Here is a 224,223-nt window from a genome sequence, read left to right as displayed (position 1 = left end):
CCTTCGGCATCGGGCGCACCACTCCAGAAGGCACCGCTGACCGCGCCGACGTTGTATTCGTGCAGCGGCGTCGCGCCGTGCCAGCCGCTCGACGCGTCGTGGCGCACATGCTGCTGGGTATGGCGATGGCCGGTGAGCAGCAGCACGCGCGGGTGCCGCTGCAGAGCGGCGAAGAGGCGCGCGCGATCCGCGCTGCGCATCGTCTCGGGCGCGCCGGCAGATGCAGTGTCGAACCAAGGCACGTGCGCGGCGACCACCAGCAGACGGTCGATCGGCGCGGCCGCGAGATACGCCTCGACGAACGCGAACTGGTCCTCGCGCAGACCGCCGACATAGGCCGGCCGCGCGCCGGGCTGGTAGATCACGTTGTCGAGCACCAATACGTTCGCCTGCGGCGTTTCCCAGGCGTAGGTTTCGGGACCGTAGGCAGCGCGGAACGAGGCGGTCGAGCCCTCGTCGTCACCCGCGTCGAAATCCAGATCGTGATTGCCGGGCGCGTGCAGCCAGGGCGCATCGAGGCGTGCGGTCGCGCGATCGATCAGCGGATACAGCGCCGGATCGTCGTTGGTCACGTCGCCGAGCATCAGCCCGAGCCCGAAGGGGCCGGCCGCGCGTGCGGCCTCGACCACGGCGCGGTCGTAGTAGCCGACTTCTGCTTCGGTGCCGGTCTGCGGATCGGCGAACACCGCTACGTCGAGGGAACCCTGCGCCTCGCCCGCCTGCAGCACGAACGTGCAGGCCGCGCCGCTGCTCCCCGCCGCGCGCCAGAGCACGGGATTCGCGCCCTGACGCGGCAGCGTCCAACCCGCCGGCTTGATCACGAACACCGGCGCGTCGCTGCTCAAGCCGTGGTACCGCCCCTCCGCATCGGTATCGACGATGTTGCGACCGTCGGACACGCGTACACCTGCAAGACCTGCGCTGTGTCCATCGGGCTGCGTGCCGACCACGCGCCCGGTGTCGCAGGCGAACGTGACGCCGGTCGACAGGCACAGCGCTGCGAGCGCGGCCGGCATGAACGGACGACATTGAATGGGCGACATCGGCGACACCTGTGCTGCAGAGGAATCGCCGGATTATGCCGCCGGATGATTTCGGCCGGCCGCTGATCTACGCTTCCCGCGTTCGGAGGCCATGGACACGGCCGATGCGGAACTGCATGGAACACACGGGGGCGAAGGGATGACGCTGATCGGCTGGACTTTACGGGCATGGCGTTGCTGGCTGCTGCTGGCCTGCCTGTGCTGTCCGCTGTGGGCGGTCGCGTTCGAGCGCGCGGAGCTCGTGCTGCCGCCGGGTACCGAGCGTGTCGCGCTGGCGCCGCAACTGGCCTACCACCACGACGCCGAGGACCTCGACGATCTCGCCACCGCGTGGCGACGGGTCGACGGGGGCGAAATGATGCCGTTGCCCGACGGCGTCGATGCATTCGGTTTCCAGCGCGGCACGTTCTGGTTCCATGCGCGCGTGGTCAATCGCGAGGTGCACGAACCGCGCTGGATGCTCGTGCAGGAGTATCCACTCAGCGACGAAGTCGATCTGCACGTGCGCTACGCAGACGGTCGCGTGCTGCACTTCGCAGGCGGCGACCATCGCCCCTTCGCATCGCGCGCCGTGCGCTATCGGCATCCGAACTTCAGTTTCGAACTGCCGGTCGGCGAACCTGTCGATCTGCTGGTGCGCGTGCGCAGCCAGAGCTCGATGCAGGTGCCGCTGCAGCTGTACACGCCCAAAGCGTTCACCGAGGTCTCGCGCGACGCGCAGCTGGCGATCGGCCTGTACTACGGCATCATGCTGGCACTGTTCTTCTACAACCTGGTGCTGTGGCTGTCGCTGCGCGACGCCAGCTACTTCTGGTATCTGTGCCACGTGTCCGCTTTCGGGCTGGTGCTGTTCACGCTCAACGGGCTCGGCTTCGAATACCTGTGGCCGCACGCGCCGTGGATGGCCGACCACATGGTGCCGATCTCGATCTGTCTGGCGCTCGTGGCGATGCTGCAGTTCTCGCGCACCTTCCTCGAACTGCCCAGGCGCTGGCCGCACGGCAATGTGCTGCTGCTCGCCCTCATGGCGTTCTTCGTGTTGTTCGGCATCGCCTCGATCTGGTTGCCGCTGCGCATCTCCACACCCGTCGCCTCGCGCGCGGTGCTGGTCGGCGTGGTCGGCATCGTCATCGCGACAATCGTGGTGCTGCGTCGTGGCTACGCGCCGGCCTCGCTACTGCTGCTCGCCTGGTCGATGTTCCTGCTCGGCACCGCGGCGTTCACCCTGCTGGCGTTCGGCCTGCTGCCGAAGAATTTCGCCACCGAGTACGGCGTGCAGATCGGTTCGGCGCTGGAGATGCTGCTGCTGTCGATCGCACTCGGTCATCGTTACGCGGCGCTGCGCCAGGAGAACCTGCGCATCACCGCCGAAGCCAACCTGCGGCTGGAGCGCAAGGTCGCGCAACGCACCCAGGAAGTGCGCAGCGCGCTGCTGCGGCTGGAGGATGCGCACGCGCGGCTGCGCGATTCGAGCCGGCGCGACGGCCTGACCGGTCTCTACAACCGCAGCTGGTTCCGCGAGGCCTTCCGCGACCTCGCGCAACAGGCGAAACACAGCGGCACGCCGCTCGCGGTGCTGATGATCGATCTCGACCATTTCAAGTCGATCAACGACCGTCACGGCCATCTGGCCGGCGACGACTGCCTGCGCTGGGCAGCGCGGTGCATCGGTCGCATCCTGCGTCCGCACGACGCCCTGCTCGCCCGTTTCGGCGGCGAAGAATTCGTGGTCGCAATTCCCGACTGCGGTCTGGCCGAAGCTGGCGTCATCGCCGAAGCCATCCGCTACCAGCTTGGCGATGAGGCCTGTCCCAGTGGCCAGACGCGGATCCGGGTCACGGCGAGCATCGGCGTGCACGTGCTTGATCCGCAGGCCGACACCGACCTCGACGATGTTCTGGGCAGCGCCGACTGCGCGCTGTACGCCGCCAAGGCCAATGGCCGCGACTGCGTGGAGCTGTCCACGGCCGGCTGACGCCCAGCCGCCCGTCACGCCCGGCCCCGTGGTTTCGTGCGGCCGGGCCAGTCCGGTATCCTGTGCGGCTACACGGCCCCGTAGCTCAGCTGGATAGAGCGGTCCCCTCCTAAGGGACAGGTCGCCCGTTCGAATCGGGCCGGGGTCACCAACCGCGACTTCCCCCAACGGCCCTGCGCCGCGTCGCGCCGCTTCCCACCGTACGTCCGCCGGTTTTCACATCGGCGGCGTCCGCTCACAAGGAGTTCCGTCCATGACCCATTCCGTCCTCACCGCGCTCGGCCTGTCCGATACCGAATCGGGCACGTATCTCGGCAACGGCGAGTGGTCGAAGACCCGCGATGCCGGCGTCATCGAACCCGTCAACCCGACCGACGGCGAAGTGCTCGCCCGCGTGCAGGCCAGCTCGCAGGCCGATTACGACCTGATCGTCGAGCGCGCCCAGGCGGCGTTCAAGATCTGGCGCAAGACGCCGGCGCCGCGCCGTGGCGAAGCCGTGCGCCTGTGCGCCGACGCGCTGCGCACGCACAAGGACGCGCTGGGTTCGCTGGTCGCGCTGGAGATGGGCAAGTCGAAGCCGGAAGGCGACGGCGAAGTGCAGGAAATGATCGACATCGGCGAATTCGCGGTCGGCCTGTCGCGTCAGCTGTATGGCCTGACGATGCACTCCGAGCGTCCGGGCCACCGCATGTACGAGCAGTGGCACCCGATGGGCGTGGTCGGCATCATCAGCGCGTTCAACTTCCCGGTCGCGGTGTGGGCCTGGAATGCACTGGTCGCCGCGGTCTGCGGCAACATCTCGATCTGGAAGCCGTCGCCGAAGACGCCGCTGTCGGCGATCGCGTCGATGAAGATCTGCAACGAAGCGCTGAACAAGGCCGGCTTCCCGGACATCTTCTTCCTGTTCAACGATGCCGGTAGCGATCTCGCGCAGGCCTTCGTCGACGACAAGCGCATCGCGCTGGTCAGCTTCACCGGTTCGACCAAGGTCGGCCGCCACGTCGGTGAGCGCGTCGCCAAGCGCATGGGCCGCTCGCTGCTGGAACTGGGCGGCAACAACGCGATCATCGTCGACCCCACCGCCGACCTGAAGCTGGCGATCCCGGCAATCGTGTTCGGCGCCGTCGGCACCGCCGGCCAGCGCTGCACGACGACGCGCCGTCTGTTCGTGCACGAGTCGATCTACGCCGACGTGCTGGCCAAGCTGAAGACTGCCTACGGCCAGGTCGAGAAGAAGATCGGTGATCCAACCGACGCCGCCAACCTGATGGGCCCGCTCAACAGCCGCGACGGCGTGCAGGCGTACCTCACCGCGATCGAAAAGGCCAAGGCCAGCGGCGGCACGATCGAGAGTGGCGGCAAGGCGCTCACCGACCGCAAGGGCAACTTCGTGCTGCCGGCGCTGGTTAGTGGCCTGACCAACGATGCCGAGGTCGTGCAGACCGAAACCTTCGCGCCGATCCTCTACGTCATGAAGTACAGCGATCTGGAAGAAGCGATCGACCTGCAGAACGACGTGCCGCAGGGTCTGTCGTCGTCGCTGTTCACCACTGACCTGCGCGCGTCCGAGCAGTTCCTAAGCGCATGGGGTTCGGATTGCGGCATCGCCAACGTCAACATCGGCACCTCGGGCGCCGAGATCGGTGGCGCCTTCGGCGGCGAGAAGGAAACCGGTGGCGGCCGCGAATCGGGTTCGGACGCGTGGCGCGCCTACATGCGTCGCCAGACCAACACGATCAACTACTCCGATTCAATGCCGCTCGCACAGGGCATCAAGTTCGACCTCTGACGTCGATCCCGGACGCCGCGGATCCGGTCCGCGGCGTCTGCGCGCTTGCGCGCGACACCCTGGTGTCTGAATAATCGTGTCTTCCCCCGCTTTCCCTGGACCGCCGCCGATGGCGCCGCGAATTCCGGCCCGTTCGTCTGTCGCACCGCGTGATCGCGCCGTGCGCTTGCCTGTGTCCGATGCTCCGACGCGAGGTCCACGCGCATGAACACGCCTGTCGCCTACCGCCAGACCAGTGCGATGGCAATCATCAGTCTCGTCGCCGGGCTACTTGGTTGGTCGTTGTTGCCGGTCATCGGCAGTGTCGTCGCGATCGTGACCGGTCACCTCGCACGCGCCGAGATCCGGCGACGTCCCGAAGCGCTGGACGGCGATGGCCTGGCGATCGCGGGGCTGGTGCTGGGTTATCTGATGGTCGCGATGGCGATCATCGGCCTGCTGTTCGTGTTCCTGTTCTTCGGCGGCCTGCTGGCCTTCATCGCGGCGGCGTCCTGATGTACGCAAGCGCCCGTCCGCTGCTGTTCCGGCTCGACCCCGAACGCGCGCACGGCGTCACGCTCACCGCGTTGGATGCGCTGCATCGCATGGGCCTGTCGTCGTTGATCGCCACGCCACCGCCACCGCTGCCGACCGAAGCCTTCGGCCTGCGTTTCCCGAACCCGGTCGGCCTCGCCGCCGGACTCGACAAGAACGGCGACCACATCGATGCGCTGTTCGCGCTGGGCTTTGGCTTTGTCGAGATCGGCACGATCACGCCCAGGCCGCAGGACGGCAACCCGAAGCCGCGCATGTTCCGGCTGCCGCGCCACCGCGCGCTGATCAACCGTCTGGGTTTCAACAACCAGGGCGTCGACGCGCTGATCGCCAACGTGAGCCGCGCGAAGCGCGCCGGCATCCTCGGCATCAACATCGGCAAGAACAAGGACACGCCGAACGAATCGGCGGCCGACGATTACCTGTTCTGCATGGAACGCGTGTATCCGCTGGCGGACTACATCACGGTCAACATCTCCTCGCCCAACACCGCCGGCCTGCGTGAGCTGCAGGAAGAGCAGGCGCTGCGCCGGCTGATCGGCACGCTGCGCGACGCGCAGGAGCGCCTGGCCGCGCAGCACGGCAAGCGCGTGCCGCTGCTGGTCAAGGTGGCGCCCGATCTGAGCGACGACGACATCGAGGCCGCGGCCCGCGTGCTGTCTGACCTGCACGTCGACGGCGTCATCGCCACCAACACCACGATCTCGCGCATCAGCGTGCAGGACGATCGTCGCGCCGACGAGGCCGGTGGTCTGTCCGGCGAGCCGCTGATGAACAAGGCGACCACCGTGCTGCGGATGATGCGCACGCGGCTCGCCAGCGAGATTCCGCTGGTCGGCGTAGGCGGCATCCTGTCGGGCGCCGATGCGGTCAAGAAGATGGCCGCCGGCGCGTCGCTGGTGCAGGTGTATTCGGGTCTGGTCTATCGCGGGCCGGCGCTGATCGGCGACTGCGTCGAGGCGATCCGCCGCCGGCGCGAAGCCCCGAGCCGCGGCAACCTGCCCAGCCTCTGATCGCAGCGATGTCCGATTCCTACCGTCTGCTGCAGCCGGCCGATCTGCGCCCGCGCAACACCTTCGGCGTGGCCGCGCATGCGCGCCGGCTGATCGAGGTGCTGGATGCCGCGGCCTTGCCGCAGGCGCTCGCCGCGCTCGACGGCGACACGCGCCCACTGGTCATCGGCGGCGGCAGCAATCTGCTGTTCGCGGGAGATACCGTCGATGCGCTGGCGATCATCGATGCACGCCGCAGCGTGGTCTCCGACGATGGCGAGCGCGTCGTCGTGCGCGCCGCCGCCGGCGCCGACTGGCACGGCTTCGTGTTGTGGACGCTGGCGCAGGAGCTCGGCGGCATGGAGAACCTCGCGCTGATTCCGGGCACGGTCGGCGCCGCGCCGATCCAGAACATCGGCGCCTACGGCGTCGAGGTCGGTGAGCACGTGGTCGCGGTCGAAGCCTTCGACCAGGACACGCGCAACTTCGTGCGGCTCGATGCCGAGGCCTGCCGCTTCGGCTATCGCGACAGCGTCTTCAAGCAGATGCCCGATCGCTGGATCGTCACCGCCGTCGAATTCTCGCTGCATCGCTTCGCCGAGCCGGTGCTCGATTACGCGGGCCTGCGCGACGTGCTGGCCGCGCGCGGCATCACCGCGCCGCGTCCGCTCGACGTCGCCGAGGCCGTCATCGACATCCGCCGCAGCAAGCTGCCGGACCCCGCGTTGATCGGCAACGCCGGCAGCTTCTTCAAGAACCCGATCGTGTCGGCCGCGCAGGCCGCCGCACTGGTCGCGGCGCATGCGGGCATCCCGGTGTTCGCGGTCGATGAAGGCCTGCGCAAATTGTCGGCAGCGTGGCTGATCGATCGCTGCGGCTGGAAGGGGCATCGCGATGGCGACGCCGGTGTGGCGCCCGGCCACGCGCTGGTGCTGGTCAATCACGGCAACGCGCAGGGCACCGAGCTGCTGGGCCTGGCGCGACGCATCGCAGCCTCGGTGCAGATGCGCTTCGGCGTGGCGCTGGAACCCGAACCGAAAATCGTCGGCGCGGCGTGGTGAGCACACGCGCCCTGCTCCGCTGGCGACCCGCGACCGTACAGGGACAGGCCGCGCTGCTGATGCTGGGCAGCACCTCGGCCTTCGCGCTGATGGCGATCGCGATCCGCTACGCATCGGCGACCGTGCCGACCACCGAAGTCGCATTCTTCCGCAACTTCTTCGGCCTGCTCGCCCTGCTGCCGATCCTCCTGCGCAGCGGCGCCGGCCTGCCGCGCACGCGCAATCTGGGCCGCTACGTGATCCGCACCGTGGTCGGCCTCGGCTCGATGCTGTGCGCGTTCTGGGCGATCGGCCATCTGCCGCTATCGCAGGCGATCTCGCTCTCGTACGCGGCGCCGCTGTTCGCGACGATCGCGGCAGTGATCTGGCTCGGAGAGATCGTGCGCGTCCGGCGCTGGATGGCGGTGTCCGCAGGGTTTCTCGGCGTGCTGGTGATCCTGCGGCCTGGCGTGGCGTTCACGGCTGCGATGCTGGTGCCGGTGATCGGCGCGCTGCTCGCCGCGCTGGTCGCGATCCAGATGAAACAGCTCTCGAGGCTGGATGCGCCCGACACGATCGTCTTCTACACCTACCTGCTGTGGGTGCCGCTGTCGCTGGTGCCGGCGCTGTTCCAGTGGGTCTGGCCGAGCCCGACGGTCTGGCTGTGGCTGATCGCGACCGGCGTGCTCGGGACGCTGGGCCAGTGGCTGTGGACGCGGGCGCTGCGTCTGGGCGAGGTATCGGCGCTGCAGCCGATCAGCTTCGTACAGTTGCCGATCGTGGTGCTGTTCGGCTGGCTGCTGTTCGGCGAGGTCATCGACATGTGGACCGCGATCGGCGCAGCGATCGTGTTCGGTGCCAACGGCTACATCGCGCACCGCGAAGCGGTCCTATCGCGCCGGGCGGCGACGCAGCGGCCGGCGGAAGCGGCAAAGCCGAGCGAATAACCGGACCTGTAGGAGCGCGCTTGCGCGCGATGGGCTTGACCGGCAACGCCTCTTCGCGCGCCAGCGCGCTCCTACAGGTCGCGTCTCAGACGTCTTCTTTCGCGACCTCGCGCAGCTTGCCCTGATGCAGCTCCATCACCCGGTCGAGCTTGCGCGCGAGCCGGCGGTCATGGGTCACCAGCACCAGGCTGGTGTGCTGCGCGCGGTTGAGCTCGAGCATCAGCTCGAACACTGTCGCCGCCGTGCGTTCGTCGAGGTTGCCGGTCGGTTCGTCGCCGAGCACGCAGGCCGGCTTGTTGACCAGCGCACGCGCGACCGCGGCGCGCTGACGCTCGCCGCCCGACAGTTCGCCCGGCTTGTGGGCGAGACGATGGCCGAGGCCGACGGTCTCCAGCAGATCACGCGAACGCTTCGTCGCATCGGCATCGCTGGCGCCGTTGAGCAGCGCCGGCAGCATGACGTTCTCAAGCGCCGTGAACTCGGGCAGCAGATGATGGAACTGGTAGACGAAACCCAGCGAGCGGTTGCGCAGCGTGCCGCGCGCGGCGTTCGACAGGGCGCTCATCTTCTGCCCCGACACGAACACCTCGCCCGCGGTCGGCGTATCCAGCCCGCCGAGCAGATGCAGCAGCGTGCTCTTGCCCGCGCCGGACGCGCCGAGGATCGCGACGGTCTCGCCGGCGCGCACCGCGAAGTCCAGGCCGTCGAACACCGGCGTGTGCAACGTGCCTTCAGCATAGGTCTTGCCCAGGCCCTCGGCCGCGAGCACGACGGTGTCGGGCGCGGCCGTGAGTGCAGCCGTGATCGAGTCACTCATAGCGCAGCGCCTCCGCGGGGGCCGTGCGCGCCGCGCGCAGCGCCGGATAGATCGTCGCGACGAAGGCCATCACCAGCGCAACACTGGCGATCATCACCACGTCGCTGACCTGCAGGTCGATCGGCAGGCCGGTCACGTAATAGACGTCCTCGGGCATCAGCACGACGCCGAATACGCGTTCGATCGCGCCGAGGATGTGTTCGAGATTGAAGGTCAGCAGCAGCCCGCCGGTGATGCCGAGGATCGTACCGATCACGCCGATCATCGTGCCCTGCACCATGAACACCTGCATGACCCCGCCGGGCGTGAGCCCCAGCGTGCGCAGGATCGCGATGTCGGCCTGTTTGTCGGTCACCAGGCTCACCTGCGACGCGACGAGATTGAACGAGCCCATGACGATGATCAGCGACAGCAGGATGCCTATCATGGTCTTTTCGAGTTTGAGCGCGCGGAACATGTTCGCGTTCTCGATGCTCCAGTCGCTGACCCGGTAAACGCCGCCCAGCTTGTGCACCAGATCGCGCGTGACCTGCTGCGCACGATCCATGTCGTGCAGTTTCAGGCGCACGCCGGTGACACCATCGCCAATGCGCAACAGACGCTGCGCATCGCTGAGATTGACCACGGCCAAGCGCCGGTCGAAGTCCTGGTAGCCGGCCTCGAAGATGCCGCTGACGGTGAAGCGTTTGAGCTGCGGCACCGCGCCCATCGGCGTGACCTGGAAATCGGTGGTCACGATGACGCTGTCACCGACGCCGACGCCGAGCCACAGCGCGAGCTCACGCCCGAGCACGATGTTGAACGTACCCGGCTGCAGGTCCTCGAGCTTGCCGATGACCATCGACGTGGTGAGATCGGACACCTGCGCTTCGTCCTCGGGCACGATCGCGCGCACCGCGGCGGGCTCGTTGCGACGGCCGCGCAGCAGCGCCTGCGTGTCGACGTAGGGCGCGGCACCGGCGACGCGGGGATCCTCGCGCGCGACATCGACCGCGCGCTGCCAGTTCGACAGCGTGTCGCCGTCGGCGCTGATCGTCGCGTGCGCGACCATGCCGAGCATGCGGTCGCGGATTTCCTTCTGGAAGCCGCTCATCACCGCGAGCGTGGTGATCAACACGGTCACGCCGATGGCGATGCCGAGAATCGACGCGAGCGAGATGAAGGAAATGAAGCCGTTGCGCCGCTTGGCCCTGAGATAACGCAGGCCGATGGCGGCAGGAATGGGTCTGAGCATGAGCGTCCGGTCATGGGGGCCGCGGCGCCTGCGGCAGCTGCGCCGGTGCACCGCCCGCCCGGGGCGTCGCTATGGTGCCATCGAATCCGCTGGCGGTCGCGTTGCGAGGACCGATGCGGCCAGTCGGAGTTCACGTCGTGCGCGCGGCGGCAGGGTGTCGGGCCACCACAGCAGGTGCCGCCTGCGCCGGCCGTCGCGCCAGCGCAGGATCGCCATCGGACCGCGCCATTCGAGTTGCGGGGTGTCGAGGGCCACGCCATCGAGGTGCGCGGCGCCTGCGGCATCGATGACCAGCTCACGCATCGGGGCGCGCCGTTCGATGGCGATGCGGTGCAGGGTGACGGCGACGATCAGCGGCAGCGCGCAGACGGTCGCGAGCGGCGGCAGTTCCGACAGCCACAACGCGATGCAGGCGCAGACGCCGAGCAACGCGAGCGCGCCCTGCAACAACATGGAGGGCCGCCAGGCCAACCGCAGCGGCAGTGGCTCAGCCTGGCGGCAGCTGCCGGATCGACTGTACGAGGGTGTCGAGCTGCGCATCATCGGAACGCTCATGGCCGAGAAACCACTTCCAGAGCCTATCGTCCTCGCAATCCAGCAGCCGTCGGAAAACCTCGCGCTCGGCTTCGGTGGATGACGGCCAGCAGCGGTCGAGCCAGCGTTCGAACAATCGGTCGAGCTCGCGCATGCCGCGCCGGCTGCGCCAGCGCAGGCGACGGAGTTCGGTGGCGTCGTCGTGGGTCATGCGTTTTCTGATCCCTGACAGGCGACTCTCGAGCCCGTCATTCCGGCGAAAGCCGGAATCCGGTGTCTCTGCTTCGCGATAACGGTATCCGGGAACGCCCAAGACGCTGGATGACCAGCCATTCGGCCGTTGAAGAACACACCGGCTTTCGCCGGAGTGACGGACAGGTATTCCGACAGAAACTGGCGGTGCCTCACGCCCGATCGATGCATCGCATCGACCGGGCGCGAGCGAATCAGCCGCGACGCGCCAGCATCAACTGCTTGATCTCGCCGATCGCCTTGGCCGGATTCAGGCCCTTGGGGCAGGTCCGTGCGCAGTTCATGATCGTGTGGCAGCGGTAGAGCTTGAACGGATCTTCCAGATCGTCCAGACGCGCACCGGTGTCCTCGTCGCGGCTGTCGATGATCCAGCGGTAGGCCTGCAGCAGCACGGCCGGACCGAGGTAGCGCTCGCCGTTCCACCAGTAGCTCGGGCAGCTGGTCGAGCAGCAGGCGCACAGGATGCACTCGTACAGACCGTCGAGCTTGGCGCGGTCTTCCTTGGACTGCAGACGCTCGCGGTCCGGCGGCGCCGCGCTCTGCGTACGGATCCACGGCTGGATCGACGCGTACTGCGCGTAGAAGTGGGTCAGGTCGGGCACCAGATCCTTGACCACTTCCATGTGCGGCAGCGGGTAGATCGGCACCTCGGCCTTCTTGCAGTCCTCGATGGCGCGGGTGCAGGCCAGCGTGTTGGTGCCGTCGATGTTCATCGCGCAAGACCCGCAGATGCCCTCGCGGCACGACCTGCGGAAGGTCAGCGTCGGGTCGATCTCGTTCTTGATCTTGATCAGCGCGTCGAGAACCATCGGACCGCACTTGTCGAGATCGACCTCGTAGGTGTCCGTCGACGGATTGCGGCCGTCATCGGGATTCCAGCGGTAGACCTTGAAGGTGCGCGTGCGCGTGGCGCCCGTGGCCGGGAAGTGCCGGCCCTGCTGCACCTTGGAATTCTTCGGAAGCGAAAATTCTGCCATCTGGGGTCCCCGGCTCAGTAAACGCGTGCTTTCGGCGGCACGACTTCGACTTCGTCGTCGAGCGTGTACATGTGCACCGGGCGGTAATCGATCTGCGTGTTGCCGGCATCATCGGCCCAGCACAGCGTGTGCTTGTGCCAGTTCTCGTCGTCGCGGTCCGGGAAGTCCTCGTGCGCATGCGCGCCGCGGGATTCCTTGCGGTTCTCGGCCGAGACGATGGTCACCAGCGCCTGGCCCAGCAGGTTCTGCAGCTCCATGGTCTCGATCAGATCCGAGTTCCAGACCATCGAGCGGTCGCTGACCTTGACGTCGGCGAACGAGGCGTGGATCTCGCGGATCTTGTCGACACCCTCGGCCAGCGTCTTGCTGGTGCGGAACACCGCGGCGTCGTTCTGCATCGTGCGCTGCATGTTGTCGCGGATCACCGACGTCGGCGTGCCGCCCGTCGCATGGCGCAGCTTGTCGAGGTTCGCCAGCGACTGGTCGCAGGCGTCCCTGGGCAGCGGCTTGTGGCGCGCGTTCGGCGTAATCGTTTCAGCGCAGCGGTTCGCGACCGCGCGGCCGAACACCACCAGATCCAGCAGCGAGTTCGAGCCCAGACGGTTGGCACCGTGCACCGACACGCAGGCGGCTTCGCCGATCGCGTACAGGCCCGGGACCACTGCATCCGGATTGCCGTCCTTCAACTGCACGACTTCGCCGTGATAGTTGGTCGGGATGCCGCCCATGTTGTAGTGGACGGTCGGAATCACCGGGATCGGCTGCTTTTCGACATCGACACCGGCGAAGATCCGCGCGCTCTCGGCGATACCGGGGAGCTTCTCGTGGATGTCCTTCGGGTCGAGATGGGTCAGATCCAGATGGATGTGATCCTTGTGCTCGCCGACGCCACGGCCTTCGCGGATTTCCATCGTCATCGAACGCGAGACGACGTCGCGCGAGGCGAGATCCTTGGCGTTCGGCGCGTAGCGCTCCATGAAGCGTTCGCCGCTGGAGTTGCGCAGGATGCCGCCTTCGCCGCGCACGCCCTCGGTGATCAGGCAGCCCGCGCCGTAGATGCCGGTCGGGTGGAACTGCACGAACTCCATGTCCTGCAGACCCAGACCCGCACGCAACGCCATACCGCCACCGTCGCCGGTGCAGGTGTGCGCCGAGGTCGCGGAGAAGTATGCGCGGCCGTAGCCGCCGGTCGCCAGCACCACGCCCTGGGCGCGGAACAGGTGGAGCGTGCCTTCGGCCATGTCGAGCGCGAGCACACCGCGGCAGGCGCCGTCCTCGTCCATGATCAGATCGAGGGCGAAGTACTCGATGAAGAAGCGTGCGTCATGCGCCAGCGACTGCTGATAGAGCGTGTGCAGGATCGCGTGCCCGGTACGGTCGGCCGCCGCGCAGGTGCGCTGCGCGGTGCCCTTGCCGTAATGAGTGGTCATGCCGCCGAAGGGGCGCTGGTAGATCTTGCCCTCTTCGGTGCGCGAGAACGGTACGCCCTGGTGCTCGAGCTCGATGATCGCGGGGATCGCCTCGCGGCACATGTACTGGATGGCGTCCTGGTCGCCCAGCCAGTCGGAACCCTTGATCGTGTCGTAGAAGTGGTAGCGCCAGTCGTCCTCGCCCATGTTGCCGAGCGCGGCGGAGATGCCGCCCTGCGCCGCCACGGTGTGCGAGCGCGTCGGGAAGACTTTGGTCAGACACGCGGTCTGCAGACCCTTGTGGGCCAGACCGAAGGTCGCGCGCAGACCGGCGCCGCCGGCGCCGACGACGATCATGTCGTAGGTGTGTTCGGTGATCTTGTAAGCGTTGGTCATGTGGTTCTCAGCCCAGCAGTGCGATGCGCGCAATCGCGTACAGCGATGCGAGCGCGCCAGCGGCGCAGGCGAATGTGACGAGGAGCTGGAGACTGACCTCCAGCGCGCGCTGGTGGATGTAGTCCTCGATGATCACCTGCAGGCCGAGCTTGGCGTGCCAGAACATGGCGATCGCGAAGAGCGCGAAGGCGATCGCGTTGAACGGACGCGCGATGACGGTCTGCACGGTGCCGAGGTCGGCGCCGGCCAGCGACACCAGCGTGCCGATGAACCATGCGACCAGCGGTACCAGCGCCACGGCGGTCACGCGCTGCCACCAGAAATGACCGGTCCCGGTCTTGCCCGAGCCCAGGCCGCGTGCACGACCGACCGGCGTGCGGAAATCGCGCTGGCGCACGACCTCGACCGGTGTCTTCGACTCGCTCATGCGCCACCCCGCAATGCAATGAACCAGATCACGGCGGTCAGCACGACGGCCAGCGTGATCACGGTGTACCCGGAGCGATAGACCTCCGGCAGTTCGAAGCCCATGCCCGCATCCCACATCAGGTGGCGGATGCCATTGAGCAGGTGATAGACCAGCGCGAACGAGAACGCCGCGAGTGCGAGCGTGCCCAGCGGCGAGGCGAGGCAGGCCGACGCATTCGCGTAGGCGTCGCCGCCTTGGGCGACGGCCAGCAACCACCAGGCGAGGCCGAATGCACCGACCGAGGCGATGATGCCGGTGACCCGGTGCATCAGGGACATCACCGATGTGATCTGCAGGCGATACAGCGTGCCGAGCATGAACGGTGACAGAGGACGGTTACGGTGTGCCATCGTTGTAGTGCTCTCCTCGCTGGCGGCGTCTCGCCGCGTGGCTGGTACTGCGGATCTGCCCGCCAGACACGACGTGACAGATCAGAAATCGATGCAACGACCGTTCTTTTCCCAGTCGCCATAGCGCGTCGGATCGAGGCCCTCGCGGCCTCCGATCTCTTCAGCGGGCGGCGATGCCGGAACAGGCATTTCCGCAGGCGTCGACGACGGCGTGTCCGTCTGCTCGCCTATGATGTCCGGGTTGGTCATTCGTTCAATTTTAGTTCCCACAGGCATGTCAGACAAGCTGCAATCCACCTCAGGCCCTGCATTCGCGCTTCCGGACATCGCGTCACTGATGCTTCACGGACGCGATTGCATCGCATTCGCGCAGGCGCAGTTCATGAGCGATGTGGCGACGCTTGGCGACGGACAGTGGCAGTGGAGCGGTTGGTTGACCCCGAAAGGGCGCGTGATCGCCCTGTTCGCCGTCTTGCGGCACAGCGCAGAGCGGCTCGACCTGATCGTGCTCGACGCCGATATCGCTGCATTGGCGACATCGTTGAAACGCTACGTCTTCCGCAGCAAGGTCTCGATCGAGGTGCGCAGTGGCGTTTCTGCGATGGGACAGTTCGCATTGCCGTCGATTGCGCGCGGTGCGAGTGCCTCGATCGACGCCTCCGTGACCGAGCTGGATCTCGGCTCGCTATCGGAGCCGCGCACCCTCTCCCTGCGCGAAGCCGATCCGGTGATCGCAGTCGATCCGGATGCGCAACGCCGCTGGCGCGCCTTCGACATCACCCACGGCCTGCCCCGCCTGGACGCGGCGCAGCGCGAGCAGTGGACGCCGCAGCAGCTGTCGCTGGAACGCCTGCGCGCCTTCAGCGTCGCCAAGGGCTGCTATCCCGGACAGGAGATCGTCGCGCGCACGCACTTCCTCGGACAGGCGAAGCGCGGCCTGGCCGTCCTGCGCGGCGCGCCTGATGCCGCAGCTGGCGAAGACGTGCGGACCGGCGAGCAGGTGCAAGGCAAGGTCGTGTCCGTCGCCGGCGATCTTGTGCTGGCCGTGCTGCCGCTCGAACGCCTGGATGTGCCGCTGCAGATCGGCGGCATCGATGTCGTCGATACACCGCTGCTGGACGGCCTCGCCCGCTGATCCCAGCGGATTCACCGCCCCGCTCACCCGCATTCGAATGTCGTGATCCGGCTGCTATGCTCGGCCGCGACAGGGGGCGCACGCGCCCAAGGGAATGTCGAAACCGTCGCCAAACGGGCTTTCGCCGGTGCGGGGACATGGGTCAGGGAACCATCCAAGGAGTCGTCATGAAACACAGTTCGTTGTCCGCGGCGCTTGCCGCATCCGTGGTCACGTGTGTACTCGCTGCCTGCGCAAGCTCGGCGCCGGTGCAGGAATCCGCCGCGCCAGCACCGCCCGAGCCGACCGCGTTCGTCGAGCAACTCGACGCCGACGGCCTGTTCGCATTCGGCAAGGCGGACATCCGCGATATCAGCCCGGCCGGCCGCGACGCGCTCGACACGCTCGCGGGCCGCCTGGCTGGCCGCAGTCTCGACGTCGTCCACGTCATCGGACACAGCGACCGCATCGGTAACCGCCAGGGCAACCTGCGCCTGTCGAACCGCCGCGCCGAAGCCGTCCGCGATTATCTGGTCGAGCACGGCGTGCCGTCGGACCGCATCACGGCGGTCGGGCGCGGCGATGTGGAGCCGGTAGTCGAGTGTGAGTCGGAGCGCGGTCAGGCGTTGATCACGTGCCTGGCGCCGAACCGGCGCGTGGAAGTGCGGGTGCGGTTGGCGGACTGATTCGACCGACGCGTAGAGCCCTCCCCAGCGTTTCGAGGCATTGCTCCCTTCGCGGGTGGAAGGATGCGATGGGGGCGAACGGTTAGCGCGCAACTCAAAGCGAGCGAACACTTCGTGCGCTTGTCGCGCTCGATGACGCGTCCACGGCACTGACAGGTCGCCCGCACCCGCCCCTCCCCCGCAAGGGGGAGGACTGTTCTACGCAAGCGCCAGCATCGCCTCAAGGCGATCCCTCACGTCATCGTCAATGCCGTCGCGACGATGTCCGCCTCCGACGGAATCACCAGCAACGCCGCTGCTGCCAGCGGCGTGAACGTATCGGCACCCGCCACGCGCCGCAGCGGGGTGTCGCCGAAGCCCGCTTCCGCGATCGCGGTGACGATGCCCTCGCCTACGCCCGCACTGCGACGCCCCTCGTCGACCACCAGCACGCGTGCGCATTCGCCGACATGGCGGGCGATCTCGCCTTCGTTGAGCGGCAGCAGCCAGCGCAGATCGACTACGCGCACCTTCCAGCCACGCTCGGCCTCGATAAGCCGCGCGGCGCGCAGGCTCATCGGCACACCATTGCCGAACGTCAGCACGACCAGATCGGTCGCGTCGCCATCGTAGACGCGCGCTTCGCCGAACGGCATCGCCTGGTCCGGCGTCGGGTACGTCGTCGACCAGCCGCCGTCGCCTGCGGCGTACAGATCCTTGGTCATGTACAGCGCGATCGGTTCGAGGAACAGGCAGACCCGGCCGTCGACCTTGGCCATCGCGGTGAGCGTGCGCAGCATTGTCGCTGCGTCGTCGCCACGCGAGGGGCAGCCGATGACGATGCCGGGAATGTCGCGCAGTGCCGCAATCGAGTTGTCGTTGTGGAAATGCCCGCCGAATCCGCGCTGATAACCCAGCGATGCGATCCGCACGACCATCGGGTTGCGGTACTGCCCGTTGCTGAAGAACTGCAGGCTGGCGGCCTCGCCGCGGATCTGGTCGCCGGCATTGTGGAAGTACGCAAGGTACTGGATCTCCGGCAGCGGGAGCATGCCCATGTTGGCGAAGCCCTGCGCCAGACCGAGGATCGTGGTTTCGTCGAGCAAGGTATTGAACACGCGTCGGCCGCCGAAGGCTTTCTGCAAGCCCTTGGTCACGGTGTAGACGCCACCCTTCTGCGCGACGTCCTCACCGAACAGCAACGCTTCGGGATACTTCACGAACAGGTCGTGGAGAGCCTGGTTGATCTGCACCGCCAGATGCCTGGCCGGCAGGCGTTCCGGCAGCGCGGCCTCGCTGCCGAAGGCCGCGATGCGTGCGGCCGCGTCGGGAACGCGCGTGGCCTCATCGTGGACCGGCCCGGGCGAGTACGGCGCGAGCGGCGCCATCACATCATCGAGCCGGGTCAGTCGCGGACGGCTGTCGGCGTCTTCCGCCGCGGCGAAGCAGCGCACGCGCATGGCTTCATAGAGCTCCAGCAACGCGCCCTTCGACAGCAGGCCGGATTCGAGTGCGATCGCGGCGCTGCGCAGCAAGGGATCACTGGCCTCGACCGCACACAGTTCCGCCAGCGCGCGCCACTCGATCTCGAAATCGGTGCCCGCGTGGCCCATGAGCCGCGTGGTCCGCAGATGCAGGAAGGTCGGCCGTCGTGTGCGACGGCAGTGCGCGACCGCGCGTTCGACCTCGCCGTAACCCGAAGCCAGATCGAGACCATCGGCGGCGAAGTAGTCGAGATCCGGCCGGTGCGCGAAGTTGCGTGCGATCCACCCATCCGGCGTTCGCACCGAAATACCGATGCCGTTGTCCTCGCAGACGAACAATACCGGCGCAGGCAGCTTCTGGTACGCGGTGTAGGCCGCCGCGTTGAACGCGGTCTGCGCGGTCGCGTGATTGCTCGACGCATCGCCGAACGAGCACACCACGATGCTGTCGGCAGGCACCGGCAGCGCATGGCCGATGCGGCGCGCGTGCTCGATCGCGATCGCGGTGCCGAGCGCCTTGGGCAGGTGCGAGGCGATCGTCGAGGTCTGCGGCAGCACCCACAACGGCTTGCTGCCCCACACCTTGTGACGACCGCCGCTCGCCGGATCGTCCGCACTGGCGGCGAACGACAGCGCCGAATCCATCACAGGATCCATGCCCGGCACCTTGCGGAACCGCTCGGCCATGAAGCCGCCGCTGCGGTAGTGCAGGAAGGCCGGATCGGTATGCCGTGTGGCGCGCGCGACCATCGCGTTGCCCTCGTGGCCGCTGGAACCGATCGTGTAGAAAACCTTGTTCTGCACGCGCAGCACGCGCGCCATCAGATCGAGATGTCGGCTGATCAGCTGCGATTCGAACAGCTCGCGGAAGCTGCGCGCATCGAGTGTGCTGCCGGAGAGGATCGCTTCGTCGTCGGCCGGCGCCGCGTCGCGCGGGCCCTCCCACTCGCGAACGAACTGCTGGAAATTCGCGTCGCAGATCTCGGCGCGGTTGAGCCCCTTCATGCGGGCGGGGATCGGATCGGGAACGACTGCGAACATCGAGTCACCTTCAGTCCGTGGCCGCGAGCCTCGCGGCGTTGACCGGCGCGGGCGCCGGCATGTCGATGAAACCCGGCGTGCCGCGCACGCGCGCGAGCCAATCGCGCAACGCCGGATACCGGGTCAGGTCGAAGCCGCCGTCGGGCGCGACGGCGGTGTAGGCGAACAGCGCGATGTCGGCGACACCGTAGACATCGCCGGAAAACCAGGTGGCACCGCCAGCGAGATGGCCGTCCATCACCTTCAACGCGCGATGGCCACGCGCCTGCAGCGCCGACAGTTCAGAGCGGCGCGGCGAGCCGGCGTCGGTCCAGCCGCGGATGAAACGCGCAACCGCGATCGCGGGCTCATGGCTGTACTGCTCGAAGAACATCCAGCGCAGCGCCTGCGCGTGCGCGTGCTGCCAGGGATCGGTCGGCAACAACGACGTGCCGGCGGCGAGGAAACACAGGATCGCGTTCGATTCGACCAGGACGCGACCGTCGTCGAGCTCCAGCATCGGCACCTGGCCGTTCGGATTCTTCGCCAGATACGCCCGCGTGCGCGTCTCGCCGCGACTGCTGTCGGTTTCGATCCACGTGTAGGGCCGGCCAAGTTGTTCGAGCAGCAAACGCACCTTGTGGCAGTTGCCGGACGGCGAGTACCCGTAGACGGTCGTCATCCCCGGGACGTCCTGCCCGCCTGCCACTCGGCGCGCGTCTGGCCCCAGAGTTCGACCGCGGCCTCGTGCGCCGGCGGCGGCAGGCGCACCGGTCCGCGCAGGGTCGAGCCCAGGCGCTGCGCGACTCTCTGCGAGGCCACGTTGTCTGGCGCGATGCAGTGGACGATCTCGTCCCAGCTGAGCGAATCGAATGCCCAATCGATCGCGGCCACCGCGGATTCGAACGCGTAGCCGCGCCCCCAAGCATCGGGATGGAAGACGTAGCCGATCTCGTTCCCGGGCCAGCCTTCCGGCTTCCACGGCCCCGCCTGTCCGACCCAGTGACCGCTGGATTTCTCGATCACCGAGAACATCGCGAAGCCCTGCACGGCCCAGGCGCCCGGCATCTGCAGGAATCTGCGCCACGCCGCACCGCGCGGCAGGTGCCCGCCGATATGGCGGCAGGCGGCCTCGTCGGCTCTCAGTTCAGCGTAGCGCTCGAAATCCTCGATCCGCGGCAAGCGCAGAAGCAGGCGTTCGGTTTCGAGCTGGACATCCGGATACGACACGTCGCGGCCTCCTGGAACGTCTTCGCAGCGGACCGGCGCCGGATCATCTCGCACCGGCGATCGGCCAGCCGGTTTTCTTCAGAACGCGTTGATGCCGGTCAGCTCACGCCCGACAACGAGCTGGTGCACGGTCTCGGTGCCCTCGTAGGTGATCACCGATTCGAGATTGAGCGCATGACGGATCGGACAGTGTTCGGTGGTGATACCGGCGCCGCCCAGCAGGTCACGCGCTTCGCGCGCAATGTCGATCGCCATGCGGCAATTATTCCACTTCGCCAGCGACACCTGCGTGGGCTGCATGTTGCCGGCGTCCTTCAGACGGCCGAGCTGCAGCGACAGCAGCTGTGCACTGGTGATGCGGCGCGCCCAGTCGGCCATCTTGATCTGCGCACTCTGCGTCGCCGCGACCGGGCGCTCGAACAGGATGCGTTCCTTGGAGTAATTGAGCGCCTCGTCGAGACAGGCGATCGCCGCGCCGATCGGTCCCCAGGTGATGCCGTAGCGCGCCTGAGTCAAGCACCCGAGCGGGCCCTTCAAGCCTTTGACGTTCGGCAGGCGGTTGGCCTCCGGCACGCGCACGCCATCAAAATACAGCGCGCTGGTCACCGACGCGCGCAGGCTCATCTTGTGCTTGATCTCCTGGGCGTTGAAGCCGGCGAAGTCCTTCTCGACCAGGAACCCCTGGATGCCCTCGTCGGTCTGCGCCCAGACGATCGCCACGTGGGCCAGATTGCCGTTGGTGATCCACATCTTGGAACCGGAGAGCACCCAATCGTCGCCGTCGCGCTTGGCGTGGGTCTTCATGTTCGCCGGATCCGAGCCGCCATGCGCCTCGGTCAAGCCGAAGCAGCCGATGACCTCGCCCTTGGCCATGTCGGGCAGCCAACGCCGGCGCTGCGCCTCGGAGCCGTAGGCAAAGATCGGATACATGCACAACGAGGATTGCACGCTGGCGAAGCTGCGCAAACCCGAGTCGCCGCGCTCGAGCTCCTGGCAGATCAGGCCGTAGCTGACCGAATTAAGCCCGGCGCAGCCGTACTCTTCCGGCAAGGTCGCGCCGAGCAGGCCGAGACCGGCCATCTCGGGAACCAGTTCGTTCGGGAAGCGCGCCTGGTCGAAGCAGTCACCGATGATCGGCAGCACGCGTTCGTCGGTGAAACGCGCCACCGCATCCTGTACTGCACGCTCCTCGTCGGACAACAGCGAGCGCACGTCGTAGAGATCGTAGGGATGCAGGGCCATGGCGGATCGTCCCGGAGGGTGATGGGCTGATTGTATCTAGGGCAACGATCGCGTGCCGACCAGGGCCCGGACGTGCGAAGGGCCGGCATTGGCCGGCCCTTCGGGTCACGCGATCACGCGGTGAATCGTTACTGGCGCTCGGCCGACGACTCCATCGCGGCCGTCATGATCCGGCCGTTGATGACCGGCAGACGCTCCTCCGGACGCTCGTCCATGCGGATCGTGCGCTCCGTACCGTCGTAGACGTAGGTCACGTCGTAGCCGACCGTGCGCTCTTCATCGCCCAGCAGGATGCGGTTGCCCGGCTTGGCGTCTGTGCGCATCGAGCCCGTGGTGCCATCCGGGTTGCGGTAGCTGACGTTATAGGCCACGACACGCGAGGACTGCGACGAATCCTGCACCGTGCGGCACTGGCGATCGACGCGCTCCACGACCCGGCCGCCGACATGGTTGCGATCGACCCGGTTGCCCACGAAGCCACCGGCAGTCGCGCCGGCGGCAGTCGCCAGTTTGCGGCCGTTGCCGCTGCCGACCTGGTTGCCGACCAGGCCGCCGATCAGCGCACCGGCCACGGTGCCGCCGACGTTGCCGTCGCGTTCCGGAAGCCGCTCCTGCACCACCACGTCTTCGCAAACCTCACGCGGCGAGCTGCTGGTCATGGTTTCGCGGATCGGCTCGCTGCCGAGCACGGTCGCGTAGAGTTCGCCGGTTTCGGTGACCGGGCGGACGTCGACGACGTCGGCATAGTCCAGCGCATCGGTTGCGGTGCCGATAGGCTCGCCGGTTTTCGCGTCGATGGCGCCGGGTACATCCGCGCCGGCAACCGGATCGACCGCATCGCGGCTGTTGTGATACGCGCCGACGGCCACGCCGCCCACGAGCAGGGAAGCCAATGCAATCGCGATCGTGTTGCTCTTCATCGCTCTCTCCTTTCGACCTGGACGGCCTGTTGCGTTCTTGGTGCCGATTGCAGCATTCGCATGCTGAACAGCCCCCGGAATATGACCCTCCAGCCTGAGGACCCGCTAAACCGTGGTTGCACAAGCGCGTGCTAGCGTCCATTTGCTGTTGTGAACCCCGCCGCTGGAGGCCGCCGTGCGTAATCCCCTGTCCGTCCCGCTTATCGCCTGGCTGTCGCGGTTGAGCTATCCGCGCATCTTCATGGTCACCGCCGTGCTGTTCGGGGTGAACCTGCTGATTCCCGACCCGATCATCCTGATCGACGAGGTGCTGCTGGGCCTGGCGACCGTGGTGCTGGCCAAGCGCAAGCGCGCGCCCAAGCCGGGCGACGAAGCGCCCCGCCCGCCTCTGGACGGCGAGGCGCGTCGCTCCTGAGCACTGCCATGCTGGTCGACAGCCACTGCCATCTGGACGCGCCCGAGTTCGATCCCGATCGCGACGCAGTGGTTGCGCGTGCGCGGCGGGCCGGCATTGCGCACCAGGTCATCCCGGCGACCCACGCCGAGGCCTGGCCGAAGCTGCGTGCTGTCTGCGCCGCGACCCCTGGCCTGCACGCGACGTACGGCCTGCATCCCACTTTCTTCCGGCATCACCAGCCCGCGCACCTGGATGCACTCGCCGAGTGGGTCGAACGCGAACGACCAGTCGCGATCGGCGAATGCGGGCTGGATCATTTCGTCGAAGGCCTCGATGCAGACGCGCAGCTGCACTATTTCGAAGGCCAGCTGCGGCTCGCGCAAGCGCACGACCTGCCGGTGATCGTGCACGCGCGACGCGCGATGGAGGAGACGATCGGCCTGCTGCGTCGCTTCGATGGGCTGCGCGGCGTCGTCCACAGCTTCAGCGGCAGCCCCGAACAGGCGACGCAATTGTGGAAGATCGGCTTTCTGATCGGGCTCGGCGGGCCGCTGACCTATGCGCGCGCGAAGCGCCTGCATCGCGTGGTCGCGGAGATTCCGCTTGAACAGCTCCTGCTCGAAACCGACGCGCCCGACCAGCCCGACGCCGATCACCGCGGCCAGCGCAACGAGCCCTCACGGTTGACGCGCATCCGCGACGTGGTGGCGCAGCTGCGGGGCATCACGCCCGACGAAGTCGCGGCGCAGACCTCGCGCAATGCGCTGGCGCTGTTCCGGATCGCAGCGGACTGAACTGAAACGTGAGCTCAGACTGCAGCGTTAGCCGAAGGCTTGAGCAGCAGTTCGATCGCGCGGCCCACGGCCGCGAACGCGAAGGCGCCGGTGATGTGCGTCGCCGCGCCCAGACCGCTGCCGCAATGGAGATTCAGCGCCGCATCCGGAGCGAGCTGCGGACGGATGCCGCAGACCGTGCCGTCCGCTTGCGGGTAGCGCACGTTCTCCAGCGAATAGATCGCCGACACCCCGAAATAGCGCTTGGCGGTCTTCGGAAAATTGAACTCCGCGCGCAGCTTTTTGCGGATCAGCGCCAACATCGCGTCGTGTTCGGTGCGCGACAGGTCGCGTACGCGCACCAGAGTCGGATCGATGCGACCACCGGCGGCGCCGACGGTGATCACCGGCAACTTGCGGCGACGGCACCAGGCGATCAGTTCGACCTTGCTGCGGAAGCTGTCGCAGGCATCGACGACGAGATCGAAACCGCCGCCCAGCATTTCTTCCAGATTGGTCGGCGTCACGAAGGCCTGCACGGCATGCAGTTCCATTGATGGATTGATCGCGCGGCAGCGCTCGGCCATCGCCTCGGCCTTGTTGCGACCGTACTGTCCTGCCAATGCCGGCAATTGACGATTGGTATTGGAGACGCAGATATCGTCGGCATCGATCAGCGTCAGCGCGCCGACGCCGGTCCGCGCCAGCGCTTCGGCCACCCACGAGCCGACGCCGCCCAGACCGACGACCGCGACATGTCGCTGCAGCAGGCGCGTGACGCTGCCCTGCCCGTACAGGCGTTCGATGCCGGAAAAGCGTGCGCGTGCGTCTTCGTCCATGCGCGCAGTTTAACGGTGGCGGGGGCCGTGCGGCCGCATGCTAAGGTCGCGCCGCCGAGCAGCCCGCCAGGAATCCGCGATGTCCCCGACACCTCCGTCTGCCACCCCGCCACCCCGCGCGCCTTCGTCGGCGGCAGGCTATCTGGTGGTGTTCGCGATCGGTCTGCTGATGGGTGTCGTGTTGATCGTGGTGATGCTGCGGGCGGTCGAGGCTCGCAAAACTTGGCAGGACCGGTATCCCGCAGCGCTCATGCAGCTCTACCAGGCGCAGATGGCCCAGCTGTCGCGGACCCTGGATGCGAACCGGTGCACGACCTCCGACATCCTTCCGCATCTGCAGACGATGCGGGCATTGTCGAACGATCTCGAACCGGCATTCCCCGATCTGCGCGACCATCGCGGCTTCGTGGCGCATGCGACCGATACGCGTCGCACGCTCGATGCCGCGCTCGCAGTGCCGCCGACGGCGTGTGCCGGCCTGCGCACGACGATCGATACGATCGACGACACCTGTCGCGCTTGCCATCAGGAGATGCGCGGCTGAGCCAGTGTGATCCGACTGAACGAACGCTGCACGTTTCCGTTCGCGCTGGCCGAATTGCTACGGCATTCACGCTGACCTGCCTAGCGTTGGCGCGTCGGGTCGATCACGCCCGCGCTCCCTGAAGAATGCTCTGAAGCACCGGAGGTTTGCCCCATGAAGACTGGTCTGATCGGAACCGCCGTACTGGCCGCATCCGTTGCCCTCGCCGGCTGCGCCACCTCGCCCGGATCCTCGTCCGGCTATGGCAACAGCGGGTATGGCAACAGCGGCTACGGCCGTCCCGCAAATTGTTACGACTGCGGCACCGTTACCCGGATCGAGACCATCCGTGGCAACAGCAACCCCAACATCGCCGGGCCGCTGATCGGCGGCGTTGTCGGTGCGGTGGCTGCAAAGGAGCTCGCGCGTCGCAACACCGACAGCGAAGGCCGTCGCAATGTCGCGATCGGTGCAGGCGCGGTCGGTGGCGCAGTCGCCGGCAATGCAATCCAGAACCGCACCGAAGGGGGCAACCAGTACAACGTCCATGTGCGCATGCAGGACGGCCGGACGACGGTGCTGTCGCAGGGCGACGTCAGTGGTCTGCGCGAAGGCTCGAACGTGCGCGTGCAGAACGGTCAGGCCTACGCCTACTGATCGGCAACGCAAACGCGGAAAGAAAAAACCCGGCACAGGCCGGGTTTTTTCTGGCTCGAATCCGTCGGGATCAGAGCGGCGTGACAGCGTCCGCCTGCAGACCCTTCTGGCCCTGCACCACTTCGAACGAGACCTGCTGGCCCTCCTGCAGCGATTTGAAGCCGGTGCCCTGGATGGCGCGGAAATGTACGAATACGTCTTCACCACTTTCGCGGCTGATGAAGCCGAAGCCCTTGGCGTCATTGAACCACTTGACGGTACCGTTTTCGCGATCTGCCATGTTGCTCTCTCTCCCTGGAACGATTCGATAGTTGATCGATGGAACGCCGGATGCGGCGGCTGGTTGCAAGGAGAACACGGGTGCGACGATGCAGCGGACCGGGTGGGACGAGCCAACACGAATCTACTTTACGCAGGGTCACGGTTCACGGTGACCTTGACAAACACAGCGGTTGGAAAGTACCCCGCTGTTTATGAAAATGCAATCCGGGGTTTCCCCAGCTTTTTCCGGTCATCAGAACGTTGCACAGACGCTCTTACGTGGAGTTGAAACATGGATCTGAGTGCGCTGTTCTACATCCTGGCGGCGCTGCTCGTCCTGATCGGTCTGGCAGGTGTCGTATTGCCTGCCCTGCCCGGCGTGCCCTTGATGTTTGCCGGCATGCTGCTTGCGGCCTGGGCGGATGGTTTCGAGCGCGTCGGCGTCTGGTCGCTGGTCACGCTCGGCGTGTTGACGGCGGTGTCGTTCGCGGTGGATTTCTGGGCGACGGCGGTCGGCGCGAAACGGGTGGGCGCCAGTCGGCTCGCGTTGGTCGGCACGATCATCGGCACCTTCGTTGGCCTGTTCTTCGGACTACCGGGCCTGTTCGCCGGTCCCTTCGTCGGCGCGGTGATCGGCGAGCTGATCAGTCGTCGCGATCTGCGCCCGGGCGGGCTCGGCCAGGCGACCCGGGTCGGTATCGGCACCTGGGTGGGCATCGCGATCGGCGTGGCACTCAAGCTTGCCCTTGCGGTGCTGATGCTGGCGGTCTTTGCATTCGCCTGGTGGTGGTGAGTGCACTATCGTCGCGCTTCGACCGCACGCGAACGACTGCAACATGCACGATGTCCCCCTGCCCAAGCTTTTCCCGGCGCGCCTGACCCGCGTGACAGGCTACGTCCTCATCGCGCTGCTGGCAGGCGCGCTCGCCGCACCGGTCCATGCAGCCGCGCCCGGCGTGTCGACGTCGGCCGTTGGCGCAGCACCTGCCGCGCAGCCAGTCCCTGCCCCCCCTGCCGCTGCCGCGACGGTGCACGACAGCGTCGTCGATGAAGTCGATGTGCGCACCCGTCTGGAACAGGTCTACGACGAAGCCGAACTTCGGGTACTTCGCCTCCTCGCCAACCTGCCGCTGCTGCTGGCCGCTGCGCTGATCGTGTTCGCGGCCTCGTGGATCGGAGGCTTCGTCTCGCAACGGCTGCATTGGCTGCGCCTGCGCACGCGCAATCCTTACCTGGATGGTCTGATGCGGCGCGCGGTCCGTGCGGTGATCCTGCTGATCGGCTTTCTCGTCGCACTGGATCTGCTCAACGCCACGGCACTGGTCGGCGCGATGCTGGGATCGGCCGGCGTGTTGGGCCTAGCGCTGGGCTTCGCGTTCAAGGACATCGCCGAGAACTACATCGCCGGCATCCTGCTGAGCCTGAGACGGCCGTTCGAACCCGGCGAGCTGGTCAGGATCGACAGCTACGAAGGCAAGGTGGCGGCGCTCAGCGCGCGGGCGATGACCCTGATCACGCTGGAAGGCAACGAGTTGCGCCTGCCCAATGCGCTGGTGTTCAAGGCCGTCATCCTCAATTACACCAGCAACCCGAAGCGGCGCTTCGATTTCACCTTCAGCATCGATGCCAGCCAGTCGATCCGCAAGGCGCACGCGATCGCCATGGAGGAGATCGCCAGCATCGCGGACGTGCTGACCGACCCTGCGCCGTCGTGGACCGTGGTCGAGTTCGGCGCCAGCGGCAGCGTGCTGCGTTTCTTCGGCTGGGTGGACCAGCGCCATAGCGATCTAGGCAAGACCCGCAGCGAGGCGATTCGCCTTGTGAAGGGCGCGTTCTGGCGCGAAGGGATACAAGGGCCGAAGACCACGACACATGTGGTGCTGGCCAAAGACGAAGCGACCGCCACTCCGGCGCTCGCCGATCAGGAGCCAGCCACCAGCGCTGGCGTCGACACCTCGGTCAACCGGGATATCGACCGCCAGGTCGCCGAGGTGCAGAGTACCGACGAACGCAACCTCCTCACGCTCAAGGACGCGACCTGATCATGCGACCCGCCTACCTGTTTCCCGCTGCTTTGGCTGCAGCTTCCAGTCTTGCCCATGCGCAGGTGCCCGAAGGACCGAGGCTCGCCCCCACCGCGCCGGCGAGCCTCGACGCCTGCGTTGCGCTCGAGCAGGACGCCCAGCGCCTGGCCTGCTTCGACACCATGACCGGACGGGCTGCGCGTACGCCGGAGCAGGCCGACACCGAGGCCGCCGTCGCACGCGAGTTACGCAGGGATCCGGCCCTACGCGCGGACGCGCTGGCCGAGGGCACCGCATCGCACAGTCTTTATGCCCACGATGGCGGCGACCACCTCGCCAACGCGATCGCCAACGTCGGCCAGGGCTCGCTGCTCGACAGTCGCTGGGAACTGGCCAAGGACTCCAAGCTCGGCATCTTCAATATGCGGGCCTACAAGCCGGTCTATCTGTTGCCGGCCTTCTGGACCTCCGACGTCAACCAGACGCCGTCATCGCCGAATCCGGACAACACGGTGACCACGCCCCAGGGGCTCGACAGCCTGGAAGCGAAGTTCCAGCTGAGCTTCAAGACCAAGGCGGTCGAAAACCTGTTCGGCAGCAATGGCGACATCTGGATGGGCTACACCCAGAGCTCGCGGTGGCAGGTCTACAACACCGAGGAGTCGCGCCCGTTTCGCGAGACCAATTACGAACCCGAAGTGCTGATGGTCTTCCGCAACGGCTATAGCCTGCCCGGCGGCTGGCATGGCCGCATGGCCGCGATCGGCGTCAACCACCAGTCCAACGGGCGCGGCGATCCGCTGTCGCGCAGCTGGAACCGGGTGATGTTCAATTTCGGATTCGACCGCGATGACTGGGCGCTCGTGGTACGTCCGTGGGTGCGCATCTCGGACGGCAGCGAGGACGACAATCCGGATATCGAGGACTACATGGGGCGCGGCGACATGACCCTGACCCACGTCCGCGGTGGTCACATGTATACGCTGATGGGCCGGCATACGCTGCGCGGCGGCGAACGCTCGCGCGGCGCGCTGCAGTTCGACTGGGGCTTCCCGATCCACCGCAATTTTCGTGGCCACCTGCAGGTGTTCAACGGCTACGGCGAAAGCCTGATCGACTACAACCATAAAGCCACATACGTCGGCCTGGGCATTTCGCTGCTCGACTGGTTCTGAGGCACGTCCACTGACGACCGGACGCCGTCGTCGCCTCACCCGGGCGGCGACGGCGCGATCTGCCCTATGCTCGGCAGCATCTCCCGCCGCCCGGTTTATGCATGGACGCTACCGCTGAACGCCCCCGCCGCTCGTTCTTCGCCTATGCATCGGCCCTGCTGGGCCTGCTCAGCGTGTTTGGCGTCGTCTGCTTCCACTTTCCCGACCTGCTGACCAGCCGCGAATTCCGCGCGGTCTACAACGAAGATTTCGCACGACACCTCCTGCTGGTTGGGCTGGTCGCGGCCTTCATCCTGGGAACGCTGGCGATCCTGCGTGATCGCAACAAGCGCATCGCGACGGTCGGGGTCGGCAGCGCGACGCTCGCCGTGCTGCTCGGTGGCAGCAACGTGCAGTTCGACAGCATTGGCGAGACGCCCTACTCGCTGGGGCTGGACTGGTTCGTGATCTCGCTGTTCTTCTCCGCGTTGGTGTTCGTGCCGCTGGAGCGTTACCTCGGCAAGCGCCGCATGTCGCCGCTGCGCCGCGGATGGCGCACCGACATCGCCTACTTCTTCATGAGCCATGTGCTGGTGCAGTTCATCCTGATCCTGGTGACCGCCTCCACCTCAATGATCGCCGGATTGGCGGCATTTCCGGCGCTCAAGGACGCGATCCAGTCGCTGCCGGTCTGGGCGCAGTTCCTGATCGCGGTGTTCGTCGCCGACATGGCGCAGGCCCTGCTGCACCGCGCGTATCACAACGTGCCGTGGCTCTGGCGCTTCCACGCCGTGCACCATTCCAGTCGCGAGATGGACTGGCTCGCCGGCTCCCGCATCCACTTCGTCGAAATCGTGCTCACGCGCAGCTTCGTGCTGTTGCCACTGCTGGTGCTGGGCTTCTCCACGCCGGCGGTCAATGCCTACGTGATTCTCGTCGGCCTGCAGGCCGTCCTCGCCCACGCCAACATCGGCGTGCGTTTCGGCTGGCTCGAATACCTGCTGGTGCTGCCGCGCTATCACCACTGGCACCACGCCCGGCAGCAGGACTATGTCGACGTCAACTACGCGATCCATCTGCCCTTGATCGACATGCTGATGGGCACGTTCAAGCTGCCGCGCGACCAAGCGCAGTGGCCGGAGGAATACGGCGTCATGAAACTGGAGACCGTGCCGCAGGGCATCGTCGAGCAGCATCTGATGCCGTTCCGGCGGAAAAAGACCTTCGACGAGTTCGTGGACTGAGGACACAGGGCATGACGCGCACGTTCCGTAACACCACGCGTGCCGGTGTCGGCGCGCTCGTCCTGGGACTGCTCGCAGCCTGCGCGACCGAACCGCGCCTGCTACTGCCGACGTCGCCCGAAGGCCTCGCGTGCGTCGCGGTGTGCGATGCGGTGCTAGCCCGGTGTTCTTTCGATGAGACAAGCCAGGCGCAGAGCATCGCGCGAAGTTGCGACAACAGCGGTGAGGTGCAGACCTGTGTCGACCGTGCGGTCGACGATCGCACCGTGCACGCCTGCGAAGCCAAGCAGAGCATGGGCGCATGCCAGGGTTCGGTGCCGAACACCGCGCATTGCCGCGAAGACAGGCTGATGTGCGCGCTGCAATGCGGCGCGAAGATGCTCGACCCCTGACCGGACGACGACGGCGCCCGCAGGCGCCGTCGCGTTTCGAACGGTCGAGCGGATCAGGCGATCTCGACCACCGGAATCCCGCCGATGCGTGCCTTCCACTCGCGCGGACCGGTCTCGTGCACCGAGGTGCCGGCCGAATCGACGGCGACGGTGACCGGCATGTCCTGCACTTCGAATTCGTAGATCGCTTCCATGCCGAGATCTTCGAACGCGAGCACCTTCGCCGCCTTGATTGCCTTCGACACCAGATACGCCGAGCCGCCGACGGCCATCAGATAGACCGACTGGTGCTTCTTGATCGCCTCGATCGCGGTCGGGCCGCGCTCGGCCTTGCCGACCATGCCCAGCAGACCGGTCTGTTCGAGGATCTGGTCGGTGAACTTGTCCATGCGCGTCGCGGTGGTCGGGCCGGCGGGGCCGACGACTTCATCGCGCACCGGATCGACCGGGCCGACGTAGTAGATGAAGCGCCCCTTGAGGTCGACCGGCAGCGTCTCGCCGCGGTCGAGCATCTCGACCATGCGCTTGTGTGCGGCGTCGCGGCCGGTCAGCAGCTTGCCGCTCAGCAGCAGCACCTCGCCCGGCTTGAACGTGGTGACTTCTTCCGGCGTGACCGTGTCGAGATCGACGCGGCGCGCGCCGGTCGGGTTGTAGGTCAGCTCCGGCCAGTCGGCCAGCGATGGCGAATCGAGCATCACCGGGCCGCTGCCGTCGAGCGTGAAGTGCGCGTGGCGCGTCGCTGCGCAGTTCGGGATCAGCGCGACCGGCAGATTCGCTGCGTGGGTCGGGAAATCCTTGACCTTGATGTCGAGCACCGTGGTCAGACCGCCCAGGCCCTGCGCGCCGATGCCGAGCGCATTGACCTTCTCAAAGAGCTCCAGCCGCAGTTCCTCGGCGCGGTTCGACGCGCCGCGGGCCTGCAGGTCGACGATGTTGATCGGCTCCATCAGCGCTTCCTTGGCCAGCAGCATCGCCTTCTCGGCGGTGCCGCCGATGCCGATGCCGAGCATGCCCGGCGGGCACCAGCCGGCGCCCATGGTCGGCACGGTCTTGAGCACCCAGTCGACGACCGAATCCGACGGATTGAGCATCGCGAACTTCGACTTCGCTTCCGAGCCGCCGCCCTTGGCCGCAACGATCACGTCGACGGTATTGCCGGGCACGATCTTGACGTTGACCACGCCCGGGGTGTTGTCCTTCGTATTGATGCGCTTGCCTGCGGGATCAGCCAGCACCGAAGCGCGCAGCTTGTTATCCGGATATGCGTAGGCGCGGCGCACGCCCTCGTTGACCATGTCCTCAACGCCCATCGTCGCGTCGTCCCAACGCACCGACATGCCGACTTCAAGGAACACGGTGACGATGCCGGTGTCCTGGCAGATCGGCCTGTGGCCTTCGGCGCACATACGCGAATTGATCAGGATCTGCGCGATCGCGTCCTTCGCGGCCGGCGATTCCTCGCGCTCGTAGGCGGCGGCGAGGTTCTTGATGTAGTCGACCGGGTGGTAGTAGCTGATGTATTGCAGGGCATCGGCGATGGACTGGATCAAATCTTCCTGGCGGATCTGGGTCACGGCGCTCAAGGCCTCAGGCTGGGAGCCGATAGTGTAGCTTCAGGCCCTGCTCCCGGCCCCCACGGTTCCGGTCGAGAGAGCCGGCGCGCGGATTGGCGCGAACTTGAGGCCAGTTCAGAGCGACATCCAATGACCGCAGCGCCACTGTCGCCATCTCCGTTTCGTCCGCTCACGCCGCAGGTCGAGCAGCTCTACAGCGCCCTGTGGGAAACGACGACCGATGCGGTGCTGATCCTCGATGTCGACTGCACCGTCGTGTCCGCCAATCCTGCCTCGCGCGAGGTGCTGGGCTATGCGCCTGAGGCGCTGGTGGGCCAGAACCTCGCGATCCTCCAGCCGCCGCATTACCGCGAGGCGCATCGACGCGCCATGCGCCGGTATCTCGAGAGCGGCATACGGACCCTGGACTGGCGGGCGATCGAGATGGTTGCCGTCCACGCCGATGGTCGCGACGTGCCGGTCGACATTTCGTTCGCAGACTTCGAGATCGAAGGCAGGCGCCTGTTCGTCGGCTTCTTCCGCGATATCAGTCCGCGCAAGCGCGCCGAAGACGCGTTGTCGGACGAACGCGGGCGGGCGCAGACCACGCTGCGATCGATCGCCGACGGGGTGGTCACCACTGACGCCGCCGGCACCATCACCTTCCTCAACGCGGCGGCCGAGCAATTGTCAGGTTGGCGGCACGAGGATGCACTGGGGCGAAGCTGCAGCGATGTTCTGCAGCTCGTCGAGGAGGACAGCACCACCACGCTTGCCCTGGTCGCGCGCGCCGTCGAGGACCACGCCACGCTGCAGCTTGGCGACTGCACCCTGCTCGTTCGGCGCGACGGCGAGGTGTTCTCCATCGAAGGATCCGTCGCCCCGCTCACCGATCGCAGCGAGCGCCCGAGCGGCGCGGTGATCGCGTTCCGCGACGTGTCTCCGTCACGGCGCATGGCTGCGGAGATCAGTTACCAGGCGCGCCATGATCCGCTGACTGGACTCGTCAACCGCACCGAATTCAATCGGCGGCTTCGCGCCGCGCTTCGAAGCGCGAGCCAGGACGGCTCATGCCATTCGCTGCTGTATCTGGACATGGACCAGTTCAAGGTGGTGAACGATACCTGCGGCCACACGGCTGGCGACGAGCTGTTGCGCCAGGTGGCAACGGTGCTCAAGGCCACGTTGCGCAAGCGCGACGTGCTTGCCCGGCTGGGCGGCGACGAGTTCGGCGTGCTGCTCGAGGACAGCGCGCCCGAAGTCTCGCGCGCCACGGCCGATGCCCTACGGCGCGCGGCGTCGGACCTCGCTTTCAGCTGGAAGGACAAGCGGTTTCCCGTTGCGGTCAGCATCGGCCAGGTGGATTTCCGCGACGCCAGCATGACGCCAATCGAGATCCTCAGCACCGCGGATGCCGCCTGCTATGTCGCCAAGGACCGCGGACGCAACCGCGTGCATATCTACCAGCCGCAGGACGAGGCGATTGTGCGCCGGCATGGCGAGATGGAGTGGATCGGACGCATCAACCGTGCGCTCGAGGAAGACCGCCTGTTGCTGCATGCACAGCCGATCTATTCGCTGCAGGACGGGCAGATCCTCCATCACGAGGTACTGCTGCGGCTCCGCGACACCGACGGCAGCACGGTGATGCCGATGGCCTTCATCCCCGCCGCCGAACGCTACGGCCTGATGCCGACACTCGACCGCTGGGTGATCCGGACGGTGCTTGCCCGCATCGCTCGCGAGGGCGAGGCTGGAAACCGTGTGTACGCGATCAATCTGTCCGGGGCGTCGCTGGCCGACGAGTCGCTGGCCGCCGACGTGCGCGAGGCATTCGAGCGCAGCGGGGTCGATCCTGCCCGCATCTGCTTCGAGCTCACCGAGACCGCCGCCATCGGCAACCTGGCCCATGCGTCCGCCCTGATGGTGGAACTCAAGGCCCTGGGTTGTGCATTCGCGCTGGACGATTTCGGCAGCGGCATGTCGTCGTTCGCCTATCTGAAACACCTGCCGGTCGACTTCCTCAAGATCGACGGCGGCTTCGTTCGCGACCTCCTGGTCGACCCGATCGATCAGGCCATGGTCGAGGCGATCAACCACATCGGTCATGTCATGGGCCTGCGCACGATCGCGGAGTTCGCCGAGGACGAGCGGATCGTATCTCGCCTGCGCGAGATCGGGGTCGACTACGCCCAGGGCTACGCGCTGGCGCGGCCGACGCTGCTGGAGTAACCCGACGACCTGTGCCCTTGGGCGCACATGCGCGTGGATCAGGACCTGCCGCAGGTCACGGCAGGCTCGGACGCTGGCGTAGAACCCCGCCACCTGGCCCGCGCCCGCGCCCGCGCCCGCGCCCGCGCCTCAAGATATGACGCGGCATCTACCTGACGGGCACAATGCCGGGATGGAATTTCTGGTCCTGGTGCTCGACCTGATCGGCACCTTCGTGTTCGCCCTCAGCGGCGCGATGCTCGGCGTACGCCGTCGGCTGGACCTGTTCGGCGTGCTGGTCGTGGCATTCGCGGCCGCGACGGCCGGCGGCATGACCCGCGACGTGCTGATCGGCGCGACCCCGGTCGCCGCGCTCAGCGACTGGCGCTATCCGGCGATCACCCTGGCGGCCGGCGTGATCAGCTTCGCCTGGGCGCCGCTGATCGAGCGCCTACAGCAGCCGGTACGGATGTTCGATGCGATGGGGCTCGCCCTGTTCGCCGTCGCCGGCACGCAGAAGGCGCTGGATTTCGGCGTGCCGCCGCCGATGGCGGCCGGGCTGGGCATGCTCACCGGCATCGGCGGCGGCATCGCTCGCGACGTGTTGCTGGCGCAGGTGCCGCTGGTACTGCGCGCCGAACTCTATGCGGTCGCAGCGTTCGCCGGCGCGGCGGTGGTCGCCGTCGGGCACTGGCTGCAATGGCCGCCGATGCCCTGCGCGATCGCGGGCGCCCTGCTGTGCTTCGGTCTGCGGATGATGGCGCTGCGCTTCGGCTGGCACCTGCCGGTGGCGCTGCAGTCCGGCGGCGATGGCGAGCCGCCTGATGCAATGCGCTGACGGTCCCAACCGTCTGCCACGCGTCCGCATACGATAGCGCCCATGTCGACCCCCGCTCCCACGCGCGCCGCCGCCAACGCGCAACGTCCGAGTCTGCGCGAACGCTTCAACGCGATGCGCAATCTGCGCCCGTTCCTGAAGCTGATCTGGCAGACCAGCCCCGGCCTGACGCTGACCAGCCTGGGCCTGCGCCTGATCCGCGCGTTCCTGCCGGTGGTGATGCTCTACATCGGCAAGCTGATCATCGACGAGGCGATCCGGCTGGTCGGCGCGGGCGTGGCCTTTGACGATCTCGCCACCGCCTGGCATGGCGGCGCGCTGGATCATCTGGCCTGGCTGCTCGTGTTGGAATTCGGCTTGGCGATCGTCTCCGACCTGCTCGGCCGCATGGTCAGCTACGCCGACAACCTGCTGTCGGAGCTGTTCACCAACGCGACCAGCGTGCGCCTGATGGAACACGCGGCGACGCTGGATCTCGAAGACTTCGAGGATCCCGAGCTGCAGGACAAGCTCGACCGCGCGCGCCGCCAGACCATGGGCCGCATGAACCTGATGGGCCAGCTGTTCGGCCAGGTACAGGACGCGATCACCGTCGTGAGCTTCGCGATCGGCTTGATGGTGTACGCGCCGTGGCTGATCCTGCTGCTGGCGATCGCGCTGATCCCGGCGTTCATCGGCGAGTCGCACTTCAACGCGCTCGGCTACACGCTCAACTTCCAGTGGACGCCCGAGCGACGCCAGCTCGAATACGTGCGCCAGACCGGCGCAAGCCTCGAGACCGCGAAAGAGGTCAAGATCTTCGGCCTGCACCGGTTCCTGATCGACCGCTACCGCACGCTCGCCGATGGTTTCTTCCGCGCCAACCGCTCGCTCGCGCGCAGGCGTGCGGTCTGGGGCACGCTGCTGGCCGCACTCGGCACCCTGGGCTACTACGTCGCTTACGCCTACATCGCGTGGCGCACGGTGCGCGGCGACTTCACGATCGGCGATCTGACCTTCCTCGCCGGCAGCTTCCGGCGCCTGCGCCAGTTGCTGGAAAGTCTGCTGGTGGGGTTCTCGCAGGTCGCCGGCCAGGCGCTGTATCTCGACGACCTGTTCTCGTTCTTCGCGATCGAACCCGAGATCACCTCGCCCGCCGATCCGGTGCCGTTCCCACAGCCGATCCGCGAAGGCTTCAAGTTCGAGAACGTCGGCTTCCGCTATCCGGGCGCGCAGCGCTGGGCGGTGCGGCATCTCGACTTCACCTTGGAGGCCGGCGAAGTGCTGGCGCTGGTCGGCGAGAACGGCGCCGGCAAGACCACCCTGGTCAAACTGCTGGCGCGACTCTACGACCCCGACGAGGGCCGCATCCTGCTCGACGGCCGCGACCTGCGCGACTACGACCTCGATGCGCTGCGCGCGAATACCGGTGTGATCTTCCAGGATTTCGTGCGCTACCACCTGACCGCCGGCGAGAACATCGGCGTCGGCCGCATCGAAGCCATGGGCGACGCGTCACGCATCCAGGACGCCGCGCGCCGCTCGATGGCCGACGAGCTCATCGCCGGCCTGCCCGACGGCTACGACCAGCTGATCGGCCGGCGCTTCAAGACCGGCGTGGATCTGTCGGGCGGCCAGTGGCAGAAGATCGCGATCGCCCGCGCCTACATGCGCGAGGCGCAGGTGATGATCCTCGACGAACCGACCGCGGCGCTGGATGCGCGCAGCGAGTTCGAGGTGTTCCGCCGCTTCAAGGAGCTGTCGGACGACCGCACCGCCGTGCTGATCTCGCACCGCTTCTCCAGCGTGCGCATGGCCGACCGGATCCTCGTGCTCGAACAGGGTCGCATCGAGGCCAGCGGTACCCACGCTGAGCTAATGACGCAGGGCGGACGCTATGCCGAACTGTTCGAACTGCAGGCTGCCGGATACCGCTGATTCGCATCTGTAGGAGCGCGCTGGCGCGCGATGGGGCGTTGCCGGAAATGCCCTCGCGCGCAAGCGCGCTCCTACACGGACAGCGGTCGTGAGTCGCTCTTGACGGCCGCCTGCGTACGCTGCATGCGACCAACGGAGTAGACCGAATGACCGACACCAGCCGCGCCCTTGCGCGTCATGCGCAGATCCTGCGATTCCTGATGAAATATCGCAGTGCGGGGGTGTTGTCGGGACTCGAATTCGACCCGGCCACGGCGGATGCGGCGCCAGAAGGCGAACCCGGCAAGCCCGAGGCCTTCGTCGACGATCTCGAAGCGCTGGGTCCGACCTTCATCAAGATCGGCCAGGCCTTGTCGACGCGGCCGGACATGGTCCCGCCGGCGTATCTCGTCGCGCTGGAGCGCATGCAGGACAACGTGGCGCCGCTGCCGTTCGAGGTCATCCACGAAGCAATCGAGGATGCGCTGGGCGTGCGCATCAGCAAGATCTTCGAGAGTTTCGACGAGAAGCCGCTCGGCAGCGCGTCACTGGCGCAGGTGCATCGCGCGACGCTGCGCGATGGCCGCAAGGTCGCGGTGAAGGTGCAGCGCCCGGGCATCACCGAACAGATCCGCGACGATCTCGATACCCTCGCCCGGCTCGCCGGCGGCGTGGACCGCGTGACCGAGGTCGGCCGTCGCATCCGCTTCGCCGACTGGGTGCACGAGTTCCGGCGCACGCTGCTGGCCGAACTCGACTACCGCATCGAGGCCGAGAACCTCGACCGCTTCGACGCGCATTTCGTCGCCTATCCCGCGCTGTTCGTGCCCAAGCCGATCTGGGATCTCACCCGCGCCCGCGTGCTGACGATGGAGCTGGTGGAAGGCACCAAGGTCACCGACATCACCGGCCTGCAGCGCACCGAGCGCGATATGGCGCCGTTGGCGACCGAACTGCTGCACGGTTATCTCGACCAGGTGTTCGTGCACGGCGAGATCCACGCCGACCCGCATCCGGGCAACCTGTTGTTCACCCGCGACGGGCGCCTCGCCCTGCTGGATCTGGGCATGGTCGCGCACGTGCCGCCGCGTACCCGCGAGCGCCTGCTCAAGCTGCTGTTCGCGGCGGTCGACGGACGCGGCGAGCAGGTGGCGGCCGAAGGCATCGCGATGGGCACGCGGCTGGAAGACTTCGATGAAGGCCGTTACTACCGCGATGTCGGCCAGCTGGTCGCGCGCTACGCCGCGCAATCCGGCGCGACCGGGCAGACCGAAGGCCGGTTGATGCTCGACCTCGTGCGCCTGGCCACGGCCTGTGGCCTGCGCACGGCGCCGGAAATGAGTCTGCTGGGCAAGACGCTGCTGCACCTCGAATCGGTGGTGCAGGCGCTCGATCCCGATCTCGACATGAAGCGCGTCGTCGAGGATCACCTCAACAACATGATGCGCCAGCGCCTGCGCAAATCGCTGTCGCCGGCGAACCTCGCCAGCGAGTTGATGGACATGCAGGAACTGGTGCGCGACGCGCCGCGCAAGGTGTCGAACGTGCTGTCGCTGCTGTCGGAAAACCGTCTGCGCGTGCGCCTGACCGGGCTCGAGGAATCGCATCTGCTCGAAAGCCTGCACAAGATCGCCAACCGCATCGCGGCCGGCATCGTCACTGCGGCGCTGATCCTGGCCTCGGCGATGATGATGGACAACCCCGGCGGCCCGCGATTGTTCGGCTATCCGGCGATCGCGCTGCTGCTGTTTTTGACCGGCGCCGGTCTCGGTATCGCGATCGTGCTCAGCGCGCTGCTGGGCGACAGGCGCGCGAAGCCCAACGAGGAACGCGGGCCGAACTGACGCCGCCCAGTCTGGCGCGTACGCGCAAGGCCCGGGTGGAACGCCATGTCCGCCCGGCGCCGCGCCAGCAGAATGAGAACCGGTCTCATCGCTGGTATCATGCGCGGCTTCCCCGCGTCGCCTTTCCGCTTATGTCAGCCGCCTTTGGCACCGAAACGGTGCTGGATGTCCGTCACTGGACGGACGCCTACTTCAGCTTCACCACCACCCGCGACGATGGCTTCCGCTTCGAGAACGGCCAGTTCGTGATGATCGGGCTGGAAACCGAAGGCAAGCCGATCCTGCGTGCGTATTCGATCGCCAGCGCGAACTGGGAAGAGCAGCTGGAATTCTTCAGCATCAAGGTCGACAACGGCCCGCTGACCTCGCGCCTGCAGCACATCCAACCGGGCGACCAGGTGCTGATCGGCCGCAAACCGACCGGCACGCTGCTGATCCACGACCTGCATCCGGGCCGGAACCTGTATCTGCTGGGCACCGGCACCGGCTTCGCGCCTTGGCTGTCGGTGATTAAGGATCCCGAGACCTACGAGCGTTTCGACAAGGTCATCGTGACCCACGGCGTGCGCACGCCGCAGGATCTGGCCTACCGCGACTACATCGTCAACGAACTGCCGCACCACGAGTTTCTCGGCGAGCAGATGTCGAAGCAGCTGCTGTACTACCCCGCCGTGACCCGCGAGGACTTCGACTTCAACGGTCGCAGCCACCGCGGGCGCCTCACGGAACTGCTCGACAGCGGCCGCATGGCGTCGGACCTCGGCCTGCCGCCGCTCGATCCCGAACACGACCGCGCGATGATCTGCGGCAGCCCGCAGATGCTGGCCGATTTCCGCCAGTTGCTCGACGCCCGCGGCTTCGAGGCCGCGCCGCGCATTGGCACGCCGGGCCAATATGTCTTCGAGCGCGCGTTCGTCGAGAAGTAGCTGCGGCAAGCAGGCCTTACACTCCACGCATCATCCACTGGAGCGGCCCATGAAAATTCTCGTGACCGTCGACGGCAGCGACATCAGTTCGCGCGCCTTGAAGTTCGCCCTCAAGCTCGCCAAACAGTCCACGGCAGCCTCGAGCGTCACCGTGCTGCACGTCGATCCGCCGGTGTTTCCGGGCGTGGAGCGGCGCATCGGCAAGGAGGCCGTGCAGGCCTATCACGCCGACAACCACGCGCATGTCTTCAAGACCGCTCGCAAGGCGCTGGGGCGCAGCCAGGTGGCGGTGGAGGAAGTCGCTGCAACCGGCGAGATCGCCGAAACCATCCTGGCGGTCGCCGCCAAGCGCAAGGTCGATCTGCTGGTGATGGGCTCCCACGGCCGGAGCGCAGTGAAGGGCGTACTGCTCGGATCCGTCTCGAGCAAGGTCATCGCCCAGACCACGATTCCGGTGACCGTCGTGCGCTGACGCAGAGCCTGCGCTGCCGTACTGACGCCCGCGTTAGTCGGCCAGCGCTGCCTCGATCGGCTTGCGCAGGCTCTCTGGCTTCGCGGACGGCGCGAACCGGTCGATGACCTGACCGTCCCGCCCGACCAGGAACTTGGTGAAATTCCATTTGATCGCGCGCGTGCCCAGCACGCCGCGCTTCTGCGCCTGCAGCCAGGTCCACAGCGGGTGCGCGTGCGCACCGTTGACGTCTATCTTGGCGAACATCGGGAAGTCGACGGCGTAGTTGAGCGCGCAGAAATCCCGGATCTCGGCCGCAGCGCCCGGCTCCTGGTGCCCGAACTGGTCGCAGGGGAAGCCCAGCACCACCAGCCCGCGGTCGCGATAATCGCGCCAGAGCTGCTGCAGGCCGGTGTATTGCGGGGTGAAACCGCACTTCGAGGCGACATTGACGATCAGCAGCGCCCGGTCGGCGTAGTCGGACAGGGGCTGCGTCGAGCCGTCGAGACTCGTGGCCTGGAAATCGAACGCGCTGGTCATCGCGGCTCCGGCATGGGAAACGGACCGCCAGTCTGCCCCGCGCCGTCGCGACGCGCGACTCTTTCCGTCGCGTCTGCGTTTCCGCCCGCAAGCCGTTGCTGCACATGGGATTTCAGCAACCCGACTTCCGGCATGGGCCACCTCCACATCCGATCGGCTAGCCTAGTGGGTCATGTCACCGGGAGAATCCCCTTGCTGAAGCACCCGCTCGCCGTCGCACTCTGCGCGGCTCTCGCCGTGTCCGCCCTGCCCGTCTTCGCGCAGTCCACCGGCACCGCCACCGCCACGCCTGCCGCGAGCGCCCAGCGCCCCGCCGACAATCCGCTGTTCGTCGAGAGCACGCTCGACCTGCGCTACCCGCATTTCGACCAGATCCAGGACGCGCACTTCGGTCCCGCCTTCGACGCCGGCATGGCCGAGAACCTGCGCGAGATCGAAGCGATCGCCGACAATCCGGAAGCGCCGACGTTTGAGAACACCATCATCGCGCTCGAGAAGTCCGGTGAACTGCTGTCGCGCGCACGCGTCATCTTCGGCAGCCTCAACGGCACCGACACCAACGATGCGCGCAAGAAGATCGACGCCGACTACGCACCGAAGTTCGCCGCCCACCGCGACGCGGTGATGCTCAACCCGAAACTGTTCGCACGCGTCGATACGTTGTTCAAGAGCGTCGACTCGCTGGGCCTCGATGCCGAAGGCAAGCGCCTGGTCGAGCGTTACCACACGATGTTCGTCCGCGCCGGTGCCAACCTGACCGAAGCGGAGAAGGAAGAGATGCGCCGCATCAACGCCGAGTCGGCGAAGCTCGGCACCACCTTCAGCCAGAACGTGCTCAACGAGGTCAACGACTCGGCCGTCGTCGTCGACACGGTCGAGGAACTCGACGGCATGAGCGAGGCGCAGATCGCTGCCGCCGCCGAGGAGGCGAAGACCCGCGGCCTCGAAGGCAAATACGTCATCACCCTGCTCAACACCACCGGTCAGCCGCCGCTTCCGCAGATCAACAACCGTGAACTGCGCGAGCGCGTGCACAAGGCGTCGGTCGCACGTGGCAGCCGCGGCAACCAGTACGACAACACCGAGGTCATCTCGCAGATCCTCAAGCTCCGCGCCGAGCGCGCGAACCTGATGGGCTACCCGAACCAGGCGGCCTTCATCCTCGAGGATTCGACCGCCGGCACCGTCGAGGCCGTCAACGACATGCTGGGCCAGCTGGCACCGGCCGCCGTCGCGAACGCCAAGCTCGAAGCCGCCGAACTGCAGGCGATGATCGACCGCGAGCAGGCCGCCAAGGGCGAGCCGACGTTCCAGCTCGAGCCCTGGGACTGGGCCTACTATTCGGAGAAGGTCCGCCAGGACAAGTACAGCTTCGACGACGCGCAGCTCAAGCCCTACTTCGAGATGAAGAACGTGCTGGAAAACGGCGTGTTCTTCGCCGCGACCCAGCTCTACGGCATCACGATGAAGGAGCGGACGGACCTGCCGAAGTATCACCCCGACACCTGGACCTACGACGTCTTCAACGAAGACGGCAGCCAGCTCGCGATCTTCATCTTCGACCCCTATGCGCGTGCATCGAAGCGCGGCGGTGCGTGGATGAACTCGTATGTGTCGCAGTCGGAACTGGAAGGCACGCTGACGGTCACCGCCAATCACCAGAACATCCCCAAGCCGCAGGCCGGCCAGCCGACACTGCTGACCTGGGACGAAGTGACCACGATGTTCCACGAGTTCGGCCATTCGCTGCACGGCATGTTCTCGGACGTGAAGTACCCGTTCTTCAGTGGTACCAGCGTGCCGCGCGACTTCGTCGAGTTCCCGTCGCAGGTCAACGAGATGTGGGCCGACTGGCCGTCGATCCTCGCCAACTACGCCAAGCACTACCAGACCGGCGCGCCGATGCCGGCCGAACTACTGGCCAAGGTGCAGGCCGCGGCCAAGTTCAACCAGGGTTTCGCGACGACCGAGTACCTGGGTTCGGCGATGCTCGACCAGTACCTGCACCAGTTGCCGGCCGACCAGCTGCCCGACGGTTCCGAAGTCATGGCCACCGAGGCCGCCGCGCTCAAGGCCGCCGGCCTCGACTACGCGCCGGTGCCGCCGCGTTACCGCACGCCGTACTTCAGCCACATCAATGGCGGTTATGCAGCCGGCTACTACGCCTACATCTGGTCGGAAGTGCTGGACGCGAATACCGTGCAGTGGATCGAGCAGAACGGTGGCCTGACCCGCGAGAACGGCGACCGCTTCCGCAGCACGCTGCTCTCGCGCGGCGGCAGCAAGGATGCTAAGCAGCTGTTCCTGGACTTCACCGGCCACGAGCCGCAGATCGAGCCCCTGCTGATCAAGCGCGGTCTCGCGCCGGATCCGAAGGCCGCGGCGAACTGATCATTCGTCGCACTGTGTGACCCGAAACGCTCGGCCTCGTGCCGGGCGTTTCTTTTGGCGCCTTCCCATGCCGGCATCAGCCTGCACACACACGTTGCCTTACACACGGCATGTAGCATGACCGCATGTCCGCGATCGTCCTCGATACACCCGATGCCACTACGCAATTGCGCGACTGGCTGGCTGGGTTCCAGCGTGTGTTCGTACTGACCGGCGCGGGCATCAGCACCGGCTCGGGCATTCCCGATTACCGCGACGCCAATGGAGACTGGAAACGCGCCGCGCCCGTGACCTGGCAGGCCTTCACCGGCGATCCAGCCGTATATCGCCGTTACTGGGCGCGTAGTTTCGTCGGCTGGCCGAAATTCTCGGTTGCGAAGCCGAATGTCGCGCATCGCGCCCTGGCCGTCCTGGAACAGGACGGACCGCTTACGACGCTGTTGACGCAGAACGTCGACGGGCTGCACCAGCGTGCCGGCAGCCAACGCGTCATCGATCTGCACGGTCGCCTCGATCAGGTCACCTGCCTGTCATGCGGTTACTTCACACCGCGCGATGGCCTGCAACCACGGCTCGTCGCCGACAATCCGCATTGGTATCCCGGCGACGCGGCGATGGCGCCCGACGGCGATGCCGACATCGCAGCCGAAGCAGAACGGGCGTTCGTGCCACCGCACTGCCCGCTCTGCGGCGGAATGCTGAAACCGGACGTGGTCTTCTTCGGCGAGAACGTGCCGCGCGCCCGCGTGCAGGACGCACAGGCGGCGCTGAGCGCGAGCGATGCGATGCTCGTGGTCGGCTCGTCGCTGATGGTCTACTCGGGGTTCCGCTTCGCGAAGATGGCGGCCGACGCCGGCTTGCCGCTGGCGATCCTCAACGGTGGCACCACACGCGCCGACGCCCTCGCGACACTACGGCTAGACGCGGAGATCGGCGCAACGCTCGGCGCGCTCGCGCGCTGAACGATCGGCCGGCCTCAGGCCTGCACGAACAGATCCCGGTACGCGGGCGCCACGTGCGGCAGCAGGATCGCGGCGGGCACGTCGACGGTCTGGACGCCATCCGAGTAAGGCCCGACCTGATAGGGCGGGAACACGAAACGCAGACCCGACAGCTTGCCGCCGGCACCGGGAATCGGCTCGAACTGCTGATAATTGGCGACGTCGGGGCCCGAGCCCTCGTCGATCATCTTTCCCGCCGAGCGGATCAGACGGCTGCGCTCGTCGGGTTCGAGTTCGTCGGCGTCGATCCGCTGCGACAGCGCAGCGTGCAGTTGCTCACGCACGTACCCGGAGATCACCTTCCAGTCGCCCTCGCCCGGCACCAGGGTCTCGGCAGTCAGCAGCTTCTGTTCGCGCACCAGCCACACGAAGCGCTCGATCAACGGATTGTCGTGCGCGCCGCCGGTGTAGCTACTGCCATCGGCGGCGATCGCCAGCATGTCCGGCGTGTCGACGAGCGTGCTGAAGTTGAGCGACAGGTCGTACATCGTGCCCGGCTGCAGCTCGGCGCCGCCGACCGCTTCCATCAGTTCCTCACGGGCGCCCTGCGCGTAGCGGTGCAGCTCCGCCGCGAGGCCCGGATATCTGTTGGCCTCCGGCGGATAGCTAATGCCGACGATGAACTTCGGGTCCATTTCGACCACGTCCTTCAACTCGGCCGGTGTCTCCTCCAGCGGCTGCACGGCCTCCACTGGCGGCGGCGTCTGGCCAGCCGCGGGCTGCGCAGGCGCCGGTACATCGCGTTGGCACGCGGCCAGCGCCAGCGCGAGCAATGGCAGGCAATACAGGGACCGGATCGGTGCAGACATCGTCGCTCCAAATGACGTGGCGAAACGAAAAACTAATGGGCGTGCCGTGCGATTGTCGTGACGGCATGCGTCGAGGAACGGCACATACAAAAAGCCCCGGACGTTGCCGTCCGGGGCCGGATCTTGCGGAAGGCGACGCGTCTTAGACGGGCTGCACTTCGTCGGCCTGCAGGCCCTTCTGGCCCTGGACGACCTTGAAGGTCACCTGCTGGCCTTCCTGCAGCGACTTGAAGCCGGTGCCCTGGATCGAACGGAAGTGGACGAACAGGTCCTGGCCGCTTTCCGGGGTGATGAAGCCGAAGCCCTTGGCATCGTTGAACCACTTGACGGTGCCGGTCTGACGATCGCTCATTAGTGTTACTCCTTGAATCAGTTTGAATTGGGAACACGACACCCGCCGACGCTGTGGTCCGGATGCCGCGACTGTCGAGCAAGGGGTAACGCGAAGCGATGGAGCGGATCGTCCCGACCGGCGAACCGGGCGTTGAACATGGATCTACCGCATCGGAGTCACGATGTACCGTGATCCCGCCTTGAACAGTTCGCGAACGATACCGCAAAAAAAACAGAAAAGGTGAATGCGGCAACGGCCTTTAGTGACACGCTTTGCCACCCGTTCCGGCGTCGTCTTTTGCGGCCAGATGGCGGGTCGCGTACCAGCATTCCGAGGCCACCCGGAGACCCGCGTGCGCCGCGTGCTGGACCGCGGCATCGACCAGCGCGGCGCCGTATCCGCGGCCGCCCAGTGCACTCGGCACGAGGGTATGCAGAATCGTCAAAACCCCTTGTTTTTCTCGATATTCGAGATGGGCGACATGACCGTCCACGCTGATCTCGAACAGATGACGGACCGCGTCCAGACGGATGGGTGGGCTCTGCATGAGTCGAAAGTCCTACTTCAGGATCGGATATTTCCGAACCGATGCTGACATGGCAGCGCCAGTCGATGGCGGTGTCATCACGGTCCGACCATGACGCGCCGCGTCACGGGTTTGCGCCGACTGCGTCAGCGGAGCCGAGAACAGCGGTATAGGCCGGGCACGGGCGTTCAAAAAGGTATTGGCACGGGACGTGCTGATGAAATCTGGGATACAGGGAAATCACCGCCATGGACACACGACGTCACGACCTGCGGGAAGCCATCGAACGCCTGTTCGAACTGACCCGGCTCGACCAGACCGACTCCAGCGAGTTCGAGCAGCTGGACCATTTCATCCAGCAGCGTCTGCTGGACACCTATGCGGACGTGCCGGACGTCGCACTGCGCGTCGTGGCCTGACAGGGCGGGCGCGCGTCCATATCGAAGCGCGCGCCCCCTGCCCGGTCAATCGCTACGGTGGTCGCGCTTGCCCTGGTTGCGGCGGTCACGCGTGCTGATGCTGCCGTTGATCGACGCCTGACGGGTCTCGGCCTCGTGCAGTGCCAACGCCTTTGCACGTGCCTGTGGTGACTGGAAGCCGGGTGCATCGGGTGAAGCGCCTTCGGTCCCGAGCGTTTCCCAGGGCTTGCTCGCCTTCGCCTGCGCCGCCTGTTGTTCAAGCAGTTTGCGGGTGTTCTCGAGCGCCTGTTCCGGCGTGATGCCACGCTTGCCGCGGCTGCTCGTCTTCGTGGCCTTGTTCGTAGCCTTGTCTGCAGGCGCCTTGGCTTTGGCTGTCTTGGCAGTGCGGCCCGCCGGCCTGGCGGCAGGGGCCGAGGCGGCCTTGCCGGCAGCGGACGGCTTCGCAGCTGCCTTTTTTGCAGTCGCCTTCTTCGCGACCGGCTTTTTTGCGAGCTTGGCCGAAGACACTGCCGCCGCGGAGACTTTGGTCGACGCTGTCTTCGTTACGCGCTTCTTGGCGGCCGGCTTCGTCGATTTCGCTGCCGGCGCAGTCGTTGCTGCCTTCTTCGCGGCCGATGTTTTTTTCACAGCCTTCGAGGTCTTCGCAGTCGTCGCCGACTTCCGGGCCTTTGTCTTCGCGGTCGTGCCCGCTGTCTTCGCGACCTTTGCCGGCGCATGCTTCGGTGCAGCCGCCTTTGCGGCTTTGGCCTTGGGCTGCGCACGTGCGGCTGCCTTCGCGGCCTTGGCGGCGTCGCGTTGACGCGTCTCGAGCCGGCTCAGGATGTCCGCCAGCAGTTCCGCTTTCTCACCGGTGCGCGCGTTCGCAAGACCGGTACGGCCCGACTTGCTGCCGCTGGTCTTGCGCGATGCCAGACGCTGACGCTTTTCCAGATCCCGGGCACGGTCACGCGCCGTGCGCGCACGCGAAACCAGTTGCGTCAGGCGCGACTCGCTGTGTTCGCGCAGGGCGTTCGCACGACTGTCGTCATACAGGCCCATCTCGGTCTTGTTGAGCAGGGCGGTGGCTTTCGCTCGCGTAACTGCCATAAGGCGCACTCCGTGGTTGAACGTGCGACCAGGATTATCACGCGCCCCATGCAGATGCGGTGAGCAGTGCCGGGCAAGGTGGCGTCAGAACGAGGGCGACATCAATCGTTCGAGGAACACACCGATGATCCGCGGCTCCATGATCACGGTGAACAACATGCCGTAGCCCGCACCCCACAGATGCGCGCTGTGGTTGATGTTGTCGCCGCCGCGCTTGTCCATCCAGATGCTGTAGCCGATGTAGCAGACGCCGAACACGATGGCCGGCATCGGGATGAAGAGCACCAGCAGCAGCTGCCAGGGGTTGATCAGGATCGACGCGAACAGCACCGCCGACACCGCGCCGGATGCACCGAGGCTGCGGTAGTTCGGATCGTGGCGATGGCGCAGATACGTCGGCAGGATCGCGACCAGGATCGCCGACACGTAGAACAGCAGGAAGCCGACAGGTCCGATATACGGCGCGAACGCGCGCTCGATGCCGGCGCCGAAGAAGAACAGCGTGATCATGTTGAAGATCAGGTGCTGCCAGTCGGCATGGATGAAGCCGTGCGCGATCAGCCGGTCGTACTGCTTGTGGCGATCGATCGCCGGCGGCCACAGGATCAGGCGGCCCAGCAGCTTCGGCTTCTCGAAGGCCTGCCACGAGACCAGCACGGTCACGGCGATCAGGAAGAGGGTGACGGGTCCAAAATTCATCGAAAGTCCTCCGCGTCAGGCGACGCGGTAGTTGTCCTGCATGGGATAGCGACGCGCGTAGAGGCCGAACGCGAGTGCCGCAGCGAAGGCGAACGCTGCGAAGAAGAACATCAGGAAGGCGTTCTCGCTCATGCCGGTCGACGCGATGTACGCCGTCACCGCATCGTTGCGCACGCCGGCGTTGGTCAGCAGCACCCACAGACTGCCGAAGGTGCTGGTGAGGTACCAGAGCGCCATGATCACGCCCTTCATCGCCTGCGGGGCCTGGCTGTAGGCGAATTCCAGCGCGGTCGCCGAGACCAGCACTTCGCCGAAGGTCAGCAGCAGGTACGGCACCGACTGCCACGCCAGCGACACCTCCTGGCCGCCGTCGAGCCACAGCTGCAGACCACCGGCGACGATCCACGAAGTGCCGGAGATCGCGATGCCCCAGCCCATGCGGCGCAGCGCGGTGGGTTCGAACCCGAGTCTGCGCAGCGCCGGATACAGCACGAGGTTGTTGAAGGGGATCAGCAGCATCACCAGCAGCGGATTGATCGCCTGCATCTGCGCCGCGTCCTGGATCAGCCAGCTCGGCCACCATGCCGATGCATGCGGGATCACCATCTCGCGGCCCTGGATGATCCAGGTCGACGCCTTCTGGTCGAACAGCGACCAGAACGGCGTGACCAGCGCGAACACGATCAGGATGCGCAGCACGGCGCGTACGCCGTCGACGGCGGCATCGGGATGCAGGCCACGCGCACGCTCGAGCTGCAGCGAGGCTCCCCAGCCGCCCAGCGCGATGATCACGCCCAGCGACAGGCACGCGGTGATAACGAAACCGAAGTCGGTCGGCCACCACGGCATCGAGACCGTCGCCGACAGCAGCCACAGCAGCAGCATGACGACGGCCGACACCACACCGACCATCGCCACTGCCAGACCGGGACGACCCGCGCCGGCCTGACGCGCGCGTAGCGCGGTCTTGACCACTTCGAAGAACGCGTGCGGATCGCGGCGCGTCGGCGGCACGTTGACGTATTCCTTGCGGCCCAGCCAGAACACGAAGGTAGCGATGAACATCAGGATGCCGGGAATGCCGAAGGCGACAGCCGGCCCGTAATGGCGCAGGAACAGCGGCGCCAGCAGCGAGGCGAAGAACGAGCCGAAATTGATGATCCAGTAGAAGGCGTCGAAGACCACCTTGGCCTTGCTCTTATTGGTCTGGTCGAACTGGTCGCCGCAGAACGAGACCACCAATGGTTTGATGCCGCCCGAACCGAGCGCGATCAGGAACAGGCCGGTGTAGAAGCCGGTCGCGTTGTTCTCGAATGCGGCCAGGCATGCGTGGCCGGCGCAGTAGATCAGCGAGAACCAGAGAATCGTGTGGTACTTGCCGAAGAACCGGTCAGCCAGCCAGCCGCCGAGCAGCGGGAAGAAGTACACGCCGATGACGAAGGTATGGAAGATGTCCTTCGCCGCCGCGTCCCGATCGGCGCCCTGCGGCAGATAGCCGAGCAGCACCGAACTGATCAGGAACGGCACCAGGATGTTGCGCATCCCGTAGAAGCTGAAGCGCTCGCAGGCTTCGTTGCCGATGATGTAGCCGATCTGGCGGGGCATCGGCCCACTGGTGGTCTGCGGTGTCGTCATCGGCGCGTCGCGGGTGGCTGGAAGCCGCACAGCCTACCCGATCGCGGCGCTCCGACAGCGGCCTTTACGCACCCCCGGATGGTGCACATGCAAGGCCAATGTGGCTGATCCGGGCACGCGCGCATTTGGGCCTGCGCGCAGCGGGCGGCATCATGGCGAATTGCCCGTCCGGACCTTGCCATGCCTGTCCCCCGTCTGCCGCTCGCTCTCGCCCTGCTGCTCTCCGCCCTGCCCGTCGCGGGCGCCGATGATCCGCGCGTCACCGTCGCCGAGCGCAGCGGCTTCATCGAGACCGGGCGCTACGACGAAGTGATCGCGCTGTGCGACACCTTCGCGCGGTTGCATCCAGACGCAGTGCGCTGCATCCGCTTCGGCACCTCGCCCGAAGGCCGGCCGATGCAGGCCCTGGTCGCCAGCCGCAGCGGCGCGCTCGATCCCGAGGCCGCGCGCGAAGCCGGCGTGCCGGTTGTGCTGGTGCAGGGCGGCATCCATGCCGGCGAGATCGACGGCAAGGATGCGGGCTTTCTCGCCTTGCGCGAACTGCTCGACGGCGACGCCGCGCCGGGCGCGCTGGAGGATGCGGTGCTGGTCTTCGTGCCGGTGTTCAGCGTCGACGGCCACGAGCGCTTCGGCGCTTGGAACCGGCCCAACCAGCGCGGCCCGCGCGAGATGGGCTGGCGCACGACCGCGCAGAACCTCAACCTCAACCGCGACTACGCCAAGGCCGACGCACCCGAGATGCGGTCGATGCTGGCGCTGGTGCAGGCCTGGGATCCGATCGCTTACATCGACCTGCACGCGACCAACGGCGCGCAGTTCGAGCACGACATCTCGATCCAGGTCGAACCGGTGCACGCCGGCGACGCCGCGTTGCGCGCGGTGGGCCGCACGTTCCGCGACGCGGTGATGGCCGATCTTGCCCAGCAGGGCTCGCTGCCACTGCCCTACTACCCCTCGTTCGTCGAACACGACAATCCGGCCTCGGGTTTCGTGGACGGCGTCTCGCCACCGCGCTTCTCGACCGGCTACTTCCTGCTGCGCAACCGCCTGGCCATGCTGGTCGAAACGCACTCGTGGAAGGAGTATCCGGTACGCGTACGCATCACCCGCAACACCGTGGTGTCGGTGGTCGAACAGGTCGCACGTCATGGCCGCGACTGGATGCTCGTCGCGCGCGAGGCCGACGCCCGCGCCGCGGCGCTCGGCGGCACGCGCGCGCCGCTGGCCTGGAAGGCCACCGACGCCAGCCACACCGTGGACTTCCGCGGTTACGCCTATACGCGCACGCCGTCCGAAGTGTCCGGCGCACTGATGACCCGCTACGACGAGACCACGCCGCAACTGTGGCGCGTGCCGATGCGCGACACGCTGGTGCCATCGATCGAGGTCACGCTGCCGCGCGGCGGCTATCTGGTGCCGGCCGCGCACGCGGCCTGGGTCGGCGAGAAGCTGCGCCAGCACGGCGTCATGTTCCACGCACTCGCCATGGCGCAGCCCGCAGCCGCGGTCGAGGTGTTCCGCGCGACGCAGGCCACACCCGCGGCGACGTCAGTCGAAGGCCATCAACGCCTCGAGCTGCAGGGTGCATGGACGATCGAGCAACATCCTCTCGGCGCGGGTGCGCTGTTCGTGCCGATCGGGCAATCCAAGGCACGCCTGGTCGCCGCGCTGCTGGAACCGCAGGCGCCCGATTCGCTGGCGGCGTGGGGACGCTTCAACACCCATTTCGAGCGCAAGGAGTACATGGAAGACTACGTCGCCGAACAGGTCGCCCGAGACATGCTGGCGGCCGATCCGGCGCTACGCGCCGAGTTCGAGGCCAGGCTGCGCGACGATGCCGCATTTGCGGGTGACGCTGCCGCGCGCCTGGAGTTCTTCTACCGCCGCCACAGCGCCTGGGACGATCGCTACAACCTCTACCCCGTCATGCGCACCGGCGCTGCGCCGACCACCGGAGACATCACACCATGAAGCATCTGTTGACCGCCCTGCTCGCCTTCTCGCTCGCCGCCTGCGCGGCCACCCAGCCGCGCGTGGAACAGGTACCGGATCTGCGCGTCGTCACGCTCAACATCTATCACGACAAGGCGGAGTGGCCGAAGCGGCTGCCGCTGATCATCGAACAGCTGCGCGCGCTCGATGCCGACGTGATCGCACTGCAGGAGGTGCTGCAGACCGCGGAGTTGCCGAACCAGGCACAGACCCTCGGCGACGCACTCGGCTACTCGGTGCAGTTCGTATCCAACGACCCCGAAGGCCAACCACACCGCTATGGCAATGCCCTGCTGACCCGCCTGCCCGTCCTCGAGCAGGACGCGACGGCGCTGGAGCCACGCGATGACTCGCGCAGCATGGGTCACGCGCGTTTGCGATTCGACGGCAGGCCGCTGGACGTCTATTTCACCCACCTGCATCACACGCCCGAAGGCGCGGCGCTCCGTCGTCGCCAGCTCGAGGATGCGCGTGCCTTCATCCAGCGTCACGGCGATACAGCGCCGTCCATCGTGCTGGGTGACTTCAATGCACCGGTAAGCGCGCCGGAGCTGTCGGTGCTGGACGGCTATATCGACACCTACGGGGCGCTGCACCCCGGCGCCGACGCCGAAGGCGTCACCACGTTGAACCCGCATTTCTTCCCCGATTACCGCAGGCGCATCGATCATGTCTACGCGCGGACCGGTCGCTTCGATATCCGCGAGGCGCGCATCGTGCTCGATACGCCCGGCGTGGACGGCACCTGGCCGTCGGATCACTTCGGCACCTTCGTCGTGCTGCGCCCGACGGCGCGTTGACCCGCTGTTCCGTCGCGACGGCGCATGCTCGGCCGCGACGCCATCCAAAAGGAAGCCGATCATGTCCCGTGCCCTGCTCCGCCTTGTCGCACTGCCGCTGTGCGCATCCGCCCTGCTGGCCGCATGCCAGACCGCGCCGCCCCCGCCCGTTTCAGGAGATGCGTCCATGATCGAATCCACCGAAAGCGTGCGCGTCCAGGGCGAAGCGATGTACTTCGAGAAGATCCTGCTGCCCGAAGGCGCGCAACTGCGTTTGCAGGTGCTCGACAACCAGCTCGCCGACACGCCGCAGGCGGTGCTCGCCGAGCAGGTGACGACCGTCGGCCAGGGGCCCTACGAATTCGCGATCGACGTGCCGCGCGCCAGGTTGCGCGACAACGGTCAATACGGCTTGCACGCCTCGGTTTCGATGCCCGACGGCAGCCTGCGCTTCGTCACCGAAACGCGCGTGCCGGTGAACATCGCCGCCGATACCGTGGATGTGCATGTGGGCCGCATCCGCCTGACCCACGTGCAGCCGTAAGGGAAGACGTCAGTCGTTGACGAAGCGCACGCGGCGGGTGATGCCGCAGGTCAGTGCATAAGAGATCGTGCCGGCCGCTTCGGCCACGGTCTCCACCGGCAAGGCATCGCCCCACAGCACGACCGGATCGCCAGCGCGTGCGTCGGGCTGGCCGCGCAGGTCGATCGTCATCAGGTCCATCGACACGCGCCCCGCCACGCGCGCCATGCGGCCATTCACCAGCACTGGCGTGCCAGCCGGCGCGAGTCGCGGATAGCCGTCGCCGTAGCCGACCGCGGCCACGCCGACCGGCATGTCCTCGGGTGCTTCCCAGGTTGCCGAATAGCCGATGCGCTCGCCCTTGCTCACGCGATTGACCGCGAGCAGACGTGTCTCGAACGTCATTGCAGGACGCAGGCCGAACGAAGCGCCACTGCGGCCGGTGACCACCGACATGCCGTACAGCGCGCCGCCCGGGCGGATCCAGTCGCCGCAGGCATCAGGCCAGCCGAGCACGGCCGCTGAATTTGCGAGCGAACGCGGGCCCTCGAGACCTTCGGTCGCGGCGACGAACGCGCGCATCTGCGCCGGCGTCTGCAAACCGTTCGGCGCCTGCATGTCGAACTCGTCGGAACTGGCGAAGTGCGTCATCAGCACGATGTCGCCGGTGACGCCACGTGCCGCACGCAGGCGCGCATGCGCGTCGCGGACGTGGTCGGGCGCGAAGCCGAGCCGGTGCATGCCGGTGTCGATCTTGAGCCAGACGCGGATCGGCGCGCCGTCGGTCTGCTCGAGCAGGTCGAGCTGCGCCGCGTGATGCACGATTGCCTCGGCGCGCAGGGCGCGCAGTTGGTCGAGATCGTCCGGGTTGTCGAATCCCGACAGCACGAGAATCGGCTGTTCGAGTCCGGCATCGCGTATGCGCGCGGCGTCCTCGATCGCGGCGACACCGAACGCATCGGCTTCGCGCAGCGCACGCGCGGCGGTCTCCAGTCCGTGTCCGTAGCCGTCGGCCTTGACCATGGCCATCAGCCGCCGCCCCGGCGCCCGCGCGCGCATCGCGCCCAGGTTATGGCGCAAGGCGTCGGTGTGGATGGTGGCGGTGATGGGGCGGGCCATGCGAAGCGCAGCGACTGGAGGGCCGTCTATTGTGCCCGCGCCGCGGCCCGCACGCTGGACGCGCAGGTGAACCGCGGCGTTACTCGAAGCTGCCGATCGAATCGTGCGAGAGGTTGTCGAAGCGTGTGTACTCGCCGAAGAACTTGAGCTTCACCGAGCCCGTCGGACCACTTCGCTGCTTGCCGATGATGATCTCGGCCAGGCCTTTGTCCGGCGAGGTTTCCTTGTTGTAGTAATCGTCGCGGTAGATGAAGACGATGATGTCGGCGTCCTGCTCGATCGCGCCGGATTCGCGCAGGTCGGCCATCACCGGGCGCTTGTCGGCGCGTGTTTCCAGCGAGCGGTTGAGCTGCGAGAGCGCCATCACCGGCACGTTGAGCTCCTTGGCCAGCCCCTTGAGCGAGCGCGAGATCTCCGAGATCTCGGTCGCGCGGTTCTCGCTGTTGCCCGGCACCGACATCAGCTGCAGGTAATCGATGACGATCAGGCCCAGATCGTGCTCACGTTTGAGGCGGCGGCACTTCGCGCGCAGCACGTCGGGACCGAGGCCCGGCGTGTCGTCGATGAAGATCTTGGTTTCCTTGAGCATGCGGATCGCGCTGCTGACCCGGCTCCAGTCCTCGTCCTCGAGCGCGCCGGTGCGCAGGCGCGTGGCGTTGATGCGGCCGTTGGAGGAAATCAGGCGCAGCGCGAGCTGGCTGGCCGACATTTCCATCGAGAACACGCCGACCGCCTTCTTGGTCTTGATCGCCGCGTATTCGGCGATGTTCAGCGCGAACGTCGTCTTGCCCATCGCCGGACGCGCGGCGAGGATGATCAGATCGGTCGGCTGCAGGCCGGCGGTCATCTCGTCGAATTCGGTGTAGCCGGTCGGCAGCCCGGTGACGCCGCCACCATTGGTATAGCGGGTCTGCAGCACATCGAAGGCGTCGGCCATCGCCTTGTTGATCGCGGTGAAGTCGGTGCGCCCCTGCGCGCCGGCCTCGGCGATCTTGAACACCTGCTGCTCGGCCTTGGCGAGGATCTCGCTGCTGTCGCGACCGTCGGGCTGGAAGCCGTCGTTGACGATCTCGGTACCCACTTCGATCAGTTGCCGGAGGACCGCCTTGTCGCGCACGATCTCCGCGTACGCACGGATGTTGGCCGCCGACGGCGTGGTGCTGGCGAGTTCGCCGAGATACGCGCCGCCGGCGACGAGCTCCGACAGGCCGTTGGACTCGAACCACTCGCCCAGCGTGACCGCATCGAAGGGCTTGCTCTTCTCGGACAGCTCCTGGATCGCGGCGTAGATCTTCTGGTGATCCCGGCGATAGAAGTCCTCCGGGACCAGCAGGTCCGCGATGCGGTCCAGTGCGTCGGGCACCAGCATCAGCCCGCCGAGGACCGCCTGCTCGGCCTCGACCGACTGCGGCGGCACGCGCAGCTGTTCGACGCGCGGATCGCTGCGTTCGTGGCGATCACGATCGCGATCGTTATTGCGGAAGTCGTTGCGTGCGGCCATGGGGATCGGTTTCGAAAGAACGGAATGCTGCAACTGGATGCTAGGTCCTGCGCCTGTGGACACGCGACCCCACAACCTGTGGATAAGATTTGGGGGTCGCCTGCGCGACAGGTTCGCCGATGGCGATCTCGCTGGCTGCGAACCGGGTTCCCTGGCTCGCACCCATCACGGAGAAAGCCTCCACCCTCACCCGCTCGGTCGACCGCTCCCCTAGGGAGAAGTGTCCGGCCTGTGCTGCACGGAACGGAGGAGAGTCCTCGAAGCTCACTCGCAGGCCACTGCACGCTTGCGAAGTCGACAGAGGCGCCAAAGCCCAAACAAAAACGGGCGCCTCGCGGCGCCCGTTTCAGGACAACCTGATCCGAAGGATCAGGCGACCTCACCTTCGATGACGACCTTCACGGTGGTCTCGGCGTCGGCGTGCAGGTGCACCACGACCTCGAACTCGCCGGTGTTGCGGAACGCGCCTTCGCCCAGCACGACTTCCGACTTGTTGACCGGCGTGACCGCCTTGGTCAGCGCATTGGCGATTTCGCGCGGGCCGACCGAGCCGTACAGCTTGCCTTCGGTCGACGCGTTGGCGTAGATCGTGACGCTGGCGCCTTCGAGCTTGGTCAGGCGCTGCTGCGCCTCGTCGAGCTGCGACTGGGCCTTGGCCTCGTACTCGGCGCGGCGCGCTTCGAACTCGGCGATGCTCTTGGTGGTGGCCGGCACGGCCTTGCCCTGCGGCACCAGGAAGTTGCGGCCGTAGCCCGGCTTCACGTTGACCTTGTCGCCAAGGTTGCCGAGGTTGGTGACCTTCTGCAGAAGAATCAGTTGCATGGTGTTGCTCCGTATCCGTTAGCGGCGCCGGAGCGCCGCAACGAGTGCTGTCCGAATCGGACGAGAACGCGTAAAGCCCGACGGGCTCAGACGTTGTGGTTGTCGGTGTACGGGATCAGCGCGAGGAAACGTGCGCGCTTGACGGCCGTGGCCAGCTGACGCTGGTAACGCGACTTCGTGCCGGTAATGCGGCTCGGTACGATCTTGCCGTTCTCGGTGAGGTTCTGGCGCAGGGTGTTGAGATCCTTGTAATCGATCTCCTTGACACCCTCGGCGGTGAACTTGCAGAACTTGCGGCGGCGGAAGAACTTGGACATGTGCGTGATCCTCAGGCGGCTTCGGCGGAGTTGTCGGACTTGTCGGTGTCGGCATCGGCATCGGCATCGCTGCCGCCAACCGAATCACCCTCGTCATCACGACGACGACGCTCGCTACGCTCGGGCTTGTCGCCCTTCTCGTCCTTGTTCTTCATGATCAGGGACTGCTCGGTGTCCGCCTCGTCGCGGCGCACCACCAGGTGACGCAGCACGGCGTCGTTGAAGCGGAACGCTTCGACGAGCTCATCGAGAGCGGCCTGGCCGACTTCGATGTTGACCATCACGTAGTGGGCCTTGACCAGGTTGTTGATCGGGTACGCCAGCTGGCGGCGGCCCCAGTCTTCAAGACGGTGGATCTTGCCTTCGGCACCTTCGATCAGCGACTTGTAGCGCTCGATCATCGCGGGCACCTGCTCGCTCTGGTCCGGATGGACCAGGAACACGACTTCATAATGACGCATGTTGGTTTCCTTTCGGATATCGACCGCGCTTTCGCGGCGGCCTGGATAGCCCCCCGTCCGCGGCGTAGCCGCACGGTGGGGCAAGGGTCTCCCGGCGACGATCGCCGCAGGGAGCCGGGCATTCTCACAGAAGCCGGCCGTGCGGGCAAGCAGGCCCGAGGTGCCGCCCCCGCACGGGTGCGCGCCGAGCGCGGTGCACATGCGCTGCGACACTCGGTCGCAGTCTCACGGACCTACGCGACGTGATGAAATGCGCGTGCCGGGGCGCAAGCCTTCCATCACCTCAGCCGGCGGCTTCACACCTTGATAAAACGCGCGCCGCCGCTGCGGCGCCGAGGACCCGTCCCCATGCAAGCCCTCTGCTTCCGCATCACGCACGCCTCCCGAGCGGAGACGTGCGTGCGTGGAACGGGGCGCGTCCGGTCAGCGCACCGTTTCGAGCGTACGGCTGAAGGCCAGCGCGCCCAGTGTCACCACGGCGCCCGACAGCAGGTAGTAACCGACGTACTCGAGGCCGAACTTGCTGCACAGGCCGAGCGCGACCAGCGGCGCGAAGCCGGCACCGACCAGCCACGCGATATCGGACGTCACCGCGGCGCCGGTGTAGCGGTAGATGCTTTCGAAGCGCGAGGCGATGGCGTTGCTCGCCTGGCCCAGCGACAGGCCCAGCAGTGCAAAGCCGACGATCACGTAGGTGGTGCGGCCGCCGGTGGTGTCACTGCCCAGCAGCGGCGCGGCGAAGAAGCTGAAGATACCGATCAGCACCGCTGCAATTCCCAGCTGTCCGCGCCGGCCCACGCGATCGGCGAGGACGCCCGACAGCATGATGCCCAGCCCGCCGACCACCGAGCCCAGGAACAGGCTGCCGAGGAAATCGGCGGCGTCGTGGTCGGTGTAGAGCGTGGTCCAGCTCAGCGGAAAGATCGTCACCAGATGGAACATCGCGTAGGTGGCCAGCGGGATCAGCGCACCGACGAACACCTGGCGGGGATGGGTGCGGATGGTTTCGATCACGCGCCGCGGCTGCAATTCCTTTTCGTCGAACAAACGCTTGAACTCCGGCGTGACCACCAGGCGCAGGCGCGCGAAGAGGGCGACCACGTTGAGCGCCAGCGCGACGAAGAACGGGAAACGCCAGCCCCAGGCCATGAAGTCTTCCTGGCTCAGCGCGCGCGTGAAGACATAGAACATGCCGCAGGCGAGCATGAAGCCGATCGCGGCGCCGAGCTGCGGCACCATCGCATACCAGCCACGGCGGTTGGCCGGGGCACTGAGCGACAGCAGCGACGGCAGGCCGTCCCAGGCGCCACCCCAACCCAGCCCCTGGCCGAAGCGGAACACCGCCAGCAGGACCGGTGCGAGCATCCCGACCTGCGCGTAGCTGGGCAGAAAGGCGATGGCCATCGTGGAACCGCACAGCAGGAACAGCGCGCCGATCAGCTTGGCCGCGCGGCTGAAGTTGCGGTCGATCGCCATGAAGATGATCGAACCGATCGGCCGGGCGATGAAGGCCAGCGAGAACACCGCGAACGATTTGAGCGTCGCCTGCACCGGATCGCTGTCGGGAAAGAACAGGTACGGAAATACCAGCACCGCGGCGATGCCATAGACGAAGAAGTCGAAGAACTCCGACGTCCGCCCCATGACCACCGGAAACGCGATTTTTCCTGGCGAGATATCCAGGCCATCGGATTCCGGTGCGTCGTCGAGGCCGGTGGTGGCCTGCTGTGCGGGTTCACTCATCTGCGCTCTCTCTCTCCGGTCGTTACAAAGGTTCGTTATGGGGGATAATGCACCGCATTGTGACCCCGAAACGGGCCCACCAGGCAAGGTGCGCAGCAGCAAGGTCCGGTGCCCCGCTACATCCCCACGCTAACGGCCGCGCCGTAGCGTCTCCGTCAAGTCGCTTCCCTCTCCCGTTGTCGTCGATCCCCCAATGAAATCCATCCTCCGAATCTCCGCGCTGCTGCTGGCAGTCATGCTGCTGTCGAGCTGCGACTGGGTCGTGATGTCACCGGCCGGCGATATCGCCGTCCAGCAGCGCGACCTGATCGTGCTGTCCACGGTCCTGATGCTGCTGATCATCGTGCCGGTGATCTTCCTGACGTTCTTCTTCGCCTGGAAATACCGGGAGTCGAACAAGGACGCGGAATACGCGCCCGAGTGGCACCACTCCACCCGTCTGGAGCTGGTGATCTGGTCGGCGCCGCTGGCGATCATCCTCGTGCTCGGCACGGTGACCTGGATCGCGACGCACAAACTCGACCCCTATCGCCCGCTCGATCGTATCGACGCGAACACGCCGCTCGCCGAGGGCGTCGAGCCGCTGGTCGTCGAAGTGGTCGCGATCGACTGGAAGTGGCTGTTCTTCTATCCCGAGCAGGGCATCGCCACGATCAATGAACTGGCTGCGCCGGTGAACACGCCGATCCAGTTCAAGCTCACGTCCTCGTCGATCATGAACTCGTTCTTCGTGCCGGCGCTCGCGGGCCAGATCTATGCGATGCCGGGCATGCAGACCCAGCTCAACGCCGTCATCAACAAGGAAGGCGTCTACAAGGGCTTCTCGGGCAATTTCAGCGGTGACGGCTTCTCGCACATGCACTTCAACTTCCACGGCCTGAGCCAGGACGGCTTCGACGCCTGGGTGGAGAAGGCGCGCGCCGAAGGCGTGGCGCTGGGCCGCGAGGAATACCTGGTGCTCGAGCGTCCGTCGGAGCGCGAGCCGGTGCGGTATTTCAACGATGTCGACCCGGCGCTGTACGAGGCGATCCTCAACATGTGCGTCGCACCCGGTTCGATGTGCGTGCACGAGATGGCGCATATCGACCGCAGCGGCGGCGGTGGCGTGGACAGCCAGGAGAACTACGCACGCCTGCGCTACGACAACCGCCACGCCGACGAGCCGTCCGCGGCGCCGGCAGCGACGTTCCCCGAGGCGGGCCGCGAGGCACGTGGCGACGAGCCGCAGGGTCACCAGCCGCGCGCCGTGTCGCCGGAAGAGGAGACGCCGGTCCCGACGCCGACCAACGAGGACGACGACGAAGGCGTGAAGCCGATCCCGCCGGGCCAGGCCCCGCAGCAGGAAGGCGCACCCGGCAAGCCGGACAACGACGGCGGCCGGACCGGCCGCTGATCGTCCGCACCGCACACACGCAATCAAGTACCAGGCAGGAACCCCATGTCCGCACCCCAGGACCAGCTCAACTCACCGTGGATCGGGCGACTCTCGCTCGATGCACTGCCGTTTCTCCATGACCCCGTCGTCGGCGTCACCTTCGTCGGCGTCGTGCTGGGCGGTATCGCCCTGCTCTTCCTGCTGACCAAGTACCGCCTCTGGGGGTATCTGTGGAAGGAATGGTTCACCAGCATCGACCACAAGAAAATCGGCATCATGTATTGCATCCTCGCAATCGTGATGCTGCTGCGCGGGTTCTCCGACGCGGTGCTGATGCGCGCGCACCAGGCGATGGCGGCGAGCGGCAGTGAGGGCTTCCTGCCACCGCACCACTACGATCAGATCTTCACCGCGCACGGCGTGATCATGATCTTCTTCGTGGCCATGCCGCTGGTGACGGGCCTGATGAACTACGTGGTGCCGCTGCAGATCGGCGCGCGCGACGTCTCGTTCCCGTTCCTCAACAACTTCAGCTTCTGGATGACCACCGCAGGCGCGGTGCTGATCATGATCTCGCTGTTCGTCGGCGAGTTCGCGCGCACCGGCTGGCTGGCCTATCCGCCGCTGTCGGGCGCCGATTACAGTCCGGGCACGGGCATGGACTACTACCTGTGGGGTCTACAGGTGGCGGGTGTCGGTACCACGCTGTCGGGCATCAACCTGATCGTGACCATCGTCAAGATGCGCGCGCCGGGCATGAAGCTCATGCGCATGCCGATCTTCACCTGGACCTCGCTCTGCACCAACATCCTGATCGTCGCCTCGTTCCCGATCCTCACGGCGACGCTGGCGCTGCTGACGATGGACCGTTACGTCGGCACGAACTTCTTCACGAACGATCTCGGCGGCAATCCGATGATGTACGTGAACCTGATCTGGATCTGGGGTCATCCGGAAGTCTATATCCTGATCCTGCCGGCCTTCGGCATCTTCTCCGAGGTCGTCGCGACGTACTGCGGCAAGCGTCTGTTCGGCTACACATCGATGGTCTACGCGACCGCGGTGATCACGATCCTGTCGTACCTGGTGTGGCTGCACCACTTCTTCACCATGGGCTCGGGCGCGAGCGTCAACGCGTTCTTCGGCATCACGACGATGATCATCTCGATCCCGACGGGCGCGAAGATCTTCAATTGGCTCTTCACGATGTACAAGGGCCGCATCCGCTTCGACGTGCCGATGCTGTGGACGGTCGGCTTCATGTTCACCTTCGTCATCGGTGGCATGACCGGCGTGCTGCTGGCCGTGCCGCCGGCGGACTTCGTGCTGCACAACAGCCTGTTCCTGGTCGCGCACTTCCATAACGTCATCATCGGCGGCGTGGTCTTCGGCCTGTTCGCCGGCATGGTGTACTGGTTCCCGAAGGCCTTCGGCTTCAAGCTCGACGAGTTCTGGGGCAAGGTCTCGTTCTGGTGCTGGCTGGTCGGTTTCTGGCTCGCGTTCACCCCGCTCTACATCATGGGTCTGATGGGCATCACCCGTCGCCTGAGCCAGTTCGAGGACACCTCGCTGTCGCTGTTCTTCATCATCGCGGCCGTCGGCGCAGCGCTGGTGGGCGCGGGCATCCTGGCCTTCCTGATGTCGATCGCGGTCGCGGTGAAGAACCGCAAGAAGCTCGCAGACACCACCGGCGATCCGTGGAACGGCCGCACGCTCGAGTGGGCCACTTCCTCGCCGCCGCCGAGCTACAACTTCGCGTTCACCCCGGTCATCCACGAGATCGATGCGTGGAATGACATGAAGAAGCACGGCTACCAGCGCCCGACGAGCGGCTTCGTGCCGATCCACATGCCCAAGAACACGGGCGCGGGCGTGGTGCTGTCGGCGATCAGTGTGGTTCTGGCCTTCGGCCTGGTGTGGCACATCTGGTGGCTGGCCGGCGTGTCGTTCGTGGGTCTGATCGTCGCGGCGATCTGGCACACCTTCAACTACGACCGCGAGTTCTACATCCCGGCCGATGAAGTCACGGCGACCGAGGATGCGCGCACCCGCGCGCTCGCACAGCAGGCACTCTGAACATGGCACACACGATTCAAACCGAGAGCGGGACCACCGAACGCGTCTACCACGTGATCGAGGATCCGCACGCCCACGACGACGGGCACGAGCACCATCCGGAAACCGGCACCAACCTCGGTTTCTGGATGTACCTGATGAGCGACTGCCTCATCTTCGCGATCCTGTTCGCGGTCCACGCGGTGCTCGGCCGCAACTACGCCGCCGGCCCGTCACCGGCCGACCTGTTCGACCTGAAGCTGATCCTGGTCGCGACGTTCATGCTGCTGTTCTCGTCGATCACCTACGGGTTCGCGATGCTGAACTCGTACAAGAACAACGTGCGCGGCACCATCCTGTGGCTGCTGGTCACAGGTCTGTTCGGCCTGGCGTTTCTGTGCATCGAACTCTACGAGTTCTATCACCTCGCCCATCTGGGTGCGACGCCGCAGCGCAGCGCGTTCCTGTCTTCGTTCTTCACCCTGGTCGGCACGCACGGCCTGCACGTGACCTTCGGCCTGATCTGGCTGGTGACGCTGGTCTTCCAGCTGAAGAAGCACGGCCTCAACGCCGCCAACAACCGCCGCCTGATGTGCCTGTCGATGTTCTGGCACTTCCTCGACGTGATCTGGATCGGCGTGTTCTCGTATGTGTATCTGATGGGAGTCGTGGGATGAGCACCGAGACCAACCACTCCGCGCACCACCCTGCCCACGAGTCGGCGCACGACGCGCACGGCCATGGCAGCATGCGCGACTACGTGATCGGCTTCGTCCTGTCGGTCATTCTCACCGTGATCCCGTTCTGGCTGGTCATGGGCGAGGTGCTGGAAAGCCGAGTCTGGACGGTCGCGCTGATCATGTTCTTCGGCGCCGTGCAGATCGTCGTGCACATGGTCTACTTTCTGCACATGAACCGGAAATCGGAAGGCGGCTGGATCCTGATGTCGCTGCTGTTCACCGGCATCATCATCGTCATCGCGCTGGTGGGTTCGCTGTGGGTCATGCACCACCTCGAGGCCAACATGATGCCGATGTCGCCCGAGCAGATGCGCGTCGCACCCTGACGCGCAGGCTGTCGTGAGCCAAGCATCCCGCGCCAGCGCACGCCCGGTCATACGCTGGGCGTTGCTGGTGTTCCTGATCGCCGCCACCGTGGGCTTCCTCGCCCTCGGTGCGTGGCAGGTGGAGCGGCTGCAATGGAAACGCGACCTGATCGCGCGCGTCGATGCGCGCGTGCACGCGCCGCCGGCCGAGTTGCCGGCGTCGTCGTTCCGGTCGGCGCTCGATCCCGCCGAGGACGAATACCGACGCGTCACCGCGACGGGCCGACTGCTGCATACGCAGGAAGTCGCGGTGTACGCGACGACCGAGCGTGGTCCCGGCTACTGGATCATGACGCCGCTGGTCACCGGCGACGGCACGGTCTGGATCAATCGCGGCTACGTCGACAACGCGCATCGCGCGCGTGAGACCCGCGCACGGCATGACGAGTCGGAGACGGTCAGCGTCACCGGCCTGCTCCGTCTGCCCGAGCAGCACGGCGTGTTCCTGCGGGCCAATGTGCCGGAGGAAGACCGCTGGTATACGCGCGCACCTGCGGAGTTTTCCGCCGCGCGTGATGTCGATGGCGTCGTCGCCCCGTTCTTCATCGACGCCCAGGACCGCATCGACACCGGCAACTGGCCCGTGCCGGGCCTGACGATGGTGCAGTTCCGCAACAACCACCTCAGCTATGCGCTGACCTGGTTCGGCATGGCGCTGCTGGGGTTGCTGGCGACGGTGTTCGTGCTGCGGAGCGAGTTCCGGCGGAAGCGGTAGGGTCTCGGCTTTTTTGAGGGTTCCGATTCGCGCGATTCAGTATCGGTGCGATCTGCGGCCCTCACCCCAACCCCTCTCCCGGAGGGAGAGGGGCTCAGATTCACGCGGCGGGCGCTTTTTGGTGTGCCGATTTGCACGCAGATGCAGCACTGCTCGAGCCGTGAGGGAGACTTAGCGCTTCAGCCCCTCTCCCCATGGGAGAGGGGTTGGGGTGAGGGCGGCAGGTAGACGCGAACACTCCGTCCAACACTTTCAAACCGATAGACGAACGCAACCGCGAAACGCAAGCACGCCCTACTCCGCCAAAGCTTCGCAGGCAGCCCGCTCTCATCCCAAAAGAAAAAAGCGGACACGTATCCGCCTCAGCGTCACGCGGCTACTTCGTCGGATCCGTGGTGAAACTCTCGCCACACCCGCACGCCGCGGCGGCATTCGGATTGCGGAACACGAATTCCTGGTTCAGGCCCTTCTGCGCGAAGTCGATCTCGGTGCCGTCGACGATCGGCTGGCTCTGCGCGTCGACGTAGATGCGCACACCTTCGTATTCGCTGATCGCATCGCCCGGCTGTTCTTCGCGGGCGATGTCGACGACATAGCCCCAACCCGAGCATCCGGTCCTGGTGACACCGAAGCGCAGACCGAGCGCGCCGGGGCTGGCCGCCAGGAAGCGGCGGGCACGTTCGAGGGCGGCGGGGGCAAGTGCGATTGACATGATGCGAGTGTACTCCCGTGGACCCGAACGCCCGCTGGCGGACGGAGCCGCCGGCGCGCAGTCCGGCTCCGGTAGACTGTGCTGCCGCGTGTTATCGGACCGGATTTCCAGGATTCAAGGCATGACCACGATCAGCGTCCAACAGGCCCTTGCCGGGCACATTCCAGAAGGCGGCGAAGTCACCGTCCGTGGCTGGGTCCGCACCCGCCGTGACTCCAAGGCCGGGCTGAGCTTCGTCAGCGTCAGCGACGGTTCGTGCTTCGCGCCGATCCAGGTCGTCGCCCCGGACACGCTCGGTAACTACGAATCGGAAGTGAAGCGCCTGACCGCGGGCTGCTCGGTGATCGCCACCGGCACGCTGGTGAAGTCGCAGGGCCAGGGCCAGAGCTACGAAATCCAGGCGCAGTCGCTGGAAGTCGTCGGCTGGGTCGAGGATCCGGAAACCTATCCGATCCAGCCCAAGGCGCATTCGCTGGAATTCCTGCGCGAGGTCGCGCATCTGCGCCCGCGTACGAACCTGTTCGGCGCCGTCACGCGCATCCGCCACTGCCTGGCGCAGGCGGCGCACCGCTACTTCCACGAGAACGGCTATTACTGGATCAATACGCCGATCGTGACCACGTCCGATGCCGAAGGCGCGGGCCAGATGTTCCGCATCTCGACGCTGGACCTGGCGAACCTGCCGATGCGCGAGGGCAAGGTCGACTTCAGCCGCGACTTCTTCGGCAAGGAAGCGTTCCTCACCGTGTCCGGCCAGCTCAATGTCGAGGCCTACTGCCTGGCGATGAGCAAGGTCTACACCTTCGGCCCGACCTTCCGCGCCGAGAACAGCCACACCACGCGGCACCTGGCCGAGTTCTGGATGATCGAGCCGGAGATCGCGTTCGCCGATCTCGCCGAGAACGCGCGCATCTCCGAGGAATTCCTCAAGTACCTGTTCCGCGCGGTGCTCGACGAGCGCGCCGACGATATGGCCTTCATCGCCGAGCGCGTGCAGAAGGACGCGATCACGCGTCTGGAAGCCTTCGTCAATGCGCCGTTCGAGCGCATCGAGTACACCGACGCGGTCGAGCTGCTGCGCAAGTCCGGGCACAAGTTCGAGTTCCCGGTCGAATGGGGCCTGGACCTGCAGACCGAGCACGAGCGCTGGCTGACCGAGCAGCACGTCGGTCGCCCGGTCGTGGTGACCAACTATCCCGAGCACATCAAGGCGTTCTACATGCGCCTCAACGACGACGGCAAGACCGTCGCGGCGATGGATGTGCTGGCACCGGGCATCGGCGAGATCATCGGCGGCGCGCAGCGCGAGGAGCGTCTCGACGTGCTCGACGCGCGCATGGACCAGTTCGGCCTCGATCGCGAGCACTACAGCTGGTACCGCGATTTCCGCCGTTACGGCACCGTTCCGCACGCCGGCTTCGGCCTCGGCTTCGAACGCCTGATCGTCTACATCTGCGGCCTGTCCAACATCCGCGACGCGATTCCGTATCCGCGCGCACCGGGACAGGCGGAGTACTGAGGAGCCGGGATGACCGGACATGCGTCCGTTGAAAGCCGGGATTGGGGATTGGTGATTCGGAAGAGCGGATCACTGACGTCATCACGAATCCAGACCGAGGAGGCGTACTTGCTTTTCCGAATCCCCAATCCCACATCCCGAATCCCGATCACGCAGTGATTCTCTTCCTCGCCTTGTGCTTCTTCGGTGTCGCGATCGGCGGGTTCACCGCGTTCGTGATCTTCTGGCCCTTGTCGCTAGTGCATCTGCGCGACCGCCACCCGGCGGTGCGCGCCCGCTTCGGTGAGAACGCGTTCGTGCAGCCGGCAGCGCTCCGCTGGCTGCTGGGCGGTGCCTACTACGAAGTGCCCGACCGGCAGTTCACGGGCCTGGCGACGCCGGCCCGCATTTCATTGATGGTGATCCTCGGTGCGCTCACGGCTTCGGCCGTGCTGTGGCTCTGGTCGATCGCCCCCTGACCCGGAGTTCCGTTTTATGACCCACGACCAGTGGTGGCTCGCGTCCATCGGCCGCACCGTGATCTGGGCGCGCCTGCGCGTGCTTGATGCCGGCGTTGCCGAAGTGCTCGACAGCGACGGCAACACCCTCGTCTACGACAGTGAGGACACCGCGCGCGGCATGCTGCTCGACGCCGAGTTCGTCGAATGGGACGGCCTCGATCCCGAGGACGCGCTCGAGCGTGGCTTCGCGATCGACGAGATCGCACCGCCGCAGGCCGACGACGATGCCCAGCTGCGCGAGCGCATGGTGCAGTCGCTCGGCAAGCGCGTCTGAAACCAGGCAGACGACGATGTACACGCCGCGCGCCTTCGCTGTCGATGATCTGCAGGCGCTGGACGCGTTGTTCGCGCGCGATGCTTTCGCCACGCTGGTGACGACGGGTGACGATGGCGCGCCGCTCGCCAGCCAGTTGCCGGTGCTGTACCGCCGCGACGGCGACACGCTGCACATCGAAGGCCACTGGGCGCGACCGAATCCGCAGGCGTCGCACTACAGCCCCGCGCTGATGATCGTCCACGGGCCGCACGCCTACGTGTCGCCGGGCTGGTATCCGGACAAGGAAGCGGCTGCGCGCGTACCCACCTGGAACTATGCGACGGCGCACCTGCGCGGCCGGCTCGAGCGCTTCGACGATGAATCCGCATTGGTCGATCTGGTCACGCGCACCAGCGATGTTTTCGAGGCCCGCGTCGGCGGCGAGTGGCGCTTCGAGTCCGACGACGATCGCCAGCGCCGGCAACTGCGCGGCATCGTCGGCTTCCGCTTCCATGTCGATGCGGTCGAGATCAAGCACAAGCTCAGCCAGAACCACCCGGCCGCCAACCGCAGTGCGGTCGCCGAGGCGCTGTCTGCCGGCGACACGAACGCACGCGAGATCGCCGCGATGATGCGTGCGATCGAACCCTGATTCCGCTTCGGAGCCCCGCATGGACCTCGATCTCACCGGCCGTCACGCCCTCGTCTGCGGCGCCTCCGAAGGCATCGGCCGCGCCACCGCGCTCGAACTCGCCCAGCTCGGCGCCAGCGTGACCGTACTCGCGCGCCGCATGGATGCACTGCGGGCGGTGGTCGATGCGCTGCCCAAGGCGCAGGGCCAGACGCATCACGCGCTGGCCGTGGATATGGACGATACGGACGGCTTGCGCGAGGCGATCACCGGGCACGTGGCCGCGCATCCGGTGCAGATCCTGGTCAACAACACCGGCGGCCCGGCAGGCGGTACGGCGCACGAGGCCGCGCTCGATACATTCGAAGCCGCGTTCCGTCGCCATCTGATCGGCGGGCAGGTACTGATGCAGGCGCTGCTGCCCGCGATGCGCGCCGCGCACTGGGGCCGCATCGTCAACGTCGTCTCGACCTCGGTGCGCGAACCCATCGCCGGCCTGGGCGTGTCGAACACCGTGCGCGGCGCGGTCGCCAGCTGGGCCAAGACGCTGTCGCGCGAACTCGCGCCCGACGGCATTACCGTCAACAACGTATTGCCGGGCTACACCCGCACCGGCCGGATCGACCAGGTGGTCGCCGACCGCGTCCGCCGCACCGGGCAGGACGAGGACGCGGTGCTGGCCTCGATGCGCGCGAGCGTGCCCGCCGGCCGCTTTGCGGAGCCGTCCGAGACCGCAGGTGTCATCGCGTTTCTGTGTTCGCCGGCAGGAGCCTACGTCACCGGCGTCAGCCTGCCGGTCGATGGCGGAAGAATGGCATCAATCTGAGCGGCGCACGCGCTTCGCGCGCGATCGACCCCGCCGAAAACTCACGCGAGACCTGTTGAGCGCTGCTGCTCATGGAGATCGGGTGGCAGGGAAATCCTGCGCATCTCGTGCGCTCGAAGCGCAGTAAGCAATGACCTCATGAGGGCTGCCCTGCTCCGGCCACGCGCACTTCAGGGCTTCTGAATCACTGGCCTTCCAGGTCACCGGCCGGGCAGCGCGCCAATGTCACGACGCCGCGACACGTCCGTTGCTTCGATGCGGCGATGCCAGAAGGCCCCGAAACCCACGCCCTCGCCGATCGCCTGGCGACCCTGCTCGTCGATGAGAGGCTGACGCACGTGCGCTTCATCGATCCGGGCCTGCAACGCCGGCGCGCCCTGCTCGAACGCCAGCGCGTGCTCGCGGTCGAGGCCCGCGGCAAGGCGCTGCTGACGGCGGTCGCAGGCGGCTGGACGCTGTACGCGCACAGTCACCTGTTCGGGTTCTGGCGCTTCGTCGACGATCAAGACGCCCTGCCCGACGGCGCGCCGCCTCGGCTGGTGCTGGCGACCGTGCGCGGCGTGGCGGCGCTGTACGCCGCGCCGTCGATTTCGCTGTGGCGCACCGATGAACTCGGCGCGCAGCCCTACCTCGCCAAACTCGGGCCGGACGTGCTCGATCCCGCAGTCGATGCAAGGGCGCTGCTCGCACACATGCGCACGCCGCGTTTCGCGCGGCGCACGCTGGCCGTGCTGCTGCTCGACCAGGGCTTCGCGGCCGGCATGGGCAATTACCTGCGCTCGGAAGTGCTGTTCCAGGCGAAGCTCTCGCCGCACCGAGCGCTCGAAGATCTCGCAACCAACGAGCGTCGCCGCCTGGCGAATGCACTACTCGACGTGCCGCGGCGCGCGTATCGCGCCAAACACGACGACGCGCTGCCACCGGGCAAGGACTATCTCGCCAGGACCCGCGCGCAGTTCGGCTTCGAGGTGTTCGAGCGCAAGGGCGATCCCTGCCCGCGCGGTGATGGGCGCATCGTCGAGGACCGCCTGGCCGGCCGACGGCTCTACTGGTGTCCGGGCTGTCAGCAGTGAGCACGCACCTGTAGGAGCGCGCTTGCGCGGCGAATGGCCTTCCCGAACAAGCCGGATCGCGCCCCAGCGCGCGCCAACAGATCTGTTTGATCGGCGCAGGTGCAGGGCGGAAACCAGCCTGCCTGCGCCTCCGGTAAGCTGGCACCATGCAACGGCTGACGCACTGGATCGATGGCGCTGCGCGTGCACCCGGCCGGGACCACTGGCTGCCGGTGCACGAGCCCGCTACGGGTGCCGTCTATGCGGAAGTCGCTGCCGGCGATGCCGCCGACATCGAAGCCGCGATCACGGCCGCTGGCCGCGCGGCGCCTGCCTGGGCCGCCCTGCCGAACAGCACACGCGCGGCCTGGCTGGAGAAGCTCGCCGCGGCGCTCGAAGCCCGGATCGATGACTTCGCCCATGTCGAAGCCCGCGACGGCGGCAAGCCGTTCGCACTCGCGCGCGATGCCGAAATCCCGCGTGCGGTGGCCAACCTGCGCTTCTTCGCCCATGCGGCGACGCAGTTCGCCAGCGAATCGCACCACGGCGAAGCCGGGCTCAATTACACGCTGCGCGCGCCGCTGGGCGTAGTCGCGGCGATCTCTCCTTGGAACCTGCCGCTGTACCTGTTCACCTGGAAGATCGCGCCGGCACTCGCGGCCGGCAACACCGTCGTCGCCAAGCCGTCGGAGATCACGCCGGCCAGCGCGTCACTGCTCGCGACACTGTCGGGCGAGATCGGCCTGCCGCCGGGCGTACTCAATGTCGTGCACGGCATCGGCGCCGAGGTCGGCGATGCACTGATCGACGATCCACGCGTGCGTGCGGTGTCGTTCACCGGCAGCACCGCGGTGGGCCGTCGGATCGGCGCCCGCACCGGCGCGCAGCTGAAGAAGGCGTCGCTGGAACTCGGCGGCAAGAACGCGACGCTGGTCTTCGCCGACAGCGACTGGGAATCGCACCTCGCCACGCTGGTGCGCTCGGCATTCCAGAACGCCGGACAGATCTGTCTGTGCGGCTCGCGGATGCTCGTTGAGCGCAGCATCTATGCATCGTTCCGCGAACGCTTCGTCGCCGAGGTCCTCGCGCTGCAGGTTGGCGATCCGATGGATCCCGATGCGCGTATGGGCCCGCTGGTCTCGCAGGCGCACCACGACAAGGTGCTCGCCGCGATCGCGCGCGCGCGCGACGAGGGTGGCGGCGTCTTGTGCGGCGGCCATGCGCTGGATCGGCCCGGCTGGTTCATCGCGCCGACCGTCATCGACGGCCTCGGGCCTGACTGCGCGACCAACCGCTGGGAGATCTTCGGGCCCGTGGTCACGCTGCAGCCCTTCGACGACGACGCGCACGCGCTGGCGCTGGCGAACGCAGGCGAATACGGCCTGTCGGCCGCCCTCTGGACACGCGACCTGACCCGCGCGCACCGCCTTGCTGCGGCGTTGCACGTGGGCATGGTCTGGATCAACACCTGGCTGATGCGCGACCTGCGCACGCCTTTCGGCGGCACCGGCGCATCGGGCCTTGGCCGCGAGGGCGGCATGGAGGCGATGCGTTTTTTCACCGAGCCGAAGAATATCGGCCTGTCTCTGGAATAATCGCGTCATGGGCGAACTCGACAACCTCCTCCGCAGCAACCGTGACTGGGCCGAACGCGTCTTGCGCGACGACCCGGAATTCTTCCACCGCCTGGAAAACCAGCAGGCGCCGAAGTACCTGTGGATCGGGTGCTCCGATTCGCGCGTGCCCGCCAACCAGATCCTCGGCCTCGATCCGGGTGAAGTCTTTGTCCACCGCAACATCGCCAATGTGCTGTCGCACGGTGATCTCAACGCGCTGTCGGTGATCCAGTTCGCCGTCGACGTGCTCAAGGTCGAACACATCCTGCTGGTCGGCCACTACGGCTGCGGCGGCGTGCATGCGGCGCTGACCGGCGCGCGCGTGGGTCTGGTCGACAACTGGCTGCGCCACGTGTCCGACGTGGCGCACAAGCATGCCGACCTGCTGGCGTCGGTCGGGGACATCAACCTGCGCCACGCACGGCTGTGCGAACTCAATGCCATCGAACAGGCGCTCAATGTCTGCCAGACCACCGTCGTCCGCGACGCCTGGGCGCGCGGACAGAAGGTGTCCGTGCACGGCTGGGTCTATGCCGTGGGCGATGGTCGCGTGCGCGAGCTCGGCATGTGCGTCACGTCGCACGAGCAGATCGGTCCGGCCTATCAGGACGCAGTGGCCGATGTCGCCCGCGTCGCCGCCCAGGGCCGGCGCGATGGCTGAGGCCATCCAGGCCCGTGCCGCGCCGCGGCCGGTCGGTCGCTATCCGCATGCCCGTCGCGCCGGCGGCCTGCTGTTCCTGTCGGGCATCGGCCCACGCGATCCCGGCACCGACTCGGTGCCTGGGAACGTGCTCGATGCTGACGGACGCGTCGTGGCCCACGACATCGTCGCGCAGACGCATGCGGTGTTCGCCAACGTGCGCGCGGTGCTCGAGGCCAGCGGCGCCCGCTGGGAAGATCTCGTCGACGTGACCGTGTATCTGACCGACATGGCCGGCGATTTCGCCGTCTACAACGCGGTCTGGTCCGAGTACTTCCCGGATCCCGCCACCGCGCCCTGCCGCACGACGCTGGGCATCGAGGCGTTGCCGACGCCGATTGCGATTGAGCTCAAATGCGTCGCCGCGCCGAAGGAGTAACCCGATGATCCCCGGACCGCTGAACTTCCAGAAGTGGATCGACGAGCACCGCCATCTGCTCAAGCCGCCGGTCGGCAACAAATGCATCTACGACGGCGATTTCATCGTCATGGTGGTCGGTGGGCCGAATGCGCGCACCGACTATCACTACGAGGAAGGTCCGGAGTGGTTCCACCAGCTCGAAGGCGAGATGGTGCTGCGCATCCAGCAAGACGGCCGTCCGCGTGATATTCCGATCCGCGCCGGCGAGACCTTCCTGCTGCCGCCGAAAGTGCCGCACTCGCCGCAGCGCGGGCCGGACTCGATCGGTCTGGTCATCGAGCGCAGGCGTCTGCCGCACGAACAGGACGGCCTGCTGTGGTTCTGCGAGCGCTGCAACCACACGCTGTTCGAGCAGTACTTCCACCTGCACGACATCGAGCAGGATTTCCCGCCGGTGTTCGACCGGTTCTACGGGTCGATCGAGCACCGCACATGCAAGGCCTGCGGCCATCTCAACCCGCGCCCCGCCCGCTACGATCCCGACCCGGACACGCTGGCCGATATCACCTGAGACCCGCGCATCCAGGGAATGGAGACCACCATGCGAACGCATCTGCTGATTCTGTTGCTGTCCTGCCTGCTCGCTGCGATCGCGCCGCTGCAGGCGCAGGGCGCCGACAACCCTGAACTCGCGGCGCTGTACCGCGACGACCAGCAGGCACGTGCGGACGCGGCGAACATCGACTGGTCCGTCGTATTCCGCGAGGACGCTGCACGGCGCGCGCGCGTGCTCGCACTGATGCGTGAGGGTGCGATGCGCACGGCAGCTGACCACCATCACGCGGCGATGGTGTTCCAGCACGGCGCAAATCTGGAAGACATCCGCATCGCGCACGCGCTCTCGACGCTGGCATCCACGCTGGCACCTGACGAAATCAGTTACCGCTGGCTGATCACCGCATCCTGGGACCGCATCATGACCACGCAGCTGCAACCGCAGTGGTACGGCACCCAGTTCCACGGCAGTGACGACGGCCTGTTTCTGTATCCGGTCGCCGATGGCGCGGTCGACGATGCCGAGCGCGCACGCATGGGCGTGCCGTCACTGGCCGAAGCGCAGGCAAACGTCGCGCAAATGGCGGCCTCGATGGGAGCGCCGGTACGAGCCAAGCCGCCGACCATGGAGCAATTGCGCGCGGAACGTCGCGCCGCCGGTGCCACGACGCCCTGAACCTGCTGTGCGCCTGTGGCGTGATCGCCGGAGGCCGGTCGTCTAGGATGACGGCCATGCTGAAGATCGACATCCACGCCCACTATCTGCCGCGCGACTGGCCGGACCTGGCGGGCAAATACGGCGACGCGCGTTTCCCGGTGATCCACCACACCGCCGACGGCCGCCACCGCATCTACAAGGACGGCCGCTTCTTTCGCGAGATCTGGTCCAAGACCTGGGACGCGCGAGAGCGCATAGACGACTACGCGCGCTTCGGCGTACAGGTGCAGGTGATCAGCACGGTGCCGGTGATGTTCAGTTACTGGGCCAAGCCGGCGCATGCGCTGGAACTGCACCAGGCGCTCAACGACCACATGGCGCAGACCGTCGCTTCGCACCCGCGCCACTACGCCGGCATCGGCACGGTGCCAATGCAGTCGCCGCGGCTGGCGATCCAGGAGCTCGAGCGTTGCGTCGACCAGCTCGGTCTGCAGGGCGTGCAGATCGGCAGCCACATCGGCGACTGGAATCTGGACGCGCCGGAGCTGTTCCCGTTCTTCGAGGCTGCGGCCGATCTGGGCGCGGCGATCCTCGTGCATCCCTGGGACATGATGGGCAGCGAATCGATGCCCAAGTACTGGCTTCCGTGGCTGGTGGGCATGCCGGCCGAGCAGTCGCGCGCGGCCTGCTGCCTGATCTTCGGCGGGGTGCTGCAGCGGCTGCCGAAGCTCAAGATCTGCATGGCGCATGGCGGCGGCAGCTTTCCGTACACGATCGGCCGCATCGAACACGGCTTCAACATGCGGCCCGACCTCGTCGCGACCGACAATCCACACAACCCGCGCGGCTATCTCAAGCAGCTGTACTTCGATTCCTGGGTGGCCGATCCGCGCGCGCTGCAGTATCTGGTCGATACCTGCGGCGCGGACCGCGTGATGCTCGGCACCGACTACCCGTTCCCGCTCGGCGAACAGGTGCCCGGCGCCGGTATCGAGGAAATACCGCTCGATGATGTCGCCCGGGCGCGCCTGTATCACGGCACCGCGCTCGAATGGCTGGGCCTGTCGCCCGGCCGGTTCCTCTGACGACGATCCCATGCCCCACCTCATCCTGCACCACACCGCGAACCTCGACGGGTTCGATCCCGACCTCGCGTTGGCGGCCGCCAATCGCGCGCTCGTCGCCAGCGGACACTTCGAGGCGGTCGCGATCAAGAGTCGCGCACTCGTTCTCGACCACTTCCGGATCGGCGACGCGGATGACGGCCACGGCTTCGTCCACGCGACGCTGAAGATCATGCCGGGCCGCGCCGACGACATCCGGGCCGCGCTGGGACGCGACGTGCACGACGCGCTCGCATCCTGTCTGCCCGCGCTCGACCTGCACTGCCAGCTGTGTGTCGAGGTGGTGGAGCTGCAGGCAACCACCTACATCAAGAGCACGCACGCGCGCAGCGTCGTGCCGGAGACCCACGCATGACCGATTTCTTCACCGACGACTACGCCGCTTCCGCCGACGCCGCCGATCCGCTGCAGCGCTTCCGCGCGCAGTTCCATCTGCCGCGCTTCGGCGATGTCGAGCAGGCCTATTTCGTCGGCAACTCGCTGGGGCTGCAGCCGCGTGGCGCGCGCGCACAGGTCGAGGACGTGCTCGACAAGTGGGCGATGGAAGCAGTTGAGGGCCACTTCCGCGGCAATTCGCAGTGGATGACCTATCACGGTCTGGTCGGTGCGCAACTGGCAGAGATCGTCGGCGCGCAGCCGGAAGAAGTGGTCGCGATGAACTCGCTGACCGCGAACCTGCATTTCCTGATGGTCGGCTTCTACCGCCCGACCGCGGAGCGCCCGGCGATCCTGATGGAAGCCGGCGCGTTCCCGTCGGATCGCTACGCACTCGAATCGCAGGTGCGCTTCCACGGCTTCGACCCGGACACCGATCTGATCGAAGTGCAGCCCGGCGCCGACGGCCTGTTCGGCATGGACGCGATCGCCGCGGCGATTGAGCAGCACGGCCACCGCCTCGCGCTGGTGCTGTGGCCGGGCGTGCAATACCGCACCGGCGAAGCCTTCGACCTTGCGGAGATCACCCGCCTCGGCCACGCAGCCGGCGCCATCGTCGGTTTCGATCTCGCGCATGCGGCCGGCAATCTGCCGCTGCAGCTGCACGACAGCAACGCCGACTTCGCCGTGTGGTGCCACTACAAGTACCTCAACAGCGGCCCGGGCGCGGTGGCCGGCGCGTTCGTGCATGCGCGCCATGCGACCACCGACCGACCGCGCTTCGCCGGCTGGTGGGGGCACGACGCGGCGACGCGTTTCCGCATGGGGCCGGACTTCCAGCCCACGCCCGGCGCCGAAGGCTGGCAGCTGAGCAATCCACCGATCCTCGGCCTCGCGCCGCTGCGCGCCTCGCTGGACCTGTTCACCGAGGCCGGCATGCCGGCACTGCGCGCGAAGTCGGAAACCCTGACCGGTTATCTGGAAACACTGATCCATAGCCAGCTCGATGATGTGCTCGACATCGCGACACCGCGTGACGTCGCGCGTCGCGGCGCGCAGCTGTCGCTGCGCGTACGCGGTGGCCGCGAGCAGGGCCGGGCGCTGTTCGAATACCTGTCCGACAACGGCGTGCTCGGCGACTGGCGCGAGCCGGACGTGATCCGCATCTCGCCCGCGCCGCTCTACAACACCCACGCCGACGTGCTGCGCTTCGTGCGGACCGTCGCCAGGTGGCGCGACGCGTGACAGCTCCCGCACGCCATCTGACGATCATCGGCGCGGGCTTGGCCGGCGCCCTGCTCGGCATCCTGCTGCGGCGTCGCGGCTGGGACGTGGATCTGTACGAAAAACGCGGCGACCCGCGCGTGCAGGGCTACGGCGGCGGACGTTCGATCAACCTGGCGCTGGCCGAACGCGGCCGGCACGCACTGCGCGCCGCCGATGCCGACGACGCGGTGATGCACCACGCCATCATGATGCGCGGCCGCATGGTCCACGTCGGCGACACCGAGCCGGTGCTGCAGCGCTATGGCCGCGACGACAGTGAAGTGATCTGGTCAGTGCATCGCGGCGATCTCAATATCGTGCTGCTGGATCTGGCGGAAGCCGCCGGCGCGCGGCTGCACTTCGATGCGGGCCTGGACGCGGTGAACTTCGACTCGCGGCGCGCGGTGTTTCGTGATCCGCGTGACGAAAGCACGCGCGAAGTCCAGTTCGAGGCGCTGGTCGGCGCGGATGGTGCAGGCTCCGCATTGCGCGCGGCAATGCACCGGGTGCGCGATCTCGGTGAGCGCAGCGACTTCCTGGACCACGGCTACAAGGAACTCGAGATTCCACCGCTTGCCGACGGCGGCTTCCGCATCGAGCCTAATGCGCTGCACATCTGGCCGCGCGGGCATTACATGTGTATCGCGCTGCCCAACGATGAGAAGACCTTCACCGTCACCCTGTTCCTACCCCATCACGCGGGCGCGGACAGTGGTCCCGCGTTTGACCAGTTGGTCGATGTCGACAGCGCGCGCGACTTCTTCGAGCGCGACTTCCCGTCCGCGCTGGCGCTGATTCCGGAATTCGACCGCGACTGGCGCGCCAATCCCGTCGGGCAGCTGGGCACCTTGTATCTCGATCACTGGCATCTGGACGGGCGCGCAGTGCTCCTGGGCGATGCCGCGCACGCGATGGTGCCGTTCCACGGCCAGGGTATGAACTGCGCGTTCGAGGACTGCGTGGCACTGGCGCAGCAGCTCGACGCGCACGACGACCTGGCGACCGCATTCGCCGCGTTCGAGGCCGGACGCAAGCCCGATGCCGCTGCGATCCAGCGCATGGCGCTCGACAACTATCTGGAGATGCGCGACCGCGTCGACGATGCCGACTACCTCCTGCAGCGCGAACTGGAACTCGCTCTGCAGGACCGCCATCCCGGCCGCTTCGTGCCGCATTACGCGATGGTGACCTTCATGCGCATCCCCTACTCGCTGGCGATGACGCGGACCGACCTCCAGCGCGGCATCCTCGAGCGCGCGACGGCGGGGCATGCATCGCTCGCGACGCTGGACTGGGACGCAATCGATGCCGAAGTGCTCGATCTGCTGACGCCGCTGGAGGACGTACCCGCGTGAGCATTGGCCAATCAGTCGCCACGCATCCGAGGTTGCCTGCGATGTCGGACCGCGCCAGGTTGATCGCCCTCCCCCGCCCGCGGGGGAGGGCTGGGTGGGGGCGAGCCGTTGGACGTACGCTGCTGCAAAACCGCGCGATCATCGCTTCTGAAGCGTCGCGCCTTCATCAGCCGGACGCGAACGTTGAAGTCGATGGGACTTCCAATGTTCGCCGTGAAATCGCGCAATGACCGACAGTTTTCTCTTCTACGATCTCGAAACCTTCGGTTCCGATCCGCGCCGTACGCGTATCGCGCAGTTCGCCGCGGTCCGCACCGATGCCGAGCTCAACGAGATCGATGACCCGATCGACTTCTTCGTCCGCCCCGCCGACGACCTGCTGCCCTCGCCCATCGCGACGCTGATCACCGGCATCACCCCGCAGCATGCGCGCTCCATCGGCATGCCCGAGGCCGACGCGTTCGCGCGCATCCACGAGGAAATGGCCCGGCCGAAGACCTGCACCTTGGGCTACAACTCGTTGCGCTTCGACGACGAGTTCGTACGCTTCGGCCTGTACCGAAATTTCCACGATCCCTACGAGCGCGAATGGCGCAGTGGCAATTCGCGCTGGGATCTGCTCGACGTGATGCGGCTGTGGCATGCGCTGCGCCCCGAAGGCCTGGTCTGGCCGACGCGCGAGGACGGCGCGACCTCGTTCAAGCTCGAACATCTGGCGACTGCCAACCATGTGCGCACCGGTGATGCGCACGAGGCGCTGTCGGACGTGCGCGCCTTGATCGGTCTGGCGCGCCTGTTCCGCAGCGCGCAGCCGCGCTTGTGGGACTACGCGTTGAAGCTCCGCGACAAGCGCCACGCGGCCTCGATGCTCGATACGATCGCGATGACGCCGGTGCTGCACGTGTCGCAGCGTTATCCAGCCGCGCGCCTGTGCGCGGCGCCGGTGCTGCCGATCGCGCGCCATCCACGCATCGACAGCCGCGTGATCGTGTTCGATCTCGACGGCGATCCGGACTGGCTGCTCGACCTGGATGCCGAGGCCATCGCCGCGCGCGTGTTCGCGCGCCGCGAAGGCCTGCCTGAAGGCGTCGCGCGCATTCCGCTCAAGGAAGTGCACAGCAACCGCTGCCCGGCGCTGGTGGCCTGGAGTCATCTGCGCGAGGCGGATTTCGAGCGCCTGTCGATCGATCCGGTCGACATCGAACGGCGCGCGGCGCGCCTGCGCAGCGCGGGCCCGGCACTGGCCGAGAAGATCCGCCAGGTGTTCGCGGTCGAACGCGAATTCGCGCCGTCCGATCCCGATGGCGCGCTGTACGACGGCTTTGCCGGCGACGGCGACAAGCGCCGCATGGCCCAGGTCCGCGCGACGCCGCCGACGCTGCTGGGCGCGCGCGATTTCGGCTTCGAGGATCCGCGCCTCGACGCCCTGCTGCTGCGCTATCGCGCGCGCAACTGGCCGGACACGCTCAACCCCGACGAACAGCTGCGCTGGGACGACTACCGGCGCGCGCGCTTGGCGCCGGGCACGACGCAGGCCGAACAGGATTTCGCCACCTACTTCACGCAGATCGACGCCCTGCGCGCTGAAAATCCCGATGACGCAACGCGTCTGCCGCTACTCGACGCCCTCACCGACTGGGGCCAGAGCCTGCAGAAGCGCCTCGGTCCGTCCCCCACGCTGCCCAGCACATCCGCATGACCACGTACTTCAGCGACAAGAGTTTCAAGTTCCTGCGCGCGCTCGCGCGCCACAACGAGAAGCCCTGGTTCGAGGACCATCGCAAGGACTACGAGGCGTATGTGCGCCAGCCGTTCCTGCGCCTGATCGGCGATCTGCAGCCGGACGTCGCCGCGGTCAGTCCGCATTTCCGCGCCGATACGCGCACGGTCGGTGGCTCGCTGTTCCGCATCCACCGTGATGCGCGTTTCTCCAACGACAAGTCGCCGTACAAGACCTGGCAGGGTGCGCGCCTGTTCCACGAACGCCGCCGCGAAACCGCGGCGCCTTCGTTCTACGTGCACCTGCAACCGGGCGGCAGCTTCGTCGGCGCCGGGCTGTGGCATCCCGAATCCGACACCCAGCGGAAAGTCCGGCAGTTCATCGTCGACAATCCGGAAAGCTGGAAGGCCGCCGCGCATGCATCGAAGCTGCGGAAGAAGTTCGAGTTCGAGACCAGCGAGATGCTGGTCCGCCCACCGCGCGGCTTCGACCCGCAGTTCGAGTTCATCGACGACCTCAAACACCGCAACTGGGTGTTCTGGCGCACGCTCGACGATGACGCGATGACCGGCCCGAAGCTGCGGCAGACGATCGCCGCCGATCTCGTTGCACTGGGCCCGTTCGTCGACTACCTGTGCGCCTCGCTGGATCTGGAGTTCTGATCGTGCCGGCACGGACGGCGGCTTCCCGTCGTCGTTCAGCACGCACTGCGCCGTCGTCTCCGACAATCGCGGCATTCCCTTCGATGCGATCTTGATGAAGCGACTCGGCTGGCTCTCCCTCGCGGTTCTCGTGCTGTTGCTCGGCTATGTGGCCGCCGGTCCGTACCTGACTGTCCACGCGATCCGCGAGGCCGTGCGCAACGAGGACTCGCGTGCGCTGTCGAAACAGGTGGATTTCCCCGCATTGCGCGAGAGCCTGCGGCTGCAACTGGCCGATGCGATCGTCCGCGAGGCCGGTCCCGACCTGCAGTCGAACCTGCTCGGCGCGATCGGGCTTCGACTTGCCGGCAGCGCAGCCGGCACTGGCGTCGACATGATGGTGACCCCTGTCGGCCTGAGCGCGCTGATGCGCGGCCAGCGGCTGTGGAGTCTCGCCGGCGGCGCATCGCCGACCCAGGTCCGCGCCGACCCCGCCCGCGAAGCACCGCTCGAAGACGCGCACTACCGCTACAACTCCACGTCGCGCTTCACGGCGACGGTGCGCGACGACCGCGGTCGTCCGATCGAGTTCGTGCTGACGCGCAAGGGGCTGACCTGGAAGCTGTCGGACATCCGGTTACCCATCTAATTGCTGTCTCCTGCCTGCGGCAGGAGACGCCTGCGTCCCTCTCCCGCAAGCGGGAGAGGGGGGGACCAATTGCGAAGCAATTGGTGGGGTGAGGGCAGCGCGGAGTCTGAAGAAGCTGCACTGAGCCTTCGGCGCCGCATCCCGGTCAAATGGGTTCCGCTCCGCTCTAGCTCTATCAGTCCCCTGATCATGGCCGGGCGATCTCGCCAAAGCCCCATCGCGCGCAAGCGCGCTCCTACACGGAGCGTTACCTGCCCCGCGAGAACTTCGGCCGGTGGTACATCACCAGATACACGCCCACCACCCAGACCGAGGCCGCGGCCCAGCCGGCCAGGATGTCGGACGGGTAATGCACGCCCAGATACACGCGCGACAGGCCGACCATCGGCACGAAGACCGCCATCGCCGCGATCACCCCCCAACGTGCGCGGGTGGGCCAGGCAAGCAGCACCAGCACCGCGGCCAGGGTCATCGATCCCATCGCGTGCCCACTGGGAAAACTGTAGGTCGCCTCGGGCGCGATCGATTCCCACAGGCTCGGCCGGTCGCGGGCGAACAGTTGCTTGGTGGCGAGGTTCAGCAGCGCCGAGCCGCCCGTCGCGACCGCGACGAACAATGCGTCGCGCCAGCGCTTGAGGGCGAGCAGCACCAGCACCAGCCCAATGTCGACCGGCACGACGCCTTTCGCGTATCCGATCTCGGAAAAGAACAAAAACGCGCGCGTAAAGCCCTCGCGCGCCGCCTCCTGCGCGAACAACAGGATCGGCTCGTCGAACGGGATCGCCTCGGCCTCGTGCACCTCGTCGGCGAGTTCCATGAAGCCCCACATCGGCAGCAGTACGCCGGCGAACAGCAGTAGGAACTTCCAGCCATACCGGCGCAGCAGCCCGCCGGTTTCGCGTGAGCCCTCGGCGACGACGTCGCCGCCGTCAGCCGGCATCGACAGCCCGCCCGTAGTTGCGGTGCACGTAGTCGTCCACCAGTGCGACAAACTCGTGCGCGATGTTCTCCCCGCGCAGGGTCATCGCCTTCTCGCCGTCGATGAACACCGGCGCCGACGGCGCTTCGCCGGTGCCCGGCAAAGAGATGCCGATATTGGCGTGGCGCGATTCGCCCGGGCCATTGACCACGCAGCCCATCACCGCGAGCGTCATGTTCTCCGCGCCCGGGTGGGTGATCTTCCATTCCGGCATCTTGTCGCGCACGTGGTCCTGGACCACGCCGGCCAGCTCCTGGAAGAACTCGGACGTCGTGCGGCCGCAGCCGGGGCACGCGGTGACCATCGGTGTGAACGCGCGCAGGCCCATCGTCTGCAGCAGTTCCTGGGCGACGACCACTTCCTTGGTGCGCGACGCGCCGGGCTCGGGGGTGAGCGAGATGCGGATGGTGTCGCCGATGCCTTCCTGCATCAGGATCGCCAGCGCGGCGCTGGACGCGACCATGCCCTTGCTGCCGATGCCAGCCTCGGTGAGGCCCAGATGCAGCGCGAAATCGCTGCGCGCAGCCAGATCGCGGTACACGGCGACCAGTTCCTGCACGCCACTGACCTTTGCGCTGAGCACGATGCGATCACGCCCCAGCCCGAATTCCACCGCGCGTTCAGCCGAATCGACGGCTGAGCGGATCAGCGCTTCGCGCAGCACGCGGCCCGCATCCCAGGGCACGGCGCGCTGGGCGTTTTCGTCCATCAGCGCGGCCGCGAGCGACTGGTCCAGCGAGCCCCAGTTGGCGCCGATGCGCACGGGCTTGTTGTAGCGCATCGCGAACTCGATCAGCTGACCGAATTGCAGATCCTTCTTCTTGCCGAAACCGACGTTGCCCGGGTTGATCCGGTACTTCGCCAGCGCTTCCGCGCAGGCAGGCTCGCCTGCCAGCAGTTGGTGCCCGTTGTAGTGGAAGTCGCCGATGATCGGCACTTCGATGCCCTGCATCGCCAGCCGCTCGACGATCCGCGGCACCGCAGCGGCGGACTCGGGATTGTTGACGGTGATGCGCACCAGCTCCGAGCCGGCGCGCCACAGCTCGCCGATCTGTTTGGCGGTCGAGGCGACATCGGCGGTGTCGGTATTGGTCATCGACTGCACGACGACCGGCGCATCGCCGCCGACGGCAATTCCGCCGACATGGACCTGGCGCGTGCCGCGGCGCGCGGCGGCGCCGAAGGCCGGCAACGCGACGGGTTCGGACAGGCAGGCGGACGGCGCGGGCGCGCTGGCGGACGCGTTGACAGGAACAGGCTGGGCGGACATGCGCGCATTTTAGCGTTTCGTGCCGGTCTTTTCGGTGACGCCCGGCCTAACCGGCGACAGGCCCGCCGACAGGTGCGACCGAACGCCGCAGCGCGGCCCGCGCGGGCCTGCACTACGATGCAGGGCGATGCAGCCCAAGCACCCCGCCACCGCCCTGCTCCGCACCCTCTACAGCCTGCGCTGGTTCGCGGTTGGCGGGCAGTCGTTGACGATCCTGTGGGCGACGCACGGTTTCGACATGGATCTGCCGCGCTGGCCGCTTTGGGGCCCGGTGCTGCTGCTGGCCGCGTTCAACGTGCTGGTCCATCTGCGCCTGGCGCACAGCCGCGATGCAGCGCCCGCCGAGGCCTTCGCCCACGTGTTGGTCGACACCGCCGGACTGGCGTGGCTCGTGGCGTGGACGGGCGGCATCGCCAATCCCTTCGCGTCGCTGTTCCTGCTGCCGATCGCGCTGACCGCCATGGCCCTGCCGCGGGCCTGGGCGATCGCCGCGGCGCTGGCCTGTGTGACGGGCTACATCCTGGCGGTGCAGTTCGGTCAACCCCTGCCGCACCTGCACGACCACTTCAGCCTGCACCTGGCCGGCATGGCAGTGAACTTCTTCCTGTCGGTGGCGCTGGTGTCCTACTTCCTGCTGCGGCTGGCCGCCGCGCGCGACCGCCGCGAGCGCGAACTGGCGGCCCTGCGCGAACGCTTCGTGCGCAACGAGGGCATCCTCGCGCTGGCCACGCATGCGGCCTCGGTCGCGCACGAGCTCAACACACCGCTGGGCACGATGACCCTGCTGCTCGACGATCTCGACACCAGTCGCATGGGCGTCGACGGCGCCGAGGACGTCGCCACCCTGCGGCGGCTGGTCGACACCTGTCGCGACCGCGTGCGCTCGCTGGCCGATCCCGCCGATCCGGCTGCGAGCACGCGGGTGGACATCGGCCGGGTGCTCGAACACTGGCAACTGGTGCGTCCGGCGATCGTGCTCGAACGCAGCGGCAACGTGGACATGCACGCGCGCGTAGATCGCACCATCGGTCATCTGCTGCTGGCCCTGCTCAACAACGCCGCCGATGCCAGTGAAGGCAACGGCAGCACCCGCGTCGACCTGCGTCTGCAGATCGAGGACGGCATGCTCGACGGCGCGATCCGCGACTACGGCACCGGGTTCGACGCCCGGGCGCCGTTTTTGCCGGTGCTGTTCCGCAGCGGCAAGCCCGATGGCCTCGGCGTAGGCCTGGCGCTGTCGCATGCGGCGATCGAGCAACTGGGCGGCGAACTGGACATGGAGGAAGCCGACGGTGGCGGCGCGCGCGTGCATTTCCGCGTGCCGGTCGGCACCGCCGACAGCCACCGCGAACCGGAGACGATGCGATGAAGGGCCTGCTGGTCGACGACGACACCCTGTATCTGGAAGCGCTGCGGCGTGCGCTGACGCGGCGCGGGATCGAATGCGAGATCGCGGCCGATCCCGTCACTGCACTCGATGTCGCCAAGCGCATTGCACCGGACTTCGCCCTGGTCGATCTCAAGCTCGGCGAGGCCTCGGGCCTGTCGCTGATCGAACCGCTGCGCGTGATCCGCGCCGACATGCGCATCCTGCTGGTCACCGGCTACGCGAGCATCGCGACCGCGGTGGAGGCGATCAAACGCGGCGCCGACGATTACCTGCCCAAGCCGGTCTCGGCCGACACCCTGCAACGCATCCTGCTCGACACCGAAACCGCGCCCGGCGCGCCCCTGCCCGAGCGGGACGAGGACAACACCCTCGAAAGCCCGACGATGATTCCGCTGCACCGACTGGAGTGGGAGCACATCCAGCAGGCGCTGACGGAAACCGGCGGCAACATCTCCGCGACCGCGCGACTTCTCGGCATGCACCGCCGCTCGCTGCAGCGCAAGCTCGCCAAGCGCCCGGGGCCGGAACGCCGTCCGCCAACCGACGGCTGAGCGCCGGATCAGGCAATCAGTGGCCCGAATGCGCCTCGGCCGCAGGCGCATCGCCCGCCAGCGGACGCACTTCGAACGTCACGGCCTGCTCCGGTGCATTGGCAAACCGCAGCGTGGCTTCGATCGACTGGCCGGCGCGTACCGGCTCGACCGGATCGATGAACATCAGATGGTTGCCGCCCGGCCGCAAAGTCACCTCGGCGCCGGCGGGCAGTTCGACGCCATTGGGCAATTCGCGCATCCGCATCATGCCGCCCTCGTGGGACATTTCGTGGATTTCGACGCTGGCCGCAGCCGGCGTCTCGACCGACAGCAGGCGGTCGGCCGCACCGCTGCGCAGGGTGAGGTAACCGCCAGCGACGGCAGCGTTCGGTGGCGTCTCGCGGATCCAGACGTCGCTGACGACGATGCCGGCGCTGGAGTCCGCAGCACTCGCGGCCGGCGTCTGCGCGGCCGATGACGAAGCGTCCGGCGTCGCGGGCTGGCAACCGGCAAGCGCCAGGATCAGACCGGCGGCGACAGGGCCGATGGCGCGGGAAAACGGACGGCGTGCGGGCATCGCGGTGCTCCTTGAGTCAGGCATGTGGGCGCCAGCATCGCGCCCGGTGGCGGACATTATCGCAGCGCGCGATATCCAGCCGCCGCGCGACGCAAGCGATCGCCATGCTGGCTGTGTGCAGGTGGCGATGCCAATGCGACCGGGTGTCGCAGTGGGAGTTGATGCACTTCCTTCATCTGCGAGCGGGAGTCGATGGACGCCCACTTCACTGTGAGCAAGAGTCGCTGTAGCCCTCCCCGCATTGCGGGGGAGAGCTGGGAGGGGCGAACGATCAACTTCTGGCGTTCATGAGGAAGCCCGCACACCTAGACCGCGCGATTTCGAGTCACTGGGAACGGACCGACTGCCCCCACCCAACCCTCCCCCGCGCTGCGGGGGAGGGCTCAGATTTCCGGCCGCCGATGGCACATCTCCGGCTTCAGGGCACCGTGCAGATGACGGGAACAGTGCGACCGGGTTTCGCAATGGAAGGCGCCAGCCTCCCCCGTCGCTCGATCAAAAGCATCCGCCGTCATCCCGGCGGCTCTCAACAGACGCACGTCTGGTCAGGCCGGGATCCAGTGACTTCTTGCGCCGGACGCGAGCGTCGAACGCAAGTGCGCTCATATTTCGCCCGCATTGCGACCTGTGGCTGAAGTGCGGCAAGGCGCGGGTTCCCGACCTCTGCCGCGATGACGGTGCAGAGCGCGCCACGCACGACGCGCTGTCCGGGTCTGGACCGTGCGGACGCACGCTTGCATTTACACCCAAGCGGTATCCTGTCTCCATGCAAGACAGCAGCCCATCCGACGTTCTCACCCCCACCCAGCTCAACACGCTGGCGCGCGGTCTGCTCGAGGACACGTTTCCGAACGTCGTCGTCGAAGGCGAACTCGGCAACCTGTCGCGGCCCGCGTCGGGGCACCTGTATTTCACCCTCAAGGATGCGCGCGCCCAGGTGCGGTGCGCGCTGTTCCGCTCGCGCAGCCAGGGGCTGCGCTTCGTGCCACGCGAAGGCCTGCTGGTCCGCGCGCGCGGGCGTGTCACGCTCTACGAGGCGCGCGGCGACTACCAGCTGATTCTCGATTCGCTGGAAGAAGCTGGCGAAGGCGCGCTGCGTCGCGCGTTCGATGTGCTGAAAGCCCGGCTGCAGGCCGAAGGCCTGTTCGATGCCGAGCGGAAACGCGCCCTGCCCGCGTTTCCGCGGCGGATCGGCGTCATCACGTCGCCGTCGGGCGCGGCGGTGCGCGATGTGTTGAGCGTGCTTGCGCGACGCCTGCCGCTGGTCGAGGTCGACGTGCTGCCGGTGCCGGTCCAGGGCACCGACGCGCCGCCGAAGATCCGCGCGATGCTCGAACGCGCCGGTGCCAGCGGCCGTTACGACGTGATCCTGCTCGCACGCGGAGGCGGTTCGCTGGAAGACCTGTGGGCGTTCAATGACGAGGCACTCGCGCGCGCCGTGGCCGCATCGCCGGTGCCTGTGGTGTCGGCGATCGGCCACGAGACCGACTTCAGTCTGACCGACTTCGCCGCCGACCTGCGTGCGCCCACGCCGTCTGTGGCTGCGGAGCTGCTGGTGCCGGACCGCATCGAGCTCGCGACACGCGTGCGGCGTCTGCAGCGCCACGTCGACGACGCGCATCTGCGCGCGATGCAGCAGCGCTTCCAGCGTCTCGATCGCGCCGCATTGCGCCTGCAGGCGCAGCGTCCGCAGGCACGTCTGGATGCGCTGCGCCTGCGACAGGATCAAGCCCTGCGGCGGTTGTCGATGGCGATGCGCCAACAGCTGCAACAACGCGGCGCGCGCTTGCGTCATGCCGAGGCCGTCCTGCGCGCAGCCACGCCGCAGCGCCGGCTGCAGCAACTGCGCGAGCGCCTGGCTGCGCTCGGCCCACGTCCGCGTGCGGCCCTTGCCCGGCATCTCGAACGTGACCAGCTACGCCTGCGCGGACTGGCACGTTCCCTGGAAGCGGTCAGCCCGCTGGCCACGATCGCCCGCGGCTACAGCATCCTGCAGCGCGAGGACGGCGGCGTTGTGCGCAGCGTCTTCGATGCGACGCCGGGTGAGCCGCTGCAGGCGCGGCTTGCGGATGGAAAGCTGCGGGTGCGTGTGGAGCCGCCGGACGCCTGAGCCGCGCACGTCCATCGATGCACCCTGTAGGAGTGCGCTCGCGCGCGAGCCAGGCCTTCAGCCACCCCAACCGCGCGCAAGCGCGTCTTCATGACCGGTCCGTCCGGACAGAACAAACGCAGCGTTCCGCCGCATCTCGCCCGCCGCTCACGCCGGCGCTGGCATGCTGGTCGCCCACGTCACGACGGAGTTCCCGCACGATGACCAAGGCGTCCGACCTGTTCGTCCAGGCGCTCGAAGCCGAGGGCGTGACCCACGTCTTCGGCATTCCGGGCGAGGAAAATCTCGACCTGCTTGAATCCCTGCGCGCGTCCGACATCGCGCTGGTGCTCACCCGTCACGAACAGGCGGCCGGTTTCATGGCGGCCACCTACGGACGCCTGACCGGTAATGCCGGCGTATGCCTGTCGACGCTCGGCCCCGGCGCGACCAATCTCGTCACGCCGGCCGCCTACGCGCAGCTCGGTGCGATGCCGATGCTGATGATCACCGGGCAGAAACCGATCCGCACCAGCAAGCAGGGCCATTTCCAGATCGTCGACGTGGTCGACATGATGCGGCCGCTGACCAAGTCGACCCACCAGCTGGTGTCCGCCGACAGCATCCCGGCGCGCGTGCGCGATGCATTCCAGCGCGCGGAAGAAGAACGCCCCGGTGCCACGCATCTCGAACTGCCGCAGGACATCGCAGGCGACGAGACCGATGCGCGCCTGCTACCCGCGCCCTACACGCGCCGGCCGCTGGCCGAGCACAAGGCGATCGCCCACGCGGTCGAAGCGATCCGCAAGGCGAAGCATCCGTTGCTGATGCTCGGCGCCGGCGCCAACCGCAAGACCACGGCGCGGATGCTGCGCGCCTTCGTCGACCGGCTCGGCATTCCGTTCTTCAGCACGCAGATGGGCAAGGGCGTGCTCGACGAAACGCACCCGCTGTGGCTCGGCACCGCCGCGCTGTCGGACAAGGATTTTGTGCACCGCGCGATCGACGCCGCCGACTGCATCGTCAACATCGGCCACGACGTCATCGAGAAGCCGCCGTTCTTCATGCATCGCGGCCGGCGCACGGTGATCCACGTGAACTACGAAAGCGCCGTTGTCGACCAGGTCTATTTCCCGCAGATCGAAGTCGTCGGCGACATCGCCAATACGGTCTGGCAACTGGCCGAAGCGCTGGACACGCCGCAGCCGCACTGGGACTTCGCGTTCTTCGATCGCGTGCGCACCGCGCTGTGCGAGAACATCGCCGAGCTTTCCGCCGACGACCGGTTCCCGGTCCACGGGCCGCATCTGGTGAAGACCCTCCGCGATGCGCTCGATCCGCGCGATATCGTTTGTCTCGACAACGGTCTCTACAAGCTGTGGTTCGCACGCAACGACCGCTGTCGCGAGCCCAATACCCTGTTGCTCGACAACGCGCTGGCAACGATGGGCGCGGGCCTGCCGTCGGCGATCGCCGCCAAGCTGGTGCACGGCGAGCGCAAGGTCGTTGCGGTCTGCGGCGACGGCGGTTTCATGATGAATTCGCAGGAGCTCGAAACCGCAGTGCGGCTGAAGCTCGATCTCGTGGTCATCGTGCTGCGCGACGATGCCTACGGGATGATCAAGTGGAAGCAGCAGCACGAGGACTACCCGGTCTACGGCATGGACTACGGCAACCCGGATTTCGTGCGCTACGCCGAGAGCTACGGCGCGCGCGGACATCGTCCGGACAGCGCCGCCGCGTTCGCCAAGGCTCTGCGCAGCGCGCTGGACGCGCCGGGCGTGGACCTGATCGATCTCGCCATCGACTACGGCGACGATGAGGCCCTGCTCAACACCGAAATTCCAGCGCGCAGCGCCGCGATCGACTGATCTGCGCCGCACTTTTCCTTTCCGTCCGATTCCGGAGCACCCCATGGCCAAGAAGAAGACCGCCGGCAAGACCACCGGTCTCGCCCGCAGCTACCCCTACTACCTCGCCAATGTCGCGGTCGCGGCGAATACTGATCTCGAGGTGCGCGACAAGTACAGCGGCAAGGTCGCCACGCGCGTGGCAATGGGCGACGCTGCCGCGATCCGCAAGGCGATCGTTGCCGCGCACAAGGCGCGCGGGCCGATGGCAGACTTCCCGCCCGACAAGCGCCGCGACGTGCTCGACCACTGCGTGCGCCGTTTCGAGGAACGCTTCGACGAACTGGCGCTCGCGCTGTGCATCGAGGCCGGCAAGCCGATCAAGGATGCACGCGGCGAAGTCACCCGCCTGATCGACACCTTCCGCATCGCCGCCGGTGAAGCCACTCGCGGCGAAGGCGAAGTGATCGAACTGCAGATCTCCGAGCGCACGCGCGGCTACCGCGGCATGGTCAAGCGCGTGCCGATCGGCGTGTGCAGCTTCATCACGCCGTTCAACTTCCCGTTGAATCTCGTCGCGCACAAGGTGGCGCCGGCGATCGCGGCCGGTTGCCCGTTCGTGCTCAAGCCCGCGGCGAAGACGCCGGTCGGCGCACTGATCATCGGCGAGATCCTGGCCGAGACCGATCTGCCCAAGGGCGCGTTTTCGGTCATCCCGTGCAGCAACGAAGATGCCGCGGCGCTGACCGAGGACGAACGCATCGCACTGCTGAGCTTCACCGGCGGCCTAATCGGCTGGGACCTCAAGGCACGCGCCGGCAAGAAAAAGGTCGTACTGGAACTCGGGGGCAACGCAGCTTGCATCGTCGACGAGGATCCCGGCCTGCCACTGGACAAAGTGGTCGAGCGCTTGGTGTTCGGCGCCTATTACCAGTCCGGCCAGAGTTGCATCGGCGTACAGCGCATCTACGCGCACCGCAGCATTCACGAAGCGCTGCGTCGCAAGCTCAAGAAGGCGATCGGCGCGCTACGCAGCGGCGACCCGCGCGACGAGAACACCTTCGTCGGTCCGGTCATCGACAGTGACGCGGCCGACCGCATCGAGTCCTGGATCGATGCCGCGCGCAAGGGCGGTGCCAAGGTGCTCGCCGGCGGCAAGCGCGAAGGCAACATCATCCCCGCGACGCTGCTGGAAAAGGTGCCGCGCGATGCCGACCTGGAGCGCAAGGAAGTCTTCGGCCCGGTCGCACTGCTGGAGCCGGTCGACAGTTTCGATGACGCGATCAAGCGAGTGAACGACAGCGATTTCGGCCTGCAGGCCGGCGTGTTCACCGGCAACCTCGCCCATGCGATGCGCGCCTGGGACCGGATCGAAGCCGGTGGCGTCGTGGTCGGCGACGTGCCGAGCTTCCGTGTCGACAACATGCCCTATGGCGGCATCAAGGATTCGGGCTGCGGCCGTGAAGGCGTGAAGTACGCGATCCGCGACATGACCGAGGAACGCCTGCTGGTGATCCGAGACCCGGCGTGAGCCGAGTTCCTGCCCGCTCAGGCGATTGCGCGCTGGGCATTAGTGTCGCTGGGCTGGGTCGCAGCCGGGTTGGTCACATCATCCCGCTGCCCCCTGCGCAGCAGATCGATCGGGGCGGGTGACATTTCGAACGTATCGGACTCCATCGCAGTCTCGAACACGCGAACCTGCCCCCGCCCGCCCCGCTTTGCGGCGTACATGGCCTGATCGGCCTGGTGCATCAGCGTGGCGAGGCTATAGCCCGCACTGTCAACCGCCGCAACGCCGAAGCTTGCCGCAATTCGGAAGCCATATCCCGCTGCGCCTGTATCGATCGCGCCGAAGCGGGCCTGCACGTCACCGGCCAAACGGATCCCCGCCGCCGCGTCGAGTCCGGGCAGGAACAACGCGAACTCCTCGCCCCCCAGCCGTCCGAACACATCGACGTTGCGGCATAGCGGGCGCGCAGCCTCGGCCACGCGTCGCAGGGCCCAGTCGCCGGCAGCGTGCCCGAAGCGGTCGTTCACCTGCTTGAAATGGTCGAGGTCGAACATCACCAGCACCGCGGGCTCAGCGTCACGCGCGCACTCCCCGAGCGCGGCGGCGGCGCGTCCGGAGAAATGCTGCCGATTGCTGATACCGGTCAGCGCATCGGTCTCGGTCATGCGCTTGAGGCGCACCTGCAGCCGCTTGGTTTTATAGGCCCAGTAGCCGACCGAGGTCATACCGGCGATGAGCACCAGTGCCAGCAACAGCCAATTCTGCGCACGCTGCTCCGAAACCCGCTGCTGAAGCTCCAGGAGCTGGTTCTTCTGATGCAACAGTTCTATCTGCTGCGCCTGCTGCAGTGACTGGTGACGGACGACCTGATACGCCATCTCGCGCGATTTCACATCGTTGAAATAGGCTCGCTCCGCATCCGAGTACTGGCGATACGCCGCCAGGGTCGCGCTTGCGTCATCCCCTGCTTCCTCGATCTCGTACAGCACCCGGTACGCCACCACGATCGCAAGCAGGCTGGTGTGAGGCGCAAGCAGGGTCACCGCCTGTCGGGCGTGGCTGGCGGCGCCGGCACGGTCGCCCAGTGCCATCCGGTACTGGGCGATTGCAGCGTGGAACTGGCCGATCAGGATGGGATAGCCGGCGCGCTCTACCGGCTCCAATCCCTGCTCCAGCAGTTGCAGTGCTTCGCGGGTGCGTCCCTGACCGTGGTGCCAGCGCGCCACGTATTCGCGTGAGAACCCGGCCAAGATCGGCTCACCTGCCGCCTCGCAGTTCCGGACGGTGTCGTCGGCCTCCTGCTGGGAAATCGTCATGCCGAGTCCGAGACGCGACTCCAGCACGAGATTGCCATTGAGGCACAGGCTTCGGCCGGTCGGCGATTCGGACAACATCCGCTCGGCGTACCGCAGACCGATGCGGAATTCGCCCACTAGGTTGTATACGATGCCCGCGGATTGCAGCACGGTATGCCGGATATCGCGGTCAGCCACGCTCGATTCGAGCGGGAGTACGAACTCCAGCGTCTGCAACGCGTCGTGGAACTCCCGGGTGATCGCATAGGTGTTGGCCAGCAGGCCACCAGCTTCGAAGCGCAGCGGGTCCGGCATTCCCGGGCCCGAGAGTTCTTTCAGCAACGCGATAGCACCGGCGGTATCCCCGGTAATCACCATGCGGTGCGCCTGCAAGACGCGCAGCCGCTCACGCATCAACGGCGAAGCCTCGGGCTTGCGCGCTTCGAGGCGGATGAGGGCTTCCGAGAAGGCCTTGGTGTCCGCGGTCCGCAGTTGCCGCACCTCGTCGAACGCCTGCTCGAACGGCACAGCGGCGCCCGCCGGTCGGACGATGGCCGACACCACCAGAACCAGCAGGTAGATAACAGCGCGCATGATCCTTTGCGCCGCGCAGCCCTCAGGCCGGCGTCGGCGGCTCCTCCTCGGCAGGTTGCGAATCGTCATCCGGCTCATCGGAATCAGGCGCCTCGTCGGGCAGTTCCGTTTCCCCGCCGTCGGGCAGCGACACCATGCAGAGCATGACGGGGCGGGCACCGAGCGTCCTCGCCAGCGCGTCCTGGTCGCGGGACAGCAATGCGTCACGTGCTCCAGGCGCAAGCAGGCCGAAACCTGCCCAGTCCTGCAACATCAATTCCCCGCCACCGGTACGCCGACGCCCTGCCGACTCCAGAAATTCGATCGCATCCAAAACCGGTCCCCTTCCGATCCAAGCATTCAAATTGCCCGGATGCGCTCCCCCGAGGCACCCGGACCTGCGAGCCGACGCAGCATGTCGACATCCCGCTGCAGTGCTGCGACCGGGGGCACCGCCAGCGTGGTCTGCTGGGACAATGTCGCCTCGACCAACCCGGACAGCGGCAAGCGCTCGATCCTAGGCTGCAGATGGGGAAGCGTAGCAGCTTCGTAGAGCGTCACAACATGCGGAAGCGGATAATCGAGCGCCAGTTTCTCCACCAGCAACGACCGCTCATGCGCCGTATTGTTGAAACGGCCTGTGTCGCGCACACCGGCCACCCCGACCTGCCAGAGGACCAGCCACGCGGATGGATCCAGCTGGCGCTTGTAGAACATGAACTGGCTCGCCTCGTAATGCTGGCACCCGACTTCACCCGGGTCGACACCCAGATCCGCGTACAGGCAGTCGGCAGCCGAGATCCCGGGCTCCATCACCGCCTCGAATCCTTCCCGGCGCGCGCTTTCGATCGCCCGATGCGCCACTGTGGCGAAGACGCCCGGATGACCATAGAACACGCAGCAGACATCCAAACCAGACCGCACGGCATCGAGCACCGTCGCCACCATGTCCGCATAGGTTTCGTGGCGCGAACGGCCTTCGCGGTAATGCGGCTGCAGGCTGCGGACATCTGCATGCATGCGCTGGACCCAGCGTTCGACCACGGCATCGGACACGGCGACGAACACGACATCCGCCGATGTCACGTGGTCCCGCGCACGCGGCGCGAAATGCGCGCCCATCATCATGCCTACGCCGATACATGCCAGCCGTCCCGTCCCCTGCACGAATTTCCTCCGATAGATGCGCCGCCAATCTATTCGCAGGGCTGCGGGCGGGCAAGGCCCTCCCACCCGGCGAGCTCTAGGCGCCACTGGCACAGTCCACCTTCCACGTCCGGTGATTGAAAACCGAGCCGACCCGCGAGAGCCGCCATGGCGGCGTTGCCTCTGCGATGGCGAAGCAGGACAGAGCAGACGAGGCTTGTACGAAAGACCTCGGCCAGCAGCGCGGTGCAGGCTTCCCGCGCAAGCCCGCGTCCTTGCGCATTCGAGACCAACATGATTCCCATCTCCGCCAAGCCGATGCCCGGACCGGTCGACAGCGATATCAGACCGACATCGGCACCATCGCGCGTGGCCAGTGTCCAGTACAGCCTGCACGCAGGCACGCGATCCATTTCCGCGAGGACGGCATCAAACGCGGTCGATACAGCCCCCGGCGCCAGCGGACGACCGACATGACGCATGATGACCGGCGCAGTAAACAAACTGGCGAAGAGGTGGCAATCGATGTCGCGCAAGGGGCTTACACAAAGACGCGGCGTGTCGAAGTGCAGCGTCCGCAGAGATGCCGACAACGTGTAGCCGACACAAGTTGAGGCACCTGTGCACCCAGCCCTCAGCCTGCTCGCGACCACGCTCTGGTCGCGCGCCCTCACTTGTAGCGGACGCGTTGCGTCGATCACAGGAGCGGGATCCTCAGCGACCTGCAACGCGGGCATTGCCGTCCCTCACCCGCCTCGCGCCGTCAACACACGCTCGACGTCCGCCAGCGACAGACCCCGCGCACGCAGCAGGACAATCAAGTGGTACAGCAGGTCCGCGCTTTCGCCCAGCAGTTCCGCATCGCCCTGCACCACGCCGGCAAGCGCGGTTTCGACGCCCTCCTCGCCGACCTTCTGCGCGATGCGACGGATTTCGCCGTCGAACAGGCGGGTCGTGTAGCTGCCTTCGGGCCGCTCCCGCTCGCGACTTGCGATCAGCGCATCGAGCTCGGCCAGCACGCCCGCCGGCGCAGTCGGGAAACAGCTCGGACGCTGCAGGTGGCAGGTGGGCCCGCGCGGATGCGCGAGCACCAGAATGGTGTCGGCGTCGCAGTCGGCTTCCATTGAGACCAGCTGCAGCGTGTGACCGGACTGCTCGCCCTTGGTCCACAGGCGGTGCTTGCTGCGACTGAAGAACGTGACATGGCCGCAGCGCAGGGTTTCGGCATAGGCGGCGCGGTCCATGTAGCCGAGCATCAGCACACGCAGCGTGGCGGCGTCCTGCACGACGGCCGGCAGCAGGCCGTCGCCCTTGCTCCAATCGAGTGCATCAGCGTCGGGCGCGGTCGGCGTGGCGGTCGATGTCATGCGCGGCGGACCTCGATGTGCTGCGCGGCAAGTGCGCGCTTGAGTTCGGGAATGGCGATGCGGCCACTGTGGAACACGCTGGCCGCCAAGGCGCCGTCGACGTCGGCGTCCAGGAACACGTCGACGAAATGCGTGATCTCGCCGGCGCCGCCCGAGGCGATCAGCGGTACCGGGCACACCGCGCGCGCGGCCTGCAGCTGTTCGAGATCGTAGCCGGTGCGTACGCCGTCCTTGTCCATGCAGTTGAGGACGATCTCGCCAGCGCCCAGCCGCACCGCCTCGGCGATCCAGTCCAGCGTGCGGATCGGCAGTTCGCGGGTGCGGTCGGGATCGCCGGTATGGCTGCGCACGCGCCACTCGCCATCCGTCTCGCGGATCGAATCGATGCCAACGACCACGCATTGCACGCCGAATGCATCAGCAAGTTCGGAGATCAGTGCGGGACGCTCCAGCGCCGGCGTGTTGACCGAGATCTTGTCGGCGCCGGCATGCAGCACCGCGCGTGCGGTGTCGACGTCACGAATGCCGCCGGCCACGCAGAACGGAATGTCGATCAGCCGCGACACGCGCTCCACCCAGCCGCGGTCGACCGAGCGGCCCTGCGGACTGGCCGAGATGTCATAGAACACCAGTTCATCGGCGCCTTCGTCGCGGTAGCGCAGCGCGAGATCGACGATGTCGCCCATGTCGACGTGGTCGCGGAAGCGCATGCCCTTGACCACGCGGCCCTCGCGCACGTCGAGGCAGGGAATGATGCGGCGGCTCAACATGCCAGCGCCTCGGCCACACCCAGGCGGCCTTCGAGCAGCGCCCGCCCGAGCACGATGCCGCCACAGCCCTGGGCTTTGGCCGCGTGCACGTCGGCGAGTTCGCGCACGCCGCCCGAGGCCTGCACGTCGAGCGTGGGCACCAGCGCCTTGAGATGCGCGTAGAGATCGAGGTTGGGACCCGACAGCATGCCGTCGCGGGCGATGTCGGTGCTCAGCAGATGGCGCAGGCCGCCCTGCGCATAGCGCACCGCGAGCACGTCGAGCGTGGCATCGGCGGTTTCGGTCCAGCCATGCACCGGCAGATGCCAGACACCATCGCGGCCCTGGCGGGTATCGAGCGCGACGGTGATGCGCTCGGCGCCGAAGGTCTCGATCCATTGCAGCACCTGCGCCGGTTCGCGTACCGCCAGCGAGCCGACCACGACGCGTTCTGCGCCCGCATCGAGGATGCGGCGCACATCGTCTTCGGTGCGCACGCCGCCGCCGGTCTGCACACGCAGGCCGGTATCGGCACGGATGCGCGCGAGCAACGGCGCGAGCGTGTAGCCGCCCTCGCGTGCGGCATCGAGATCGACCAGGTGCAGCCACTCGGCGCCGGCCTCGGCATAGGCCTCGATCTGCACCAGCGGATCGTCGCCGTAGCGGGTTTCCTGCGCGTAATCGCCCTGCGCCAGGCGCACGACGCGGCCGTGGCGGATGTCGATCGCGGGATAGACGGTGAATGCCATGACTCAGGCCTCGAACGCGGGAGAGAGGAAATTGCGCAACACGCGCGCGCCGACGGCGGCGGAACGCTCGGGATGGAACTGGGTGCCGGCGACGTGGCCGCGACGCACCGCTGCGGCAAACGCCTGGCCGTGATCACCGGCCAGTACGCAGTCGTCGGTGACCGGTGCGGCGAAGCTGTGGACGAAATACGCTTGGGCGCCGTCGACGCCTTCAATCAGCGGATCGGGCCGCATCGCCCGCAGCGTGCTCCAGCCCATGTGCGGCACGCGCAGTCCGGGACCGCCACGCAGACGCGACACACGGCCCGGCAGCAGGCTGAGACCGGCCACCTCGCCCTCTTCCGAGGATTCGAACAACAGCTGCATGCCGACGCAGATCCCGAGCAGCGGACGCTCCAGCGTGCGCAGCACGTCGACCAATTCGAGTTGTTGCAGCCGTGCCATGACCTGCGCCGCCGTGCCGACGCCGGGCAGAATCACACGATCGGCAGCGCGGATGCTGGCGGCATCGGTGACCAGCGCCGCGTCGATGTCGAGACGCTCGAATGCGTAGCGCACTGAGCCCGTGTTGGCGCCGCCGGCGTCGACGATTACGACGCGCATGGGGTTTCCTTCGAAGTTCGGCGAGCTTTAGTGCGCAAACCAACTACCGTCATTCCCGCGAAGGCGGGGCGTTCAACAGCCCAATGGCTGGTCATCCATGGACGGATGCGCATTCGGGCCACACGTCCCTGGATTCCCGCTTTCGCGGGAATGACGAGTTCGACTGTCATGGAGTCCGTCACCATCACAACATCCCCTTCGTACTCGGCAACGCATCGCCGCTGCGCCGCACGGCCTGGCCGAGCGCGCGGGCGAAGGCCTTGAAGCAAGCTTCGACCTTGTGGTGATCGTTGTCGCCTTCGACCTTCAGATTGAGGTTCAGTGCGGCCGAGTCGCAGACCGAACGGAAAAAGTGCTCGACCAGTTCGGTCGGCATGTCGCCCACCCGTTCGCGCACGAAGCTGCCATTGAACACCAGGTAGGGCCGGCCGCCGAAATCGAGTGCGGCACTCGCCAGCGTCTCGTCCATCGGCAAGGTGAAGCCGTAGCGCGCCATGCCGCGCTTGTCGCCCAGCGCTTCGCGCAGCGCCTGGCCCAGCGCGATGCCGGTGTCCTCGATCGTGTGGTGTTCATCGATCTGCAGATCGCCCTCGGCCTGCACGACGAGCGAGATGCCGGCGTGCTTGCCGATCTGGTCGAGCATGTGGTCGAAGAACGGCAGGCCGGTCGACACGCGTGCATCGGTCGCAGCATCGAGATCGAGTTCGACGCGGATGCGGGTTTCCTTCGTGTTGCGCACCACGGTCGCGCGGCGCGGCGCATCGCACAGTTCGTGCGCGATGCCGGCCCAGTCCCACTCGCCGCCGAACTGCGCGGTGCGCAGCTTGAAACCGCGGATGCCGAGGTTGTCGGCGAACTGGAGGTCGGTATCGCGGTCGCCGACCATCGCCGAGCCGTCGAGATCGATACCGCGATCGCGCAGGTAGTGCATCACCAGACCCAGCGCCGGCTTGCGCGTCGGCGCGTTGTCGGCCGGCCAGCTGCGATCGACCAGCACTTCGCGGAACACGATGCCCTGGCTTTCGAAGATGCCTAGCATCAGATCGTTCGGGCCGTCGAATGTCGCCTGCGGATAACCGTCGGTGCCGAGGCCATCCTGGTTGGTGACGATGACGAACTCGAAGCCGGCATCACGCAGACGCAGCATCGCCGGAATCACCCCGGGCACGAAGCGCAGCTTCTCGAAGGCGTCGATCTGGAAATCGGCCGGTTCTTCGATCAGGGTGCCGTCGCGATCGACGAACAGGATCTTCTTGCCGCGCGCACTCATGCCGCGATCTCCATGGTTTGCAGTGCGGACAGCACGCGCGCGTTCTGCGCAGGCGTGCCGAGACTGATGCGCAGCGCGTCGCCGAGTTGCGGGGCGGCGCGCTGGTCGCGCACGACGATGCCGGCCGAGAGCAGCGCAGCGAACGCACGCTCGGCATCGGCGAAGCGGACCAGCAGATAGTTGCCGGCTGACGGATACACCCGGCGCACGCCGGCCATCGCGGCCAGAGCGGCCGCCAGGGCGTCGCGTTCGGCGACAGCTTCAGCGACGCGCGCTTTCGTCAGCGCGAGCGCGTCCGCCGACAGCCCCGCCAGCGCGAGGTCGGCGCACGGGGTCGGCACCGGATACGGGGCCTGGCAGCGGCGCAGCACCGCGATCAGATCGGGATGGCCGATCGCCACGCCGATGCGGGCGGCCGCGAGTGCATGCGCCTTCGACAGCGTGCGCAGCACCACGAGATTCTCGTGCGCGGCGAGCAGCGTGGTGGCCGAGGCTGTCCCGGCGAACTCGATGTAGGCCTCGTCGACAACCACGATCGCCCGGCCTGACAATGCATCGGCCAGGTGGTCGACCTCGGCCAGCGGCACCAGGCCGCCGGTCGGATTGGACGGCGAGCACAGGAACACGAGCTTGGCGCCACGCGAGAGCGCCGCGCTGCGGACCGCTTCCACGTCCACGACGAATCCTTCAGGGCCATCGACCAGCGGCACTTCGACGAACGCCGCGCCCTGCAGCCGTGCGCTGACCGCATACATGCCGAACACCGGCGGCGTCGCCAACACGGCATCCCGGCTGGGCACGCACAGCGCGCGCACCAGCAGGTCGATGGCCTCGTCGCTGCCGCGGCCGATCAGCAGCTGTTCGACGTCTACGCCATACAACGCCGCCAATCGCGCCTGCAGCTCGGGCGGCTGTGGCGATGGATACCGGCGGCAGCGTCCGTCGATATCGCCCGGATTCGCCAGCGGCGCTTCGTTGGCATTGAGCCAGACATCGCCTTCGAGCCGCTGCGTGCGCGCGGACGCATAGCCGGCGAAGTCACGCAGGTCCTCGCGGACCAGATCGTGCACGCTGCTCATGCCGCCGCCTTCGCGATCCGCAGCGCGACCGCGTTCGCATGCGCGTCGAGGCCTTCGGCGCGGGCCATCGTGACCGCATCAGGACCGATCGCGCGGATACCGGCCGCATTGGCCGACTGCACGCTGACCGTGTTCTGGAAGCTCGCCACGCTCACCCCGCTCCACGCGCGCGCCGCGCCGCCGGTCGGCAGTACATGGTTGGTGCCGCTGCAGTAATCGCCCAGCGCCTCGGGCGTCCAGTCGCCGAGGAATACCGAACCGGCAACCTCGACGTGATCGAGCCAGTCGCGCGGCGTGCGCAGCGCGAGGATCAAGTGTTCGGGCGCGTAGCGATTGCTGATCTCAAACGCGGTGGCGAGGGTGTCCACCCGCAACAGCCGCGAGCGCGCCATCGCCTGGCGTGCGATCGCCGCGCGGGGCAGCGCCGCGAGTTGCGCCGTCAGTTCGCGGCGCACCTTTTCCAGCAGCGCATCGTCGTCGGACAGCAGCAGCACCTGCGAATCCGGGCCGTGTTCGGCCTGCGACAGCAGATCAGCGGCGACGAACGCGGCGTCGGCGCCGGCATCGGCGATCACCAGCACTTCCGACGGGCCGGCCGGCATGTCGATCGCAACCGTCCCGCCCTGCGCGACCTGCTGCTTGGCCTCGGTCACGAAGCTGTTGCCGGGGCCGAACAGCTTGTCGCAGGCGGGCACACGCTCGGTGCCGAAGGCCATGGCAGCGATCGCCTGCGCGCCGCCGAGTTTGAACACGCGGTGCACGCCGGTGAGTCGGGCGGCCACCAGCACCGCTGGGTCGGCGCTGCCGTCCGCACGCGGCGGCGTGCACAGCACGACCTCGCGGCATCCGGCCAGGCGCGAGGGCACGCCGAGCATCAACGCGGTCGACGGCAGCGGCGCGGTGCCCGCCGGCACGTATAGGCCGACGCGCGGGATCGGCCGCACGATGCGCGCGCAATTGACGCCCTCGGCGGTGTCGACGTTGTAGCCGGGCGTCATGCCGGCCGCGTGGAAACGCTCGATGCGCGCCGCGGCATTGACCATCGCCTGACGCAGTTCGGCCGGCACCGCAGCCTCGGCAGCGACGAACTCGTCGGCGCCCACTTCGAAATCCTCGAGCGCGACGCGATCGAAACGCTCGGTCAGTTCGCGCAAGGCGACATCGCCGCGTGTACGCACATCGTCGAGCACGTCCGCGACTGCGCTGCGCGTCTGCGCAGCCACGGCCTGCGTGGGCCGGCGCAGGAGCTCGGTGCGCGTGTCGGCATCGGCATCGCACCAGTCGACGATCGCAGGGACCGCGCCATCGATGGCCATCGAATCGATCTGCACGTTCATGCCAGCATCCGCTCCACCGGCAGCACCATCACACCGGCCGCGCCGGCCTGCTTCAGCGCTTCAAGGCGCGGCCAGGTCATCTCGCCGTGGCAAAGCACCTGCAGCGCGACCTTGTCACTGCCGTCGACCTGCAGCAGCGTCGGCGCCTCGGCGTCGGGCAGCAGCTTGAGCAGTGCGTCCACGCCATCGCGACGCGCCTGGAACATCACCAGCCGGCTGTCACGCAGACGCAGCACACCGTCGAGGCGGCGCAGCAGCAGCGAGGCAAGTTCGCCGCGCACATCGGCGAACGGCGTGACCGGACCGGCCAGTACCGCCTCGCTGGTCATCAGCGTGACCGCGGGCTTGAGCTGGTTCGCAGTCAAGGTGGCACCACTGGAGACCAGATCGCAGATGAAGTCGGCCTGGCCGAGCCGCGGCGCGATCTCGACCGAGCCCGACAGATTCACGATCGTCGCCTGCACGCCCTGTGCGTCCAGCCACTGCTGCAACAGACTCGGATAGCTGGTCGCGATGCGGCTGCCCTGCAGCTGCGCCGGACCGGTCCACTCGGTGGATTCGGGAATCGCGATGTCGAGCCGGCAACCGCCGAAACCGAGGCTGCGTACCGCCTTCGACACCTGCGGCTGGCCGCGCAGTGCGCGATCTGCGCCGACTTCGTCGAGCACGTTGCGACCGACGATGCCGTAATCGCAGACGCCGTCGGCGAGCAGCCCGGGGATGTCGTCGTCACGGACCAGCAGCAGATCGACAGGCAACGTTTCGCCGTAGCAGAACAGCTTGTCGCGGCTCTCGCGCCAGGACAGGCCGCAGGACGCCAGCAGCGCGCGCGCCGGCTCGCTCAGGCGGCCGGACTTCTGGATGGCGATACGCAGGCGATCGCGCGTGGCGCCGCCGTTCACAGGACTCATGGGGTGACCTCAGTGGGATTCGTTGGTGCGCGCGGCGCGGCGCGCCGCGATCGCATAGCCGCCGGCGCCGCGATCGAGCGTGCGGGCGACGCGGCCGACCGTCGTCACGCTGACGCCGGTGCGATCGTGGATCTCGCGATACGGCACACCCTGCTGCAGCAGCGGCACCACGCGCCAGCGATCGACCAGCGCTTCCAGCTCGGCCGGCGTGCACAGATCGTCGAGAAAACGCGCGACCTCATCGGCCGTCTTCAGACCCGCGAACGCACGCGCCAAGGCCGTTAGCGAGGCACTGGCTTCATGGTCCGGCAGGGGTTCGGGACGTTGCTTCACGGGCGTGGCGAATCGTATCAATGTAATAGCGTGCTAGTACATTACTCCGATTCTGTAAGGAGTCAACCGGTCGGCATGCACCGCGCCACGGTGATTGGAAGCCAGCATGGCCAAAGAGCGGCACGTCGATCTGTCTCAGGCGCGCTGGTAACGCCCTGTTCCGCAGCTGGAGCATCTGGGCTACAGCGTTCCATCAATCCCGCATCCTTCTCGGTGAAGATCCGGAAACGACTTCGAACCCGGGTGACCCATGCGCGAACGTCTGCAGGCGCTGCTCGATGCGGGACGCGACGATGCACTGCTGCGCTTCGGACTGGGCAATGCCTGCCTGCAGGCGGGCGACCTGGACGCGGCGGCGACTCATCTTGCAGCCGCGACGCGACACGATCCCGATTACTCGGCGGCGTGGAAGCTGCTTGGCAAGGCACTGCTGGCGTCGGGGCGCGAGGACACGGCCGAAGCGGCATGGCGCGCGGGGCTTGACGCGGCGGCGCGGCGCGGGGATGTCCAGTCGTCGAAGGAGATGACGGTGTTCCTGCGCCGGATCGAGCGGGTGCGGCGGGCGGGCGCATAGACCGAGAGCGCAAAGCCTGAGACGCGTTCGCTTTGAACTGCCTCCCTTGCGATCGGGTCGGAACACTCATGTCGGAGCGCGCTTGCGCGCGATGGGGCTGACCGGGAAAGCGCCAACGCGCGCAAGCGCGCTCCTACAACAGTGCCGGATGCCCGCTAGTCGGCGCGGCGGCGCGCCTGCATCGCCATCCAGGCCAGCGCAACACCGCACAGGGCGCCCATCGACGACATGAACACCCGCGCGGCGAGGAAGTTGGGGTCGTGGATCTTCTGCAGCGCGATGCGCGCATACACCGGCGATTCGAGTTTGACCACGCCCATGTAGAACAGATGCCAGGCGTCGATGCCGGTCGCGATCCCCAGTGCCAGCAGGCAACTCCAGCCGAGCGCGGGACCGTGCGGCCAGCGGTTGCGCGCCCCGATCCAGTGGAACAGCAGGTAACACAGCACGCCGACGCCCAGCGCGATCAGCGCCGCCTCCATCACGCCCAGCCAGCCGAAGTGCAGCGCGAGGTTCAACCGCCGGTGTCCGGCGCGGGCACGCGCCAGCGCGGCAGCACGCCGAGCAGCGCACCTTCGGACACCAGCTTCACCGCGGCGGCGACTTCACCATCAAGCGCGCGGTCGCGATCGAGGAACGGGATCGCCTCGCGCACGATCGCGTGCGCCGCGGCGACGATCTCACCGGGATGGAAGGGGTCGCAGGCGGCGAGCTCGGCGCGCAGCGCTTCGACCTCGTCGACGAAGGCGCCACGGGTCGGGCGATCGGACGCCGGACCGCCCTGCACTTTCGCCGCAAGCGCTTCCGCATCGCCACGCCGCGCGAGATCGCGCGCCGCGTTGATCATGTCCACGCGCAGATCCAGCGCCTGCGCGGCGGTGTAGATCTCCAGCGCCAGCACCCTGCCCAGATCCTCGGCCATCGACAGCACGTGGCGCGCCTCGTTGGTGCCCATCGACACGTGGTCCTCGGCATTCGCGCTGGTCGGGATCGAATAGACGCTGGCCGGATGCGCGCGCGTGGCGAGATCGTTGACGATCGCCGCCGCGGTGTACTGCACGATCATGTAGCCCGATTCGGTCGCATCCTCATTGCCGATCAGAAAGCCTGGCAGGCCGTCGTTCGTCGCCGGGTCGACCAGCTTGTTGAGACGGCGCTCCGAGATCGACGCCAGCACCGGAATCGCGGCCTTGACGTAGCTCATCGCCAGCGCCAGCGGCATGCCGTGGAAATGGCCGGCGGAAATCACCTTCTCTTCGACGTGTTCGGCCTCACGGTCCGGAAACACCAGCGGGTTGTCGGTGACCGCGTTGAGTTCGATCTCGAACACGCGCTTGCCCTGCTCGATCGCATCGCGCACCGCGCCATGCACCTGCGGAATGCAGCGAAGTGAGTAGCTGTCCTGGGGCTGGTGCTTCTTGCCGCCGCGGAATGGGCGGAAGCGCGTGTAGAACTTCTCGCGGCCGTGGCGCTGGTCGCTCGGCACCCAGTCCCAGCCGATGTCGAAGCGCAAGGCCTGCGCCTCGGGCGTGTCCCAGCTCGTCGGCAACCACGGGCGGAAGCGCGGCACCAGGTGATACGGAATGTCGGCGAGCGTGGAACCGGCGAGCAGCTCGCGCAGATGCGCGGCGACCTCGACCTGGCCCGGATGCGGGCGCAACGCGTGGACGTCCGGATCGAACGCGCCGAGGCGACCGGCGAAGGCGTCGATCGTCATCGCCGCGGCGAGATCGGCGGTGTCGAGCAACGCATCGAGCTTCTGCAGCGCGAGCACACCGGTCGCCAGCATCTGCGCGGTACCGTTGTTGAGCGCCAGACCTTCCTTGTACGACAGCGTGACCGGCTCGAGACCGGCGCGCTTCAGCGCCTCGGCGCCCGGCATCCGCTCGCCGTCGACAAAAGCTTCGCCGCCGCCGAGCAGCACGATCGCCAGATGCGACAGCGGTGCGAGATCGCCGGATGCACCGACCGAACCCAGCGCGGGCACCACCGGCACGATGCCGGAATTGAGCAGCGCTGCCAGCGCCTGCAGCGTTTGCACGCGGATGCCCGAATGGCCCTTGAGCAGCGTGTTGATGCGGATGCACAGCATCGCGCGGACCACGTCCGCGGACAGCGGTTCACCGACGCAGACCGCATGGGTCACGATCAGATTGACCTGCAGTTCCTCGTGCAGCGAGCGACCCGACGGCGTCGCGCCCGGCAGATCGTCTCGCAGCGGACGCGCGCCGAGCAGGCGGTCGGCATTGCTGCCAAAGCCCGTCGACACGCCATAGATCGGCTCCTCGCGGCGCACCTGCTCGGCGAGAAAATCAGCGGCCCGGGCAACGCCGGTCAGCGCGTCGTCATCGAGCGCGACCGGTGCGCCGTGCGCGACCATGACCAGCTGCGCGCGGGTGAGCGAGCGGCCGTCGAGGCGGATGGATTTCATGGATGGAATCTCCTGCAGGTCACGGGTAGAACGGCTTTGCAGTCGCATCTGCAATCGGAACCGTCATTCCCGCGCAGGCGGGAATCCATGGACGTCGACATCTGAAAGAACAAAGTCCCTGGATCCCCGCCTGCGCGGGGATGACGGACCTCAACATTCCGCTCGCAACGGAGTCCATCACGCTTAGGGCATCGACCTCGCCTGCTCGCGCTCGACCAGCAGCGTGCGCGGCAGATCGTCGTCGGCGACTTCGAACTGTTCGCCGCGACGCAGGTCCTTGACCGCGACCACGCCCTTGGCGGCTTCGTCCTCGCCGCGGATCACGACGAAGCGTATGCCGGCGCGGTCGGCGTACTGCATCTGCTTGGCGAGCTTGCGCGGCTCGAGTTGGGTTTCGACGTTGAGGCCAGACGCGCGCAGACGCTGCGACAGCGCGAGCGCGTCGGGCAGCGAGGCGTCGTCGAGCAGCGTCACCAGTACGTCCACCGAACTGTCGGCCGTGGCGATGAGCCCCGCTTCGCGCAGCTGCCAGAACAGGCGCGTCAGGCCGATTGAGATGCCGACACCCGGCAGCTTCGACTTGGTGTAGTGGCTGGCGAGATTGTCGTAGCGGCCGCCCGAACAGATCGAACCGATCTGCGGGTGCGCATCGAGGATCGTCTCGTAGACCATGCCGGTGTAGTAGTCGAGACCGCGCGCGATCGACAGGTTCAATGCGTAACGCGATTCGGGCACGCCGAGCGCGCGCAGCTGGTTGAGCAGGTCGCGAAGTTCATTGCGGCCTTCCTCGAACAGATCGGTGCCGGCGCCCAGCGCGTCGAGCTTCGCCAACGCATCGTCATGACCGCTCGAGCGCACCCGCGAGAACGCCAGCAGACGCTCGGCGACTTCATCCGACAGGCCGAAGTCCTCGCCGGTCAGCGTCGCGCGCACCGCGTCCTCGCCACGCTTGTCGAGCTTGTCGATCTCGCGCAGCACGGTCATCTGGCGCGCGTCGTCGATGCCCTGCCCTTCGAAATAGCCGCGCAGCAGCTTGCGGTGGTTGAGCTGGATCGTGAACTCGCCGATGTCGAGCGCGGCGAACACCGCGCTGATCACGGCCGGCACTTCGGCGTCGTAACGCGGCGACAGCGAATCCTTGCCGATCACGTCGATGTCGCACTGGTAGAACTCGCGGAAGCGGCCGCGCTGCGCGCGCTCGCCACGGTAGACGCGCTGCATCTGGTAGCGGCGGAACGGGAACGCGAGGTCGTGCTCGTGCTCGGCGACGTAGCGCGCCAGCGGCACGGTCAGGTCAAAGCGCAGCGCGAGCTCGGGCAGGCCCTCGGATTGCTTCTCGAGCGCACCGGTCGACTGCACGAAATACACCTGCCGCTCGGTCTCGCCGCCGGATTTCGTCAGCAGCGTTTCGGACAGCTCGAACACCGGCGTCTCGATCGGCAGGAACCCGAAGCCCTCGAACGTGCGGCGGATCGTGTCCAGCATGCGCTGGAACGCGATCTGGTCGCGCGGCAACAGTTCCATGACGCCGGGCGGGGTCCGGGGCTTGATCATGCGGGCAGGCTCTTGTCGTGATGCGGGTGGAGGCGGACATTCTAATGCGTCCCCAACCGGGACAGCGGCGGGGCCAGACTCGACCTGTAGGAGCGCGCTCGCGCGCGAGGGCGTTCCCGGTGGAGCCTTCGCGCGCAAGCGCGCTCCTACACGGAAGCCGTTTGCGCGCGCGGGACATCATGCAGGCGCCCGTCACGCAGCCACAGGTGCCGGTCGACGAGGCCGGGCGGCAGCGCGCCGTGGGTGATCAACAACAGGCTGCGGCCGGCCAGCAGTTCAGGCAGTTCACGCAGCAGCGCGTCGGCAGTGTCGTGGTCGAGGCCTTCGGTCGGCTCGTCGAGCACCACCAGCGGCGCATCGCGCAGCAGCGCACGCGCCAGGGCCAGGCGCCGGGCCTGACCGGCCGACATCGTGACGCCGGCCTCGCCGACCCAGGCATCGAGACCGCCGATCCGCTCGGCCCAGCCCTGGAGCCGCACCTGCGCGAGCATTGCCCACAGCGTGGCGTCATCGGCCTGCGGCGCGCCGAACATCAGGTTGTCGCGCACGCGACCGGCGAACACCGGCGCGTTCTGTGGCAGCCAGGCAATGCGCGCGTACCAGTCCGACTGCGCCATCGCGCGCAGGTCCACGCCCGCCCAGGTCACCTGCCCGGCTTGCGCTTCGGCGCTGCGCAGCAGCAGCGCGCTCAGTGTGGATTTGCCGGCGCCGCTGTCGCCGCTGATCGCGATGCGCTCGCCTGGGGCGATGCTCAGATCCAGCCCATCCAGCACCGGACGCGCATCCGCTGCCCAGGCGAAGCGCACGTCCTCGAAGCGCAACGCGCCATGGGCCGGCACTGCGACGGGGTGCGCGGGGTCTTGCACCGCAGGCGATGCGCCGGCCACCGCATCGAGACGCGTGATCGAGGCGCGCGCGGCCAGCAGCGCCTGCCAGGCGAGGCCTGCTCCAGCCCAGGCCTCGAACAATCCGATCGCGATGAAGAAGATGGCTGCGGCATGCGCCGCCGGCAGCGCGCCGGCGGTGAAGCCGGTGGCGACGCTCCACAGCAGACCGAGCAGTCCGACCGCGGCGATACCGCCGTGCAGGGCCTGCGCATCGGCCAAGCGGCGACGGCGCGTGCGCTCGAGATCGGCGACGTCATTCGCGTCTGCCTCCACGCGGGCGAGCCAGCCTGCGGTCGCGTCGAGCGCGGCCAGATCGGCGCAGCCTTCGTAGAGTTCGTGCAGGCGCGCGCGCAGCGCGGCGCGTCGTTGCGCGCGCAGGGTTTCCTCGGCCGCACGGCGCCAGGCCACGCACGCCGGCACGCCGATCGCGAGCAGTACCGCGATCAGCGCCAGCCACGCCGCACTGGGCGGATGCAGCCAGGCGACGACACCGAGTCCGAACACGCCTATACCGAGCAAGGCCAGCAGTGGCCCGGTCGCGCGAAGCAGCAGGCCGTCGACCGCATCGATGTCGTCGAGCAGACGGGCGAGCAGATCGCCGGTGCGCAGGCGGCCCAGCTGCGCCGGACTCAGACGCAGCGCGCGGGCGAAAAACCAGCTGCGCAGATCACGCGCGATGCGCAGCATCGTGTCGTGGCCCAGCAGTTTTTCCAGATAGCGCGAGACGATGCGCGCCAGCGTCAACCCGCGGATACCGGCTGACGGGGTGAAGAAATTGAAGCTGCCGAGCACGCCGTAGGTCAGCGCCGCGCCGGTGAGAAACGCACCCGACACGCCGAGCAGCCCGACGCCGGCCACCAGCGTCAGCAGCATCAGCGCAACGGCAAGCAGCACGCCGCGGCGATGGCCGCGCAGCAGCAAGCGTGTGGACTGGATGCGGCTCAGGTCCTGACCGCTCACGGTGCGACCTCCACTGGTGCGGGCACGTGCCATTGCGTGCCCGCCCAGGCCATCACCGCCTCGCTGTGGGTGGCGACGATGACGGTGCAACCCGGCAGATGGGCATCCAGCGCGGCGAGCAGGTCGGCTTCGGTCGCCGGATCGAGGAACGCCGTGGGTTCGTCGAGCAGCAGCAACTGCGGACGCAGCAGCAGCGCGCGGGCCAGCGCCACACGACGCGCCTCGCCCCCCGACAGGCCGAACCCGCGCTCACCGATCACCGTGTCCATGCCGTCGGGCAACTGCGACACGAATCGGGTCACCTGCGCCACGCGCGCCGCCTCGGCGAGTTCGGCATCGGTGGCATCGGCCGCGCCGATGCGCAGGTTGTCGGCGATGCTGCCGTGGAACAGCCACGGCCGCTGGCCGGCGAGCGCGATGCGCGTGCCGGGCGCGATGTCGATACGTCCGGATTCGGGCGTCAGCCAGCCGGCCAGCGCGTCGAGCAGCGTGCTCTTGCCGGAACCGCTGGGGCCGACGAGGGCGAGGCGCGCGCCGGGTTGGACGTGCAACGAGATGTCCTGCAGTACGGGGGTGCGGGCTTCGGGGTGGCGCAGCGTGACGTCTGAAACGCGAACGGCGGCTGGCTGGGACGATTGCGAGGGATGGATTTCCGCGCGCACGCAAGCTTCGCCCCCATCCCAACCTTCCCCCACTTGTGGGGTAAGGGGCGAACCCGAAGCGATCATCGGCAATCCATCGAACGCCGCCTCGATCTCCGCCACCGCTGCCAGCGCGTTCGCGCGGTCGTGGTAGTTCGCCGCCAACCGCCGCATCGGCGCGTAGAACTCCGGGGCGAGCAGCAGGCAGAACAGGCCGGTCGACAGCGGCAGGGTCACGCCACGCAGGTCGAGCATGCCCAGATACGTGAAACCGAAATACACCGCGACCAGGGCCACGCTGACCGATGCGAAGAACTCCAGAACGGCGGATGACAGGAACGCGATCCGCAGCACACGCATGCTGCGCACCCGGATGGTCTCGGTCGCCTCGCCAACCTGCGCCAGTTCCGCGTCGCCGCGGCCGTAGACGCGGATCAGGTCCAGCCCGCGCAGGCGGTCGGTGAAATGCGCACCGGCGCGCGCGAGTGCGGCCAGCTGGCGGCGACCGGCGGTCTCGGCGCCCATGCCGATCAGCATCATGAAGATCGGCGCCAACGGCGCGGTCAACAGCAACACCAGGCCGACGATCCAGTCGGCGGCGAACACGGCGATCAGAATCGCGACCGGCACCAGTGCGAGTTCGGCGCGCGCCACCAGATAGCCGCCGTAATAGCCGGCGGTCGCATCGACGTGCCCGGTCGACAGCGCGACCAGCGCGCCGCTGCGTCGGCCACGCAACCACACCGGGCCACGCGCGGCGACAGCGCCGGCAAGACCGGCGCGCAAGCGTGCGAGTACGGACTCGATGACATCCGCCTGCAGCCGCTGCCCCGCCCACACCAGCAGCGTGCGCGCGAGCAGCGTCGCGGCCAACAACATCAATGGCGCATGCAGGGCGTCGAGGCCGGCGCGCGCGAACAACAAGGCATCGAGTGCCCAGGCGATTGCGGCGGCCTGCGGAATCCACAGCCAGCCGGCCAATACCTGACAGGCGCAGGCGCGGCGATGACGCGTGCGCCACGGTGCGAGCTGCGTGTCGAGCCAGCGGGTGCGCCGACGTCGCGCATCGGCCGTGGTCCCCGGCGGAGGCGCACTCATGCGGATGTGGTCATGCGGATGCGGACATGCAGGTTCCGGAACGCGGACACCGCACACCGGTATCGCGAGACGCTAGTATCGCAGCCCGCCGCGTCCGGAACGCGGCCGCGATCGCCTTCGATGCGCGGCTGCAAATTCCCTTCACGAAGTGCTTGCCCTCCCCGAGGGTGCGTCAGTAGAATGCGCGGCTCACCTTCGGGGTGTAGCTCAGTCTGGTAGAGCGCTACGTTCGGGACGTAGAGGTCGCAGGTTCGAATCCTGTCTCCCCGACCATCCGCAGCAATGCGGTAGGTGATATCGAAAACCGGCCCTCGCGCCGGTTTTTTCGTTTTTCCGGCCGTGCCCGGTTCACGGCGATGGATGGTTCTCCCGCCGCCATGACTTCGCGCCCCATCGCGCATCCCGCGTCCCGTCTGCTGCCCGCGCTGGTGCTGGCCGGCATCGCCCTGTCGGCGTTCAACCTGCGCACCGCGGTGACATCGCTGACACCGCTGCTGGACGTGCTCGGCACGGTGTTCGGATTCGGCTCCACCACCGCCGGCCTGCTCGGCATGCTGCCGACCGCAGCGTTCGCGGTCTTCGGCGTCATCACCCCGGCGCTGATCCGCCGCATCGGACTCGAGCGCACCGCATTGCTGGCGATGTCGCTGGCGGGCGGCGGCCTGGTGCTGCGCTCACTCGCCGACAGCGTCGGTGTGCTGGGCCTCGGCGCCGCGATCGCGCTGGCCGGCATGGGCATCGGCAACGTGGTGCTGCCGCCACTGGTCAAACGCTGGTTTCCGACGCGCGTGGGCGCGATCAGCACCCTCTACATCACCGTGCTGCAGCTCGGCACGATGCTGCCGGCATTGCTCGCGGTCCCGCTCGCCGATGCAACCAGCTGGCGCTTCGCCCTGGGCATCTGGTCGCTCACCGCGTTCGTGGCCGCGGTGCCTTGGTTGTGGCTGCTGCTGCGCCATCGCGAGGCGCTCGCCCCGCCTGCGCCGATCGTCGACCCGCACGCCGTTGCCGCATCAGCCGGGCGCGCCTGGCGTTCGCCGATCGCCTGGGGCATGGCCTTGATGTTCGGCATGACCTCGCTGATCACCTACGCGATGTTCACCTGGCTGCCGCTGCTGCTGACCGAGGCCGGCGCCTCCCCCGCCTTCGGCGGCACGATGGTCGCGCTGTTCTCCACGCTCGGCCTGCTCGGCGCGCTCGGCATGCCGTCGATCGCGGTGCGTATGCGCAACCCCTTCGTGATCGTGCTGCTGTGCGCGTGCTGTCACCTGACGGCCTTCGCCGGCCTGCTGTTCGCGCCGATGGCCGCGCCGGTGCTGTGGGTGATCCTGTTGGGCCTCGGCCCCAGCACCTTTCCGCTGGCGCTCACCCTGATCAATCTGCGCACGCGCACGCCGGTCGGCTCGGCGGCGTTGTCGGGCTTCATGCAGGGCACGGGCTACGCGCTCAGCTGCGCCGGCCCGTTGCTGTTCGGCGTCCTGCATGACGCGACCGGCGGCTGGCGCTGGCCGTTCGCGATGCTGGTGGTCGCAGTCGCGGTGCTGGTAGTCGGCGGCTGGCTGGCCTGCAAACCGCGCTGGCTCGAAGATAGCTGGTAAAAAGCCCTGGCCCCGCGCGGCCTGCCCCCTGCGCTGGCTTGATTGAGATTTTTCTTAGCCACCTGAACGGGGTACGTAAAAGCCTGTTCAGTCGCTATCTCCGCGCGAACGTGTCCTCAAAATGCGACGGCTCTGGACGAATTTCGCCTCATAACGTGACGCGTTCCTCACTTTGTAACCGCCAGCATCCCGCCGCCGCTGCACCCGACGTGCAGCTCCCAAGTCAAGCGAGATGCCGTGCCCGTCTGTCCGCGCCGTTCCGGTCACCCCTTCGTCCTGTCTCAAGCCTTGCTGTTCACCTGCCTCGCAGGGGCGTTGAGCGGCCCGGCATTCGCGGCCTCGGATCCTGCAGTGCGCAGCCAGGCGGAGCAGCTGCGTACACAGGACCGACCGACGGAAGCGTTGCTGGTCGTGGAGCGCCGGCTTGCGGCCGCACCCGATGACGACGATGCCTTCCGCCTGCGGGTGTTGATCCTTACCGATCTGGGCAGCTCGCGACTCGCGGTCGAATCGATGCGTCAGCGTCCGCACCTGTTCGCGGATCACGAGCGCGAACGCATCGAAGGCGATGCGGTGGCGCGATCCATCGGCTGGGGCCGGGTCGAGCCGGAAACGCCGGACGCACGGCTCGCCGAATCGCGTGCCGCGCTCGCCGAACTCGAAGCGCTGCAGCGCGACGCGCCGCGCCAGACCAACTGGGAATCCACGCGCCTGCGCGTCGACGCGCTGTCGGCGCTGAACCACCTGCAGCAGCACGAGGCCGTGGTGGCCGGCTATCAGGCACTGCTCGATGACGGCATCGAAGTGCCGGCCTACATCCTCGGCACCGTCGGCGATTCGCTGCTGGCCCTGCGCCGCCCGGCCGACGCCATTCCGGTACTGGAAACCGCGATCACCCATGCGCCGCACGACATCAACGCCCGCATCCTGCTGGGCTACGCCTTTATCGAAACCGAGCGCTTCGATCGCGCCCTGCCGCTACTCGAGAGCCTGGCCGAATCGCAGGCCGCCTGGCCGCACCAGCCCGGCGCGTTGCGCGGCTACGAGAACTGGGACCGCTACAGCGCCGACCTCAATCACGCGCTGGCGCACTCCTACGCCAACGACAACGCACGTGCGGAACGGATGCTGCAGTCACTGGCCGGCATCGGCCCGAACAATCCGGGCCTGCAGGCCGCCTACGGCGCGGTGCAGTCGCGCAGGTCACGCCCGTCCGCCGCACTGGAACGCTACGAGATGGCACTCACCATGGCGCCGCAGGACCGCGACGCCCTCGCCGGCCGCGTCGGGGCGCTGACCGCCCTCGCCCGCATCGACGCAGCGCGCGATGCGCTGACCACCTTGCAGCGGGCGCATCCCGAGGATCCCCGGCTGGATCGTGTGGAACGCGATCTGGACCGCCACCGCGGCGTCCAGGCCACGCTGTCGGCAAACCGCGGGCGCAGCCGGCAACGCGACGGCGCGGGCACCTCGATCTCGCCGTTCGGCAGTCGCGACGGTGGCTGGGCGCTCGAAGTGCGGTCGCCGCTGATCGACGACCGCTGGCGCGTCGGCGTGTTCGCGCTCGAAGACTGGGCCGATTTCATCGACGGCCGCGTGCGGCATCGCGCGGCGGGTGTCGGCACCTGGTACCGCCACGACCGTCTCGGTGCCTGGGCGACGCTCGGCGCGGCAAGCGGTGCATCCAGCGGTGCGACCTGGACGCTCGGCGCCGACTGGCGCTTCAGCGATGCATGGCGCACCGGGTTGGAATTCGCACGCAATACGCAGGACACATCGCTGCAGGCGCGCCGCCTCGGCATCGATGCCGACAGCGCGACGCTCACCGCCTCCTACATCCCTAGCGACACCTTCGCCCTGCAGGGCCGGCTGTCGCGGCTGCGCTACGACGACGGCAACACGCGCGACCAGCTCGGTGTCGATGCGACGCAGCGTCTGCTGACGCGTCCGCATCTGATGGTCGACGGCCTGCTGTCGGCCTATACGAGCCGCGGCTCGCGCGGCGACACGGTGGGCTACTTCAATCCCGAACGCGACGCGTCGGCGAACGTCGGCCTGCGCCTGGACCACATCACCTGGCGGCGCTACGAGACCGCGTTCCAGCAGCGCGTCGACGTGATGGCCGGCCCGTACTGGCAGCGCGATGCGGGCACGCACTGGGTGCCGTCGCTGGGGTATCGCCACCTGTGGCGACGCGACGGTCATGAACTGGAGTACGGCGTAGCGTGGTCGCGCCCGGTCTACGACGGACTACGCGAGCAACGCGTCGCCTTCGATGTCGAACTGCGCTGGGGAGGTGCCCGATGATCGTGTCCACACGCGCCTGGATCGCGGCCGCGCTGCTCGCGCTGCTGTCCGTGCTGCCGCCCGCACATGCCTCGCTGCTGGTGCTCAGCTATCACGATGTGCGCGACGACGTGGCGCCGAAGGGCGATCCCGATCCCTATGCGGTGTCGACGACGAACTTCGCCCAGCATCTCGACTGGCTGCGCGCGCACGGCTACCAGGCCGTCAGCGTGCAGCAGGTCATCGACGCGCGCGCCGGCCGCGGCACCTTGCCGAACAAGGCAGTGCTGCTGACCTTCGACGACGGCCTGCGCAGCGTGTACACGCATGTCTTTCCGCTGCTGCGCGCCTACAACTGGCCCGCACTGGTGGCGCCTGTGACCAGTTGGGTCGAACTGCCGGCCGACCAGGCCGTGCCCTACGGCCCGCGCGATTTCACCACCGGTGATTTCCTGACCTGGGCGCAGCTGCGCGAGATGCACGACAGCGGCCTGGTCGAAATCGGCTCGCACAGCCATGACCTGCATCGCGGACTTCCCGGCAACCCGTTCGGCAACCAGACCCCGGCCGCGGTCACCCGCATCTGGAGCGAGGGCAGCGGCTACGAGCGTGAAGCCGCGTGGCGTGCGCGCATCGAGGCCGACCTGCAGGCCAGCCGCGCGTTGATCGAACGCAATATCGGCCAGGCGCCGCGCGTGATCGTGTGGCCCTACGCCGCCTACAACGATGTCGCCAACGGCATCGCCACCGCGCTCGGCATGGACCTGTCATTCGATCTCGAAGGCCGCGCACAGGCCACCGACCTCGGCCTGCAGGGCGAGGACCGCGCCGACCAGGCGTCGCTCGCGAGCCTCGCGCGCCTGCTGATGCACCGCAATCCGGACGTCCGCGATCTCGCCGGCGAACTGCGCCGTGATCTGTCGCTCGACGGCATGCGCGCGATCCAGGTGGATCTCGATTACGTCTACGACGCGGACCCGGCGCAGCTGGCGCGCAATGTCGACGTGCTGGTGCAGCGCATCCAGGACATCGGCCCGAGCCACGTGTGGCTGCAGGCGTTCGCCGATCCCGACGGCGACGGCGCCGCCGAAGCGGTGTACTTCCCCAGCCGGCACATGCCGGTGCGCGCCGACCTGTTCAACCGCGTCGCCTGGCAGCTGCGCACGCGCGCGCAGGTGCGGGTCTACGCATGGATGCCGGTGCTCGGCTTCAAACTGGCCGACGCGAACCTGCAACGTGAACTACAGATCGAGGCAACCGGCGAGAACGAGATCCCGCGGCTGGATCCGGGCGATCCACGCACGCTCGACATCGTCTCGGACATCTATGCCGAACTCGCCGCGAACAGCCATTTCGACGGCCTGCTGTTCCACGACGACGCCTACCTGCGCGACGACGAGATTCCCGGCTACGGCGGTGGCGTACCGGCCGCGCGCACGCAGGGCCTGATCGACTTCACGATGGCGCTCAAGACGGCGGCCCAGCGCTGGCGGCCCAAGCTCATGACCGCGCGCAACCTGTTCGCGCGGCCGGTGCTGGAGCCGGCATCCGAAGCCTGGTTCGCGCAGCGGCTCGAGCCCTTTCTCGCCGCCTACGACACCACTGCACTGATGGCGATGCCGCACATGGAGCAGGCCGACGATCCGCAGGCGTGGCTTCGTACGCTCGCCGCTGCGGTGCGTGCCACACCCGACGGCGTCGAACGCACGCTGTTCGAACTGCAGACCGTCGACTGGCGCGTGCCCGCGCCGTTGCCGGGCGACACGCTGCGCGCGCAGTCGCGAATGCTGCAGGCGGCCGGCATCCGTCACCTGGGCTACTACCCCGACGATTTCATCGGCAATCAGCCGACGCTCGAGGACGCGCGCGACGCGATGTCCGCGCGCGCCTTCCCCTACCTGGAGCGCTGAGCCGATGGACTGGTCTTCGATTGCGTGGACGCGCTGGATGTTCAATTTCGCGTTCTTCTACCCGATCATCATGGCGTTCTTCTGGATGACCGGCGGCGTCTATTACTACCTGCGGCGCGAGCGCAATGCGCCCAGGCCCGACGCGCCGCCGCCGATGCCGCATACGCCGTTCGTTTCGGTGCTGGTGCCCTGTTTCAACGAAGAGGACCACATCGTCTCGACGATCACCGCGCTGTCGGCGCAGATGTATCCGGATTTCGAGATCATCGCCATCAATGACGGCAGCAGCGACCGCACGCGGGAACTGCTCGACGCGCTGGTCGCCGACCATCCGCGGCTGCGCGTGGTGCATCTGGCGGAAAACCAGGGCAAGGCCAACGCGCTGCGCATGGGCACGCTGGCGGCCGCGTCGGATTACCTGGTCTGCGTGGATTCCGATGCCATGCTCGATCCGCATGCGGTGCGCTGGATGGTCGGCCATCTGATCGACGGCCCGCGCGTGGGCGCAGTCACCGGCAACCCGCGCATCCGCAATCGCACCACGCTTCTGGGGCGCATGCAGATCGGTGAGTTCTCCGCGATCATCGGCCTGATCAAGCGTGCCCAGCGGACTTACGGGCGGCTGTTCACGATCTCGGGCGTGATCTGCGCGTTCCGCCGCACCGCGCTGCACGACGTGGGCTACTGGTCAGACCAGATGGTCACCGAGGACATCGACATTTCCTGGCGCCTGCAGATGGCCGGCTGGGACATCCGCTACGAGCCCAACGCGCTGTGCTGGATCCTGATGCCGGAAACCCTGCGCGGGTTGTGGTCGCAGCGGCTGCGCTGGGCCTGCGGCGGCGTGGAAGTCCTGCTGAGCCATGGCCGCAGCGTGCTGGCGTGGCGCAAGCGCCGCATGTGGGGCGTCCTGCTCGAATACATGCTGAGCCTGGCCTGGGCCTACGTGATGCTGACGATCATCGTGTTGTGGCTGGTCGGCATGTTCGTGACCCTGCCACCGGCCTGGCACGTGGAGACGATGCTGCCGCGCTGGCACGGCGTGGTACTCGCCTTCGTCTGCATGCTGCAGTTCGGCACCAGCCTGATGATCGAACGCCGCTATGAAACCAAGCTGACCCGGCATTTCTACTGGGTGATCTGGTACCCGATCGCCTTCTGGATGCTCGGCATGTTCACCGCCGTCGTCGCCTTCCCGCGCACGCTGCTGCGCCGTCGTCGCCGCGCCGTCTGGATCAGTCCCGATCGAGGAGCTCCCGCATGACCCCGCCCATCATCAATCACATGCCCGCGCGCCGGCCACGCAAGCGCTTCGCTTCGGGCGCACTCACCGCCGCCGCGTGGACGGTCTACGCCTGGCTCTGGGTGCCGCTGATCACGGCCGTCGCCTGGTTCATCGGTGTGCGTACGGCGTATCTGCGGCTGTATCTCAACGACAACGAGATCGATGCGTTCCTGCTGCTGTCGCTGCCCTTGATCGCCCTGGTCTGCAGCGTGCTGCTGCTCGGTTGGGCGGAATACAACCGCGTGCGCTTCTCCAGGACCGATCGCCGCAGGCGTCGCGAGCCGATCGACGACGAGCAGGTCCGCATCGCCCTCGGCGCGAGCGCAGCCCTGACGACGAAACTGCGCGAGGGCCGCATCGTGCAACTGGCCCTCGACGACGATGCGAATCCCGTCGCGGCGAGGGTCGGCAGCTGACTCAGAACGCGGCCGCGTTCTCCGCGTGCCGCACCTGCCCCGCCCCGTCGACGACGAAGCGCTCGACGGTCAGCGCCTCCAGGCCCATCGGTCCGTAGGCGTGCAGACGCGTGGTGGAGATGCCGATCTCCGCGCCCAGTCCGAGTTCGCCGCCATCGCTGAAGCGCGACGAGGCATTGACCATGACGACCGCGGCGCGCAGGGACGCGATGAAGCGACGCGCATTGGCGTCATCCTGCGTCGCGATCACTTCGGTGTGGTCGGAACCGAATCGCCGGATGTGCGCCAGCGCGGCATCGAGCGAATCGACGACGCGCGCGGCAATGACCAGATCGAGGAACTCCGCAGCGTCGTCGTCGTCGCCGATCGGCACGACGCCGTCCGCGCGCGATGCGATGCCGGCATCGCCGCGGACCTCCACGCCCCGCTGCTGTAGTGCTTCGATCGCCCGCGGCACGAAGACATCGGCGATATCCGCGTGGACCAGCAGCGTCTCCAGCGCATTGCAGGCGCTGGGCCGACCGGTCTTGCCGTCGAGCAGCAATCGCAGCGCGAGTCCGGGATCGGCGCTGGTATCGACGAACAGATGGCAGACGCCCTTGTAGTGCTTGATCACCGGCACGCGTGCGTGCTCGGCGACGAAGCGGATCAGGCCCTCGCCGCCGCGCGGAATGGCGAGGTCGACGATGTCGCTGAGCTGCAGCAGTTCGAGCATCGTCTCGCGGCGCAGATCGGTCACCAGGGTCAGCACATCGGCGCCGACACCCTGCGCTGCGATCGCAGCACGCAGCGCATCGGCGATCGCGGTGTTCGAGTGGATCGCCTCGCTGCCGCCACGCAGGATCACCCCGTTGCCGGCCTTGATGCACAACGCCGCCGCATCGGCGGTCACGTTCGGACGTGCCTCGTAGATCATCGCGATCACGCCCAGCGGCACCCGCACCTTGCGCACGCGGATGCCGTTCGGACGCACGTCATCACGGGTGACCTGCCCGACGGGGTCCGGCAGTTCGGCGACTTCGCGAACCGCGGCGGACAAACCGGCGAGTCGCGCAGCGTCGAGACGCAGACGATCGAGCAGCGCACCCGTCGTGCCGCGCGCTTCCGCAGCTTCGATGTCGCGTGCATTCGCGGCAAGAATCGCGTCGGCCTGCGCGTCGAGCGCATCGGCCATCGCACGCAGCAGCGCATTGCGCGCGTCGGTATCGAGCATCGCCAGCTGGGCAGCGGCATCGCGGCAGGCCAGGGCGGCGGTTCGGATCTCGCGCATGGACGTGGGTGTGGTGTGGGGACCGACAACTTAGCGCGATGCGGAATCGGTTGCGATGCTTGCGGCGGCAACTGCCCGCACCCATCCAATCAGCGCACGCGTCAACAACTACCGTCATTCCGGCGGCTTTCAACAGACGAATGTCTGGGCAAGCCGGAATCCAGTGACTTTGGAGCTGCACAAGGGAGCGGCAAAAAGTCGCTGGATCCCGGCTTCCGCCGGGATGACGATGGAAAGACTGTCGCGAAATTACGCTTACGACTCAAACCAGCACCAGATCATCCCGATGCACGATGGTCTCGCCGTAGCTGTAGCCGAGCGTCGCTTCGATGTCCCGCGAATGCCGACGCGCCAGCCGGCGGATGTCGTCGGCCGAATACTGGGTCACGCCGCGCGCGATCGGCTCGCGCGCGTCACCATCGCGCAACACCACCGACACGAGATCGCCACGCCGGAACTGGCCTTCCGCAGCGAGCACGCCACCCGGCAGCAGCGAGGCGCCCTTCTCGACCATCGCATTCGCGGCGCCGCTGTCGACGAGAATCGCGCCGGCCTCCGCCGGTGCGTTCTGCAGCCAGTGCTTGCGCGCAGCCATGCGCGTGCGCAGTGGATGGATCCGTGTGCCGCGCAGGCGGTCGTGCGCGAGACCTTCGAGCACGTCCGCGCGGCGGCCGTTGAACAACACTGTTGCAACGCCCGCCGACGCGGCACGCTGCGCGGCCTCGAGCTTGGTGCGCATGCCGCCGGTGCCGACATTGCTGCCGGCGCCACCGGCGACTGCAAGCAATGACGCACTCATCTTCGCGACCACCGGCATCGGCCGCGCGTGTGGCTCGATGCGCGGATCCGCATCGAACAGACCATCGATATCGGTGGCGATGAACAGCACATCCGCATCGACCAGCGCAGCCACGATCGCGGCGAGATTGTCGTTGTCGCCGAGCTTGAGTTCGTCGACCGAGACCGTGTCGTTCTCGTTGACCACCGGCAGCGCGCCGTGGCGCAGCAGCGCGGTCAGCGTGGCGCGTGCATTGAGATAGCGGCGGCGATTGCGCAGGTCATCGTGGGTCAGCAACACCTGCGCGACCGGACGTTCGAAGAAGCCCTGCCAGAAGCCGGTCAGTCGCGCCTGGCCTAACGCGGCCAGCGCCTGGCGCTCGGCCATCGGCGCGCCGGGTGCGAGGTTCGCATGCAGGATCGCCCGGCCCGCTGCGACAGCGCCCGACGACACCACGACGAGTTCGCGCCCCGCGGCGTGGCTCGCGCGCACGAAACCGGCCAGCGCCGCAGCGTACTGGTCCGACAAACCACCGCCGTCGGCCGCGAGCAGACTGCTGCCGACCTTGAGCACCGCGCGTCGCCAGGGCGGCAGCGGTTGCTCGGGAAACGCGTCTGTGTCGGGCACGTGCATCGGTCGGCTGCGCTCAGCGGGTGTTCCACTCGTGGACGACGAGCTCGCTCGCATTCTGCAGGGCCAGCGGGTCGGCCGCGACGATCGCCTGCGCCTCGGCCAATGTCTCGATCCCGCTCAACAGATACGCACCGCCGGTGCCGTCCGCAAAGCCGCCGGTCATGTCCAGCAGACCACGCGCACGCAGGTCATCGAGGAAAGCCTGATGCGGCGAGACGACGGATGCATCGAAGTCCCGGCGACGCATCGCGATGACGAGAAAGCGTTTCATGTCGGCGTCTCCACGGTTGGACCGAACCTCAGGTCAGCGCGTCCCAGCGCGCGCGCAGCGTGTCCAGACGCAGGTCGGCGGCGCCACCCGGCGAGGTGCGCGCGGCGAGGCTGCCTTCCGGCGTACGCCCCTGCCCGGCCGTGTCAGCGCTGGCCGCGGCCGCCTGGTAGGCCTCGCGGAACGGCACGCCGGCAATCGCCGCTTCGACCGCGACGTCGGTTGCGTACATGCCCGAATCGACCGCGGCGCGCAGGCGGTCTTCGCGCCATTCCAGATTCGCCAGCAGCGCTGGCAGCAGTTCCAGCGCGGCGAGGCCACGACCGAAGCCGTGGAAGATCGCGCCCTTGGAACTCTGCAGGTCGCGGTGGTAGCCCGACGGCAGCGACAGCAGCTGTTCGATCTCGGTGCGCGCCGCGGCGACGCTGGCGTGCGTGGCGCGCATCAGCTCGACGACGTCGGGATTGCGCTTGTTCGGCATGATCGAGCTGCCGGTCGTGTATTGCGCCGGCAGCGCGACGAAGCCGTACTCGGCGCTGGTGAACTGCGACAGGTCCCAGGCCAGACGACGCAGATCCAGCGTCGCGCTGCCCAGCGCCTCCAATGCGGCGAGTTCGAACTTGCCACGCGAAAGCTGCGCATAGACCGGCGACACCTGCAGGCGCGCGAAGCCGAGTGCAGCGGTGGTGTGGTCGCGGTCGAGCGCGAGGTTCACGCCGTAGCCCGCCGCAGTGCCGAGCGGATTGCAGTCGATCAACGCGAGCGTGTCCTGCGCGCGCACCGCGTCATCGATGAAGGCCTCGGCCCAGCCCGACCACCACATACCGCCCGACGACAGCACGGCGCGCTGGATGTGGGTGTAGCCGGGAATCGGCAGCTCGCGCTCCGCTTCGGCGCGGTCGAGCGCGACCTTCGCGATCTCGCGCGACAGCGCGGACAGACGCGCGAGCTTTTCCTTCAGCCACAGGCGCGTCGCGACCAGTACCTGGTCGTTGCGGCTGCGGCCGGTGTGGATGCGCCGGCCGGCATCGCCGAGGCGTTCGGTCAGCCGGTCCTCGATCGCGGAATGACCGTCCTCGAAGCGTTCGTCGAGTACGAAGGCGCCGCTGCGGAAGTCGTCGGCCAGCGTGGCGAGCTCGCGCTTGAGCCCGTCGAGCTCGTCGCTGGAGAGAATGCCGACGCGCTGCAGGCCTTCGGCATGCGCGGCGCTCGCGGCGATGTCGTGCAGGAAGAATTCGCGGTCGAGGATCACGTCGTCACCGGCGAGAAACGCCTGGATCTGCGTGTCGACGGCGACGCCGGGCTTCTGCCAGAGGAGAGTGCTCATGTCGGTGTCCTTGCGAAACTGTAGGAGCGCGCTCGCGCGCGATGAGGCAGTGCCGGTGAAGCGCGTTCGCGCGCGAGCGCGCTCCTACACGGGAAATCAGTGCGGGATCGACGTCAGCTCGTCGAAGCCCAGCGCGAGGTTGAGGTTCTGCATCGCCTGCGTCGCCGCGCCCTTGAGCAGGTTGTCGAGTGTCGCCACGACGACGACCCGGCCATTGCCGGGCGCCATCGTGAAGGCACCGATCTGCGCGCCGTGGCGGCCGGCGATGCGGCTGACCCACGGCGCGTCGTCGATGACTTCGACCAGCGGCTCGTCGGCATAGCGGGCCTCGTATAGCGCCTTGACCACATCGCGCGACATCGGGGCCGAGAGCCACAGGTTCACCGTCATCGTGATGCCGCGGAAATGCGGCGCGACATGCGGCATGAACTCGACCGGCAGCGACAGCTGCTTCGACACCTCGCGCTCGTGCACGTGGTTGGTCAGCGCATACGGCATCAGGTTGTCGGCCAGCAGCGCGGTATCGTTCTTGTCCGACGGCGTGGTGCCCGCGCCCGAGTAGCCGGACACGCCGAAGCACTGCGGCGGGCCGGCGAGATGTTCGACCAGCGGCGCGATCGCCAGCTGCATCGCGGTGGCGTAGCAGCCCGGATTGCTGATCCGGCGCTGGCCGGCGTACTGCGTACGGGTGAGTTCCGGCAGGCCGTAGTACCAGCCGGCGTCGAAGCGATAATCGGCCGACAGATCGATGATCACGGTGTCGGGTTTCACGGCATCGATCGCGGCGACGAACGGTGCGGCCTTGCCGTTGGGCAGCGCGAGGATCACCGCGTCGACGCCCTTGGCGGCGACCGCGTCGGCATCGAGACTTTCGAAGCGCAGTTCGCCGGCGAAGCCGTCGTTGTGATCGGCGACGCGCTGACCGTCGAGCTCGCGCGAGGACACGAACATGAGCGCCAGGCCTGGATGCGCGGCGACGAGGCGGATCAGTTCCTGGCCGGTATGGCCGCGCGCGCCGACGATGCCGATGGTCTTGCGTTGGGTCATGGCGATCACCTCAGCCGATCAGGGTGGGTGCGCGCGTGGCGCAATGCGCGACGCAGCGCTGGATCTGTTCGAACCCGTCGAGCCCGTACCAGAACACCTTCCACTTCTCCTGCTTGATGCAGCCGTCGGACTCGGCGTAGTAGAAGATGTTGACCTGGTTGTGGTGGCGCGAGCGCCAGAACAGCTGCGGCGTCTCGTCACGCATCACATTCCACACCGCGCGGCCGAGGCCTTCGCCCTGTGCATCGTCGAGCACGGCGAACTTGTCCAAATACACGGTGCCCTCGCCTTCGGTCAGGATCACCGCAGCGCGGTAGTTCTCGCTGACGTAGGCGCGCAGCAGCGGCGTGCGTTCGAAATAATCCGGTGCGAGCTCACGGCCGAAGCTCGATTCGATCAGCGACTTGAGGCGTTCGAGATCGAGCTGCGACCAGTCCGTCACGCGCAGCACCTGTTCGCCGCGACGCACCAGCGTGCCCGAGCCCTTGTGGGTGAACAATTCCTTGGCCAGATCCGCCGGCCGCGTGATCGACACCGACGAGGCCATCGGCAAGCCTTCGAGCAGCGCCTTGATCTGCTCGATCTTGACCTTCATGCCGCCGTGGATCCAGGGCTGCTCGATCAGATGGTCGTACTCGGTCGACAGGTTGATCGAATCGATGACCTTGCCGTCGGCATCGAGCAGACCGCCGGTGCCGGTGAGGAAGATGATCTTGTAGGGCTGCAGTTCGCGCACGAGTTCGTTGGCGGCGAAATCGGCATTGATGTTGAGGATCTGACCCGACGCGGTTTCGCCCAGGCTGGTGATCACCGGGATCGAGCCGGCCTGCAGGCTGGCTTCGATCGGCGCGAGGTTCACGGTGCTCACTTCGCCGACGAGGCCATAGGTCGCCTGGTCGAGATACGTCGCTTCGAACACGCCGCCGGTGATCGAGGTCGCGCGCGCGCCGTTGCGTTGCAGGGCCTCGACGAGGCGCAGGTTCGCGGCCTGGAACACACGACGCACGATCGCTAGCGCCTCGGGCGTGGTCACGCGCAGGCCGCCGACGGTCCGCTTCTCGATGCCGGCCGCGGCGAGTTCGGCGTCCAGCTGCGGGCCGGCGCCGTGCAGCACAATCGGGGTCAGGCCGACTTCCTGCAGGAACGACAGCGAGGAGGTCAGATCGTCGAGTTCGTCGCGCAGCACCGCGCCGCCGACCTTGACCACGGCGAAGCGCTTGGCATCGAGCTGCGAAAATCGCTTGAGGTACTGGCTGATCTCCTTCGCGCTGGCCATGCTCGAGAGCAGGCGCACGATGGTCTGACGGGTCTGGACGTGGGTCGCGGGAATGTTCACGGGCTGCAATCGGTTGGGCGTGGATGACGCGTGGGAATGGATCGGTGTTGGCGATCAGTGATTGCCGTTGATGATCCGGTGCACCGAATCGGCGTAGCGCTGCAGCTGTTCGAGCGTCACGAACTCATCGCCGGTGTGGGCCTGGGCGATGTCGCCCGGGCCGTAGACCAGGGCGGTGTAACCGCCGGCCGAAAACAGTGAGGCTTCGGTCCAGAAATCGACGGCATTGCCGATCGGCAGATCGAATGCATCCGCGATATCGCGCGCGGCGAGGCGGCGATCTTCGGCGCGGGCGATGTCGCCGGACGGCAGACTCGGGCCACGGAAGGTTTCCTCGAAATGCGCCGCGTCGGGCTGCGCGAAACCGGCGAACGTCTCCAGCAACGCGTCGACATCCATCGACGGCAACGGCCGGAAACCGAAACGCAGCTCGGCCGCTGGCGCGATCATATTGGCCTTGATGCCGCCCTCGACCCGACCGATGTTGAAGCGCAGACCGGTCAGGCCGCCGAAGCGTGCGTGCGCCAGCGACTCGACATGGTCGAGCGCATGGCCGCCCCAGCGCATCGCCTGGTGCAAGGCGCTGGCCGCCGGATCCTGCTTGCCGGATGCATGCCCCGCGGTGCCGGCGAAGCGCATCAGCACCGAAGTGATACCGCGATGCGCGAGCACCGCTTCGCAACTCGTCGGCTCGGCGACCAGCACCGCCTCGAACTGCAGACCGCGCGCGAGAAACGCGGCGATACAGCGCGGATCGTTGGCTTCCTCGTCCGAGGAAAACAGGAACGCCGCATCGCCGTCGCCAGCATTCGCTGCCGCGATCAGCGCCGCCGCGGCGCCCTTGATGTCGCAGACGCCGAGGCCGACCACGCGATCGTCGAGGCGCCGCATTACATGCGGATCGGCGCTCCAGTCGGGCGAGTCCGGCACCGTATCCAGATGCACGTTGAACAGCACCGTCGGCGCACCGCGCACCGCGAACAGGCTCACCGCGCCGTCGCCGTGGTCGATGACCTCGATCTCGAAGCCGGACAGCTGGCCACGGATGTAATCGAAGATCCCACCCTCGGCTTCGATCGCACGCGGCGGATTGCGGGTGTCGAAGGACACCAGCTGTTCGAGATGGTCGAGGGTCTGGCTGAGCAGGTCGGTCATGGCTTCACGTCGGGGATGGCGCGTCGGACACATAGAACCAGGCGGTCTTGATCAGCGCGTCTTCGACCTCGAACACCGCCATGCTCTCCATCGGCTGTGCCTGCAGGCCGTGGATGCGTTCGTGATCGAACACCAGCCGGCCCAGCACCGTGCGCGAGATCAGCTCGGCGCGCAGTGCCGGATTGTTGAAGCGATGCTCGGCATAGAACGCCTCCAGCGCCCCGATGCCCTGCAGCGACGGCTGCAGCGCGGGCATGCGGAACGCCTGGAAATCCGCGGCGAAACACGCGACGAATGCCGGCAGGTCGTGGCGGTTGTACGCCTCGAACTGCCGGGCGACGGGGATGGTGGGATCTGACATCGACGGTACGCCCTGGATGTTCACTGCCGCCGCAGCACGGAACTCGCGCCCGGCCGCGGCAGACACGCTCAGCGATTGACCTGCGCGTAGAGGGTGCTGCTCATGCCGAACAGCTTGATGAAGCCCTCGGCTTCTTCGACGCCCCAGTCCGCCGACTGCGCATAGGTCGCGCCCTTGGCGTTGAGGATGTGCGGCGAGGTCACCGCCACCGCATCGACGCGACCGCCGCGGGTTTCCAGCACCACGTCACCGGTGACCTTGGCCTGCGAGGATTCGAGGAAGGCTTCAATGTCGGCCTTGAGCGGATCGTGGAAGAAGCCTTCATAGACCAGCTCGGTCCACTTGCGCGCGACCTCGGGCTTGAAGCGGTTCTGCTGCTTGGTCAGCACCGCGTCCTCGAGCGCGCGGTGCGCGGCGAGCAGCGAGATCAGGCCCGGCGCCTCGTACACGATGCGGCCCTTGAGGCCGATCACGGTGTCGCCGGTGTAGACGCCGCGGCCCACGCCGTAGGGCGCGAACAGGGCGTTGAGCTTCGCCAGGATCTGCTCGCCCGGCAGCGTTTCGCCGTCGAGCGCGACCGCCGTGCCCTGCTCGAACCGGACCTTGACCTGCAGCGGCGCTTCCGGCCACTCGGCACGCGGCGCGCACCAGCCGCGCGCGCCCTCGCCCGGCGCTTCCCAGCGGTCGATCTCGCCGCCGGACATCGTCAGGCCCAGCAGGTTTTCGTTGATCGTGTAGGCCTGCTGCTTGGCGCGCACGCCGAAGCCGCGCTCCTCCAGATACGCCTGCTCGTAGGCGCGGGTCTGCGTGTGTTCCTTCTGGATCTCGCGGATCGGCGCCACGATGCGGTACTCGCCCTGCGCCTTGACCGCCAGGTCGAAGCGCACCTGGTCGTTGCCCATGCCGGTGCAGCCGTGCGCGACCGCGTTGGTGCCCAGTTCGGCGGCGCGCGCGAGCGCGGCGTCGACGATCAGATAGCGGTCCGACACCAGCAGCGGGTACTGGCCCTGGTAGGCCTCACCGGCCCAGACGAAGGGCTTGACGAAGCCGTCCCAGATCGCCGCGCCGCCGTCGACGGTGACGTGGCTGGCGACACCGAGTTCGGCGGCGCGCTGCTCGATGAAGGCGCGCTCGTCGGCATCGACGCCGCCGGTGTCGGCGAACACCGTGTGCACGGTCCAGCCCTGCTCTTTCAGATAGGGCACGCAGAAGCTGGTGTCGAGGCCGCCGCTGAAAGCCAGCACGATGTGCCGGCTTTCACCGGCGGCGTGATTCGTGATTCGTGATTCGTGATTCGAAGAAGCGGACTGCTGCGACATGGGAGAAGGTCTCTACGCTTGAAGATGGGGGTCAAAGAACACGGAATCGGCTCTGCTCTTACGAATCACCGCTCTAAACGGACGAATGTCCGGTCATCACGAATCACTGCCGCGCATCAGCGCGGCCATCACGGCTTTTTGCACGTGCAGCCGGTTCTCGGCCTCGTCGATGGCGATGCACTGCGGCGAATCCATCACCGCATCGGTGGCCTTGACGTTGCGGCGCAGCGGCAGGCAGTGCGAGAACACGCCGTTGTTGGTCAGCGCCATCTTCCGCTCGTCGACGATGAAGTGCTGGTACTGGTCGCGGATCGGCTTCTCGGGCGCCCAGTTGCCGAAGAACGGCAGCGCGCCCCAGCTCTTGGCGTAGACCACGTCGGCGCCGGCGTAGGCGCTGTCGATGTCGTGGCTCACAGCGAGGGAACCGCCGCTCTCGGCGACGTTCTGCGCCGCCCAGTCCATGTAGCGCGCATCGAGCACGTAGTCCGGTGTCGGGCACAGCAGGGTCACGTCCATCCCCAGGCGCGTGGCGATGGTCAGCGCCGAGTTCGCGACCGCAGTGTTGAGCGGCTTCGGGTGATAGGTCCAGGTCAGCACGTATTTCTTGCCGCGCAGGTCGGACGTGCCGAAGTGCTCCTGCAGCGCCAGCGCGTGCGCCAGTTCCTGGCAGGGATGGGTGATGGTCTCCATGTTGATGACCGGCACCGGCGAGTACTGCGCGAAGGCCTTGAGCACCCGGTCCTCGCGGTCGACCGACCAGTCGACGAACTTCGGGAACGCGCGCACGCCGATCATGTCGACGTAGCGGCCGAGTACCCGCGCGACCTCGGCGATGTGCTCCTCGGTGTCGCCGTCCATCACCGTGCCGAGATCGAATTCGATCGGCCAGGCGTCCTTGCCCGGCTGCAGCACGATGGCGTGCCCGCCGAGCTGGAACGCGCCGAGCTCGAAACTGGTGCGCGTGCGCATCGACGGATTGAAGAACACCAGCGCGATCGACCTGCCCTTGAGCGCGTCGCCGAGCTTCTCGCGCTTGAAGCGGGCGGCATCGGCCAACAAGGCGTCGAGGTCGGGACGGGACCAGTCCTGCGTATTGAGGAAGTGTCGGATCGCGGTCATCGGTGGGAATCTCGTGGAGGCGATGGAGGAAGGATCGGATGGATCGATGAAACCGGTGTTTCGGAAACGAAAAAACCCGGCACCGGCCGGGTTTTCTGCAGAACAGCACGCATACGCGAACGACGTTCCGACTAGCCCGGGAGGATGTGGGCTTCCGGTCGGCGGGCACGCGAGGTCATCCCCGACGCCATGCGGGCGGAGGTGAGGATGTCGGCGTTGGCGCGCAGGGCGTTCATGAGGCGCGAATCCTCGCACGCGGAGCCTTGCACTGCAACAGCGGCGGACGCGACATTCAACGCTCGCCGGCCGGTGGCACGATCGGCGTGACCGACACGCGCACACGGAGCCGGTTGCCGGGGTCATACGGCAGCCGCGAACGGTACTTGACGCCCTTGTGCACGTAGTCGACGTCGTAGGCGATCGGCCGGCGGAACTCGCGCTCGATCGGCACCATGCGGCAGTCGCCGCCGGCGGAGCGGTCGGTCTCCTCGACCCGGTCTTCGTCCGAGCGCAGCACATCCTTGACCGCGCCGACCATGCGCGCGAACCCGCGACGCTGGTCTTCCGACGCGACCGGCGTTGTCGCCTCGCAGCGCTCGACCATGCTGGTCGCGCGCAGGGTCTGGTAGACCGGTTCGGCACGCAGTACCTGGGCGTATTCGAGGCGCGCGTTCTCGGGCGCCGGCGGCGGGCTCTGAGCGAAGGCCGGGCACGCGCACACGAGCAACGCTGCCAGCACAGGCAACGCAGGATTCGCACGAGGGTGGTTTCGGAGCGCGATCGACACCGTTGCAGTGTAGGCCGCGCCTACCGGTGGGGGCTGAATCGATGCTGTCGTGGACACAAACCGCGTCCGTCACCACGCGGCTCGCGGCCCGCTGACGCCCGAGGGCAGCGCAGCGTGACGGGCGCCGTTAGAATCGTCCGGTTATCCCGGCGAGCCCGCCATGTCCCTGCATCTCTACAACAGCCTGACCCGCCGCCTCGAACCGTTCGCGCCTATCGATCCCGCGTGCCCGACGATGTATGTCTGCGGCCCGACGGTCTACAACTATGTCCACATCGGCAATGCACGCGGTCCGGTCGTGTTCGGCGTATTGGCCGACCTGCTGCGGCGCCGCTTCGGCGCGCTGAAATACGCGCGCAACATCACCGACGTCGACGACAAGATCAACGCCGCCGCGCGCGACCAGGGCGTGGCGATCTCGACGATCACCGACCGCTTCGCTGCCGCCTACCGCGCAGACATGGCCGCGCTGGGCATCGCCCCGCCGGACATCGAGCCGGCCGCGACCGCCCACATCGGCGAGATCGTCGCGATGATCGAGCGCCTGATCGACAGTGGCCATGCCTATGCGGCGCAAGGCCACGTGCTGTTCGCGGTCGGCAGCTTCGACGGCTACGGCAAGCTCTCGCGACGCGACACCGACGACATGATCGCCGGCGCCCGCATCGAGGTCGCGCCGTACAAGCGCGACCCCGGCGACTTCGTGCTGTGGAAGCCATCGACCGACGATCTCCCGGGTTGGGAGTCGCCTTGGGGCGTCGGCCGGCCGGGCTGGCACATTGAATGCTCGGCGATGGCCGCCGCGCACCTGGGCGAGACGATCGACATTCATGCCGGCGGCGTGGACCTGCAGTTTCCGCACCACGAGAACGAGATCGCGCAGAGCGAATGCGCCCACGGCGGCGCGCCGTTCGCGAAGGTCTGGCTGCACAACGGCATGCTGACCTTTGCCGGCAGCAAGATGTCGAAGTCGGTGGGCAACATCGAGCGCGTGCACGATCTGGTGCGCACGCATGCACCCGAAGCGCTGCGCTATGCCCTGCTCTCGGCCCACTATCGTCAGCCGCTGGACTGGTCGGACGCGCTGATCGAACAGTCGGTGCGCACGCTGGACCGGCTGTACGGGACGCTGCGCGACCTTGCTGATGTCGAGGCCGAGGCGCGGATTCCAGACAGCATCGAGCGCGCGCTCGACGAGGATCTCAATACCCCGGCCGCACTGGCCGAGGTCGCCCGCATCGCCGGTGAGGCGCGCAAGGCCACGGATGCGTCCGCGCGCGCGACGCTCAAGTCGGAATTGCTCGGCGCCGGCCTCGCGCTGGGCCTCCTGCAGCAGCCCCCCGCCGACTGGTTCGCCCGCGGCGCCAGCGACGACGACGACGCGCGTATCCAGACCTTGATCGACGAACGCATCGCCGCCAAGCAGGCCCGCGACTTCGCCCGCGCCGATGCGATCCGCGACCAGCTGGCGGCCGAGCAGATCGTGCTCGAGGACACGCCACAGGGCGTACGCTGGAAGCGCGGCTAAGGCGTCCTGTAGGAGCGTGCTTGCGCGCGATGGGGCATTCCGGCAAGGCGCCATCGCGCGCAAGCGCGCTCCTACGGAAGATAGATAAAAGGCCCGCTTGCGCGGGCCTTTTGATTCATCAGTCCAACGCCGCCTCAGACCTTGCGGAGCACCAGCGTGCCGTTGGTGCCGCCGAAGCCGAACGAGTTCGACATCACGTACTCGACCTGGTGCTCGCGCGCGGTCAGTGGCACGTAGTCGAGGTCGCAGCCCTCGCCTGGCGTGTGCAGGTTGATCGTCGGCGGAATGATGCCGGTGTGCAGCGCCATCGCCGAGAACACCGCCTCGATGCCGCCGGCCGCGCCCAGCAGATGACCGGTCATCGACTTGGTCGAGCTGACCATCACCTTCGACGCATGCGCGCCGAGCACGCCCTTGATGCCCATCGTCTCGGCGACATCGCCGGCCGGCGTCGAGGTGCCGTGCGCGTTGATGTAGCCGATCTGCGACGGATCGATCCCGGCATCATTGATCGCGGCGCGCATGCAACGCCCACCGCCCTCACCGTTCTCGCTGGGCGAGGTCATGTGGAACGCGTCGCCGCTCATGCCGAAACCCGCCACCTCGGCGTAGATGCGCGCGCCGCGTGCCTTGGCACGCTCGTATTCCTCGAGCACCAGCACGCCCGCGCCATCGCCCATGACGAAACCGTCGCGCTCCACGTCCCACGGACGCGAGGCGCCGGTCGGATCATCGTTGCGGGTCGACATCGCCTTCATCGAGCAGAAGCCGCCGACCGAAGTCGGCGTGGTCGCGAACTCGGCGCCGCCGGCGATCATCACGTCGGCATCGCCGTACTGGATCATGCGCATCGCCAGGCCGATGTTGTGCGTGCCCGTGGTGCAGGCGGTGACGGCCGCGATGTTCGGGCCCTTGGCGCCGGTCATGATCGAGACCTGGCCCGAGATCATGTTGATGATCGTGCTGGGCACGTAGAACGGCGAGATCTTGCGCGGGCCGCCCTCGGCGTACTTGATCGCGGTCTCTTCGATGCCCTTGAGGCCACCGATGCCCGCGCCGATCGCCACGCCGATACGCTCGGCATCGGATTCGCGCACGTCGATGCCCGCATCCGCGATCGCCATCAGGCCCCCGGCGACGCCGTAGTGCACGAAGGGGTCCATCTTCTTGACGTCTTTCGGCGCGATCCACTGGGTCGCGTCGAAGCCCTTCACCTCGCCGGCGATACGCGTGGCGAAATTCGTGGCGTCGAAATGGGTGATCGGGCCGATGCCCGACCGGCCGTTGATGATGCCGTCCCAGCTCGACGCCAGGTCGTTGCCCAGCGGCGAGAGGATGCCGATGCCCGTGATGACGACGCGGCGCTTGGCCATTGTTCAACTCCTGAGAAGTCGGTGACGGCGCGGTGGGTCGCCGCCAATATGCACGAGGCCGCAACGCGGCCTCGTGCTGGAACCTGTACGCCGGGCCGCATCGCGACTGGCGCAGTCTCACGCCCGTCCGGCTCAGCCGGAGGCGCGGACGCGGGCATCAGCCCTTGGCGTGCGTCTTGACGTAGTCGATCGCCTGCTGCACCGAGGTGATCTTCTCGGCTTCTTCGTCCGGAATCTCGCACTCGAACTCTTCTTCCAGCGCCATCACCAGCTCGACGGTGTCGAGGGAATCGGCACCGAGGTCGTCGACGAAAGAAGCGCTGTTGCTGACTTCTTCTTCCTTGACGCCCAGCTGCTCGATGACAATCTTCTTGACGCGCTCTTCGATGTTGCTCATGGGTAGTCTGCTCCGGGGAGGCGATTTTCGGTGGATAGTGTAAGGGAAAGCCGGGCGATGGGCGCACCACCATCAATGCCCTTGCCATTCAACGGCTTGCCCTCGGAATTGAAGCGTGAAAGCAGCCCTGTCAGGGCATGTACATGCCGCCGTTGACGTGCAGGGTTTCACCGGTGATGTAGGCCGCCGAGGGACCAGCGAGGAAGGCCACGGCCTGGGCGATGTCGTTCGGCTCGCCGAGGCGGCCGAGCGCGATCCGCTCGGTCAACGCGGCTTTCGATTCCTCCGGCAGGTCACGGGTCATGTCGGTGGCGATGAAGCCGGGCGCGACCACGTTGACGGTGACGCCGCGCGAACCGATCTCCTTCGCCAGCGATTTGCTGAAAGCGATGATGCCGGCCTTGGCGGCAGCGTAATTCGCCTGGCCCGCATTGCCGGTCACGCCGATCACCGACGCAATGTTGATGATGCGGCCCTTCCGCGCCTTCATCATCCCGCGCATCACTGCCTTGGAGCTGCGGTAGACGCTGGTCAGATTGGTGTCGAGGATGGCCTGCCAGTCCTCGTCCTTCATGCGCATCAGCAGGTTGTCGCGTGTGATGCCGGCATTGTTGACGAGGATCGAGATTGCGCCGAACTCGGATGCGATCGAGTCGACCAGCGCCTCGATCGTGCCGGGCTGCGAGACGTCCAGCACGCGGCCGTGGCCACCGTGCGCGGATAGGCGTTCGCCGATCGCGGTCGCGCCGGCTTCGCTGGTCGCGGTGCCGATCACGGTCGCGCCCTGCGCGGCCAGCGTGTCGGCGATCGCGGCACCGATGCCGCGGCTTGCGCCGGTGACGAGAACGATCTCGCCGGAAAGAGGTGCGCTCATGAGGACTCCATTAGGGCATGGGTGACATGCGGACATCGACCGACGCAAGGATCTGCCGCACCCACTGCCGCAGTGTGCGCCGATCCGCGTCCCTGCGCCGGGTTCAGACCTTCCAGTCGGCCAGCGTTGCGTCGAAATCGTCCGGCGCGGCGAGCGCGCGGGTCTCGATCGACTTGTCGATGCGCTTGACCAGGCCGGTCAGCACCTTGCCCGGGCCGCACTCGGCGATGCGCACGACGCCGCGCGCCGACAGCGCCTCGATACAGCGCGTCCACTGCACCGGCAGATAGAGCTGGCGCACCAGTGCATCACGGATCGCATCGACGCTTTCGTGGACGGTCGCGTCGACGTTCTGCACCACCGGCAGCGATGGTGCATGCCATGCAACCGTCGCCATCGACTCGGCCAGGCGGTCTGCGGCGTCGCGCATCAACGGGGTATGCGAGGGCACACTGACGACCAGCTTCACGACCTTGCGAACACCACGCTCGCCGAGCAGCGCGATCGCGCGGTCGACTGCGGCGGCATGTCCACCGATCACGATCTGGCCGGGCGAATTGAAGTTGGCCGGCACGACGACGTTCGCGTCCTCGGACGCGTCGCGGCAGATCTCGGCGACCAGCGCATCCTCGGCACCGATGACCGCAGCCATCGCACCCACGCCTGCAGGCGCGGCGTCCTGCATCAACTGTCCACGCAGACGCACCAGCTTCGCGCCGTCACCGAGCGACAGCGCGCCGGCCGCGACCAGCGCGGTGTACTCGCCCAGACTGTGGCCCGCGAGTGCAGCCGGCGCAGCACCGCCCTGCTGCTGCCAAGCGCGCCATACGGCGACACCTGCTGCGAGCAGCACAGGCTGGGTGAATTCGGTCTGGTTGAGCTGGGCCTCCGGGCCCTGCTGCGACAGCGCCCACAGATCGACGCCCGCGCCTTCGGAGGCTTCAGCGAATGCATCGGCGATCACCGGGTGGCGCTCGGCGAGTTCGCCGAGCATGCCCAGCGACTGCGACCCCTGGCCCGGGAAGACGATTGCGAGTTGCGATGTGGTCACGCGTACTTCCAGCCTGAAAACTGGTGGCGATGATAAGTGCGAAGCGGCGACATTGTCTGTACCCGGGCGTATGCCGCGGCTGTCGCGATCCTTCGTGGAAGCGCGTTAGAACAGCATCCGCAGCAGTTCGATCTCGCCATCTTCGATCCAATCCCACAGCACGGCGACGACGAGCAGCATCGGCACCAGCGTTGCTGCGCGCACGACCAGAATCGAGTGGGCGACATGACGTGCGGAGCGGCCGAGCCAGCTGATGCGCTGCGCGAAGCCTTTCAGGCGCCCGACGCGACCCGCATGCGCGGCAACTTCCGGTTCCCGCTGCATCGCGCCGGAGAGCATGTCGACAAGCGCATCGGTGCGGCCGTCGTAGTACTTCGCCATGCCGAACGCGAACATCAGCCAGTCGCGCGCCTGGGCCTGTGGCAGCGACATCACTTCGAGCGGATCTTCCTCGAAGTCGATGAAACCCACGCGACCACGTTCGTCGAGGGTGATGTTGCGCGGCAGCGGCTGACCGAAATAGGCGCCGCGCGCATGCGCATCGGCGATCGCGTCGATCACCGCCGTTGTCATCGCATCGATACGGGTAACGTCGCCGCCTGCGGCGCGCAACTGTGCTGCGAACGTGTCGCCGAGGTTGCTCAGCAGCAGCGTGGATGCGCCCTCGCCGAGCACCTGGGGCACATGCACGCCCTGGGCATCGAGTTCCGCAAGCCGGCGCGCTTCGATCTGCTTGGCTTCCCCGCCACCGGGATGCGGCGGCGGGCGCAATGCCTCGATATCAAGCCCTCGCGCGATCGCATCGAGAATGCCGAGACCGAATTTGCGGCTGTCGCCGTCGGCGTACGCCTTGAGCCAGGCATCGTGCCCGGCTACGACGATGGATTCGACGCCCATGCGGGGTCTCCGTGTCGTGCGGACCCGACGTCCGCGGAGTGGAATCGACTGCGGGGCCTGCCGGCCCTGCATGCCGGATTCAGTAGCGCAGCAGCGCCGAACCCCAGGTGAAGCCGCCGCCGAAGGCCTCGAGCAGCAGCAACTGGCCGCGCTGGACGCGACCCGAGCGCACGGCTTCGTCGAGTGCCAGTGGCACTGATCCGGACGAGGTGTTGCCGTGCTTGTCGACCGTCACCACCACGCGATCCATCGGCATGTCCAGGCGCTTGGCCGTGGCTTCGATGATGCGCAGGTTGGCCTGATGCGGAATCAGCCAGTCGATGTCGTGGCGATCGAGACCATTCGCCAGCAGCGTTTCCTCGACCACCGAATCCAGCGCCTTGACCGCGTACTTGAAGACGTCGCTGCCGGCCATCTGGATCCGCACGCCGGCGTTGGGCTGGTCGTCACGGAAGCCCGCGGATACACCGACCGGATTCCACAGCAGTTCCTTCTTCGCACCGTCGGCGTGCAGATGGGTGCTGAGGATGCCGGTTTCGGTATCGGCCTTGAGCACGACCGCGCCGGCGCCATCGCCGAACAGCACGGCTGTGGTGCGTTCGCTCCAGTCGACCATGCGCGTCAGCGTTTCGGCGCCGACCACCAGCACGGTCTTCGCATCGCCCGACTTGATGAACTTGTCGGCGATCGACAACGCGTAGAGAAACCCGGAGCACGCGGCGTTGACGTCGAATGCGCCGCAACCGTTGGCGCCCAGCCGTGCCTGCAGCAGGCAGGCGGTGGACGGAAAGATGATGTCCGGCGTCGTCGTGCCGACGATGACCAGGTCGAGCTCGGACGCCGACACGCCTGCCGCTTCCATTGCGCGCGTGGCGGCATGAAAGGCCAGATCGCTGGTGGTCTCGCCCTCGGCGGCGATGTGTCGCTCGCGGATACCGGTGCGGCTCGCGATCCATTCGTCGCTGGTGTCGACGAACTGGGCGAGGTCGTCGTTGGTCAGCACTTTCTCGGGCAGGTAACTGCCGCTGCCGGCAATGCGGGAATAGATGCGTTCGCTGGTCATCTGCGGAGCGGCCCTCGCGCAAGGCGCGTGATCTTAGAAGCGGCATCCCTGCCGACGGCAGACGCAGCCGCCCGTCAGGGACGGAGGCTGCGCCCGGTGCATCGTGCGCCCGCCAACGATGTGGCGGACAGCGAGGATCAGTCTTCCTCGACGACGCGCGTCTTCGGCTGGATCACCTGCTTGCCACGGTAATAACCGTCGGCGGTGATGTGATGACGGATATGGGTCTCACCCGTCGTCTGGTCGGTCGACAGCAGCTTGGCGCTGAGCTTGTCGTGCGCGCGACGCATGCCACGACGGGACGGGGTGACGCGGGATTTCTGCACAGCCATGGGAATTGCTCCAACAGGTTCTAGTTGTTTCGATCTTTCTTCAAACCCGCCAACGCCGAAAACGGGTTGACGCGTGTCTCTTCTTCGCTCGACACCGGCCAGTCGCGATCGATCGCTTCGGAGCCAGGTGCGACCGGAATCGCGGGTATCGCCAAAATCAATTCGTCCTCGACCAGCGCGGCCGGCGACAGCGCACCGTCGCCTTCCAACAGCAGCGCCTCGTAATCTGGCAGCAGGCCGGCCTCGTCCGCTTCATCGCGGATCAGGCCCAACCGCTGCTCGACATCGAGCGGCCACACGAAGCGCTTGAGCGTCCGCTGACACACCAGCGGCAACCCGGCCTGGATGCGCAGCAGTGCAACCGGTTGCTGCAGCGCATCGCGACCGAACTCGATCGAGCAGATCACGTCGTCGCCGTCGGCATCCGCCAGAAGGTCTCGCAGGCGCGTCAACGACGCCAACGGCAGACGCCCGTCGAGGCGTGCGCTGCCTGCGACCATGCGCCAAGCATCAACCAACTCGGGCATTTGCGCGGACATAGCCGCCGAATGTTAAAGATGCGCCCCCGACCTGTCAAACCTTCTCGTGCCCTCCGCAGCGGCCGGCAAGTGGATTTGCTCGCACCACCGCCTGCCGGGCAGACTGACCCACCGCCCTACCGGACGACCCGCATGCAGCCGATCCCCAGCCTGCTGCTGGCTATTTTCATTGCGGCGGCCATTGTACTGGCGTGGCGTCATCGCGCCCGGCGCCGGCACCGCGCCTATGCGCGCGTGCTCGATGCGGCCGACACCTTCGAAGCGCGGCTGCGGATCGCAAGGACACAGATCGGCAGCAGCAGCGGCGACCCGGTCCGCGATGCGCTGCAGGAGATGCTGCGGCAGCGGTTATGGCTGCAGCAGCACGGATCGAGCGCGGATGTCGCCGCACTGGACGCGATGCGCGAATCGATCGAACAGGCGCAGGCTCGCATCGACCGGCAGCTCGCCCAGCTGGCCCTGGTCCGCGCCGGAGACGGTGCGTGAACCCGTCGCTGGTCCTGGGCTCGACATCACCCTACCGCCGCGCACTGCTGGATCGCCTGCGGTTGCCGTTCACCTGCGAACGGCCCGAGGTCGACGAAACACCCCGCGACGGCGAAGCACCCGACGCCCTCGCGTCCCGGCTGGCCCAGGCCAAAGCGGACCAAGTCGCCGCGCGGATGGCAGGCGCATGGGTGATCGGTTCCGACCAGATCGCTGCGCTCGAAGGCCGCCCACTCGGCAAGCCCGGCGGTCGCGACGCGGCGATCGCGCAGTTGACCGCAATGTCCGGTCGCAGCGTGGTATTCCACACCGCCCTGGCGCTGGCGCGGGCCGGAGCGGTCACGTTGCAGGCGCAGGACCGCACCGAAGTGGTGTTCCGTGCATTGAAGACGGATGAGATCACGCGCTACGTCGATGCCGAGCAACCGTTCGACTGCGCGGGCAGCTTCAAGTGCGAGGGGCAGGGTATTGCGCTGTTCGACGCGATCCGCAGCGAAGACCCGACCGCACTTGTCGGATTGCCGCTGATCGCGACTGCGCGGCTGCTGCGGGCAGCAGGCTACGTCATGCCCTGAAGCAACTGCGCAGCGCGCCGCCTCTCAGCGGGCCGGCGCGACTTCGATCGGCTTTTCGGCCCACTGCTCGATCGAGCCGTCATTGCCTTTGATCTCGAGTCCGAGCCAATGGCGGCCGGGCGCGAGCGCCGTGGGATCGACCGTTGCGGTGAATCCGATGTTCTGCCCCGCGGGGTCGCGTGAATCGCCGGCCAGGAACTGCTCGACGATCCAGGAATTCGCCGCGCCGTACTGCGCCTGGGCGACCGGCGCACTATTGAGCGTGACTGCGATGGACGCGATGCCGCTGCCATCCTTGACCGCCCAACCCCGCACCTCGAACGGCGCATCGACCCGCGCACCCGCCAGTGGCTGGTCGACGTAGGCAAGCGCGGGCGTGACGCAGTCACCGTCGGCGGGCTGCGGATCGGCATCGAGCCGGGACAGGATGAAACGCTGCGCGCCCCGATCCGCGTTGACGACTCGCGACACCGGCAACGCGCCCATACGTGCACAGATCGTCTGATAGCGCTGTAGCAATGCGCTGAACTTCACGTCGTTGGCGCCGGTGACCAGCAGCACCGGGCGTCCGGCCAGTTCTGCGCGATCGTTGAGTTGCAGATGCCAGAGCTGCAGCTGCGGCGCACGGCCGTGATGGCGGTTGAGCGGATGGTCGAGGACGCGGATACGTGGATCGCCCAGCGCGAAGCCGAGCTCGGCGCCGATCTTGAAGTTGTCGGCGACGAGAACGGTATCGGCCGGCATGGCCGCAAGCTCTTCGCGCACCGCATCTGCCAGTGTGTCCCAACCGGCGAAATTCGACGGATACCACTTGAGACCCGCGCTGCGCTCGCGCACCTCGGGTGTCGACACCGCTGCGTAGTAACCGACCACACCAACGAAGCCGAGCGCCAGCGTCGCCCACGTCGCGATCCGCAACCAGCGCGGCCACGCCATCAGCACGAAACCCACCAGAGGCAGCAGGGCGAGATAGCCCGGCAGCGGCCAGTGGAAACTCGCGCGCTCGGTATCGGCGACGAAGCCGAGCGCGAAGAAACCGAGCACCATCAGGCCGCCGGAGATCGCAAGGAACCGCGCCGCATCGTCCGGCGCCCGGCGCAGACGCCAGGCCGCGATCAGCAGCGCGGCGAACAGCAGCGGCGTCACCATCACCGCCTGGATCACGATGAACTGCCAGCCGTCGGCGTGCAGCGCCCACGGATGCCGGTCGACCATCTGGAAGCGCAATCCGGCCTCGGCGTTGTCCACATTCCACACCAGCAGTGGGATCCACGCCGCAGCGCCAGTCGCGATCGCGATCCACACGCGCGGGTCGCGCAGAGCCTCGCGCCCCTTGGCGATCGCAAGCAGGGCGACGATGCCGACACCGATCACCGCGATGAAACGGTAGTGGCTCAGTGCGCCGAGCGACAGGCCCAGCGCGAGCAACAACGCGCCGCCATGGGTCACACCGCGCAGCAGACGCACGCCAGCGTCCAGGCACAGCACGGTCGCCAGCGCCAGCATCGCGTCGGGCAGTGCCATCACGCCGAGCGAGCCGAGCAAGGGCAACAGCAGTGCGGCGCAGCCCGAGAGCCACGCAGTCTGCGGATCGAACTCGCGCGCGGTCAGGCGCACGACCAGCCAGGGCACCAGCGCCGAGATCACAATGAACGGCAGACGCACCGCCAGCAGACCATCGCCGAAGACTTCCGTGCCGATGCGGATCAGCCACGCGGTCAGGCCCGGCAGGTCGGAATAGGCGAACGCGGGATGCTGGCCTTCGAGCCAGTAGAACGCCTCGTCGACGAACAGCGGCAGCCGCGCGGCGATGGCCAGTTTCAGCAGCACGATCGTCGTCCACAACACGACGAACACCGTGCGAATTTCCATCCGCCGCATTGAACTCGACCTCGCTACACTCGGGGGGACCGCCGAAGGAACATCTACATGCCCGACCCGACGACGCCCGCCATGCTAACCGACACCCGGCGTGAGGCCCTGTCGTCATCGCTGGCCCAGGTGAACCGGCTGGTGCTCGGCAAAGAGACGGCGGTGACGATGAGCTTCGTCGCCCTGCTCGCCGACGGCCACATCCTGATCGAGGATCTGCCCGGTCTCGGCAAGACCACATTGGCACACGCGATCGCCGCGACGGTCGGTCTCGATTTCCAGCGCGTGCAGTTCACCTCGGACCTGTTGCCGTCCGATGTCATCGGCGTATCGGTGTACGAAGGCAGCGCGCGCCGTTTCGAATTCCACGGCGGCCCGGTGTTCACCAATGTGCTGCTGGCCGACGAGATCAACCGTGCGCCACCACGCACACAGAGCGCCCTGCTCGAAGCGATGGCCGAGCAGCAGGTCACCGTCGACGGCACCACGCACGCCCTGCCCGATCCCTTCTTCGTCATCGCCACGCAGAACCCGGTCGACCTGTCCGGCACGTATCCCCTGCCCGATTCGCAGCTCGACCGGTTCCTGCTTCGGCTCACGCTCGGCTATCCCGACCGCGATGCCGAACGCGCCCTGCTCTCGGGCAGCGACCGCCGCACGCTGATCGCCGAGACCGTGCCGCGACTCGGCGCCGATGATCTGCTCGCGCTGCGCCAGGCCGTCACCGCGATCCACGCCAGCCCCGCGCTGATCGACTACGTGCAGGCGCTGATGGGCCGCAGCCGCCAGCACCCGGGCGTGCGCGTGGGCCTCTCGCCACGCGCCGGTCTGGCGCTGCTACGCGCGACCCGCGCGTTCGCCCTGCTGCAGGGGCGCGACCACGCACTGCCCGACGATGTGCAGACCCTGTTTCCGTTGATCGCCAGCCATCGGCTGGTCGCCGAGGCCGATGCGTCCAGTGACGGGCTGGCGGCGTCGATCCTGCAGGCCGTGCCGGTCGACTGATGCCCGCGTTCGCCGGCCTGCGCCGTCGTGTCGAAGGCTGGGCGCGTCCGCGTCGGCCGGAAGCGCTGCCGGCGCGCCTCGACCGCAAACGCATCTACATCCTGCCGACGGGATTCGGTGCGTTCGTCACTGCGCTGCTGGCGACGATGGCGATCGGCGCGCTCAACTACAACAACAATCCGGCCCTGCTGCTGTGCCTGCTGCTGGTCGGCGCAGCGCTGGCCAGCCTGCTGTGGACCCAGTTGCAACTCAGTGGGCTCGAAATCCGTGCGGTACATGGCGAACCGGTCGCGGCCGGCACACCGATGCCGCTGCACGTGCATGTCGAAGCGGCGCCCGGGCGCGCGCGTCGTGGCCTGCGTGTGGCACTCGGTGACAGCGCCTCCATCCTGTCGCTGGATGCCACCGGCGGTGAATCGACGGTGGCGCTGCCGACGGTGCGTCGTGGCTGGCTGACGCCCCCGCGACTGCGCATCAGCACCACGCGGCCGCTGGGACTGGCGCGCGCGTGGTCGTGGGTGTGGCCGACTGCGCGCTTTCTCGTTTATCCCGCGCCGGAAGTTACCGGCCCGCCGTTGCCGCAGGGCGGTGGCGACGAGGCGCAAGCGCGGCTCAATCCCGCGGGTGAGGAACTGCACCACCTGCGCGACTGGCGCCCCGGCGACGCGCCGCGGACGATTGCGTGGAAGGCGTCGGCCCGCCGCGACGCGCTGATCGTGCGGGAGTTCGAGCGTCCGCAGGGGGACGATCTGACGCTGGACTGGCAGCAGCTCGGCACACTCGACCACGAATCGAAGATCCGCCGGCTGGCGCGCTGGGTCGACGAGGCCGAGCGCCAGGCAGTGCGCTATCGCCTGCAGCTGCCAGGCCAACGGGTGATCGGGCCGGATCGCGGCGCTGCGCATCGCCACGCCTGCCTGCGCGCGCTCGCACTGCTGCCGGACGCCAACTGATGGCGCGCACCTCGCTCACGCTCGACACCGCTGGCCGTCGCTGGGCGCTGATCGCTGCCGCCGTGTGTCTGCTGCCATTGCTGCTGCAGCTGCCGATGCCGCTGCCGGTGGTCATCGCGGTCGCAGGCGCGATCCCCGCTGCAATGGCCGCACGGGGCGCGGCCCCCGGCTGGCTGCGGACCGTCCTCGCCCTCGCCGTCTTCGGCCTCGTGCTCGCGCAGGGCGGGATGAACTTCGGTCGCGACACCGGCTGCGCGCTGCTCGCCGGCATGCTCGCGATCAAGCCGTCCGAACTGCGGACTGTGCGCGATGCGCGCAGCCTGCTCGGCTTCGCTTTGTTCGCACCGTTCGCGACCTTCCTGCTCGATCAGGGCCCGCTCTCGCTCGTGCTCGGCCTGTGCGGCGCGGTGCTGGTGCTGGCGGCGCTCGCACGGTTGTCGGAACAGGAATCGGGATTGCCCGCGGCCGGTGTGCACCATGCCACGCGCATCGCCATCGTTGCGCGGCTGGTCGTCATCGGCCTGCCGCTCGCGCTGGCCGCGTTCTGGCTGTTCCCGCGCCTGGCAACACCGCTGTGGGGCATTCCGGAACTCTCCGCCGCGCGGCCTGGCCTGTCGGATGAGATGTCGCCAGGCGACTGGATCGACCTCATTGCCGACGATACGCCGGCCATGCGCGTGACCTTTCGCGGCGCCGAGCCCACGACACGCGAGATGTACTGGCGCGGCCCGACGCTGAGCGACTACGACGGCCGCACCTGGACGGCGTCGCCATGGCTGCGCAGCCTGCCGCCGGCAACGGTCGAGCACGGCGCACCGACCTGGGACTACGAGATCGCGCTGGAGCCGACCGAGCGCAACCTTCTGGTCGCGCTGGAGATGCCGCTGGAATTTCCCGACGGCATGCGCGCGGCGCACGAATACACGCTGACCAGCGAACGCCGGCTCGACCGGGTGACCCGCTGGCAACTGCGCTCGGCGCCGCCGACCCGTTTCGAAGCCGACCTGCCCGATTCCCTGCGCCGACTCGCTTTGCAACTGCCCGCCGACTTCAATCCGCGCACACGCGCATTGGCGCAGCAGTGGCGCGCCGAAACCACGGACGACGGCGCACTCGTCGAACGTGCGCTGGCCTGGATCCGCAGCGACTTCGCCTACACCCTCACCACGCCGCTGCCCGGCCGGCACGCGGTCGACGAGTTCCTGTTCGACTATCGCGCCGGCTTCTGCGAACACTTCAGCTCTGCGTTCGCGGTGCTGATGCGGGAAGCCGGCATCCCGACACGCGTCGTCACCGGCTACACCGGCGGCACCCGCAATCGTTACGGCAACTACTGGATCGTCCGGCGCATGGATGCCCACGCCTGGAATGAGGTCTGGCTGGAAGGCCGCGGCTGGGTACGCGTTGACCCCACTGCGGCCGTCGCCCCCGAACGCATCTACGACACGCTGGAAGACCGGCTCGGCGCCGGCGGCGGCGCCAATGCCTTGCTGCCGATGGCGGATCTCGGCGACTGGGCGCGGCGTGCGTGGAACGACTTCGTGCTCGGCTTCGACGCCGCGCGCCAGCAGCGCATGCTCCAGCGCATCGGCTTCGAGAACATCAATGCCGGCGGCCTCGCCGCGCTGTTCTCGCTGTGCGCGGCGCTCGCGATGGGCTGGATGCTGTGGCTGGTCGCGCGCACGGAGCGTGAGCGCGATCCGCTGCTGCGCGCTTGGCGTCGACTGGGCCGCCGGTACACGCGTCTCGGGCTGGGGCGCGCGCGGCACGAGCCTGCGATCGTCTGGACCGAACGCGTCAAAGCCGCGCGTCCTCGCGAAGAAGCGCTTGTCGCCCTCACCCACCGTTTCGTCGCGGCCCGCTACGCTTCATCGGCGTCCGATGCGACGCTGGTGCGGGCACTGCGTGCGCACCGTCCAGCCCGGGAGACCGATCGATGACCGCCCTTCGCCTGTTGCCTGTGCTCGCCGGCGCACTGTTGCTCGGCGCGTGCGCGTCCCAACCCAAGCCGCTGCAGGGCGGCTACGTCGAAGCGCTGACGCCACACGCTGCCGTGCAGGGCGAGCACACCGGCGCGATGGTGCGCTGGGGCGGGCGTATCGTGCAGGTGGAACCGCGCACCGACGCGACCTGTTTCGAGATGATCGCCACGCGGCTGACCGCGACCGGTCGCCCGTACTGGGCCAGCGACGACACCAACGGCCGCTTCATCGCGTGTCGCGCGGGTTTCTATGATCCGGCGGTGTTCGAGGTCAACCGCGAAGTGACGTTCACCGGGCGCATCGCCGGTTACGATTCGCGGCGGGTCGGCGAATACGACTATCGCTTTCCGCGCGTCGAGGCGGACGTGGTCTATCTGTGGCCGAAGCGCGAGCGTGTCGACGTGATCACACGCCCGGCACCGTGGCCATGGTGGGGGTACTGGTGATCATCGTCCTGTAGGAGCGCGCTTGCGCGCGATAGGTGGTGCAGGGAAGACTATCGCGCGCAAGCGCGCTCCTACAGGGTCACGCCGGCGTTCCGAAGCGCCCGAGCTGCGCACCCGCCAGCAGGTGCAGATGGATCTGGAACACCGTCTGCCCGCCGTGCTCGTTGCAGTTCATGACGATGCGATAGCCGTCGTCGGCGAACCCCTGCTCTTTCGCATAGCGCGCAGCAGCGACCGCAAGGCGACCGATGATCTCGGGCGCGTCTGTCGGCACATCGTTGAGCGTGGCGAAATCCTGTTTCGGCACGAACAGCACGTGCACCGGCGCCTGCGGCGCAATGTCGCGAAACGCAATGACGTGGTCGTCCTCAAAGACGATATCGGCCGGAATCTCGCGCTGGATGATCTTGTGGAAGATGGTCGTCATGGGGACACCGTGATTCGTGATTGGCGATTCGGGATTCGGGATTCGGGATTCGGGATTGGGGATTGGTGAAAGCGTACCGCCGCGTGCGCGATGATCCGCCCTGTCCCACGGCCCTTGACGGACGGATGTCCGGTCATCACCCAACACCGCCCTCAGGCCACTTCGCTGCGACTGCCGAATGCATGCAACAGCGTGCCGCGATCGACATATTCCAGTTCGCCGCCGAGCGGCAGCCCGTGCGCTGGCCGGCTCGGGCGCACGCCATGCTGGCGTGCGATCTGCGCCAGGTAGTGCGACGTCGCCTCGCCTTCGACCGTCGGATTGGTCGCGATGATCAGTTCCTGCACCTCACCTTCGGCCAACCGCGCACCGAGCAGGTCCAGCCCGAGTTCGTGCGGGCCGATGCCGTCGAGCGGACTCAACCGGCCCTGCAGCACGAAGTAGAACCCGCGGAAGCCCGTGGCCTGCTCGATCGCAAGTCGGTCTGCCGGCGTTTCGACCACGCACAGCGTCTGCGCGTCGCGAGCGGCGCTGCTGCAGGTCGGGCAGACCGGTGTTTCGCTGAAGTCGCGGCAGCGCTGGCAATGGCCGATCTTCTCGACCGCCTCGGCCAGTGCCAATGCCAGCCTTGCCCCACCCTCGCGCCCGCGTTCAAGCACGTGATAGGCCATGCGCTGCGCGGATTTCTGCCCCACGCCGGGCAGCACGCGCAGTGCATCAATCAGTTGTTCGAGCAGGGAGGACATTCTGCTGGTGATTCGTAATTGGTCACTGGTGATTCGTAAAAACCGAAAGCGTGCGCGGCCCGCCTGCTCGAATCACGAATCAACGCAACTCAGAACGGCAGCTTCATGCCGGGCGGCAGTGGCATGCCGGCAGCCGCGCCGGCCATCCGGCTCTTCGATTCTTCATCGACCTTGTTCGACGCGTCGTTGAACGCGGCGGCGATCAGGTCTTCGGCCATCTCCGGATCCGACAGCACGCTGGGGTCGATGCGCACCTTGCGGCATTCCTTGTTGCCGGTCAGCGTGATGGCGACCATGCCACCGCCGGCGCTGCCCTCGACTTCGAGACTGGCGAGTTCCTGCTGCACGCGCTGCATGTTTTCCTGCATCTTCTGCGCCTGCTGCATCAACTGGGCAATGTTTCCACGCATCACTGAAATCCTCGTTCTTCAAAAGGGCGTATCGAATCGGGCACCAGTTTGGCGCCCTGTTGCGACATCAGCCGCTGCACGTCCGGATCGGACATGAAGCTGTTTTCGGCATTGGACTGGCGCGCATCGCGCTCACGCGCATTGCGCTCGTGCAGCGTCACGGTTTCGCTGGCGACCGCGGTCTCGAAGCGGATCTGCGGCGCGCCGCCGAGCGGGCCAGCCAAGGCCTCGCAGAGCTGGTGGACCATGATCGGCGCTTTCAGATGTTCGTCAGCTTCGGGCAGCGCGAGCCTGAGCACGGCGCCATCGAGCGCGACGAACGCGGCACTCGCCGCGAGTTCGCGCACCGGGCCACGCAACGGCAACTCGGCAACGAGATCGAGCCATTGGTGCGCATCGAGCGTGCGCAGTGTCGCGGCAGCAACCGGGGGTGGCGCTTCGACCGGCTGCGTATCGGCGACCGGGGCTGTGCGCACCGGCTGGGGCGCCGGACGCGCGGGTGGCGTTTCGACGACCGCACGTGGCGGCGTCGGCGTCTGTTGTACGGGCTGCGGCGGTGCGGCTGTACGCACAGATGCCGACTCGGGCGCCACCTGTGCAGCCAGCGCCGCACGTGCCGCCGCAGGACCGCTCGCGCGATGGCCGCTACCCGCAACCGGCGCCGCAGCGCCGTCCTCGGCAGGGCGGAATGCCAGCATGCGCAGCACAGTCATCTCGAAACCCGCGCGCGGGCTCGGCGCGAGGCCGACATCGCGACGTCCATTGAGCGCCATCTGGTACCAGAGCTGCACCACTTCAGGGCGCACTGCGGATGCGATTGCATCGACATCGACGCCGTCGCTTTCCACCGAGACTTCCGGCACCAGCTGGCTCACCTGGATGCGATGCAGCGCCTCGGACACCGCATCGAGCACGCCGCCCCAATCGGGCGAGAATTCGGCCAGGGTCGCGACCTCGGCGAGCAGCGACGCACCGTCGCCATCGGCCAGTGCGGACAGCAAGGCGCCGACGCGCGTGCGATCCACACTGCCGAGCATCGTCGCCACCGCTGCGTCGCCCAGCGCACCTCCCTCGCCGCCCGCGCCGGTGTAGGCAATCGCCTGGTCGAGCAACGACAGCCCGTCGCGCAGACTGCCGTCGGCAGCCTTCGACAACTGGCGGATGGCACCCGCCTCGACTGCGATGCCCTCGGCTTCGAGGATGCGCGTCATCTGACCCTGGATCTGCTGCTCGTCAAGCCGCTTGAGGTTGAACTGCAGGCAGCGCGACAGCACGGTCACCGGCAACTTCTGCGGATCGGTCGTCGCCAGCAGGAACTTCACGTGCCCCGGCGGCTCTTCCAGCGTCTTGAGCAGCGCGTTGAACGCCGACTTCGACAGCATGTGCACTTCGTCGATCAGGTAGACCTTCACCCGGCCGCGCGAAGGCATGTACTGCGCGTTGTCGATCAACTCGCGCACGTCGTCGACGCCGGTGTTGCTGGCGGCGTCGATCTCGAGCAGATCGATGTAGCGGCCTGCGTCGATCGCCAGGCAGGTCTCGCATTCCCCGCAGGGATCGGACGAGGTGCCGGTCTCGCAGTTCAGGCTCTTGGCGAAGATGCGCGCGATCGTGGTCTTGCCGACCCCGCGGGTGCCAGTGAACAGAAAGGCGTGATGCACGCGGCCGGTTTCCAGCGCATTGGTCAGCGCACGGACCACGTGCTCCTGACCGACGAGCTCGGCGAACCGCTTCGGGCGCCACTTCCGGGCGAGGACGAGATAGGACATCCCCGTATTCTGCCACGCCCCCAACGGTTCCTTGTGACCGCAGGCGCCGCCGGATAGAATGTCCGGCCCGCGGCGTCCAAACGCCGCTGCGAAGCGCCCAGGCGCCTCGCGAAGGGCCAGTTCTGGAGAGGTGTCCGAGCGGTTGAAGGAGCACGCCTGGAAAGTGTGTAAGCGTCTAAACCGCGCTTCGGGGGTTCGAATCCCCCTCTCTCCGCCAGAAACGCAAAACGCCCCCTCGTGGGGCGTTTTGCGTTTCTGGCGGAGAGAGGGGTTGAGAGAACCCCCGCGGGTTCGACGGATTCGCCCGGAGCGAATCCGGACAGCCGAACGGCTGGCCCCGCAGGCGCAGCGCGCCGGAGGGGTGAGGCCCATGGATGGGCCGAGCAATCCGCCCTTTGTTTGCACGGATCGCCCGCTCCGTCCAGACCATGGAGGGGATCAAGATGGATCCCAGCCTTCGCTGGGATGACGGCTTGAGTAATCACGCGCATGGTCGGAGGCACCGCCACGCGCACCTCCGACAACACGTTCACGCATCAAAGCGTATCGCTGCACGACTCAAGGGCCCGCCCCCCAATCCTCATCCGGCGCCCGCCCGCATCGCATCCCACCCGGAGATCCGCCATGCTGACCCGCCGCCTCGTCGCGCCGCTCCTCATGTCCATCGCATTGCCGCTGTCCACATTCGCCATGACCCAGACCCCAACTTCCACGCCGCAGGACACGCCTGCCACCGCCGCAACTGCGGCAGCCGCGCCTGTCGAAGGCAGCTGGCGGCTGGTGTCATACGAGGTCGAGGTCAAGGAAGGCGGCGAGACCTTCCCACCAATGGGCGACCACCCCGCCGGCTACGTGATGTTCGCGCCCGAAGGCCGCGTGTGGTTCGTGCTCACCGGCGAAGGCCGCGAGCCGGGTGAGAGTGCGCAGGAAAAGGCGCGCCTGCTTGAGACCGTGATCGCCTATACCGGCCGTTACCGGATCGAGGGCGATACCTGGATTACCGCGGTCGACGTGGCCTGGAACCCGGCGTGGGTCGGCACAGAGCAGCGCCGCCAGTTCAAGCTCGAAGGCGATCGCCTGCAGGTGTTGACGCCGTGGCGGGTCATGCCGAACTGGGCCGACAAGGGCGAGACGCGCAGCATCATCACCTTCGAACGCGCACGCGAGACGCGTTGAGCATTGAGACGACGGATCGGCGCGGAAGTCGATCCGCCGCAGCGCATGCAGTGCGCCGCGCCAAGCAACTCGTTGGAAGACGCCGGAAAAGGTGATGACCCCGCCGACTGACCTCGGCGCCCGCATCGACCGATACCGTTGCTGCCTTCCGGCCCTGGCGGGATTTTCGATCTAGCGTCGCGAGGGGCCGACGGGGCCACCATGGAGACACGCACCGGGCCTTGCCCGACCCCGCCATAAAGACGGGACGCGGAGTCTAGCAGGCCCGCGGCGACTCGCCTATCCGCCGCAGCACATCACGGCGCACCGATGCGCTCGACCTCGGGCGCGCCGGCCTGCTGGCTGAATCGGAACGCGTAGGAGAGGCGCACGGCGGTCGGGGTTTCGAAGGCATCGTCGGCCTGGCAGGCGTCCGTGCCATCGAAGCTTTCGGGCGCCACGCACAGCAGTGCGGGCGCATAGGTCCATTGGCGCACGGCGGCGATCGCTGCGTCGATGAACCCCGCGACTTCGATCCCCGCAGGCGCTTCGCACGTCGCATCCGTCCGCGCCGCGGCCGCGGCCGCGGACACCGTGCCCGTCGCGTCGATGGCGGCATCGATGCACACCACGACCGGCGCCAGACGCAGCGCCAGCTGGTCCGCCGGATAGACCGGCATTGCGGCCGGCGTGTGGAGATTGGGGTGGATGAAACGACGGTTGCGCTGCATCGCCATGCGCCGCGTGTCCGCGGCCGGCTCGATCAACGATGCACCGACCGCGCCCTGCGGTGGCGGCTCGGGCGGTCGGACCGGTGCGATCGGCGGCGCCGAGGCGCAGCCGACCAGACCCGCGATGCAGACGAGCCACCCGACGCGGCGGATCAAGGCACCGCCTCGCCCGGCACCAGGGCAAGCGCATCGGGCTCGCCCGGCACCAGGGCAAGCGCATCGGGCTCGCGCCCGGTCTTCCAGTATTCGAGAACGTTCCAGTGGTGCGTATCGATCACTGCAATCCGGTCCGCGCCGCTGATCGCGACATAGGCGCGCGGTGCGTCCGGATCGACGATCGCGCCGATCGGCAGCGGCCCATTGCCGAGCAGCGTTGTCTGCAACGCGGCATCTGCCGGCGCCAGTGCGACCGATGCCACCACACCGCGCGATGCGGCGTCGAACACCGACAGCGTGGCTGCGCTCGCATTGGTGACCAGCGCATGCTGGCCGTCGGGCGTGAACACGACACGGATCGGGAAACCCGCACTCGGCAGCGTCGCGACGATGCCGAGCGAATCGGGGTCGTGCACAGTCACGGTGTCGTCGGCGCGATTGGTCACCCAGACGCCGCCATCAGGCGCGATCGCGATACCTTCCGCGCCAGCGCCTGCCGGCCGCTCCGCGGTTGCGCGCATCGTCGTCAGGTCCACGCGCACAACGGTGCCTGCACGGATCTTGCTGACGTACGCGAACGCGCCGTCCTTCGACACCGCGACCATGTGCCCGACACCTTCGCCCACGTTCGCAACGCCCGTCACTGCGCCGCGCGCGATATCGACGCGCAGCAGGGAACCGCTGGCCTCGGTGGTGACCAGTGCGTCGCCATTGGCGAGCAACGCCAAGCCGTGCGGGCGCCCATGTATGCCCAGATCGATGGCGCGCGTGTCGCCATCGACGAGGTCGATCACGGTCAGCGCGTGATGCGCATCCTGGTGGCCGTAGGTGGTGACCACGGCGGAGCGACCATCATGCGAAACGGCGATTTCGTGCGGCGCCGGACCGGTCGCGTATTCCGCAAGACGCGCGCCGGATGCGCGGTCGAGCGCCCAGACCGTGTCGGCCGCCTTGTTGCCGACCAGCAGTCGCGGCGCTGCGTACGCGCCGGACGTGATCGCCAGCAACACCACAGCCAGCATCAGCCGCCTCATGCATCACCTCCGCGTGGCGACTCCGGGTGCAGCCAGCCGGCATCGCCGTCGACATAGCGCTCGTGCTTCCAGATCGGTACGCGATCCTTGATCTCGTCGATGATGTAGCGGCAGGCGTCGAAGGCCGCGCCGCGATGCGCGGCGGTCACGCCGACCCACACGGCCATGTCGCCGATCGCCAGATCGCCGATGCGATGCACGCACAGCGCCGCGCACAGGTCGAACCGCTCGCGCGCCTCGGCGACGACCTTCGCGCCCTCCGCTTCGGCCAGCGCAACATAGGATTCGTAACGCAGACCGCGCACGGGGCGCCCGTCGTTGTGATCACGCACCCAGCCCTCGAAGCTCGCAAATGCCCCTGCACGGTCGTGCTGCACGCGGCGACGCAGTGGCGCCAGATCGACCGGCGCATCGGCCAGCCAGAAGTCGCGATCGTTCATTTCAGCCTCCGCTGACCGGTGGAATGAAGGCAATCTCGCTGCCGGGCAGCAGTGCATCGTCCCAGCGCGCGAATGCGCCATCGACAGCGACGCGCAGGCGATCGACCGGCAACACGAAGCCGTGCCGCGCGCGCAATTCCACGTACAGCGCGCGCAGATCGGGCGCATCGGTGGTCCAGGTTTCCTCGCCCTGTCCCGCGGCATCGCGGAGGCTGGCGAAATACAGCACGCGCACCGCGCTCATCGCGCACCGCCCGCGATCGAGCCGACATCGCGCTTTCCGCCGCGCTTGCCGACGAGCTTCGCCGGGCCCAGCACGATCGCGTGCGACAGCGCCTTGCACATGTCGTAGACGGTCAACGCCGCGATGGTCGCGCCGGTCAGCGCTTCCATCTCCACGCCGGTGCGGTGCGTGGTCTTCACCGTGCATTCGATGCGTAGCTCGCGTTCGCCGTGCCAGTCGATCGCGATGGCGATGCCGTCGATCGGCAGCGGATGGCAGAACGGAATCAGTTCGTGCGTGCGCTTGACCGCCATCGTGCCGGAGATGATCGCGGTGTCGACGATGCCGCCCTTGGCGCTCTTCAAACCATTGGCGTGCAACTGCGCGGCGACATCCGCGGGAAAGCGTACGCGGCATTCCGCGCTGGCGACGCGCGCGGTGGTCGGCTTCGCGGAGACGTCGACCATGGTCGGTCGGCCAGCGGCGTCGATATGGGTCAGCGCTGCGGGCGCCTTGGGTTGTGTGCGGGCCATGCGCCTGCGTCGTGACTGCGGAACCTCAGATGGTACCGGCCCCGGTGTCAGGCGTCCCTTGATGGAAGACCATGCGCCAGCAACCGTCCGCCTCGCACCGCCACCATGAACTGCGCAGCGAGCGGCGCACGTCGCCATCGGCATCGCGACGCACGGTGTACAGGACGCGCGCGACATAGGCACCGACGCGCTGCACGCGCATCGGCAGCGCCTCGTAGGCGACACCGGATTCGTCCGGCAATTGCGCCAGAACTTCAGCCTTGCCGAAGACCGCGCCCGACGCACCGATCTCCAGGAAGTCCTCGGCAATCAGACTGTCGAGACGCGCACGGTCGGCGCGGACCGCCGGATCGAGCAGTGCACGCTCCAGCACTTCGAGATGCGTCAGCAGAGCATCCGCGTCCACGGCTCAGCCGCCGACCAGAAACATCTCGACATGCTTGCGCGGCGCGCGCACGCTGCCGCGCAGTTCGCTGTAGCGATCGGCGCGGCGCGACCACAGGTCAGCCAGCCGCGCCGAAAACGCGGCCTCGCCTTCGCCGATCCAGCTGCGCATCGGCTGGCCGCTGCCGGAGAACAGACAGGTGTAGAGGCTGCCGTCGGCGGAAACACGGGCACGCTGGCAGTCGCCGCAGAACGGCGCGGTGACCGAGCTGATGAAGCCGATCTCGCCGGCCCCATCGATGAAGGCGTGACGCTCGGCCACTTCGCCGCGGTAGTTCGCATCCAGCGCGCGCAGCGGCCAGCGGGCGTCGATACGCGCATGCAGTTCGCGCGACGGCACGACGCGCGCGCGGTCCCAGCCGTTGCAGGTGCCGACGTCCATGTATTCGATGAAACGCAGCACATGCCCGCTGCCACGGAAATGCGCGGCCATGCGCTCGACCTCGTGGTCGTTGACGCCGCGCTGCACGACGCAGTTGAACTTGATTGCCGGGAACCCCGCGCGCTCCGCCGCGGCGATGCCGGCGAGGACATCGTCGATTTCGCCGCGTCCGCCCGACAGGCTGCGGAACAGAGCCGGATCGAGTGCGTCGAGACTGATCGTCAGCCGCTGCAGACCTGCGTCGCGCAGAGCCTGCGCGTGGCGCGCCAGAAGCGATGCGTTCGTGGTCATCGCCAGGTCGGTAATGCCCGGCACCTTCGCCAGCCGTTCGACCAGCGCTGGCAGTCCCTTGCGCAGCAGCGGCTCGCCGCCGGTCAGGCGCAGCTTGTGCATGCCCAGCCGCGCGAAGCCGCGCACCAGGGTCTCGATCTCGTCGAAGGACAGGCGCCCGGCCTGATCGAAGCCGTAGTCGTCGGGCACGCGATCGGCCGGCATGCAATAGCCACAGCGGAAATTGCAGGCCTCAATGACCGACAGACGCAGGTCGTGCAGCGGGCGTCCCAGCCGGTCGAGCGGCGCCTGGGGCGGATGTGGCAGGGCGCTCATGGGGCGAAAGCCTGGCCCATCGCGGGTGGACGCAATGCGAAACGCGCGCCTGGCCGCGCGATGCGCTGGCCGCGCGCTTCCAGCGCGGCGCCGTCGGCTTCAGAGGCATAGTGATAGAGCACGCAGCGCGCGAGCAGGTCTCGCGGATACTCCCGCTCCAGATCGTCAATGCCGCTGTGCGAGGGATTGCCGCGCAGACCGCAGTCGTGGGCGACGAGTTCATCCTGATCGGCGAAGCGCGCCAGCATCTCGGGAATCGGCCGCGTATCACCGCTCCACACCAGACTGCCCGGAAGCCGCAGGCCGTAGGCGGTCTCCGGCCAGTGATGACGCACCGGAAACACTTGCAGTCGCACGCCCTCGTGCCAGAACGCATCGCCGACCGGAATCAGCTGGAACGCATCCCAGAAGTTCGCGCCGCCTTCGGCCAGCACGTTTGGATAGTCGCCCACCCGTTTGTGCAACAGCGGCACCACCGGCGCCGGCACATAGATCGGCAGGCGGCCGCGCCGCGCGGGATCGAAGTAGCGGTCGACGAACAGGCGCTCGAAGCCGGCCACATGATCCAGATGCACATGGGTGACGAACAGCGCCCGCGGCGCTTCGCCGTAATGCGCCAGATACGCGGTCAGGCCTTCCGCGCCGCAGTCGATCGTCAGCCACGGCGCGCCATCGCGTTCGATCGTGGCCATCGGCGAGCCGAGCGACACCGCCGACGCGTTGCCCACGCCCTGGAAGCGCAGCGCCCAGTCGACACTGGCCGTCATCAGGTGCCCCGGCTCCACAACGCGTCGTAGGACCGCCGCAGCCGCGCGAAGTCCTGCTCGACGTCCGCTTCCGGCCGCGCGCCGCGCAACTTCAGCAGCGAACGCTTGAGCCGCGCGAGATTCTGCTCGCGCCAGCGGGTTTCGGGAATGCGCAGGCGCCCGCGGTCGAAATCGATCAGCCAGCCCTTGCCGACACCATCGAACAGGATGTTGTGGGCGTTGAGATCGGCATGGTCGAGACCGGCGCGGTGGAAGCGCGCGATCAGGCGCCCGGTCTGCTCCAGCGGCGCATCCACAGGCGCGTCGACCATGTGATCGGCCAGCGAGCGCACGTCCGGCAGCCGCTCCATCAGGATCCAGGCGCGGTAGCCGAACCCGCGCCGCAGATAGCTCGCGGCGATCGGCTGCGGCACCGGCAGATCGCGCCGCAGCAGCTCACGCAGCAGGCGGAATTCCACGAAGCTGCGCACATGCTGCGTACCGCGCCACAGGTGTTGATCGCGATTGAAGCGCCCGACCATGCCGCCGCGCAGGTATTGCCGCAGCACGCAAGGCCCGTGCGACGCATCGATGAACCAAGCGCCGCCGCGGCCGCTGCCGTCGACGCGCTGGGCACGTTCGCCCCAAGCCGCGGGATCGAACCAGCGTGGATCGGCTTGCCGCAGCTGCGTGCCGTCGAACAGAATGGCGCCGTACGCTCCCGCCTGTCCGCTCGCGCGATCGCCCGCCGGTATCGGCGTCAGGCTCTCGGCGGGATCGAATCTGCTCATCGAAGCGAGTCTATCAAGCCTTGACGCCTGCCCTGCCCGGTTCCGACCCCGCGACACGGGTTTCCAGCCCTGCGTTCGTGCCGCGTTCGATCTGTCTGCTGCGCCTGTCCGCGCTCGGCGATGTCACCCATGTGCTGCCGCTGATCCGCACTCTGCGTGCGGCCTGGCCGGATGTCGCGCTGACCTGGGTGATCGGTAAGGGCGAGCACCGCCTGCTCGAGGGTCTGCCGGGCGTGGACTTCGTGGTCTACGACAAGAAGACCGGCATCGCCGGCATGCGCGCGTTGCGCCGTGAACTCAAGGCGCGCCTCGGCGCAGCCGGCCGGTTCGACGTGCTGCTGCAGATGCAGGTGGCCGCGCGCGCGAACCTGCTGTCGGCGTTCATTCCCGCGCGCAAGCGCGTGGGCTTTGATGCGGCGCGCTCGAAGGATCTGCACGGGCTCTTCGTCAATACGCGCATTCCCGACCGTCCCGGCATCCATGTGCTCGACGCGCTCGGCAGCTTCTGCGAACCGCTCGGTTTGCGGCAGGACCGCGTCGAATGGCACGACATGCCGGTGCCGGCGGAGGCCTTCGAATGGGCGCGCGCGCAGTGGCCGGACGACGGCCGTCCGGTGCTGATGATTTCGCCGTGCTCCAGCCACGTGCGCCGAAACTGGTATCCCGACCGCTACGCGGCGCTCGCCGATCACGCCGCCAGTGCCGGCTGGCGGATCGTGCTGTGCGGCGGTCGCAGCGATCTGGAGCGTGAGACGGCCGACGCGATCCTCGCGGCGATGCGCCATGACGCCCTCGATCTGGTCGGCAAGGACACGCTCAAGCAACTGCCGGCCCTGTTGTCGCGCGCGCAACTGCTGGTCACACCGGATTCCGGGCCGATGCATATCGCCAATGCGATGGGCACCAAGGTGCTGGGCCTGCACGCGGCCAGCAACCCGGAACGCAGTGGCCCCTATTCCGACCGCCGCTTCTGCGTGGACCGTTATGACGATGCCGCGCGCAAGTTCCTCGGCAAGCCGGCCGCGGATCTCAAGTGGGGCACGAAGATCGAGTTCGACGACGTGATGGCACTGGTCACGGTTGACGATGCGATCGAAGCCTTCGAACGCCGCCGCGCCGACCTGGAGCGCGACTGATGGACCCGATCGTCGCCGGCCTGCTCGCCACCCTGGTCGGCGCGATCGTCGGCGGCGGGGTCAGTTTCCTGCTCAACCGGCAACTGCACGCGCAGCAGCTCGAGCGTCTGCGCACCGAACACAAGACCGAGTTCGCCGCCGAGGACACCGCCCGGCATTTCCTGTCGCACCGCGGCTACACCGACCGCTCGTTCGAGGTGCTGCGCAAGCACCTGGGCGGCTTCGAGGACGACGAACTGCGGCGCATCCTCGTGCGCGCGGGCGCGGTGCGCACCTATCGCGACGACAGCAGCGAGTGGTGGCGGCTGCTCAGCCGCATGGACGAGTACATCGATCAGAAAGTGCGGCGCGCGGACGTGACGGCTGCCGACTGAGCCTCAAGTCGGGGGCTTGCCGCCCCGGTAGTCGGCGTAGGACTTCTCTTCGACATAGGCCGAGCCCAGCGCCAGATTGATCGCCTTCTTGATCCGCGCGCGCTCGTCGTTCTCGAAATAGACGCTGCGCGCCAGCTGCACGAAATCCTCGCCGAACTCGCCAGCGCGCTCCTTGACCCGCACCGCGTCCTCGATGTCCCACAGGCGCTCGTTGACCGCCTTGAGCTCCGCGCGCAGCCGCACGATGTCGTGGCCCGCGGCCGGATGGGCCATCCACGTCTGCTCGAGCGCGCTCAGCTCGGTCCGTACGTTGGCAAGCTTGACAGGATCGTCCATCCGCTCGGACTTGATCTGCAGGATCGAGAGCTTGTCGAGAAGTTCGCCGAAGGACACGGGGACGGAGATTTCAGACATGGCAGCGCCGTGGAGGTGAACGGGCTTGCCAGTGTAACGCCGCGCTTGTCGCCCACGCAGAGCGCCCGTATCATTGCGCCCCCGGACGCCGCGAGGCACCGGGAACCATCTGGAGAGGTGGCAGAGCGGTTGAATGTACCTGACTCGAAATCAGGCAGGCGTTTATAGCGCCTCGGGGGTTCGAATCCCCCCCTCTCCGCCAGATATTGGCCTAAGTGCCTGAAAAATAAGCCGCCTTTCGGGGCGGCTTATTTCGTTCCCTACTTTGTACCCTCCGGGCGCATCAGAGCGAATGGACGGGTGGGATCTGCTTCCGCATCGCCCGTAGCTTGGCGGCATGCAACCCGCCTATTCCGAATGTCCGCGTCTTCTCAGGCACCTGCAGGCGCAGGAAGAAGTCGGACTTCGTGAGGTAGCGCAGCGATTGTTCCAAGCAGCCCCACTGTTCCGCATCGGACCGGTGGAGCGTGCCCAGCGCGCAGCGGGTGTACCGCTGCTTGTTCCGGTTGCAGTTGTAGTACATCCCCTTCTCCCCAGTGATGTCCCTGGCCCAGACCCGTCCAATGATGTTGCCGATGATGGAGTCCTTGCGCAGGCGGTTGCCGTCGAGCATCACGGCCAGATGGATGTGATAGCCCTTCTCGATGCCCCACTCGAGCTTCCAGATGTAGGCGAGCAGATACTTCGACATCGGCCCGCGGTCTAACCACCGGATCAACTGCGATCGATAGCCCTGCATCTCTGCTAGATCGACAGGCGGCACTACGAGATCGGCACCTTGAGCCCAGATCACGTGCAGCCCGAGATCGATGCGGAGCGCCATGACCCGCGATCGCTCCGCCCGCAGATGTGCACAAAGGTCACGCACCTGCGCGCCGGTTGCCCTCTCGCCCCGCTTCATCGAGTCGAGACGACGCTTCAATACGGTCCCGCTCCCATAGCGGCGCAGTCGTTCGATAGCCTCATCGAATCGCTCGACGGTGTGGAACGGGTGAGCCTCACGCAGGTGCCTGGTCGCGCGCTTGAAGACGATATACAGCGGACTGAACTCGTGATTCGGAAACTGATACTCCAGCTCCTTGAGTGGGATTCTCAGCAAATCGGCGAAACGTCTGCCGAGAGGTGTGTACTCGACCAGCTCGCCGCGGGGGGTGCTGACAACGCGGCTCAACTTCCCCCTCGTGCGAATAGTCTCGTCGACGACGAGAACGATCCGCTTGAGGTCTTCACCGTAGGAAGACGTCGGGGTCAGGAAGCGGTGACCGTCACGGTCTGCCGCTCGCATCGAATGCAAGTTCAGAGGTGTGCTTTTAAAAGGCATAGGTGTCCCCTCGGGCCTCTGCATGAGGCTCGATCTATTGCGGCTATTAACAACGGGTACTCCGCCGCACGTCGCAGCCATAGCGTGGCCGCGAGCAGGGAAATCCTGCACGCACGTGGAGAGTTTGTGGGCCTGGGCCCCGTTATCGTTGCGGAGTCTCTACATCCGCCGATCGCAACTGCATGAGGTGGGCAAGATAGGCCTCGACTTCACGGGCAATAAATCCGACTGAGTTGCCGATCCTGATCGGCCTAGGGAAGTTGGGATCAAATCTTGGGGAGCGTCGGTCTCCCATTTCGTAGGACGTTGTTCGTCCTATAGACAATACCTCTTGAACCTCTTTCCGCCTCATCACCCGCAGGGGATGAGGGATTTCTCCCATCACTCGTTGATCTCCATTGTTGCGGGATGCTCAATCTGCACCGAGTTTTTCCGGCCGTCAAATAGCCGTGTCCTCTTACTGCAGCACTTGGCGCTAAGGTACTGATTCGTCGTCACGCGGAACCATCTTTCAAGCGCTGCGGAACCAAAAAAACGAGCAGGAGAGAGGGCGGGAGCTCTCGCCCCGCCCTCCGGATCAGTCCCTCAGCACACTGAAGAGTGTTCCTCTGCCTACGGCGAGGACGCCCATAGCGAAGGCTAGGGCGAAGGCTGCGAAGTGCTCCAGCGGCGGGCCGCTTCGGTCGATGATCATCGGTACTACTCCAGTTCGAGACGCGCGTGCGCTTGCAGCGCGCGGGAGGCCTGCTGGCGTCCACATGGGTAGTACGTGGGTCAAATTCTTTTGCTCACCCACATGGCAGGCCGTTCGGGGGCGGGCGCAGTTGGTGCGCTCTCACTCGGTCGAGCATTTCCGGCGATGCCGGCCAGAAGGCCTTGCTGTGCGGCAGCTATGCGGGCATTGAGACCTTCGATCGTGCGGTCGATCGCTGCGATTCGCTCCTCCTGCTTGGCTGCATCGGGAAGCGGCGTGCGCTCCGCTCTGGCCTTCGTTTCGTAGGCCTCTCGAAGAAGAGCCTTCAGTCGCTCGAGCTCGGCCACGTCCATCAACATCTCCATGCCAGTTGGAGCGGCGACGCTACCACGCGGAGCGAGCTGGACGGCGTAGGTGATCCCCGACGTAAGGCGGGGGTATTCCGCGATTGCTCCCAAAGAGCGGCGAATCCACGATGAGAGCCACAGCACGTGCGCGCGCCGCGGCCCTACACCTCTCCCCTTAGGATGTCGCCGCTCCGCCGGTTTACGCCCAGCGCACGTTGCTGCTCTACGTTGTCGGAGTTTGCGTGTGATCGTAATTCGCGAGTCGGGCGATGGCCGGTACGAGGTCTATGCGAAAGGCCACCACTGGGAGGCGTTCCCGGGCCCGCTGGGGGCGATCCTGACCGCCCAGGGGCTGGCTGAGCGCATTGCTCCGGAATGCGGCGGCGACGTGCTGATCGAAACCCCTTGGGGCAGCAAGCTGATACGCACGTCCTGCAGCAGCCCCGTTGTGACGGAGCCGACCGAGGCCCCGGCGGCCTGAGCACGCTCCTCTATCGCATGCGTGAGCGGTAGCTGTTCACCATCTCGTCGGTGATGTCCGAGGGAAAGCACAGCGGCGCATTGCCCCCGGGGCGGCTGTATGAACTCCGTCCACCGCACCGGCTTCCGTTGCTGGCGGCGTGGTACGGACATGGGCAATTGCCAGGCGTCCTGCTAATTGACTCTTCGATCATCGCTTGCTTGACCTGCGCATCGGTCGGCCGCGGAGCGTCCGCCGAAGCCGCGCAGCTAATCGCAAGCAGCACACCTAGCGTGCCAGCCCTGAGAATATTCATTCGACTCCCCCTGTTGGAGGTCGAAGCTTGGTGAGGGGGTCGCCCTACGGATGTAGGAAGAACCTTATATCCGGATAGGGGAAAACCGCTGACCTCGCGGGCTAGGTCTGCGCCATTACGCCCTCAGCTCACCAGACCGGTCCCTTCCAGTGGTCACGATCACTCGTCCGCTTGCATTGAAACGATCACGCCGCCTCCCGGTACTCGTAGAAGGGATGCCGCTTGTCGTCGAAGATCGCGTAGAGAGCGGCGAGGTTCGCGGGGTCCGGACTGAGCCACGCGTCGACGTGTTCGGGTTTGATGTTGATGATCGTCCGGTCGTGGCCGGCGGCGGCCACCTCGGGTTCTGGATCGTCGGTGATGGCAGCGAACGACAGCAGATCTGGCTCGACGCCCTTCGGGTCCTTCCAGTGCGACCAGAGGCAGGCGATCAGCATCGGCTCGCCAGTGCTGGGCACGAATTCGAGCCGCTTGTTCTGGCCGTCCTCGCCTTCGACGTTCTCGTAGAACCGGTCCGCGACCATGATCCCGTGGCTGAAGCCGTACAGGCCGCCCCAGAACCCTTCGAGATTGTCGCGCCTGGCGTTGTAGGTGCCGGGGAACTTGCCGTCATAGAAGGCGGGCTTGCCTGCGGGGCGGCACTGGTAGCGCATGGGCTTCAGCACGAGCTGGCCGTTCTCGACGATCAGCACCGGGGCGTAGGTGCCCGGGAAGATGCGGCTGTCGGCAGGCTGGGCCTCGGTGCGCTTGAGCGCCGCGATGCGCGCCATGGCGAGTTCGACTTTGGTCGAACCGATCCGCACGTCCTCCTGGGCTTTCTTCGTGACCCTGGTCTGCAGCTTCCGCCCGGCATCGGCAACGCGCCGGCGCTGGGCGAACACCTCCTGCTCGAGCGCAGAGATGGCGGCGGCATCGGCCTGTAGAAGGTTCGCCACAAGATCCGGCGGCCCGATCTGCTGCAGCTCCCGGACCAGCGCGCGCGGCGCCTTCGCCATCGGGTTCTTGCCGCGATCCCACCAGAACGTTTTCACGTATGTCTTCACGTCCATCTTCACCTCAGGGAAGGCGCCGGTATCGCTTGAGTTCGGCATAGACCTGGGCGGAGTAGCACATACGCGAGGCTCAGGAGAAAGGGGCGCCAATCTTGTCGCGTGGATGTCGCAGCCGACGAGAAGGCGCGTTGATGGGAGCGAAGATCATGGTCGGCGAGTAGGCCGGGCGGCTCCCGGGCCCAAGAGCTTTTGAAGACGATCACAGGCATCGTCAGCGCCACCCGTGACCTGCAACGTCGGCGGCGGGACCTGCAGCGCGCCAGTGGTACGGCGCGAGGCCCAGAAGGCCGCTAGGTCGTCAGGGTGGATGCGGTCGGACTTCGGGCCCTCGCCCAACCGCACGGCGACAAGGTGACCGGAGGCCATCGCCCGGCGCAAGGTCTTGACGCTGCAGCCGGACTGGTCGGCCGCCTGTGCGAGCGTCAGGAGCTTCTCGATGGTCAAAGGAACCTCCTAGGCGGCCTGACTTGAGCATCTCACTCCGTGCGACCCGTTGCCGGATGATGATCGCCATGCCTTCCAGACACGCCACCAAAGCTGCCCTACGCCGCTCCCGCGAGCCGCTGGTCATTCCGCCAGAGGGTCTCGCTGAGATGCCTTCCCTAGGCCACTCGATCTTCAATGACCGCGGATGGCGGAATCCCGTGGTGGGCGACGACTACGTGCGAACCGAATGGCAGGCGTTCTCCAGCGCTCCAGGCTGTTCTGGCACGCTGGCCCGCGTGGTTCTGGCCGCGGAGGGAGCATTCAAGGTGAGCAGCGGAGAGTCGTTCGCCATGGTGGCCGACCCGCAGGTGGCACTCGAGCTGGCCGCGGGCTGGGCGATGGCGCGACTGGAGCCTTGAGCTGAAGGCGTTGCCCTTGGAGTGGCCGCGCTTCATGCTGCAGCCCTCAAATCAAAGGGGTGCGCATGGACGCAATACTGACGCTCAGCGGCGGCGACGCCGCGGCGTGGACTCAAGCGATCTTGTCGGGCGCCGGCATCATCCTCGCGGCCTTCATGCCGCTCTACATGCGTTGGTCGCAGCGCCACTTTGATACGTCCAAAATCGTGGCTGCTCTCGATCTCGCTACTCATCATGCTGAGAGGGCTGTCGATCTCCGCTCGGTCCTCGAGCAAGATCGGAACAATCACGACGAGACGCTTATATGGCGAGGAATCAGCAGCGCCCTTGAGAACCTCTCCCCTTCTGCTCTTCCGACACCCAAGCTTCTCCAACACTTGGTCATTGCTCGGGCGGTCGCCGAGAGACAGGTCAGCACCATCCGAAATATTGCGGAACGTGGCCTCGGTGATCACGCATATTCCGCACTGGTCGCAGCGCAAATGACGCTTCGCGATATCGCGGCGGACGCCCGAGCCGGGAAGTAACTGACCTGCTGTCACGCCGCCTGCGATCAGGGTTCAATCGTCCGCTTCACGTTGTCGTGCCGCTTTTCTACCAGCTCAGCAATCTCCCGGCTGGTGACAGTTGCCTGCCCTGTTCCGATCAGGACAGCAAAAACCCCGCCGGAGCGGGGTTGATATTGGATGGATGACCGTGGAGCGTGCGCTATGGGGAGCGCGCATCGCTCACGTAAAGACGAGTGATCGCTCCATCGCGCAACGTAGCCTTCGCGGTCACGCGCAACGGAGCCTGGGTAGTGAAGGCCTGCATGTAGAGATTGCCGGGAACAGCGAACGCTGGATCGATGATCTGCGCAGCGACACGCGCATCATCGTCGCCATCGCCCAACCGTAGCTTGGCGCTGCTCGATTCAAGATCCAGTTCGGTGATGCGCACGATGTAGGGCCGCGCGTCGTCCACCTCATCTGGCGTATCCGAACGAATCGCCTCGGCGGTGGGGATGTCGATCTTGGCAACGCCGCCGATGGTCATACTGGTGCAGGTGCCACCCACAGGCGTGACAGCACGACGCAACGCCGGGCGGGTGCCTTCGGCGACGCGTTCGAGGGTCTGGGTCAGGGCCTGGATGGTCGCTTGGTTGCCTTGCGCCATCTCGTGAATGGCCCTGTCCAGCGAGTCCTTGAGCATCTTCATCTCAGTGCTCTTGTTGGAATTTCGGGCGACTAGCCACGTTACTATAACGCCGATAACGGCGCCGATACTGCCCTGCAACATGCCTTGTTGCTGAACAAACTGCAGCGCCGCATCGATGCGAAAACAGTTGGCTTTCGGCTCTTCCAGTGCGACCACGCGGACGTCTAGCGCCTGCACCTGTTTTGCGTATTTTCCGGTCACTACGAAGTGGCCAACTACGCCGAGAACCTTCGACATGCCTTGAAGTGATTCGCCAAGGGCGGCGAGGTCAATCTGATGCGATTCAGCATCGAGGCCGTCGTACCGGATGGGAATTACAGCTATTTCGTTCGGCCCGTGAGGGGTTTCGACTTCGGTCCAGTCCATGTCGCAATCAATCCTTTATGGGGTGATCAATCTGGCCGGGGCATGCACGACCTCTCCCAGCTCGCGATCCAACGCACCGGTCGACCAGCTAGACAAGGTTACGGGTGTCGCCGGTCTGCCTGTCCCGCGGACCCAGGCTGTTCGTCCGCGTGGCGCGGACTTTGACACAACCCAGCGAGGCCCGCACCGCCCCAAGCCGGCTAGCGGTCTCAGCCCGTGCGACGGTCGACCGTCAGCCTGCGGCCACACACAAAGGGAGTTGAGGATGAACTGGACCGTGGTGATGCTGAGAGGAGCGCGCTTGCCGGCAATGGGCCTCGCCGTCGCGCTGGTGATCATGTGGGCGGCGTGGAACCTGCGAGACACGCCGCACGGCGCGGCATTTGTCGAACCCTTCCGCTGGGGAAGCTTTGTGTTGTTAGCGCTCGCCTCGATGGCCTACGGCCACTTCGTCTACCGATTGATTCGTTGGGAGCGAACGCAAGGAGACCAAGGATGCGATCGCTGCGGTGGTCCGACCGGCCATCGGCAGGACGGGCGCGTCATGTACGGCAGGCAGCTCCCCGACTTCCGGCGGTGCTACAACTGCGGGAAAGCTAGTCCGCAGAGCTGATCGGGCGGTTCATCAACCAGGAAACGAGAGGAAAGATCGATGAGTAAGGATCGCACTCCGCCGCCACGTCCGGCCCAGCCTTCTGAGAAGAAGACCTCGCATACGCCTCCACTGCGCATGCCGCCCCCACCCCCGCCTCCCCCGACTCAACGCGGTGGCTGAGTGGAACCGTCAAGTTCTGCTGGGCCTCTGACCCACTACCAGGCACTGCTCGATATCGACTACGCGGCGCATCTCGCTGAGCTGCACTGCAGATTGCTTCGTAGGGTTGATCGCATCATTGTCTGGCTGGGTCTCGCCGGTGGTACTACTTCACTCGCGAGCGCGTTCGCAGCCACTCCGGTTCTCGCGGGAATCGGAGGGGCAGTCGTCACGGTACTCTCGCTCTATGCGCTGGCCTTTCGACCTGCCGAGGCCGCGGAGGCACATGCCGCAGATAAGCGGAAGTTCCTAGCTTTGAAGGCACGCGCCAGCACGATGAGCCCGGAAAAGATCACCTCGGCACTCGCCAGAATCCAGATTGATGCGCAAAGCACTTGGGACTGCCTGCAGCTTCCTGCGTACAACGACGTGGTGACCTCGGCGGGTAGGCCAGAGGCTGTGCAGAAGACGACTCGTTGGGAGAACTTCATTCGGGCGATCGCCTAATGCCCAGAAGTTCAGCCAGGCCGACAAGCACGTTGCCGCTGGGCGCCCTTCCCCGCCTCCTAAGTGAGGCTGAGGCGGCCGCTTACCTGGAGATCTCCGAAATCACCATCAAGCGGATTAGAGCTCGCGGCGAAATCGCGCACGTCCGGATCGGGCGAAAGACGAGGTACACAGAGCAGCATCTTCTTGAGTACCTGACGGCGCAGAGCGTGCCGTCGAAGGAGCTGACCAGGGAGGTCGGCAGCCACAGGCCACGGCCGCGCGCTGGCAATTCTCCCGCCGAGGCATTCAAGCTTGCACACCGGATCTTGATAGAGGCTAGCGATGGAGCAGAACAGCCCTAGTGCGCTGGTCCCTGTCGGTCTGCTGCAGCGTCTCGCAGAGGCAGTGGAATCGATGGCTTCTACGGCCAGGTGCCCATCTGACTGGATGACAGAAGCCGAGGCGGCCGCCTATTGCAGAGTGTCCGTGTCCGCCTTCAGGGCCGGGTATATGCAGCTCGGTGTCGTTGCTCGGAGCGCGTTCGGCAGGAAACTCTATTCGCGAGACGACCTGCATAGAGCCATAGCCAACAGCCCTGCCTGGGGTGGCCAGTCCGAGCCGTCGCACTCAGGCCTGGTGCGGGCCTCTATCCACCCCCTTCTCACTAACCTGCGTCCTGAGCGCCAGAGACCGTACAAGCCGCGGAAGAAACCCGCGGAGCCTCAGCCAGCGCACGTCTCACCGCGCGCCAACGCCGCATCCGATGAGAGCGCAGGCTAGATTTGAGCCGCTAGGATAGAACCACTCAAGGGGGTCAGGATGGACCGCGCTACTCGCATCGCTGCAATCGTACTCATGGGCGTCCTGACCTCGGGGTGTCGCCTCGGGGATCCCAATGCCGAGCCCAAGTACAACCCATCTACCGGGCTGCCAAAGAACTGCCGGGCGATCGTGCAGGCGAACATCGACGGCTACCGGTCGGGTGAATTCACTGCAGACGGCGTCATGGGCTCGCTCGAACGCAATTGCGGTGCAAACGGCTATGCGTGGGGGCACCAGTGATCCCCTTGCTTTGGCGCCGAATGCGCACACTAACCCTGGCGGCGGTATTTCTTGCCGCACCCGCATACGGCCAGGACTCCCAGCTCGTCGTGGGCCAGGTCTACTCCCACGTGAAAGACGGCGTTCGCCACTATTCGGCATCTCCCCCGATCGATGAAGAAGACGTTCGAACGATCCGATACAACTATTACGAAGTGTCTACGCCGCAGCACATGCGTATAGGGCCCGCGCCCCGGGTTACAAGCTTCGGAGCTTATGCCTGTACGCGTGATTGCTCGGGACACCAGGCTGGGTACAACTGGGCGAGAACTCAAGGCATCAGCTACCCCGGGGCGTGCGGGGGCAACTCGCGGTCATTCGTAGAGGGGTGTTGGGCGTGGGTCGATCAGCAGGAGTCGATCAGAGCGGTCCGAGAAGCGGAATAACTACGGGAGGGATCAAGGATGGCGCGAAGGCTCGTTCACAACCGCGAGGGATGGGAGGCAGCGATCGGGAAATTCGTTCTTGCCTTTAATGACATCGAACACGACGTCACCTTGCTTTTTCATGTTCTTCCAGAGTGTCGACTGCCTGTAACGTCAAGAAGCTGGTCCCTCGCAGCGAAGCTGACTGCTCTGCAGGAGGTCCTCAGCGATTTGAACGACGATCCGCGCCAAGGACTGATCCCTCTGTTGGAGCGGGTGAAAGCGCTATCAGTCCATCGCAACCGCATCGCACACGGTCCAATGCGGTGGGAGGGGAGAAACGCACCCGGTGGACAAGGCGTGCTCCTTGAGGGCGTGATCGCTGGAGGCCGGACTGGCAATCAACGGGTTTCGTACGACGAAGTAGTCCAGCTTGCTGTTGACGCGGACGCTCTAGCCACAGAGCTTGGTGACTCCGTTGTTCCCCTGCTCCAAGGCGGAGAAGATGATCAGTGAGAGGAACGTCTGCAAAGGCTGCGAATGAAGCTTCACCCCAGAAGAGCAAAGTCCTAGAAGCCACACTCGAACTCGGCCGCAATTGGGCACTAGCCACTGCCCTCGCCGCCTTCAGCGTATCGACGATCTCCCAAGAAGCGATCTACGGTGTGACGCTGTTCAAAGACGCGCTCCTGACATGCGGAGTCGTTGTAGCAGTCGCTTGGTACTGGCTCGCGATCGAGCGGGCCGGCCAGGTTGCAGAGTTCAAACGTGATACCCGACGAAGGAAAGGCCTGCTCCTTTTGGGGGGCACACTGCTGTTCTTGCTCGGCGGGGCAATCGTGCTCGCTGTCGCTTCGATGGCGGACAACCGACGCTTCGTTCAGATCTGCAGCGACTACGCCGATCAACCTGACTCAGGTGTCTACCGTGATCCGATGTGCCAACGCTTGTATCTGCAAAGGTCCGATTTGGCCGACAGGCTCAATCGCTTGACTGACCGACAAATTGAACCCTGACTCAATTGAAGTGGAGGTGACCTATGGGAATTCTGGACACCGAAGTGCGTGCAAAGCTCAACGAAGACGTGGTCGACATCCCGACCATGCGCGAGATGGGTGCTGGAGATGGCTACATCTCTTACGTCGAGGAGAGCCTGTTCTTCGTCGACCATCATGACGTGCTTCGTTCCGTCCTCGGTCAATGGCCGATCGCGGTGACGAAGGAGCAGGTTCAAGCGCTGATCCGATACTTGCAGCGCGAGGTTCTGCCTCGGCATGAGGCCAACGACTAGAGGCAGCGACCTGAAGATGAGTGAAGACGCACTTGGCGCTCGCACCCTAGAAGTTCTGGATGCCATCTATCGCTTGTTGGCAAGCCGCGAAGACAGGGAGCATGTCCCACGCGACTGGATGTCCGAGAACGAGGCGGCCCGGTACTGCCGTGTCTCTCTCAGCAACTTCCGAGCTGGCTATAGAGCCCTCGGAATTACGCCGCGTCGCGCTTTCGGGAAGAAGATCTACAGCCGGGATGACATCCACGGCGCGCTTCAGCGAAGCCCAAGCTGGGACCGGGAGCCAACTCAGCGTGGAGCCGCTTCAGGCACTACTGTGCAACTACCTCCCGGCGTGAACTTAAGCGCGGCACGGGTTCGACCGTATAAGCCTCGCAAGCGTGCGACGCTCGCGCCCACCCCAACCGACTAGCGCCTAGCTCTATGCCACTCCCACACGTCGTTCTCCGTGACCTTCAGCTCGCTGGGGGTGCCGCCGCCGTTGAGCGGTTCGAGCTTCAGCGCTTCGTTCCGTGCCCAAGCCAGCCATTGCCGGCGTTCTTCGTCCAGGCCATCCGCGGACTCTGTGGCTCGACAGAGTTCAAGGATCAAGCGTGCATCCTCGTGAGCGCGAGCAGCTAGGACTAGACGCTCTAGGCGAATCGCCGCCTCTTGACTCTGCCGCAGCTCTAGCTGCTCTGCTTGCCGCTTCTCTTCGTAAACCGCGTTCCTTCTAGCGTTCTCTTCCTTGGCTCTTCGACTCCATACGCACTCTTCCAAGAGAGCGGTAGCTGCTTCGCTGATTTTTCCGTCCAAAGGACTCTTAGGAGAGTCGCGCAACGCTGCGATCCGGACCTCCCACCCGCGCGTCCGGATCCTCAGCTCTCCGCTTGCAGTCAGCTTCTGATCTTTCGACCGCGGAGAGTACTGAGATGGAACGTAGCTTTGCGTGCGGCTTTCAAGCATGTTGATCGCGATCGATCCCCCTAGGGCATGGAGTTTCGTTTTGGAGGCCGTGACCTCCCATCTGCCGCCCCTTTCCTCGGTAGCCCGGATGATCGCGTCGAAGATCAGCAGTGCCCGTTCGAGACTCTTCTTCGACACACGCACATCGAGAGTGACCTCGTTCTGTGGGTTGATAAGAAGATCCTTTTCCTCACTTGCCTTGCTAAGCACACGGTGCGTTGTTCGGACGATCGGCTTGCACTTCGACAGGTCCGCCGCGATCTCAACTGAGGTTTGAGGCTCAGGAACGGCGGGGGCGGGAGGCCTCGGAGGCGGCGGGTCGAAGTAGACCGTGTCCAACCGCTCCTCGCTCACTGGCGGCAACTTGGGCTGTCGATCGCGCTTCTTAGGATCGCGCGCCCAGTGCCCCTGCTTCGGCAACGGTATCCCGTGCTTCTTGCAGGCCTTGGCAACCGCCACGTCGGAGACACCGAATCTCGCCCCCACCTTGCCAAGCGCCTCGGACCACACCAGATCGAAGAGATCCGACCGACTCATTTTAGTGCTCGCCATTGCCGCCCGCTCTAGGCCCTGTTGGCCTTCAAGGGTACTGGCTCAGGGACACGGGTCCGGATATCGTTGCCCGGACACCTTTCACGGACGGTAGGGGATCAAGCATGGACGTGCTTCACAGTCGCGTACAGCATGCAGTCGGCCAAGGCGGATTTCACTCCGCATGCGTCCAGACCTTGACGATCAGTTCAAAGCCCCACGAGTTTTCCTATGTCTACGATTGCGGCGCAGGGGGATCGAATGATGTTCCGGATACGATCAAGCTAGCTGAGCGGCGCCTTGGTTTCACTGCTCGTACGCCGAAGTCGAGAAAGGGGACTGTCAACGTTCTAGTACTTTCCCACTACGACCTCGACCACATAAACGGGGCTCGACACCTCGTAAAGAAGCGTGCGGTCGAGCGCATCGTGCTCCCCTACTTGGGAGAAGACGAACTAGTGGTCGTGCTTTCAGGTCTAGCTCTCGGAGTTTCAGCGGACACAATCAGGGATCTACACCAGCTTGCGAACGGGGCAGGAGAATTTCTCGGCAGACCAGCAACACTTGTTGCAGCGGGAGAACGGTCGGACGAGAGAACTCCCAGGCCAGATGAAGGTGATTTCCGCCTCCCAGATATGACCCGTTCGCCGGATGGCAGCCCTTCTGAAAACATGTCGGTAGGAGTGCGTGTGCCGACTGCCGACATACTTCAGCTCCCTCAAAGTATCGACGACAACACTGAAATCGTCGCCGGCGTGCCAGGAAGATCGCCTTTGTGGCGACTCCGATTCTGGAACATGGGAAAGGGAAACCTCGCCACTGTTGCTTCCAGCATCAAGACGAGACTCAAGAAGATCGGATTTCCCGTGGACGCACTCCAGGCAAGAAGCCGATCTAAAGAAATCGTCGACTGGCTAACTCCAATCAAGAACCGAAAAGCCGCGATTTGCGCTTACACGCGAGCTATCGAAGCTCTGCATCCGGGATGGTTAAGGGAGGCCAACGGGCGAAAGATTGCGAATCTGATCTCGATCGGCATGTACTCCGGCCCCGACTTCCCAGTAGAGAGATCGAGGGTCCACTGGCGGCATTCATCATTGAACTCGCACTGCTGGAGCGATCCTTTCTCTTGGGACCTTTCGAAGGAGCTGGTCCCAGGATGGATCGGCACAGGCGACGCTCCACTGGGGCAGGATGTGGTTTGGCGCGACTTCAAGCAGCACTTCAGTCTCGAGATGAAGTGCTACAGCACGTTTTTGATTCCACATCACGGAGCTGCACCCAGCAACGGTCCGGCCTCCTACAACCCTGGGTTGAACTGGAAGCGTGGACTTGCCTCAGTTGTCTCGTACGGAACTAGAAATAGCTACGGTCATCCGAGCTATGCCGTGCTAGCGCGAGTGCTCGACCACGGTGGCAGAGTGATCGAGGTCAATGAGAATAGAGAGACCAGTTTCCACGAAGTCATGCGGATCAGAGCGGCGGTATCATCCATTTCGCAGCCACCCTTTTAGAGGCCTCAACAGTGAAGTCGACGCACTCGCCTACTGGCTCCTCAGAGTGGAGCCGCTATCAAGCGGACAGGGCCATCGCTGATGCCCAGGCGCACCTGGCCGGCCGCGACGGTGGAAGCCTGCGGCGTCAGGCACTGGTCGTAGCCGCCTGCGCCGTGATCACCGTGGGGAGCTTCGCCGGCCTGCTGGTGCTCCTGCTTCGCTAGAAGCAGCTTCCAAGCCTTCGGCGATCTCTAGCAGCTCGTCATCGCCGCTTCGCTCTGCCGCTTGGCGGAGCACTTGAATTTGGCCCAGAAGCTCACCCACAGGCTTCTCCCCGTTGGATGCCAGCCACGCCACAGCGCGCGGATTGGTCATCATCCGGGCGCCCCAGTTCGCGCCAACTGCCGATCCACTTGAACCCGCCAAGGCCAGCGCAGCCACGCCGATGTTTCCTGTCGCCAGCGCAGTGCCGGCGGTCGCCGCGGTGCCGCTGAGCTGTGCGATCAGGGCGCTGAGGCGGGACGTGCCGGACGTGTTGTGGAAGACCTGAGAAGCCTGCCGCGATGACGAAGCCATGCGGGCGATCTTGTCCATGTTGTGGCTGAAGCCCAGACCATGCCGATCGAAGATGGCCCGCTTCGCCTCGGGACTGATCTCGTTCCAGCGGGTCAGGAACGTCGACATGCTGAAGACCGCACCGTCTGCGTCCTGTTGGCTGTTGATCGCCTGTCCCATCCGTCGGACGAAGGCTGCCGTTAGCTCGCGCTGCGAGCCTTTCGGCAGCGATTGCATGACCTGTCGGATCGTGGTGCCGCCGTGCTTCACATCGCCGAAGGCAGCCGCATATACGCGCTCCGGGCCACCTGCCCGACTGACCACAGCGTCGATGTCTTCCAGACGCTTGATCCGCGCGTTGTAGTAGCTGTTGGCTCGTTGCCAGGCCTGCTTGGCGTCGGGCGTGGAGGCGGCGACCTCCATGTCCTTCGAAAGCGCACCGTAGAGCGACTTCCACTTGGACCTCGGTACGTTGTCGACCAACGAATAGTTGTCGATCTCGTTGCCGACCAGGGTTCGGAGCTTGCTAAGCGCTTCATACGGAAGCCGGTTGTCGGCCTGCCCCACAAGCCAGTCGTTCACCTGCAGATCGATATCCGCGCTGGTGATCGGCTTTGGAAAGCGGGACATCTCAGCCCTGACCGCATCGTCGATCTGGGCCTGCGACATCGGCTGCCTGAGGTTGCCTCCGAATCCCAGCGAGGCCATGCGACGCGACTCTGCAGCGACCGACTGAGCTTGAGCTTCAAGCTGACCACGCACCTGCTGCTCATACTCGTTCAATGCTTGGCGCTGCGTTGCCGCTTCCGTGCGGAGCTGCGTCCGCATCGAGTCCGCCTGCTCGCGCATCTGGGGGCGACTGAGGACGCCGCTTACCCCACCCGTGTCTTCGAGCAGTGCGCCCTCGATACCTTGGATCCGGGCGTTCTGGAAGAACCGGGAGACGTTCGGCGCACCTTCAATGCTCGCGTTGAGGTCAGCAAGCTCTTTTCGGGTGGCGCCTACATCTACGCGCGTGCCCTGCGGGATTGCCTGCTCAACACGTTGGTACAGGCGATCAGCGACCACGCGAGTGCGTGGGATGAAGCTGGTCGGACTGTCGCCGGCTACGCCTTCGATCACGCTGCGACCGACGGCGGTTCGATCCTGCGCGCCGCGACCAGACAGGTTGCCTGCGAGCTGATCGATCCTTTCCGACACTTCGCGCGACTGCTGCTCGCCGAACCGAGCCATCCGGCCGGCACCGCCAGGAACGTTGCCCAGGTAGGTCTCAAGTGCAGCACCCACGCGGCTGCCGCCAGCCTGTCCGACGCTGGGCGTTGTACCCGCCGCTGCGAAGTGATTGACCGTAGTCGCAACATCGGCCGCCGATCGCTGCGAGCCGTCTGCGTTGGTTCCGCGAAGGAGCGACCTCGCGCCCTGCCCGGCCGCGTAAGGCACAGTGCCTGCCTGCCGGAAGCCCGGGATAGCAGACGCGGGGATAGACATCGCTCCAGGCGCCAATCCGCCGAGCAAGCCCGCACTGATCTGCGCCGCAGTCCCACCGCCCGACTCGCGCACGACCGAGGACGCTGCGCTGCCAGCACCGGCGCTCGTTGCCTGCAGAACAGGCTGCGCGGTCAGAAGCTGACCAAGCCGGCTCGGCGGTGCTGCAGGCGCTTGGGCAAGGCGGGCCAGATGGTTCACTCCGACAGGACCCGCCGCACTGCGACCAATCCCCGCAAGTGCGTTCAGCCCGCCGCCAATGCCCATCGTGAGGCCCGTGCCAGTCAGCGCCTCACCAACGTCGCCGAGAACGCGCTCGCGGCTGTTCTCGGGCGCAGGCAGGCCAGCACGATCCGCCCAGCCACCCGCGATGTCGCGGAACGACTGGAACGGAACGTCCTGACCGGTCACTGCGCTCTGGATCGGGTTCACCACGTAGGCGTTCAGTGCGTCGCCGCCGAGGGCGCCCAGCAGGCTGCCCACGCCCTGCACGGTCGATCGTGCGCTCAGTCCGAGGCCGCGAAGCTCTCCGCTGGCAGGCGTCGACTGGTCGAACTCAGCGGCTGGCACAGGCGTTCCGCCAGTGATATCGATCTCAAGAGCCGGGGCACTGCTGGCGGCCTGATACTTAGACCAAGGGCCCTCTCGATCGCCGCCTCGCAAGTTGCCTATTTCGTTTGAGCGCCGGACCGCAGCACTTTCCGCTTCGCCCAAGCTGCCGAACTGACCCACTGGTGAGTTCTGTCCTGCTCGGTAGAGCCGAATCGCCTCGTCTTCGCCCACGTCGCGGCCGTTGACGATCGTCGGGATGTTGTAGAACACCTCGCGCCCGCCTTCATCGAATGAAGCCGTGATCGTTCGCTCGGTAGAGAACGAGCCGTCGCCGTTCTCGATGATTGGCCGCGACCTATCAATTCCGGTCTGCTGGTAGCGCTCCCAAGGGCCGGCCATTACAGGCGCTCCCAGTTGCTCGGATCCGATGGATCGCCGCCACGGAAGCGGTAGCCGTCTTCAACGCTGCCCTGCGCCGGCCCCTGCTGCCTGCCGGGCGCGCCTTGAGCGCCGTACTCAGCGTCGATCTCATCCATGTTCTCCATGTGGACCTGGATGGCACGCTGGTTGATGTCTTGAATTCGGGAGAGCTGCTCGATGACGTTCTCGTTGTCATTGAGGTTGCCGAGCAGTTCGGCCCAAGCGCGCTGTGCATCGCCTTCAGTCTGCACGCCGTTGTTCAAGCGCAGCGAGTCGTTTCGCATCTTTTCGAAGGTGCTCACCATGCTCTGAAATGCTCGCGACTCAGACGAGCTCGCGCCGGCAGCATTCAGACCTCGGTAGGTGAGGTTGTTCAGTGGACCCAGCTTGATCTCGCCCCTTCGGAGCTTGCCGGCGATTCCCGCGATGTCTGATCCCAGCCCCTCCGCCACCGACAACGCTTCGCGCGACTCTCGGCGCATGCGCAGGATGCTGGGCGGCAACGGTTTGGAAGGTACAGCGGAAATGTCTGCAGGCCCGCCCGGAATCCTTTCCATGTCGCCCGCGGCTGTGTACCGGTAACCCGAAGGCAGCGCCGGAGCAGAGTTTTCCGCACCACGCCGCGCGAGTGCCTCGGCTGCCACGCGCTCTGCCGAGCTTTGACTAACGGCCAGACCTGATCCGCCGCCGTTGAACTGCTGAGGCGACAGGTCCCTTGTGGGGAGCTGGTACGAATTGGACGCGCCGTCGTTTGCCATATCGGCTTGGATCAGTTCCCAATCGCCCGGCGAGAGGTCGGCACCGATCCTTACTTGACCGTTTGGGGTGTTGTAGAGGCCCGGCTGGGGTGGAGCGCCCTGGTTGTTCGATTGGCCGGGGACGCCACCAACTGGCATGAATTCGCCTGTCGATTCGTCATAGATCTCCAGAACGCCAGAGCGCGGATTGGTTCGACGCAGACGCTTGCGACCGTCAGCGCCTTCGATTTCGTCGAAGCCGTACCCGCCCGTGGCGGGGCGCGCCCGAGTGCCCGCCAGAACGCCTAACGCTTGATCTCGATCGCCCTCTGGAACTTGGCTAAGCAGCCACTCCGCATAGCGCTGCTGCGAGGGCGCTTCCCCGCTCGCACCGGAGTACGCCTGCACGATCGACTGAGCAGTGCCGTCGATTAGCGCCTTAGTCTCGGGCGTGTAAGCGGTCGGGAAGCCCTGCATTCCCATCTGGCCGAACTGCGCCGACATGCGCTGATAAAGCGCGGGGCGGGCCTGCTCTGGCGCTGAGGTCAGCATGCGCGCCATGTTCGCCAACGTGCGGTTTCGGCGGTCGTCGTCGTAGGCGAGCTGCTGGTTGAGCGAGTGACCGCCTTCTGCATCGATTGCAGCCGCTTGCGAGACGAAACCCTGGCGCTGGTCTACCGGAGCGGCATAGGCTCGGGAGGTCAGATCCGCTAACGCGTTTCGGCGCTGCTCGCCTTCTCGAACTAGCCGCTGCTGCGTGCCGTGCCGCTGACCCTGCTGGAAAGAACCAATGACGTCGAACATCTTGAGCTCTGCCATGTCACTTGCCTCCGCGATAGCGGTTGTTGCCGAAAGCGGTGTTGTTCGCCAAAGCGTTTCCCCCACCGACCTGCACCGTGTTGTTTGCGAGAACGTTCGATGAGTACGGCGTCTGCGGCTGGTAGCTGCTCTGGCGAGTGCCGTACTGGCCGGCCAAACCCGCCAACCCGTTGAGCGCGCCTCCCCAGACATTGCCGCGATTCATAGCGCCGTCTGCCTGCGCCTGCCCCTGTCCCATCAGGATTCCGCTTAGCGCGTTCGCATTCGTCTGACCGGCTGCGCCTGCTCCCACTGCAGAACTCTGTCCGAGCTGCGCCATGTTGAGCAGGTGATTGCGGTAGGTGCCGAGCTGCTGAGTCGCCAAGCCCTGGCCGAACGCCTGCAGGTCGGCTTGGTGACCACCCGAGTAGAGTCCGCCACGCGCCGCGGCGCTTCGGTCCTGGGCCTGCAGGCCTTGCTGCTGCGCCCATAGGTAGTCCGGGCTGTCCTGGAACCCTGAGTAATCGCCCGAACTGAGAGCGTTGAGACCACCAAGCGCGTTCTGACCAGCGCTGAGGTACGGCGTGATGTTCTCCTGGAACTGGTCGCGCGCGGCACGCTGTTCGAGCATCGCGGCATTGCCGGCGGCGCCCTGTGCCGAGGCAGCATCCTTCGAAGCATCGGACTGCATCTTTGCCGCGCCCACGGTCGCGACGCCAGCGATCACTGCTGCTGTTACTGCACCCATCAGAGAGTCCTCACGTAGACGGTTTCGGAGTGGGCGTAGCCCATGCGTTGGTAGATCTCCGCTGCCTGGGGCGGGCTGTTGGAGAGATGGATCATGAAAATTCCGTCCGCACCTTTGGCGCGGCAGGCCGGCTCGATGGCCTCGAGTAGAGCTTTGCCCGCACCGGCTCCTTGGGCGCCTGGATCGACATACCAAACGACCTCGTGCGCCATGCGCCGCGCGCCGTTGAAGAGAAATGGGACTACGAAGAGCCCGACCATCCCGACCACGCGGCCGTCGAGCTCCGCAATCAGCATCACGTGTTCGGAGGCCAGCGTTTCCGCCAGGCGCCGCACCGTGTCCTCGTCGAAATCCGCGTAACCGCAGTACGTCGTCGTCGAATAGAAGTCGCGACTCATCCTCACGATGTCATCGACGTCGTGTTCGGTGGCTTGCCAGACTTTCATGCCTACCTCGGAGAAAAAAAGGCGATAGCGATAAGCCGGCCGTCGTCAGGGCCGGTGCCGAACGCTGCAAATGGGTAGCGCGAGTGGAAGCGCGCGCTCTCGTAGATCAGGCCGCGGCCCTGCTTCATCTCGACGATCTGGGTCATTTCCCATTTCGTCTCGTCGTTCCAGTCGTCCTTGATCTGGTTGAACAGATCGACATCGCCCGGGTCGATGCGCTCGGCGCCGGTCGCCTTGTGGCGCCAGAACGCGGTGCCGCCCTCTCCTTCGCTGAGGTAGGCGACCGCGGCGTGCGTGCCCCACCCCATGTCGGAGTGGATCGCGTGGTTCGGCGTCTCACCGTTGAAGTTCAGGCGGTAGCCCATGCCGAGCATGTCGACCGGTCCGCACTGGGCTTCGATCGCTGCACACAGGCCCGGCACCTCGACCAGCGCGACTCGCTTGTAGACCTCGCCATCTGGCCCGGGCCAGTCAACGAACTGCGCGCACAGCCCCGCTTGCCGGACTGAAGCCGGCAAGAAGCTGTCGATCACTAGAAGCAAGTTCGTTCCCCAGCCCCGGGGAGGGACACGACTCCTTCCCCGGGGCGACCAATCACGAGTACCGGACCATCAAGCAGCTTTGCTGAGGCCGGAAGATGCTGGGCTTTCCGCCTGCGCGGAAACTCCCAATCCTCTCTTTAAGAATAGCGATCTGTGGGTGTAAATCGTTCCCGAAGCAAAGCGCACACGAGCTTCATGGAGGCGAGCGCGGTACATGTTGTCCGCTGCCGTCCGCAGTTCGAAGAACGTTCCGTTTCTCATGCGAAGTTGGCGGGACCTAACTCCAACGGGCTCGGGCGCCCGCCGCCGCCAACAGACGGATAACGCATCGACCGCGGCGATCCACAACGCCTCGTCAGAGACTCGGATCCCACGCATGGCTGCATAGGCAGATACGTATCGGAAACCGTGCTCAGCCACTCGCTCTACCTGGGACGCATCGCCCGCGTGGAAGAGCAGTAGAAGCGCTGGCCGAATATCGTGCACGCCCTCTCGCATGAAGGAGAGCGCTGCGGCCTGCTCGGGTAGGTGTCTGCGAGACCAACGGTTTAGCTCAGATGCTTGCACCGGCCACCTCGTCAGTTGAGGGGGAAGACAGCGGGCGCGAGCTCGTAGCTCACGCTCGCAACCTGACGAGAGGCAGAGAACCAAAGCATCGTGCCGCACAGGCAGTTGCCGGTTGTCACCACCTGGCACCACAGCTCGTGCTCCATCCACCAGCCCCGGGCAGGCTCACCCAGCGCCTGCTCCGCTATCGCCTGGCGAAGTTCGAACTCCTGATGCTCTTCAATCTGCATCGGCTGCCCCTCGGCGGTGCGGCAGGTTCCGCGTTACCCGTCGCTTGCCCTCCTCCGTCCGCGGCCCAGTGCTCATGCCCCCGTGGAATCGGCAGCGGCGTTTGCCTGGAACGCTGAGTGCCTCGCAGGGCTGGCCGTCCCTTCGCCTCGACGCGCCACAGGGAACTCGAACAAGCGTCAGCTTCGATTGGTGGACTGGCCGTTGAAGATCGCCCAAAGCCTCAGACGTCGAACCAGAGTCACGCGCGCGCGCGCATACGTGTCGATTAATTCCGGGTCCGGGACCAGACTTCCTCGCCCATGCCTCCACTATGGAATTCAGCACGGCACTGTTCGTCCCCTTCAGACCGGGCCGCCGCATGCTCTTGATCACAACCATCGCCTCGTTCGACGGGTAGTAGTCGATACGCGGATGCCGAGCGCGCCGTTCTTTCTGGGTCTGGTTGGCGGACGGATGCCGGCTCATGCAGGCACCTGCTTCTCGCGCGCGTACTGCGCCGCGGGATCTTTTAGGGACTGGCGTAATTCCGGAGCTTCGGACAAACCATCTCGCGCGCACGCGCATGGGCGCGATGTGGGAAGTCGAGCGCTTGCCACCCTCCCGTCTCTCATCCCACCACTCGAGACCGTGCTCGCCTCAAATCTGGCGGGACGGGACAACCCCACACCCCTATAGAGCTGTCCCAGTCCCGCCAAATTGGCAGCACCGGCCAGCGGAGAGGGCGACGCCATGCGCCCCTTGCGGCGCGCGCCATGGCTAACGCCCGCATCCTCGTAGCTGTGGTGGGACTGGCGGGAGTCCCGCGAAATGTCCCGCGAGATCCCCACCCGTAGCGCCGTTTTTTCGTGTTTCTTAATCACTGGCGGGACTCCCCGATGTCAGCCAGGGCGTAGACGGTGGCGGCCTTCCCCCGAAGGGTTGCCGCGGAGCTCCTGATCAGACGCTCCTCTACGGCCCTTTCGATCGCCTTGTTGGCGACGTCGGACGACATGCCCGCCAGCTCGCGAATGCGCCGCAGCGTTACTGGCTCGTCAGTCCCGCGAGCCTTCAAGGCCTGCACAGCCTCGACAACACGGCGGACTCGCTCGGCGGTTGTTGCCTCTGCCTTCTCTTCTTTCGCCTGGCCCTTCTGCTCCGATCGCCGAGCGCGGACCATCTCGTGGACCTTCCGCCATGACCGCTCAGCGAGCTCCCGGGGGGCGTCCAGCTCAATTGCAGCCGGCCCCCATTCCGTGGATACCCAGCGGAAGAAGATCGGAGGCGGCGTGATGCCCTTCGAGCTGTCCAGCGAAATGAGCGCCGTCACCTTCTCAGGCCGGCCGGGCGCCGCCATCTGTCGCAGCACTGTCCGCGCATCGTTCTCTGGGAACGGGTCGTCCTCGCTGCCCAGGTTGACGAGCAGCCCCGTCTGGCGAGCGTTGTTGACAAGCGCAGTGCCGCCGCGGATATCGGTCGTCGACACATTGAGGTCGGCCAGGTTCGCAAGCGATGCCTGCGAGACGTGGTGGGACAGAACGACAGGAACCTTGAGCTCTCTGGCGATCCGCTTCAGCGCCAGAACAAGGACTCTGAAACCCGGGTTCGATTCTTCCGCATCAGACAGCGTGCTGGCTGTCTCGAAGATCAGGAGGCCCAGCGGTGCCGGAGCATTCGTCAGCGGTTCGAGCGCCTCGATGATGGCGTCCACGGTGCCGGTGGGTAGCGGCTGACCGTCAAGCACCATCACCAGTGTCTTGGCCGCCACGAGGCCAGCGTCGTCAAGGTTCGGCACCAAGAGCCGCTCCCGCACGCATGCACCCTCACGCTCGCCCAGACACGCGATCTGGGCAGCCACCTTGCGTGCGTACTGCTGACGGTCGTCTTCGGCCGAGTACACCACCACGCTTCGGTCTGACTCGGGCAGCAGGCCGCCGGCGAGACTGTGGCCAGTCACCATCGCCACCGCGATACCGATCTTGACGGTCGTTTTGCCCTCACGGCCGGCAGCGGCAAGGATGCTCACCTCTCCGGAGGGAAAGAGTCCCGTGTTGCCCTCTCGAAACGCATGCGGCCATGGCTGCAGTGCGGCCAGCAGCTCCTCCTCGCTCCACGGAATTAGCTGGTCCCGAAGAGCCTCGGAGATCGAAGGGCCTTGCGTGCGGCCACCCACGGACTCGCTAAGCGCCCGGGGTGCGGACCCATACGCTCCAGCAATCGCCTCGTCCCGCGGATCGCAGCCACGCTCCAACAGCGCCGCACGCTCCGCCCTCGCGTCGAGAGACGCGGTCGAGACCTTCACGCGCCCACCGCCTTCGCGCGCCAGTTAGGCCTGAAGGGCCGGAGGATCGCTCGCGCCTCTTCCACTCGGCGGAGTGCCAATGCGAGCCGTTGGTCGTCTTCGATGCTGAGGAGGTGCCACTTCGCGAGCTGCTGGCCAGCGATATGGATGATCAGCGCTTCGTGCTCGAGCGCTTCGAGCGCTGCGCCCCACTGAGACTCGCGCGCTGCGATACGGGCCTGGTGCCGAGCTGCAGGTGTGTCTGCCGGAAGACGCTCCGGGAAGAGATCCGCGATTTCTAGCCCAATTGCGCCTAGGACATCGCTGGTCTCGCACCCCCCGAAGCAGTGAACCAGCAGCCGGCCCGCGTCTGCTTCGGTGATGCTGAGCTTGCGGCTCTGACCACCACACGAGGGGCACCGCGTGCGATAGCCACGGCCAGACGACTGGACGCCCTCAAGCCTGGAAAGCAGATGATCGAGCGGCGCGGCACTCACTGACCGACACCCATGTAGAGCGGCTTCGGCGCGCTATTGCTCGATCGAGCCGGCGCATAACCGACCCTCACGAACCAGCCCAACCGCAGCCCCGCGAGAATTACAGCGCCGAACCGGCGCTGCTCATCAGGCAGATGCAGGCCCTGCTGAGCGGCCCATGCGCGATAGCGCTCGCAAGTCCAAGGCTGAGATTCCGATGCAGCAAACCGCTCGAGGAGTGCGGCAGCCTCCACCGTCCAGTCGCTGGTGGCGCTGCCTGCTCCGAACAAATCCACCGACGAATGAGGGACCGGCGAGCTCACGCTGCACCGTCCAGCGTGCTTGCCTCCGCAGACATGCGGATGACAGCACGTCGCACCCCATCGAGGTTTGCGATGACAGCCTGATACCGCTCCGACGTCGGATCCTCAGCCAACCGGAGGAACTGCGCGTGCAAGGCATCGCCCAAGTCAATGAGACTGGGCACGGGGACGACCTTGTCAGGCCGATACAAGGCGCGGAGAAGCGAGATGTCGCTCACTGGACACCTCCAGACGCAGAGCCGCTTGAGTGCGTCTTGCCGCGACCACTGGAGACCCCGATGCGGGCCGGCAACGAGTAGAGGCTATCCAGGTAAACGAACCGCTTCTTCCCGATCGTGACCGTCTCGAGCAACCCTTCCGAGGCGAGCTCATACGCCTTCGATCGGCCGATACCTACCTTCGTGCACTCGGCAACGAAGGGGCGGAATTCTCGGTATCCGTTTGCGTCCATCATCTGCACCGTGTGGCCGCTGACGTGCGGCGTTACGGGCAGGCTCTTCCTTCTTGGAGGTGTATCTTCGGAACTTCCTAGGAAGTTATGAAGTTCCGATTTTCAGATGCGCCTTCGCGCTCTTAAGAATCCTCCCGACGCTGTCGGCTGAAGGGCCTCGCACCCCTTCAAGCTCAAGAACTGCTACCAGCGAGGACGCCGCTGTGTAATGACTTGAAGAAATTGCTCCCGGCCCACCATCTCCGTGCGCTTTTTTCCACAGAGCAGCGATGATGATCTCGTAGTTCTGTTTCAGGTCCGATCTCATGGCGCTGCTCCTATCGCCCCCTTCGTCCGGTACTGAAGCCACGAGGCCGCATAGCTTCGAGAACTCAGCAGATCGAACCACGAGTGCAAACTCTTCAGGTATGCCTCCGGACGGAAAATAGCTGGACTCTTGGCCGTAGGGATACTTCTTTCTGTCATCCCTATCCTTGCAAAACTCGTTCTCAGAGAAGTGGGTGTGCAGCCAGGCAACGGTGTCGCTGTTGGGGTCTTTGAGCAGGACACCTTCGAGATTGACGTCCGTTACATCTCCAGCTCCGGTCTCGAAATTGAGTGCATGCTGGACATCAAGACGTTCAGCGCCTTCCATGGTCAGATCCCATAGTCCGCGGATTGTGCTGATCTTCCGAGGGAATTCGTACCACCCGCTCTCACCGATGAACTGGGCCTTCGGGATCAACGCAATGCCTTCAAGGTTCTGCTCGTTCGCCTCGCACCAAGCCTCTTGCTGTCGCCGATCACCTTCTTCCGGGAAGCCTGAAACATCCGGAAGGGGGATCGATGGATCTCGGCCGGGTAACGCGACTAGTCTGTAGCTCGCACTTCCCTTATCCACAATCGCGCCAAGCTTGGCGCTCTGTCCGTTGACAATGTTCACGCTCAATACGACGTGACCATCCAGCGCCAGCGCAAGAATATCCGCCACCTTTACGGGCTCACCGGCAAGAGCTGTAAGACTTTCCGCGACGTCTTCTACGGTCATCCAAGACCTGAGCTTGTGCAGAGCGCTGACCAAGACTTTTCTCCTTTGATCTCGAAGCCGCCTGAGCGACCGGGTGGATAAATTTCGCCAAGGGACGTTAGCGCGATGCTGCGCAGGGATCGTGGTCGATACCTGCGCTTCGTCTTCGAGGCTCTAAAGCACACCTTGCAATTCAGCTAACTCGACTTCGAATCAGCAGATGAGGCGACGCTAGCTTCTGCTTCGGCCAAGTCAACAGCTAGCTCTCTGATACCGCGAAACCCCTGCACCATGTCCTCGACCTCCCGCTCTGCTTGCTCGCGGGTGATCTCCACACCCTTGCGCCGATGCAGTGCGATGCGGTTTTCGATGAGGATCTCGTGCCCCTCACGAGCATCTGCATCGCGCTTTGCAATTGCATCAGCCTCCCGCTGCAGCCTCTCGGCGTGTAGCCTTTCCCTGCCCGCTACATAAGCTTCTCTTAGCTCGCGCAGACGATCAGAGGGAAGGCTGAGCGGCGCGCCCCCGCCGTCCACCTCCCATTCGACGCAGTCGCAATGAGAGAACCAGATGCCAGGCACGCGTTCCGGCGCGTCGTCAGCGTCCTGCCAATCGACTGCATTCTTGAATGTGACCCCTTCGCATCCCTCGTCAACGACTTCCCAGCCGAGCTGATAGGCGCGCTCGATCAGCCCGACCTTGCTGACCTCCTCGACAACCATGCCGCCCTCAGCGTCGGGATACGTCATCACGATTGGCGACACATTCAGTGCAGCAAGCCAATCCAGCGCTTGCGCGCCATGTTCCAAGAGCGTTCGAAGGGGCACGTCAGCAGACAGAAATTGCAACAGCGGGTCTGCAGAGAGCGGACGAGCATTCGGCGAATTTTCACCTGATTCGATCTTCATGATCAGGCCTCCAACAGTCGCTTGGTCAGGCGGACGCCAAACCAAGATGCAACGAAACGTGCGTAGTCAGCGGAGTACTTCGCGGCATGCCTGACCAGCGCCCTGCGATAGGCGTTCTCGCGCGCTGATGGCCGCTTGCCTTCAACCTCCGTCGAACAGTTGGCGCAGAGGACGCAGGTGAAGATTCCGGCTGCGTCCTCGCGATGAGACATGCACTTGCGAGTGGGTCCGAAGGCGTTGGTCACTTCTACATCGCATCGGTCGCACGAGTTGTGCCACCGCGGAAAGGACAGCCGTGCAGGTATAATTTGCGTTGCCATGATCGTTCTCCATAGGAACGTTTGTGGAAGGCGAGCCGGGTGTTGACGCACCCGGTTTCGCCGCTTTGCTGGCTCACGCCAGCTTGAAGACATCCGCCTTAGCGCATGCCAGTTTTCTCAGTTGCCCTCACGATTGACGCAACGTTATCGCTTTCGGCTTGGACGCGATCGCAGTAGTCTGCCCACGCGGTCATGAGTTTTTCCCGCTTCACGAAGAAATCCGTGCGCCTGTAGGCGGCTTCGGTTTTGTCTTTCAGCGAGTGGGCGAGCGCCTGCTCAGCAATCTCCCGCGGAAACGCGGTCATGTCGGCAGCCCAGTCGCGGAAGGTGCTTCTGAAGCCGTGCGAAACGACGCCGGGGCTCAGTTCCTTGAGGACCTTGAGCGGTGCAGCAGTCGTCATCGATGCATTCTTTCCCTCGCCGGGGAAGATGTACTTAGCGTCGATCCGGGGCATCGCTCTCAACACGGCGATTGCTTGATCGGATAACGGGATTCGGTGCGCCTTGCCCGCCTTCATGCGCTCGGCCGGGACTGTCCAGGTCGCGCGTGCAAAGTCGATCTCGCTCCATTGCCCACCAGTGACCTCGCTGGGGCGACTGGCTGTGAGGATGATGAGCTCGAGCGCTCGGGCACCGAGGCTGTCCTTGGCGCGGAGCTGCTGCATGAAGCCGCCCACCTCGGTGTATGGCAGGGCTGGCCGCGGCTTTACGGCTTTGAGCTTTGCGGGTTTGGGAAGAAGCTTGTCGAGGTGCCCTCGCCACCGTGCTGGGTTGGCTGCAGATCGAAGCTTTCGCGCCGCCGCCCAGTCCAGCACCGCTTCGAGCCGCTGCCGGACGCGTGTCGCTGTCTCTGTCTTGTCGTACCAGATGGGCTCAAGCGTGCGCAGGATCTCGGGAGTGTCGATCACCGTGACCGGCAGGTCCCATAGATCACTCGCATAGGACTTGAGTGTGTTCTCCCATTGGCTAGCGTGTTTCTCATTGCGCCACGACGAACGATGAGCCTGGATGTACTGCTCAATGCAGTGGCCAAGCGATACACCACGTGCTCGATCGATCGCTGCTTGTGCTTTCGCCTTTGCGTCTGAGTCGATCGGGTCGACGCCCTCTCGGATAGATGCTCGCGCTCGCCTCGCAGCTTCTCGTGCCTGTTCGAGCGACACGTCGCGTTCGGGCCCCAGACCCTTGTCACGATGCTTCTGGGTCGTCCTGTCGCGATAGCGGAACACCCAGGAACGGCTGCCCGACTGGGAGATATAGAAGTACAGACCGTCGCCATCGCTGTAACGGCCGGGCTCCTTCAGCTTCCGGACCTTCAAAGCCGTCAGCTTGTTGACCGCTCTCGCCATCGTTCCCTCCCCTGTTACCTACATAAAGGCACGGATTTAGGCGAACGTCAATGGACAAGAATGGACGGTCATCCGACTGATACGGCCACTTCAAGGGCTTCCAGACGGACAACTGGGACATGGTTGGACTTGACCGGACACGAGTTGGGCGGACCCCCTCTCCGCCAGATTCGCAAACGCCCCGCAAGGGGCGTTTTGCGTTTCTGGCGCAGAGGGGGGAGTTTGATGAGAACCCCCCGGTTCGACGGATTCGCCGGGAGCGAATCCGGACAGCCGAACGGCTGGCCCCGGAAGCGCGAAGCGCTGCAGGGGTGAGCCCATGGATGGGCCGAACAATCCCCCGGTAGACGACGCAAGTGACTGCGCCAGAGGCGGCCGTGCTCCACCACTACGCCTGGGACACCACGCGCAGAACTTCGCGGACCGCTTGTCCCGATCATCAAGATCGAAGTCGCTGAACAGTGATCCGGCTGTCAAGAAGCGCTTCCAGCTTCCGCTGGGATGACGCTGCAAAACTCAACGTGTCCGCACAGCCACTGCACGCAATGCACCACGTGCACCACGCTTGCCCTATGCTCCCGAACGGGTCCACCGTCACAATACCGAATGCGCCTTCCTCCCCAGTTCCGGACGCTCCGCGTCGTGTCTCGCGCCGACTGCCGAACCTCGATGGCCGCCGCGATGGGACCGCTGCGTTGTCAGCGGCAGGCACCCCGTTCGGCCCTTGCCAGGGAACACGCGTGATCGAGTTCGGCCACCTAACGCACATGGGCCTGCGGCGCGATCTCAACGAAGACACTTATTACGGCGACAGCGAGCTCGGCCTCTGGCTGATCGCCGACGGCATGGGCGGCCACGAGTACGGGGAGGTCGCCAGCGCCCTCGCGCGCGAGACGATCGTCCGCGAGATCCGCCAGGGCACCGCCCTGCCGCAGGCGATCCGCATCGCCGACGAAGAAATCATCCGTGCCTCGCGCCGCCGCAACGACAGTCTGCCGATGGGCACGACGGTCGTGGCCGCGCGCGTGACCGGCAACCGCTTCGAGGTGGCGTGGGTCGGCGACAGCCGCGTGTATCTGTGGCGCGACAACAAGCTCGCGCAGCTGTCGCAGGATCACAGTTACGTGCAGGAACTCATCGCCCAGGGCGCGATCAGCATCGACCAGGCGCGCAGCCACCCGCATCGCAATGTGGTGACCCAGGCGCTGGGCGTCACCGATCCGCAGACGCTCAACGTCGAAACCCTCTCTGGCGAGCTGACACCGGGCACCCAACTGCTGCTGTGTAGTGACGGCCTGACCGAGGAAGTGGACGACCGCGCAATCGCGCGCGTGCTCGCACATCTGGAATGCAGCGCGCAGGAATGTGTCGATGGACTGGTCGCCGCGGCGCTCGATGGCGGCGGCTCGGACAACGTCACGGTGATCCTGATCCGCCGGCACTGAGCGCCGGCGCGGATTTCAGGCGGGCTCCAGTTCTGCCAGCAAAGCGACGGGCTCCCACAGACACACGCCCGCCTTCTTGCGGATCGCTTCGATCCGCGCCGCATGCGCAGCGAGTTCGTCGGCCTGCACCGTCAGCGCCGGTCGCGCGCCGGCCGGTTGCGTGAGCACGACATGCCGCGTCGAACGCTCGGGCTCAGCAGCTGTACCGAAGCCGATCTCATGCTGGCCGGCGGTCAGCGCGAGATACACCTCGGCCAGCAACTGGGCATCGAGCAGCGCGCCGTGCAACTGGCGGTGCACATTGTCGACGCCAAGCCGGCGGCACAGCGCATCGAGCGAGTTGCGCTGACCTGGATAGCGTTGCCGCGCGAGCAGCAGAGAATCCTCCACCGTGACCCGCTGACGCAGGTTTCCATACGCAGGACCGAGCAGTGACAGCTCGTTGTCCAGGAAGCCGACGTCGAAGGCCGCGTTGTGGATGATCAGCTCGGCGCCTTCGATGAACTCGAGAAACGCATCGGCGATATCGGCGAAGGGCGGCTTGTCGGCGAGGAATTCCAGGCTCAGGCCGGTGACCTCGGCCGCGCCCTGTTCGAAATCGCGATCGGGCTTGATGTACTGGTGATAGGTGCGGCCGGTCGGGCGACGCTCGACGAGCTCCACGCAGCCGATCTCGACGACGCGGTTGCCCTTCTTCCATTCCAGGCCGGTGGTTTCGGTATCGAGGACGATCTGGCGCATATGTGTCCTTCCGTCAGGCCGCGGCGGTGCGCTGTTCGCGCGCTGCGGCACTGGCGAGCGCGTCGACGCGCTCGTTCTCGGGATGGCCGGAGTGCCCCTTCACCCAGCGCCAGTCGATCTGATGGCGCTCGCAGGCAATCTGCAGGCGCTGCCACAGATCCTGGTTCTTGACCGCGCCGCCGCCGGCGGTCTTCCAGCCGCGCTTGATCCAGTTGCGCATCCACTCGGTGATGCCCTGACGCACATACTGGGAATCGGTGTGCAGCACGATCTCGCACGGCTCGCTCAACGCTTCGAGCGCAGCGATCGCGCCCATGAGTTCCATGCGGTTGTTGGTGGTCAGGGGCTCGCCGCCAGACAGTTCACGCTCGGTGGCCTTGTAGCGCAGCAGCGCGCCCCAGCCGCCGGGCCCGGGATTGCCGAGGCAGGCGCCATCGGTATAGATCTCGATCGACTTCATCGGTGTTCCGGAAACATGAGGATCAGGCCGCCGGAGCGGCCAATGGCATCGGCATCGCACGGCGACTGCGTGTCGGCGTCAGCGGCAGATGCCGCTTCTGCCCGCGCAGCGCGTAGGCCGCGCGCAGACCCGGGCCGTTCTGCGACTCGGTGACGGCCTCGGGGCGCCAGCTGGGACCCACGCCGTTCGATACGGCGTCTGGCGCCAGGCCGGCATCGCGCATCCTGCGGCGCCAGGTCAGCGGCTCGGCGCTGGCGATGCCGGTGCCGCGCCAGCGCCAGCGGTACGGGGTGAGCGGGTTGAGGACCAGCATCCAGAGGTGACCACCGGGCGCGAGCACGCGCGCGGCCTCATCGAGCAGGCCGAGGACATCCTCGCGGCCACCGACCACATGCTGCAGGACCACCGCACCGAAGGCTTCGCTCGGCAGCGGCAAGGGCGCGCCGCAGCGCACCGGCCCATGCAGACCATCGCCGTGACGCACCAGGCACAGGCCACGGCCCTCGACGTGCAGATCGGGCACCGTCGGCGTCAGCCACAGCCACGGCAGGCCCGGGTGCGAGCCCAGCGCTTCAGTGACGAGCGCGTGCTCACTGTCGAGAATCGCGCGGCCAGCGGGGCTTTCGAACCAGTTGCGGGCACTGCCGGGTTGACCGGCCTGGAAGATCGCGGGCATGGTCCACATTGTAATGGCTTCCAGCCGCCGCCGAGCCGAACCCATGCGACTGCAGCCCTTGCCCGCCTTCGAGGACAACTACATCTGGACGCTTTCGGATGCGACCGGCCGCGCCATCGTGGTGGATCCGGGCGAAGCCGGGCCGGTGCTCGCCGCTGCAGAGGACGGCCTGACGCCCGTCGCCCTGCTGCTGACCCACCACCACGACGACCATATCGGCGGTGTGGCCGCGCTGCTGGCGCACTGGCCGGACCTGCCAGTGTTCGCGCCCGCCGATCCGCGGATTCCGCAGGCGACGGTCCGGGTGGGCGATGGCGACACCGTCGAAATCGATGCCTGGCGCTTCGACGTGCTCGCTGTGCCGGGCCACACCAGCAGCCATGTGGCCTTCCAAGGTCACGGGGTTCTGTTCAGCGGTGATACCCTGTTCAGCCTCGGCTGTGGACGGATGTTCGAAGGTACGCCGGCCCAGATGCTGACCTCGCTCGATCGGCTGGCGACTCTGCCTGCCGATACTCAGGTCTGCTGCGGTCATGAATACAGCCGGTCAAATGCCGCGTTCGCGCGGGTGGTCGACCCGGACAACGCAGCGCTGCGGCGCCGTGAACAGGAGATCCTCGACATGCGCAGTGTTTCGCGTCCCACCTTGCCTGTCACGCTCGCCAGCGAGCGCGACGGCAACCCGTTCCTCCGCGTCGACACCGATGCCGTGCGCGCCGCCGCTTCGCGCCATGCCGGCACCGCGTTGACCGACCGGGTCGATGTCTTCGCCGCATTGCGGCGCTGGAAAGACGGCTTCCGCGCATGAGGCCGGGGCGCATGACCCGACTGGCCGCGGCGCTGCTCGCGCTCGCGGCCCCGGCAGCAAGCAGCTTCGCGACCAGCGCACCTTCCAACGAGTCCACCGCGGCGCTGGTTCCGGCCACGCTCGCCACCGCCACCTCGACCCCAGCGGTCACGCATAACGGCCAGGAAGTCTACCGGCGTTTTCTCGACGGCCTGTCCGAGCCCGAGTGCACCGCGGATGCCACCGAACGCTGGCGCTCGCACTTCGGTCACGTGCCCCGGCAGCTGGCCTCGCGCGGAAATGACGTGTTGCCGCTGTTCGCCTATGTGGTCGAAGAGGTGCGCGCCCAGCACCTGCCGACCGAATTCGCGCTGATTCCCTTCGTCGAGAGCGGCTACCGCCCCGGTGCCCGCAGTGCGTCCGGGCCTGCGGGCCTGTGGCAGTTCATCGCGGTGACCGCGCGCAATCACGAGATTCCGATCCGCCCGGGTTACGACGGCCGGCTGTCGCCCGCCGATTCCACCCGCGCGGCGGTGCGCTATCTCAAGACGCTGCACGGCATGTTCGCCGGCGACTGGCGCCTGGCGGTCATGGCCTATAACGCCGGCGAGTACCGGGTGTTCGGCGCGCTCAAGCGCGCCGGCCAGGAGGCCCGTGACGCCACGCCGGAAACCCTGCCCATGCCGCAGCACACGCAGGCCTACGTGCGAAAACTGCATGCGCTCTCGTGCCTGATCAAAGAGGCCGGCGAGCGCGAGACGTGGATGGCCTCGATGGACCGCGAGGTGCCGGCGCTGACCGCGATCGAAGTACCCGAAGGCATCCGCGATCTCGACACACTGGCGAGTCGCCACGAGACCGATGCCGCGCGCCTCAAGCGCCTCAACCCCGCCCATGTCGATGGCCGTCTGGCGCGGATCGGCCAGCCGGTCACCCTGCTGGTGCCGCAGGCCGCGGCCGCGCCACCGGTGTTCATGGCCGAGGCGCCGCCGGAAGTGGACGTCGTGCCGACCGCCAGCGACGCGAGCGCTGCCGCGCCGCGCATGCACACGGTCACGCGCGGCGAGTCGCCGTGGTCGATCGCCAAGCGCTACGGCCTGCGCACCCAGGAACTGCTCACGCGCAACGCGCTCGATGCGCGCAGCGTGTTGCGGCCCGGCATGGAACTGCTGATCGACGAGCGCTGATCGGGCGCGATGCGTCCCGGCGCATCGTTTCGCATCTCCCCGCCCATTAAAAAGCCCGGCACGAGCCGGGCTTTTTGTGTGCCGCGAAAGCGCGCTTACATGCGCGCTTCGTTGACCGTGATCTTCATCTGGCGGCGCAGGCTGCGCTGCATGACTTCCGCATCCTCGCTGCCCAGCAGACTGCCGAGCTGCTGACGCAGCATCGCCTGCTCCTGCTCGCTCGCGTCCCCGGGATCGCCCCGCTCGACCTTGGTCACCGCGAACACGACGGCGCTGCCATCAGCCAGCATCACCTTTCCAGGCGTGGGCGCATCGCCGGTCGGCGGCGCGGCGCGGAAATAGGCCTGGCTGGCACTCGCATCCGGCACCGGCGCACCGCGCGGAATGCCCGGCACGTCCTGCGCCTGCAACTGCCGCTCGCTGGCCAGCGCCTGCAGGGTCTTGCCACCCGCGATCTCGGCGACCATCGCATCGGCAGTCTGCTCGGCTTGCTTGCGCGCCCGGTCGGCCCGGACCTCGGCAATCACCCGCTCGCGCACCTGCTCCAGTGGCTGCGCGCGCTCGGGCGTGTGGCTGGTGACGCGGATGAAGACCGTCTGGTTCGGACCGATCTCGATCGGATCGCTGACAGTGCCGTCCTGGGTCAGCGCTTCCGAGAACGCCGCCTGCACCACCGCGTTGTTGGCCGCGATGCCGCTGCCGGCGCCACGCGCGAACGGCGCGATGGTCTGGATCTGCACGCCACCGGCAGCCGCCGCGGGTTCCAGCGACATCGGGCTCTTGTTGATCTCGTCGACGACGCGGCCGACCTGCTCGTTGTACGCGCGCGAGCCGTCGCCTTCGCGAACTTCCTTCTCCATTTGCTCGCGGACGTCTTCGAACGCGACCGGCTCGCCGGCATCCACCTCGCGCAGCTGCAACACGTGCCAGCCGAAGTCGGTGCGCACCGGCGCGCTGACCGCGTTGGGCTCCATCGCGAACAGTGCGTCCTCGAACGCGCCGGCCATCATGCCTTTCTCGACCCAGCCCAGATCGCCGCCGCCGTCCTTGGAACCCGGATCGTCCGAGTTCTCGCGTGCCAGCGCAGCGAAGTCGGCGCCGGGCGCCTGCGCCTTGGCTGCAATGTCCGCCGCCTTCTTCTGCGCAGCCTGCTGCGTGGCCTCGTCGGCACCGGCCGGCACTTCGACGAGGATGTGCGAGGCCAGGCGACGCTCGGCGGTCGCGAAGCGTGACTTCACCTGTTCGAAATGGGCGCGCGCTTCAGCCTCGTCGACGGTCGCGTCCTCCGCGCCGGTTTCGGCTGCGGACTTCAGTTCAATGTATTCCAGCGCGACCTTCTCCGGCTCGCGATAACGCGCGGCGTGTGACTCGTACCAGGCCTGCTGATCGGCCTGCGACACCTCGGCAGTGTCGACGGCCGGCGGCGGCACCACGACGAAGCTGACGTCGCGACGCTCACCGAGCAAGCGCATCAGACGCGTAGATTCGCCCTCGGTGACGAACGCGGTCTCGGCGATCGATTGCGGCACCAGTGCCCGCTGCAGATCGATACGGATGCTTTCCTGGAACTCACGCGGCGTACGCGGCGGCTGCGTGGACTGCAGCGCCATCTGGTAGCGCTGCGGATCGAAGCGACCCTCGACCTGGAATGCCGGGATCGACTGGATGACCTCCTGCACCTGTGCATCGCCGACGACGATGTTGGCGCGATCGGCGGCCAGGCCGAGCACCGCACGGTCGATCAGCTGCTCGAGCACTTCACGCTTGCTCTCCATCGTCTCGAACGCACGCGCGTCGAACGCTTCGCCTTCCTGCTGACGACGTTGCTCGCGCACGTTGTCGAAGGTCTGCCGGAACTCCGCGGCGCTGACCTCGGCCGACGTCCACGCGAACTTCCGCACCAGCCACCAGTCCGGCGCGGACTGCCACCATTTCGGCGGCGCCTCGACCTTGGCGGCATAGTCGGCATTGTTCTGGAACAGATACTGCTCCATGCCGAAGAACGCGAAGGGGACCGCGAGTACCGCCACGATGGCGATGGCGATCCAACCACTGGTCTTATCTCGAAGCGCTTGCAGCATGGGTCCGGACACGGGATGGCGAGCCGCCCAGTGTACCCGCAAGCCCGCGGCCGCGCAGACGCAACGCCCCTCCGCGCCGCGCCGTGAGCGCGCTTACACCTGTTCAGTCGCGATCCGGAATCCGGTCGTAATCGCCTGGGGGATCGCGTAACATGCGCGCCTGACCGGAACCCACGTCCGTACCAGCAACGCAATGCGCCGCCGGCCGGATGCTCCAGACGTACGACACGTCGCTATCTCAATAAGAAGAGGAATTCACTGATGGCAAACCTCACCAAGTCCGACATCATCGCTTCGGTTGCCGAGAAGTCCGGCCTGTCGCGCGCCGACGCTGGCCGCGCTGTCGACGGCCTGCTCGACACGATCACCGAGGCGCTGAAGAACGGCGACGCGGCCAACTTCGTCGGCTTCGGTTCGTTCGTTGCCCGTCCGCGCGCTGCGCGTACCGGCCTGAACCCGCAGACCAAGGAGCCGATCCAGATCGCCGCTTCGACCGTGCCTGCGTTCAAGGCTGGCAAGGCGCTGAAGGATGCAGTAAAGTAAGCGGCTCGATTGTTCCGCATGGGTGCTTAGCTCAGCGGTAGAGCGTCTCCTTTACACGGAGAGGGTCGGGGGTTCGAAACCCTCAGCACCCACCAAAAGTTTCAAAGCGCGGAGCGGTAGTTCAGTTGGTTAGAATGCTGGCCTGTCACGCCGGAGGTCGCGGGTTCGAGTCCCGTCCGCTCCGCCAATTTACAAACAGAAAGCCCTGCAGAGATGCGGGGTTTTTTGTGTCCTGCGTTTTTATGCAATGCGTCTTCGCCGCGAGTGCCGCTCGGTTCGATGTCGGCGCGGCCGGTGGCAGCCCGCACATTCCCGATGCCTTTGAATAGCCGGCTGCACTTCGGCCTTTTGACACATCGCGCACGCTCGCACACCACACGCCGATTAGCCGATTAGCCGATCAACCGAGCCGATTGTCCGGCCGCGCTAGGCCATGCGTCGACATCGACCGGTATTTCGATCAGCAATGACCAGGGCCCATTCGATTCGTGTGGCGGGTTCTCCTTCACCTTGGAGATCGCCGGCGATCGGTGCTCCCGCGCGCAAGGCCTCGCATCCCGCAGAACGATTGACGCGCGAACGCATCGAAGACTGCGGTGACGTCGTCGCCGACGGCGGCTGCAGGCAGATTCGATGCACGGCGAACGCGGCGAAAAAAAGTACGCGCGGCCTCTTCCCAAGCCCGAACTTTCATGTAGAATCTCGCGCCTTGGAGCGGTAGTTCAGTTGGTTAGAATGCTGGCCTGTCACGCCGGAGGTCGCGGGTTCGAGTCCCGTCCGCTCCGCCATTTGCAAGCGAAAACCCCTGCAGAAATGCGGGGGTTTTTCGTGTGTGTCGACATCGCTTCCGGCCCACTCGTTGCTATCGGCGGCAATCGCCCTCGCGCTCGAATGCGAGATCCTCGAAGTCGTAGCTGAAGTCCGCGCCCGGATCGACCTTGGCCATGTGCAGCGAGGTCGCGCTGCCTTGCGGCGGCGATGCGATCAGCCATGCGTCGACATCGACATCGGCTTCCCGCCAGCGCACTTGCAGGCGATCGCCCTCCACGACCACGTCGCCGTGCAGCTTCGGCGAACGCTCGGACACGAAGGTCAGTCCATCCCCGCGCGGACACACCGCGACGCTGCCGAACCACGGATCGCGCCAGCGCCCTGCGACGCTGTCGATTTCGCGCGCGTTCGGCGTGCGTGCCGGCTCTCGCGTGCCGGCCCCTGCCGTCCCGCTGTCCGCACGCTCCGCTGCGAGCAGACTGGCGTAGTAATCGACATCGTGCGGGCCGATTGCGCCGGTGAACTGCTTGACCAGCGCCTGCATCAACACCGTGCGCGCTTCGTCAGCATCGCCATTGATCAGCACGACGATGCCGACGCCGCGTTCGGGCAACAGCGTCAGCGCGGAATACATGCCTTTGAGCGTCCCGGTATGCGCGACCTTTGAAGTGCCGTCGACATCGGTGAGCCGCCAGCCATAACCGTAGGCAGAGAAATGGCTGCGATCCCACGCGCGCATCCGCGCACTGACCGGCATCGGCATGTGCGCTGTCCACGCGGCATCGCGTTGCGCCTGCGATAGCCAGTGACCTCCAGTCGGCGCGCTCCCGGATTCGAGCCAGGCCTGCGCCCAGCGCAGCATGTCGTCGAGACTGCAGCGCAGACCGCCGGCGGCCATCATCGGCTCATCCGGAATCATGTCGGCATCCGCGCGCACGACGACATTGCGGCCGTCGATGCGCGCATGCGGTTGGGCGACATTGCCGACCGCATCGCGCGACCAGCCGCCGGCCTGGCAGCGCGTCATGCCGAGCGGTTCGAACACTTCGCGCCGCACCAGGACATCGAAGGGCACGTCAGCGGCAGCGGCGGCCACTTCCCCAGCGACGATGTAGAGCGTGTTGTCGTAGGCGTAGCGCGAACGAAAACTCCAGTGCGGCTGCAGATGGCGCAGGCCGTGGATGACCTCGTCTCGGGTGAAGCGGTTCGGCGACGGCCACAGCATCAAATCGCCCGCGCCGGGACCCAGACCGCTGTTGTGGATCAGCAGATCGCGGACTTGGATCTCGCGCGTGACCCAGTCGTCGGCCATGCGGAAATCGGGCAGATGCCGGACCACCGGATCGTCCCAGCGCAGCAGGCCCGCATCGACCTGGCGCGCCAGCACGGCCGCGGTCATCGCTTTGCTGTTGGACGCGACCTTGAACAGCGTCTCGGGATTGATTGCCTCGCCCTGCCCTGCGCGCAGTTCGCCCCGCGTCTGTCGCAGCACTACATCGCCATCGACGACGACCCCGACCGCGATCCCGGGCAGGTCATAGCGCGCGACCGCATCGTCGACCAGCGACGCAAGCCGTGCAGGGTCGACCAGCGCATCACGCGCACCCGCCTGCCCTGCGACGACGAGCAGGGCGATCACCATCCAGCGCGCGACGCGCTTGGGCACGGCTGTCAGAAGTCGAACGTGATGTTGGCGAACACCTGACGCCCGATCGCGCTGTAGCTGCTGGCGAAGTATGGCCAGGCGGTGTGCGAGTCATCACGCGGCGGCATTTCATCGAGCAGGTTCAGCACGCTGATGCCCAGCGTCACGTCATCGGTGATGCGACGCGAGACGTCGGCGTTCCAGATCACATAGCCCGACGTACGGCCCGGCAGTACATTGCCGTTGTAGTTCGGCCGACTGCCGTAGCGATACCCGTAGAGGCTGGTGTTCCAGGCGTCGTTCGACCAGCTGGCGCGCCAGTTGGCGCGGCTGCGCTGGCTGTTGTATTCCACCGTGCTGCGCACGTCGCGGGGCGCTTCGTCGCCGAATTCCGCGACCTCGAACTCGAGCACGTGGGTGTACCCGGCCTGCAGGTTCAAGTCGCCCCAGCGACCGAGTTCGAGGCCATAGCGCAGCGAGGCGTCGAGACCTTCGGTCCGCATCAGCGATGCATTGATCGGATAGGTCGCGAAGCGGGTGATGCGGCCATCCGGATTGAGGTCGGAGACCACGCGCTCCACCGCGCCGGCGTAGAACTGGCAGGCCTGCGAGTTCGTGTCGACGGCGCCACCATCGCGATCCTGGCCGAGACGGCAGTTGGCTTCCTGCTCGAGGTAGTAGCTGTTCGACAGCGCCTGCACTCGACCTTCGAGCTCGATGCGGTACCAGTCGACGCTCGCCGACAGGTTCGGCAACACGTCCCAGACGATGCCCAGCGTTGTCGACTTGCCCTTCTCCTCCTCGAGCAACGGATTGGAAGACTGGGTGAGATAGGTCTGGTAGTTGAACGCCGCGTTGCACTCGGGCGATTCGGCGGCGATGCCGTTGAGGCGACACAGGTATTCGTCGTCGACGAACGGATTGGAGCCGGTGGTGCCCGCATAGATCCACAGCAGATCGGGCGCGCGGAAGCTCGTCGCATGCGCGCCGCGCAGCAGCAGCTTGCGGAACGGACGCCATTCCAGGCCCGCCTGCCAGGTGACCGCGTCATCGACGGACGTGATGTCGTCGTACTTGTCATAGCGACCGGCGAGTGTCGCTTCCAGGCTCGCGAACACCGGCACGCGGAACTCGAGACCCAGCGCAAAACGGTCACGCGGGCCGCCGCCGGGTGTGCTGGTCAGGTTGTAGACGCGGTCGGGCCCGGTGTAGTCGACGGTCGTGCGCGGATCGGGCGTCAGCGCATAGTCCTGCTTCGCGGCTTCGACGACTGCGGCCATCTGCAGCGGGCCGGCCGGCAGATCGAACAAGGGACCACTGAAGACGAACTGCGCCTGGTCGGATTTCGACACGCCCTCACTGACCACCGTCGTGGTGAGCTGGTCGTACAGCGCGGCCGAGCCGGGCGCGAACAGGCGATCGGTGTAGAACTCGCGGATCTCGTTGCCGTCCGGCGCGATACCCAGCACCGGCCCCATGTAGTAGTCGCGCACGGCGCGGGTGAGGAAGCGCGGGCGCGTGGTCGTGATGTCGAAACGCGACGAGGTCAGGCTCGCGTCCCAGTCGAAGCGGCCGGCGGCCAGCGTGCCGCGCAGGCCGGCGTTGATCGTCCACGCGCGTTCGTCGTATTCGATGTACTTGGTGCCGCCCACTTCATCGGGCAGAAAGATGCGCTGCGCAGTCACCAGCCCCAGCTCTGGATCGCGCACGGTGAACGGCCCTTCGCCGATGTAGTAATGCGTCTGGCTGGAACTCTTGTCGTTGGAGTCGCTGCCGAGCAGCTGCACGTAACCGGTGACGGTTTCGCTGAAATCGAAGCTGCCCGATACGTAGGCCGACGTCTTGCCGTAGGCGTTCTGGATCGACCGCGCGTTGTAGTAGTCGAGCGCGCCGCAACGGTTGGGCGTGGCGACCGAGGCCGCCGAATGAAACGGCACGAAATCCGGATTGGTCGCGTCGCAGGCCTCGAGCATCGCCTGGTCGGACAGCGACAGCCCGCCGGCATCGGTGCGCCACAGATAGTTCTGGCCTGCGCGGAAATACACGCCACTGATTGACGCGGTCGGTCGCTCGGGATTGGTGCGGTACTGCGGATGCGCCAGGTACGTGAGATCGCGCTGCGAGGCAACGATCTCCTCGCGGTCCAGCCGCTCCAGTGCATACGTCAGGCTCCAGCGATCGCCCGTGCGCCCGCCGGTCCACTGGAACAGACCGGTGTCGCCGCCGCCCTGCGTCGTGGTCCCGCCGCGCAGACGGATGGTGTCGCCGCTGAAATTCTCTTTGGTGATGATGTTGACCACGCCGGCGACCGCATCCGAGCCGTAGATCGCCGAGGCGCCACCGCTCATGACTTCGATGCGCTCGATCGCAGCTGCCGGAATGCTGCCCAGACTCACCGCCGTGCCGTTGGAACCGTAAGGCTGCGGATAGTCGGCCAGGCGCTGTCCATTGAGCAGGATCAGCTGATAGCCCGGCCCCAGTCCGCGCAGATTCATGAACTGCCCGTTGGGCGAATTGCCGGTCTGGTCGGATTCGTTGAGCGTGTTGCCGGTGAACTGGGTCAACGTGCCCAGCGATTCCCAGACCGTGCTGAAACCCTGTTTCTCGATGTCCTCGGCGGTGATCACCGTGACCGGCGCCGGGCCTTCGATCTCGGTGCGAGCGATACGCGAACCGGTGACCTGCACCTGATCCAGCGTACTGACGCGTTGATCAGCAGGCGACGACTGCGCAAGCGCGCTTGCCGGCGCCGCAAGCGCCAACAGCAGCGCAGCGCTCAGATAATGGAAGACGGGCGGGTGCTGCGTGGGCTGGCAGGACATGCGTGACGGACTCCCCTGGTGGCATGACGATACGGCGCACATAACCGGCAGGCACGCCGGTACAGCGCATCGAACACAACCCGGCCGCCCCAAGGGCCCCTTACCGGACGGGTATGACCAGGTGATTACCACCCGTTCCGAATCGATGTCAATCGATGCGCCGCCTTGTCCCGGGGCGAAAAGCAAATACTCTCGAGTGCTCGACCGCAGACCGGTGCGCCGCTTCGCGCGCATCGACGCAGGAGCCACGATGCGTTTCAAACCCCTGTCCCCATTCGCCACGCGGTGCATGCTCGCCACGCTGCTGACCTTGGCTGCGTTGTTGCCGGCACCCGGCGCCACCCAGGCTGCGTCGCCCGCGAGTGTGATTCCCGGCCTTGCCGCGCCGATGTTGTCGGCGGACTTCTGGATCGCCCGCCTCGACGCGCCCGACGCCCTGGTCCTCGATGCAGTCGCGATCGATGCGCAGAACGCGGCGATGCGCCGCGACGACGCCTCGATTTATGACCCGCTCGCCCTGCCGGCACAGCTCGACCAGGGCACGGTCGTCGACTGGATTGAAGCGTTGTCGAAGCGCCCGACGACGCCCCGGTTCACTATGGCGGGGGCCGTCGATGCCGCAACCGTTGACGCCTGGATGCACGCGCTGGCGCTCGACGCCCTGCCCGCGCAGGTGACGCCCCGTTTCGGTCTGGTCGTAGGCCGCGCCGACCTGCGCGCGTTTCCCACCGTGACCCGCGTCTTCAGTCGTCCCGAGGACACCGATATCGACCGCTTTCAGGAAGATGCCCTCTTCCCCGGCGCGCCGGTCGCGGTGCTGCACGCCAGCCGCGACGGCGACTGGCTGTTCGTGGTCAGCGAGCGCTACCGCGGATGGGTCGGTGCGCAGCATGTGGCAATCGGCACGCGCGACGCCGTCGCCGGGTACGCCGCGCGTGCGGCCGCAGGCATCGTTGTCACCGGCGCCACCGCACGCACGGTGTTCACGCCCGAGGCGCCTGCGGTCTCGGACGTACAGCTCGAAATGGGCGTGCGTGTGCCGCGCGCCGATTGGGATGCGAGCCGCGTGCTGCATGGCCAGGTGCCGGCCTTCGGCGACATCGTCGAACTGCCGGTGCGCGGCGAAGACGGCACGCTGTCGTTTGCGCCGGCACTCCTGCCGGCGTCGGCGGATGTTGCCGGCGACGTGCTGCCGTATACGCGCGCCGCGCTGATCCGCCAGGCCTTCAAGTTCCTCGGCGAACGCTACGGCTGGGGGCATGCGTACAACGCGCGCGACTGCAGTGGATTCGTCTCGGAGATCTACCGCGGCTTCGGCATTCTGCTGCCACGCAACACCAGCGCGCAGGCGACGAGTCCGGCCTTGAACCGTATCGAGGTGCCGGCCGATATGCCCTATGCACAGCGCCTGCAACTCCTCCGCGAGGCCGAGGTCGGCGACATGGTGTTCATTCCGGGCCACGTGATGATGGTCATCGGCCACGTCGACGGTGAGCCCTGGGTGATCCACGACACCGCCGGCATGAACGTGCGCAACGCCAGCGGCGCGATCGCGCGCCTGCCACTCAACGGTGTCGTGGTCACGCCCATGACGCCGATGCTGTCGGGTGAAGACGGCACCACCATCCACCGCATCACCAGCATCCAGCGCGTGCGCTGACGCGCGCGCCTCACCGGACACGCCGATGAAGATCACCGACATCCAGCTGGGCATGGTGCGCGTGCCGCTGAAGACGCCGTTCAAGACCGCGCTGCGCACGGTGGAGCGCGTCGACGACATCATCGTGACGATCCACACCGACACCGGCCACATCGGCTACGGCGAAGCCGCGGCCACCGCGGTGATCACCGGCGATACCCACGGCTCGATCGTCGCGGCGATCTCCACCGTCATCGCGCCGCGGCTGGTTGGCCGCGAGATCGCCGATCTCAACGCGCTGACGCGGCTGGTGCAGACCGCGCTGGAACGCAACACCAGTGCCAAGGCCGCGGTCGAGATCGCGCTCTACGATCTATTCGCGCAACTGCACGGCGCGCCGCTGTACCGCATCCTCGGCGGCGGCGATCCGGTAATCAGTACCGACATCACGATCAGCGTCGACGCAGTCGACAAGATGGTCGCCGATGCGCTGTCGGCGGTGGAGCGCGGCTTCGGCGCGCTGAAGATCAAGGTCGGCAAGGAGCTGCGCGTCGACCTGGAGCGCATCCGCGCGATCCACGCCGCAGTCGACGGCCGCGCCCTGTTGCGGCTCGACGCCAACCAGGGCTGGACGCCGAAGCAGGCCGTGCACGCGATGCGCCAGCTCGAGGACGCCGGCATCGAACCCGAGCTGCTGGAGCAGCCGGTCAAGGCGCACGATCTGGCGGGCCTCAAATACGTCACGGACCGCGTGCACGTGCCGGTGATGGCGGACGAAAGCGTGTTCGGTCCGATCGAACTGATCGAACTGATCCGCATGCGCGCAGCCGACATCGTCAACATCAAGCTGATGAAGACCGGGGGTCTGTCGGACGCGATCACGCTCGCCGACATCGCCGGCCTGCACGGCGTGGACTGCATGATCGGCTGCATGATCGAAACCAGCATCAGCGTCGCCGCGGCGGCGCATCTGGCCGTGGCCAAATCGGACGTGATTACCAAGGTCGATCTTGATGGACCGTCGCTGTGCGCGTGGAATCCGGTCGAGGGCGGTGTGACCTTCGCCGATGCCGAGATCTCGATCGGCGATGCACCGGGCCTGGGCATCGTGTCGATACGTGGCCTGCAGCCCATCGCCTGCTGACCATGCAGCTGGCCTCGCGACTGCTGAAGGTCCGCGCCGAAAGGGACCAGCACGCGCGATCGAGCGCCGCGTCGCTCCGTGCCGGAGAACACGCATCAGGTGCGCGACGACGGAGCATTCGCCGCCACGCCCCGCGTCTGCCCATCGAACGCAACAAGGACTGGAGAGACGCTCGCACTGGACGATGTGCCAGAGCCGGAATCCCGGATGCGTCGACCTCGCGCGCCTGGACGTCCGCTGGCCGCGACGTACGATGTGTCGTCGCAGGTCGCGGCAACGTCTGGCCGGAGTCGCCCTGTTCGCCCCCGTCAACGCGCGCCCCGCACGATGTCCCCCCGGCAAACGCTACGTGCCCGCCATCTGGCGCGCAGGCGCCAGCCGCTCGATCCATGCACCCAGAGGACGCTTTCATGCCCCGACTCCATCGACGCGCCGGCTGTATCGCGATGCTGCTGGCCACTCTGCTGCTCGCCGCCTGCAGCTCCACGCCCACCCCCGGCGCAGCGCCTTTGGCCGGCGCGCAGCAGCTCGTCGTCGTGACGTCCGCCGACTGGGACGCTGCGCAGGCGCGCATGCAGCGCTTCGAACGTGACGGCGACGGCGCCTGGCGCGTGGTCGGCGAGGCAGTGCCGGTGATGCTGGGCCGCAGCGGCAGCGGCTGGGGGATCGGCCTGCATCCGGCGCAGGCGAGCGAGCCGCAGAAGCGCGAAGGCGACGGCCGCGCGCCCGCCGGCGTGTTCGCGATCGGCGAAGCGTTCGGGTATGCGCCCGCGGGCGTGGGCGCGCTGCCCTACCTGCCGATGCAGGCCTCGCATTACTGCATCGACGTGCCCACCTCGCCGCTCTACAACCGCATCGTCGACGAGCAGGACGTCGGCTCGGCCGCAGTCGAAGGCTCAAGCGAGCGCATGCGCCTCGACCTGCACAACGACGGCGACGTGCGCTATCGCCAGGGCTTCGTCATCGAACACAACGCGAACGGTGAGGCCGGCCGCGGCAGCTGCATCTTTGCCCACCTGCTGCGCCGCCCCGACGAGACCACCGCAGGCTGTACCGCGATGAGCGATGCGGCGATGGATGCGCTGCTACGCTGGCTGGATCCGGCGCGCACGCCGCGCTTCGTATTGTTGCCCGAAGCCGAATACGCGCGCCTGCAGACTGCCTGGCAGCTGCCGGAACTTTCCCAATGAGCACAGCAGCGCCACTGGTCTCGCGCATCGCCACCCTGGACGACCTGGCGGCGGTGCTGGACATGATGCGGGCCTTCTACATCGAGGACCGCCTGTGCTTCGACGACGTCGCCACACCGCGCGCGGTGTCGGCGTTGCTGTCCGATCCCGGCTGCGGCGCACTGCTGCTGCTCGGGGCGGACGGCAACGATGGCTACATGGCACTGACCCGCGGCTTCAGCCTCGAACAGGGCGGTCACCACGCGCTGCTCGACGAGCTCTACATCGCACCGACCGCGCGCGGCCGCGGACTCGGCGCGCAGGCACTCGAGATCGCCAGTGCACAGGCGCGCCTCTGGGGCATGGCCGTGCTGCGGCTCGAAGTGCATCACCACAATCCGCGTGCGAAGGCGCTGTACCTGCGTGCGGGCTTCGTCGACGGCATCCGCGACACGCTCGCGCTCGATCTGGGCACGCACAGCTGATGCAGCGCAGACCGCGTGATCGTCGCGCCGCATGGCATCCTGCGGTGGTCCGTCGAATCGACCACGCGCCATGACCGAAGCTGCTCCCGCACGTCGCCCCTTCCCCGCCTCCATCCGTGTGCTGCTGGCGCTGCTGGCCGGCGCGGTGGTCGGCCTCTCACTGGCGGCATGGAACCCTGACACCGCATTGCGCGTCGCCGAGTTTGCGCAACCCGTCGGCAAGCTGTGGCTCAACGCGTTGCAGATGACCGTGGTCCCGCTGGTCGCGGCGCTGGTCGTGGTCGGGATCAATGGCGCGGCGGATGCAGCCGCCTCCGGTCGCAACGCGCGCATGGCGATGGCCACGTTCGCGGTGCTGCTGGCGGTCTGCGGCACCTTCGCCGCGATCGCCGCACCTGCCCTTTTGTCACTGGTGCCACGCGACGAATCGCTGGTCGCCGCGTTCCGCGCCGCCATCCAGGCCCCTGAAGTGCTGCCACAGGCGCCCAGTTTCGGCCTGTGGATCACCAGCGTAATTCCGAGCAACGCGATCGCCGCGGCAGCCGCGAGCGCGATGTTGCCGTTGGTCGTGTTCTCGATGTTCTTCGGCTTCGCGCTGACCCGGCTCGAACCCGAGCGCCGGGAACGCATGCTCGACCTGGTGCGCACGATCGGCGACGCGATGATCGTCGTCGTGCGCTGGGTGCTGTGGGCTGCGCCGGTCGGCGTGTTCGCGCTGGTGCTGGCGGTGTGCGCGCATGTCGGTCTCGGCGTGCTGACCGCATTGGGCTACTACATCGCATTGCAGTGCGTGCTGTATGTGGCGATCACCGTATTGATGTATGGGGTCGCTGTGACCGTCGCCGGCGAGCGCCTGTCGCGTTTTGCCGCAGCCCTGCTCCCGGTGCAGGCGATCGCCGCGAGCACGCAGTCCTCACTGGCGTCGCTGCCGGTGATGATCGACAGCGCGCGCAACCGTCTGGGCTATCCACTGGCGGTGACCTCACTGGTGCTGCCGATGGCCGTCTCGCTGTTCCGCATCGCCAGCCCCACGCAGTACCTGAGCGTCGTGGTGTTCATTGCCTGGATGTACGGTGCGGCGCTGGGCCCCGCGCAACTTTCGATCGCAGTGGGTCTGAGCATCGTCATCAGCATGGGTTCGGTCGGATTGCCGGGCCAGGTGAGTTTCATGACCAACAACCTGCCGGTCACGCAGGCGATGGGCCTGCCGATCGAACCGCTTGGCGTGTTGCTTGCCGTCGACACCCTGCCTGACGCCTTCGCCACCGTTGCCAACACCACCGCCCACGTCACCGCGACCGCGGTCGTCAGCCGATACAGCGACGCCTCGGCTTCTACGGACCTGCCAGTGGCATGACCTGGACCCTGTTGCACAACCCGCGCTGCTCGAAATCGCGCGCCGCGCTCGACCTGCTGCAGACGCGCGGCATCGATGCCGATGTCGTGCGCTATCTGGAAACGCCGCTCGACGCCGACGCCCTGCGCACGCTGCTGCGCCGCCTCGACATCGCGCCGCGCGCCTTGCTGCGCACCGGCGAGGACGCCTATCACGCACTCGGTCTCACGGATGCGACGCTCGAAGACGACGCGATCATCGACGCGATGGTGAGGCATCCCGAGCTGATCGAACGACCGATTCTGGTGCGCGGAGAGCGTGCGGTGATCGGCAGGCCGACCGAGCGGTTGCTGGACCTGCTGGACTGAAGCCGGCGTCCTTTCTGTAGGAGCGCGCTCGCGCGCGAAGAGCAGCGCGGCGAACCGCCCATCGCGCGCAAGCGCGCGCCTACACGGTCAGCGATGGCGCGTCAGTGCGTCCGCTTTGCGACATGCATCGCCGACGCACGCGCAGGCGGCGCGAAGCTGTCGGCGCGGGCGCTGGGCCAGAAGGTCTTGAACACCGCGTGCTCGGGCACGCCGGTCAGCAGTTCGCCCGGCTCGAGGAAGCGGTACAGCGCAGCCAGCGACCGCACTTCCGTCGGCGAGACGCGGCGCAGGATGTGCTCGGGACCGATCTGCATGGGATGCTCCAGCCCGGCCGCGCCGATCATGTCGCGTAGCGCCTTGAGTGTGTTCTGGTGGAAATGGAACACGCGGTCGGCCTTGTCCGGCACGTCGAGCAGGCGCCAACGCGCCGGATCCTGCGTCGCGACGCCCGTCGGACACTGGTCGGTATGACAGGTGCGCGACTGGATGCAGCCCAGCGAGAACATGAAACCGCGGCCCGCGTTGCACCAGTCCGCGCCCATTGCCAGGGTGCGCGCGATGTCGAAACCGCTGGTGATCTTGCCCGCCGCGGCGACGCGGATGCGGTCGCGCAGTCCGATACCGACCAGGGTGTTGTGCACCAGCATCAAGGCTTCCTGCAGCGGCAGGCCGACATGGTTGATGAATTCCGACGGCGCCGCACCCGTGCCGCCCTCGGCGCCGTCGACGACGATGAAGTCCGGCAGGATGCCGCTGTCGAGCATCGCGCGCGCGATGCCGAACCACTCCCAGGGATGCCCGATCGCGAGCTTGAACCCGGCCGGCTTGCCGCCCGACAGCGTGCGCATGCGGTCGACGAATTCCAGCAGGCCGAGCGGCGTGGAGAACGTGGTGTGCGCCGCTGGCGATTCGCAGTCCTGGCCGACGGGAATGCCGCGCGTCTCGGCGATTTCCGGCGTGACCTTTGCACCGGGCAACATGCCGCCATGGCCGGGCTTGGCGCCCTGCGAGAGTTTCAGCTCGACCATGCGCACCTGCGGCTCGGCCGCGTGACGCGCAAACAGGTCTTCGTCGAAGCGGCCCTTGGCATCGCGACAGCCGAAGTAGCCCGAGCCGATTTCCCAGACCAGATCGCCGCCGTGCTCGCGGTGGTAATCCGAGATCGCACCTTCGCCGGTGTCATGGAAGAAGTTACCGCGCTTCGCGCCCAGATTCAGCGCCCGGATCGCATTGGCCGACAGCGATCCGAAGCTCATCGCCGAGATGTTGAACACGCTGGCGGTATACGGCTGCGCGCGTTCGTCGCCGACCGGCACCCGGAAGTCGTGCGACGCGGCGTGCGCGGGCACAAGCGAATGATTGATCCACTCGTAATGCGGGCCGTACATCGGCAGCTCGCTGCCGAACGGCACCACGTCGCTGACGTTCTTCGCACGCTGGTAGACCAGCGCACGCTGCTGGCGCGAGAACGGCACCTCATCCTGGTCGTCCTCGATGAAGTACTGGCGGATTTCCGGGCGAAAGGCTTCGAGCCCGTAGCGGAAGTGCGCCATCAGCGGATACGTGCGGCGCAGCGTCGCGCGTTTCTGAAACAGGTCGACCGTGCCCAGCGCCGACAGTGCGAGCAACGGCACCGCGACGATCGCCCAGCCCAGTGACTGGTGCAGCGACGCCATGGCGATCGAGACCAGCGCCAGGACGACGCAGAGTGCGAATGCGAGATAGCGGACCATCGGGCTCCCTTGAGAAAAGCCGCGGGTACAGGGCCCGCAGCACGCCGTCCTTCGCAGACGGCGGTCAAATCCAGCTGCAGGCCATCGGGCCAGTGCTGCACGTTGTACGCATGGTAGGTAGCGTTCTGTCACGGGGCCAGTGGAAACTGAATGTTCCGTTGTGCGCCCGCCCGCTTCACGGCGATTTGGCGGTGCGCTGCCTACTGTCACTGCAGATCCCACGCGTCAGTCGAACCGCCATGTCGCAGCTTCCCTATAACCCTGTGGTCCTTGCGGAAATGACGCGGGCCGCGCATGCCGATCGGCCGGGTGCCGACTGGCATGAGCTCGAGCCGGTGTTGCGCGCGCAATGGGAGCGGATTCCGCGCGCGGTCGAGTGGGATCAGGCACGTCCGGAGGCGGCGGCGCACTTCCGCACGATGTGTGGACTGCCTGATGCAGCGCCGGTTGTCGGATTCCAAGCCACCGCCGCGGCGCGGAGGGCAGACGCATGATCTCGCCACGGACGATCTGGCGCGTTCTGGTGATGCCGGTCTACATCCTGATTACCGGCGGTGTCTTTGCGCTCGCACTGCGCAACACCACCGGTTCCATCCTCTCGCCGCTCGCCGCGCTTGCGCCCTGGGTCATGATGATCGCCGCGGCGATGGCGCTGCTCTTGATTGTGGGCGTCGCACTGCGCTGGCGGCGCCGACTGGGTGCAGTGCGACGCGTGCGCGCTGCACGCGGTGGTGCCGGGAAGACCGGCTGGGAAGAAGATGGCACCGGGGTCGTGCATCACCCCGGACCGGGCTGAACTGCACGACTCAGAGCGGTTCGGCGATGTGGGTGGTATTGCCGCCTGCGCGTTTGGCCTGATAGAGCGATGCATCCGCGCGCGCGAACCAGTCCTGCCAGTCGCGTTCTGCCGCCAGCATCGCGCCGCCCACCGCCACGGTGATCTGCCCGCCTGGGCCGGTGAGCCGGGTTGCGACTGCTTCGCGAACTCGGTCAGCCGTGCGCGTCAGCGCCTGCTCTGACGATGCCGGCAACACCATCACGAACTCCTCGCCTCCGAACCGGTAAACGGCATCGCCCTGCCGCAGTTCCTCGCCCAGCAAGGCTGCAAGATCCATCAGCACCGTGTCGCCGGCGGCGTGGCCGTAGGTGTCGTTGACCGTCTTGAAACGGTCGATATCCAGCACCAGCAGGCCGATGCGCCCCGACTGGCCGGTCGCGATCGCTTGCTGCAGATCGGCTTCGAGCATGCCGCGGTTGGGAATGCGCGTCAGCGGATCGACGCTCGCCAGCAACTCCAGCGAATCGCTGTGGGTGCGCAGCCGGCGCGCGAATACCATCGAGAATGCGTAAACCAGCGACCAGGTCACCAGCGTACTGACGTGATAGGGCCCCACGTCGCGCCAGAGCAGCGTCGCGGACGCGCACAGCAGCAAAGCGGCGCCGCTCCATGTCGCGACGCGCAGCGGCGCCAGGTAGTAGTTGGTCATCAAGACGACATAGACCCAGCCGCTTGCCGCCGGCCCGATGGTCAGGAATGCGAGGATCGCAAAACCGGAATTGAGCACCACCATCCATGCGCCCGCGCGCTCGGTGTGGCCTTCGCGCCAGGCCAACCCCACGACCGCGACCACCGTGAAGACCACGCCGGCGTCGAGCGCCGCAATGGTCCAGTCGCCCCGCACAAGGCGCCAGACCAGAAAACTGCCGACCACGACCGAGGTCACCGACCCCAGCAGGGTGATGATGGTCAGTCGAAAATCGTTACGCAGTCTCGCAATCATCGTGGCCGCACCCATTCCGGAGGTGCGCCGCAGCGCACCCTTCCCGCTCGCCGACCCAGTTCTGTGCCTGCTGGGGCGAAACCCTGAACCGCGGACGGGGACGCGACCGTGAAAGGCGAGCGCCGATCCGCAAGCGGGACGACGAATTGCGAAGTCGGCCTGCAGAATGAAGCGACCGATGATGGTGCCCGGAGCCGGAATCGAACCGGCACGACCTTGCGGCCAACGGATTTTAAGTCCGGTGCGTCTACCAGTTTCGCCATCCGGGCAGGCGATCGACAGCGTGCCGCAGCGCGCCGCCGATTGAAACCGCCGCGCACGACCGCCGCAGCGCCAGATACGAAAAAGCCCCGCATCTGCAGGGCTTTTCGAACTGGAGCGGGAAAAGGGGCTCGAACCCTCGACCTCAACCTTGGCAAGGTTGCGCTCTACCAACTGAGCTATTCCCGCTTGGAACCGAATTGTAACCCGCCTGCGCCCTGTGTGGTGCGCCGGCTGGAGGCCTGGGTCGGAATCGAACCGGCGTACACGGATTTGCAATCCGCTGCATAACCACTCTGCCACCAGGCCGGTGACGCCGTGCAGGACTTTGGGTCCTGTCGACAAAACGAAACCCCGCGTACAACCCGGGGCGTCGTCTTCGAAACTGGAGCGGGAAAAGGGGCTCGAACCCTCGACCTCAACCTTGGCAAGGTTGCGCTCTACCAACTGAGCTATTCCCGCTTGGGAGGCGAAATTCTACTCATCGCCACCGGGGTGTCAATACTTGTTCTTTTCCGCGGCGCGCATGATCGGCCATGCAGCACGCAGATACAGCAGGCCGGACCACAGCGTCAGCATCGCCGCGATCGCGAGCAGCCAGTCGCCGATGATGAAGATCTCGCGGCCCAGCCACGGCAGCGGACGCGGCGGCTGGTCGGGCGTCACCGAATACAGCAGACACAGCAGCGCGACCATCTGCGCGACTGTCTTGATCTTGCCGATCGCCGCGACGCGCACGGTCGCGCGCTGGCCGAGTTCGGCCATCCATTCGCGCAATGCGGACACCGCAATCTCGCGGCCCACGATCACCGCCGCCCAGAACGCCATCCAGGGCGTCGGGTGGCCCTGCACGATCAGAAACAGCGCGACGGCAACCATCAGCTTGTCGGCTACCGGATCGAGAAATGCGCCGAATGCCGAGTACTGGTGGTACTTGCGCGCAATCCAGCCGTCGAGCCAGTCGGTGATCGACGCGAACGCGAACACCAGCGCAGTGGCGAAGTTCGTCCACTGGAACGGGAGGTAGAACACCAGCACCAGCACCGGGATCAACATGATCCGCATCAGTGTGATCCAGGTGGGAATCGTGAATTTCATCGGACGCCTGTGGGGGATTCAGTCGTGTCCGGCGCCTGGGCCGGGGTCGAGCCCGTGTAGGGTCGCATAGATGCGCTGCGCAAGCGCCGCGTTGACGCCCTCGACCTGGGCGATCTGCTCGGCACCGGCGGCCTTGAGCCCACCCAGACCGCCGAAATGCTTCAGCAGGCTGGCGCGGCGGCGGGGGCCGATGCCGGGAATGTCCTCGAGCCGGCTGGTCGTGCGTGCCTTCTGACGGCGTCCACGATGACCGGTGATCGCAAAACGATGCGCCTCGTCGCGCACCTGCTGCACAAGTTGCAGGCCTGGCGATGCCGCGCCGGGCTTGAGCGCGCGCCCATCCGGCAGCAGCAGGGTCTCGTCACCGGGCTTGCGCGCCTCGCCCTTGGCCACGCCGACCAGGCAGATGCCGGTGATGCCCAGCGTGTCGAGCACCGCGCGCGCCTGCGCGACCTGGCCGGTGCCGCCGTCGATCAGCAGCACGTCGGGCAGGATGCCTGCGCCTTCCGCGGCCGCAGGCACGTCGGTGCCCGCCTCCACAGCCGCGACCTCGGCGGCGCGCGCATCGGCGGCCTTGCGAAAGCGCCGGGTCAGCGCCTGATGCATCGCCGCGTAATCGTCGCCCGGTTCGATGCCGGCGATGTTGTAGCGCCGGTACTGGCCGCGCACCGGACCGGCCGCGTCGAACACCACGCATGAGGCGACCGTCGCCTCGCCCATGGTGTGGCTGATGTCGAAACACTCGATGCGCTGCGCGAGCTGGCTGAGCCCGAGCATCTCGCGCAGCGATTCGGCGCGCGCGTTCTGCGCCGCTTGGCTGCTCATTTCCGTCGCCAGCGAGATCTCGGCGTTGCGGCGCGCAAGATCCACGTACCGCGCACGGTCGCCGCGCACGCTGGTCTTGATCTGCACGCGGCGACCGGTGGATTCGCTGAAGGCCTGTTCGAGCAGCGGCACGTCCTCGATCGCGCGGTCGAGCACGATTTCGCGCGGCGGCGTCTGCTCGGCGTAGTGCTGGGACACGAACGCGGCCAGCACCTCGGCCGGATCGTCGCTGCCATTGGTGCGCGGATGAAACGCGCGCGTGCCCAGGTTGCGGCCGTCGCGGAACGCCAGCAGCAGCACGCAGGCCTGACTGCCCTGCATCGCACAGGCGAGCACGTCGAGTTCGGCGACCTTGCCGTCGACGTACTGGCGCGCCTGCATGCTGCGCATGTTGCCGAGCAGATCGCGCAGGCGCGCGGCGTCCTCGAAGTCGAGCTTTTCGGCCGCGGCCTCCATGTCGCGCGTCACTTCCCGGGTGAGTTCGTCGCTGCGTCCGTCGAGGAACAACGACGCGCGGCGCACGGCATCGCCGTAATCCTGCGCCGAGATCATGCCGACGCAGGGCGCGGTGCAGCGGCCGATCTGGTGCTGCAGGCACGGCCGCGAGCGGTTGCGGAAGACGCTGTCCTCGCAGTTGCGCAGCTTGAACAGCTTCTGCATCAGGTTCAGCGTTTCGCGCACCGCGGTCACGCCCGGATACGGACCGAAGTAACGCCCGGCCACGTTGCGCGGGCCGCGATGCACGGCAATGCGCGGCCAGTCGTCGCTGGTCACCAGCACGTAGGGATAACTCTTGTCGTCGCGCAGCGAGACGTTGTAGCGCGGCTTGAGCGACTTGATGAGCTGGTTTTCGAGCAGCAGCGCTTCGGCTTCGCTGCGCGTGACCGTGGTTTCCATGCGCGCGATCTGCGCGATCATCGCCATCGTCCGGGTGACCTTGGGCGATGCGTTGAAATAGCTGGCCACGCGCTTGCGCAGGTCCGCGGCCTTGCCGACGTACAGGACGGTGTCGTCCGCCGCATACATGCGGTAGACGCCCGGTGCGGTGCTGAGCCCAGCGACGAACGCCTTGCCGTCGAACATCACCCCACCACCGCTTGCCTTGCGCGGCCCGGTCATTCGCCTATCGGAACGTGACGCACGGCGCCGCTGACCGGGTCGAGCCGCAGCACGGCGTGCGCATCGGTGTCGGAGATCCACACCGCATCACCGCCGATCGCCAGGCCACCGGGCGCATGCAGGCGCTGCGGCAGTTCGAAGGAGGTCAGTTCACCGCCGCCCAGTCGCAGACGGCGCAGGCTGTCGTTGCCGGCATCGGCGATCCACAGCACCGGCGCATCGGGTTCGAGCGCCAGCGCCTGCGGATGCTGCATGCACGCGTCGGTGCGTGGACCATCGACGCGACCGAACTGCCAGGGGTCCTGGCCGACCAGCGTCGACACCGCGCCGGTGCGCGTATGCACGCTGCGGACAGCCGAGCCGCTGGCATCGCAGACGTAGAGCGTCTGCTGTACGCAGGCCAGGGATACCGGCTCGGCGAACGAGGCCATGGATCCGCTGCCGTCCATCACCGCAAGCTTGCCGCTGCCGGCCAGCAGTTCGATCGTCGAGCGGCCGAGATCGAGCCGCCAGATGCGGTTGTCGCCCGCGCAGGCGATATAGAGCTTGTCGCCGGCGAGCACGATGTCGCGTGGCTGGTCGAGCGCGACCGCGCGCGGATCGGTCAATGCACCTTCGTTGGTAATGCCCGGACGGCCGGCGCCGCAGAGTGTCGAGATGTCGCCGCTACGCAGTTCGATCCGGCGCACCGCGTGGTTGCCGGTGTCGGCGACATAGAGCACATCGCGTTCGACATAGAGGCCATGCGGCCGGGTGAACGCGGCCAGTTCCATCGGCCCGTCGATGAAGCCGGGACTGCCACTGCCGAACTGGCGCAGCACGCGCCCGCTGGTGTCGCATTCGAGCACGCGGTGATGGCCACTGTCGGCGACGTAGAGAAAATTGCCCGCCAGCGCGAGGCCGGCCGGGAAACACAGGGGCAACGGCGGCTCGCCACTGCGGCGCATGCGGATGGGTTCGACACTGACCGCGTACGGGGTGAGTTCGGCGGCCAGCGCGCTCACGCGTGCGTCAAGCTCGCGAATGCCACCCTCGCCGACGATGCGCTCGCGCACCCGGCCCTCGCCGTCGATCAGCACGACCGTCGGCCAGGCCTCGATGCCGTAGTGCTGCCAGAGCGTCCAGTCCGCATCGTGGGCGACCGGGAATTCGACATGCTGGCGGTGCGCCCGCTTGGACGCACGGCGCGGCTCGCGCTCGGCGTCGAAACGCGGGACGTGCACCGCAACGACATTGAGCCGCTCGCGATGGCGCGCGCGCAGATGACCCAGGTCGGCCAGACGCTGCTGCGACCAGGCCGAGGCGAGATTGACGAACGCGAGCGCGCAGACCTTGCCCCGCAACTGCGCCATGCGCAGCGGGTCGGTCAGGTTCAGCCACTCCAGGCTGGCCGGGAACTCGGGAGCGGTCGCGGCGTCGGTCATGCCCGGATTATGCGCGAACGCCCGGAGCGCCGCGTCGATACCGCGCGACGATCTCCCGGGCGGCCGCGTCGACCAGTTGCCAGACCGATTCGAACCCGGCCGCGTCGCCGGTATAGGGGTCCGGCACGTCGCCGCCGCCCTGCCCGGCCCAGTCGAGGAGCAGCGCGATCTCGCCCGTGCCATCTGGGGGCCGGCGGTCGCGGACGATGCGCAAGGTGCTGGCGTCGGCACACAGCAGCACATCGAAGTCGCGGTAATCGGCGGCGTCGAGCATGCGGGCGCGCAGGCTGGAGATGTCGACCCCGTGACCGGCGGCGTTGCGGATTGCGCGCGGGTCCGGTGGGTCGCCCACATGCCAGTCGCCGGTGCCACAGGAATCGACTTCAATCACGTCGCGCAGGCCAGCGCCCTCGATCCGCGCGCGCAACGCGCCTTCGGCCATCGGCGAACGGCAGATGTTGCCCAGGCACACCACCAGCAGGCGGCTCATTCGCCGGCTGCCAGACGCGTCTGCGCGCGGGCGAGATCCTCGGGCGTATCGACGCCGGGCGGAAACGGCTCGCGGGCGATGCCGACCGCAACCCGGTGCCCGGCTTCGAGCACACGCAACTGTTCGAGCATCTCGATCTGCTCCAGGCGCCCCGGCGGCATCGCCGCGAACTGTTTGAGGAAGTCCACGCGATACCCGTAGATGCCGATATGCCGCCACCACTCGCCATCCGGCATGACGTCGCGGCTGCGTGCGAAGGCATCGCGCGGCCACGGCACCGGCGCGCGGCTGAAGTACAGCGCATCGCCTTCGACATTCCGCACGACTTTGACCGCATTGGGATCCAGCAGCGTTTCGACATCGGCCACCGGCGCACACAGCGTCGCGAGATCCACTCCCGGCTGCGCCGCGAGCGCGGCGACGGCCTGGATGCCGGACACAGGCGCAAAGGGTTCGTCGCCCTGCAGATTCACGACCACGCGCGCGGCATCCCAACCAGCGAGCGCGGCGCATTCGGCCAGACGGTCCGTGCCGGAGGGATGCTCGGGCGACGTCATCGCCACCTGCACCGGTGTGCCGGCGAGCGCCTCACGCACGCGTGCGTCATCGGTCGCCACCCACACCTCGTCCGCGCCCGCCGCCAGTGCGCGCCGCGCGACATGCAGCACCAGCGGTTCGCCGGCAAGCAGTTGCAGCGGTTTGCCCGGCAAGCGGGTGGATGCGTAACGCGCGGGAATGGCGACGACGAAACCGGTGGATGTGCTCATGCGGGGATTGTCCCAGATCTCGGTGCGTCGGGCTGTGCGGCGCCTTGCGGCGCTAGCGCAATGGCCAACGCGGCGGGCCGCAAGATGGTTGGAGCGAAGCGAAATCCATCGCCTCAGATGCTGCGTGCGGACAACATATCGCGAGCGTTCGCCCTCACCCCACCCCCTCTCCCCGAGGGAGAGGGGCGCAAGCCGCGCCTTCTCGGCCAGCGCTCGATCAGCGCAGCTTGGTCAACCGGTCCAGCAAGGCGATCCAGAACGCTTCCGGCAGCTCCCCGGACACCGGCACGCTGTAATGCCGTTCGCCGGCGAAGCGCATGCACTTCACCGCGTCCTTCTCGGTCATCAGCACCGGCAGGTCGCTGCCGAAGCGCAGGTCTTCGGCGGTGTAGCGATGATGGTCGGCGAAGGCGTGCGGCACGACGGCGATGCCATGGCTGCGCAGCGTCGCGAAGAAGCGTTCGGGATCGCCGATGCCTGCGACTGCATGCACGCGCTGACCGGCGAAACGCGACAGCGGCAGCGCGCGGCCGCCGACCAGCGGCAGCGCCTGCCCGGTCTCCAGCCGCATCGGCCACTCACCGAATTCGGCTGCCACGTCGGTGGCGCTGCCGGTGTTGAGCACGCGGAAATCGACATCGGCGCTGCGCGTCGCCAGCTCGCGCATCGGGCCGGCGGGAATCAGCAGGCCGTTGCCGTAGCGACGCACGCCGTCGATGACTTCGATCTCGACATCCCGACGCAGGCGGTAATGCTGCAGACCGTCGTCGCAGACCACGATGTCGCAACCGGCGGCGATCAGCGCCTTGGCGGCCGCGACGCGATCGGCGTCGACGCGCACCCTGGCGCCGGTGCGCGCGGCAACCAGCACCGGCTCGTCGCCGGCGAGTTTCGGATCGGTGACCGGCTCGACCCAGCGCGGCGTGCCGGCGTCATCGCGGCCATAGCCACGGCTGGCAACACCCGGCGTCCAACCCGCGGCCTGCAGACGCGCGACCACCGCGATCGTCAGCGGCGTCTTGCCGCTGCCGCCGGCGATCAGATTGCCGATCACCAGCACAGGCTTCGAAACCTTGCGCGGGCGTACGAATTTCAACCGCAGCCGTGACGCCGCGCCGTAGATCCGGGCGAGCGCGCGGGCATGCAACGGCGGACGGCTGCCGTCGAACCAGTACCGCGGTGCCTTCATCCGACGCGGTCCCCGCCGTCGCCATCGCGGAACTGCATGCGATGCAGACGCGCGTACAGGCCGTCCTGTTCGAGCAGCTGCTGATGCGTGCCGTGCTCGACGAGCCGGCCGTGGTCGAGCACCAGCACCTGGTCGGCGTGTTCGATCGTCGACAGGCGATGCGCGATGACCAGCGTCGTGCGGTCCGGCATCAGATGTTCGAGCGCATCCTGCACCAAGCGCTCGGACTCGGTATCGAGCGCGGCGGTGGCCTCGTCGAGGATCAGGATCGGCGCGTCCTTGAGCATCGCGCGGGCGATCGCCAAACGCTGACGCTGGCCGCCCGACAGGCGACCGCCACGGCTGCCGATGCCGCTCTCGAGGTGCTTGGGCAGTTTTTCGATGAACTCCATCGCATTGGCGCCGCGGATGGCCGCGTCGAGCGCTTCGCGCGACACGCCGGCCATTTCGCCGTAGGCGATGTTCGCCGCCACGGTGTCGTCGAACAGCATCACCTGCTGTCCTACGAGCGCAATCTGACGGCGTACGTCGGAGAGCTTGTAGTCGTCAATCGGATAGCCGTCGAGCAGGATCTCGCCTTGCGCCTGCGCGTAGAAACGCGGGATCAATTTGATCAGCGTCGACTTGCCGCTGCCCGAGCGCCCGACGATTGCGGTCACCGTGCCGGGCTTGGCGACGAAGCTGACATCCTCCAGCGCCGGCGCATTCTGGCCCGGATAGCGCGCACCGACGTTGCGGAACTCGATCTCGCCACGCGCACGCGCCAGCGGCCGTGTGCCGGTGTCGCGCTCGTCGTCCGAATCGAGAATCTCAAACAGGCGCTCGGCCGAGGCCACGCCCCGCTGCAGCATGTTCTGCACGTTCGTCAGCTGCTTGAGCGCCGGAATGATCGCCATCATCGCGATCATCAGCGCGACGAAACCACCCGCGGTCAGACGACCCTGCGAGGCCTCGTAGCCCGCGATGACGATCAGCAGCGCGAGACCCACCGAGCCCATCAGCTGCACGACCGCCGACGAGATCGCGCGCGTGGCCTCGACTTTGAGGTTCAGCCGCATGTGCGTATCGGCGACCGCGCGATAACGCGCGTTCTCGGCCGCCTGTGCGCCGTAGATCTTCACTTCCTGCTGGTTGCTCAGCGACTGGTCGGCCGCCTGCAGCAGCAGCGCCGAACTGTCCTGGATGTTGTGGCTGACGCGGCGGTAGCGACGCGCGACCTTGCCCATGATCCATGACAGCGGCGGGGCGATGACCAGGATCGTCAGCGTCACCTGCCAGCTGGTCCACAGCATCACGATCAGCGACGCGATGATCTGCAGCGACTGCTGGATCATCACCTTGGCAGCGTCCACTGCGGCCTGCGACACCTGGTCGGAGTCCGAGCCCAGGCGTATCAACATCGACGGTACCGGCTCGGCATCGAAGCGCATGCCCGGCAGGCGCAGGTACTTGCCGAGCACCATGACGCGCAGATCGCGGGCGATGCCGCGGCCAGCCTTGGCCATGTTGTAGTCCGCCAGATAGCCGGCGATGCCGCGCATCACGAACAGGCCGATGATCGCCGCCGGCAGCCACAGGTTCACGCCGGCGTTCGTCCCGACGAAGGTCTCGTCGATGATCGGCTCCATCATCTTGGTGAAGGCGCCGCCCGCGGCCGCTTCGATCAGCATGCCGACCAGCGCCACCGACAGCAGGCCGCGATAGTCGGTGGAGAACTTCAGCAGCCGGCGATAGACCGGCCAGGCGCGATCGGCGCGCACGGGGCCGGGCGTCGGCGCGTCGTGCTGCGCCTTGTCGACAACGGTACTCATGTCATTCCTCTTGCGTGGCCGCGGCAGCCGCAGCCGCCGTCGGCGGCGCGGTCGCATTCGCGATGCGCTTGAAACCGAGCTGCCCCAGCGCGTCGTAGGCGGTCGCGACCGCCTGCCACGGCGTGCGCGCATCGGCGCGCAGCAGCACGGTGCGGTCGCGGTCCTCGCCAGCGACTTCCGCGATCGTGCGCTTGAGCGATTCGACATCGGTGCGCAGGGCTTCGCGATCGTCGACGAAGTACCGGCCGTCGGCATTGATCAGCAGGCTCAGCGCGCCGTCCTGCGCATCGTTGCGCTCGCCGGTGGCCTGCGGCAGTTCGAGCTTCAGCACCGAGCGCGCATCGAAGGTCGTGGTGATCACGAAGAAGATGATCAGCACCAGGATCACGTCGATGAGCGGCACGAGGTTGAGTTCCGGATTGTCCTCGGCGCGGCGGTCGCGGATGCGCATGCGTCAGCCCTGCACCGGTGCCTGCACCTGCACGCCGCGGCGGTTGCGTGGATCGATGACGTCCATCAGCGCGATCGCCTCGTGCTCCATCTGCACGATGTAGCCGTCGATGCGCGCGCGGAAGTGGCGGTGGAACATCAATGCCGGAATGGCGACGATCATGCCCGCCGCCGCGCAGACCAGCGCCTTGCCGATGCCACCTGCGAGCTGGTTCACATCACCGACGCCGTGGTCCATGACGCCCATGAACATCTGGATCATGCCGACCACGGTGCCGAACAGGCCCAGCAGCGGACCGGCCGCGGCGATCGTGCCCAGTGCATTGAGATAGCGCTCCATGCGGAAGGCGACATGGCGGCCGACATCCTCGACCCGTTCGCGGATCTCCTCGCGCGGGCGGCTGCGCACGTCCAGCGCGGCGGCGAGCAATGCGCCCAGCGGCGCCGTGCCGCGCAACGATTCGATATGCGCCGGGTCCAGCGTGCCGCGCGCGGCCCAGGCGCGGACTTCCGCGCCCAGCCCCGGCGGCAGCACCGCCTTGCGGCGCAGCGCCCAGAAGCGCTCGACGATGATTGCCAGCGCGACAGCCGACAGCAGCAGCAGGGGCAGCATCGGCCAGCCGCCAGCCTTCACCAGTTCGAGCACAGCAACCCCTTCGGCCGATGGCCGGTTCAATCCGGGGAATAGGATAGCCCAGCCTGCCCGGCCGCCCCGGGCTGCGCTTCGCGCCGCTCGGCCTGTTGCGCGGCGTCCCACAACCGCGGCCGCCTGACGCGTTCCTGCGTGACAACCAGTCCGCCGGCCTGCAGCCGGAGCCGGGTCGCCCCGCCGCCGGCTGTGCTGCCGACCGCGGCGCCGGCATTGGTCCAGCGCCGGACCACCTCGTCATGCGGATGCCCGAAGCGGTTGCCGTGACCCGCCGACATCATCGCAACCGCGGCGCCGGACGCGTGTACGAAAGCGGGATCGGAAGAGCTGCGGCTGCCGTGATGCGCGGCGATCACGACCTCGGCCGCGAGCGAGGCTGCGTCGCGCCGGACCAGCAGCCGTTCGACCAGATCGTCGATGTCGCCCGGCAGCAATGCAGCGCCGTGCGCGGTCTCGACCCGCAGCACGCAACTCGATGGATTGCGGAAGGCCGGGAAGTACAGGTCCGGGTGCAGGAATCGGAACGTCACCCCGTCCATGCGCCAGGCACTGCCCATCAGGCATGGAGACGCGCCCGGCACGCGATCCCATTGCGGCGAGAAGATCACTGGCGCGGCGAAGCGGCGCTGCACGGCGCCGAAGCCGCCTGCATGATCGGCATCGCCATGGCTGATGACGATGGCATCAAGGCGGCGCACGCCCAGCGCCTGCACTGCCGGGACGATGACGCGCTCGCCAGCGTCGAACGCCTCGGGAATCGCAGGCCCGGCGTCGTAGAGCACGGCGTGGCGCGATGTGCGGACCAGGACCGACAGTCCCTGTCCGACATCGAGCACCACCAGTTCCGCTTCGCCGTGTTGCGGAAGCCGCCGATCGGGCCACAGCAGCGGCAGCCACAACAGCGCCGCCAGCCATTTTCCCGGCACGCCTCCCGGCAACAGCATCCAGAACGCCGCCAGGAGTGCGAGCGGCAGCGCAAGCCAGTGCGGCTCGGGCAACCACCAGAGCGAGATGGGACTCGCCGCCAGCCAGTCGAACAGCGGCCAGCTCAGCTCGAATGCCCACGCGGCGCTGCGCCAGGCCCAGTCGCCGGCGCCGGTATGGATCGCCTCCAGCCCGGTGCCGATCAGCGCCAGCGGCACCACGACCAGACTCCACCATGGAATCGCGACCAGATTGGCGATCGGCCCGGCCAGCGAGGCCTGTCCGAACAGGATCACCGTCAATGGCAACAGGCCGATGGTCGCCACCCACTGCGAAGCCAGCAGGCCGCGAAGCTTCGACAGTTCACGCGCATCGGGCAGACACCAGACCAGCCAGGCGACACCGGCGAAGCTGAGCCAGAAACCCGCGGACAGCACCGACATCGGATCAACCAGCACGACGGCGATTGCGGCGTAGGCCAGGGAATCGGCGATGCGCAGATGCCGCCGCGCCAGCCGCGCGATCACGACCACGCCGATCATCAGTACCGTGCGCACGGTCGGCAGCTCCCAACCGGCCACTGCCGCGTAGACCGTGCTCGCGAGCAGCGCGACAATCGCCGCCGCCTGCGGACGCGGCAGCCAGCGTCCCAGCCACGGCAGGCACCACCACACCGCGGTGGCCGCCAATGCGAAGAAACCGCCGACCATGCCGACGTGGAAGCCCGAGATCGCGATCAGATGCGTCAGCCCGGTCGCGCGCAGCGCTTCCCAGTCCAGATCGCTCAGCGCGCGCGTGTCGCCGATCGCCAGTGCCCGCACATAGCGCGCACTGTCGCGGTCGACCACGCCATCGATACGCGTCGCGACGCGTTCGCGCCACCGACCCACGCCGCGGCCCGCGTCGAGACGCGTGACCGGTTCACCACTGCGCACGTAGCCCACCGCAGTGACACGCTGCGCCATTGCCCGCTTCTCGCCATCGAACCAGCCCGGATTGCGCAGCCCGCGCGGCGCACGCAGCCGCGCGGTGAATGTCCAGTCGCTGCCGGCCTGCAGCCCATACCGCCGAAGGTCCGGACCTTCGCGGCGATCGTCGTACCAGGACAGCCGCAACAGGCGACCGCGCAACGGGCCCGGTACCGAGTCATCGCCAGCCACGCGGAACAGGAACGCCGTGCGCTGTGGCTCGTGTACCGGTAGGGCGATGACCTGACCACGCACCTCGAAATCGCCCCGCTCCATCGGCGGCGGCAACTGGATCGCCAAAGCGTGTGCCGCGTGCAGACCGCACAGCGCTGCACCAACGAAGAAAGCCGCAGCGACGCGCCCTGGCCCGCGCCAGACCGCCCAGCCCGCGACTGCCGCTGCGAGCGCAAACGCCATCACCCACCACGGCGGCAAGACGGGCAGCTGCAGACTTGCGATGGCACCGAGTACCAGTCCTGCTGCGACGCCGAGGCCGAGACCCGGCACCCGCTGCGCGCTCATGCAAGCGGCAGCCGGTCCAATGGACTGCGCACCCCCAGCCCGCCCCGGTTGAGGACATGGGTGTAGATCTGCGTCGTCGACAGATCCTTGTGACCAAGCAGTGCCTGGATCGTCCGGATGTCCTGACCCGACTCGAGCAGGTGCGTCGCGAACGAATGCCGCAGCGTATGGCAGCTCGCCGGCTTGAGGATGCCCGCGCGCAGGCGTGCAGTGCGCACCACGCGTTGCAGCACCGACTCGTCGAGATGATGACGCCGTACCGCGCCATCGCGCGGGTCACGCGACAGCCGCTGTGCGGGAAACACGTATTGCCAGCCGCGCTCGCGCGCGGCGTTCGGATACTTGCGCGTCAATGCGGCCGGCAGCCAGACCGCGCCATGCCCCAAACGAAGATCCGCGTCATGCAGATGCAGGGCACGCGCGATCTCATCACGCAGCCCATGCGTCAAACGCTCGGGCAGCGGCACGTGGCGATCCTTCCCGCCTTTGCCGTCGCGCACCACGATCTGACGCTGGAGGAAATCGACATCCTTGATCCGCAAGCGCAGCGCTTCCATCAACCGCATGCCGGTGCCGTACAGCAGCCCCGCGAGCAAGGCCGGCCGTCCCTCCATCGCCCGCAGCAGACGCTCGACCTCCTTGACGGCCAACACGACCGGCACCCGACGCGGCCGCTTCGCACGCACGACCGCCTCCATCCAGGGCAGGTCGACGCCGAGCACCTCCCGATACAGAAACAACAGCGCGGCCAGCGCCTGATTCTGGGTACCCGCCGCCACCCGATCCCGCGTGGCCAGCACCGTCAAGAACGCTGTGACTTCCGCCCCGTCCATCTCGCGCGGATGCCGCTTGGCGTTGGCCAGAATGAATCGCCGGATCCAGCCGACGTAGGCCCGCTCGGTCCGGATACTCAGATGCCGCACCCTGCAACGCGCCCGCACTTGGTCGAGCAACTTAGGGGACCTGACCGGGTCGGTTACCGCCTCGCTTGCGTCTGATAACACACTGCGCCTCCATGCGCCGGATACCGCATGCAGGCTAGACGTTTGAAACGCCTGTCAGAACGCGACAAGACGTTGATTCTGCGTCGGAAATTCCCGCTTGGCGACCACCGGAGTTCCGACGCATACTCGGTGCAACACCCCGCATCCGGGGTCGAATACTAGTTAGGCCCAAGATCGTTCTTTCATGAAGTACAAGCTCATCAAGTCCATGGCACACAACTGGACCCACTCTTTCATGAGTGGCATGAACTACGTCGATGGCGACTTCGTATTCGAGGACATGTATCAGCTTGCCCGCGACCGCAAAGGACAGAAGGTTATGGTCACGTGGATTCCTGATCGCCCGGAGGAGCTCTTTAGCCTCACCCCCCGCGTACGGGAGTCGCTCAAGCACTACCGAAAGTCACTCCCGAAGCATCTTGAGCGGCACCAGATTGATCAAGGGGCCATCTCAGAGATGCGGACCGAGGTTTACGTTGCAGAGAATCATCGTATGTACGTAAGGTCTTACGTTCTGGACAGCCGAGGCAAAGAGCATGTTCAGTTCGTTTGGGCCTAACAATTCGTTCAAGCCGAAACCGCCTCGCGGTTCGGCTTAACTCAGGCGTTAGGCCGCTACCCAAGAGGAGTGCTCCCGTGACAGAAGATCATGAAACGCTGTTGAACGTTCGTAGTCACGTAGGTAACTGTGCACTCCATTGGCACAAACTCGCTGTCGAAGTATCAGGTCTCGTAGTAGGTGGGGCGGTAGCATTGGCAGGATTCGCAGTGACTAGAGACAACATGGGCCTCACTACCAGTCTCTCGCTTGGTTTCATCGCTGCAGCAGCCGGCATTGCTGGCTACGTTTTAATAAAGCACATAGAAAAAGAATTTTATATGCATACTGGAATTCTGCAAAAAGTGGATGACCTTAACGGATTGTTTGACCCGAACAGATTCGGCCTAACGAATGGAAATATCCTTTATCCCGAGCCTTGGAAAACCTCTGGGTCAGTCACTTATAAAGAGCCCCTACTCACTTACGCAAAAAGAGCTGTGCTCTTGGGGCCAATCACAATGGGGGCATTAGTGGCAATTGTCAGTATATTGCGCTGACAGGCACGTGACAGCGGCCTAACAATTCCGTAAGGAGCTTCCCGTCAACTCCGAGTGCATGAGCGCCGCGCCTGAGCGTTGAGGCATTTGCTGTTCTCCGGTTGTCGGGTATCGCAGTAACATTCGCCAGAGTGATCGGTGATCAAAGCGTTGCCAGACTGCATTTCCGTAATCGGTCTTGTTGGATCGGCGTTACTGATCCGGACCAGGGTAAAAACCGCACCCGAAGGCCTCTCTCATTCATCGGCTTGGCCCATGCACGGGGATCAGCCGTGTCATGTGGTGGCGCCACCTTGTTAGTCAGGCTCTCTCCGGGACGGTCTGACCGCTTGCTACCTCGTCGCTCTGGCGTTGGACCTCGTGTGCCGTGCCCCGCTTTCAGGTGGCCGTGGCGTGTGTCTTGCGCTTTGTCGGCCTCTGCACCATCGGGTGCCTGAGCCAGGCTTCGGCGTCGTAATCCTCATCACGTGCCAGCATTGCCCACAGCTGCCGCGCGTGTTTGTTGGCGACCGCCACCAGCATCTTTCCGAAGGGCATGCGTTGCGCCAAGCCGCGGATCCAGATCTGCTCGGCACTCGCCTTCTCCAACGCAACCGCATTCGCCCGCTGCAAACTGCTTCTCGCGCCTTGGATCAGCAAGGTGCGCAAATAACTGTCGCCGCGACGGCTGATCTGCCCGAGCCGTTGCTTGCCGCCGCTGGAGTGTTGCGTGGGCGTCAGGCCCAGCCATGCCGACAGCTGCCGGCCGTGCGTGAACTCGCGGCCATCGCCGATCGTGGCGACGACTGCATCGGCGGTCAGCGGCCCCACACCGAGCATCTGCTGGGCGCGCCGGCTGCGCACATCGGCTTTGGCATGGGCGGCGATGGTGGCATCGCAGGCCGCGATCCGCTCGCGCACCTGTTGCCAGTGTTGCTGCAGGTCATCGAGCAGCCCGTGCAGCATTGCCGGCAACTGGTTGCGCACCGCTTCATCGCCGAGCGCGCGACGCAGCGCGTGGTCGCTGCGTGCCACCACAACGCCGAACTCGGCCAGCAGCCCGCGCAGGCGGTTGCTGATCGCCAGGCCTTCGACTTTGTAGCCTTCGCGCACGCGATGCCAACTCAGCCGCGCCTGCTGGTCGACCGTCTTCACTGCCACGAAGCGCATGTTGCCCTGTCGCGCCGCGGTCGCGATCGCCTCGGCATCGTTGCGGTCGTTCTTGCTGCCCTGCGACTTGCGGAAGGGCTTCACGAACTGCGCCGCCATCAGGCGCGGCACCAGCCCGTGCGCAAGGCAGCGACGCGCCCAGTGGTGCGCCCCGCTGCACGCTTCCATCGCCACCACTGTGCCGGGCGGAAGTTGGGCCAGCCATGCGGCAAAGGCGTCGCGCTTGAGGTCCCGACGCTGCCGGACCCGGCCGCCAGCGTCGAGCTCGCTCACTGAGAACACCTGCTTTGCCAGGTCCACACCCATGGTTATAGTGCCCATTGGAGACTTCCCCTTCATTTGATTGTTCGTCGAAACACAATCATGGCACTCGATGCCGAGCGGCTTGCCGCTGAAGTGGGAAGTCTGGTGAATTAACAAGCGAAGTGCACCGCGCCGAGGAGTTCTCGCATTCGTTCGATCGGTGATTTGAACCCATAACGTTTTCTCGGCCGAGAGTTGA

223 protein-coding genes, 11 tRNA genes, 1 other RNA gene and 2 pseudogenes (1 of these 237 only partly in view) are annotated in these 224,223 nt (G+C 66.6%); 104 read left to right on the top strand and 133 right to left on the bottom strand.

The window, feature by feature from the left end; genetic code table 11:
- Positions 1–1,043: the 5' portion of a calcineurin-like phosphoesterase family protein gene (locus J2W68_RS07990; protein ID WP_310234380.1), read on the bottom strand. 517 nt of this gene lie to the left of the window's left edge; 1,043 of the gene's 1,560 nt are visible here — the first part of the coding sequence; the start codon lies at positions 1,041–1,043; its stop codon lies beyond the left edge, outside the window.
- A 91-nt stretch (positions 1,044–1,134) separates the two neighbouring features.
- Between J2W68_RS07990 and J2W68_RS07985 the strand changes: the two genes are divergently transcribed.
- From J2W68_RS07985 to J2W68_RS07955, 7 genes are all read left to right on the top strand, one after another.
- On the top strand, positions 1,135–3,018 hold the full coding sequence (locus J2W68_RS07985; RefSeq protein WP_310234377.1) for a sensor domain-containing diguanylate cyclase: 1,884 nt from the start codon (positions 1,135–1,137) through the stop codon (positions 3,016–3,018).
- Between the two features lie 74 nt (positions 3,019–3,092).
- Positions 3,093–3,169: transfer RNA gene (locus tag J2W68_RS07980), tRNA-Arg, on the top strand.
- Positions 3,170–3,271: 102 nt separating this feature from the next.
- Positions 3,272–4,807 carry an L-piperidine-6-carboxylate dehydrogenase gene (gene amaB / locus J2W68_RS07975; protein WP_310234374.1) on the top strand — a complete coding sequence of 512 codons (1,536 nt, stop codon included), beginning with the start codon at positions 3,272–3,274 and terminating at the stop codon, positions 4,805–4,807.
- Positions 4,808–5,011: 204 nt separating this feature from the next.
- Positions 5,012–5,302, top strand: a complete 291-nt coding sequence (locus J2W68_RS07970; protein WP_310234371.1) for a DUF4190 domain-containing protein — start codon at positions 5,012–5,014, stop codon at positions 5,300–5,302.
- Positions 5,302–6,354 (top strand): quinone-dependent dihydroorotate dehydrogenase, encoded by a 1,053-nt coding sequence (locus J2W68_RS07965; protein ID WP_310234369.1) that lies wholly within the window; start codon positions 5,302–5,304, stop codon positions 6,352–6,354. The genes J2W68_RS07970 and J2W68_RS07965 overlap by 1 nt, the downstream gene beginning before the upstream one ends.
- Before the next feature lie 8 nt (positions 6,355–6,362).
- Complete coding sequence (gene murB, locus J2W68_RS07960; RefSeq protein ID WP_310234365.1) at positions 6,363–7,394, top strand: UDP-N-acetylmuramate dehydrogenase; 1,032 nt, start codon at positions 6,363–6,365, stop codon at positions 7,392–7,394.
- 59 nt (positions 7,395–7,453) lie between these two features.
- On the top strand, positions 7,454–8,320 hold the full coding sequence (locus J2W68_RS07955; RefSeq protein ID WP_310234488.1) for a DMT family transporter: 867 nt from the start codon (positions 7,454–7,456) through the stop codon (positions 8,318–8,320).
- Positions 8,321–8,405: 85 nt separating this feature from the next.
- On the opposite strand, the gene lolD is transcribed toward J2W68_RS07955, so the two are convergent.
- The 9 genes from lolD to J2W68_RS07910 form a co-directional block, all read right to left on the bottom strand.
- The gene (gene lolD, locus J2W68_RS07950; RefSeq protein ID WP_310234361.1) at positions 8,406–9,137 is read right to left on the bottom strand and encodes a lipoprotein-releasing ABC transporter ATP-binding protein LolD; all 732 of its coding nucleotides are present in this window, start codon (positions 9,135–9,137) and stop codon (positions 8,406–8,408) included.
- Positions 9,130–10,371 (bottom strand): lipoprotein-releasing ABC transporter permease subunit, encoded by a 1,242-nt coding sequence (locus J2W68_RS07945; RefSeq protein WP_310154300.1) that lies wholly within the window; start codon positions 10,369–10,371, stop codon positions 9,130–9,132. The genes lolD and J2W68_RS07945 overlap by 8 nt, the downstream gene beginning before the upstream one ends.
- 69 nt (positions 10,372–10,440) lie before the next feature.
- Complete coding sequence (locus tag J2W68_RS07940; protein ID WP_310234359.1) at positions 10,441–10,824, bottom strand: hypothetical protein; 384 nt, start codon at positions 10,822–10,824, stop codon at positions 10,441–10,443.
- Between the two features lie 34 nt (positions 10,825–10,858).
- The gene (locus J2W68_RS07935; RefSeq protein WP_310234358.1) at positions 10,859–11,116 is read right to left on the bottom strand and encodes a succinate dehydrogenase assembly factor 2; all 258 of its coding nucleotides are present in this window, start codon (positions 11,114–11,116) and stop codon (positions 10,859–10,861) included.
- Positions 11,117–11,351: 235 nt separating this feature from the next.
- Positions 11,352–12,134 (bottom strand): succinate dehydrogenase iron-sulfur subunit, encoded by a 783-nt coding sequence (locus J2W68_RS07930; protein WP_232135770.1) that lies wholly within the window; start codon positions 12,132–12,134, stop codon positions 11,352–11,354.
- Between the two features lie 14 nt (positions 12,135–12,148).
- Positions 12,149–13,939: a succinate dehydrogenase flavoprotein subunit gene (gene sdhA / locus J2W68_RS07925; RefSeq protein WP_310234357.1), complete on the bottom strand. Its 1,791-nt coding sequence runs from the start codon at positions 13,937–13,939 to the stop codon at positions 12,149–12,151.
- Positions 13,940–13,946: 7 nt separating this feature from the next.
- Positions 13,947–14,366: a succinate dehydrogenase, hydrophobic membrane anchor protein gene (gene sdhD / locus J2W68_RS07920; RefSeq protein WP_310234354.1), complete on the bottom strand. Its 420-nt coding sequence runs from the start codon at positions 14,364–14,366 to the stop codon at positions 13,947–13,949.
- Positions 14,363–14,758, bottom strand: a complete 396-nt coding sequence (gene sdhC / locus J2W68_RS07915; protein ID WP_310154290.1) for a succinate dehydrogenase, cytochrome b556 subunit — start codon at positions 14,756–14,758, stop codon at positions 14,363–14,365. Before sdhC ends, sdhD begins: the two co-directional genes overlap by 4 nt.
- Before the next feature lie 81 nt (positions 14,759–14,839).
- On the bottom strand, positions 14,840–14,992 hold the full coding sequence (locus J2W68_RS07910) for a DUF1674 domain-containing protein (protein WP_430539693.1): 153 nt from the start codon (positions 14,990–14,992) through the stop codon (positions 14,840–14,842).
- Between the two features lie 103 nt (positions 14,993–15,095).
- On the opposite strand from J2W68_RS07910, the gene J2W68_RS07905 reads away from it, so the two are divergent.
- Both J2W68_RS07905 and J2W68_RS07900 read left to right on the top strand, forming a co-directional pair.
- Positions 15,096–15,893 carry a YgfZ/GcvT domain-containing protein gene (locus J2W68_RS07905; RefSeq protein ID WP_310234352.1) on the top strand — a complete coding sequence of 266 codons (798 nt, stop codon included), beginning with the start codon at positions 15,096–15,098 and terminating at the stop codon, positions 15,891–15,893.
- A 167-nt stretch (positions 15,894–16,060) separates the two neighbouring features.
- The gene (locus J2W68_RS07900) at positions 16,061–16,558 is read left to right on the top strand and encodes an OmpA family protein (RefSeq protein WP_310234349.1); all 498 of its coding nucleotides are present in this window, start codon (positions 16,061–16,063) and stop codon (positions 16,556–16,558) included.
- Between the two features lie 233 nt (positions 16,559–16,791).
- Here the strand turns inward: J2W68_RS07900 and J2W68_RS07895 are convergent, their stop codons facing one another.
- The 5 genes from J2W68_RS07895 to J2W68_RS07875 form a co-directional block, all read right to left on the bottom strand.
- Complete coding sequence (locus J2W68_RS07895) at positions 16,792–19,062, bottom strand: transketolase C-terminal domain-containing protein (RefSeq protein WP_310234347.1); 2,271 nt, start codon at positions 19,060–19,062, stop codon at positions 16,792–16,794.
- A gap of 10 nt (positions 19,063–19,072) precedes the next feature.
- The gene (locus tag J2W68_RS07890; RefSeq protein WP_310234344.1) at positions 19,073–19,723 is read right to left on the bottom strand and encodes a glutathione S-transferase family protein; all 651 of its coding nucleotides are present in this window, start codon (positions 19,721–19,723) and stop codon (positions 19,073–19,075) included.
- On the bottom strand, positions 19,720–20,271 hold the full coding sequence (locus J2W68_RS07885; protein ID WP_310234341.1) for a GNAT family N-acetyltransferase: 552 nt from the start codon (positions 20,269–20,271) through the stop codon (positions 19,720–19,722). Before J2W68_RS07885 ends, J2W68_RS07890 begins: the two co-directional genes overlap by 4 nt.
- A 78-nt stretch (positions 20,272–20,349) precedes the next feature.
- A complete protein-coding gene (locus J2W68_RS07880) occupies positions 20,350–21,513 on the bottom strand; it encodes an acyl-CoA dehydrogenase family protein (RefSeq protein WP_310234339.1) in 1,164 nt (387 codons plus the stop codon).
- A gap of 128 nt (positions 21,514–21,641) precedes the next feature.
- Positions 21,642–22,433, bottom strand: coding sequence for a glycine zipper 2TM domain-containing protein (locus J2W68_RS07875; RefSeq protein ID WP_310234337.1), 792 nt, complete (start codon positions 22,431–22,433; stop codon positions 21,642–21,644).
- 175 nt (positions 22,434–22,608) lie between these two features.
- On the opposite strand from J2W68_RS07875, the gene J2W68_RS07870 reads away from it, so the two are divergent.
- Positions 22,609–22,848, top strand: coding sequence for a DUF6116 family protein (locus J2W68_RS07870; RefSeq protein WP_310154267.1), 240 nt, complete (start codon positions 22,609–22,611; stop codon positions 22,846–22,848).
- Positions 22,849–22,856: 8 nt separating this feature from the next.
- On the top strand, positions 22,857–23,624 hold the full coding sequence (locus J2W68_RS07865) for a TatD family hydrolase (RefSeq protein ID WP_310234335.1): 768 nt from the start codon (positions 22,857–22,859) through the stop codon (positions 23,622–23,624).
- A 14-nt stretch (positions 23,625–23,638) separates the two neighbouring features.
- Here J2W68_RS07865 and J2W68_RS07860 read toward each other — a convergent pair whose 3' ends face one another.
- Entirely contained in the window at positions 23,639–24,442 is an 804-nt protein-coding gene (locus tag J2W68_RS07860) for a tRNA threonylcarbamoyladenosine dehydratase (RefSeq protein WP_310234333.1), read from the bottom strand.
- 79 nt (positions 24,443–24,521) lie between these two features.
- Between J2W68_RS07860 and J2W68_RS07855 the strand changes: the two genes are divergently transcribed.
- Both J2W68_RS07855 and J2W68_RS07850 read left to right on the top strand, forming a co-directional pair.
- Positions 24,522–24,986: a hypothetical protein gene (locus tag J2W68_RS07855; protein ID WP_310234330.1), complete on the top strand. Its 465-nt coding sequence runs from the start codon at positions 24,522–24,524 to the stop codon at positions 24,984–24,986.
- A 153-nt stretch (positions 24,987–25,139) separates the two neighbouring features.
- Positions 25,140–25,622 carry a peptidoglycan-associated outer membrane lipoprotein precursor gene (locus J2W68_RS07850; RefSeq protein ID WP_310234327.1) on the top strand — a complete coding sequence of 161 codons (483 nt, stop codon included), beginning with the start codon at positions 25,140–25,142 and terminating at the stop codon, positions 25,620–25,622.
- A gap of 70 nt (positions 25,623–25,692) precedes the next feature.
- Here J2W68_RS07850 and J2W68_RS07845 read toward each other — a convergent pair whose 3' ends face one another.
- Positions 25,693–25,902 carry a cold-shock protein gene (locus J2W68_RS07845; protein ID WP_310234325.1) on the bottom strand — a complete coding sequence of 70 codons (210 nt, stop codon included), beginning with the start codon at positions 25,900–25,902 and terminating at the stop codon, positions 25,693–25,695.
- 273 nt (positions 25,903–26,175) lie between these two features.
- Here J2W68_RS07845 and J2W68_RS07840 point away from each other — a divergent pair, with 273 nt between their 5' ends.
- The 5 genes from J2W68_RS07840 (at position 26,176) to J2W68_RS07820 (ending at position 30,697) form a co-directional block, all read left to right on the top strand.
- Positions 26,176–26,676 (top strand): DUF456 domain-containing protein, encoded by a 501-nt coding sequence (locus J2W68_RS07840; protein WP_310234323.1) that lies wholly within the window; start codon positions 26,176–26,178, stop codon positions 26,674–26,676.
- Between the two features lie 43 nt (positions 26,677–26,719).
- Entirely contained in the window at positions 26,720–27,925 is a 1,206-nt protein-coding gene (locus J2W68_RS07835; RefSeq protein WP_310234321.1) for a mechanosensitive ion channel family protein, read from the top strand.
- A gap of 2 nt (positions 27,926–27,927) precedes the next feature.
- Entirely contained in the window at positions 27,928–29,082 is a 1,155-nt protein-coding gene (locus J2W68_RS07830) for a phospholipase A (protein ID WP_310234319.1), read from the top strand.
- 101 nt (positions 29,083–29,183) lie between these two features.
- Complete coding sequence (locus J2W68_RS07825) at positions 29,184–30,305, top strand: sterol desaturase family protein (protein WP_310234316.1); 1,122 nt, start codon at positions 29,184–29,186, stop codon at positions 30,303–30,305.
- An 11-nt stretch (positions 30,306–30,316) separates the two neighbouring features.
- Positions 30,317–30,697 (top strand): hypothetical protein, encoded by a 381-nt coding sequence (locus J2W68_RS07820; RefSeq protein ID WP_310234313.1) that lies wholly within the window; start codon positions 30,317–30,319, stop codon positions 30,695–30,697.
- Positions 30,698–30,750: 53 nt separating this feature from the next.
- Here J2W68_RS07820 and J2W68_RS07815 read toward each other — a convergent pair whose 3' ends face one another.
- Complete coding sequence (locus tag J2W68_RS07815; protein WP_310234485.1) at positions 30,751–32,271, bottom strand: fumarate hydratase; 1,521 nt, start codon at positions 32,269–32,271, stop codon at positions 30,751–30,753.
- A 129-nt stretch (positions 32,272–32,400) separates the two neighbouring features.
- Here J2W68_RS07815 and J2W68_RS07810 point away from each other — a divergent pair, with 129 nt between their 5' ends.
- The 6 genes from J2W68_RS07810 (at position 32,401) to J2W68_RS07785 (ending at position 40,437) form a co-directional block, all read left to right on the top strand.
- The gene (locus J2W68_RS07810) at positions 32,401–34,482 is read left to right on the top strand and encodes an EAL domain-containing protein (protein ID WP_310234310.1); all 2,082 of its coding nucleotides are present in this window, start codon (positions 32,401–32,403) and stop codon (positions 34,480–34,482) included.
- A gap of 172 nt (positions 34,483–34,654) precedes the next feature.
- The gene (locus J2W68_RS07805; protein ID WP_310234306.1) at positions 34,655–35,299 is read left to right on the top strand and encodes a trimeric intracellular cation channel family protein; all 645 of its coding nucleotides are present in this window, start codon (positions 34,655–34,657) and stop codon (positions 35,297–35,299) included.
- 42 nt (positions 35,300–35,341) lie between these two features.
- Positions 35,342–37,216 carry an ABC transporter ATP-binding protein gene (locus J2W68_RS07800; RefSeq protein WP_310234303.1) on the top strand — a complete coding sequence of 625 codons (1,875 nt, stop codon included), beginning with the start codon at positions 35,342–35,344 and terminating at the stop codon, positions 37,214–37,216.
- Positions 37,217–37,362: 146 nt separating this feature from the next.
- Positions 37,363–39,039 (top strand): ABC1 kinase family protein, encoded by a 1,677-nt coding sequence (locus J2W68_RS07795; protein WP_310234299.1) that lies wholly within the window; start codon positions 37,363–37,365, stop codon positions 39,037–39,039.
- A gap of 131 nt (positions 39,040–39,170) precedes the next feature.
- Positions 39,171–39,965 carry a ferredoxin--NADP reductase gene (locus J2W68_RS07790; protein ID WP_310154226.1) on the top strand — a complete coding sequence of 265 codons (795 nt, stop codon included), beginning with the start codon at positions 39,171–39,173 and terminating at the stop codon, positions 39,963–39,965.
- Between the two features lie 49 nt (positions 39,966–40,014).
- Positions 40,015–40,437 (top strand): universal stress protein, encoded by a 423-nt coding sequence (locus J2W68_RS07785; protein WP_310154223.1) that lies wholly within the window; start codon positions 40,015–40,017, stop codon positions 40,435–40,437.
- Positions 40,438–40,470: 33 nt separating this feature from the next.
- On the opposite strand, the gene J2W68_RS07780 is transcribed toward J2W68_RS07785, so the two are convergent.
- The gene (locus J2W68_RS07780) at positions 40,471–40,956 is read right to left on the bottom strand and encodes a glutathione peroxidase (RefSeq protein WP_310234297.1); all 486 of its coding nucleotides are present in this window, start codon (positions 40,954–40,956) and stop codon (positions 40,471–40,473) included.
- Positions 40,957–41,151: 195 nt separating this feature from the next.
- Between J2W68_RS07780 and J2W68_RS07775 the strand changes: the two genes are divergently transcribed.
- Both J2W68_RS07775 and J2W68_RS07770 read left to right on the top strand, forming a co-directional pair.
- Positions 41,152–43,347: a M3 family metallopeptidase gene (locus J2W68_RS07775; RefSeq protein ID WP_430539692.1), complete on the top strand. Its 2,196-nt coding sequence runs from the start codon at positions 41,152–41,154 to the stop codon at positions 43,345–43,347.
- 125 nt (positions 43,348–43,472) lie between these two features.
- Positions 43,473–44,309: an NAD-dependent protein deacetylase gene (locus J2W68_RS07770; RefSeq protein WP_310234291.1), complete on the top strand. Its 837-nt coding sequence runs from the start codon at positions 43,473–43,475 to the stop codon at positions 44,307–44,309.
- 14 nt (positions 44,310–44,323) lie between these two features.
- On the opposite strand, the gene J2W68_RS07765 is transcribed toward J2W68_RS07770, so the two are convergent.
- The 3 genes from J2W68_RS07765 to J2W68_RS07755 form a co-directional block, all read right to left on the bottom strand.
- Positions 44,324–45,157 carry an RsiV family protein gene (locus tag J2W68_RS07765; protein WP_310234288.1) on the bottom strand — a complete coding sequence of 278 codons (834 nt, stop codon included), beginning with the start codon at positions 45,155–45,157 and terminating at the stop codon, positions 44,324–44,326.
- Positions 45,158–45,299: 142 nt separating this feature from the next.
- Positions 45,300–45,509: a cold-shock protein gene (locus tag J2W68_RS07760; protein ID WP_310234286.1), complete on the bottom strand. Its 210-nt coding sequence runs from the start codon at positions 45,507–45,509 to the stop codon at positions 45,300–45,302.
- 241 nt (positions 45,510–45,750) lie between these two features.
- Positions 45,751–46,038 (bottom strand): GNAT family N-acetyltransferase, encoded by a 288-nt coding sequence (locus J2W68_RS07755; protein ID WP_310234283.1) that lies wholly within the window; start codon positions 46,036–46,038, stop codon positions 45,751–45,753.
- Positions 46,039–46,265: 227 nt separating this feature from the next.
- Here J2W68_RS07755 and J2W68_RS07750 point away from each other — a divergent pair, with 227 nt between their 5' ends.
- Positions 46,266–46,436, top strand: a complete 171-nt coding sequence (locus J2W68_RS07750) for a hypothetical protein (RefSeq protein ID WP_310234280.1) — start codon at positions 46,266–46,268, stop codon at positions 46,434–46,436.
- A gap of 45 nt (positions 46,437–46,481) precedes the next feature.
- On the opposite strand, the gene J2W68_RS07745 is transcribed toward J2W68_RS07750, so the two are convergent.
- The 3 genes from J2W68_RS07745 to J2W68_RS07735 form a co-directional block, all read right to left on the bottom strand.
- Positions 46,482–47,522 carry a hypothetical protein gene (locus J2W68_RS07745; RefSeq protein ID WP_310234277.1) on the bottom strand — a complete coding sequence of 347 codons (1,041 nt, stop codon included), beginning with the start codon at positions 47,520–47,522 and terminating at the stop codon, positions 46,482–46,484.
- Positions 47,523–47,606: 84 nt separating this feature from the next.
- Positions 47,607–48,221: a rhomboid family intramembrane serine protease gene (locus J2W68_RS07740; RefSeq protein WP_310234275.1), complete on the bottom strand. Its 615-nt coding sequence runs from the start codon at positions 48,219–48,221 to the stop codon at positions 47,607–47,609.
- A gap of 15 nt (positions 48,222–48,236) precedes the next feature.
- Positions 48,237–49,856, bottom strand: a complete 1,620-nt coding sequence (locus J2W68_RS07735; protein WP_310234274.1) for an oligopeptide:H+ symporter — start codon at positions 49,854–49,856, stop codon at positions 48,237–48,239.
- 180 nt (positions 49,857–50,036) lie between these two features.
- Between J2W68_RS07735 and J2W68_RS07730 the strand changes: the two genes are divergently transcribed.
- The 3 genes from J2W68_RS07730 (at position 50,037) to J2W68_RS07720 (ending at position 53,171) form a co-directional block, all read left to right on the top strand.
- Positions 50,037–51,827 (top strand): M14 family metallopeptidase, encoded by a 1,791-nt coding sequence (locus tag J2W68_RS07730; protein WP_310234273.1) that lies wholly within the window; start codon positions 50,037–50,039, stop codon positions 51,825–51,827.
- Complete coding sequence (locus tag J2W68_RS07725; RefSeq protein ID WP_310234272.1) at positions 51,824–52,648, top strand: endonuclease/exonuclease/phosphatase family protein; 825 nt, start codon at positions 51,824–51,826, stop codon at positions 52,646–52,648. Before J2W68_RS07730 ends, J2W68_RS07725 begins: the two co-directional genes overlap by 4 nt.
- 166 nt (positions 52,649–52,814) lie before the next feature.
- Positions 52,815–53,171 carry a YbaY family lipoprotein gene (locus J2W68_RS07720; RefSeq protein ID WP_310234271.1) on the top strand — a complete coding sequence of 119 codons (357 nt, stop codon included), beginning with the start codon at positions 52,815–52,817 and terminating at the stop codon, positions 53,169–53,171.
- Between the two features lie 9 nt (positions 53,172–53,180).
- Here J2W68_RS07720 and alr read toward each other — a convergent pair whose 3' ends face one another.
- The 6 genes from alr to J2W68_RS07690 all read right to left on the bottom strand — a co-directional run bounded on the left by alr (position 53,181) and on the right by J2W68_RS07690 (position 59,113).
- A complete protein-coding gene (gene alr / locus J2W68_RS07715; protein ID WP_310234269.1) occupies positions 53,181–54,269 on the bottom strand; it encodes an alanine racemase in 1,089 nt (362 codons plus the stop codon).
- Positions 54,270–54,348: 79 nt separating this feature from the next.
- Positions 54,349–55,770 carry a replicative DNA helicase gene (locus J2W68_RS07710; RefSeq protein ID WP_310234267.1) on the bottom strand — a complete coding sequence of 474 codons (1,422 nt, stop codon included), beginning with the start codon at positions 55,768–55,770 and terminating at the stop codon, positions 54,349–54,351.
- A 369-nt stretch (positions 55,771–56,139) separates the two neighbouring features.
- The gene (gene rplI / locus J2W68_RS07705) at positions 56,140–56,592 is read right to left on the bottom strand and encodes a 50S ribosomal protein L9 (RefSeq protein WP_310154188.1); all 453 of its coding nucleotides are present in this window, start codon (positions 56,590–56,592) and stop codon (positions 56,140–56,142) included.
- A gap of 86 nt (positions 56,593–56,678) precedes the next feature.
- The gene (gene rpsR / locus J2W68_RS07700) at positions 56,679–56,909 is read right to left on the bottom strand and encodes a 30S ribosomal protein S18 (RefSeq protein ID WP_096208774.1); all 231 of its coding nucleotides are present in this window, start codon (positions 56,907–56,909) and stop codon (positions 56,679–56,681) included.
- 11 nt (positions 56,910–56,920) lie between these two features.
- Positions 56,921–57,370: a 30S ribosomal protein S6 gene (gene rpsF, locus J2W68_RS07695; RefSeq protein WP_310234265.1), complete on the bottom strand. Its 450-nt coding sequence runs from the start codon at positions 57,368–57,370 to the stop codon at positions 56,921–56,923.
- 423 nt (positions 57,371–57,793) lie between these two features.
- Entirely contained in the window at positions 57,794–59,113 is a 1,320-nt protein-coding gene (locus tag J2W68_RS07690; protein WP_310234264.1) for an MFS transporter, read from the bottom strand.
- 193 nt (positions 59,114–59,306) lie between these two features.
- On the opposite strand from J2W68_RS07690, the gene cyoA reads away from it, so the two are divergent.
- From cyoA to J2W68_RS07665, 5 genes are read left to right on the top strand one after another with little or no spacing between them, the layout of a single operon-like run.
- Positions 59,307–60,506 carry a ubiquinol oxidase subunit II gene (cyoA, locus tag J2W68_RS07685; RefSeq protein ID WP_310234261.1) on the top strand — a complete coding sequence of 400 codons (1,200 nt, stop codon included), beginning with the start codon at positions 59,307–59,309 and terminating at the stop codon, positions 60,504–60,506.
- A gap of 45 nt (positions 60,507–60,551) precedes the next feature.
- On the top strand, positions 60,552–62,564 hold the full coding sequence (cyoB, locus tag J2W68_RS07680; protein ID WP_310234260.1) for a cytochrome o ubiquinol oxidase subunit I: 2,013 nt from the start codon (positions 60,552–60,554) through the stop codon (positions 62,562–62,564).
- Between the two features lie 2 nt (positions 62,565–62,566).
- Entirely contained in the window at positions 62,567–63,220 is a 654-nt protein-coding gene (gene cyoC, locus J2W68_RS07675; RefSeq protein ID WP_310234256.1) for a cytochrome o ubiquinol oxidase subunit III, read from the top strand.
- Complete coding sequence (gene cyoD / locus J2W68_RS07670) at positions 63,217–63,609, top strand: cytochrome o ubiquinol oxidase subunit IV (protein ID WP_345784582.1); 393 nt, start codon at positions 63,217–63,219, stop codon at positions 63,607–63,609. The genes cyoC and cyoD overlap by 4 nt, the downstream gene beginning before the upstream one ends.
- A 13-nt stretch (positions 63,610–63,622) precedes the next feature.
- Entirely contained in the window at positions 63,623–64,363 is a 741-nt protein-coding gene (locus tag J2W68_RS07665; protein WP_310234253.1) for an SURF1 family protein, read from the top strand.
- A gap of 376 nt (positions 64,364–64,739) precedes the next feature.
- On the opposite strand, the gene J2W68_RS07660 is transcribed toward J2W68_RS07665, so the two are convergent.
- The gene (locus tag J2W68_RS07660) at positions 64,740–65,075 is read right to left on the bottom strand and encodes a HesB/IscA family protein (protein ID WP_310234251.1); all 336 of its coding nucleotides are present in this window, start codon (positions 65,073–65,075) and stop codon (positions 64,740–64,742) included.
- Positions 65,076–65,196: 121 nt separating this feature from the next.
- Here J2W68_RS07660 and asnS point away from each other — a divergent pair, with 121 nt between their 5' ends.
- The 18 genes from asnS (at position 65,197) to J2W68_RS07570 (ending at position 80,879) form a co-directional block, all read left to right on the top strand.
- A complete protein-coding gene (gene asnS / locus J2W68_RS07655; RefSeq protein WP_310234249.1) occupies positions 65,197–66,594 on the top strand; it encodes an asparagine--tRNA ligase in 1,398 nt (465 codons plus the stop codon).
- A gap of 155 nt (positions 66,595–66,749) precedes the next feature.
- Entirely contained in the window at positions 66,750–67,052 is a 303-nt protein-coding gene (locus J2W68_RS07650; protein WP_310234246.1) for a hypothetical protein, read from the top strand.
- Positions 67,053–67,068: 16 nt separating this feature from the next.
- Positions 67,069–67,368 (top strand): hypothetical protein, encoded by a 300-nt coding sequence (locus J2W68_RS07645; RefSeq protein ID WP_310234243.1) that lies wholly within the window; start codon positions 67,069–67,071, stop codon positions 67,366–67,368.
- A gap of 16 nt (positions 67,369–67,384) precedes the next feature.
- Complete coding sequence (locus tag J2W68_RS07640) at positions 67,385–68,002, top strand: FMN-binding negative transcriptional regulator (protein WP_310234240.1); 618 nt, start codon at positions 67,385–67,387, stop codon at positions 68,000–68,002.
- Between the two features lie 19 nt (positions 68,003–68,021).
- Positions 68,022–68,807, top strand: a complete 786-nt coding sequence (locus J2W68_RS07635; RefSeq protein WP_310234237.1) for an SDR family NAD(P)-dependent oxidoreductase — start codon at positions 68,022–68,024, stop codon at positions 68,805–68,807.
- 263 nt (positions 68,808–69,070) lie between these two features.
- Positions 69,071–69,880 carry a DNA-formamidopyrimidine glycosylase family protein gene (locus J2W68_RS07630; protein ID WP_310234235.1) on the top strand — a complete coding sequence of 270 codons (810 nt, stop codon included), beginning with the start codon at positions 69,071–69,073 and terminating at the stop codon, positions 69,878–69,880.
- Positions 69,881–70,026: 146 nt separating this feature from the next.
- A complete protein-coding gene (locus J2W68_RS07625) occupies positions 70,027–71,454 on the top strand; it encodes an aldehyde dehydrogenase (protein WP_310234232.1) in 1,428 nt (475 codons plus the stop codon).
- A gap of 7 nt (positions 71,455–71,461) precedes the next feature.
- Complete coding sequence (gene can / locus J2W68_RS07620) at positions 71,462–72,136, top strand: carbonate dehydratase (RefSeq protein ID WP_310234229.1); 675 nt, start codon at positions 71,462–71,464, stop codon at positions 72,134–72,136.
- Complete coding sequence (locus J2W68_RS07615; RefSeq protein ID WP_310234226.1) at positions 72,129–72,554, top strand: RidA family protein; 426 nt, start codon at positions 72,129–72,131, stop codon at positions 72,552–72,554. The genes can and J2W68_RS07615 overlap by 8 nt, the downstream gene beginning before the upstream one ends.
- Positions 72,555–72,558: 4 nt before the next feature.
- Positions 72,559–73,107 (top strand): 3-hydroxyanthranilate 3,4-dioxygenase, encoded by a 549-nt coding sequence (locus J2W68_RS07610; protein WP_310234224.1) that lies wholly within the window; start codon positions 72,559–72,561, stop codon positions 73,105–73,107.
- A 30-nt stretch (positions 73,108–73,137) separates the two neighbouring features.
- Complete coding sequence (locus J2W68_RS07605; RefSeq protein ID WP_310234221.1) at positions 73,138–73,767, top strand: hypothetical protein; 630 nt, start codon at positions 73,138–73,140, stop codon at positions 73,765–73,767.
- Between the two features lie 56 nt (positions 73,768–73,823).
- Positions 73,824–74,834: an amidohydrolase family protein gene (locus J2W68_RS07600; protein ID WP_310234218.1), complete on the top strand. Its 1,011-nt coding sequence runs from the start codon at positions 73,824–73,826 to the stop codon at positions 74,832–74,834.
- Between the two features lie 10 nt (positions 74,835–74,844).
- Positions 74,845–75,228: a 5-carboxymethyl-2-hydroxymuconate Delta-isomerase gene (locus J2W68_RS07595; RefSeq protein ID WP_310234215.1), complete on the top strand. Its 384-nt coding sequence runs from the start codon at positions 74,845–74,847 to the stop codon at positions 75,226–75,228.
- Positions 75,225–76,493, top strand: coding sequence for a kynureninase (gene kynU, locus J2W68_RS07590; protein ID WP_310234212.1), 1,269 nt, complete (start codon positions 75,225–75,227; stop codon positions 76,491–76,493). Before J2W68_RS07595 ends, kynU begins: the two co-directional genes overlap by 4 nt.
- Positions 76,490–77,869, top strand: coding sequence for an FAD-dependent oxidoreductase (locus tag J2W68_RS07585; protein WP_310234211.1), 1,380 nt, complete (start codon positions 76,490–76,492; stop codon positions 77,867–77,869). The genes kynU and J2W68_RS07585 overlap by 4 nt, the downstream gene beginning before the upstream one ends.
- A gap of 226 nt (positions 77,870–78,095) precedes the next feature.
- Positions 78,096–79,568, top strand: coding sequence for an exodeoxyribonuclease I (gene sbcB / locus J2W68_RS07580; RefSeq protein WP_310234207.1), 1,473 nt, complete (start codon positions 78,096–78,098; stop codon positions 79,566–79,568).
- Positions 79,565–80,251 (top strand): DUF2461 domain-containing protein, encoded by a 687-nt coding sequence (locus tag J2W68_RS07575; RefSeq protein ID WP_310234205.1) that lies wholly within the window; start codon positions 79,565–79,567, stop codon positions 80,249–80,251. The genes sbcB and J2W68_RS07575 overlap by 4 nt, the downstream gene beginning before the upstream one ends.
- Positions 80,252–80,345: 94 nt before the next feature.
- The gene (locus tag J2W68_RS07570) at positions 80,346–80,879 is read left to right on the top strand and encodes a DUF2939 domain-containing protein (RefSeq protein WP_310234202.1); all 534 of its coding nucleotides are present in this window, start codon (positions 80,346–80,348) and stop codon (positions 80,877–80,879) included.
- A 247-nt stretch (positions 80,880–81,126) separates the two neighbouring features.
- Here J2W68_RS07570 and J2W68_RS07565 read toward each other — a convergent pair whose 3' ends face one another.
- Positions 81,127–81,819 carry a phosphatase PAP2 family protein gene (locus J2W68_RS07565; protein WP_430539684.1) on the bottom strand — a complete coding sequence of 231 codons (693 nt, stop codon included), beginning with the start codon at positions 81,817–81,819 and terminating at the stop codon, positions 81,127–81,129.
- Positions 81,809–83,128: a flavodoxin-dependent (E)-4-hydroxy-3-methylbut-2-enyl-diphosphate synthase gene (gene ispG, locus J2W68_RS07560; RefSeq protein WP_310234199.1), complete on the bottom strand. Its 1,320-nt coding sequence runs from the start codon at positions 83,126–83,128 to the stop codon at positions 81,809–81,811. Before ispG ends, J2W68_RS07565 begins: the two co-directional genes overlap by 11 nt.
- 127 nt (positions 83,129–83,255) lie before the next feature.
- Here ispG and J2W68_RS07555 point away from each other — a divergent pair, with 127 nt between their 5' ends.
- Together J2W68_RS07555 and J2W68_RS07550 are read left to right on the top strand one after the other, a co-directional pair.
- Positions 83,256–84,497 (top strand): ATP-binding protein, encoded by a 1,242-nt coding sequence (locus tag J2W68_RS07555; RefSeq protein WP_310234197.1) that lies wholly within the window; start codon positions 83,256–83,258, stop codon positions 84,495–84,497.
- Complete coding sequence (locus J2W68_RS07550) at positions 84,494–85,069, top strand: response regulator transcription factor (RefSeq protein ID WP_310234194.1); 576 nt, start codon at positions 84,494–84,496, stop codon at positions 85,067–85,069. The genes J2W68_RS07555 and J2W68_RS07550 overlap by 4 nt, the downstream gene beginning before the upstream one ends.
- Positions 85,070–85,085: 16 nt before the next feature.
- Here J2W68_RS07550 and J2W68_RS07545 read toward each other — a convergent pair whose 3' ends face one another.
- Positions 85,086–85,628, bottom strand: a complete 543-nt coding sequence (locus J2W68_RS07545) for a copper chaperone PCu(A)C (protein WP_310234190.1) — start codon at positions 85,626–85,628, stop codon at positions 85,086–85,088.
- A gap of 766 nt (positions 85,629–86,394) precedes the next feature.
- On the opposite strand from J2W68_RS07545, the gene xseA reads away from it, so the two are divergent.
- The 3 genes from xseA (at position 86,395) to J2W68_RS07530 (ending at position 91,098) form a co-directional block, all read left to right on the top strand.
- The gene (xseA, locus tag J2W68_RS07540; RefSeq protein ID WP_310234188.1) at positions 86,395–87,738 is read left to right on the top strand and encodes an exodeoxyribonuclease VII large subunit; all 1,344 of its coding nucleotides are present in this window, start codon (positions 86,395–86,397) and stop codon (positions 87,736–87,738) included.
- A gap of 200 nt (positions 87,739–87,938) precedes the next feature.
- Positions 87,939–89,588 (top strand): acetolactate synthase large subunit, encoded by a 1,650-nt coding sequence (locus J2W68_RS07535; RefSeq protein ID WP_310234186.1) that lies wholly within the window; start codon positions 87,939–87,941, stop codon positions 89,586–89,588.
- Between the two features lie 43 nt (positions 89,589–89,631).
- On the top strand, positions 89,632–91,098 hold the full coding sequence (locus tag J2W68_RS07530; protein WP_310234183.1) for an aldehyde dehydrogenase family protein: 1,467 nt from the start codon (positions 89,632–89,634) through the stop codon (positions 91,096–91,098).
- A 17-nt stretch (positions 91,099–91,115) separates the two neighbouring features.
- On the opposite strand, the gene J2W68_RS07525 is transcribed toward J2W68_RS07530, so the two are convergent.
- The 13 genes from J2W68_RS07525 to J2W68_RS07465 form a co-directional block, all read right to left on the bottom strand.
- Positions 91,116–92,966 carry a GGDEF domain-containing protein gene (locus tag J2W68_RS07525; RefSeq protein ID WP_310234181.1) on the bottom strand — a complete coding sequence of 617 codons (1,851 nt, stop codon included), beginning with the start codon at positions 92,964–92,966 and terminating at the stop codon, positions 91,116–91,118.
- A 22-nt stretch (positions 92,967–92,988) separates the two neighbouring features.
- Positions 92,989–93,279 (bottom strand): hypothetical protein, encoded by a 291-nt coding sequence (locus tag J2W68_RS07520; RefSeq protein WP_310234178.1) that lies wholly within the window; start codon positions 93,277–93,279, stop codon positions 92,989–92,991.
- Positions 93,280–93,305: 26 nt separating this feature from the next.
- The gene (locus J2W68_RS07515) at positions 93,306–94,112 is read right to left on the bottom strand and encodes an SAM-dependent methyltransferase (protein ID WP_310234479.1); all 807 of its coding nucleotides are present in this window, start codon (positions 94,110–94,112) and stop codon (positions 93,306–93,308) included.
- Between the two features lie 29 nt (positions 94,113–94,141).
- Positions 94,142–94,828, bottom strand: a complete 687-nt coding sequence (locus tag J2W68_RS07510) for a GNAT family N-acetyltransferase (protein WP_310234176.1) — start codon at positions 94,826–94,828, stop codon at positions 94,142–94,144.
- Positions 94,829–94,837: 9 nt separating this feature from the next.
- Positions 94,838–95,458, bottom strand: coding sequence for a bifunctional phosphoribosyl-AMP cyclohydrolase/phosphoribosyl-ATP diphosphatase HisIE (hisIE, locus tag J2W68_RS07505; protein WP_310234173.1), 621 nt, complete (start codon positions 95,456–95,458; stop codon positions 94,838–94,840).
- Complete coding sequence (gene hisF, locus J2W68_RS07500) at positions 95,455–96,228, bottom strand: imidazole glycerol phosphate synthase subunit HisF (RefSeq protein WP_310234170.1); 774 nt, start codon at positions 96,226–96,228, stop codon at positions 95,455–95,457. Before hisF ends, hisIE begins: the two co-directional genes overlap by 4 nt.
- The gene (gene hisA / locus J2W68_RS07495; RefSeq protein ID WP_310234168.1) at positions 96,222–96,956 is read right to left on the bottom strand and encodes a 1-(5-phosphoribosyl)-5-[(5-phosphoribosylamino)methylideneamino]imidazole-4-carboxamide isomerase; all 735 of its coding nucleotides are present in this window, start codon (positions 96,954–96,956) and stop codon (positions 96,222–96,224) included. Before hisA ends, hisF begins: the two co-directional genes overlap by 7 nt.
- A gap of 3 nt (positions 96,957–96,959) precedes the next feature.
- Entirely contained in the window at positions 96,960–97,559 is a 600-nt protein-coding gene (gene hisH, locus J2W68_RS07490; RefSeq protein ID WP_310234166.1) for an imidazole glycerol phosphate synthase subunit HisH, read from the bottom strand.
- A gap of 184 nt (positions 97,560–97,743) precedes the next feature.
- The gene (gene hisB / locus J2W68_RS07485; protein ID WP_310234165.1) at positions 97,744–98,829 is read right to left on the bottom strand and encodes a bifunctional histidinol-phosphatase/imidazoleglycerol-phosphate dehydratase HisB; all 1,086 of its coding nucleotides are present in this window, start codon (positions 98,827–98,829) and stop codon (positions 97,744–97,746) included.
- Positions 98,826–99,908 carry a histidinol-phosphate transaminase gene (hisC, locus tag J2W68_RS07480; protein WP_310234162.1) on the bottom strand — a complete coding sequence of 361 codons (1,083 nt, stop codon included), beginning with the start codon at positions 99,906–99,908 and terminating at the stop codon, positions 98,826–98,828. Before hisC ends, hisB begins: the two co-directional genes overlap by 4 nt.
- Positions 99,905–101,224: a histidinol dehydrogenase gene (hisD, locus tag J2W68_RS07475; RefSeq protein WP_310234477.1), complete on the bottom strand. Its 1,320-nt coding sequence runs from the start codon at positions 101,222–101,224 to the stop codon at positions 99,905–99,907. The genes hisC and hisD overlap by 4 nt, the downstream gene beginning before the upstream one ends.
- 17 nt (positions 101,225–101,241) lie before the next feature.
- Positions 101,242–102,156 (bottom strand): ATP phosphoribosyltransferase, encoded by a 915-nt coding sequence (gene hisG, locus J2W68_RS07470; protein ID WP_310234160.1) that lies wholly within the window; start codon positions 102,154–102,156, stop codon positions 101,242–101,244.
- 9 nt (positions 102,157–102,165) lie between these two features.
- A complete protein-coding gene (locus tag J2W68_RS07465; RefSeq protein WP_310234157.1) occupies positions 102,166–102,489 on the bottom strand; it encodes a YerC/YecD family TrpR-related protein in 324 nt (107 codons plus the stop codon).
- Positions 102,490–102,739: 250 nt separating this feature from the next.
- On the opposite strand from J2W68_RS07465, the gene J2W68_RS07460 reads away from it, so the two are divergent.
- Positions 102,740–103,063, top strand: a complete 324-nt coding sequence (locus tag J2W68_RS07460; RefSeq protein WP_310234155.1) for a tetratricopeptide repeat protein — start codon at positions 102,740–102,742, stop codon at positions 103,061–103,063.
- A gap of 155 nt (positions 103,064–103,218) precedes the next feature.
- Here J2W68_RS07460 and J2W68_RS07455 read toward each other — a convergent pair whose 3' ends face one another.
- The 5 genes from J2W68_RS07455 to cydD form a co-directional block, all read right to left on the bottom strand.
- Positions 103,219–103,581, bottom strand: coding sequence for a hypothetical protein (locus tag J2W68_RS07455; RefSeq protein ID WP_310234153.1), 363 nt, complete (start codon positions 103,579–103,581; stop codon positions 103,219–103,221).
- Positions 103,578–105,494, bottom strand: a complete 1,917-nt coding sequence (locus tag J2W68_RS07450) for an HAL/PAL/TAL family ammonia-lyase (RefSeq protein ID WP_310234151.1) — start codon at positions 105,492–105,494, stop codon at positions 103,578–103,580. The genes J2W68_RS07455 and J2W68_RS07450 overlap by 4 nt, the downstream gene beginning before the upstream one ends.
- A 183-nt stretch (positions 105,495–105,677) precedes the next feature.
- Positions 105,678–107,048, bottom strand: a complete 1,371-nt coding sequence (hisS, locus tag J2W68_RS07445) for a histidine--tRNA ligase (protein ID WP_310234148.1) — start codon at positions 107,046–107,048, stop codon at positions 105,678–105,680.
- A gap of 146 nt (positions 107,049–107,194) precedes the next feature.
- Complete coding sequence (cydC, locus tag J2W68_RS07440; RefSeq protein ID WP_310234474.1) at positions 107,195–108,880, bottom strand: thiol reductant ABC exporter subunit CydC; 1,686 nt, start codon at positions 108,878–108,880, stop codon at positions 107,195–107,197.
- An 11-nt stretch (positions 108,881–108,891) separates the two neighbouring features.
- Positions 108,892–110,634, bottom strand: coding sequence for a thiol reductant ABC exporter subunit CydD (gene cydD, locus J2W68_RS07435; RefSeq protein ID WP_310234145.1), 1,743 nt, complete (start codon positions 110,632–110,634; stop codon positions 108,892–108,894).
- Between the two features lie 196 nt (positions 110,635–110,830).
- Between cydD and J2W68_RS07430 the strand changes: the two genes are divergently transcribed.
- The 6 genes from J2W68_RS07430 (at position 110,831) to pgaD (ending at position 118,129) form a co-directional block, all read left to right on the top strand.
- Positions 110,831–110,907, top strand: a tRNA-Pro gene (locus J2W68_RS07430).
- A gap of 104 nt (positions 110,908–111,011) precedes the next feature.
- On the top strand, positions 111,012–112,232 hold the full coding sequence (locus J2W68_RS07425) for a CynX/NimT family MFS transporter (RefSeq protein ID WP_310234142.1): 1,221 nt from the start codon (positions 111,012–111,014) through the stop codon (positions 112,230–112,232).
- Positions 112,233–112,583: 351 nt separating this feature from the next.
- A complete protein-coding gene (pgaA, locus tag J2W68_RS07420) occupies positions 112,584–114,539 on the top strand; it encodes a poly-beta-1,6 N-acetyl-D-glucosamine export porin PgaA (protein WP_310234140.1) in 1,956 nt (651 codons plus the stop codon).
- A complete protein-coding gene (gene pgaB, locus J2W68_RS07415; protein WP_310234137.1) occupies positions 114,536–116,428 on the top strand; it encodes a poly-beta-1,6-N-acetyl-D-glucosamine N-deacetylase PgaB in 1,893 nt (630 codons plus the stop codon). The genes pgaA and pgaB overlap by 4 nt, the downstream gene beginning before the upstream one ends.
- A gap of 4 nt (positions 116,429–116,432) precedes the next feature.
- The gene (pgaC, locus tag J2W68_RS07410) at positions 116,433–117,692 is read left to right on the top strand and encodes a poly-beta-1,6-N-acetyl-D-glucosamine synthase (protein ID WP_310234133.1); all 1,260 of its coding nucleotides are present in this window, start codon (positions 116,433–116,435) and stop codon (positions 117,690–117,692) included.
- Positions 117,689–118,129 (top strand): poly-beta-1,6-N-acetyl-D-glucosamine biosynthesis protein PgaD, encoded by a 441-nt coding sequence (gene pgaD, locus J2W68_RS07405; protein ID WP_310234131.1) that lies wholly within the window; start codon positions 117,689–117,691, stop codon positions 118,127–118,129. The genes pgaC and pgaD overlap by 4 nt, the downstream gene beginning before the upstream one ends.
- Before the next feature lies 1 nt (position 118,130).
- Here the strand turns inward: pgaD and J2W68_RS07400 are convergent, their stop codons facing one another.
- The 11 genes from J2W68_RS07400 to J2W68_RS07350 all read right to left on the bottom strand — a co-directional run bounded on the left by J2W68_RS07400 (position 118,131) and on the right by J2W68_RS07350 (position 129,529).
- Positions 118,131–119,399 (bottom strand): glutamate-5-semialdehyde dehydrogenase, encoded by a 1,269-nt coding sequence (locus J2W68_RS07400; protein ID WP_310234129.1) that lies wholly within the window; start codon positions 119,397–119,399, stop codon positions 118,131–118,133.
- A gap of 262 nt (positions 119,400–119,661) precedes the next feature.
- Positions 119,662–120,810 carry a glutamate 5-kinase gene (proB, locus tag J2W68_RS07395; RefSeq protein ID WP_310234126.1) on the bottom strand — a complete coding sequence of 383 codons (1,149 nt, stop codon included), beginning with the start codon at positions 120,808–120,810 and terminating at the stop codon, positions 119,662–119,664.
- A gap of 13 nt (positions 120,811–120,823) precedes the next feature.
- Complete coding sequence (locus J2W68_RS07390; RefSeq protein WP_310234123.1) at positions 120,824–121,081, bottom strand: YciI family protein; 258 nt, start codon at positions 121,079–121,081, stop codon at positions 120,824–120,826.
- Between the two features lie 28 nt (positions 121,082–121,109).
- Positions 121,110–122,405, bottom strand: a complete 1,296-nt coding sequence (gene argH / locus J2W68_RS07385; RefSeq protein WP_310234120.1) for an argininosuccinate lyase — start codon at positions 122,403–122,405, stop codon at positions 121,110–121,112.
- A gap of 96 nt (positions 122,406–122,501) precedes the next feature.
- On the bottom strand, positions 122,502–123,452 hold the full coding sequence (argC, locus tag J2W68_RS07380) for an N-acetyl-gamma-glutamyl-phosphate reductase (RefSeq protein ID WP_310234118.1): 951 nt from the start codon (positions 123,450–123,452) through the stop codon (positions 122,502–122,504).
- Positions 123,453–123,462: 10 nt separating this feature from the next.
- Complete coding sequence (locus J2W68_RS07375) at positions 123,463–124,788, bottom strand: acetylglutamate kinase (protein WP_310234116.1); 1,326 nt, start codon at positions 124,786–124,788, stop codon at positions 123,463–123,465.
- Positions 124,789–124,842: 54 nt separating this feature from the next.
- The gene (locus J2W68_RS07370) at positions 124,843–125,943 is read right to left on the bottom strand and encodes an acetylornithine deacetylase (RefSeq protein WP_310234112.1); all 1,101 of its coding nucleotides are present in this window, start codon (positions 125,941–125,943) and stop codon (positions 124,843–124,845) included.
- A 4-nt stretch (positions 125,944–125,947) separates the two neighbouring features.
- Positions 125,948–126,304: a nuclear transport factor 2 family protein gene (locus J2W68_RS07365; protein ID WP_310234109.1), complete on the bottom strand. Its 357-nt coding sequence runs from the start codon at positions 126,302–126,304 to the stop codon at positions 125,948–125,950.
- Positions 126,305–126,372: 68 nt separating this feature from the next.
- A complete protein-coding gene (locus J2W68_RS07360) occupies positions 126,373–127,623 on the bottom strand; it encodes an argininosuccinate synthase (RefSeq protein ID WP_310234106.1) in 1,251 nt (416 codons plus the stop codon).
- A gap of 96 nt (positions 127,624–127,719) precedes the next feature.
- Positions 127,720–128,742 (bottom strand): N-acetylornithine carbamoyltransferase, encoded by a 1,023-nt coding sequence (locus tag J2W68_RS07355; RefSeq protein ID WP_310234103.1) that lies wholly within the window; start codon positions 128,740–128,742, stop codon positions 127,720–127,722.
- 292 nt (positions 128,743–129,034) lie between these two features.
- Positions 129,035–129,529 carry a hypothetical protein gene (locus J2W68_RS07350; protein ID WP_310234100.1) on the bottom strand — a complete coding sequence of 165 codons (495 nt, stop codon included), beginning with the start codon at positions 129,527–129,529 and terminating at the stop codon, positions 129,035–129,037.
- A 160-nt stretch (positions 129,530–129,689) separates the two neighbouring features.
- Here J2W68_RS07350 and cysS point away from each other — a divergent pair, with 160 nt between their 5' ends.
- On the top strand, positions 129,690–131,057 hold the full coding sequence (gene cysS / locus J2W68_RS07345; RefSeq protein ID WP_310234097.1) for a cysteine--tRNA ligase: 1,368 nt from the start codon (positions 129,690–129,692) through the stop codon (positions 131,055–131,057).
- Between the two features lie 134 nt (positions 131,058–131,191).
- Here the strand turns inward: cysS and fabF are convergent, their stop codons facing one another.
- From fabF to J2W68_RS07305, 8 genes are all read right to left on the bottom strand, one after another.
- Positions 131,192–132,430, bottom strand: coding sequence for a beta-ketoacyl-ACP synthase II (gene fabF / locus J2W68_RS07340; protein ID WP_310234095.1), 1,239 nt, complete (start codon positions 132,428–132,430; stop codon positions 131,192–131,194).
- Between the two features lie 157 nt (positions 132,431–132,587).
- Entirely contained in the window at positions 132,588–132,827 is a 240-nt protein-coding gene (gene acpP / locus J2W68_RS07335; RefSeq protein ID WP_232135906.1) for an acyl carrier protein, read from the bottom strand.
- A gap of 130 nt (positions 132,828–132,957) precedes the next feature.
- Entirely contained in the window at positions 132,958–133,701 is a 744-nt protein-coding gene (fabG, locus tag J2W68_RS07330; protein WP_310234093.1) for a 3-oxoacyl-ACP reductase FabG, read from the bottom strand.
- A 103-nt stretch (positions 133,702–133,804) separates the two neighbouring features.
- Complete coding sequence (gene fabD / locus J2W68_RS07325) at positions 133,805–134,752, bottom strand: ACP S-malonyltransferase (RefSeq protein WP_310234090.1); 948 nt, start codon at positions 134,750–134,752, stop codon at positions 133,805–133,807.
- A 105-nt stretch (positions 134,753–134,857) separates the two neighbouring features.
- Positions 134,858–135,649, bottom strand: a complete 792-nt coding sequence (locus J2W68_RS07320) for a serine/threonine protein phosphatase (protein WP_310234087.1) — start codon at positions 135,647–135,649, stop codon at positions 134,858–134,860.
- 79 nt (positions 135,650–135,728) lie between these two features.
- Complete coding sequence (locus J2W68_RS07315; RefSeq protein ID WP_310234084.1) at positions 135,729–136,712, bottom strand: beta-ketoacyl-ACP synthase III; 984 nt, start codon at positions 136,710–136,712, stop codon at positions 135,729–135,731.
- A 137-nt stretch (positions 136,713–136,849) separates the two neighbouring features.
- Positions 136,850–137,044 carry a 50S ribosomal protein L32 gene (gene rpmF, locus J2W68_RS07310; RefSeq protein ID WP_159679179.1) on the bottom strand — a complete coding sequence of 65 codons (195 nt, stop codon included), beginning with the start codon at positions 137,042–137,044 and terminating at the stop codon, positions 136,850–136,852.
- Positions 137,045–137,064: 20 nt separating this feature from the next.
- Positions 137,065–137,583 (bottom strand): YceD family protein, encoded by a 519-nt coding sequence (locus tag J2W68_RS07305; protein ID WP_310234082.1) that lies wholly within the window; start codon positions 137,581–137,583, stop codon positions 137,065–137,067.
- Positions 137,584–137,715: 132 nt separating this feature from the next.
- On the opposite strand from J2W68_RS07305, the gene J2W68_RS07300 reads away from it, so the two are divergent.
- Together J2W68_RS07300 and J2W68_RS07295 are read left to right on the top strand one after the other, a co-directional pair.
- Positions 137,716–138,069: a hypothetical protein gene (locus tag J2W68_RS07300; protein WP_310234079.1), complete on the top strand. Its 354-nt coding sequence runs from the start codon at positions 137,716–137,718 to the stop codon at positions 138,067–138,069.
- The gene (locus tag J2W68_RS07295) at positions 138,066–138,644 is read left to right on the top strand and encodes a Maf family protein (RefSeq protein ID WP_310234077.1); all 579 of its coding nucleotides are present in this window, start codon (positions 138,066–138,068) and stop codon (positions 138,642–138,644) included. The genes J2W68_RS07300 and J2W68_RS07295 overlap by 4 nt, the downstream gene beginning before the upstream one ends.
- Positions 138,645–138,668: 24 nt before the next feature.
- Here the strand turns inward: J2W68_RS07295 and J2W68_RS07290 are convergent, their stop codons facing one another.
- Entirely contained in the window at positions 138,669–140,516 is a 1,848-nt protein-coding gene (locus J2W68_RS07290; RefSeq protein WP_310234075.1) for an ArnT family glycosyltransferase, read from the bottom strand.
- 57 nt (positions 140,517–140,573) lie between these two features.
- Between J2W68_RS07290 and J2W68_RS07285 the strand changes: the two genes are divergently transcribed.
- The 4 genes from J2W68_RS07285 to J2W68_RS07270 are packed head-to-tail and all read left to right on the top strand — an operon-like array spanning position 140,574 to position 144,902.
- Positions 140,574–141,521 carry an AAA family ATPase gene (locus tag J2W68_RS07285; RefSeq protein ID WP_310234072.1) on the top strand — a complete coding sequence of 316 codons (948 nt, stop codon included), beginning with the start codon at positions 140,574–140,576 and terminating at the stop codon, positions 141,519–141,521.
- Positions 141,521–142,474 (top strand): DUF58 domain-containing protein, encoded by a 954-nt coding sequence (locus J2W68_RS07280; RefSeq protein WP_310234070.1) that lies wholly within the window; start codon positions 141,521–141,523, stop codon positions 142,472–142,474. The genes J2W68_RS07285 and J2W68_RS07280 overlap by 1 nt, the downstream gene beginning before the upstream one ends.
- On the top strand, positions 142,474–144,414 hold the full coding sequence (locus J2W68_RS07275; protein ID WP_310234068.1) for a DUF3488 and transglutaminase-like domain-containing protein: 1,941 nt from the start codon (positions 142,474–142,476) through the stop codon (positions 144,412–144,414). The genes J2W68_RS07280 and J2W68_RS07275 overlap by 1 nt, the downstream gene beginning before the upstream one ends.
- Positions 144,411–144,902 carry a Slp family lipoprotein gene (locus tag J2W68_RS07270; protein WP_310234067.1) on the top strand — a complete coding sequence of 164 codons (492 nt, stop codon included), beginning with the start codon at positions 144,411–144,413 and terminating at the stop codon, positions 144,900–144,902. Before J2W68_RS07275 ends, J2W68_RS07270 begins: the two co-directional genes overlap by 4 nt.
- A gap of 79 nt (positions 144,903–144,981) precedes the next feature.
- On the opposite strand, the gene J2W68_RS07265 is transcribed toward J2W68_RS07270, so the two are convergent.
- From J2W68_RS07265 to dnaX, 4 genes are all read right to left on the bottom strand, one after another.
- A complete protein-coding gene (locus tag J2W68_RS07265) occupies positions 144,982–145,329 on the bottom strand; it encodes a histidine triad nucleotide-binding protein (protein ID WP_310234066.1) in 348 nt (115 codons plus the stop codon).
- Between the two features lie 152 nt (positions 145,330–145,481).
- The gene (recR, locus tag J2W68_RS07260) at positions 145,482–146,075 is read right to left on the bottom strand and encodes a recombination mediator RecR (RefSeq protein ID WP_310153814.1); all 594 of its coding nucleotides are present in this window, start codon (positions 146,073–146,075) and stop codon (positions 145,482–145,484) included.
- An 89-nt stretch (positions 146,076–146,164) separates the two neighbouring features.
- Positions 146,165–146,485, bottom strand: coding sequence for a YbaB/EbfC family nucleoid-associated protein (locus J2W68_RS07255; RefSeq protein ID WP_310234063.1), 321 nt, complete (start codon positions 146,483–146,485; stop codon positions 146,165–146,167).
- Positions 146,485–148,254, bottom strand: a complete 1,770-nt coding sequence (gene dnaX, locus J2W68_RS07250) for a DNA polymerase III subunit gamma/tau (RefSeq protein ID WP_310234061.1) — start codon at positions 148,252–148,254, stop codon at positions 146,485–146,487. Before dnaX ends, J2W68_RS07255 begins: the two co-directional genes overlap by 1 nt.
- Before the next feature lie 124 nt (positions 148,255–148,378).
- Between dnaX and J2W68_RS07245 the strand changes: the two genes are divergently transcribed.
- Positions 148,379–148,471 (top strand) — tRNA-Ser (locus J2W68_RS07245).
- A gap of 407 nt (positions 148,472–148,878) precedes the next feature.
- Positions 148,879–149,430, top strand: a complete 552-nt coding sequence (locus tag J2W68_RS07240; protein WP_310234059.1) for a lipocalin-like domain-containing protein — start codon at positions 148,879–148,881, stop codon at positions 149,428–149,430.
- 97 nt (positions 149,431–149,527) lie between these two features.
- Here the strand turns inward: J2W68_RS07240 and ffs are convergent.
- From ffs to J2W68_RS07190, 10 genes are all read right to left on the bottom strand, one after another.
- Positions 149,528–149,624, bottom strand: an RNA gene (ffs, locus tag J2W68_RS07235) — signal recognition particle sRNA small type.
- Positions 149,625–149,726: 102 nt separating this feature from the next.
- Positions 149,727–150,296: a hypothetical protein gene (locus tag J2W68_RS07230; RefSeq protein ID WP_310234057.1), complete on the bottom strand. Its 570-nt coding sequence runs from the start codon at positions 150,294–150,296 to the stop codon at positions 149,727–149,729.
- Positions 150,293–151,330: a gluconolaconase gene (locus J2W68_RS07225; RefSeq protein WP_310234054.1), complete on the bottom strand. Its 1,038-nt coding sequence runs from the start codon at positions 151,328–151,330 to the stop codon at positions 150,293–150,295. The genes J2W68_RS07230 and J2W68_RS07225 overlap by 4 nt, the downstream gene beginning before the upstream one ends.
- Positions 151,327–151,770, bottom strand: a complete 444-nt coding sequence (locus J2W68_RS07220; RefSeq protein WP_310234052.1) for a molybdenum cofactor biosynthesis protein MoaE — start codon at positions 151,768–151,770, stop codon at positions 151,327–151,329. Before J2W68_RS07220 ends, J2W68_RS07225 begins: the two co-directional genes overlap by 4 nt.
- A 1-nt stretch (position 151,771) precedes the next feature.
- Complete coding sequence (locus J2W68_RS07215; protein ID WP_310234050.1) at positions 151,772–152,014, bottom strand: MoaD/ThiS family protein; 243 nt, start codon at positions 152,012–152,014, stop codon at positions 151,772–151,774.
- Entirely contained in the window at positions 152,011–152,526 is a 516-nt protein-coding gene (gene moaC, locus J2W68_RS07210; protein WP_310234049.1) for a cyclic pyranopterin monophosphate synthase MoaC, read from the bottom strand. The genes J2W68_RS07215 and moaC overlap by 4 nt, the downstream gene beginning before the upstream one ends.
- A gap of 25 nt (positions 152,527–152,551) precedes the next feature.
- Positions 152,552–152,932, bottom strand: coding sequence for a DUF4440 domain-containing protein (locus J2W68_RS07205; protein ID WP_310234047.1), 381 nt, complete (start codon positions 152,930–152,932; stop codon positions 152,552–152,554).
- Positions 152,933–152,935: 3 nt separating this feature from the next.
- A complete protein-coding gene (gene moaA / locus J2W68_RS07200) occupies positions 152,936–153,958 on the bottom strand; it encodes a GTP 3',8-cyclase MoaA (RefSeq protein WP_310234044.1) in 1,023 nt (340 codons plus the stop codon).
- A complete protein-coding gene (locus J2W68_RS07195) occupies positions 153,955–154,725 on the bottom strand; it encodes an MBL fold metallo-hydrolase (RefSeq protein WP_310234041.1) in 771 nt (256 codons plus the stop codon). Before J2W68_RS07195 ends, moaA begins: the two co-directional genes overlap by 4 nt.
- Positions 154,725–155,495, bottom strand: a complete 771-nt coding sequence (locus J2W68_RS07190) for a 3-deoxy-D-manno-octulosonic acid kinase (RefSeq protein ID WP_310234039.1) — start codon at positions 155,493–155,495, stop codon at positions 154,725–154,727. The genes J2W68_RS07195 and J2W68_RS07190 overlap by 1 nt, the downstream gene beginning before the upstream one ends.
- A 32-nt stretch (positions 155,496–155,527) precedes the next feature.
- Between J2W68_RS07190 and J2W68_RS07185 the strand changes: the two genes are divergently transcribed.
- Complete coding sequence (locus J2W68_RS07185; protein WP_430539691.1) at positions 155,528–156,631, top strand: glycosyltransferase family 9 protein; 1,104 nt, start codon at positions 155,528–155,530, stop codon at positions 156,629–156,631.
- A complete protein-coding gene (locus J2W68_RS07180; protein ID WP_310234037.1) occupies positions 156,631–157,005 on the top strand; it encodes a hypothetical protein in 375 nt (124 codons plus the stop codon). The genes J2W68_RS07185 and J2W68_RS07180 overlap by 1 nt, the downstream gene beginning before the upstream one ends.
- Before the next feature lie 3 nt (positions 157,006–157,008).
- Here the strand turns inward: J2W68_RS07180 and J2W68_RS07175 are convergent, their stop codons facing one another.
- Positions 157,009–157,419, bottom strand: a complete 411-nt coding sequence (locus tag J2W68_RS07175) for a DUF6165 family protein (protein WP_310234035.1) — start codon at positions 157,417–157,419, stop codon at positions 157,009–157,011.
- A 111-nt stretch (positions 157,420–157,530) separates the two neighbouring features.
- Between J2W68_RS07175 and J2W68_RS07170 the strand changes: the two genes are divergently transcribed.
- Positions 157,531–157,621: transfer RNA gene (locus J2W68_RS07170), tRNA-Ser, on the top strand.
- Between the two features lie 81 nt (positions 157,622–157,702).
- Here the strand turns inward: J2W68_RS07170 and J2W68_RS07165 are convergent.
- The 3 genes from J2W68_RS07165 to J2W68_RS07160 form a co-directional block, all read right to left on the bottom strand.
- Positions 157,703–158,740 carry a YagK/YfjJ domain-containing protein gene (locus J2W68_RS07165; protein ID WP_310234034.1) on the bottom strand — a complete coding sequence of 346 codons (1,038 nt, stop codon included), beginning with the start codon at positions 158,738–158,740 and terminating at the stop codon, positions 157,703–157,705.
- A 142-nt stretch (positions 158,741–158,882) separates the two neighbouring features.
- The gene (locus tag J2W68_RS18010) at positions 158,883–159,092 is read right to left on the bottom strand and encodes a helix-turn-helix transcriptional regulator (RefSeq protein ID WP_430539690.1); all 210 of its coding nucleotides are present in this window, start codon (positions 159,090–159,092) and stop codon (positions 158,883–158,885) included.
- 422 nt (positions 159,093–159,514) lie between these two features.
- Positions 159,515–159,787, bottom strand: coding sequence for a hypothetical protein (locus tag J2W68_RS07160; protein WP_310234032.1), 273 nt, complete (start codon positions 159,785–159,787; stop codon positions 159,515–159,517).
- A gap of 238 nt (positions 159,788–160,025) precedes the next feature.
- Here J2W68_RS07160 and J2W68_RS07155 point away from each other — a divergent pair, with 238 nt between their 5' ends.
- Entirely contained in the window at positions 160,026–160,262 is a 237-nt protein-coding gene (locus tag J2W68_RS07155; RefSeq protein ID WP_310234030.1) for a hypothetical protein, read from the top strand.
- A 480-nt stretch (positions 160,263–160,742) separates the two neighbouring features.
- On the opposite strand, the pseudogene J2W68_RS07150 reads toward J2W68_RS07155, so the two are convergent.
- Both J2W68_RS07150 and J2W68_RS07145 read right to left on the bottom strand, forming a co-directional pair.
- Positions 160,743–161,670, bottom strand: a pseudogene (locus J2W68_RS07150) (SOS response-associated peptidase family protein).
- A gap of 83 nt (positions 161,671–161,753) precedes the next feature.
- On the bottom strand, positions 161,754–162,053 hold the full coding sequence (locus J2W68_RS07145; protein WP_310234026.1) for a helix-turn-helix domain-containing protein: 300 nt from the start codon (positions 162,051–162,053) through the stop codon (positions 161,754–161,756).
- A gap of 23 nt (positions 162,054–162,076) precedes the next feature.
- Between J2W68_RS07145 and J2W68_RS07140 the strand changes: the two genes are divergently transcribed.
- Entirely contained in the window at positions 162,077–162,454 is a 378-nt protein-coding gene (locus J2W68_RS07140) for a hypothetical protein (RefSeq protein WP_310234024.1), read from the top strand.
- Positions 162,455–162,519: 65 nt separating this feature from the next.
- The gene (locus J2W68_RS07135) at positions 162,520–162,981 is read left to right on the top strand and encodes a hypothetical protein (RefSeq protein WP_310234022.1); all 462 of its coding nucleotides are present in this window, start codon (positions 162,520–162,522) and stop codon (positions 162,979–162,981) included.
- A gap of 181 nt (positions 162,982–163,162) precedes the next feature.
- Here J2W68_RS07135 and J2W68_RS07130 read toward each other — a convergent pair whose 3' ends face one another.
- Positions 163,163–164,017 carry a hypothetical protein gene (locus J2W68_RS07130; RefSeq protein WP_310234019.1) on the bottom strand — a complete coding sequence of 285 codons (855 nt, stop codon included), beginning with the start codon at positions 164,015–164,017 and terminating at the stop codon, positions 163,163–163,165.
- Positions 164,018–164,282: 265 nt separating this feature from the next.
- Between J2W68_RS07130 and J2W68_RS07125 the strand changes: the two genes are divergently transcribed.
- The 6 genes from J2W68_RS07125 (at position 164,283) to J2W68_RS07105 (ending at position 168,017) form a co-directional block, all read left to right on the top strand.
- On the top strand, positions 164,283–164,630 hold the full coding sequence (locus J2W68_RS07125) for a hypothetical protein (protein ID WP_310234018.1): 348 nt from the start codon (positions 164,283–164,285) through the stop codon (positions 164,628–164,630).
- Positions 164,631–164,792: 162 nt separating this feature from the next.
- Positions 164,793–165,278, top strand: coding sequence for a hypothetical protein (locus J2W68_RS07120; RefSeq protein WP_310234017.1), 486 nt, complete (start codon positions 164,793–164,795; stop codon positions 165,276–165,278).
- Positions 165,278–165,622 carry a helix-turn-helix domain-containing protein gene (locus J2W68_RS18005; protein ID WP_430539683.1) on the top strand — a complete coding sequence of 115 codons (345 nt, stop codon included), beginning with the start codon at positions 165,278–165,280 and terminating at the stop codon, positions 165,620–165,622. The genes J2W68_RS07120 and J2W68_RS18005 overlap by 1 nt, the downstream gene beginning before the upstream one ends.
- 493 nt (positions 165,623–166,115) lie before the next feature.
- Complete coding sequence (locus J2W68_RS07115) at positions 166,116–166,322, top strand: hypothetical protein (protein WP_310234014.1); 207 nt, start codon at positions 166,116–166,118, stop codon at positions 166,320–166,322.
- 916 nt (positions 166,323–167,238) lie between these two features.
- Positions 167,239–167,742 (top strand): hypothetical protein, encoded by a 504-nt coding sequence (locus J2W68_RS07110; protein WP_310234012.1) that lies wholly within the window; start codon positions 167,239–167,241, stop codon positions 167,740–167,742.
- Between the two features lie 23 nt (positions 167,743–167,765).
- Positions 167,766–168,017: a hypothetical protein gene (locus tag J2W68_RS07105; protein ID WP_310234010.1), complete on the top strand. Its 252-nt coding sequence runs from the start codon at positions 167,766–167,768 to the stop codon at positions 168,015–168,017.
- Positions 168,018–168,425: 408 nt separating this feature from the next.
- On the opposite strand, the gene J2W68_RS07100 is transcribed toward J2W68_RS07105, so the two are convergent.
- On the bottom strand, positions 168,426–169,499 hold the full coding sequence (locus J2W68_RS07100; protein ID WP_310234008.1) for a hypothetical protein: 1,074 nt from the start codon (positions 169,497–169,499) through the stop codon (positions 168,426–168,428).
- Positions 169,500–169,690: 191 nt separating this feature from the next.
- Here J2W68_RS07100 and J2W68_RS07095 point away from each other — a divergent pair, with 191 nt between their 5' ends.
- Positions 169,691–171,007 carry a hypothetical protein gene (locus J2W68_RS07095; protein ID WP_310234005.1) on the top strand — a complete coding sequence of 439 codons (1,317 nt, stop codon included), beginning with the start codon at positions 169,691–169,693 and terminating at the stop codon, positions 171,005–171,007.
- Between the two features lie 159 nt (positions 171,008–171,166).
- Here the strand turns inward: J2W68_RS07095 and J2W68_RS07090 are convergent, their stop codons facing one another.
- From J2W68_RS07090 to J2W68_RS07030, 14 genes are all read right to left on the bottom strand, one after another.
- Positions 171,167–173,980 (bottom strand): hypothetical protein, encoded by a 2,814-nt coding sequence (locus tag J2W68_RS07090; RefSeq protein ID WP_310234003.1) that lies wholly within the window; start codon positions 173,978–173,980, stop codon positions 171,167–171,169.
- Positions 173,980–175,557 (bottom strand): hypothetical protein, encoded by a 1,578-nt coding sequence (locus tag J2W68_RS07085; RefSeq protein WP_310234000.1) that lies wholly within the window; start codon positions 175,555–175,557, stop codon positions 173,980–173,982. The genes J2W68_RS07090 and J2W68_RS07085 overlap by 1 nt, the downstream gene beginning before the upstream one ends.
- Before the next feature lies 1 nt (position 175,558).
- On the bottom strand, positions 175,559–176,284 hold the full coding sequence (locus J2W68_RS07080; RefSeq protein ID WP_310233998.1) for a hypothetical protein: 726 nt from the start codon (positions 176,282–176,284) through the stop codon (positions 175,559–175,561).
- Positions 176,284–176,730: a GNAT family N-acetyltransferase gene (locus tag J2W68_RS07075; RefSeq protein WP_310233995.1), complete on the bottom strand. Its 447-nt coding sequence runs from the start codon at positions 176,728–176,730 to the stop codon at positions 176,284–176,286. The genes J2W68_RS07080 and J2W68_RS07075 overlap by 1 nt, the downstream gene beginning before the upstream one ends.
- 2 nt (positions 176,731–176,732) lie before the next feature.
- Positions 176,733–177,248, bottom strand: a complete 516-nt coding sequence (locus J2W68_RS07070; RefSeq protein ID WP_310233992.1) for a DUF6445 family protein — start codon at positions 177,246–177,248, stop codon at positions 176,733–176,735.
- Positions 177,249–177,850: 602 nt separating this feature from the next.
- Positions 177,851–178,069: a hypothetical protein gene (locus tag J2W68_RS07065; protein ID WP_310233990.1), complete on the bottom strand. Its 219-nt coding sequence runs from the start codon at positions 178,067–178,069 to the stop codon at positions 177,851–177,853.
- Positions 178,059–178,430: an HGGxSTG domain-containing protein gene (locus J2W68_RS18000; protein ID WP_430539689.1), complete on the bottom strand. Its 372-nt coding sequence runs from the start codon at positions 178,428–178,430 to the stop codon at positions 178,059–178,061. The genes J2W68_RS07065 and J2W68_RS18000 overlap by 11 nt, the downstream gene beginning before the upstream one ends.
- Positions 178,431–178,926: 496 nt before the next feature.
- The gene (locus tag J2W68_RS07060; protein ID WP_310234470.1) at positions 178,927–180,219 is read right to left on the bottom strand and encodes an AAA family ATPase; all 1,293 of its coding nucleotides are present in this window, start codon (positions 180,217–180,219) and stop codon (positions 178,927–178,929) included.
- Positions 180,220–180,344: 125 nt separating this feature from the next.
- Positions 180,345–180,824 carry a hypothetical protein gene (locus tag J2W68_RS07055; RefSeq protein ID WP_310233987.1) on the bottom strand — a complete coding sequence of 160 codons (480 nt, stop codon included), beginning with the start codon at positions 180,822–180,824 and terminating at the stop codon, positions 180,345–180,347.
- Complete coding sequence (locus J2W68_RS07050; protein WP_310233985.1) at positions 180,821–181,126, bottom strand: hypothetical protein; 306 nt, start codon at positions 181,124–181,126, stop codon at positions 180,821–180,823. The genes J2W68_RS07055 and J2W68_RS07050 overlap by 4 nt, the downstream gene beginning before the upstream one ends.
- Positions 181,123–181,344 (bottom strand): hypothetical protein, encoded by a 222-nt coding sequence (locus tag J2W68_RS07045; RefSeq protein ID WP_310233983.1) that lies wholly within the window; start codon positions 181,342–181,344, stop codon positions 181,123–181,125. Before J2W68_RS07045 ends, J2W68_RS07050 begins: the two co-directional genes overlap by 4 nt.
- A 318-nt stretch (positions 181,345–181,662) precedes the next feature.
- Positions 181,663–182,637: a hypothetical protein gene (locus J2W68_RS07040; RefSeq protein ID WP_310233981.1), complete on the bottom strand. Its 975-nt coding sequence runs from the start codon at positions 182,635–182,637 to the stop codon at positions 181,663–181,665.
- 143 nt (positions 182,638–182,780) lie between these two features.
- A complete protein-coding gene (locus J2W68_RS07035; protein ID WP_310233979.1) occupies positions 182,781–183,491 on the bottom strand; it encodes a hypothetical protein in 711 nt (236 codons plus the stop codon).
- 418 nt (positions 183,492–183,909) lie between these two features.
- Complete coding sequence (locus J2W68_RS07030) at positions 183,910–185,160, bottom strand: tyrosine-type recombinase/integrase (protein WP_310233977.1); 1,251 nt, start codon at positions 185,158–185,160, stop codon at positions 183,910–183,912.
- 740 nt (positions 185,161–185,900) lie between these two features.
- On the opposite strand from J2W68_RS07030, the gene J2W68_RS07025 reads away from it, so the two are divergent.
- Positions 185,901–186,605: a PP2C family protein-serine/threonine phosphatase gene (locus J2W68_RS07025; RefSeq protein WP_310233975.1), complete on the top strand. Its 705-nt coding sequence runs from the start codon at positions 185,901–185,903 to the stop codon at positions 186,603–186,605.
- 15 nt (positions 186,606–186,620) lie between these two features.
- Here J2W68_RS07025 and dnaQ read toward each other — a convergent pair whose 3' ends face one another.
- Genes dnaQ through J2W68_RS07010 form a run of 3 tightly spaced genes read right to left on the bottom strand, consistent with a single transcriptional unit; the run spans position 186,621 to position 188,482 of the window.
- The gene (gene dnaQ / locus J2W68_RS07020) at positions 186,621–187,346 is read right to left on the bottom strand and encodes a DNA polymerase III subunit epsilon (RefSeq protein ID WP_310233973.1); all 726 of its coding nucleotides are present in this window, start codon (positions 187,344–187,346) and stop codon (positions 186,621–186,623) included.
- Between the two features lie 13 nt (positions 187,347–187,359).
- Positions 187,360–187,806 carry a ribonuclease HI gene (gene rnhA, locus J2W68_RS07015; protein ID WP_159679220.1) on the bottom strand — a complete coding sequence of 149 codons (447 nt, stop codon included), beginning with the start codon at positions 187,804–187,806 and terminating at the stop codon, positions 187,360–187,362.
- A gap of 22 nt (positions 187,807–187,828) precedes the next feature.
- Complete coding sequence (locus J2W68_RS07010) at positions 187,829–188,482, bottom strand: methyltransferase domain-containing protein (protein ID WP_310233971.1); 654 nt, start codon at positions 188,480–188,482, stop codon at positions 187,829–187,831.
- A 43-nt stretch (positions 188,483–188,525) separates the two neighbouring features.
- Here J2W68_RS07010 and gloB point away from each other — a divergent pair, with 43 nt between their 5' ends.
- On the top strand, positions 188,526–189,290 hold the full coding sequence (gene gloB, locus J2W68_RS07005) for a hydroxyacylglutathione hydrolase (protein ID WP_310233970.1): 765 nt from the start codon (positions 188,526–188,528) through the stop codon (positions 189,288–189,290).
- An 11-nt stretch (positions 189,291–189,301) separates the two neighbouring features.
- Positions 189,302–190,456, top strand: coding sequence for a lytic transglycosylase domain-containing protein (locus J2W68_RS07000; RefSeq protein WP_310233968.1), 1,155 nt, complete (start codon positions 189,302–189,304; stop codon positions 190,454–190,456).
- Positions 190,457–190,551: 95 nt separating this feature from the next.
- Here J2W68_RS07000 and J2W68_RS06995 read toward each other — a convergent pair whose 3' ends face one another.
- Positions 190,552–192,537 (bottom strand): SurA N-terminal domain-containing protein, encoded by a 1,986-nt coding sequence (locus J2W68_RS06995; protein WP_310233964.1) that lies wholly within the window; start codon positions 192,535–192,537, stop codon positions 190,552–190,554.
- A gap of 261 nt (positions 192,538–192,798) precedes the next feature.
- Between J2W68_RS06995 and J2W68_RS06990 the strand changes: the two genes are divergently transcribed.
- The 4 genes from J2W68_RS06990 (at position 192,799) to J2W68_RS06975 (ending at position 193,868) form a co-directional block, all read left to right on the top strand.
- On the top strand, positions 192,799–193,080 hold the full coding sequence (locus J2W68_RS06990) for an HU family DNA-binding protein (protein ID WP_159679230.1): 282 nt from the start codon (positions 192,799–192,801) through the stop codon (positions 193,078–193,080).
- A gap of 20 nt (positions 193,081–193,100) precedes the next feature.
- A tRNA-Val gene (locus tag J2W68_RS06985) sits at positions 193,101–193,175 on the top strand.
- A gap of 15 nt (positions 193,176–193,190) precedes the next feature.
- Positions 193,191–193,267 (top strand) — tRNA-Asp (locus J2W68_RS06980).
- A 524-nt stretch (positions 193,268–193,791) separates the two neighbouring features.
- A tRNA-Asp gene (locus J2W68_RS06975) sits at positions 193,792–193,868 on the top strand.
- A gap of 74 nt (positions 193,869–193,942) precedes the next feature.
- Here J2W68_RS06975 and J2W68_RS06970 read toward each other — a convergent pair.
- On the bottom strand, positions 193,943–195,493 hold the full coding sequence (locus J2W68_RS06970) for a serine hydrolase (protein WP_430539688.1): 1,551 nt from the start codon (positions 195,491–195,493) through the stop codon (positions 193,943–193,945).
- 29 nt (positions 195,494–195,522) lie between these two features.
- The gene (locus J2W68_RS06965) at positions 195,523–198,318 is read right to left on the bottom strand and encodes a TonB-dependent receptor plug domain-containing protein (protein WP_310233962.1); all 2,796 of its coding nucleotides are present in this window, start codon (positions 198,316–198,318) and stop codon (positions 195,523–195,525) included.
- A gap of 250 nt (positions 198,319–198,568) precedes the next feature.
- Here J2W68_RS06965 and J2W68_RS06960 point away from each other — a divergent pair, with 250 nt between their 5' ends.
- The 6 genes from J2W68_RS06960 (at position 198,569) to arsC (ending at position 204,459) form a co-directional block, all read left to right on the top strand.
- Positions 198,569–199,978: an SH3 domain-containing protein gene (locus tag J2W68_RS06960; protein ID WP_310233958.1), complete on the top strand. Its 1,410-nt coding sequence runs from the start codon at positions 198,569–198,571 to the stop codon at positions 199,976–199,978.
- Positions 199,979–200,003: 25 nt separating this feature from the next.
- The gene (locus J2W68_RS06955; protein WP_310233956.1) at positions 200,004–201,101 is read left to right on the top strand and encodes a dipeptide epimerase; all 1,098 of its coding nucleotides are present in this window, start codon (positions 200,004–200,006) and stop codon (positions 201,099–201,101) included.
- Between the two features lie 410 nt (positions 201,102–201,511).
- Entirely contained in the window at positions 201,512–202,291 is a 780-nt protein-coding gene (locus J2W68_RS06950) for a L,D-transpeptidase family protein (RefSeq protein ID WP_430539682.1), read from the top strand.
- Positions 202,288–202,755, top strand: a complete 468-nt coding sequence (locus J2W68_RS06945) for a GNAT family N-acetyltransferase (protein ID WP_310233955.1) — start codon at positions 202,288–202,290, stop codon at positions 202,753–202,755. Before J2W68_RS06950 ends, J2W68_RS06945 begins: the two co-directional genes overlap by 4 nt.
- Positions 202,756–202,825: 70 nt before the next feature.
- A complete protein-coding gene (locus J2W68_RS06940) occupies positions 202,826–204,112 on the top strand; it encodes a dicarboxylate/amino acid:cation symporter (protein WP_310233953.1) in 1,287 nt (428 codons plus the stop codon).
- Positions 204,109–204,459 (top strand): arsenate reductase (glutaredoxin), encoded by a 351-nt coding sequence (gene arsC, locus J2W68_RS06935; protein WP_310233952.1) that lies wholly within the window; start codon positions 204,109–204,111, stop codon positions 204,457–204,459. The genes J2W68_RS06940 and arsC overlap by 4 nt, the downstream gene beginning before the upstream one ends.
- A 101-nt stretch (positions 204,460–204,560) precedes the next feature.
- On the opposite strand, the gene J2W68_RS06930 is transcribed toward arsC, so the two are convergent.
- Positions 204,561–206,135: an FMN-binding glutamate synthase family protein gene (locus J2W68_RS06930; RefSeq protein ID WP_430539687.1), complete on the bottom strand. Its 1,575-nt coding sequence runs from the start codon at positions 206,133–206,135 to the stop codon at positions 204,561–204,563.
- A 296-nt stretch (positions 206,136–206,431) separates the two neighbouring features.
- Between J2W68_RS06930 and J2W68_RS06925 the strand changes: the two genes are divergently transcribed.
- On the top strand, positions 206,432–206,686 hold the full coding sequence (locus tag J2W68_RS06925; RefSeq protein ID WP_310233946.1) for a hypothetical protein: 255 nt from the start codon (positions 206,432–206,434) through the stop codon (positions 206,684–206,686).
- Between the two features lie 32 nt (positions 206,687–206,718).
- On the top strand, positions 206,719–206,988 hold the full coding sequence (locus tag J2W68_RS06920) for a hypothetical protein (RefSeq protein ID WP_310233944.1): 270 nt from the start codon (positions 206,719–206,721) through the stop codon (positions 206,986–206,988).
- A gap of 10 nt (positions 206,989–206,998) precedes the next feature.
- On the opposite strand, the gene J2W68_RS06915 is transcribed toward J2W68_RS06920, so the two are convergent.
- The 16 genes and pseudogenes from J2W68_RS06915 to J2W68_RS06840 form a co-directional block, all read right to left on the bottom strand.
- Positions 206,999–207,973, bottom strand: a complete 975-nt coding sequence (locus tag J2W68_RS06915) for a GGDEF domain-containing protein (protein WP_310233942.1) — start codon at positions 207,971–207,973, stop codon at positions 206,999–207,001.
- A gap of 182 nt (positions 207,974–208,155) precedes the next feature.
- A tRNA-Leu gene (locus J2W68_RS06910) sits at positions 208,156–208,242 on the bottom strand.
- A gap of 105 nt (positions 208,243–208,347) precedes the next feature.
- Positions 208,348–208,423 (bottom strand) — tRNA-Gly (locus tag J2W68_RS06905).
- 46 nt (positions 208,424–208,469) lie between these two features.
- A tRNA-Cys gene (locus tag J2W68_RS06900) sits at positions 208,470–208,543 on the bottom strand.
- 77 nt (positions 208,544–208,620) lie between these two features.
- Positions 208,621–208,696: transfer RNA gene (locus J2W68_RS06895), tRNA-Gly, on the bottom strand.
- Positions 208,697–208,732: 36 nt separating this feature from the next.
- A complete protein-coding gene (gene pgsA / locus J2W68_RS06890; protein WP_310233938.1) occupies positions 208,733–209,332 on the bottom strand; it encodes a CDP-diacylglycerol--glycerol-3-phosphate 3-phosphatidyltransferase in 600 nt (199 codons plus the stop codon).
- Positions 209,333–209,350: 18 nt separating this feature from the next.
- Positions 209,351–211,240 carry an excinuclease ABC subunit UvrC gene (gene uvrC, locus J2W68_RS06885; RefSeq protein WP_310234467.1) on the bottom strand — a complete coding sequence of 630 codons (1,890 nt, stop codon included), beginning with the start codon at positions 211,238–211,240 and terminating at the stop codon, positions 209,351–209,353.
- Between the two features lie 32 nt (positions 211,241–211,272).
- Positions 211,273–212,700 (bottom strand): thioredoxin-like domain-containing protein, encoded by a 1,428-nt coding sequence (locus J2W68_RS06880; RefSeq protein WP_310233935.1) that lies wholly within the window; start codon positions 212,698–212,700, stop codon positions 211,273–211,275.
- 7 nt (positions 212,701–212,707) lie between these two features.
- Entirely contained in the window at positions 212,708–213,190 is a 483-nt protein-coding gene (locus tag J2W68_RS06875; RefSeq protein ID WP_310233933.1) for a low molecular weight protein-tyrosine-phosphatase, read from the bottom strand.
- On the bottom strand, positions 213,187–213,957 hold the full coding sequence (gene kdsB / locus J2W68_RS06870; RefSeq protein WP_310233931.1) for a 3-deoxy-manno-octulosonate cytidylyltransferase: 771 nt from the start codon (positions 213,955–213,957) through the stop codon (positions 213,187–213,189). Before kdsB ends, J2W68_RS06875 begins: the two co-directional genes overlap by 4 nt.
- A 217-nt stretch (positions 213,958–214,174) precedes the next feature.
- Positions 214,175–215,146, bottom strand: coding sequence for a tetraacyldisaccharide 4'-kinase (lpxK, locus tag J2W68_RS06865; RefSeq protein WP_310233930.1), 972 nt, complete (start codon positions 215,144–215,146; stop codon positions 214,175–214,177).
- A complete protein-coding gene (msbA, locus tag J2W68_RS06860; RefSeq protein WP_310233928.1) occupies positions 215,143–216,957 on the bottom strand; it encodes a lipid A export permease/ATP-binding protein MsbA in 1,815 nt (604 codons plus the stop codon). Before msbA ends, lpxK begins: the two co-directional genes overlap by 4 nt.
- A 1-nt stretch (position 216,958) precedes the next feature.
- On the bottom strand, positions 216,959–217,408 hold the full coding sequence (locus tag J2W68_RS06855) for an ExbD/TolR family protein (protein WP_310233926.1): 450 nt from the start codon (positions 217,406–217,408) through the stop codon (positions 216,959–216,961).
- Positions 217,409–217,411: 3 nt separating this feature from the next.
- Positions 217,412–218,053 carry a MotA/TolQ/ExbB proton channel family protein gene (locus J2W68_RS06850; RefSeq protein WP_310233923.1) on the bottom strand — a complete coding sequence of 214 codons (642 nt, stop codon included), beginning with the start codon at positions 218,051–218,053 and terminating at the stop codon, positions 217,412–217,414.
- A pseudogene (locus J2W68_RS06845) lies at positions 217,947–220,470 on the bottom strand (DNA internalization-related competence protein ComEC/Rec2); the annotation flags it as partial. The pseudogene J2W68_RS06845 and the gene J2W68_RS06850, both read right to left, overlap by 107 nt.
- Complete coding sequence (locus J2W68_RS06840) at positions 220,467–221,423, bottom strand: integron integrase (RefSeq protein WP_310233918.1); 957 nt, start codon at positions 221,421–221,423, stop codon at positions 220,467–220,469. The gene J2W68_RS06840 and the pseudogene J2W68_RS06845, both read right to left, overlap by 4 nt.
- 235 nt (positions 221,424–221,658) lie before the next feature.
- Here J2W68_RS06840 and J2W68_RS06835 point away from each other — a divergent pair, with 235 nt between their 5' ends.
- Both J2W68_RS06835 and J2W68_RS06830 read left to right on the top strand, forming a co-directional pair.
- Positions 221,659–222,033, top strand: coding sequence for a hypothetical protein (locus tag J2W68_RS06835; protein ID WP_310233917.1), 375 nt, complete (start codon positions 221,659–221,661; stop codon positions 222,031–222,033).
- 77 nt (positions 222,034–222,110) lie between these two features.
- Positions 222,111–222,572: a hypothetical protein gene (locus J2W68_RS06830; RefSeq protein ID WP_310233915.1), complete on the top strand. Its 462-nt coding sequence runs from the start codon at positions 222,111–222,113 to the stop codon at positions 222,570–222,572.
- Between the two features lie 378 nt (positions 222,573–222,950).
- Here the strand turns inward: J2W68_RS06830 and J2W68_RS06825 are convergent, their stop codons facing one another.
- Entirely contained in the window at positions 222,951–224,042 is a 1,092-nt protein-coding gene (locus J2W68_RS06825; RefSeq protein ID WP_310234464.1) for an IS110 family transposase, read from the bottom strand.
- Positions 224,043–224,223: the final 181 nt, after the last annotated feature.

Source organism: Luteimonas terrae (assembly GCF_031457535.1).
Lineage (GTDB): Bacteria > Pseudomonadota > Gammaproteobacteria > Xanthomonadales > Xanthomonadaceae > Luteimonas > Luteimonas terrae_A.
This window is presented reverse-complemented; position numbering and strand designations above follow the sequence as displayed.

Excerpts from the sequence above, each read along its gene's own strand:
- cyoC (WP_310234256.1), top strand. The coding sequence starts at position 62,567 with ATGGCACACACGATTCAAACCGAGAGCGGGACCACCGAACGCGTCTAC.
- J2W68_RS06915 (WP_310233942.1), bottom strand. The coding sequence starts at position 207,973 with ATGATTGCGAGACTGCGTAACGATTTTCGACTGACCATCATCACCCTG.
- J2W68_RS07765 (WP_310234288.1), bottom strand. The coding sequence starts at position 45,157 with ATGTCTGCACCGATCCGGTCCCTGTATTGCCTGCCATTGCTCGCGCTG.
- sdhC (WP_310154290.1), bottom strand. The coding sequence starts at position 14,758 with ATGGCACACCGTAACCGTCCTCTGTCACCGTTCATGCTCGGCACGCTG.
- J2W68_RS07760 (WP_310234286.1), bottom strand. The coding sequence starts at position 45,509 with ATGAGCGATCGTCAGACCGGCACCGTCAAGTGGTTCAACGATGCCAAG.
- J2W68_RS07195 (WP_310234041.1), bottom strand. The coding sequence starts at position 154,725 with ATGACGGCCAGTGTCGACTGGGCGCTGCGCTTCCAGGGCGTGGGCAAC.
- hisB (WP_310234165.1), bottom strand. The coding sequence starts at position 98,829 with ATGAGTGCGCGCGGCAAGAAGATCCTGTTCGTCGATCGCGACGGCACC.
- J2W68_RS07510 (WP_310234176.1), bottom strand. The coding sequence starts at position 94,828 with ATGCCCGCGTTGCAGGTCGCTGAGGATCCCGCTCCTGTGATCGACGCA.
- J2W68_RS07660 (WP_310234251.1), bottom strand. The coding sequence starts at position 65,075 with ATGTCAATCGCACTTGCCCCCGCCGCCCTCGAACGTGCCCGCCGCTTC.
- J2W68_RS07305 (WP_310234082.1), bottom strand. The coding sequence starts at position 137,583 with ATGTCCGCGCAAATGCCCGAGTTGGTTGATGCTTGGCGCATGGTCGCA.
- J2W68_RS07945 (WP_310154300.1), bottom strand. The coding sequence starts at position 10,371 with ATGCTCAGACCCATTCCTGCCGCCATCGGCCTGCGTTATCTCAGGGCC.
- J2W68_RS07285 (WP_310234072.1), top strand. The coding sequence starts at position 140,574 with ATGCCCGACCCGACGACGCCCGCCATGCTAACCGACACCCGGCGTGAG.
- J2W68_RS07215 (WP_310234050.1), bottom strand. The coding sequence starts at position 152,014 with ATGAGCGCGGTGCGCGTGCTGTATTTCGCCAGCCTCCGCGATGCCGCG.
- J2W68_RS07895 (WP_310234347.1), bottom strand. The coding sequence starts at position 19,062 with ATGTTCGCAGTCGTTCCCGATCCGATCCCCGCCCGCATGAAGGGGCTC.
- kdsB (WP_310233931.1), bottom strand. The coding sequence starts at position 213,957 with ATGAGCACATCCACCGGTTTCGTCGTCGCCATTCCCGCGCGTTACGCA.
- J2W68_RS07600 (WP_310234218.1), top strand. The coding sequence starts at position 73,824 with ATGCTGAAGATCGACATCCACGCCCACTATCTGCCGCGCGACTGGCCG.
- J2W68_RS07825 (WP_310234316.1), top strand. The coding sequence starts at position 29,184 with ATGGACGCTACCGCTGAACGCCCCCGCCGCTCGTTCTTCGCCTATGCA.
- J2W68_RS07550 (WP_310234194.1), top strand. The coding sequence starts at position 84,494 with ATGAAGGGCCTGCTGGTCGACGACGACACCCTGTATCTGGAAGCGCTG.
- moaA (WP_310234044.1), bottom strand. The coding sequence starts at position 153,958 with ATGAGCGCCCTGCCACATCCGCCCCAGGCGCCGCTCGACCGGCTGGGA.
- J2W68_RS07370 (WP_310234112.1), bottom strand. The coding sequence starts at position 125,943 with ATGACCGACCTGCTCAGCCAGACCCTCGACCATCTCGAACAGCTGGTG.
- J2W68_RS07835 (WP_310234321.1), top strand. The coding sequence starts at position 26,720 with ATGCACGATGTCCCCCTGCCCAAGCTTTTCCCGGCGCGCCTGACCCGC.
- J2W68_RS07810 (WP_310234310.1), top strand. The coding sequence starts at position 32,401 with ATGACCGCAGCGCCACTGTCGCCATCTCCGTTTCGTCCGCTCACGCCG.
- J2W68_RS07905 (WP_310234352.1), top strand. The coding sequence starts at position 15,096 with ATGCTTCACGGACGCGATTGCATCGCATTCGCGCAGGCGCAGTTCATG.
- uvrC (WP_310234467.1), bottom strand. The coding sequence starts at position 211,240 with ATGTTCGACGGCAAGGCGTTCGTCGCTGGGCTCAGCACCGCACCGGGC.
- J2W68_RS18005 (WP_430539683.1), top strand. The coding sequence starts at position 165,278 with ATGCCCAGAAGTTCAGCCAGGCCGACAAGCACGTTGCCGCTGGGCGCC.
- rpsR (WP_096208774.1), bottom strand. The coding sequence starts at position 56,909 with ATGTCCAAGTTCTTCCGCCGCCGCAAGTTCTGCAAGTTCACCGCCGAG.
- J2W68_RS07955 (WP_310234488.1), top strand. The coding sequence starts at position 7,454 with ATGCTGGGCAGCACCTCGGCCTTCGCGCTGATGGCGATCGCGATCCGC.
- J2W68_RS07225 (WP_310234054.1), bottom strand. The coding sequence starts at position 151,330 with ATGAGGCGGCTGATGCTGGCTGTGGTGTTGCTGGCGATCACGTCCGGC.
- xseA (WP_310234188.1), top strand. The coding sequence starts at position 86,395 with ATGCAAGACAGCAGCCCATCCGACGTTCTCACCCCCACCCAGCTCAAC.
- hisF (WP_310234170.1), bottom strand. The coding sequence starts at position 96,228 with ATGTTGAGCCGCCGCATCATTCCCTGCCTCGACGTGCGCGAGGGCCGC.
- J2W68_RS07865 (WP_310234335.1), top strand. The coding sequence starts at position 22,857 with ATGCTGGTCGACAGCCACTGCCATCTGGACGCGCCCGAGTTCGATCCC.
- J2W68_RS07275 (WP_310234068.1), top strand. The coding sequence starts at position 142,474 with ATGGCGCGCACCTCGCTCACGCTCGACACCGCTGGCCGTCGCTGGGCG.
- msbA (WP_310233928.1), bottom strand. The coding sequence starts at position 216,957 with ATGAGTACCGTTGTCGACAAGGCGCAGCACGACGCGCCGACGCCCGGC.
- J2W68_RS07965 (WP_310234369.1), top strand. The coding sequence starts at position 5,302 with ATGTACGCAAGCGCCCGTCCGCTGCTGTTCCGGCTCGACCCCGAACGC.
- J2W68_RS07125 (WP_310234018.1), top strand. The coding sequence starts at position 164,283 with ATGAACTGGACCGTGGTGATGCTGAGAGGAGCGCGCTTGCCGGCAATG.
- argC (WP_310234118.1), bottom strand. The coding sequence starts at position 123,452 with ATGACCCAACGCAAGACCATCGGCATCGTCGGCGCGCGCGGCCATACC.
- J2W68_RS07555 (WP_310234197.1), top strand. The coding sequence starts at position 83,256 with ATGCAGCCCAAGCACCCCGCCACCGCCCTGCTCCGCACCCTCTACAGC.
- J2W68_RS07535 (WP_310234186.1), top strand. The coding sequence starts at position 87,939 with ATGACCAAGGCGTCCGACCTGTTCGTCCAGGCGCTCGAAGCCGAGGGC.
- J2W68_RS07220 (WP_310234052.1), bottom strand. The coding sequence starts at position 151,770 with ATGAACGATCGCGACTTCTGGCTGGCCGATGCGCCGGTCGATCTGGCG.
- J2W68_RS07595 (WP_310234215.1), top strand. The coding sequence starts at position 74,845 with ATGCCCCACCTCATCCTGCACCACACCGCGAACCTCGACGGGTTCGAT.
- J2W68_RS07940 (WP_310234359.1), bottom strand. The coding sequence starts at position 10,824 with ATGTTGTTGCAGGGCGCGCTCGCGTTGCTCGGCGTCTGCGCCTGCATC.
- sbcB (WP_310234207.1), top strand. The coding sequence starts at position 78,096 with ATGACCGACAGTTTTCTCTTCTACGATCTCGAAACCTTCGGTTCCGAT.
- pgaC (WP_310234133.1), top strand. The coding sequence starts at position 116,433 with ATGGACTGGTCTTCGATTGCGTGGACGCGCTGGATGTTCAATTTCGCG.
- J2W68_RS07355 (WP_310234103.1), bottom strand. The coding sequence starts at position 128,742 with ATGACCGCGATCCGACACTTCCTCAATACGCAGGACTGGTCCCGTCCC.
- J2W68_RS07735 (WP_310234274.1), bottom strand. The coding sequence starts at position 49,856 with ATGACGACACCGCAGACCACCAGTGGGCCGATGCCCCGCCAGATCGGC.
- J2W68_RS06950 (WP_430539682.1), top strand. The coding sequence starts at position 201,512 with ATGCCCCGACTCCATCGACGCGCCGGCTGTATCGCGATGCTGCTGGCC.
- J2W68_RS07290 (WP_310234075.1), bottom strand. The coding sequence starts at position 140,516 with ATGGAAATTCGCACGGTGTTCGTCGTGTTGTGGACGACGATCGTGCTG.
- J2W68_RS06970 (WP_430539688.1), bottom strand. The coding sequence starts at position 195,493 with ATGGTGATCGCCCTGCTCGTCGTCGCAGGGCAGGCGGGTGCGCGTGAT.
- J2W68_RS06925 (WP_310233946.1), top strand. The coding sequence starts at position 206,432 with ATGTCGCAGCTTCCCTATAACCCTGTGGTCCTTGCGGAAATGACGCGG.
- J2W68_RS07570 (WP_310234202.1), top strand. The coding sequence starts at position 80,346 with ATGAAGCGACTCGGCTGGCTCTCCCTCGCGGTTCTCGTGCTGTTGCTC.
- fabG (WP_310234093.1), bottom strand. The coding sequence starts at position 133,701 with ATGAGCGCACCTCTTTCCGGCGAGATCGTTCTCGTCACCGGCGCAAGC.
- J2W68_RS18000 (WP_430539689.1), bottom strand. The coding sequence starts at position 178,430 with ATGCGGCGGCCCGGTCTGAAGGGGACGAACAGTGCCGTGCTGAATTCC.
- J2W68_RS07805 (WP_310234306.1), top strand. The coding sequence starts at position 34,655 with ATGGAATTTCTGGTCCTGGTGCTCGACCTGATCGGCACCTTCGTGTTC.
- J2W68_RS07255 (WP_310234063.1), bottom strand. The coding sequence starts at position 146,485 with ATGCGTGGAAACATTGCCCAGTTGATGCAGCAGGCGCAGAAGATGCAG.
- hisS (WP_310234148.1), bottom strand. The coding sequence starts at position 107,048 with ATGATCAAGCCCCGGACCCCGCCCGGCGTCATGGAACTGTTGCCGCGC.
- proB (WP_310234126.1), bottom strand. The coding sequence starts at position 120,810 with ATGCACGTGCCCGACACAGACGCGTTTCCCGAGCAACCGCTGCCGCCC.
- sdhA (WP_310234357.1), bottom strand. The coding sequence starts at position 13,939 with ATGACCAACGCTTACAAGATCACCGAACACACCTACGACATGATCGTC.
- pgaB (WP_310234137.1), top strand. The coding sequence starts at position 114,536 with ATGATCGTGTCCACACGCGCCTGGATCGCGGCCGCGCTGCTCGCGCTG.
- J2W68_RS06880 (WP_310233935.1), bottom strand. The coding sequence starts at position 212,700 with ATGACCGACGCCGCGACCGCTCCCGAGTTCCCGGCCAGCCTGGAGTGG.
- J2W68_RS07795 (WP_310234299.1), top strand. The coding sequence starts at position 37,363 with ATGACCGACACCAGCCGCGCCCTTGCGCGTCATGCGCAGATCCTGCGA.
- J2W68_RS07530 (WP_310234183.1), top strand. The coding sequence starts at position 89,632 with ATGGCCAAGAAGAAGACCGCCGGCAAGACCACCGGTCTCGCCCGCAGC.
- J2W68_RS07630 (WP_310234235.1), top strand. The coding sequence starts at position 69,071 with ATGCCAGAAGGCCCCGAAACCCACGCCCTCGCCGATCGCCTGGCGACC.
- J2W68_RS06955 (WP_310233956.1), top strand. The coding sequence starts at position 200,004 with ATGAAGATCACCGACATCCAGCTGGGCATGGTGCGCGTGCCGCTGAAG.
- J2W68_RS06960 (WP_310233958.1), top strand. The coding sequence starts at position 198,569 with ATGCGTTTCAAACCCCTGTCCCCATTCGCCACGCGGTGCATGCTCGCC.
- J2W68_RS07985 (WP_310234377.1), top strand. The coding sequence starts at position 1,135 with ATGGACACGGCCGATGCGGAACTGCATGGAACACACGGGGGCGAAGGG.
- J2W68_RS06930 (WP_430539687.1), bottom strand. The coding sequence starts at position 206,135 with ATGGCGTCGCTGCACCAGTCACTGGGCTGGGCGATCGTCGCGGTGCCG.
- J2W68_RS06965 (WP_310233962.1), bottom strand. The coding sequence starts at position 198,318 with ATGTCCTGCCAGCCCACGCAGCACCCGCCCGTCTTCCATTATCTGAGC.
- J2W68_RS07165 (WP_310234034.1), bottom strand. The coding sequence starts at position 158,740 with ATGCCTTTTAAAAGCACACCTCTGAACTTGCATTCGATGCGAGCGGCA.
- J2W68_RS07240 (WP_310234059.1), top strand. The coding sequence starts at position 148,879 with ATGCTGACCCGCCGCCTCGTCGCGCCGCTCCTCATGTCCATCGCATTG.
- J2W68_RS07320 (WP_310234087.1), bottom strand. The coding sequence starts at position 135,649 with ATGGGCGTCGAATCCATCGTCGTAGCCGGGCACGATGCCTGGCTCAAG.
- J2W68_RS07270 (WP_310234067.1), top strand. The coding sequence starts at position 144,411 with ATGACCGCCCTTCGCCTGTTGCCTGTGCTCGCCGGCGCACTGTTGCTC.
- J2W68_RS07710 (WP_310234267.1), bottom strand. The coding sequence starts at position 55,770 with ATGGCCGCACGCAACGACTTCCGCAATAACGATCGCGATCGTGATCGC.
- J2W68_RS07365 (WP_310234109.1), bottom strand. The coding sequence starts at position 126,304 with ATGTCAGATCCCACCATCCCCGTCGCCCGGCAGTTCGAGGCGTACAAC.
- J2W68_RS07970 (WP_310234371.1), top strand. The coding sequence starts at position 5,012 with ATGAACACGCCTGTCGCCTACCGCCAGACCAGTGCGATGGCAATCATC.
- J2W68_RS07800 (WP_310234303.1), top strand. The coding sequence starts at position 35,342 with ATGTCGACCCCCGCTCCCACGCGCGCCGCCGCCAACGCGCAACGTCCG.
- J2W68_RS07780 (WP_310234297.1), bottom strand. The coding sequence starts at position 40,956 with ATGACCAGCGCGTTCGATTTCCAGGCCACGAGTCTCGACGGCTCGACG.
- J2W68_RS07065 (WP_310233990.1), bottom strand. The coding sequence starts at position 178,069 with ATGCAGATTGAAGAGCATCAGGAGTTCGAACTTCGCCAGGCGATAGCG.
- J2W68_RS07105 (WP_310234010.1), top strand. The coding sequence starts at position 167,766 with ATGGGAATTCTGGACACCGAAGTGCGTGCAAAGCTCAACGAAGACGTG.
- J2W68_RS07130 (WP_310234019.1), bottom strand. The coding sequence starts at position 164,017 with ATGGACTGGACCGAAGTCGAAACCCCTCACGGGCCGAACGAAATAGCT.
- J2W68_RS07450 (WP_310234151.1), bottom strand. The coding sequence starts at position 105,494 with ATGAAATCCATCCGCCTCGACGGCCGCTCGCTCACCCGCGCGCAGCTG.
- J2W68_RS07635 (WP_310234237.1), top strand. The coding sequence starts at position 68,022 with ATGGACCTCGATCTCACCGGCCGTCACGCCCTCGTCTGCGGCGCCTCC.
- arsC (WP_310233952.1), top strand. The coding sequence starts at position 204,109 with ATGACCTGGACCCTGTTGCACAACCCGCGCTGCTCGAAATCGCGCGCC.
- cyoB (WP_310234260.1), top strand. The coding sequence starts at position 60,552 with ATGTCCGCACCCCAGGACCAGCTCAACTCACCGTGGATCGGGCGACTC.
- pgsA (WP_310233938.1), bottom strand. The coding sequence starts at position 209,332 with ATGAAATTCACGATTCCCACCTGGATCACACTGATGCGGATCATGTTG.
- J2W68_RS07400 (WP_310234129.1), bottom strand. The coding sequence starts at position 119,399 with ATGCGCGAGATCCGAACCGCCGCCCTGGCCTGCCGCGATGCCGCTGCC.
- J2W68_RS07830 (WP_310234319.1), top strand. The coding sequence starts at position 27,928 with ATGCGACCCGCCTACCTGTTTCCCGCTGCTTTGGCTGCAGCTTCCAGT.
- J2W68_RS07300 (WP_310234079.1), top strand. The coding sequence starts at position 137,716 with ATGCAGCCGATCCCCAGCCTGCTGCTGGCTATTTTCATTGCGGCGGCC.
- J2W68_RS06875 (WP_310233933.1), bottom strand. The coding sequence starts at position 213,190 with ATGAGCCGCCTGCTGGTGGTGTGCCTGGGCAACATCTGCCGTTCGCCG.
- hisD (WP_310234477.1), bottom strand. The coding sequence starts at position 101,224 with ATGGCCATCGATGGCGCGGTCCCTGCGATCGTCGACTGGTGCGATGCC.
- recR (WP_310153814.1), bottom strand. The coding sequence starts at position 146,075 with ATGTCCTCCCTGCTCGAACAACTGATTGATGCACTGCGCGTGCTGCCC.
- J2W68_RS07280 (WP_310234070.1), top strand. The coding sequence starts at position 141,521 with ATGCCCGCGTTCGCCGGCCTGCGCCGTCGTGTCGAAGGCTGGGCGCGT.
- J2W68_RS07790 (WP_310154226.1), top strand. The coding sequence starts at position 39,171 with ATGTCAGCCGCCTTTGGCACCGAAACGGTGCTGGATGTCCGTCACTGG.
- J2W68_RS06995 (WP_310233964.1), bottom strand. The coding sequence starts at position 192,537 with ATGCTGCAAGCGCTTCGAGATAAGACCAGTGGTTGGATCGCCATCGCC.
- J2W68_RS07030 (WP_310233977.1), bottom strand. The coding sequence starts at position 185,160 with ATGGCGAGAGCGGTCAACAAGCTGACGGCTTTGAAGGTCCGGAAGCTG.
- J2W68_RS06920 (WP_310233944.1), top strand. The coding sequence starts at position 206,719 with ATGCCGGTCTACATCCTGATTACCGGCGGTGTCTTTGCGCTCGCACTG.
- J2W68_RS07770 (WP_310234291.1), top strand. The coding sequence starts at position 43,473 with ATGTCCGCGATCGTCCTCGATACACCCGATGCCACTACGCAATTGCGC.
- J2W68_RS07860 (WP_310234333.1), bottom strand. The coding sequence starts at position 24,442 with ATGGACGAAGACGCACGCGCACGCTTTTCCGGCATCGAACGCCTGTAC.
- J2W68_RS06835 (WP_310233917.1), top strand. The coding sequence starts at position 221,659 with ATGAAGTACAAGCTCATCAAGTCCATGGCACACAACTGGACCCACTCT.
- J2W68_RS07100 (WP_310234008.1), bottom strand. The coding sequence starts at position 169,499 with ATGAGTCGGTCGGATCTCTTCGATCTGGTGTGGTCCGAGGCGCTTGGC.
- J2W68_RS06945 (WP_310233955.1), top strand. The coding sequence starts at position 202,288 with ATGAGCACAGCAGCGCCACTGGTCTCGCGCATCGCCACCCTGGACGAC.
- J2W68_RS07390 (WP_310234123.1), bottom strand. The coding sequence starts at position 121,081 with ATGAAACGCTTTCTCGTCATCGCGATGCGTCGCCGGGACTTCGATGCA.
- J2W68_RS07525 (WP_310234181.1), bottom strand. The coding sequence starts at position 92,966 with ATGCGCGCTGTTATCTACCTGCTGGTTCTGGTGGTGTCGGCCATCGTC.
- J2W68_RS07075 (WP_310233995.1), bottom strand. The coding sequence starts at position 176,730 with ATGAAAGTCTGGCAAGCCACCGAACACGACGTCGATGACATCGTGAGG.
- J2W68_RS07575 (WP_310234205.1), top strand. The coding sequence starts at position 79,565 with ATGACCACGTACTTCAGCGACAAGAGTTTCAAGTTCCTGCGCGCGCTC.
- can (WP_310234229.1), top strand. The coding sequence starts at position 71,462 with ATGGGCGAACTCGACAACCTCCTCCGCAGCAACCGTGACTGGGCCGAA.
- argH (WP_310234120.1), bottom strand. The coding sequence starts at position 122,405 with ATGAGCACTCTCCTCTGGCAGAAGCCCGGCGTCGCCGTCGACACGCAG.
- J2W68_RS07730 (WP_310234273.1), top strand. The coding sequence starts at position 50,037 with ATGCCTGTCCCCCGTCTGCCGCTCGCTCTCGCCCTGCTGCTCTCCGCC.
- lolD (WP_310234361.1), bottom strand. The coding sequence starts at position 9,137 with ATGAGTGACTCGATCACGGCTGCACTCACGGCCGCGCCCGACACCGTC.
- J2W68_RS18010 (WP_430539690.1), bottom strand. The coding sequence starts at position 159,092 with ATGAGGCGGAAAGAGGTTCAAGAGGTATTGTCTATAGGACGAACAACG.
- J2W68_RS07545 (WP_310234190.1), bottom strand. The coding sequence starts at position 85,628 with ATGCCCGCACGCCGTCCGTTTTCCCGCGCCATCGGCCCTGTCGCCGCC.
- amaB (WP_310234374.1), top strand. The coding sequence starts at position 3,272 with ATGACCCATTCCGTCCTCACCGCGCTCGGCCTGTCCGATACCGAATCG.
- J2W68_RS07315 (WP_310234084.1), bottom strand. The coding sequence starts at position 136,712 with ATGACCAGCGAACGCATCTATTCCCGCATTGCCGGCAGCGGCAGTTAC.
- pgaD (WP_310234131.1), top strand. The coding sequence starts at position 117,689 with ATGACCCCGCCCATCATCAATCACATGCCCGCGCGCCGGCCACGCAAG.
- J2W68_RS07265 (WP_310234066.1), bottom strand. The coding sequence starts at position 145,329 with ATGACGACCATCTTCCACAAGATCATCCAGCGCGAGATTCCGGCCGAT.
- J2W68_RS07190 (WP_310234039.1), bottom strand. The coding sequence starts at position 155,495 with ATGAGCAGATTCGATCCCGCCGAGAGCCTGACGCCGATACCGGCGGGC.
- J2W68_RS07000 (WP_310233968.1), top strand. The coding sequence starts at position 189,302 with ATGACCCGACTGGCCGCGGCGCTGCTCGCGCTCGCGGCCCCGGCAGCA.
- J2W68_RS07360 (WP_310234106.1), bottom strand. The coding sequence starts at position 127,623 with ATGTCGCAGCAGTCCGCTTCTTCGAATCACGAATCACGAATCACGAAT.
- gloB (WP_310233970.1), top strand. The coding sequence starts at position 188,526 with ATGCGACTGCAGCCCTTGCCCGCCTTCGAGGACAACTACATCTGGACG.
- J2W68_RS06855 (WP_310233926.1), bottom strand. The coding sequence starts at position 217,408 with ATGCGCATCCGCGACCGCCGCGCCGAGGACAATCCGGAACTCAACCTC.
- J2W68_RS07850 (WP_310234327.1), top strand. The coding sequence starts at position 25,140 with ATGAAGACTGGTCTGATCGGAACCGCCGTACTGGCCGCATCCGTTGCC.
- J2W68_RS07890 (WP_310234344.1), bottom strand. The coding sequence starts at position 19,723 with ATGACGACCGTCTACGGGTACTCGCCGTCCGGCAACTGCCACAAGGTG.
- J2W68_RS07460 (WP_310234155.1), top strand. The coding sequence starts at position 102,740 with ATGCGCGAACGTCTGCAGGCGCTGCTCGATGCGGGACGCGACGATGCA.
- J2W68_RS07625 (WP_310234232.1), top strand. The coding sequence starts at position 70,027 with ATGCAACGGCTGACGCACTGGATCGATGGCGCTGCGCGTGCACCCGGC.
- J2W68_RS07175 (WP_310234035.1), bottom strand. The coding sequence starts at position 157,419 with ATGTCTGAAATCTCCGTCCCCGTGTCCTTCGGCGAACTTCTCGACAAG.
- J2W68_RS07085 (WP_310234000.1), bottom strand. The coding sequence starts at position 175,557 with ATGGCAGAGCTCAAGATGTTCGACGTCATTGGTTCTTTCCAGCAGGGT.
- J2W68_RS07935 (WP_310234358.1), bottom strand. The coding sequence starts at position 11,116 with ATGACCCACGACGACGCCACCGAACTCCGTCGCCTGCGCTGGCGCAGC.
- ispG (WP_310234199.1), bottom strand. The coding sequence starts at position 83,128 with ATGTCCGCCCAGCCTGTTCCTGTCAACGCGTCCGCCAGCGCGCCCGCG.
- J2W68_RS07615 (WP_310234226.1), top strand. The coding sequence starts at position 72,129 with ATGGCTGAGGCCATCCAGGCCCGTGCCGCGCCGCGGCCGGTCGGTCGC.
- J2W68_RS07010 (WP_310233971.1), bottom strand. The coding sequence starts at position 188,482 with ATGCCCGCGATCTTCCAGGCCGGTCAACCCGGCAGTGCCCGCAACTGG.
- sdhD (WP_310234354.1), bottom strand. The coding sequence starts at position 14,366 with ATGAGCGAGTCGAAGACACCGGTCGAGGTCGTGCGCCAGCGCGATTTC.
- kynU (WP_310234212.1), top strand. The coding sequence starts at position 75,225 with ATGACCGATTTCTTCACCGACGACTACGCCGCTTCCGCCGACGCCGCC.
- dnaQ (WP_310233973.1), bottom strand. The coding sequence starts at position 187,346 with ATGCGCCAGATCGTCCTCGATACCGAAACCACCGGCCTGGAATGGAAG.
- acpP (WP_232135906.1), bottom strand. The coding sequence starts at position 132,827 with ATGAGCAACATCGAAGAGCGCGTCAAGAAGATTGTCATCGAGCAGCTG.
- alr (WP_310234269.1), bottom strand. The coding sequence starts at position 54,269 with ATGGCCCGCCCCATCACCGCCACCATCCACACCGACGCCTTGCGCCAT.
- cydD (WP_310234145.1), bottom strand. The coding sequence starts at position 110,634 with ATGAGTGCGCCTCCGCCGGGGACCACGGCCGATGCGCGACGTCGGCGC.
- J2W68_RS07565 (WP_430539684.1), bottom strand. The coding sequence starts at position 81,819 with ATGCCGGCTGACGGCGGCGACGTCGTCGCCGAGGGCTCACGCGAAACC.
- J2W68_RS07875 (WP_310234337.1), bottom strand. The coding sequence starts at position 22,433 with ATGAAGAGCAACACGATCGCGATTGCATTGGCTTCCCTGCTCGTGGGC.
- hisC (WP_310234162.1), bottom strand. The coding sequence starts at position 99,908 with ATGAGCAGCGTGCACGATCTGGTCCGCGAGGACCTGCGTGACTTCGCC.
- J2W68_RS07605 (WP_310234221.1), top strand. The coding sequence starts at position 73,138 with ATGCGAACGCATCTGCTGATTCTGTTGCTGTCCTGCCTGCTCGCTGCG.
- asnS (WP_310234249.1), top strand. The coding sequence starts at position 65,197 with ATGACCACGATCAGCGTCCAACAGGCCCTTGCCGGGCACATTCCAGAA.
- J2W68_RS06940 (WP_310233953.1), top strand. The coding sequence starts at position 202,826 with ATGACCGAAGCTGCTCCCGCACGTCGCCCCTTCCCCGCCTCCATCCGT.
- J2W68_RS07115 (WP_310234014.1), top strand. The coding sequence starts at position 166,116 with ATGGGCGTCCTGACCTCGGGGTGTCGCCTCGGGGATCCCAATGCCGAG.
- J2W68_RS07845 (WP_310234325.1), bottom strand. The coding sequence starts at position 25,902 with ATGGCAGATCGCGAAAACGGTACCGTCAAGTGGTTCAATGACGCCAAG.
- J2W68_RS07425 (WP_310234142.1), top strand. The coding sequence starts at position 111,012 with ATGACTTCGCGCCCCATCGCGCATCCCGCGTCCCGTCTGCTGCCCGCG.
- J2W68_RS07720 (WP_310234271.1), top strand. The coding sequence starts at position 52,815 with ATGATCGAATCCACCGAAAGCGTGCGCGTCCAGGGCGAAGCGATGTAC.
- moaC (WP_310234049.1), bottom strand. The coding sequence starts at position 152,526 with ATGGCCCGCACACAACCCAAGGCGCCCGCAGCGCTGACCCATATCGAC.
- J2W68_RS07820 (WP_310234313.1), top strand. The coding sequence starts at position 30,317 with ATGACGCGCACGTTCCGTAACACCACGCGTGCCGGTGTCGGCGCGCTC.
- murB (WP_310234365.1), top strand. The coding sequence starts at position 6,363 with ATGTCCGATTCCTACCGTCTGCTGCAGCCGGCCGATCTGCGCCCGCGC.
- J2W68_RS07785 (WP_310154223.1), top strand. The coding sequence starts at position 40,015 with ATGAAAATTCTCGTGACCGTCGACGGCAGCGACATCAGTTCGCGCGCC.
- cyoD (WP_345784582.1), top strand. The coding sequence starts at position 63,217 with ATGAGCACCGAGACCAACCACTCCGCGCACCACCCTGCCCACGAGTCG.
- J2W68_RS06825 (WP_310234464.1), bottom strand. The coding sequence starts at position 224,042 with ATGGGCACTATAACCATGGGTGTGGACCTGGCAAAGCAGGTGTTCTCA.
- rpmF (WP_159679179.1), bottom strand. The coding sequence starts at position 137,044 with ATGGCTGTGCAGAAATCCCGCGTCACCCCGTCCCGTCGTGGCATGCGT.
- J2W68_RS07840 (WP_310234323.1), top strand. The coding sequence starts at position 26,176 with ATGGATCTGAGTGCGCTGTTCTACATCCTGGCGGCGCTGCTCGTCCTG.
- J2W68_RS07900 (WP_310234349.1), top strand. The coding sequence starts at position 16,061 with ATGAAACACAGTTCGTTGTCCGCGGCGCTTGCCGCATCCGTGGTCACG.
- J2W68_RS07180 (WP_310234037.1), top strand. The coding sequence starts at position 156,631 with ATGGACCCGATCGTCGCCGGCCTGCTCGCCACCCTGGTCGGCGCGATC.
- J2W68_RS07080 (WP_310233998.1), bottom strand. The coding sequence starts at position 176,284 with ATGGGTGCAGTAACAGCAGCAGTGATCGCTGGCGTCGCGACCGTGGGC.
- rnhA (WP_159679220.1), bottom strand. The coding sequence starts at position 187,806 with ATGAAGTCGATCGAGATCTATACCGATGGCGCCTGCCTCGGCAATCCC.
- rpsF (WP_310234265.1), bottom strand. The coding sequence starts at position 57,370 with ATGCGTCATTATGAAGTCGTGTTCCTGGTCCATCCGGACCAGAGCGAG.
- J2W68_RS07090 (WP_310234003.1), bottom strand. The coding sequence starts at position 173,980 with ATGGCCGGCCCTTGGGAGCGCTACCAGCAGACCGGAATTGATAGGTCG.
- hisA (WP_310234168.1), bottom strand. The coding sequence starts at position 96,956 with ATGGCATTCACCGTCTATCCCGCGATCGACATCCGCCACGGCCGCGTC.
- lpxK (WP_310233930.1), bottom strand. The coding sequence starts at position 215,146 with ATGAAGGCACCGCGGTACTGGTTCGACGGCAGCCGTCCGCCGTTGCAT.
- hisG (WP_310234160.1), bottom strand. The coding sequence starts at position 102,156 with ATGAGTCCTGTGAACGGCGGCGCCACGCGCGATCGCCTGCGTATCGCC.
- fabF (WP_310234095.1), bottom strand. The coding sequence starts at position 132,430 with ATGGCCAAGCGCCGCGTCGTCATCACGGGCATCGGCATCCTCTCGCCG.
- J2W68_RS07135 (WP_310234022.1), top strand. The coding sequence starts at position 162,520 with ATGGACGCAATACTGACGCTCAGCGGCGGCGACGCCGCGGCGTGGACT.
- J2W68_RS07035 (WP_310233979.1), bottom strand. The coding sequence starts at position 183,491 with ATGAAGATCGAATCAGGTGAAAATTCGCCGAATGCTCGTCCGCTCTCT.
- J2W68_RS07690 (WP_310234264.1), bottom strand. The coding sequence starts at position 59,113 with ATGAGTGAACCCGCACAGCAGGCCACCACCGGCCTCGACGACGCACCG.
- J2W68_RS07750 (WP_310234280.1), top strand. The coding sequence starts at position 46,266 with ATGGACACACGACGTCACGACCTGCGGGAAGCCATCGAACGCCTGTTC.
- J2W68_RS07740 (WP_310234275.1), bottom strand. The coding sequence starts at position 48,221 with ATGAATTTTGGACCCGTCACCCTCTTCCTGATCGCCGTGACCGTGCTG.
- J2W68_RS07755 (WP_310234283.1), bottom strand. The coding sequence starts at position 46,038 with ATGCAGAGCCCACCCATCCGTCTGGACGCGGTCCGTCATCTGTTCGAG.
- J2W68_RS07855 (WP_310234330.1), top strand. The coding sequence starts at position 24,522 with ATGTCCCCGACACCTCCGTCTGCCACCCCGCCACCCCGCGCGCCTTCG.
- cyoA (WP_310234261.1), top strand. The coding sequence starts at position 59,307 with ATGAAATCCATCCTCCGAATCTCCGCGCTGCTGCTGGCAGTCATGCTG.
- J2W68_RS07880 (WP_310234339.1), bottom strand. The coding sequence starts at position 21,513 with ATGGCCCTGCATCCCTACGATCTCTACGACGTGCGCTCGCTGTTGTCC.
- hisIE (WP_310234173.1), bottom strand. The coding sequence starts at position 95,458 with ATGACATCGACCGCCACGCCGACCGCGCCCGACGCTGATGCACTCGAT.
- J2W68_RS06990 (WP_159679230.1), top strand. The coding sequence starts at position 192,799 with ATGGCAAACCTCACCAAGTCCGACATCATCGCTTCGGTTGCCGAGAAG.
- J2W68_RS07160 (WP_310234032.1), bottom strand. The coding sequence starts at position 159,787 with ATGGACGTGGCCGAGCTCGAGCGACTGAAGGCTCTTCTTCGAGAGGCC.
- hisH (WP_310234166.1), bottom strand. The coding sequence starts at position 97,559 with ATGCGCGTCGTAATCGTCGACGCCGGCGGCGCCAACACGGGCTCAGTG.
- J2W68_RS07645 (WP_310234243.1), top strand. The coding sequence starts at position 67,069 with ATGACCCACGACCAGTGGTGGCTCGCGTCCATCGGCCGCACCGTGATC.
- J2W68_RS07610 (WP_310234224.1), top strand. The coding sequence starts at position 72,559 with ATGATCCCCGGACCGCTGAACTTCCAGAAGTGGATCGACGAGCACCGC.
- J2W68_RS07725 (WP_310234272.1), top strand. The coding sequence starts at position 51,824 with ATGAAGCATCTGTTGACCGCCCTGCTCGCCTTCTCGCTCGCCGCCTGC.
- J2W68_RS07745 (WP_310234277.1), bottom strand. The coding sequence starts at position 47,522 with ATGGCAGTTACGCGAGCGAAAGCCACCGCCCTGCTCAACAAGACCGAG.
- rplI (WP_310154188.1), bottom strand. The coding sequence starts at position 56,592 with ATGCAACTGATTCTTCTGCAGAAGGTCACCAACCTCGGCAACCTTGGC.
- cysS (WP_310234097.1), top strand. The coding sequence starts at position 129,690 with ATGTCCCTGCATCTCTACAACAGCCTGACCCGCCGCCTCGAACCGTTC.
- J2W68_RS07640 (WP_310234240.1), top strand. The coding sequence starts at position 67,385 with ATGTACACGCCGCGCGCCTTCGCTGTCGATGATCTGCAGGCGCTGGAC.
- dnaX (WP_310234061.1), bottom strand. The coding sequence starts at position 148,254 with ATGTCCTATCTCGTCCTCGCCCGGAAGTGGCGCCCGAAGCGGTTCGCC.
- J2W68_RS07930 (WP_232135770.1), bottom strand. The coding sequence starts at position 12,134 with ATGGCAGAATTTTCGCTTCCGAAGAATTCCAAGGTGCAGCAGGGCCGG.